Consider the following 166679-nt stretch of genomic DNA (forward strand, 5'->3'; position numbering starts at 1 on the left):
CCGTCCACCCCTCGATCGTGATGGCGATGACGGGCCCCTCGGGCGGGCGGTCGCGGTACTGGGCGTAGCGGGCGGCGAGGAGCCGGACGGGCTCCGCCATCTTCGCGGGGTCCTCGACGATGCTCGCGTGGCCGTCCACGCGGACCCACCAGAGCCGGTCCCAGTCGTCCTCGTAGTGGTCGGCCAGCAGCGCCACGCGCGGGTTGGCGCGGATGTCGGCCAGCCGCCGCAGGTCCCGCGTGCTCTTCGGCTTGTGGTCGACGGCCGTGTAGACGCTCCCCCGGTGGACGGCGAACGTCACCGGGACGAGATGCGGCCGCGCGTCCTCCCCGACCGTCGCCAGGCGCAGGACGGGGACCGCCGCCAGCAGGCGGCGCGCGTCGTGCGGGGAGAGCTTCGGCACCCCTTCAGCGTGCCACGCCGCCGCCGGCCCGTCAGTCCTGGAAGTCGGGCGGGCGATTCTCCCTGCGGGCCTTGATCGCCTCTTCGAAGTTGTGGGTGGTGAGCCGGACGTAGAGCTGCGCGAGGCCCTCCTGGCCCATGTGGGCGTCCAGGCTGGCGGCGTCGAGGCTGGACCACAGCATCCGTTTCGTCAGCTCGGTCCCGGGACGGCTGAACCCGGCGATCCGCTCGGCGAGCTCGTAGCCGGCGTCCAGGAGCTCGTCCCCCGGGACGACGCGGGAGACCAGGCCGATGCGTTCGGCCTCGGCGGCGTCCACGTCCCGGCCCGACAGCATCATCTCGAAGGCGCGGGAGGAGCCGATGGCGCGCGGCAGCAGGTAGCTGAGGCCGAGCTCGCTCGCCGTGAGGCCGTTGTTGATCCCCGCCGCGCGGAACAGGGCGGTGTCGGAGCCGAGCCTGATGTCGGCCGCCAGCGACAGGCAGAGCCCGCCGCCGATCGCCGGGCCGTTGACCGCCGCGATGACCGGCTGGTGGACGCGGCGCAGCGCGCGGACGACGTCGTCCAGCAGCTCCATCGACCGGAGCGCGATGGTGGGGAGGGTGAGCCCGTCGATGCCGGGGATGTGGCCCGGGTTCTCCAGGTCGGCGCCGGAGCAGAAGCCGCGCCCCGCCCCGGTGATGACGACGGCGCGGGTCCCGTTGTCGCGGCTCACCTCCTCCAGCGCCTCGCGGAAGGGGATCATGACGTCGAACGCCATCGCGTTCATCCGCTCGGGCCGGTTGAGGGTGATGAGGGCGACGTGCGGGCGCGGCCTGTCGACGAGGACGAAGGGCAAGGGACCTCCCGGCACGGTGGCGGCACGGCGACCTGGCGATTGACCTAACAAGCGTTAGGTTACACGCGGGAACTCCGGGGGCGTGAGGCCGCGCTCGACGACCCGCGCCAGCTCCTCGTCCGTCAGGACGCGCGGCTCGCCGATCGTCTTCGCCCGGACGTAGACGCCGCAGAGCCACTCCAGGAGGCGGGCGTTCTCGAACGCCTCGTCCAGGTCGCGGCCGATGGCGACGCCGCCGTGGTTGGCCATCAGCGCGGCGCGCTTCCCCCCGGCCATGGCCGCCCGGACGTTCTCCGCCAGCTCCGGCGTCCCGTACGTGGCGTACTCGGCGACCCTGACCACGCCGCCCAGCAGGAGGGTGTTGTAGTGGATCGGCGGCAGCTCCGACATGGTCGTCGCCACGACGGCGCCGTAGGTCGAGTGGGTGTGCACGATGGCCGCCGCCGGGGTCGCCTCGTAGAGGGCGAGGTGCATCGGGGTCTCCGACGACGGCGCCCGCTCCCCCTCGACCAGCCGCGCCGACATGTCCACCACCGGGCAGTCGGCGGGCGCCATCCGGTCGAGCATCATCCCGCCCGGCGTGACCGCGACCAGGTCGCCCGAGCGGACGCTGACGTTCCCGGCCGACCCGGTGACCAGGCCGGTCCCGGCGAGCCGCCGGCCGATCCCGCACAGCTCGTCCCGCTCATCCTTCAGCAACATGCGAACACCTCTCACGTCCCGGGGCCTGCACCGCGTACGCTACGGCCCTGACGATCTTTAAGGGGTCTGGTCATGACGGTTGTAACACTGGGCGCGCACATCCTCGACGTGCTCGCGCGGCCCGTCGGGGGCATCCCGGAGGGGCAGGGCACCGTTGTCGTGGACGAGATCAGGGTGACCGCGGCGGGCGCCGCCGCCGGTACCGCGGTGGCCCTCGCCAGGCTCGGCAACGACGTCATCTCGGTCGGCGCGATCGGCGACGACGACCTCGGCGACCTGCTGGTGAAGATCATGGAGCGGAACGGCGTGGACGTGCGGGGGCTCGTCCGGCGGACCGCCGACCAGACCAGCGCGTCGATCCTGCCGATCCGGCCGGACGGCGGGCGGCCCAGCTTCCACGTGCCCGGCGCCAACCTGACCCTCACCGCCGGCGCGGTCGGGCCCGGCCTGCTCGCCGCGGCGGACCTCGTCCACCTCGGCGGCCCGGACGTCACGTTCGGCCTCAACGACCCCGCGTTCTTCGAGATGCTCGCCCACGCCCGCGGGACCGGCACCGTCGTGACCATGGACCTGCTGTCCAACATGCCCGACCTGCTCACCGGCGCCGCGGCGTTCCTGCCGCACGTCGACCACTTCCTGCCCAACGAGGAGCAGGCCGCCGAGATGACCGGGCACGACGACCCGGAGAAGGCCGCCCGCGCCCTGCTCGCCAGGGGGCCGCGGACGGTGGTCGTCACGCTCGGCGGCGCCGGCAGCCTCGTCGCGACCGCCGCGGGCGTGCATCGGCTGCCCGCCCTGCCGGTCGAGGTCGTCGACACCACCGGATGCGGCGACGCCTACTGCGCCGGGTTCATCACCGGTCTCGCGTGGGGGCGGGACGTCCTGGAGTCGGCGCGCTGGGGCACCGCGACGGCCGCGACCGTCGCGCAGGGCCTCGGCTCCGACGCCTGCCTCAAGGACCTGGAGGCGGTGCTCGCCCTGCTGAACTGAGCCGGGCGGCGCCGCCGGTCAGACGGCCGACCGTCCGGCGCGGTCACCGGTCAGGACGGCGTCCGCCGCGGCGGCGAGCTGCTCCAGGCGGGACACCTCCGTCCGGTGGAACGGCGGCGCGCCCGTCCGGGCCACGACCAGCGCGAGGGTGCCCTTCGTGAGCGGGCAGACCGCGTACTGCGCGCCGTCCGCCGCGGTGAACGCCCGCGGGCGCAGCGGCAGCAGGCCCGGCAGCCCGGTGCCGGGCGCGCCGCCCACGCTGGCGTGCACGAGCACCGCCCTGCCCCCGTCCCCGATCTCGGCGAGCCCCGCCCAGTCGGCGCTCAGGATGGCGGGCACGGCGTCAGCGAGGATCTCCGGGCCGCGCTCGGGGACGGCCGCGACCTGCCCGATCACGGCGGCGTCCGGGCAGGCGCCCTGCGGCTCCACGGTCGGCCAGATCCCGGCGACCTCCACGCCGGGGACCGAGCCGATCCCCTCGGCGAGCCGCTCGGTGCCCGCCCCGGCGGGCCAGACGACCGTGAAGTCGTCCATCGCGCGGCCGTTGCCGCGTTCCAGCACCGCCATCTGGACGACGTCGGCGCCCGCGGCCCCCAGCGTCCGGGCCACCTGCCCGAGCGACCCCGGACGGTCGGGCAGCCTTACACGTATCCGCAGCAACATGGCCACCTCCGCTCTCCGCTGCCACCACCCTCGCCGAACCCCGTTTCCCTCGTGTTACCCAAAGGTGTCGCCACGACAAAACGGCTGCGTTGCCGGTGCTGGAATGGCGGGTACCGGTCAAACTAGAGTCCGGTGAAGGTCATCAGTCGGCCTATCGCCTCACGCCGCCCAGCATTAAGGTAACTCTACGTGTCGAGGGACGGGGACCCCCCAGTCAGGAACGAGTCCGGTGCGGATCCGGAGCCGGGCGACGGCATGCCCGGTGACACCTCACCGGAAGCGGCCGAGCCTCCGGGCACGGTGCTCCAGGCCGAGGTCAGGGACGCGCTGGCCGGGCTGGCCGCGCGGCTCGACCGCGAGCACGAGCGCGCCGCGCACCGCGAGGCCGTCATCGACCGGCTGCACGAGGAGAACCAGCGGCTCCGGCGCGGCGAGCTCCAGGCGATGCTGGAGCCGGTCCGCGCCGCGCTGTACCGGCTGCACGACCAGGCCCGCCGCGAGTCGTCCCGGCTCGCCGACCCCGGCCCGGCCGACCCGCCCGGCCCGGAGCAGACGGCCCAGTTGCTGGAGGCGGTGGCCGACGACGTCGCCGACGCGCTGGCACGGCTCGGCGTGGAGAGGTTCACGGTCGAGCCGGGCGCCCCCTACGACGCGTCCCGGCACCGGCCGGTCGCGGTGACCCCCGTCGACGACCCGATGCGCGACGGCACCGTCACCGCCGTCCAGTCCGACGGGTTCGAGCAGAGCGGCAAGGTCCTGCGCAAGGCGGCGGTCAGCGTCGGCAGGCTCGACGACGCCGCGGACAAGGACACCGCGGACGAGGACGCCGGGGACAAGTCGGACGACGACCCCGGAACCGGCGCGAACGGGGCCGGCCGCCCCGCCGGGGACGGCTCGAATCGCCTGCGCGGCGCCGCCCGCGGCGCGACGATGAACAGCGGGAAGACGAACAGCGGGAAGACGAACAGCGCACTCGGTACCGATAGGTGAGAGGGACATGGCTGTCTACGGGATCGACCTCGGAACCACGTACTCCTGCATTGCCTCCATCGACGACGTCGGCCGGCCGGCGGTCCTGCGCAACCTGGAGGGCACCGACACCACCCCGTCCGTCGTCTACTTCGAGAGCGGCGAGAACGTCATCGTCGGCGCCACCGCGAAGGACACCGCGGTCCTGGAGCCCGACAACGTCGTCAGCCTCGTCAAACGCGACATGGGCCGGGACGTCACCCGCCCCATCCACGGGATCGACTTCACCCCCGAGGAGCTGTCGGCGTTCATCCTGCTGAAGCTCGCGACGGACGCGCGCACCACCACGGGCGAGGAGGCCCGCGACGTGGTCGTCACCGTCCCCGCCTACTTCGGCGCGGCCGAGCGCGACGCGACCCGCAAGGCGGGCCGGATCGCGGGGCTGAACGTCATCGACATCGTGTCCGAGCCGATCGCCGCCGCGATCACCTACGGCGTCCTGAACCCCGAGCAGGACCGGACGATCCTGGTGTACGACCTCGGCGGCGGCACGTTCGACACCACCGTCATCACGCTGCGCGGCGGGCACATCGAGGTGGTGTGCACCGACGGCGACCACGAGCTCGGCGGCGCCGACTGGGACGCGCGGCTCGTCGAGCACCTCGCCGAGCGGTTCCGCGCCGAGCACCCCGACGCCGGCGACCCGCTGGACGACAAGCAGACCGAGCAGCAGCTCCGCCGCGACGCCGAGGACGCCAAGAAGGCCCTCACCACCCGCACCTCGCACACCGTGCGCGTCATGCACGGCGGGCGGGTCGCGTCGGTCGAGGTGACGCGGGAGAAGCTGGAGGAGCTCACCAAGGACCTCCTCGACCGCACCATCGAGATCACCGGCCGGACCCTGGCGACCGCCGCCGACAAGAACGTCGAGGACTACGACGACCTCGTCCTCGTCGGCGGGTCCACGAAGATGCCGGTCGTCGCGGCGCGCCTGGAGACCGAGCTGGGCCTCGCCCCCAGGCTCCAGGACCCCGACCTCGCGGTCGCCAAGGGCGCGGCCCTGTACGCGTTCGAGGAGACCTACCGGCGGCTCGTCCGGGAGGGCGCCGCCGAGCGCGCCGAGGAGATGGCGAGCAGGGCCGGCCTGTCCGCCGAGCAGCAGAAGCAGATCGCCGGGCGGCAGATCAAGACCGTCGCGTCGCACGCGTTCGGGATCGTGGTGGTCGACCGGGAGACCGGGGCCGAGAACGTCGCGCACCTCGTGCACGCCAACGACGAGCTGCCCGCGGCGAAGACCGAGGACTTCTTCACCGTCTACGACGACCAGCGGTCCGCCGACATCCGGGTGATGGAGCAGGCCGGGGTCGTGGAGTCGGCCGACCTGATCGACAACACCGAGATCGCGACCGGGGAGATCCGCGTCCCGCCGGGCAAGAAGGCGGGCTGGCCGATCGGCGTCACGTTCGCGCTCGACTCGTCCGGGCTGCTGAACGTCACCGCCGTGGAGAAGGAGACCGGCGAGCGGCTGGAGCTGAAGGTCGACGTCGGCGGCATGTCGGAGGAGGAGGTCGAGCGCTCCCGGAAGGCCCTCTCCAGGGTCCAGGTCAGCTGATCGCCCCCCGGACCCTGGAGGCGCCCGTGGCGTTCGACGACGACTACCGGCGGGAGGTGCTGGAGCCCGCGCGGGCGGCGGGCGACCAGCCCCCCGAGGATCTGCGCGTCCGGTACGCGCTCGCCGACGGACTCACCGGGCCCGCGGTCGCGGCGCGGGTCAAGCAGGTGCGGCAGTGCTGGCGGCGGGCCCGCGGGCAGCTGAAGTACCGCAAGCTGATCGACCGGCTGGAGGCCGAGCACCGCGAGCTGGCCCCGCTGTTCACCGCCGCCGAGCGCGGCGACCTGCGCCCGCTGGACGCGCGGCTGCGCGGCGGGCGCGAGCGGGGCGAGCGGCGCCGGAGCCGGGCCCGGGCGCGGCTCACCGACGCGGCGGGGACGCTGAAGATGGTGACGCCCGCCGAGATCGAGGCCATCGCGCGGACCGGCGGCGTGGCCCGCGCGGAGCTGGAGCGGCTCGCCGCCGACGACCGGATCGAGGTCCGCGAGCCCGACGCGCTGCCCACCGCCGCGCCCTACCCGGCGTTCCGGAAGGTCCAGGAGTCGCTGGACGTCCTCGGGACGCGCCACCTGGCCGACTTCCTGTTCGGGCCGCGGCTGACCGGGCCGATCCGGCTGCTGGACGGGTTCGCCGCGCCCGGCGGCGACCTGCGGCTCGACGCCGACGCGGTCGCGGCCGCCGGGGCGACGTGGGCGCGCCGCAGCCGCGACACGAGCACCACCCACGCCGACACCGTCCTCGCGGCGCTGCGGTCGGGCGCGGACCTGCCGGAGCTGCTCCGCTACGACGTGGCCGACCGGCTGCGCGAGCGGCTGCGGCAGCGGGCCTCGGAGCGGGCGCTGCTGCGGTACGCGACCGAGGACCTCGGCGTCGACCAGGGCGACGCGCGCCGCATGGTGTTCTCCGTCGTCCGCGAGACCGGGCCGGGCGGCGGGCTCGCCGGGCGGCTGCGCGCGCTGCTGGACGCGGGCGAGGTCTTCGCGGCGGCCGAGCTGGCCGACGCCTCGGGCCTCCCCCGCGCCGCCGGCGGCGCAGAATCGCCGGAGGAGGCGGTCCTCGCCGCGGAGGCCCGGCACCGCCTCGACACCGCGCTCCGCCTCCGCGAGACCGCGGCGGCCGAGCGCGACCCGGACCGCGCCCACCGGCTGCTGTCCGACGCGCTCCGCCTCGTCCGCGACCTGCCCGGTGCGGCCGCCCACCAGCGCCGGCTGCCGCCGCGTCCCGTCCCGGCGGTGCGCGCGGACGTGGACGGCGCCACCGTGCGGCTCTCGTGGGAGGCGTCGCCCTCCACGGCGGGCGAGGTCCTGCACCAGGTCGTGCGGCGGGCCGGGCGAGCGCCGCGCGACGTCCGGGACGGGGAGCCGCTGGGCGGCCCGCTGGACGAGCGGCCGCCGGTGAACGTGCCGCTGTACTACGGCGTCGTCGCGGTGCGCGGCGACGCCGCCGCCGCACCGGCCGTGGCGGGGCCGCTGCTGGTGCGGCCCGACCCGGCCGAGGTCGAGCTGCTGGCCGGGGACGGCCAGGTGACGGGGCGGTGGCGCTGCCCCGCGGAGGCGGCCCGGGTCGTCGTCGTCCGCGACGGCCGGGCCGTCCCGGCGGGACGCGACGGGTTCCGCGAGCGCGTCCCCAACGGCCGGACGCACCACTACCGCATCTGCGCGGTCTACCTCGACTCCGCCGGCCGCGAGGTCGTGACGGACGGCGTGCGCGCCTCGGCCACGCCGAGCGCGCCGCCCGAGCCGGTGTACGAGCTGTCCGCCGAGACCGACGCGTCCGATCCGGGGCTGGTCCGGGTCGCGTTCGGCGCGCCCGGCAGCGGGACGGCCGAACTGGTGCTGGCGGAGGAGCCCCCGCCGTGGCCGCGCAGCGCGCTCGTCCCGCTGGAGGAGGTGCGGCGCGAGACGCGGCGGCTGGCGTGCACCCCGGTCCCCGGCGGGCTCGCGGTGCGGCCGGGCGCCAGCGGATGGCTGCTCGCGGTGACCGTCGCCGAGGGCACCGCCGCGATCGGCGCCTACCACCGGCACGTGAACCTGCCGCCGCCGCGCCGCCTGGTCGCCGAGCGGCGCGGCGACCACGTGCACGTCGGGTTCGACTGGCCGCCCGACGTCACGGAGGTCGAGCTGGCGTACCGGATCGGCGCCGAGCCGCGGCCGGCCGCCGCGGCCGGGGAGGTCGTGACCCGCGCCGCCTACGACACCCAGGGCGGCGTCAGGCTGCCCGTCCCCGAGGACGAGCCGGTCGAGCTGTCGGTCGCGGCGGCCGGGACGGTGGGCGGCTCCCGGGTGACCGGCCCGCCGGTGACCGCCGAGGTCGCGGCCCGCACGGTCGTCCGCTACGACGTGCTGCGGTCCGGGCCGCCGTGGCGGCGGACGCTGACCGTCCGGCTCACCTCGTCGCGCCCGCTGCGGCTGGCGCGGCTCGCGCTGGTGCTGCGCACCGGGCGGGTGATGCCGCACCGGCCCGCCGACGGGGAGACGCTCGGCCGGTGGGAGCAGGTGCCCGTGCCGGGCGAGCTGTCGCTGGACGCGCCGGCCGCCGCCGCGCCGTACTGGCTGCGCTGCTTCGCCGACGACGACGCCGTCGCGCTGAGCGATCCCCCCGTCCGCCGGCTCCGGGTGCAGCGATGACCGGACCGCTCGCCCGCGTGCCCGGTGCGGGGTCGCTGCACCGCCCGGCCAGGCCGCGCGGATTCAGGAAGGGCGTCACGTGCCCGTACTGCTTCGCGTCGGTCGCGCCGCAGCGGATCCTGTTCCGGTGCCGGGGCCAGTCGGGGCGGCGGCAGGGCTGCGCCCCCGTCCTGGACGAGGATCTCGCCGCGTACACCGGGTCGACGGCGGGCGCGTCGCTGCCGCCGGTGTTCGCCGCGTCCGGACGCGCGGGACGCGCGGACTGCCCGGACTGCGGGCTCCCGACCGGCAACCGCGCCTGCCCGGAGTGCCACAACCCGCTCCCGTCCGCGTACTGCGACTCCCCCGGCCGGATCGTCGCGCTCGTCGGGGCGAAGAACGCGGGCAAGAGCACCTACATCGCCGTCCTGCTGCACGAGCTGATGAACCGGGTCGGGACGGAGCTGGACGCGTCGCTGGTGGCGTGCGACGACCGGACGATCGAGCGGTACAAGCGCGACTTCGCCCGCCCGCTGCTGGAGGAGCGGCGGCTGCTGCCGACGACGGCGAGCGCCGCCACCGGCCCCCGCGAGCCGCTGGTGTACCTGCTCACCCGGACGCGCAGGGGGCGCTTCTCCCGCCCGCGCAACGACTCGCTCGCGCTCGTGCTGTTCGACACGGCGGGCGAGGACCTGCGCAGCCGCGAGGCCACCGACCTGCACCTGCGGTACCTGGAGGCGGCCGACGCGGTCATCTTCCTCGTCGACCCGCTGGAGCTGCCCGGCGCCCGCTCCGGCGTGCGCGACGGCGTCCCGGGCGCGCCCGGCGCGTCCGGCGCGTCCGGCGGTCCGCACTCCGCGGACCCGGACAGCGAGCCGCTGAACGTCATCGCCCGCGTCACCGAGACGCTCCGGCAGCGGCACGGCACCCGGCCCGGCGAGCCGCTGCCGGTGCCCGTCGCGGTCGCCCTCACCAAGATCGACATGCTGCGGCCGGGGCTGCTGGAGCAGTCGGCGCTGCACCGGTCCCGGTCCGGCCAGGGAGTGCTGGACCTCGACGACAGGGAAGCGGTGAACGAGCAGGTCCGGGCGCTGCTGCACGAGTGGCAGGCGGGCCAGCTCGACACCTACCTCGGGCAGCAGTTCGCCGACCACGCGCTGTTCGGCCTGTCGGCGCTCGGCGCCGCGCCGGAGGGCGAGCGCGTCGGCGCGGGCGGCGTCCGGCCGTACCGGGCCGAGGACCCGCTGCTGTGGCTGCTGCACCGGTTCGGGATGCTCGACGGCGTCCGTCCCGGAGGGGCGTAGCCGTGGCCTGGCAGCTGCACTACACCTCCGCCCGGAGCGGGCCCACCGGCCGGGCCGGGTTCCAGTTCGTCGCCGAGACGCCGGGCCTGCCCGACGGGGTCCGGGCGGGCGTGACCCCGTACCTGGCGTACCGGCCGCCGCCCGACGCGCCGCTGTCGCCCGACGACTCCGAGCTGGGGCTGTTCCCGGTCTCGCTGCTGTACGACCGGGTGGACGGGCGCCCGCTGCTGCTGCGGTGCCGCTACCTCGGCCGGGACTACTCGGGCCGCTACGGCAACTTCTTCGCGCACGCGGTCGTCGCCGAGCCGGACGAGCTGGAGGGCCTGCGGCCCGCCGAGCTGTGGTCCGCGCCGCACTGGGCGCACCTCCCGGCACCGGAGACGGCGGTACTCGACACCCTGGACGACCTGGCCCCGGGCGCGGCGCTCGACCCGGAGTCGCTCGCCGCGTGGCTCGCCGAGTCCGGGCGGGACGACCCCTACGCGCTGCTCGGGCACCTGGTGGACGCCGTCGCGGGCGTCCTCGGGCAGGGCCACGGCCGCGTCGTCCTCGTCTCCGACGACGTCGAGCTGATCGCCCGCTGGATCGCGGTCGTGTCGTACTCGCTGCCGGTCACGGCGGCGGCGCGGCTGTCGTTCGTCACCTACACCGCCGACCCGGACGGCGCCGCGCAGCGCCTCGTCGGCACCACGCCCGCGATCTGGGCCGCCGTCCGGCACCGCGCCTCGCACGCCCGCGCCTTCGACCTCCGCGAGGGCGTCCCGGCCGGCGGGACGAGCCGCTTCGCGCGGACCGTCGCCGGCTGCTGGCGCGGCCCCGACTTCGCCGGCCTCGACGCCCTCGGCGAGCTGGCACCGCTGGACGACCCCGCGCAGGAGGGCGCCGCCGCGCTGCTGGCGCTCTGCCGCGGCGACGCGACCGTCACCGCGGCCGAGGAGGGCGCCGCGGCGGAGCTGCTGTCGCGGCGCGGGTCCGGGATACCCGAATGGGTGTGGCGCGACCTCGTCCCCGGCGTCCCGTCGATGGGGCTGGACCTCGCGCTCGCCCTGCACGAGCGGGCGCGGGCCGCGGGGGCGGCGGACGTCGCCCGGCAGTGCTCGCTCCGCGTCGGCGAGCGGGTGTCGGACGCGCTGGCCGAGGCGTCCGGCCTGGCCGAGACCACGGCGGCGGCGGGCGTGGCGGAGCGGGCCGGAGTGGAGCTCGATCCGGCAGAGGTCGCGGCGTCGGCGGCGCGGTGCGCGCGGCGCGGCGACCCCGGCCTCGCCGCGGCGCTCGCCGGCTGCCCCGCCGGGCTGCGCGACGCCCTCCTCGACGGGGTGCTCGCCGGGCTCGCCGAGGCCGGCGAGCGGGAACGCGCGGCGGCGCTCACGCCGGGCAACTGCGACCTGCTGCACGGGCACCCCGAGCGGCTGCGCGCCGTGCCCGCCGTCGGCGGCGCCGTGCTCGCGTCCGTCGGGCGGCGGCATCCGGAACGCCGGATCGAGATCACCGGGGAGCTGCTCCGGCTGGACGGAGACCCCGACACGGCGCTGGACGCGGCGCTCGACGAGGTCTGGCGGGTTCCGCCGTCCGCCGGTGAGTGCGAGGGCCTCCTGGACGCCCACGGCGACGCCATGGCGGCCCGCGCACCGCTGGCCGGGCTGCCGTCCCGGACGTTCACGCGCCTCGCGTTCCCCGGCGGCGACGGACTGGCCGACCCGGCCGCGCTGCGGCTGGCCGAGCGGGTCCGGGAGGTCCTGCCCGGCGGGCGCGCCGGACGCGACGCCGCCCTCGTCCAGGCGTACGGGACCGCGATCACCGCGGGCCCGGCGCGGGCGGCGCGGGCGCTGGCGGAGATCGCGGACGCCGGCGGCGCGACCGCGCAGCTCGCGGGCGAGGCGTTCGTCGGGGCGGCGCGGCGGCTGTGCCGGCGGCCGCCCGCGTTCCGGGCGGAGCTGCTGGCCGCGCTGCCCGCGCCCGTCCGCGCCCGGCTCGGCGAGCGGTGGACCGAGGAGCTGCCCGGACGCGCCCGCGCGGGCCGCGCCCCGCTGCGCGGCGGCGAGGCCGAGCAGCGCAACGACCTGGTCGAGGTCGTGCTGCGGATGAAGACCCGCGGCGCCGCCGAACCGGCCCTGGAGGCGTGGGCGCGGGCGGCGGCGGGCCGGTGGCTGGCGAGCCGGCAGCTCGACGTCCGCCTGGAGCGCAGCCCCCGGCTGCGGGCCGCGCTGCGTGACCTCCTCGCCGAGGGCGACTCCTCCCGCGGGGGGAGGTGAGCCGTGCATCCCATCCTCGTGCTGCTGCTGATCGCCGTGTGGGGCGCGGCCATGTGGCTGGGCTTCATGTACGTGTTCCCGGTGCTGTTCGCCGTGACGCTCGTCGTCGCCGGGGTCGCCGCCCTGAGCCTGTACTACCTCCACGCGTGCCGGACGCTCGCGCCGTCCACCCTCGAAGGGCCGTCGCCGGTCGCCGAGCCGAAGATCGCCTACCGGCACTACCTGCTCGGCCAGGTGTGGCGCGACTGGTGGACGATCAGCCGCACGGTCGTGCCGCAGGTGTACCGGACCGCGCGGGCCGTCCTCGTCCGCCTGACCCGGCTGCTGCTCGGCGGGTTCTGGGGCTTCTTCGTCTTCCCGGTCTGGCTGGCGCTGTGCGCGGGCATCGTGGCCGCCTCCGCGCCGGCCGCCGTGTTCGTGCTCGCGCTCACCGTCCTCTACGGGCTGGTGGCCGCGACGGGGCTCGCGGTGTGGCTGGTGTGCGTGCTCGTCCTGGCGGCGGTGGAGCGCCTCTTCATGATGTACGGCAGGATCCTGCAGACCTGCCCGCACCCCTTCTGCTACGAGCGCATCGGGCTGCCCGAGTACGAGTGCCCGGGGTGCGGGGCGCGGCACCCCCGCCTCACCCCGGGGTCGCGCGGCGCGTTCCGCCACGTGTGCCGCTGCGGGGCGCGGCTGCCCACGACCGTCCCGCTCGGGCGCTTCCGGCTGGCCGCGCACTGCCCGCACTGCGGGGGGCGGCTCCCCGAGCGGATCGGGCGGGTCCGCGTGGAGCCGCTGCCGTTCGTCGGCGGCCCGGCCGCCGGGAAGACGACGTTCATGGTCCTGGGGATCCGCGCCCTGCACGCGCGGGCCCGCGCCGTCCACGGGCGGCTCGCGTTCGTGGAGCAGCGGCACGCGCAGGCGTACGCGGGCGCGATCCGCGAGTTCCAGCGCGGCGGGCGCCTCGCCAAGACGGGGCCGGAGCTGCCGCTCGCGACCATGGTGGACGTGGAGCTCCCGGGCCGCGCCCGGCGGATCCTCTACCTGTTCGACCCGGCCGGCGAGCACTACACCGGCGCCACGGAGGTCGAGTCGCTGCGCTACCTGGAGCACAGCGAGGCGCTGCTGTTCGTCGTGGACCCGTTCGCCCTCCCCCAGCTGCGCGGCTCCCTGACCGGGGACGAGCGGGACCTCGTCGACCGGTCCGCCGCGTCGTCGGAGGAGGACCCGGCCGACACGCTGCAGCGGGTGCTGAACGAGCTGCGGTCCCGCCCGGACCAGGGGCACCAGAAGCGGGTCGCCGTCGTCGTCACCAAGACCGACCTGCTGGCCCGCACCGAGATCGGCCGCTTCCTGACCGGCGCGGGACCGGACGACGAGGCCGGGCTGCGCGAATGGCTCGGGGACATCGGCCTCGGCAACACCGTCCGCACCCTCGACCAGCTCGCGGGGCAGGTGCGGTACTTCGCGTCCGGCCTGGCGACGGAGCCCGCGGACGTCGCCGACCTGCTCGGCTGGGTGACCGGCCTGGCGCCCGCGGGTGCGGCGAACGGCGTCCGGCCGCCCGACGACGCCGCCCAGGAGCTGCCCGGGACGGCCCCGCTGCGCGCCCCGTGGCCGGTGCGGGGACGCGGTCCGGACCGCGTCCCGCTCGGCTACCAGGCCGGGCGCTGGGCGGTCCTCGCGGGGGTGTCGGCCGTCACGGTGGCGACCGTCACCGGCGCGGTCGTCGCCGCCGCGGAACGCTTCCCCTTCTGACCCCTCCTGCGCCGAATGTCTTCCCTGTGATCGAGCACACCCTGATGAGCAGGAAGATATAGATCCATCATCGGATTGGACGTTCTTTGGCGATCGTCCGCCCGCGGCCCCCCGAACGGAAGGCGATCATGACCCAGACGGCCGATCCAGCCGCCGAGACGGCGACCGGCGGATGGATGGACCGGCGGCTCTGGCTCATCCTCATCCTCGGGTCGCTGACGGCCATCGGGCCGCTGTCGATCGACCTGTACCTGCCCGCGCTGCCCGCGCTGGCCGGCGACCTGTCGACGGGCGCGATGCAGACGCAGCTCACGCTGACCGCGTGCGTCGCCGGCCTCGCCGCGGGGCAGGCGGTGGCGGGCCCGCTCAGCGACACGCTCGGGCGGCGCCGGCCGCTGCTGGCCGGGCTGGCCGCCTACGCCGCCGCGTCGCTGCTGTGCGCCGCCGCCCCCACCGTGGAGACGCTGATCGCACTGCGGGTGGTGCAGGGCGCGACCGGGGCCGCCGGGATCGTGATCGCGCGGGCGATCGTCCGCGACCTCTACCAGGGCGTGGCCGCCGCCCGGTTCTTCTCGACGCTGATGCTGGTCACCGGGCTCGCCCCGATCCTCGCGCCGGTGGCCGGGGGGCAGCTGCTGCGGCTGATGCCGTGGCCGGGCCTGTTCGCGGTCCTGTCCGGGGTCGGCGTCGCGCTGTTCCTCGGCGCGCTGCTCGGGGTGAAGGAGACGCTGCCGCCCGCGCGCCGCGCGACGGGCGGCCTGCGCGCGACGGTGCGCACGTTCCGGGGCCTCGCGGCCGACCGGATGTTCGCCGGGTACGCGCTGACGATCGGCCTGTCGTTCGGGGCGATGTTCACCTACATCTCGGGGTCGCCGTTCGTCCTGCAGGACATCTACGGGCTGTCGCCGCAGACGTTCGGCATCGCCTTCGGCGTCAACGCCCTCGGGACCGTGACCGCCGCGCAGATCGGCGGCCGGCTCGCCGGGCTGGTGCGGCTGCGCCTGCTGCTCGCCGTCGGGCTCGGCATGATGACGGCGGGCGGGGCCGTCCTGCTGGCCTCCGTCTTCACCGGCGCGGGCGTGTACGGGGTGCTGCCCGCCCTGTTCCTGGTCACCTCCGGGCAGGGCTTCGTGCTGCCGAACGCGACCGCGCTGGCGCTGACGGGCCCCGCGTCCGAGGTGGCGGGGAGCGCCTCGGCGCTGCTCGGCGTCACCCAGTTCGCGCTGGGCGGGGCCGCCGCGCCGCTGGCCGGGATCGCCGGGCCGGACACCGCCGTCCCGATGGCCGTGTCGATCGCGGCGCTCGCGGTGCTGGCGTCCCTCGTCACCGCGACCGCCACCCGCGCCCCGCGGGACGGCGGGGCGGACGCCCGGCAGGACACCGGGGCGGCACCGCCGTCACCGGGCTGACGCGCCGCCTTCGAGGGCGGTCAGGATGAACCCGGCGACCTCGTCGGCGAGCCGCGCGGCGGGCTTCGGGCCGTCCGCCCGGTACCAGGACGGCATCTGGTTCACCATGCCGAGCGCGACGATCGTGACGGTCTCGGCGGGGGTCGCGTCGCTGAACACCCCGGCCCGCTGCCCCTTCTCGACGAGGCCGCGGAACGTCACGTGGTAGCGGCGGCGGTCGGCGCGGACCGAGCGCATCCGGGCGCCGTCCAGCCGGTGCATCTCGCGGGAGAAGACCTTCGCCTCGTCGATGTGCTCCGCCGTGCTGCGGATCAGCCCGGTCAGCACCGCGCGGACGGCCTCGCGGGGCGGCAGCCCGCGCGCCAGGACGTCGCCGAGGTCGGCGAGCTGCCGGGCGATCAGCGAGTGGTAGATCTCGTAGAGGAGGTCGTCCTTGGAGTCGAAGTAGTGGTAGAGAGCGCCCTTGGTGACCTCGGCGGCCTCCACGATGCCCTGCACGGACGTCCCGTCGAAGCCGCGTTCGGCGAACAGCCGGAGCGCCGCGTCCAGGATGCGCCGCTCGACCGCGCTCGACCGCACGGGCCCCGCCGACCGGGGGCCCGCCGGGCCGGGCCCTGCCGTGTCCGTCACCTGGGCACCTCCCGTCCGCGGGGCATTGACTCCGATGTGTCCCACGTCATAGCTTGCCAGAAAACCGACCGGTCGGTATGCACCTCGTGGCCGTACAGAGCCGTACGGCGCCCGGACAGAGGAGAGCCCATGCCCGCAGTGGAGACCGTCCGCGGCCCCGTGGAGGCCGGCGAACTCGGCCGCACGTTCATGCACGAGCACGTCTTCGTCCTCGGCACCGAGAACGTCCAGAACTACGGCGCGGGCGACTGGTGGGACGAGGACGAGAAGGTCGCCGACGCGGTCGCGAAGCTGCGCGAGCTGGCCGATCGCGGCATCCGAACGATCGCGGACCCGACCGTGTGGGGCCTCGGCCGCTACATCCCGCGGATCCAGCGGATCAACGAGCAGGTGCCGGAACTCAACATCATCGCGGCGACGGGGCTCTACACCTACAACGACGTGCCGTTCCAGTTCCACCACCGCGGCCCCGGCACGATGCTGGACGCCGGCCCCGACCCGATGATCGCCGACTTCGTCCGCGACCTGACCGAGGGCATCGGCGGCACCGGCGTCAAGGCGGCGTTCCTCAAGTGCGCCGTGGACGCCCCCGGGCTGACCCCCGGGGTCGAGCGGGTGCTGCGCGCCGTCGCCGGGGCGCACCGCGAGACGGGCGCGCCGCTCACCGTGCACACCGAGAGCTCCATCCACGCGGGCCGGACGGTCGTCGACCTGCTCGGCAAGGAGGGCGTGGACCTCACCAAGGTCGTGATCGGGCACGCGGGCGACAGCAACGACCTCGACTACCTGGCGGAGCTCGCCGACTCCGGCGCGATCCTCGGCATGGACCGCTTCGGCCTCGACATCATCAACCCGACCGAGAACCGGGTGGCCACCATCGCCGCCCTGTGCGAGCGCGGCTATGCCGACCGGATCGTGCTCAGCCACGACGCGAGCTGCTTCATCGACTGGTTCGGCCCCGACCCGGCGACGGTCCCGGCGATGCAGCCGAACTGGCACTACCGGCACATCACCGACGACGTGCTGCCCGCCCTGCGCGCCGCCGGCGTCGGCGACGCCCAGATCGACCAGATGCTCGTGGCCAACCCGCGGCGCTACTTCACCCGCTGAGCGTTCCGGCGCGCGCCGGCGACCACCTGGTCACGATCGTCCTCCATGAACGACTAATCGCCGCTTTTCGGGAAATCATGGGGAGGACAGTGAGGGAGGCGGCCGGTGCGCGAAGACACCCCGCGTCGCGGCATCCGTGCCGTGACGGTGTTGTTCCTGGTCACGCTGCTGGCCCTGCTCGTCCCCGGCTGCCGGATCGTGGGGGGCGGGACGACCGAGGACGTCCCGCCGCCCGTCACCGCGTCGCCCAAGAGCAAGAACGCCAAGCCCAGCGGCCGCCGCCCCGGCGTCGTCAACATCGAGACCGAGCAGGACCTGCGCGGCACCCGCGCCGCCGGGACGGGCGTCGTGCTCACGGCCTCCGGGCTCGTGCTGACCAACAACCACGTGATCAGGGGCGCCACCAGGATCAGGGGCACCGACACCGACAACCGCCGCACCTACACCGCGCAAGTCGTCGGCTACGACCGCGCGGGCGACATCGCGGTGATCCGGCTGGAGGGCGCGGCCGGGCTCAAGGCCGCCGCGTTCGCCTCGGCGTCCGGCGTGAGCGTCGGCGACACGGTCACCGCCGTCGGCAACGCGGGCGGTGAGGGCGGCAGGCCCCGGGTCGTCACCGGCGAGGTGACCGCCCTGGAGCAGTCCGTCACCGCCCGCGACGACAGCAGCGGCACCACCGAGCGGCTCAGCGGCCTGATCGAGACCGACGCGCCGATCGAGCCGGGCGACTCGGGCGGGCCGCTGCTGAACACGGACGGCAAGGTGATCGGCATCAACACCGCCGCGTCCGCCGGCCTCTCGAAGGACGCGGCCAAGAACAAGAACCACCGCGGGTACGCGATCCCGTCCGACCGGGCCCTGGACGTCGCCCGGCAGATCCAGCGCGGCGAGTCGTCCATCACCGTGCACATCGGGCCGACCGCCATGCTCGGCGTCAAGGTCCGCTCCAACCGCAACTCGCAGGGCGCCGTCGTCGCCGAGGTCGTGCCCGGCTCCCCCGCGGAGGCCGCGCGCATCCCGGTCGGGGCCTCCATCGTCACCTTCGACGGCCGGGGCGTCGACTCGCCCACCACCCTGACGACGCTGATGCTGGCCCACCATCCGGGCGATGTCGTCCAGCTGGAGTGGACGACCGCCCAGGGCGCCGCCGTGTCCGCCACGGTCCGCCTCGCCGAGGGCCCTCCCCAGTAGCGCCCGCCGGACGGCATCCGACCGGCTCGGCGTGCCCTTCGTTTCCGCCATCCGGATTCGCTGAGGGACGCGTGCGCGTCCTCGTGCGAGAGTGAGGGGGATCCCGGGCGACTACGAGGATGTGGGTGCGATGAGCCGCAAGGCGCCTTCCGACGACTTCGACGACGCGGGCCTCGAGGTGTCGGAGCCGAAGACGTGGTCCGCCGGCGTGCCGGGCGTCACGGCCGCGCTCCGGCGGTCGTACGAGCAGATGGGGGTCCGGCGCACCGCGCTGACGCTGGCGCGCGTCAACCAGAAGACGGGCTTCGACTGCCCGGGGTGCGCGTGGCCGGAGGGCGACCGCCGGCACGTCGCCGAGTTCTGCGAGAACGGCGCGAAGGCCGTCGCGGAGGAGGCCACGACGCGGCGGGTCACCCGCGAGTTCTTCGCCCGGTACAGCGTGGCCGAGCTGGCGGAACGCTCCGACCACTGGCTCGGGCAGCAGGGGCGCCTCACCGAGCCGATGCTGAAGCGCCCCGGGTCCGGGCACTACGAGCCGGTGTCGTGGGACGAGGCGTTCGGCCTGCTGGCGGCGGAGCTGAACGCGCTGGACTCACCGGACGAGGCCGTCTTCTACACCTCGGGCCGCACGAGCAACGAGGCCGCGTTCGCCTACCAGCTGTTCGTCCGCGCGTTCGGCACGAACAACCTGCCGGACTGCAGCAACATGTGCCACGAGTCGTCCGGGTCGGCGCTGAGCGAGACCCTCGGCGTCGGCAAGGGGTCGGTGCTGCTGGAGGACCTCGGCCGGGCCGACCTGATCTTCGTCGTGGGGCAGAACCCGGGGACCAACCACCCGCGGATGCTGTCGGCGCTGGAACGGGCCAAGCGGGAGGGCGCCCGGATCGTCGCCGTCAACCCGCTGCCCGAGGCGGGGCTGATGCGGTTCAAGAACCCGCAGCGCGCGTCCGGGGTCGCGGGGAAGGGCACCGTGCTCGCCGACCGGTTCCTGCAGATCCGGCTGAACGGCGACCTCGCCCTGTTCCAGGCGCTCAACCGGATGCTGCTGGAGTCGGACGCGCCGGACGCCGTCGACCGCGCGTTCCTCGACGCGCACACCCACGGGTTCGAGGCGTTCGAGAAGCACGTCCTCGGCCTGGACTGGGACGACGTGCTGGCGGCGACGGGGCTGACCCGCGCCGAGATCGGCGGGGCGCTCGACGACGTCCTGCGGGCGGAGAGGATCATCGTCTGCTGGGCGATGGGCCTCACCCAGCACCGCAACTCCGTCCCCACGATCCGCGAGATCGTCAACTTCCTGCTGCTGCGCGGCAACATCGGCCGCCCCGGCGCGGGCGTCTGCCCGGTGCGCGGCCACTCCAACGTGCAGGGCGACCGGACGATGGGCATCTGGGAGCGGCCGAAGCCCGAGTTCCTGGACGCGCTCGCCGCCGAGTTCGGGTTCGAGCCGCCGCGCGAGCACGGCGTGGACACCGTGAACGCGATCCGCGCCATGCGGGACGGCCGCGCGAAGGTGTTCCTCGGCATGGGCGGCAACTTCGTCCGCGCCACCCCCGACTCCGCGGTCACCGAGGCGGCGCTGCGGAACTGCCGGCTGACCGCGCAGGTCTCCACCAAGCTCAACCGCTCGCACGCCGAAGTGGGCGAGCTGGCGCTGATCCTGCCGACGCTCGGCCGCACCGAGCGGGACGAGCAGGGGTCCGGGCCGCAGTTCGTCTCGGTCGAGGACTCGATGGGGATGGTGCACGCCTCGCGGGGCCGCCTCGCCCCCGCCTCCCCGCACCTGCTGTCGGAGGTGTCGATCGTCTGCCGCCTGGCGAGGGCGGCGCTCCCCGGCTCGGGCATCGCGTGGGAGGCGATGGAACGCGACTACGACGTGATCCGCGACCACGTCTCCCGCGTCGTGCCCGGGTTCGCCGAGTTCAACGCCCGCGTCCGCGAGCACGGCGGGTTCACGCTCCCGCACGCGCCGCGCGACGAGCGCAGGTTCCCCACCGCCACGGGCAAGGCCAACCTCACGGTGAACGAGCTGGAGGTCCTCCGGGTCCCGGAGGGGCGGCTGCTGCTGCAGACCGTCCGGAGCCACGACCAGTACAACACCACCGTCTACGGGCTGGACGACCGCTACCGGGGCATCAAGGCCGGGCGCCGCGTCGTGTTCGTCAACCCGGCCGACCTGTCCGCCCTCGGGCTGGCGGATGGCGCGACGGTCGACCTGGTCTCCGAGTGGGAGGACGGCGTCGAGCGCCGCGCGCCGTCGTTCCGCGCCGTCGCCTACCCGACCGCGGCGGGCTGCGCGGCGGCGTACTTCCCGGAGACCAACGTCCTCGTCCCGCTCGACAGCACCGCGCAGGTGAGCAACACCCCCACGTCCAAATCCGTGATCGTCCGTCTCGAGCCTGCGGGGTCCCAGGAGGGGGACCTGGTTTAGGCTCGGGGCATGACGAACCTCCCCGACCGCCCGGGACCCTCCGCGTCGCCGGAGATGCGGGCCGGCGACGCCGACCGCGACCGGGTCGCGCAGGTGCTGCGGGACGCGGCCGGCGACGGGCGACTGACCCTGGAGGAGCTGGACGAGCGCCTGGACGCGGTGTACGCGGCCAAGACCTACGCGGACCTGGAGCCGCTCACCCGGGACCTGCCCGCCCCCGGCGCGGCCCCGGCGCCCGCGCCGTCCGGGGCGGCGGCCTGGCGTCCGCTGCAGGGCGCGCCGTCCTGGACGGGCGGCATCGGCATCATGAGCGGCTTCCTGCGGGCGGGCGTGTGGAACGTCCCCCGCGTGTTCCGGGCGTTCGCGTTCTGGGGCGGCGGGAAGATCGACCTGCGCGACGCGCGGTTCGAGGAGCCGGAGACGACGATCCGGGCGCTGGCCATCATGGGCGGCATCGACATCGTCGTGCCGGAGGACATCACCGTGCACGTCAAGGGCCTCGGGATCATGGGCGGGTTCGACCAGCGGGCGAGCGGCCCGGGGGTGCCCGGCTCGCCCACGGTCGTCATCAGGGGCCTGGCGTTCTGGGGCGGCGTCGGGGTGAAGCGCCGCAAGTCGAGCCGGCAGAAGAAGCGCGACAAGGAACTGCGGCCGCCCGAGGACGACTGACCGGCTAGCCGTCGGCGATCCGGTCCAGCCATTCGCCGAGCAGGGCCGCCTCCGGCGCGGACAGCCGCTTCGGCGGATCGGCGGCCAGCGCGGCGCGCAGCGCGACCGCGCGCGCCGCGGACGTACTCCGCGCGTCGCCCTCCCCTTCGCGGGGGACGGTGACCGCGGCCAGGACCGCCTCCCTCGTCCGCTCGGACAGCTCGTTGTCCGCCGCCCCGTCCGCCTCCTTGCCCGGCTCGCCGGCCTCGTCCGCGATGAGCGCGAGGGTGACGCCGACACCGGCCGCGTGGATCATCCGTGCGGCCGTGCCGGCGGGGACGCGGAGCCGCCCGGCGCGGGCGGCCGCCCCGACGAGGCCGAGCAGGATGCGGTGCGCCTCCGCCGCGATGGGCGGCGTCCGGGGCGTCCCGTACATCAGGGTGTAGAACGCGGGGTTCGTGCGGCCGTACTCGACGTGCAGGTCCCAGCCGCGGCGCAGGTCGTCGACCGGGTCTCCGGTGCTCCGCTGGGCGCGCTTGCTCGCCAGGTACGTCTCGAAGCCGTAGGCGGCGACGGCGTCGAACAGCCCGCGCTTGTCGCCGAAGTGGTGGTAGAGCGTCGGCGCCCCCACCCCGGCCGCCGTGCAGACGGCGCGCGTCGAGACCGGCTCGCCATCGGCCTCGGCCAGCAGCCGGGCGGCCGTCCGCAGGATCCGGTCCCGGGTGTCGAGGTCCTTCTGCGCGGTCACGAAATCAACGTTACAGAAGTTTCCCGAGCACCGCTATGCAAGCTCCCATAGCGGCGTTATGGTGATTCGTGTATCAGCGCTATGAACCCATGTCCGAGAGGGGACCTGCCATGCGCAGCGCGCTACTGTCCGCACCCGGCAAGCCGCTGGAGATCGTCGAGCGGGAGGTGCCCGAACCGGGCCCCGGCGAGATCCTCGTCGAGGTCACCGCGTGCGGGATGTGCTTCTCCGAGGTCAACCACCTGCGGGGGCACTACGCCTTCGGGACGTTCCCGGTCGTGCCGGGCCACGAGATCAGCGGCGTCGTCGCGGCGCTCGGCCCGGGCGTCGAGTGGCCGGAGGTCGGCACCCGCGTCGGCGCCGCGTGGCCGTACGGATCGTGCGGCCACTGCGACCAGTGCGTGCGCGGCGACCAGAACCTGTGCGGCGCCCTCCCCAGGCCGGTCACCGGGGTGAACCGCGACGGCGGCTACGCCGAGTACTTCGTGGGCCGCGCCGGTTTCGTCACCCCGCTGCCCGGCGGCCTCGACCCCGTGGCCGGCGCGCCGCTGATGTGCGCGGGCGTCACCGCGTTCAACGGGCTGCGGCGGGCCGGCGCGGTCGCCGGGTCGAGGGTCGCCGTGCTCGGCACCGGCGGCGTCGGCATGCTGGCCGTCCGGTTCGCCGCCGCGATGGGCGCCCGGGTCGCCGCGGTGTCCCGCACGCGCAGCGCCGAAGAGGAGGCACTGCGCGGCGGCGCGGAGCTGTACGTCGCGACCTCCGAGCAGGACCCCGCCGAGGCGCTGCGGGCCTGGGGCGGCGCGGACGTCGTCATGAACACCGCGCCCGACACCGCGACGGGACTCGCCGCCTTCGGCGGCCTGCGCGCGGACGGCACCCTGGTCTACGTCGGCTTCGACGCCGCGAACGTGGAGGTGTCGCCGCTCGCCCTGGTCGCCAACCGGCTGCGCGTGATGGGCACGCCGTCCGGGTCCCCCGCCGACCTGCGCGACACCCTCGACTTCGCGGTGGCGCACGGGATCGTCCCCGCGGTCACGGCCGTCCGGCTGGACGACGCGCCGCGCGTCCTCGCCGAGATGGACCAGGGCCGCCGCCGCGGCCGCACGGTGATCACGTTCGGCTGAGACGCGGCACCGCCGAGGCCGGCTAGGGCGTCCACCTCTTCCACGGGCGCGCCCGCTCGAAGGCGTGGCAGGCGGCCATCACCAGGGCGTCGGCGTGCCGGGCGCCGACGACCTGGAGGCCGATCGGCAGCCCCGCCGAGGTGAAGCCGCACGGCAGGCTCGCGGCGGGCTGCTGCGTCATGTTGAACGGGTAGGTGAACGGGGTCCAGCTCGTCCAGCGCGGGGACGGCGAGCCCGGCGGCACCTCCAGGCCGGCCTCGAACGCCGCGATCGGCATCGTCGGGGTGAGCAGCAGGTCGTAGCGCTCGTGGAACAGGCCCATGATGCGACCGAGCTCCATCCGGCGGGCCGTGGCGGTCAGGTACTCGAGCGCCGAGTACCCCGCGCCCTGCTCGCAGATCTCCCGCAGGCCCGGGTCGAGCCGTGCGCGCGCCTCGGGCGGCAGGTGGTCGACGACCTTCGCGGCCCCCGCGAACCACAGGACCTCGAACTCCTCGACGGGGTCGCCGAAGCCGGGGCCCGCCTGCTCGACCTTGGCGCCCAGCTCGGCGAACACCTCGGCGGCGGCCGCGACGGACGCCGCGATCTCCGGATCGACCTTCGCGAAGCCGAGGTCGGGGCTGAACGCCACGCGCAGGCCGGTCAGGTCGTCCGGGCGGGCCTCGGTGAACGGGACGTCCGGCGGCGCGAGCGAGGACCAGTCGCGGCCGTCGGGTCCGCAGATCGCGTCGAGCAGCAGCGCCGCGTCCGCGACGGTGTAGGTCATCGGGCCGACGTGCGCGAGCGTCCCGAACGGGCTCGCCGGGTAGTGCGGGATGCGGCCGTAGGTCGGCTTGATGGTGAACGTGCCGGTGAACGCGGCCGGGATGCGCACCGAGCCGCCGCCGTCCGTGCCGAGGGCGAGCGGCGCCATGCCCGCCGCGACGGCCGCCGCCGCGCCGCCGCTCGACCCGCCCGGCGTGCGGGACGTGGCCCACGGGTTGCGGGTGACGCCGGTGAGCGGGTTGTCGGTGACGCCCTTCCACGCGAACTCCGGCGTGGTCGTCTTGCCGACGAAGACCGCGCCCTGCTCGCGGAGCCGGGCGACCGACGGGGCGTCCTCGTCCCACGGGCCCGCCGGGTCGATCGTCGTGGAGCCGCGCAGCGTGGGCCAGCCGCGGGTGAGCAGGACGTCCTTGATGGAGACGGGCACGCCGTCCAGCGGGCCGAGCGTCGCGCCCCGCGCCCGCCGGTCGGCCGCCGCGCGGGCCATGTCGAGCGTGGTCTCCTCGTCGACCAGGCAGAACGCGTTGAGCGCGGGGTCGTCGCGCTCGATCCGGTCGAGGACGGCCTGCGCCGCCTCGACCGGGGAGAGCGTCCCCGCCTCGTACTCCCGCAGCAGCTCGGCCGCGGTCAGATCGGCCGCGTCGGTCTTCGTCACGGTCACTGCATCCCCCTCCGGTGCACTGGTCAGCCGACCCTCTGCGGTGAACCCACGTAGCCGAGCCGCTTGTCCACGACGTTGCGCAGCGGGCGCCCGGCGACATGGCGGTCGAGGTTGGCGGTGAACAGCCGGACCAGCTCGTCCCGCCAGCCGATGACGTCGCCGGACATGTGCGGGGAGACGAGCACGTTCGGCATGTCCCACAGGGGCGACGACTCCGGGAGCGGCTCGTCCTCGAAGACGTCGAGGGCCGCGCCCGCGATCCGGCCGGCCCGCAGCGCCTCGACCAGGTCGGCCTCGTTCACCAGCGCGCCGCGCCCCACGTTGACGAGCCGCGCGGACGGCCGCATCCGCGCGAGCGCGGCGGCGTCGACCATGTGGCGGGTCTCCGGGGTGAGCGGCGCCGCCAGCACGACGTAGTCGGCCTCGGCGAGCGCCTCGCCGAGCCGCTCCATCGGGTGGACGACGCCGAGGTCGGGGTCGGCGTCGCGCGGCGTGCGGCCCGCGCCGGACACGGCCAGGCCCGCGGCCGACAGGCGGCGGCCGATCGCGCGGCCGATCGGCCCGGTGCCGACGACCAGGGCGCGGGCACCGGTGACGCGCTCGGTCTCGCGGTGCAGCCAGCGGCGCTCGCCCTGGAGCCGGACGGTCGTGTGCAGGTCCTTGGCGAACGTGAGCACCAGCCCGAGCACGTATTCTGCGATCGGCTCGTCGAAGACGCCGCGGGAGTTGGTGACGACCGTGCCGGACTCGACAAGGCCGGGGAAGAGCAGCCGGTCGACCCCGGCGCTCGCGATGTGGACCCACTCGGGCCCGCCGGTCCGCGGCCACGCCCCGGCGACCGCGTCGGAGAGGAAGTCCCACACGAACAGGACGTCCGCGCCGGGCAGGGCGTCCGCGAGCTCTGTCTCGCGGACGTAGCGGACGCGGGCGAGGCGCTCCGCGTCGGCCATCCCCCGCGGGCGGGCGTCCCCGGTCAGGACCACCACGTCGGGCGGCCCTCCGGGTGCGGGCGGAGCAGGGTCCATGGAGCGCCACTTTCAGGGAGACCAGAGTTTACGTGAAGGCAACTCGGGGGGGCATTGACACGCTAGGAACGTTTCGTAGGATTGTCAACAATCAGCGCGGTGCACTGCGGCCCCGGGCACCGCACTGAGATCTCGTGTGCTGCAAGACCGTCGCAACCTGCCCACGCAAGGCCAGGACGGATCCCAGAGCGCTCTAACGGAAGAGTCCTTCGGGTGGCGACGTTCTCGCCCACCCCTGTCCACGGGGAGGCCCAGCATGCCCAAGCTCATGACCATCACTCTGGAGCGTCGCGGCGTCTCGTGCGTCGCGGAACTACTGGAGAAGGACGCGCCGCGCACCTGCGAGGCGGTGTGGAACTCCCTCCCGCTCGGCGGGGACGCCTACCACGCCAAGTACGCGCGGAACGAGGTCTACACGATGGTCGAGCGGTTCTCCGAGGAGGAGGTCGGCCTCGAGAACCCCACGGTCACCCCCATCCCGGGCGACGTCGTCTACTTCTCCTTCGCCGGCGGCATGCTCGACCGGCGCTTCAAGGAGGAGAAGAACATCCACACGCTGCCCGGCGTAATCGACCTCGCCATCTTCTACGGTCGCAACAACCTGCTGCTCAACGGGGACGTCGGCTGGGTCCCCGGCAACGTGTACGCGACGATCGTCGACGGTCTCGACCGCATGGCCGAGGCCTGCAACGACGTCTGGCGCTCCGGCGGCGTCGGCGAGCGCCTCGTCTACAGCCGCCTCGAGTCCTAGAGCGGTGGGCGCGCAAATGACATTCGACCCCACGCTGGTCGTCGGCCCCGAGCTGCTCGCCCAGCACGGCATCGGCGTGGTCGCGCCCTTCGACTTCGCCCTCGACCGCGAACTGTGGCGCTGGACGCCCGACGACGTGTCGCTGTACATGACGCGGCTCCCGTACGTCCCGGTACCGGTCACCGTCGAGATGGCGTCCGCGCTGTCCGACCAGTCCATCGTCCGGCAGGCCACGCGCGACGTGCTCGCCCCCGAGCCGCTCGCCGTCGCCTACGCCTGCGCGTCGGGGAGCTTCATCGGCGGCAAAGCGGGCGAGCTGCGGCTGCACGAGTCGATGCGGCTGGCCGGCGCGCCGGTCTCCACGACGACGTCGGGTGCGCTGGTGGAGTCGCTCCGGCTCCTCGACGTCAGCCGCATCGCGGTCGTCACCCCCTACATCGACGCGGTCACCGAGCGGCTGGTGTCCTTCCTCGGCGAGTACGGCATCGAAGTGGTGTCGTCGGTCGGGATGGGGCTGCTCAGCCACATCTGGAAGGTCGGCTACGGCGAGATCGTGTCGGCGGTGTCGTCGGTCGACGGCCCCGAGGCCGAGGCCGTCTTCATAAGCTGCACGAACGTGCCGACGTACGACATCATCGCCCCGCTGGAACAGATGATCGGCAAGCCGGTCCTCACCGCCAACCAGGTCACGATGTGCACGGCACTGCGCTCGATGGGCCGCTCGGCGGCCGGTCCCGGGCAGTCGCTCGTGCAGCTGGCCCCGTCCACCGCCGCCTGATCACCGATGGAGCCCAAGGGTAGGATTGACGATTCGATGCCACAGAACGGGTTGAGCGCCGGGTTCCTTTACCCCGGCTACAGCGCTGAGGACGACTATCCCGCCATCGAGCTCGCGCTCGGCGGGGTGCGCCTGCCGGTCGTCCACACGCTGATGCGCGAGGACGCCCATCGCGTCGACGCGCTGCTGGACGTCGGCGGCGCCGACGTGCTGGGCGAGGGCGCCCGCGTCCTGCGCGACATGGGCGTCCAGTCCGCGGTGTGGGCCTGTACCAGCGGGAGCTTCGTGTTCGGCTGGGACGGCGCCGCGCGGCAGGTCGAGGGCGTCGCCGCGGAAGCGGGCGTGCCCGCGTCCAGCACCTCGTTCGCCTTCGTGAACGCCGCGCGGGCCCTCGGCGTGACCAGGGTCGCGATCGCCGCGACCTACCCGGCCGACGTCGCCGAGCGGTTCGTCGCGTTCCTCGGCCACGCCGGGATCGAGGTGGTGGCGCTGTCCTGCCGGGGCATCGTCACCGCCGCCGAGGTCGGCACCCTGGGCCGCGACGAGGTGCTCGCCTTCGTCGCCGCCAACGACCATCCGGACGCCGAGGCGGTGCTGGTGCCCGACACCGCGCTGCACACCGTGTCCTGGCTCGACGAGCTGGAGGCACGGGTCGGCAAGCCGGTCCTGACCGCCAACCAGGTGAGCGTGTGGGAGGGGCTGCGGCTCGCGTCCGGTCCCGGGGGGCTCCCGCCGCGCACCGGGCTGGGCCGGCTGTTCGCCGAGCCCGCCGCCGTCCCGTCCGGCGTCGCCGAGCGGGGACGAGATACCTCGCAGCTATGAGAAAGGGGCCCCGCGGCAATGGGCCGATTGGGTGAGCTGGAACCTGTCCCCCGCAAGTCGACCGTCGAGATCGTCTCGGACGAGCTGCGCTCGGCGATCATGTACGGGTCGCTGGAGCCCGGCGCCCAGCTCGGCGAGGCCGAGCTGGCCGGCCGGCTCGGCATCAGCCGCGGCCCGCTGCGCGAGGCGATGCAGCGGCTCGTCCAGGAGGGGCTGCTGGTCAGCGAACCGCACCGCGGGCTGTTCGTCATCACCCTGGACGAGGGCGACGTCGAGGACGTCTACCTCGCCCGGCTCGCCATCGAGCGGGAGGCGTGCCAGCTGATCATGGAGCGGAACCGCGGGGAGGCCGTCGCCCGGCTCACCGACGCCCTCGACGCGCTCATCGACGCGGCCGACCAGCGCGACCGGGTCGCGATGAGCGACGCCGACCAGGCGTTCCACGAGGTCCTGGTCAGCTCGTCCGGCAGCCCCCGGCTGGAGCGGATGGCGCACACCCTCCTGGTGGAGACCCGCATGTGCCTCAACGCGCTGCAGGACACCTACCCGGAGCCGTCCGAGCTGGTCGAGGAGCACCGGCGGCTGGTCGACGCGATCGGCGACGGCGAGGAGGAGCGGCTGCTGACCCTCATCGAGGAGCACATGACCGACTCCATCGAGCGGCTCCGCCTCCCCTAGCACTCTCTTCCGGCGGCGCCGTACCGGAGTGGCCCCGCGGCGCTGGACATCCGGTCCCAGGGGCACCTACATTGCAGATTGTCGACAATCTACGAAGGGCATCGGAGGGACGACGCATGGCTAAGCTGTCACCCCTGCTCAAGCAGGCCACCCCCGTCCTTGCCGAGCGCGGCGAGGGCGTCTACCTGTACGACACCGACGGCCGGCGGCACCTCGACTTCACCGCGGGCATCGGCGTCACGGGCACCGGCCACTGCCACCCGCGCGTGGTCGAGGCCGCGCAGCGGCAGGTCGGCACGCTTATCCACGGCCAGTACACGACGGTCATGCACGAGCCGCTGCTGCGCCTCACCGAGGCGCTCGGCGACGTGCTGCCGTCCGGGCTCGACTCGCTGTTCTTCCTCAACAGCGGCAGCGAGGCCGTCGAGGCGTCCATCCGGCTGGCGCGGCACGCCACCGGCCGGCAGAACATCGTCGTCTTCCACGGCTCCTTCCACGGCCGGACCATGGGCGCCGCCGCGCTCACCACCGCGGGCACGAAGTTCCGCGCCGGCATCGGCCCGCTGATGCCGGGCGCCGCCATCGCGCCGTTCCCGCAGGCCTACCGGTACGGCTGGGACGAGGACGAGGCCACCCGGTTCGCGCTGCGCGAGCTCGACTACCTGCTCGTCACCGCCAGTCCCGCGTCCGACACCGCCGCGTTCATCGTCGAGCCGGTGCTCGGCGAGGGCGGCTACATCCCCGCCCCGCCCGGGTTCCTGGAGGGGCTGCGCGAGCGCGCCGACCGGCACGGCATCCTGCTGATCATGGACGAGGTGCAGACCGGGTTCGGGCGGACCGGCCGGTTCTGGGGGCACGAGCACTCCGCCGCGCTCCCCGACATCCTCATCACCGCCAAGGGCCTGGCCAGCGGCTTCCCGCTGTCGGCGATCGCGGCGCCGACCGCGCTGATGGAGAAGGCCCGCCCCGGCTCGCAGGGCGGCACCTACGGCGGCAACGCGGTCTCCTGCGCCGCGGCGCTCGCCACGCTCCAGGTCATCCAGGACGAGGACCTGGTCGGCAACGCCGCCCGGCAGGGCGCGCGGCTGAACGACGGACTGCAGAAGGTCGCCGCCGACCACCCGGCCATCGGGGACGTGCGCGGGCTCGGGCTGATGCAGGCCGCCGAGTTCACCGCGCCCGGCGGCGAGCCCGACGCCGACGCCGCGGCGCGCGCCCACAAGGCGGCGACCGAGCGCGGGCTCCTGCTGCTGACCTGCGGCGCGTACGGCAACGTCGTCCGGATGATCCCGCCGCTGATCGTCACCGAGTCGCAGATCGACGACGCGCTCGGCCTCTGGGCGGACGCCGTCGCCGACGCGGTCGGCTGACCCGGACAGGGAGACGCTGGATACACCGGCGCCCGGTGCTCACGGAGAGGGGAGCACCGGGCGCCGTTCCGTCCGCGCGGGATCAGCCGAGCGGATCGGCGCAGTCGATGGGCCAGTACGGGCCCCAGATGTCGAGCGAGTTCTGCACGAACTTGATCATCACCGGGTCGAAGTTGATGCCGAGGTGCGCGTTGGTGTCGTCGGGGCACTTGTCCTGGAGCAGGACGTTGTGCGCGTTGGAGCCGTTCAGGAACGACGAGGTGTAGGGCGTGACGACCTCGTCGTACTTGGTGGCGAGCACGATGTACTGCGGTCCGGGGACGGTGTCGCCGCCCTCGTTCAGCTCCCGCAGGAAGTCGGAGCCGATGATCTGCTGACCGGCCGCCGGCGCGGCCTTCACGATCGCCTGGGTGATGCCGAGCAGCCGGCCCAGCTCCACCAGCCCCGACGCGTTCGTCCCGTGGTTCGAGGGGACGATGCCGACGAGCTTGTTCACCTTCGCGGCCCCGCCGAGGAACTTCATGTAGTACCGCGGCATCATGCCGCCCTGCGAGTGCCCGACGATGTCGACCTTCGCCGCCCCCGTCGATTCGAGCACCCGGTCGACGAACGCCGACAGCTCACCGGCCGACGTGGGAATGTCGTAGATTCCCTGAATGGGGCCGTCCTTCGGGCCGCCGTAATTGAGGGCGTAGACGCAGTATCCGGCCTTCTTCAGCGCCGGGGAGAGTTTCTGCCAGTTGAACGCCATGTTCTCGAACGTGCCGTGCACGAGCACGACCGGGCGCGGATGCCAGAACGACGGTTTGCATTTCCAGTCGTTGGCCCCTTCCGGGACGATCTCGGCCTGTGCGGGCGCGGTGATGCCGGTCGTGCCCAGCACGGCCGTCATCGCGGCCGCGATGACCGCCCATCTGCGGAGCCGCCTGAAACGCATGTGCATCTCCCTAAAGCGGGCACGGCCAAGAGAGGCCGGGACCCGGACATCCGGATCCGGCCCCTCATCGCCGTGTCGGTGGGGGTGGAGTGCACATAACGTACGGCCCGCATTCCGGCGCGGTCTTGTGGAACGGCCGCCGGTTACCCCGGGGGAATTGTCAAGCGACTCACAATCGCGGGAGTCCGGTCGCCTGCGACCAGCCCCGACGGGCGGAGATCGGTCACGCCTGGGCGACCGCGCCCTCCTTCAGGAGGGTCTCGGCGTCGGTGAAGCCGAGGTCCTCCAGGACCGCGCGGGTCTGGCCGCCGGGCAGGGCGGGGACGCCGTCGGTCTCGGTGGTGGTGCGGGAGAAGCGGGGCGCCGGGGCGGGCTGCGGGTGGCCGGCCAGCTCGGGGAACACGTCGCGGGACGTGTTGTAGGGGTGCTCCGCCGCCTCAGCCATGGACAGGACGGGCGCCACGCAGGCGTCGCTCGGGACGAAGATCTCCGTCCACTCGTCGCGGGTCTTCGTGCGGAACACCTCGGCGAAGCGCTCGCGGAGCGCGGGCCAGCCGGAGCGGTCGTGCTGGGCGGGGAGGTCCTCCTTGTCGAGGCCGCTGAGGCGGAGGAACTCGGCGTAGAACTGGGGCTCGATCGCGCCGACGGCCATGTGGCGCCCGTCGGAGGTCTCGTAGACGTCGTACCAGGGGGCGCCGGTGTCGAGCATGTTGACGCCGCGGCGGTCCTCCCACAGGCCGCCCCGCAGGAAGCCGTGGATGAAGGTGGACAGGTGCGCGGCGCCGTCCACGATGGCGGCGTCGACGACCTGGCCGTGCCCGCTCGTCCTGGACTCCAGGAGGGCGGACAGGATGCCGACGACGAGGTACATGCTGCCGCCGGCGAAGTCGCCGAGGAGGTTCAGCGGGACCTGCGGGGGCCCGCCGGCCCGGCCGATGGCGTGCAGCGTGCCGGTGATCGCGATGTAGCCGACGTCGTGCCCGGCGGTGTGGGAGAGGGGCCCCTCCTGGCCCCAGCCGGTCATCCGCCCGTAGACGAGCTTCGGGTTGCGGGCGAGGCAGTCGTCCGGGCCGAGGCCGAGGCGCTCGGTGACGCCGGGCCGGAACCCTTCGAGGAGGACGTCGGACTTCTCGACCAGCCGGAGGACGACCTCCTTGCCCTTCTCGCTCTTCAGGTCGATCGCGATGGAGCGCTTGCCGCGGTTGCTGAAGTCGGTCCCGCCGGCGGCCTCACCGGCCTTCACCGCGGAGGCGCGGTCGACGCGGATCACGTCGGCGCCGAGGTCGGCCAGCAGCATCGCGGCGAAGGGCCCCGGCCCGATCCCGGCAAGCTCGATCACCCGTACTCCGGACAGCGGCCCCTTGCCCATGCGCATCTCCCTGAATCTCGTTCGGTCCCCCTAGTGTGCCCGATCAATGTAAGCGGACTCTGACCCGGGCGGCGCTAGCGTGCGGTGAGTTCCACCTGCGCGTCCCGGGTGCCGGTCGCGGTGAGCAGGCGCTTGCGGACGGTGGAGCGGCGGACGCCGTCCGCGTGCGGGACGAGGCCGGGCCCGGCCGCGGCCAGGTAGTACCAGCGGCCGGACGGGGCCTTCCACCACGTTCCGCTGACCGGGCGGCGGGCGTCGCAGGGGCCGGTGGCCCGGTCCTTCGCCGCGAGCAGCGTGGCGGCGGCCGCGCCGGCGCCGTCGGCGAAGGTCAGGCGGGTGCAGACCCAGTCGGCGGAGCCGCCGCCGCGCGGCAGCCCGCCGGACCAGAAGTTCCACGCCATGGCCTCGGTCACCGGCCGGTCCGGCCCGTCCGGCCGGTGCGGCGCGCAGGCGAGCCGGTTCCAGAACTCGCGGCCTCCCCGGCCGAGGCGCGCGGGCTCGTCCTTCCCGTCCGGCCGGTAGGCGGGCGAGTGGTAGCTGAGCACGGTGGCGCGCGGGCCGCCCAGGTCGCCGAGGGTCCTGGAGCCGACATGGAAGAGGGGGCCCCGGCCGCAGCGGGACTCGGCGCGGGCGGGCGCGGTCACCCCGTCGGTCACCGCGAGGGCGTCCCCGGCGAGGGTCTCGGGCCGCGCGTCCCAGGGCGCCAGGAGGTAGCGCCCGCCGCCGAGGGCGATCGGGGCGGACGTGTCCTGCCCGGCGTCGACGACGTCCAGGCCGCCCCGGGTGTAGCGGGCGACGCGGCCGCCCTGCCGCAGCACCGCGAGCGCCGTGCCGCCGACGTTGCCCGCGTAGAGGAGCTGCGCGGTGCCGGTCGCGCGGCGGCCCGCCGGGGCGGCGGCCCAGGCCGCGGCGGCGCCCCGGGTGAACGCCCGGTCGCGGGCGAGGTCGCCGCGGGCCGGCCAGGCGTCGAGGGTGCGGGCGCCGCCCGTCCAGGCGCCGGGGCCGGCCGAGACGAGCCGCAGCTCCGGTTCGCGCGGGTCGCCCCGCTCGGTCGCCACCAGCACGGCGACGAGGGCGGCGGTGAGGACGGCGGCGGTGACCAGCGGCAGCACCGAGCGGTTGCGGACGGGGCGCAGCAGCGCGGGCTCGAACCGGTCGGCGCGCCGGGCGGCGGGCGGCCGGACGGCGTCGGCGGCGCGGATCGCCGGCCAGGGGTCGCGGATGCGCAGCTCGACCAGCTGGTCGTGGACCGCGTAGCGGGGCAGCCCCTCGACGTGCCGCAGCACGTAGGCGACGCGGACGTGCGGATGGAGCTTGGCCAGGGCGGCGGTGAGCGCCGGGTCGGGCAGCCGGGTGGGCAGGGCGCGCAGCCAGGGGCCGAGGCCGATGTGCAGCCGGCGGGACGGGCGCATCGCCCGGCGGAGCACGCGGGTGCGGCGGCGGGCCAGCCCGGCGGGCGAGCGGTCCCGGGCGCCGCGGGCGGAGGCGTCCACGATCCGCCGCGCGACCGCCAGCCGGTAGACGCGCTTTCCCGTCCCGGGCAGAACGAAATACGCCATCCGGACAAGGTCGCCATATGCTGTCTTGGGCAGCGGCGTTTCCGTCCTCGTATTCGTCAGGACATCTTCCGTCACGGCGGGCCACTCCCTCTGGGCCGTTCTGTTTTCGCGAACCACGAGGTTAGGCCGCATGTGGGCGAGGCAGGAGCGGAATTGGGACAACGATTAACCGGGCCACTGGAAATGTCTGCCTATTTCCGTACCGGAGCCGCCGGAAGATCGGCGCCCGCACCGTTCGGCGGGAGAAGCCCGCGCCCGTTTCGTCCCCGTACTACGCTGTTGCCCCCGGGGGAACCTCCCCGGACCGCAGTACATCGAATGATCGCGCCCCCGCCGCGAACCACACGAGCGACCACGAAGGATCCCCCTGCCCATGACCGAGGACGTCCCTGGGTACCGGGTGCTGGAGCAGGTCGGCGAGGGCGGCTTCAGCGTCGTCTACCGCGCGCACCAGGAGCACCTGGACCGGATGGTCGCGTTGAAGGTCCTGTCGATCGGCTCGGTCGACGACGCGGCGATGCGCCGCTTCCAGCGGGAGAGCAAGATCACCGGCAGGCTGTCCGGCCATCCCAACATCGTGACCGTGCTGGACACCGGCACCACCCGGTCCGGGCGCCCCTACATCGCGATGGAGTACTTCGAGCACGGCGCGCTCACCGACCGGCTCGCGCGGGAGGGGCCGCTGCCGGTCGCGGACGTGCTGCGCATCGGGGTGAAGATGGCGGGCGCGCTCGCCGCCACCCACGAGACCGACGTCCTGCACCGCGACGTCAAGCCGCAGAACGTGCTGCTGTCGCGCTACGGGGAGCCCGCGCTCGCCGACTTCGGCATCGCCCGCCTGGTCGACACCTTCGACGCGACCCACACGCAGGCGTTCACCCCGCACCACGCCGCGCCCGAGATCCTGGAGGGCAGGCAGCCCGGCGTCGGCTCCGACATCTACTCGCTCGGCTCGACGCTGTACCAGCTCCTCGCGGGGCAGCCCGCGTTCAAGGGCCCGGCCGGCGAGGGCATCGCGCAGCTGATGCTGCGGATCCTCAGCGATCCGCCGCCGCCGATCCCCCGTGCGGACGTGCCGCCCCGGGTGCAGGAGGTCATCGTGCACGCGATGGCCAAGACCCCCGAGCAGCGCTTCGCGACGGCCGTGGAGTTCGCGCAGGCGCTCCAGAGCGTGCAGGCCGAGCTGGGCCTGCCGGTCACGGACGTCCCGCACAGCAGCGGCGCCGCCCTGCCGGGTCCGCGGCAGGACGGCGGTTCGGGGTCGTCGTCGGGTTTCGCGTCGTCCGACTTTCCCTCGGCGCCGCGGCTGTCGTTCCCCGACACCTCCGGGCCGCCGCGCGTCCCGGAGTGGGCGCCGACCGCCCAGGCGCCCGTCCTCGGGCCCCCGGCTCCGCCGTCGCCCTGGCACCCGGACGCCTCCCCGCCGCAGACGCCCGACGCCCTCCTCCCGCAGGAGGGCACGATGCCGCGGGAGCCGCACACCGTCCCGCGCGACGACGCCCCCGCGGCCTGGCCCGCGATGCCCGGGGGTCAGGTGCAAGGGCCGCCGCGGGCGGACGATCCGCGGGCGAGCGGCGCCCACACGACACCGCACACGGCACCGCACGCGGCCCCGCACCAGCTCGTCTCGCAGCGGTTCGCCCCGGAGCAGCCCGTCCCGCACCAGCACACGCTCGACCAGCCGGGCGACGGCCCGCGGCGGGGTCTCATCGTCGCGGCGGGCGTGGCGCTCGTCGGCGGGCTGGCGCTCGGCGTCGGGGCGCTCGCCCTCACCCGCGGGGGCGGCGAGGAGGGACGGCGGTCCGCGGGCCCTCCGGCGGCCGCCACACCGGGTCCTCAGGGGCAGGCCACGGACGTCCCGTCCGAGCCCCTTCCGCGCGCCCAGTTCACCGCCACGCGCCCGCGCGGGCTCGTCGCCAGGCCGGCGGGCCGCACGGCCGTGCTCGCCTGGACGCTGCCGCCCGCCGCTAAAGAGCTGCCGCTGCTCATCCAGCAGCAGCCCGCCAGCGCGAACCCGCTCGTGACGGCCCAGGCCGGCTCCCGCTCGGCGACCATGCCCGGCCTGCGCCCAAGGACCCGCTACTGCTTCAAGGTGGGCGCGGTGCTGCGCCTCAACCCCGGCCAGGCGCCGGACGTGTCATGGTCGGCACCCGCCTGCATCAGCGCGAAACGGCCCGGCTGAGCCGTCCCCGGGCCGCCCGCCCGTTGTTCAGTTCGAGGGCTGCAAGGTGACGGAGGGCTCGCACTTCCAGATCGCCGGCCCGTTGAAGCCCTTCCAGTCGCCGGGCGTGTTGACCAGGTAGCTGACCACGTAGCCGCGGTACCCCTTCCAGGTGATGTTGGTGTACATGTCACCGTCGAGGTTGGGGTCCCTGGAGTGCTCGTAGGAGAGGCCCTGCTCCTTGCAGTGCACGGTGACGCTGTCACCGTTGTTGTCGTTCATGGTGGCCACGGTGGTGCTGCTGGGGTTGGCCTCTGCCCTGATGTAGCCGTTGGAAAGGCCGTTCCTCGTCACGGCGTAGGTGCTCGTAGGGCCGGTCAGCTTGGTGCTGATCGTCGCGTTGGCACCGGTTCCCGCGCCGTTCGTGGGGGTGACGGTGAAGGTGTAGTCGCCGTTGGACCAGACGTCGCCGAGCGTGGCGGACGTGGTCGAGACGGTCCTGCTCCCCGAGACGGGGCCTTCCCAGGTGAGCCGGTAGCTCGTCGAGCCGCCGCCGGGCGCGGCCGTCCACGAGACCTGCGCGCCGGACTTGGTCGCCAGCGCCTTGAGGCCGGTCGGCGTTCCCGGCGTCACGCACGGGCGGACGGGGTCGCTCGCCGCCGACGGGAGTTCGCGCGTCCTGCCCCGGGCGTCCCGGTAGCGGACGGCCACGCGGAAGCGGTACTCGGTCCCGCAGTCGCCGCCCGAGATCGTGAAGGTGAAGGGCCCCGCGCCGGGTCCGATGGCGGACGGGCTCACCGACAGGCCGGACGCCGCGTCCTTCAGCACGTACCCGATGACGCCGTCGCCCTGCGAGGGCTGGAAGTCGACCCGCATCGTCCCCGCGCCGGGCGTGACGGACACGTTGCCGGGCGCGGTCGGCGGCTCGCCGGGCGCCGGGGGGCGGGACGGCGGCGGCGCCTCCGGCGTCCCCCGCGAAGCCGGGGGGCGGCCGCTCGGCGGCGGGGCGTCCCCGTCGCCGGGCAGCGGGATCGTCCGGCGCTTCGGACCGCCCGCGACCCGGTCCTTGTACTTGTTGATGCCCCGGTGCACGTTCCCCCGGTCGATCACGACGGCGTGCGGGCCGGCCGGGTCGTTCGCCCAGAGCAGCCCGTCCCGGACGAAGACGTCCAGCCTGGCCGGCCGGTTCGTCACCGCGATCGGCCGCTCGAACCGGTTGGCCGCCGAGTCGTACACGATCAGGGCGCCGGCCGTCTCGTCGGGGATGTAGACCTTCGCGCCGAGCACCTGCGGCGGCCGGTACCGGTGCCTCGGCATCGGCAGCCGGGTGCTGGAGTACCGGCCGGTGTCGGTGTCGACGGTGACCAGGGAGCCGGTTCCGGGCACCAGCAGCGGGACGATCCTGCCGTCGGTCTGCGCGGGGGCGAGCACGCCGCCGCGGCCCGCCCGCCGCACGGTCGTCGGCAGGCTGATCGTGAGCGGGGAGCCGGACCGGACGACGGTGGCGGTGGCGGCGGTGGAGTCGGTGACGACGGGGTCGCCGGCGGCGACGGTCAGCGCCAGGTCGCCGCCGGGCGCGCCGACGCGGACGGGCGGCTGGAGGGCGCCGTCCCGGAACGCCGACACCTCGCCCTTCTGCGAGACGGGCACCCACAGCGTCCCCTTGCCGTCGATCCCGGCCTGGCCGAGGACCGGCGGCAGCGTGGCGGACGCGCCGACCGGCGTCAGGCCGACCGGGTCGATCTCCTGGACGACGCCCTTGACCGAGTCGACCGTGTACGCCTTCCCGGCGCCCGCGAGGACCTGGATGCCCCTGCCCAGCGAGCGGCTCTGGCCGATGCTCAGCTGGGACGGGTCGAGGCGGCTGACGACGCCCGTGTCCAGGTCGATGATCAAGACCGTGGCGCCGTCCTGGACGACCTTGACGTTGTGCCCGCGCATCTGCGGGATCACGCCGGCCTTGCCGTCCACCTTGGCGGCGGGGCCGTTGACGTGCACGACGATGCCCTTGCTCTTGGCGGTCAGCCACGCGCCGACGTCGGCGAGGCGGTACTGGGCGCTCGCGACGCCCACCCCGTACACCGCCGCGGCTATGACCAGCACGCCGACCAGCCCGACCGCCACCTGCCCGGTGAGGCGGTCGCGGCGGAACAATCTCAGGATCGCCACCCGCACGATTCTGATCACCTTCCCCGTTCGATCGCACAAGTTAGCGGGTGGCGGGCCGCTGATGTCGGTGTTCTCGCAAATACGAAGATGTTCAGTTTTCGCGAATCGCGTCGATGAACGTCGGGATTGTTATGTTGCGTCCGGTAATGACCACCACCGGGCGGCCGGTGACCTCCACCTTCCCGGCGAGGACCGCGGCGATCCCGGCGGCGCCCGCGCCCTCGGCGACGAGCCCGTGCTCGCGGAACAGCCAGCGCATCGCCGTCCGGATCTGGTCATCGGTGACCGCGGTCAGCTCCGCGGAGCGGCCGATCACCCCCGGGGTGACGCTGCCGGGCTCCAGGTTGCCGGGGAGGCCGTCCGCGAACGTCTCGCCGACCTCGACCTCGACGACCCGCCCGGCCGCCACCGAGGCGGCGATGCCGCGCGACACGGCCGACTCCACCCCGACGATCCGGACGTCCGGCCGGTCCCGCGCCCACAGGGTGAGCCCGGCGAGCAGGCCCCCGCCGCCGACCGGCGCGACGACGGTGAGGGGCCCGTCCGCCTGCCGCTCCAGCTCGCGCCCGATGGTGCCCTGCCCGGCGATGACGGCCGGGTCGTTGTAGGGCGAGACGTAGTGGCCGGGCAGGGTCAGCGCGTGCTCCTCGGCCTCGTCGTAGGTCGTCCCGTGCTGGACGAGCCGCACCGGGTACGCGCCGATCTTGTCGATCTTCACGGGGGACGCGCGGGCGGACACGACCACGGTGACGTCCGCGCCGGACCGGGCCGCCGCGTGGCCCATGCCGAGGCCGTGGTTGCCCGCGCTCGCCGTGACGGCCGGCCGCCCCGGCGGCAGCGCCGCGACGGCCGCGAGCGCGCCGCGCACCTTGAACGCGCCGGTCGGCTGGCACGTCTCCAGCTTCAGCATGGCGCCGGGGGCCAGGGAGGACGGCACGAGGGGCGTCGGATCGAGTTCGGCGGAGACGGCCCGCCACGCGCGGTCGAGGTCGTCGCGGTCCGGGGGGCGGACGGCGCGGGGCGTCACGGGCGCCTCCCCGGTTCCTCCTCGTCCAGCCGCGCGTGCAGCCGCTCCCGGATCTCCTCGGGCGTGTAGGACCGGCGGCGGCGCTCGCTCCGCACGATCACCGCCCCGGTCGCGGCGACGCCGAGGAACCCGGCGACGCCCAGTGCCTTCCAGAGGTTCGACGCCTTCAGCAGGCCGGATGCCTTCCCAGGGCGGGGCACTCTCCACCGTCGCATGCGGCTACCGTATCGATCATGCCTGGTACGAGCATCTCCCTCGACGAGGCCGCCGAGCTGACGCGGACCGGGGACGTCTGGATCTTCCGGGGCCGCACGGCCGTCGACCGCGCCATCCAGATGACCACCAACAGCCCGGTCAACCACGTCGGCATGTCGATCGTCATCGACGACCTGCCGCCCCTGATGTGGCACGCCGAACTGGGCAGGTCGCTGCGGGACATGTGGACGGGCGGGCACCACCGCGGCGCGCAGCTGCACGACCTGCGCGACGCGGTGATGGCGTGGGGGAACCGCTACGGGCAGCGGGCGTGGCTGCGGCAGCTCGAGCCGCCGCCGTCCAGGGGGACGGAGGACGCGGCGCTGCGCGCGGTGGCGCGGCTGGACGGCACGCCGTTCCCGTCCACGTCGCGGCTGGCGACGCGGTGGCTGCGCGGCCGGGTGCCGATCCGGCGGCCCGCCGAGCGCGAGGAGGACCTGGAGACGGCGTTCTGCGCGGAGATCGTCGCGGTGACCTACCAGGCGATGGGGCTGCTGCCGAAGGGCCGCCGCCCGAACTGGTTCGACCCGGGCCGGTTCTGGAGCGGGGACGACCTGGCGCTGGCGGACGGCGCCGTGCTGGGCGGCGAGATCGCCGTCAGCCTCCCGGGCTCCTGACGCGCCGCCGCCCGGCGGGCGGGCGGCGCTCCCCGCCGGACCTGCCGGTGAGCGACCGGGGATGCAGCCGCCGCCGGAGCCGCCGGACGCGCCCGGCCCTGGCGGTGACGAGGCGTCCCACCGCGTCTGAGTGCTCCCACGCCCGGTCGGCGGCCCGCGGGTCCGGGTGCGACGCGGCGAAGCGGCTGTGGTTGACGAGGTCGGCGAGCGGCCCCAGGTGCCCGTGCGCGTCCGCGCCGACGCTGGACGCCCCGAACCGCGCGACCTCGTGCGCGGTCAGCGTCCGCGCCGTGGACAGGCCGACGTCGGCGAGGTGGTCGAGGGCCTGGTGCCAGGCGCCGGTGATGCGCGCGGCGGGCGGGCCCGTGCGGCGGCGGCGTTTCCGCAGGGCGGGAGCGAGCAGGACGGCGAGCACGTAGCCGATGACGAGCACCGCCGCCGCGACCGAGGTGAACACCCACCACGGCGTGGGCGATCCGCCTCCGGCGGCGGGTTCGCGCGGCCCCTTCTCCGCGTTCTGGCCCGGCCCTTCGCCGCGCTGCTGGGACGCGGCGGCCTTCTGCGCCTGCTCCAGCTTCTGCTCCGTCTCGCCTGCGGCGACCGAGTCGTCCTCCTTGGAGCGGCGCCCGGAATCCGGGAGCGGGTTGAAGCGGATCCAGCCGAGGTCCTCGAACTTGATCTCGGGCCACACCAGCACGTCCCCCGACCGGACCTGGACGGTGTCGCCCGCGCGCTGCCCGCCGCGGAACCCCACCACGACGCGGGACGGCAGGCCGATCGTGCGGGCGAGCAGCGCGTACGCGGTCGCGAAGTGCTCGGGCGTGCCGCGCCTGCCCTCGCTGAGGAAGTAGTCGAGCTGCCGGTAGCCGTGGCCCGGCGGTGCGGTCACGTCGTAGGCGGCGTAGCGCCTGAGGTACTCGGCGAGCAGCGCGGCCTTCTCGATCGGCGAGCCCGCACCCCGCGTGGCGGCCTCCGCGAACCGGCGGAACTCGGCGATCTGGACGGGCGGCTCCGTCGCGCCCGGCCCCCACGGCAGGTCGAGCGCCGCCCTGGCCTCGGCGTCGGTCGCGAGGGCCGCGGCGGCGAGGTCCTCGGCCGTCCATTCGGGCACGACGGACGTGACGCGGTAGGCCTGGCCGGGCCGGAGCGGCCGCCCGGCCGCGAGCGCGCCGCTCTCCGGGTCGACGGCGACGGGGAGCCCCTCGACGCGCCGGGGCCGGTCGGGCGCGGGCACCCACACGCCGGGCAGGTCCCGGATCGTGATGTGCTGCTCGACCTCGTGCCGCTCCCCCGGCCGCGGGCCCTCCGGCACCCGGCTCCCGGTGGGGACGAACCGGGCCGTGGACGACCACGTCACGCCGTCGAACCGGTCGAGGACGGCGAGCCGCTGCTGCTCGGGGCGGCCCGACCGGACGGTGAACATCACCTCGCCCGGCCGCAGCAGCCAGCCCCCGACGCGGTCGAGCGGGCTGACGCCGTCGCGCTGCTGCGGCGGCGGGGCCTGCACCTGCTCCCGCGGGTCGTAGGGCCGCGCGCCGACCGGGACGACCGGACCCGCCGCGAACGCCAGCGCGCCGAGCACCGCGGCGGCGGGCACCCCGGCCGCGAGCGGCCGCCACGCGACGCCCGCGCCGGGGCCGTCCGCGCCGGGGCCGTCCGCGCGGAGCAGCACCAGGACCGCGGTCAGCGCCACGGCCGCGGCGGCGAGCGGCAGGTTGGAGCCGGGGCCGTCCACGCCCAGCGGGAGCGCCACCGCCCACCCGCCGAGCGCGGGGACGCACGGGGCGGCGCGCAGCGAGGTCCGCAGCGCCAGCTCGGCGGACGCGAACGCCGCGAGCCACACCACCACGCTGACCAGGACGAGGTACTCCGGCTCGGCCGGGGCGGGCAGCAGCGTGGTCAGGATGGCCTTCCACGAGCTGAGCACCCCGTCGCGGAGGGCCCGCGGCAGCGTCCCGTCCGCCAGGGCGGGACGCAGGACGGTGCCGGTCACGGTGCCCGCCCACGCCACCACGGTCAGCACCAGGGAGATCCACAGCGGCCACGGGTCCCCGCTCTTGCGCGGGCCGGACAGCAGCCCGGACAGCACGGTCGGGACGACCGCGGCGACGGCGGCGACCGGCGCCACCGGGCCGACCCCGAAGACGCGGTGGAAGGCCAGCCCGGCGACCGCGGCGAGGCAGGCCGTCACGGCGAGCGAGGCGTACCGGGTCACCGGACCCGCCCGAGCCGCCGCCACGCGTCCGCGAGCCCCTCCAGGTCGGCGAAGTCGACGAGCTGCACGCCGGGCGGCGCGGACGCGGGCTCCGCCGGCCGGACCCGCAGCACCACCACCCGGTCGAACCGGCTCCGGACCGCCGCGACGCTCCCCAGCTCCGCGGCCCCCGCGGCGCCGCCCGCCACGACCACGAGCGACCCGCCGCCGCGGACCCGGCGCACCGCGTCCATCGCGGACCGCGGGCCCTCCCGGACCTCGACCGAGGTGAGCCGGTCGAGCAGGGTCTCCAGGTCGTCGGGCCCGCCGCGCGTCTCCGCGACCGGCCCCTCGCCGGTGAGGACGCGGACGGGGAAGTGCGCCGACGCCGCGCCCGCCGCGACGGACGCCGCAGCGTCCACGGCCAGCTCGAAGTCGTCGGGCTCGGGCCACGCCCCGGGACGCGCCTCCAGCACGACCGTCGTCGTCGGCAGGCTCGCGTCGACGAGCCGGCGCACCATGAGCGTCCCCGTCCGCGCCGACGACTTCCAGTGGATGTGGCGCATCTCGTCGCCGACCACGTACTCGCGCAGCGCGTGGAACGTCGCCGTCCCCGCCGGGGACCGGTCGCTGGTCGGCCCCTCCAGGTGGTGGGCGCGCCCGGACGGCAGCAGCGCCAGCGGCACCGTCCGCGGCCGGACGAGCAGCACCTCCGGCGCGCCGTACTCCCGCGTCCGGCGGGCCAGCCGGAGCGGGTCGGCGCGCTCCAGCCGCAGCGGCCCGACCGGCAGCTCGCCGCGCCGGCCGGTCGGCAGCCGGTAGGTGACGGTGCGGGTGCCGCCCGCCCGCAGCCGCGGGATGTCCACCTCGATCGAGCCGGGCCCGGCCGCGTCCCGGGCGCGCACGCCCCGCGCGCCGCGCCCCCGGTTGGTGACGTGCAGGACGCCCACGGCGGGCTCGCCGCGCTCCACCTTGGCCGGGGCTATCTCCCGGCGGACGTCCAGCCTCACCTGCGGCAGCGTCCACAGCACCGCGCCCGCCGCCGCGGCGAGCCCGGCGGCCCCGAACATCGCGGGCTCCGGGTAGCCGAGCGCCCAGCCCGCCGCGTACAGCAGCGCGGACCCGGCCGCCGTCCCCCAGCCGAGCGGCGTCAGCACCTGGCCTCCCTCACGGCCCTCACACGCCGGCGGCCTGCGGGGTCGGCACGCTCCCCAGCGCCTCGGCGACCACGTCCGCGCCCGACCGGCCGCGCAGCTCCGCCTCCGGCGTCACGATCAGCCGGTGCGCGATGACCGGGACGGCGAGCGCCTTGACGTCCTCGGGGACGATGTAGGACCGGCCGGCCGCCGCCGCCCGCACCCGCGCCGCCCGCAGCAGCGCGATGCCGGCCCGCGGGCTCGCGCCGAGCCGCAGGTCGGCGTGCGCGCGGGTGGCGGCCACGACCCGCACCAGGTAGTCGAACAGCGGCGGCGCGACGTGCAGCCGCTGCGCGAAGTCGATCATCCGGGCGAGGTCCTCGCGGCCCAGCACCGGCGGCATCGTGTCGAGCATCGCGCCGGTCGGGGCGCCCGCGAGCAGCGCCACCTCGGCCTGGTGGTCGGGGTAGCCCATCGAGATGCGCATCAGGAACCGGTCGAGCTGCGCCTCCGGCAGCGGGTACGTCCCGTCCATGTCGACCGGGTTCTGCGTCGCGATCACCATGAACGGGCGCGGCACCGGATGCGGGGTGCCCTCCACGGTCACCCGGCGCTCCTCCATGACCTCCAGCAGCGCCGACTGCGTCTTCGGCGAGCCGCGGTTGATCTCGTCGGCGACGGCGAGGTTCGCGAAGATCGGCCCGGGGTGGAACTCGAACGCGCTCGTCCCCTGGTTGAAGATCGACACCCCGGTGATGTCGCTGGGCAGCAGGTCGGGCGTGAACTGGATGCGCGCCCACTCGGCCTCGATGGACGCCGAGATCGCGCGCGCCAGCGTCGTCTTGCCGACGCCCGGCACGTCCTCGACGAGCAGGTGCCCCTCCGCCAGCAGGCAGACCAGCGCCAGTTCGACCTTCTCCCGCTTGCCGCGCACGACCCGCTCGATGTTGCCCGCCAGCGCCGCGAACATCTGGGCGAACCGCCCCGCCAGCGCGTCCGCGTCCACCCCCGCGCTCTCGCTCATCACCCGCACCCCTCAGCCGCGACCCCCGTCGCGAAGGGCACAATAACCGTTTTCGCGACGGTTCCGTCCTGGGATTCACCGATTGCCCGGGGCGAACCGAACGCGAGCGTTATCCATGACGTCCTAATGTTGGGCATCGCGACGACGACTCCGAGGTGGACGTGGACGACATCAGCATCACCGACCTGTGGGACCGCGTGACGGGAACGCAGCCCGATCCCCCGTGGTGGCTGGTCGCCTTCGTCGGCCTGGTGGCGCTCGCGGCCGTCCTGCACGGCCCCACCTGGCGCCTGGCGCGCAACACCGTGACGATCGCGCACGAGGGCGGGCACGCGCTCGTGGCCCTGCTCACCGGCCGCAAGCTGGACGGCATCAAGCTGCACTCCGACACCTCCGGGGTGACGGTCTCGCGCGGCAAGCCGCACGGCCCCGGCATGATCTTCACGGCGCTGGCGGGCTACGTCACTCCCCCGCTGCTCGGGCTGTTCTTCGCGCTGCTGCTCGCGGCCGGCCGGATCACGCTGATGCTGTGGTTCTCGCTCGCGCTGCTCGGCGCGATGCTCATCATGATCCGCAACGCCTACGGCGTGCTCTCGGTGGTCGCCACCGGCGCGATCATCTTCGGGGTCTCGTGGCTGGGCAGCGCCGAGGTGCAGGCCGGGTTCGCGTACCTGGCCGCCTGGTTCCTGCTGTTCGCCGCCACCCGCCCGGTGGTCGAGCTGCAGCGGATGCGCGCCCGGCACATGGCGCCGAGCTCGGACGCCGACCAGCTCGCCCACCTCACCGGCGTCCCCGGCCTTGCCTGGGTCTCCCTCTTCGGCGCGACCGCACTGCTCGCCCTCCTCGCGGGCGGCGCGCTCCTCGTCCCGGACGTCGACCTCCCCGACCTCCCCGGCCTCCCCTCCACGGCCGATTTCTGACCCGGAGATCTGACCTGCGGTAAGGCGTCCTGGAATGTCGGGGGGCACCGATAGTTTCGGCTGTGTGAGCGAACGATGGAGCCGCGACCAGGTGCTCGGCCTCGCGCCGGACGCCGCGTCCGCCAAGGCGGCGGGGAGCGTCGCCAAGCCCGCCAAGTGGGGCGGGACGGGGTGCGACGACGAGGCGGTCTGGGGCGAGTGCCAGGGCAGCGGGAAGTCCGTGTACCGGGCGGGCGTCGATCTGACCGAGCCCGCGTTCCGGTGCTCGTGCCCGAGCCGGAAGATCCCCTGCAAGCACGTCCTGGGGCTGCTCCTCCTGTGGGCGGCCGGCTCGGTGGAGGACGGGCCGCGTGCGGGATGGGTCGCCGAGTGGCTGGCGGAACGGCGGGAGCGCGCCGGCCGGGCGGCCCGGCGGCGGGCCGCGGCGGCGGGCGAGAGCGGCGACGAGGGCGCGGGCGACGGGAGGGGCAAGGACCCGAAGACGGCCGAGCGGCGGGAGCGGCGCGTCGAGGACGGGCTCGCCGAACTCGACCGGTGGCTCCGCGACCAGGTCGCGCACGGGCTCGCGCAGGCGGAGAAGGCCCCCTACCGGCTGTGGGACGACGCGGCGCGGCGGCTCGTCGACGCGCAGGCGGGCGGTCTCGCCGGGCCGGTCAAGGGCCTCGCCGCGATTCCGCGGACGCCCGGCTGGCCCGACCGGCTGCTGGAGGAGTACGCGCTGCTGCGGCTCCTCGTCCGGGCCCACCGGCGGCGGGACGAGCTGCCCCAGGGGTTGCGCGAGACCGTCCGGTCCCGCGTCGGGTTCACCGTCCCGCAGGACGAGGTCGTCAGCGGCGGGGAGCGCGTCCGGGACCACTGGTGCGTGACCGGGTCGCGGGACACCGCGCAGGACCTGCTCACCACGCGGCGGGTGTGGCTGCGCGGGCGGCGGACCGGCCGCCCGGCGCTCGTGCTGTCGTTCTCCGCACCGGGAACGTCCCTGGACGCGTCGCTCATCGTGGGTACGGAGGTCGATGCCGAGCTGGCGTTCTACCCGGGTGCGCAGCCGCTGCGGGCGCTGGTCGCCGAGCGGTCCGGGGCCGCGGTCCCGGCCGCGCCCGGCGGGACGTCCGTCCAGGAGTTCCTGGACGAGCACGCCGCGGCCCTCGCGCGGGACCCGTGGCTGGACCGCTGGCCGGCGACGCTGGAGAACGTCCGGCTCGCCCGCGCCGAGGGAGGCGGCCTGTACGCGACCGACTTGTACGCGACCGACGAAGCCGGGGACGCGCTGCCGCTCCGGATGGCGGACCCGTGGCGGCTGCTCGCGCTGTCGGGCGGCGGGCCGGTCACGCTCGCCGGGGAGTGGAGACCGCGCGGCCTGCGTCCGCTGGCCGCGTGGCACGAGACCGAGGGGACGGTGATCCTGTGACCGGCCCGGACGAGAACGGGTGGAGCGCGCACGTGACCGCGGCGCTGCTGGGCACCGAGCGGCGCGACCCGCCCGTCCTGCCCGAGGCCCCCGCCGGAGACGGCGGCGGCGACAGGGCCGGGCGGCTGCTCGACCAGGCGGCGCTGCTGACGGTGCGGCGCCGGGCCGGGCGCGTCCCCTCCGGCGCGGCGCCCGTTCCGGTGGCGCTCGCCCCGGTGGAGGACGCCCCGGTCGTCCCCGCGCCCGCGGCGGCGCGGCTGCGGCGGATCCTGAGCGGGGAGCACGCCCGGGTGCTGGCCGAGTGGCTGGACGCCGCGGCGGCGCGCGGGCTGCGGGTGCCCGCCCAGCTGCTGCCCGACCTGCTGGAACGCGGGCGCGGCGACCGGGCGCTGCGGCCGTCGATCGCGCGGGCGGCCGGGCGCCGGGGCGTGTGGCTGGCGCTGCAGAACACCGACTGGGCGTACCTGGTCGGCTCCGGCGACGATCCCGGCGGCGGTCCCGAGGTGTGGGAGACCGGGACGCGCAACCGGCGGGTCGCCTATCTGACCGGGCTGCGCGAGACCGATCCGGAGCGGGCCAGGGAGCTGCTCCGCGAGACGTGGGCCAAGGAGCCCGCACCCGACCGCGCCGCCTACCTCGCCACCTTCGCGCACGGCCTGTCCCTCGACGACGAGGAGTTCCTCGAGGCCGCCCTGGAGGACCGCGGGAAGGACGTGCGGCAGATCGCGTCCGACCTGCTGGCCCGGCTGCCCGGTTCCGCCTACGGCGAGCGGATGGCGGCGCGCGCCCGCGCCTGCCTGGCACCGGAGGTCCGCACGGTGCGGGGGCGGGAGCAGACGTGGATCAAGGTCGATCCGCCGCCCGCGCACGACGAGGAGATGGCGCGCGACGGCATCCCGTTCCACCCGGCCGGGTCGTTCGTGCCGCGGGGCGGCAGGCCGGTGGGGGCGCGGTCGGCGTGGCTTCGCGAGGTCCTGTCCCGCACTCCCCTGACGACCTGGACGGAGCTGTTCGGGCTGCCGCCGATCGAGATCGTGTGCCTGCCCATCACCTCGGTCGCCGGGGGGTCTGGGGGGTCGTCCCCCCGGAAGGAACCCGTCTCGGCTACCGGTGGCTCCGGAGGGCCCGCGCCCCGGAACGAGCCGGAGGACGGGAGCGACGTGCACGTCGGATGGGCCCGCGCCGCCCTGATCCAGCGCGACGCCGGGTGGGCGCGGGCGCTGTTCAAGGGCGGCGTCATGGTGGGCGAGCCCGAGGCGCTCGCGGACCTGCTGCCCGTCCTGCCCGAGGCGGAGCGCGACACCGCGGCGGCCGACCTGATCCGCTGGGTCAAGGGCGAGATCGACCTGCTGCGCGTCCTCGAACGGGTGCCGGGGCCGTGGACGGGCGCGCTCGCCGCGGCGGTGGTCGCGATCGTCACGGCGGCCGCCGAACGCGAGACGCGCCGCGAGGAGCACCTGGTCAACCAGCTGTGCCGGCTCGCCCACGAGCGGCTCGACCCCGCCGCCGCGCCCCGCCTCGACGCGCTCGCGGCCGAGGCGGGCGCCGCGGTCCCGCGCGCCGTCACCAACCTGATCGACACCCTGCGCTTTCGCGATGAGATGCTGAAGGAGTTGAGTTCGTGACCGAAAAGCACTTGCCGGGGGGTCTGGGGGGTCGCCCCTCCGGAGAGACCTCGGTTCTGCGGCCGCATGCGGAGCAGGAGTACGCCGGCGAGCTGGCGCGGCTGGCCGAGCACGACGACCGGCCCCGCCCGCCCGGCTGGCGGCTGTCGCCGTGGGCCGTCACCACGTACCTGCTCGGCGGCGAGCTGCCCGACGGCACGGCGGTCACCCCGAAGTACGTGGGGCCGCGCCGGCTGATGGAGGTCGCGGTCGCGACGCTGGCCACCGACCGCGCGCTGCTGCTGCTCGGCGTGCCGGGGACGGCGAAGACGTGGGTGTCGGAGCATCTCGCCGCGGCCGTCAGCGGCGACTCCACCCTCCTCGTGCAGGGGACGGCGGGCACGGCGGAGGAGGCGATCCGCTACGGCTGGAACTACGCGCGGCTGCTCGCCGAGGGCCCGTCGGAGCAGGCGCTGGTGGAGAGCCCGCTGATGCGCGCGATGCGGCTCGGCTCGGTCGCCCGCATCGAGGAGCTGACCCGGATGCCGTCCGACGTCCAGGACACGCTGATCACCGTCCTGTCGGAGAAGACGCTGCCGGTCCCCGAGCTGAACACCGAGGTGCAGGCGCGCAAGGGCTTCACGGTCATCGCGACCGCGAACGACCGCGACCGGGGCGTGAACGAGCTGTCCAGCGCGCTGCGCCGCCGGTTCAACACGGTCGTGCTCCCGCTCCCCGAGTCCGTCGAGGAGGAGGTCGGCATCGTGGCGCGCCGCGTCGACCAGATCGGCGCGGGGCTGGAGCTGCCCGAGTCCCCGGCGGGCCTGGAGGAGATCCGCCGCGTCGTCACCGTGTTCCGCGAGCTGCGCTCGGGCGTGACGGGCGACGGGCGGACCAAGCTCAAGTCGCCCAGCGGGACGCTCAGCACCGCCGAGGCCATCTCGGTGATCACCAGCGGGCTGGCGCTGGCCGCGCACTTCGGCGACGGGGTGCTGCGCGCCGCGGACGTGGCGGGCGGCATCGTCGGCGCCGTCGTGCAGGACCCGGTGTCCGACCGGGTGGTGTGGCAGGAGTACCTGGAGGCGGTCGTCCGCGACCGGCCGGAGTGGCGCGACTTCTACCGCGCGTGCCGGGAGGTCTCTTGAGCCACGTCGAGGTCTACGGGATCCGCCACCACGGGCCCGGCTCGGCGCGGGCGCTGCGCGGCGCCCTGGAGGAGTTCAAGCCCGACGCGGTGCTGATCGAGGGCCCGCCGGAGGCCGACCCGATCGTGGAGCTGGCCGGCGAGCCGGGGATGGTGCCGCCGGTCGCGCTGCTGGCCTACGCCCCCGCCACCGGCGGGGCCCCCGCCGCTGCGGGCGCCGGTGACCGGGGCGACGGCCGCAAGGCCGCGTTCTGGCCGTTCGCCGAGTTCAGCCCGGAATGGCAGGCGATCCGGTACGCCCTCGGCGCGGGGGTTCCCGTCCGGTTCTGCGACCTTCCGGCCGCGCACCAGCTCGTCCCGTCCCCCGGCGCGGAGGAGGAGGACTCCGAACCGGAGGACGCGGAGCAGGAGAGCGCGGAGAAGGACGGCCCCGGCGAGGGCGAGGCCCCGCCGGAGCCGGCGGAGGGCATCCGGCTGGATCCGCTGGGGTGGCTGGCGAAGGCCGCCGGGTACGACGACGCCGAGCGGTGGTGGGACGACGTCGTCGAGCACCGCGGCGGCGGGCCCTCGCCGTTCCCGGCGATCGCCGAGGCCATGGCCGAGCTGCGCGAGCAGCTCGCCGAACTCCCGGAGGGCGCCGCGTCCGCCGGCCTTCCGCCCGGCCACCTGCTGCGGGAGGAGCAGCGCGAGGCGCACATGCGGCGGACGCTGCGCCGCACCCTCAAGGAGGGCCACGAGCGGGTCGCCGTGGTGTGCGGCGCGTGGCACGTCCCCGCCCTCCGGGCGAAGGTCCCGGCGGCCCACGACGACCGGACCCTGCGCGGGCTGCCGAAGGCCAAGGTCGCGATGACGTGGGTGCCGTGGACGCACGGGCGGCTGTCCGGGCGCTCCGGCTACGGCGCGGGCGTCCGGTCCCCCGGCTGGTACCACCACCTGTTCACCGCCCCGGACCGGCCGGTCGAGCGGTGGCTCACCGCCGCCGCCCGCGTCCTGCGCGCCGAGGACCTGCACGTCTCCTCGGCGCACGTGATCGAGGCCGTCCGGCTCGCCGAGGCCCTCGCCGCGCTGCGGGGGCGCCCCCTCGCCGGGCTGGACGAGGTGACCGAGGCGACCAGGGCGGTGCTGTGCGAGGGCGCCGACCTGCCGGTCGAGCTGATCCAGCGGCGCATGGTCGTCGGGGAGCGGCTCGGCGCCGTCCCGGAGCGGACGCCGATGGTCCCGCTCCAGCGCGACCTGCAGGCGCAGCAGCGGCGGCTGCGGCTCAAGCCGTCCGCGCTCGACAAGGAGCAGGACCTCGACCTGCGCAAGCCCGTGGACCTGGAGCGCAGCCGCCTCCTGCACCGCCTCCGCCTCCTGCACGTCGACTGGGGCGTCCCGGCCGAGACGGGCCGGTCCAAGGGCACGTTCCGCGAGACGTGGACGCTGGCTTGGCGGCCGGAGTTCGACGTCGAGCTGATCGAGGCGAGCGCGTGGGGCACCACCGTCCGCGGCGCGGCCACGGCCCGCGCGGAGTCGGCCGCCACCGGCGCCGGCACGCTCGCCGACCTGACCTCGGTGGCGGAGCGCTGCCTGCTCGCCGACCTCGGCGACGCGCTGCCGACCGTCATGCGCGTGCTCGCCGACCGGGCCGCGGTCGACACCGACGTCGCGCAGCTGATGTCCGCGATGCCCGCCCTCGTGCGGGCGCTGCGCTACGGCGACGTGCGCGGCACGCCCACCGGCCCGCTCCGCACGGTCGTCGACGGCCTCGTCGTGCGGATCTGCGTCGGGCTCCCGCCGGCCGTCACCGGCCTGGACGACGACGCCGCCCGCGAGTTCCTCGGCCACGTCGACGCCGTGCACGGCGCGCTGGCGCTGCTGGCCGAGGACGGCCACATCGAGCGCTGGCGCCGCACGCTGGAGGGCCTCGTGGCCCGCCCGGAGGCCCTGCACGGCCTGATCGAGGGGCGGCTCACCCGGCTCCTCCTGGACGCGGGCCGCCTGCACGACGTGGCCGACCGGATGGCGCGGGCCGTGTCCACCGGCACCGCCCCCGCGCGCGCCGCCGCCTGGGTGGAGGGCTTCCTGTCCGGCGGCGGGCTGATCCTCATGCACGACACCGCGCTCCTGCGCCTCGTCGACGACTGGATCGCGGGGCTGCCGGGCGACTCGTTCACCGACGTGCTCCCCCTGCTGCGCCGTACCTTCGGCGCCTACGCCGACGCCGAGCGCCGCGCCATCGGCGAGCGGCTGCGCCGCCTGGACCAGACCTCCGCCGCGTCGTCCGGCCCGGACGGGGAGGACGTGGACGCCGCCCGCGCGGCCGCCGCGACCGCGACGACCCTGCACATCCTCGGCTGGGAGGGATCATCGTGAACGATGCGGCGGCGCCGGAGGAGGACCGGCTGCGGCGGTGGCGGCTCGTGCTCGGCGGCGGGCGGGCCGACGGGACCGGGGTGACGCTCGCCGGGGACGACGCGCGGATGGACGGGGCGCTGGAGCGGCTCTACGGGGCGGGCGGCGAGGAGGGGCGGTCGCGGCGGCGCGGCGCCGGGCTCGGCGACTCGGCGCCCTCGGTGGCGCGGTGGCTCGGCGACATCCGCACGTACTTCCCGTCGAGCGTCGTCCAGGTCATGCAGAAGGACGCGATCGAGCGGCTCGACCTCACCCGGCTGCTGCTGGAGCCGGAGATGCTCGACGCCGTCGAACCGGACGTCCACCTCGTCGGGACGCTGCTGTCGCTGAACCGGGTGATGCCCGACCGGGCGCGGGAGTCCGCGCGGGCCGTGGTGCGGAAGGTCGTCACCGAACTGGAGCGGCGGCTCGCCCAGAAGACGCGCTCGGCGCTCGGCGGGGCGCTGGACAGGTCGGCGCGGGTGCTGCGGCCGCGGCGGCTCGCCGACGTCGACTGGGAGCGCACGATCCGCGCGAACCTGCGGCACTACCTGCCCGAGCACGGGACGATCGTCCCGGAGCGGCTCATCGGGTACGGGCGGCGGCAGCAGGCCGTGAAGCGGGACGTGATCCTGGCGATCGACCAGAGCGGGTCGATGGCGGCGTCGGTGGTGTACGCGAGCGTGTTCGGCGCGGTGCTGGCGTCGATGCGGTCGCTGCGGACGTCGCTGGTGGTCTTCGACACGAACGTGGTCGACCTGACCGCCCAGCTGCACGACCCCGTGGAGGTGCTGTTCGGCACGCAGCTCGGCGGCGGAACCGACATCAACCGGGCGGTCGCCTACTGCCAGGGCCTGGTGGCGCGGCCGGACGACACGATCCTCGTGCTCATCAGCGACCTGTACGAGGGCGGGATCCGGGACGAGCTGCTGCGGCGGGTGGCGGCGCTGACGTCGGCGGGCGTGCAGGTCGTGGTGCTGCTCGCCCTGTCGGACGAGGGCGCCCCGGCCTACGACCACGAGAACGCGGCGGCGCTGGCGGCGATGGGCGTCCCGGCGTTCGCGTGCACGCCGGACGCGTTCCCCGACCTGATGGCCGCCGCGATCGAACGCCGCGATCTGAGGGAGTGGTCGGAGCGGAACGACCCGGGCGCCGCGGGGTGACCGTCAGCGGGACGCTCTCGTCAGGCCGCGGGCGAGCAGGACCACGACGACGGCGGTCACCACGGCGTGCCCGGCGAGCGCGGACACCTGGATCTCGACGAGCGCGCCCCACGCGCCCCACATCGCGACCCGGGCGACGCGGGCGCCCATCACCGTCCACGCGGCGGGGCGGCTGCCGCGCCAGGCGAGGATCACCGCCACCAGCGTGACCACCGCCAGCACGGCGAACGACGACGCGACCACGGGCAGCAGCCCGCCGCGGGCGCCCTCGCTCAGCTCCGGCCTGGCGATCAGGATGGCGAGGGCGGCCACGTCCAGCACGGCCAGGAACGCCGCGAGGACGAGGCCCGCCACGAGCGCCGGGCCACGCCGGAGGGTAGGGCCGGGCCGCGGTGCCGGGGAGGGCCGGTGCGCGTCGGTCGCCGGGTGCGGCTCGCCGCCGCCCTGCGGCCACGGTGCACGCCACGTCTCCGGTGCGGCGGGACCGGGCGGGTACGGCGGCGCGCCGTCCGGCGGGGACTGCCGGATCGTCGCGGATTCCGCGTCCTGGGTGAACCGGGCGGTCGGCGGCCCTGCGGCGGGCTGCGCGCCGTGGAACCCGGTGCCGGGCATGCCGCCGGACGCGGGGGCCGGGACGCCGGGCGCCTGGACCGTCGGGCCCGGGAGGCGCTCGGTCGCGGTCTGCGGGCGGGTGCTCCCGTCGCGTTCGCCGAGGAGCCACAGCAGGACGTCCTCGGAGGTCGGCCGCACCTTCGGGTCCTTGGCGAGGCACGCCGCGGCGACCTCGGCGAGCTTGCCCGGCAGCACGCCCAGGTCGGGCGTCTCGTGCATGATCCGGTACATGACGGCGGGCAGCGGGCCGCCGGCGAAGGGGTCGCGGCCGGTGGCGGCGAACAGCAGGGTGCCCGCCCAGGCGAACAGGTCGGTGGCGGGCCCGACGCGGCCGGAGAACTGCTCGGGCGCCATGTAGGCGGGCGTCCCGACGACCTGGCTGGTCAGCGTGGACCCGGCGTCGAACGCGCGGGCGATGCCGAAGTCGATCACGCGGGGGCCGTCCGGCCCCATCAGCACGTTCTGCGGCTTGAAGTCGCGGTGCACGACGTTGGCGCGGTGGATCGCCGACAGCGCCGTCACCGAGCTGATGGCGAGGCGGTCGAGGTCGGCGCCCGAGCGCGGGCCCTCCTCCTGGACGAGCGCGCGCAGCGACCGCCCGGGGATGTACTCGCTGACGATGTAGGGGCGGTCGCCGGCCATGTCGGCCTCGAGCATCTGCGCGGTGCAGAACCCCGCGACGCGCTGCAGCAGGGCCAGCTCGCGGACGAAGCGCTCCCGGGCGCCGGCGTCCCCCAGCAGCTGCGCGTGCAGGAGTTTCACGGCGACGCGGGACGGCCCGCCGGCGGGCTCCACCGGGCGGCCGAGGTAGACCACGCCCTGGCCCCCGGTGCCGATCCGGCCGAGCAGCTCCCAGCCGCCGAGCCGGTCGGGGTCGGCCGCGGTGAGCGGAATCGGGCTCGCCATTCGTACCCCCGTCCGGGTCCCCCGGATACCGGCCGGGCGGCCGGTGAAAAAATTCGGCATTCCGCCGGGCACAAATCCGCTCCACCCGGCATCAAAGAGTATAGATACGGGGAGCCCGGAGCGGGAGTGAGAAAGCATGGCCGAGATCCATTCACCAATTGCCCGGTTCACGGGGCCGGCGGCGGCGGTCGCGGCCCTGGCGCTGGCGGCGGGCGTGCTGACCGCGTGCGGGGACGCGGGGGCGGCCATCACCCGGCTGACGGTGGGGACGCCGGGCCCCGACCCGTACACGCTGGTGTCCGGCACCGACGAGACCGACGTCAAGGAGCGGCCGAAGGCGGGCGGGACCCAGACCGGCGACTCCCCCGGCCTGTACGGGGGAACGCGCCAGGAGGCGACGTGCGACCCGCAGAAGCTGATCGCGTTCCTGCAGGCCAATCCCGGCAAGGCGCGGGCCTGGGCGGGCGTCCAGGGGATCCCGGTGAGCGACGTCCCGCGGTACGTGTCACGGCTGACGCCGGTGCTGCTGCGGACCGACACGCTGGTCACCAACCACGGCTACCGGAACGGGAAGGCGACGAGCGGTCCCGCCGTGCTGCAGGCGGGAATGGGCGTTCTGGTCAATGGCTACGGGGTGCCGGTCGTGAAGTGCAATTGCGGTAATCCGCTGACCCGGCCGGACAAAAAGATCTCCCCGGACGGCGCGTCCTACACCGGCCGGTCCTGGCCGGGATTCGAGAAGCGGAATGTGACCGAGATCGAGCCGCGGGATTCGAAGAAGGGGACGATCACCACGTTCGTCCTGGTCGATCCCGAGGGCACGATGGGGTTCGAGCGGCCGCGCGCCACCGAGGGCGAGGCCGACGGGCCGCCGGCGGAGCTCCCGGCGACCGAGACCGAGCTCACCGACAGCGAATCGCCGTCGCCGTACGATTCGGGACTGGAGTCGCCGGGGACGGAGTCACCGGGGACCGGGACGCCCGGCACCGAGCCCACGGGCACCGAGTCGCCCGGCACGCCCTCGCCCGGCACCGGGGAGGGCGGCGGCGACTCCCCCGCCTCAACGGGCGTGACCTCGCACGACCCGGGTATGGGCGGCGGGGACCCGACGGGCTCGGGCACCGGCGAGGAGTCGCGGGCGCCGATCTCGCTGCCGCCGTCCGAGGAGCCCGCGCCGCCGGTCGGCTGAGTACCGTGCGGTATATTTGCTCATATGAGCAGTGCTTCAGATGTCGCCCCCGCCGACGCGTGCGCCGTCCGCGTGGTCGATCCTGAGAAGGTCGCCCTCGTCACCGCCGCCCTGCCGGACGCGGAGACGGTCGCCGAGCTGGCGCAGGTGTTCGGGCTGCTGTCCGACCCGGGGCGGCTGAGGGTGATCACCGCACTGCTGGAGGGCGGGGAGATGTGCGTCTGCGACATCGCCGCCGCCTGCGGGCACACGGAGTCGGCGGTCTCGCACGCGCTGCGCCTGCTGCGCGCCAACCGCGTCGTCCGGGTCCGCAGGGCCGGCCGGATGGCCTACTACCGGCTGGCCGACTCGCACGTCCGCATGCTGCTGGACCTCGCCCTCACCCACGTCGGCCACGGGGAGGAGGCCACATGACCGGGGACCGGGAGAGCGCTCCGGCTCCGCGCACCAACGGGCACGCGCACGGCCGCCGGCACGGACACGGGCATGGACACGGGCACGGCGTGTCGGCGGGGGCCGACCGGCGGCTGCTCGGCACCGCGCTGGCGCTGATCCTCACCTTCATGGTGGGCGAGGTCGCCGTCGGCCTCATCGCCGGATCGCTGGCGCTGATCACCGACGCCGCGCACATGACGACCGACGCGTTCGCGATCGCGCTGGCGCTGGTCACGATGCGCATCGCGGCGCGCCCGCCGAAGGGCGGCTTCACCTACGGCCTGCGCCGCGCCGAGATCCTGTCGGCCCAGCTCAACGGGCTGACGCTGATCCTGCTCACGGCCTATTTCACCTACGAGGGCGTCCGGAGGCTGATCGAACCGCACGCCGTCGAGGGCCAGTTCGTGTTCTGGACGGCGCTGGTCGGCATCGCGGTCAACGTCGCGGCGACCTGGCTGATCAGCAGGGCGGACCGGAGCAGCCTCAACGTCGAGGGCGCGTTCCAGCACATCCTCAACGACCTGTTCGCGTTCATCGCCACGGCCATCGCCGGCCTGGTCGTGTGGACGACCGGCTTCGACCGCGCCGACGCGATCGCGTCCCTGCTGGTGGCCGCGCTGATGCTGAAGGCCGGGTACGGGCTGCTGCGGGACGCGGGCCGGGTCCTCATGGAGGCCGCGCCGGCGGGCATCGACCCGTCCGAGCTCGGTACAAGGCTCGCCGGGCGCCCCTGCGTGCAGGAGGTGCACGACCTGCACGTCTGGGAGGTCAGCTCCGGCTACCCGGCGCTGTCGGCGCACGTCCTGGTCGACACCGGGGGCGACTGCCACGCCGTCCGGCGCGACCTCCAGGAGCTGCTGCGGGCCTCGTACGGGATCACCCACACGACCCTGGAGGTCGACCACGTGCACGAGCCCTCCGGGGACGGGCACGGCCACTGCGACGACCCGCACGGCCCCCGCCACGTGGGCGACACCGGCACCCCGCACGAACACGCGGGCCCCGCCCCCTGCGACCACTAGGCCCCCGATCCGGTGGCCGGGCCGCGGCGAGCCGCCGTCATGAGGGCCACGGGGGCGACGGCTCGCCGCGGGTCCGGCGGGGGTCGGTTGGTCGATCGCCCGGGCGGGCGTCACCCGGCCGTGCAGGTGACGGCCGGCTGACCCGGTGCCGGGCCGCTCCCCTGGAATCCGAAGCTCGTCGATCCGCCTTCGGGGACGGCGCCGTTGTAGTTCGCGTTCACGGCGCGGACGTCGGCGCCGCTCTGGGTGACCGTGGCGTTCCAGCCGTTCACGACGCGCTGGCCGCCGGTGAACGTCCAGTCCGCGGTCCAGCCGGACAGCGGCTCGTCCCCGGTGTTGGTGACGGTCACGGTCGCGGTGAACCCGCTGTTCCAGGAGTTGTCGGTGCGCAGCGTCGCCGAGCACTGCCGCCCGTCCCCAGGCGGGTCGGTCGGCGGGTCGGTGGTGCCGCCCACGTCGACGGAGAACGCGTTCGTCCGCAGGCCCTGCCCGCCCTGCCAGATCTCGAACCCGGCCTCGACGTCGATCAGGTACCAGTCCTCCTCGACGGCGTCGCGCGCCACGGCGTCCCTGGTGAAGGCCCGCAGGTCCAGGTCGTCGACGGACGCGGTGCCGGCGGTGCGGACGTAGGCGATGTACCGCCAGTCCATCTGGGTGGTCCACACGTCCCAGGTGGCGCCGGAGATCTGCACGCCGCTCGCGACCCGCGTCCCGGCGGGCTGGACGGGACCGTTGTAGTCCAGCCAGATCATCATCTCCGCGCCGTCCGGCGCCCCGGTCGTGGCGGGAGCGGTGTTGTACCAGAGGTCGTACGCGGCGTTGTACGAGCCCGAGCCGGGCAGGGTCGTGCTCCAGTCGGTCGTGACGGACGGCATGTCGCCGTCCACCTGGACGGGCAAGCCGCTGCCGGTGGTGCACTGGCCCCAGTGGCAGCCCTTGAAGAGCGACGGATACGCGGCCGGGGCGCCGCTGGTGGAGTTGGAGTGGCCGGCCGAGTCGACCGTGAAGGACGTGCCGTCCACCGTGATGCACTGCGGCGTGTCCGCGCCCCAGATGTTGTTCTGGGCGATGTACTCGCCGCCGGCGACGGAGACCGTGTCGGTGGCTCCGCAGAGCTGGGTCGCGGCGCCGGCGGGCGCGACGAACGAGAACAGCGCCAGGGGAATCGCCAGGAGGAGGGCGGCGAGAACCGCGCAGCTTTTCAGACGCGCTTTCATGCGGGGACACCTCATTCGGTGAACAGTGGGAGCGCTCCCAAACTCTCGGCGGCCGCGCGAACTGTCAAGGACGGGGCCGGCGCCCCGCGGCCCCGGCGCCGATGACCAGCCGTCCGGCGTGAAAACTCGTGAAACGGCGGTCCGCGCGGTCAGGACAGGCCGAAGAACGCCGCCGGGCCGTGCCAGCAGACGGAGCGGAGCCAGTCGTCGCCGAGGTCGAGGGCGGCCAGCGCCTCCAGCTGGTGCGCGTACTGGTAGGGGATGTTCGGGAAGTCGGTGCCGAGCAGGATGCGCCCCGCAAGGCCGAGGTCGCGCAGCATGGGCAGCAGCGCGGGCGGGAAGGCACCCAGCTCGCCGAAGCTGGTGAAGGTCATCGTCGTGTCCAGGTGGACGCGGTCGTACCGGTCGGCGAGGGCGAAGAAGCCGTCGAACTCCGGCGCGCCCAGGTGCGCGACGATCGTGGTGAGGCGCGGGTGCCGGGCGAGGACCTCGCCGAACGGCCCCGGCCCGGTGTACCCGTTGGCGACCGGGCCCGACCCGGCGTGCACGAGGGCCGGGACGCCGGCGTCGGCGAGGGTCCCCCACACCGGGTCGAGTTCCTTGGCCCGCGGGTCGAACCCGCCGACCTGGAGGTGGACCTTGAAGACCCGTGCTCCGGCGTCCAGCGCGCGGACGACGTAGTCCTCGACGCCGGGCTCGGGGAAGAACGTCGCGGTCTGGACGCATTCGGGGACGCGGGCGGCGAACCCGGCGGCCCACTCGTTCAGCGACTCGGCCATGCCGGGGCGGTGCGGGTACAGCAGCGAGGTGAACGCGCGGACGCCGAGCCCGCGCAGGAACGCCAGGCGCTCCTCCTCCGAGTCCCGGTACCGGATGGGCCAGTCGGTGCCGATCAGCGGGCCGGCCCCGTCGAAGTACTCCCAGACCGCGCTCATCAGCCGCTGCGGCATGAAGTGCACGTGGACGTCGATGATGCCGGGCAGGCCGAGCGCCCGCCAGAACGCGGGCACCCCGGAATCAGAACGAGGTTCGGTCACGTCCCGACCCTAGCCGGAGATCAGGTGATCTCCGCCAGCAGGGCGGGCAGGACGGCCCGCAGCTCGCGGCGCCAGTACGGCCAGCTGTGCGTGCCGCGGTAGAAGTGCGTCGACACCGGGAGCCCGAGCTTCCGCAGCTTGCCCGCGAACTCCAGCGACACGGTGTGGACGAGCGCCTCCAGCGCGTCCGGGCCGGTGCCGGGGCGCGGGTCGTACGGGCCGGGCGTGCCGTCGCCGGCGCTGACGTGGACGCGGACCCCGGCGAGCCGGTCGGCCAGGTCGTACGGGTTGTGCTGCCGCCACACGACGCGCTGCTCGACCGGGTCGCCCCACACGTCCGTCCAGTCGAGGGACGGCGCGCCGACCGCGACGCCCAGCTCCACGAGGTCGGCGACGTCCAGCCCCCACGGTTCGCGGTGCAGCGTGTGGACGGGCCCGCTGAACGAGGCCGCCGCCCGGAACAGGCCGCGGTGCCTGGCCGCGTACGAGAGCGCGCCGAGCCCGCCCATCGCGTTGCCGGCGACGGCGCGGTCCGGCCCGGCGCGGTACCCGCGTTCGAGGATCTGCCGGAGCTCCCGCAGATGGAACGTCTCCCACTGCGGGGTGCCGCCACCGCCGCGGTTCCACCAGTCGGTGTAGCTGCCGCACGGCCCGCCGTCCGGCATGACGACGATCACGTCGGCGTCCTCGGTCAGCTCCTCGATGTCGGTGTGGTCGCTCCAGGCGGTGTGGCCCGCCCGGCGCGGGCCCGCGCCGTGCAGCAGCCACAGCACCGGCCACCTGCGCGCCGCGTCCCGCGACCAGGCGGGCGGCAGCAGCAGGCGGGCGCGGCCGGTGCCCGCGAGGACGGGCGAGCGGATCGCGAGATCGAGCACCCGGCGGCGGGGCCGGCGCTCGCCGACCACGGCCGCGCCGTCGTCGGCGAGGACGGACGAGCGGGCGGCGCCGCCGGCCGCGATGGACGCCGTCAGCCCGGCGACTCCGAGGACGAACCCAACTCCCGCAAAGCCGCGCAGCCCCATGTTCACGCCCCGGGTCATTCAGATGTACGTCACCTGTAATGGTCCCCACCTGCGGGCATGTTTCAACGGCCGGTTAAGGGTTTATAAAGTACCGGGCCGGGGTCCCGGTCCACGTTCACTGCCGGTATGACGCGGACGAGGGAGCACCGGTCGAGATGCGGAGCGCCGAGATGCGGAGCAAGGCCGAGCTGGAATCGGCGATCGCGGCCGGCGGGCGCGCCGCCCTGGTGATCAACTCGCGGTCCCGGCGGGGCCGCCGGCTCTACGGCAGGGCGCGCCGGATGCTGCGCGAGTCGGGGATCGAGTTCCCGCACGTCTTCCCGGTGACCGACCCGACCCGGCTGCGCGAGCTGTTCGCCGACGTCCTCGCCCTGGAGCCCGACCTCGTGGTCGTCGGCGGCGGGGACGGCACGATCACCGAGGCCGTCGGGCACCTGGCGCACCGCGACATCGCGCTCGGCGTGCTGCCGCTCGGCACGACCAACAACTTCGCGCGCAGCCTGGAACTGCCGATGGACCTGCCCGGCGCGATCCGGACGCTCGCCCTCGGCCGGCCGGGCGGCGGGAAGGTCGCCGACGTGGACGTCGGCTGGTTCGAGAGCACCGGCGACCCCAGGGGCGACGGACCGGGCGAGGAGCGCGAGCACATCTTCGCGAACATGGTGAGCCTCGGCCTGTCGGTCCACGTCGCCGACCGGGTCCCGCACGCGCTCAAGCGGGTCGTGGGGCGCTCCGCCTACGGCATGACGGCGGCGGCCCTGCTGCCGAGGCACCGGGCCTTCACCGCCCGCATCACGATCGACGGCGAGACCGCGGAGCTGGCGACGCACCAGCTCAACATCGCCAACGGGGCGCACCAGAGCGGGCAGCGCATCGCCCGCGACGCCAGCCCCGACGACCGGCTGCTCGCCGTCTACCGGCTGGGCGACGAGCGGCGGCTGCGGCTGGCCTCGGCGACGGCGCGGCACGTCCTCACCGGCCAGCGGCGGAGCCTGCGGGAGGACGCCTTCCTCACCACCGACGAGGTGCGGATCGAGACCGATCCGCCGCTGCGGGTGGACGTGGACGGCGAGATCCGCGGCCGCACCCCCGTGTCGATCCGGCTGCACGGCAACGCGCTGCGCGTCATCGTCCCGCAGAGCTTCGGCGACACCTGATCCCGCGGGCGGCTACCGCCCGCGGCCGTTCGCCCGCGCGGCACGGGCCCATCGAGCCGGAACCGGGCGACGTCTGTTCAGTGACCTCATGGTCACCTACGCTCATGGAGACCGTTACAGAATGAGGTTCGGACGGCCCATGGTGCACAGTGCGGTGATCATCGGAAGCGGGTTCGGCGGGATCGGGATGGCGATCCGGCTGCGGGAGGCCGGGATCCACGACGTCGTGATCCTGGAGAAGGCGGACGGTCTCGGCGGCACCTGGCGGGACAACACCTATCCGGGCGCCGCCTGCGACGTCCCCTCCCACCTGTACTCGTACTCCTTCGAGCGGAAGACGGACTGGACGCGGCGCTTCCCGCCGCAGGCGGAGATCCTCGAATACCTGCGGCACTGCGCCGGCAAGTACGGCGTGCTCGACCGGATCAGGTTCGGCACCGAGGTGACCGAGGCGCGGTTCGACGAGGAGCGGGCCCTCTGGCGGATCTCCACGACCTCCGGCGTGCTGGAGTCGCGGGTCCTGGTCTCGGGGTGCGGGCAGCTCAACCGGCCGGTCCTGCCGGACATCGAGGGCCGCGACTCGTTCACCGGGACGAGCTTCCACTCCGCCCGCTGGGACCACGGCGCCGACCTGCGCGGCAAGCGGGTCGCGGTGGTCGGCACGGGCGCGAGCGCGGTCCAGTTCGTCCCCGAGGTCGCCAAGGAGGCTGCGGAGCTGCGGCTGTTCCAGCGGTCCGCGCCCTACGTGATCGACAAGCCCGACAAGCCGTACCGGGCGTGGCAGCAGGCCCTCCTCGGGAACGTGCCGGGCCTGTACGAGCTGAACCGGGCCCGGATCTACGCGCTGCTCGAGTCGCGGGCGATCGGGTTCTTCAAGTACCCGAAGCTGCTGTCGATGGTGGAGAGCCGGTTCAGGAAGACGCTGGAGGACGGTGTGGACGACCCCGCCCTGCGCAGGGCCCTCGTCCCCGACTACCCGCTGGGCTGCAAGCGGATCCTCATCTCCAACGACTACTACCCGGCGCTCGCCCGCCCGCACGTCGACCTGGTCACCGACCCGATCGAGCGCATCACCCCGGCCGGCGTCCGGACCGCCGAACGCGAGTACGGCGTGGACGTCATCGTGTACGGCACCGGGTTCCAGACCAGCGACTTCCTCGCCCCGATGAAGATCGTCGGACGGGACGGCCGGGAGCTGAACGAGGCGTGGCGGGACGGCGCGGAGGCGCACCTCGGCATCACGGTCAGCGGCTTCCCCAACCTGTTCCTGCTGTACGGGCCGTACACCAACCTCGGGCACAACTCGATCATCTACATGCTGGAGTCGCAGTTCCGGTACATCGTCGGCTGCGTGGAGGTGCTGCGCCGGCACGGGCTCGACTGGATCGACGTGCGGCCGGACGTGCAGGACGCGTTCACCCGGGAGATGCGGGAGCGGATGCGCTCGACCGTGTGGGAGACGGGCTGCGACAGCTGGTACATGACCGCCGACGGCAAGGTCGTCAACAACTGGCCGGGGTTCACCTTCGCCTACCGCCGCGCCACCCGGCGTCCCGACCCGGGGCACTTCCGGGCGAGGGCCGCCGCCCGGTGAGCCCCTGATGTGCCCTGGCACGCCCCGGACCACCCGGCGGTCGGCATAGGCTCGGCCCATGCCGACCGCCTTCATCACCGGTGCCACCGCGGGGATCGGTGCCGCCTTCGCCCGCCGGCTCGCCGCCGACGGATTCGACCTCGTCCTGCTGGCCCGCGACACCGCGCGGCTGGAGCGGGCCGCCGCGGAGCTGCACGAGACCTACGCCGTCCGCACCGAGACGCTGACCGCCGACCTGTCCACCGAGAAGGGCCTGACCGCCGCCGAGGAGCGCGTCCGCGAGGACGTCGGCCTCCTGGTCAACAACGCCGGGTTCGCCAACCGGGGCAAGTTCCTCGACGTCCCGGTGGCGGACGAGCTGACGATGCTCAGGGTGCACTGCGAGGCCGTCCTGCGGCTCACCCACGCGGCCCTGCCGGGGATGCTGGAGCGCGGGCGGGGCGGCGTCATCAACGTCTCGTCGGTGTCGGCGTTCGCGACCCGCGGCACCTACGGGGCGTCGAAGGCGTGGGCGGTGAGCTTCAGCGAGGGCGTCTCCGCCGACATCCGGGCGCGCTCGGGGGGCGGGGTGCGCGTGATGGCGCTGTGCCCGGGCTTCGTGCACACCGAGTTCCACGAACGCGCTCAGATGGACATGTCGGACGTCCCGGACTTCATGTGGCTTGACAAGGACGACGTCGTCGACGCCGCGCTGCGCGATCTGCGGCGCGGAGTCCTCGTGAGCGTCCCCAGCCCCCAGTACAAGGCGATCGTGGGCGCCAGCCGGCTCCTGCCCCGCGGCCTGCTCGCGCGGATGTCCTCCACCACGGGGCGTAAATACAAGTGATCTTGCGGTCAGGGGCCCCGCCCTTGTACCGGGCGGAGTAACAGGGCAAGCTGGCGAGCAGGTCGATTCGGTTTGGCGCGCGAACGACACCCGTCCAGCCCTTGCCGTCTGTCGAGAGGTTCCTCCCCCGATGGGTCACGACCTGGGTTACGCCGCCCTGGCCTTGCTCGCCACGACCATCTACTACATCGCGTTCCTCGTCTTCCGGATCTCCGCCCGCCGCATGGAGCCGCTGCGCGGCAGCCGCCCGTTCCGCGTCGCGCGGCTCATGCTCACCGACCCGATCTGGCTGGGCGGCGGGCTCCTGCTCTTCCTCGGCCTCGGGTACGAGGTCGTCGCGTTCTCCCGGGTGCCGCTGCCCGTCGTGCAGCCGATCTTCGCGGCGGGCCTGGTGCTCCTCGTCTGGTTCGCGGTGCGCTTCCTCGGCGAGCGGCTGAGCGGGCGGGAGTGGACCAGCGTCGCGCTGTTCGTCCTCGCCACGATCCTGATCGGGCTCTCGGCCACGTCCAAGGGCGAGGTGCGGGCGGAGCACACGCTGGTGGGAACGCTCCTCAGCCCGTGGACGATGCTGGCGATCTGCGCCCCGGCCATCGTCATCGCCGCGCTCGTCTGGCTCGTCGGGGACCGGCGCGCCGGCGGCCGGCACGCCCGCAAGCTCGCCGGGGTCGCCTACGGCGTCGGCGCCGGCGCGTGCGCCGGGCTCGCCGAGGCCGGCATCCGCGGCATCTCGATCGTCTACATGGACACCGGGAGCCTCCTGGCGGTGCTGGAGTCCGCCTACCCGTGGCTGACGATCGGGGCCGCCGCGATCGCGCTCGGGCAGCTGCAGGTCGCCCTGCAGCGCTGCCGCATCGCGATCATCGCGGTGGTGCTGACCGTCATCGGCCGGACGTACCTGATCCTCAGCAGCACCGTCCTGTTCGGCGAGGACTGGCCGCGCGAGACCGTGCCGTTCCTGCTGCGGACCGGCGGCTTCGCGCTGGCGCTGGTCGCGCTGATCATGTTCCCCCGGCACGAGGACCCGGGCCCGCCCGAGCCGCCGCACGCCGGGGGCGACCGGTACCTGCCCGCCGTCCGCTGAACCGGGGCGCTCCGGGCGGGCGGAGAGCACCGCATGCTCGTGGAACGTTCTGCCCCGGGGCGGCGGATAAACTCCCCAGCGTGTCCGAGCCTAAGTTCGAAGTCCAGATGCTCCACGACCGCGTCATGATCAAAAGCGAGAAGGACGGCGGTGAGCGCCGCAGCACCGGCGGGATCGTCATCCCGGCGACGGTGGAGCAGGCCAACCGCCTGGTCTGGGGCGAGGTCTGCGGGGTCGGCCACCACGTGCGCGTCGTCAAGCCCGGCGACCGGGTGCTGTACCACCCGGGCGACCAGTTCGAGGTCGAGATCCAGGGCGAGAACTACCTCGTCATGCGCGAGCGGGACCTGCACGCCATCGCCAGCGAACGTCCGGAGCACGGCACCGGCCTCTACCTGTGACGTCCCGGCCGCCCGCAGGAGGCCGCGGAGCCGGGCGGCCCGTCAGACGGTGACCATGGCGGTGGAGCCGGCGCGGTCCTTGGTGACGCGCAGCTGCGCGGGGATGCGGGCGCGCAGCTCGGCGACGTGGCTGACGACGCCGACGGCCCGGCCGCCGTCGCGCAGGCCGTCGAGGACGTCCATGACCTCGTCGAGCGTCTCCTCGTCGAGGGTGCCGAAGCCCTCGTCGACGAACAGCGTGCCGATCTCGGTGCCGCCCGCCTCGGCGGTGACGACGTCGGCGAGGCCGAGCGCCAGCGACAGGGAGGTGATGAACGACTCGCCGCCCGACAGCGTCACCGGGTCGCGTTCCATGCCCGTCCAGGCGTCGGCGATCCGCAGGCCGAGCCCGCCGGCGCCCCTCGTGCGGTCGCCCGCCGCCTTCTCCGTCGTGTGGATGAGGGCGTAGCGGCCGCCGGACATGCGCGAGAGCCGCTCGTTCGCGGCGGCGACGACCTGTTCCAGGCGGGCGGCCAGCACGTACGCCGACAGCGACATCGCGTGCCGGTTCGCGGCGTGCTTGCCGGACGTCAGGCCCGCGAGCCGCTCGGCCACCTCGTGGCGCTCGGCCGCGGGACGCCACGCGCCGACGGCCTCGCCGAGTTCAGCACGCAGATCGGCCAGCCGGTCACGACGCAGCCGGGCGCGGTCGGCGGCGCTCGCCGCCCCGGTGTGCGCCGCTTCCGCCGCGGCCAGCGCGGCTTCGAGGGCCGGCAGGTCCGGGGCGGGCTCTGCCGCCGCCTTCACCAGTGCCGGGTCCTCGAGCCGGTCGCGGACGGCGGCCTCCTCGTTGTCCAAGCGGCGGATCTTGTCGCGCAGGGCGCCCTGCTCCTCGTCCCGCAGCGCGGCGTCGAGGACCTCCTCCGGGGTGCGGAACCCCTCCGCCTCGGCGGCGGCCCTCGCGTTCTCGCGGGCGGCGGCCAGTTCCGCGGCGGCGCGGTCGGATTCGCGCAGCGCCTCGATCGTCGCGGCGAGCACGCCCGCCTCGCGACCGAGCCGGGCGATGCGCGCCTCGATCGTCGCGTCCTCGCCGCGCGCCTCGTCGAGCTCGGCGGACAGCCTGGCCTGCTCCACCGCGAGATCCGGGTCGCGTGCGCGGTTCGCCGCGAGGTCGCGCGAGACCGCCTCGTGCTCCTCGCGGACGTTTTCGAGTTCCTGCTCGTCCCGGAGGAGAGCACCCTCAAGCCGTTCGGCCTCCGCCGCGCGGGCGTTCACGGCCTGCAGCGCCAGTTCCGCCTCTTCGAGTTCCCCGGCGATGGTCTCGGCGTCGGCCTCCCCGGCGGTCTCCAGCGCATGGTCGCGTTCGGAACGCAACCCCTCCAGGGCGGTCCCGGCCCGCTCCCGGGCCTCCTGGGCCTCGTCCGCCTCGGCCTGCGCGCGCTCGATCTCCGCCTCGTCCGGGATGTCGCCGGACGGCGCGCCGGGGTCCGGGTGCTCGGTCGAGCCGCAGACCCGGCAGGGCTCGCCGTCCCGCAGCTCCCCGGCGAGGACGGACGCCATCCCGTCCAGCCGCACCTGCCGCAGGTCGAGGACCCGTTCCTTGGCCGCCTGCGCGGCATCGACCGCCGACCGGTACCCCGCCTCCGCTTCGGCGAGGCGATGCTCCAGCTGGTCGCGGCGGTGCGCCGCGTCGAGCCGCCGCCCGGCCTCCTGGACGGCGGCCTCCGCTCCGGGGCGTCCCGCCGCCGCGATGTTGGCCGCTTCCAGCTCGGTCCGGCGGGCGGCGACGATTCCGGGCAGTTCGGCGAGGGTCGCGGCGAGCCGCGCCTCCCTGGGCTCCAGCTCGGCCAGCTCGCGGGCCAGCGCCGCCCGCTCGTCCTCGACCTGCCGGAGCCTGGCCACCTCACCGCGGGCGCGCTCCAGCTTCGCGATCTCGTCACGGCGGGCCCGCTCGGCCTTGACCAGCACGTCCTCCGAGGCGTTCGGCGGCAGGAGCGCCCCGGCCTCGGCGCGCTTCTCGTCGGCCCACCGGCGCGCCCGCCGCGCCTCCGCGTGCCGGGCCTGGACGGCGTGCACCAGCGGGACGGCCCGGCCGGCGCGCTCCGCGGCGTACAGCCGCGACGCCATGCGCGACTTCTCCTCGGCGTGCGCGCGCAGGGCGTCCCGGCGGGCGAGCGCGTCGGCGTGGCCGCGCTGCCGGTCGGTGAGGGCCCTGGCGTCCTCCAGTGCCCGGCGGGCGGCTTCGAGCTGTGTCTTGACTTCTTGACGCAGCTCGGCGGTGACGGCGCGGACGTCAGCGTGGCCGGCGGCGAGCTCGGCGGCCCACGCGGGCAGCGCCTCGATGTCGGCGGCCGGTTCGGGGGCGGGCTCGGGCCGGCGCGGCGCCGGGACCGCCGGGCGCTCCCCGAGCGGCGAGGGGGCGCCCGTCGTCTCGGCGATGCGGCCGGCGATCGAGGACGCCGCCGCGCCCAGCTCGGCGGCCTCGCGCCCGCTCGCCGCCCGCCGGTCGGCCAGCCACTTCTCGACCTGCGTGAAGACCTCGGTCGCGAAGAGCCGCTCCAGGACCCTGCGGCGCTCGTCGGCCCCGGCCCGCAGGAACCCGGCGAACTCGCCCTGCGGCAGCAGTGCGACCTGGCAGAACTGGACGGCCGTCATCCCGAGCAGCCGGGAGACGAGGTCGCCCGCCTCGTCGAGCCGGGTGGTGAGCCCGACCCACGTGCCGTCCTCGAGCTCCTCCAGGATGACCTTGGCGTGCTCGGCGGTGGTCCCGGTGCCGCGCAGCTTCGGCCGCTCCCACGCGGGCGACCGGGTGATGCGCAGGCGGCGGCCGCGGATCGTCGTCTCCAGCACCACGGACGGGCCCGTCCCGGGGGCCGCGTGGTCGCTGCGCAGCCCCTTCGCGGCGTTGCGCGCGCCCGGGACCTGCCCGTACAGCGCGAAGCACACCGCGTCGAGGATGCTCGTCTTCCCGGCGCCGGTGCGGCCCTGGACGAGGAAGAGCCCGGCGTCCGACAGCGCGTCGAAGTCGATCTCCTCGGTGCCGGAGAAGGGACCGAACGCCGTGATCCGCAGCCGGTGCAGCCTCACGCCAGGGCCTCCCGGCGGCGGCAGTGCTCGAACGCCTCGTGCAGGAGGGCCCGCTCGGCTTCGGTCGCGGGGCCGTCGGTGACCTCGGCGACGAAGTCGTCCGCGATCTCCAGGGCGGAGCGTTCGCGGACGCGTTCGGACCAGGTGCGGGCCCCGTCCGTCCCGCCGCCCTCCGGCTCGAAGCCGAGGACGAGCGCGTGCGGGAACCGGCGGCGCAGCCGCTCCATCGCGGCGGACGGGCGGCGCGGGTCGGTGAGCGTGACCTGGAGCCAGCGGTCTTCGAGCGGCTCGTGCGAGGGGTCGGTGAGCAGGTCGTCGAGGCGTCCCTTGAGGCGGGCCAGGCGGCGTGGGACGGGCGCCTCCACGAACTCGGCCGCGACCGCGCCGTCGCGCAGTTCGACCAGCCAGGAGCCCTTGACGTGGTCGGCCTCGGAGAACGAGTACGCGAGCGGCGAGCCCGAGTAGCGGACGCGGTCGGTGACGCTCCACCGGCCGTGCAGGTGGCCGAGCGCCGCGTAGTCGGCGCCCTCGAACACCGACGCCGCCACCTGCGACGACCCGCCGACCGAGATGTCGCGTTCGCTCTCGCTGGCCTCGCCGCCGGTCACGAACGCGTGCGCCAGCACGACCGGCCGCTCCGCGCGGCCCGCGGCGTCCGCCCGGATGCGGCGCATCGCCTCGGTGAGCGCGGCGGCGTGGCTGCGCTCGTCCAGGTCCCAGGGGTGGCGGACGAGTTCGGGCTCCAGGTAGGGGATGCCGTAGACGGCGGCGTCCCCGACGATGACGGGCTCCCCGACCCGGGCGAAGTCGGTGCGGATGTGGACGCCCGCGTCGTCCATCAACTCCGCCCCGAAGCCGAGGCGCCGCGCCGAATCGTGGTTGCCCGCGATGAGCACCACCCGGGTGAGGGCGGCGAGCCGCCGCAGCGCCTCGTCGCACAGCCGGACGGCGTCGACGGGCGGCAGCGCCCGGTCGTAGACGTCCCCGGAGATGAGCACGCAGTCGACCCGCTCCGCCGCGGCGGTCGCGACCAGGTGGTCGACGAACGCCGCCTGCGCGGCCAGCAGGTCCTCGCGGTGGAAGGACCTGCCGAGATGCCAGTCGGAGGTGTGCAGGAATCGCATGTCGCAGCAACCATAGGCACCCCCTCCGACACATCCCGCGCAGAAACGCCGTGTCATCCCAAACGATCTTCGATGGCCGCGCGGCCCCGGCCGCCGGGGCTCCCGTAGGGTTGCGGCGTGAGTGATCGTCCGTACGTGCTGCTGAGCTGCGCGATGTCCGCAGACGGCTACATCGACGACGCGACCCCGGAGCGGCTGCGGCTGTCCAGCGCCGCGGACTTCGACCGCGTCGACGCGGTCCGCGCCGGCTGCGACGCCATCCTCGTCGGCGCCGGGACCGTCCGGGCCGACGACCCCAAACTGCTGATCCGCTCCGAGGCGCGGCGCGCCAAGCGGGTCGCGCGCGGGCAGCCGGCCGACCTGACCAAGGTGACGCTGACCTGGAGCGGCGACCTCGACCCCGGCGCGCGGTTCTTCACCACGGGGGACGCGCCGAAGCTGGTGTACGCGCCGTCCGCCGCGGCCGGGGAGCTGGCGCCGCGGCTGGACGGCCTCGCCGAGGTCGTGGACGCCGGCGACCCCCTGTCGCTGCCGCGGGTGCTCGGCGACCTGGCCGCGCGGGGCGTCCGGCGGCTCATGGTCGAGGGCGGCGGCGGGGTGCACACGCTGTTCCTGACCGCGGACCTGGTGGACGAGCTGCAGCTCGTGGTCGCGCCGTTCTTCATCGGCGACCCGGCGGCGCCGCGCTTCGTCCGGTCCGGGGTGTTCCCGCAGTCGCCGGAGCGCCCGATGCGGCTCGCGGAGGCCACCCGCATCGGCGACCTCGCGCTGCTGCGCTACCTGGTCGGGAACGCGCGTGGGTGACCCCGACCGGGCCTGGCTGGAGCTGGCGTGCGACCTGGCGAGGCTGTGCCCGCCGTCGGCCACCGCGTTCTCCGTCGGCGCGGTGATCGTCGGCGCGGACGGCCGGGAGATCGCGCGCGGCTTCTCCCGCGAGGACGACCCGCACGACCACGCCGAGGAGGCCGCCCTCGCCAAGACGGCCGGCGAGCTGGCCGGCGCGACCGTCTACAGCTCCCTCGAACCGTGCGGGCACCGGGCGTCCCGGCCCCGGCCGTGCGCCGAGCTGATCGTCGCGTCCGGCGTGCGGCGCGTCGTGTTCGCCTGGCGGGAACCGGCCCTCTTCACCGAGGGCAGGGGCGCGGAGATCCTCACGTCGGCGGGCGTCGCGCTCACCGAGATCCCCGACCTGGCCCCCCGCGCGCGCGAACCCAACACCCACCTTCTCTGACCGCTCCAGCCGGAGCAGACTCCAGGTGAGACGCGAGTCTCATCGCTCTTCCGCCGGGCGGGCCGGCGTGCGATGCTGTGCCCCAAGCAAGCACCCCAAGCAAGCACTCGGTCAGGAGGCACGGCAGCATGCGTGAGCACGATCGGCTGTTCATCGGCGGCGAGTGGGCCGCACCGGCCGGCACCGGCACGATCGACGTCATCTCCCCGCACACCGAGGAGGTCCTCGGCAGGGTGCCCGAGGGCACCGAGGCCGACATCGACGCGGCGGTCGCCGCCGCGCGGCGCGCCTTCGACGAGGGCCCCTGGCCGCGGATGACGCCCGCGGAGCGCGCCGAGATCGTCGGGCGGCTGTCGTCCATCTACGCCGAGCGGCAGCAGGAGATGGCCGACCTCGTCACCGCCGAGATGGGCTCGCCGATCATGTTCTCGGTGTTCGGCCAGGCCGCCATCCCGCAGATGGTGCTGCAGTACTACGTGGACCTCGCCGCCTCCTACACGTGGGAGGAGGAGCGGCAGGGCATGCTCGGCCCGGTCACCGTGACCCAGGAGCCGGCCGGTGTTGTCGCGGCGATCGTCCCGTGGAACGTCCCGCAGTTCACGCTGATGCTCAAGCTCGCCCCGGCCCTCATCGCCGGCTGCACCGTGGTGGCCAAGCCGTCCCCCGAGACGCCCCTGGACACCTACCTCCTCGCCGAGTGGATCAAGGAGGCCGGGATCCCGGCCGGGGTCGTCAACATCGTCCCGGCGGGCCGCGAGGTCGGCGCGCACCTCGTCGCGCACCCGGACGTCGACAAGGTCTCGTTCACCGGCTCCACCGCCGCCGGACGCAAGATCGGCGCGGTCTGCGGCGAGCAGCTCAAGCGCGTCACCCTGGAACTCGGCGGCAAGTCCGCCGCGATCATCCTGGACGACGCCGACCTGGCCGCCACCGTCGAGGGCTTCAAGCTGGCGGCGCTGATGAACAACGGCCAGGCGTGCGCCGCGCAGACCCGCATCCTCGCGTCCCGCCGCCGCTACGACGAGGTGGCCGACGCCCTCGCCGCCATGGTCGGCGGCCTCGCCGTCGGCGACCCCGCCGACTACGGCACCGAGATCGGCCCGCTCGTCGCCAGGCGGCAGCAGGAGCGGGTGGAGAACTACATCCGCGTCGGGCAGGACGAGGGGGCCAAGCTGATCACCGGCGGCCTGAACCGCCCGCACGACCGCGGCTGGTACGTCGCGCCGACCGTGTTCGGCGACGTCGCCAACGACATGCGCATCGCCCGCGAGGAGATCTTCGGCCCGGTCCTCGTCCTCATCCCCTACGACGACGAGGCGGACGCCGTCCGCATCGCCAACGACAGCGAGTACGGCCTGGGCGGCTCGGTCTGGACGGCCGACGTCGACCACGGCGTCGAGGTCGCCCGCCGCATCCGCACCGGCAGCTGCGGCGTCAACATGTACACCCTCGACCCGAACACCCCGTTCGGCGGCTACAAGAGCAGCGGCCTGGGCCGCGAACTGGGCCCCGAGGGCCTGCACGCCTACCTGGAGCACAAGTCGATCCCGCACCCCGCGGCCGGATAATCACCTGAAAACGGGATCTTCGGTCGGGCAGGATGGCGTGCCATGCGCGCCGAGGAGCTCCTGACCGAGATCGAACCGCTGCCGTTCAAGGCCCGCTGCCGCCGGCTGGCGGACCTGCGCGGCCTGTCCGGCGACCCCGCCCTCGCGGCCCTGCTGGACGAGCTGTCCCGGCGGGGCCACTACGAGCGGTCGCTGGCGCTGTTCGTCGCGGCGGCCGCCCGGGACGAGGCGTCCGTGGCGCACCTGGTGCGGGCGACGGGCGACCCGGACGCCGGCCTGGCCTGCCGGGCGATCCGGCTGGCGGTCCGGTACGGCGCCGCGCCGGGGGCGTTCCTCGACGGGCTGGAGGACGCCCCCGCGGCGGTGCGCGCGGCGCTGTACGAGGCCGTCCGCAAGTACCGGCGCGGCGACCTGGCCGACGCGCTCGTCAGCCGGGTCGCGGACCGCTGGGGCGACCAGGAGGCGGCGACGCTGCTGCCCGCCTGCGCCGCGCCCGCCGTGGCCGAGCGGCTCGACGGGCTCGCGCACGCCGTCGGGAACTGGGCGGCGCTGGGCCGCGCCCACCCGGACGCCGTGCTCGGCCACGCCGAGCGCAGCCTCGCCGAGCTGCCCGAGGCGGCGCGGAACGCCTGGTGGTTCCACCACGCGCCCGGTGTCGCGGCGGCGCTGCGGCACGACCCCGGCCGGGTCGTCCGGCTGCTGGAGCGCCACTGCCGTACCCGGCCGCTGCCGCGGCCGCTGCACCCCGCGGCCGGTGCGCTGCTGGACGCCGAGCCGGAGCGGATGCTCGCCCTGCTGCTGTCGGACTCGCACCGCGCGGACCTGGGCGTCCTGCTGCACCGCAGGTCCGTCCGGGACCGGTTCGCGCGGCTCGGCGACCGCGACATGGCCGCCGTCGCGCGCGCCGTCCGGGAGGACGCGGGCGCGCTGCGGCGGCTGCTGGCGGCGTTCCCGCCGAGCTGCCGAGAGGCGGTTTTCGAGGCGGCGATGCGCGGCGTCGACCGCGGCGCCGCCGAGCTGGACGAGGACCTGCTGGAGGTCCTCCCGCGCGCGCTGCGGTACCGGGAGGCCCGCCGCATGATGGGCCTGCGCAAGGTCGCCGAGACGCCGTCCCGGACGTGGGCGATGGCGGCGTTCCTGCCGTACGAGGAGGCCCTGCCGATCCTCGGCGAGCTGACCCGCAGGCCGGACGCCGACGAGCGCGCCACCGGCTACGCGCTGCTCATCCGGTGCGCGGGCCGCTCCGGCGACCCGGCGGTGCTCGGCGCGGCGCTGGAGTCGCTCGCGCGGCTGCGCAACGAGCAGGATCCCGTCCGGCTCAGCGCGCTGTACGCGCTGACGTCCGTCCCGGAGGGGCTGCTGCGCGCCGGGCCCGCGGCGGCGGCCGGGCGGCTCGCGGACGACGCGCTGAAGGCCCGCGACACCTCCCACCAGACCCGGCACCAGATCGGCCGGATCGCCGCGGCGCTGTGCCGCCAGGGCGCCGTGCACGACGACGCGGAGCTCCTCGTCTCCGGCCTGGAGATGGTGGACCGGGTGGCCGGCAGTACGGGCTCGCTCGCCCTCGGCGGCCTCGACCGGGTGCTGCGGCGCGGGCAGGAGCACCTGCTCGCGGCGATGCTCGCACCGCGCCTGGAGGCGGGCGCGCGCCGCGACGACCACCGGCTCGCGCTGCTGGCCGCACGGGCGCTGCGCCGCCGCGCGCACCGCGTCCCGGTACTGCAGGACGCCCTGGAGGCGGCCCTCGACGCCCGCGACGACGGCGTCCTCACCCAGGCGATCACGCTGTGGCTCGCCGCGCCCGGAACCCGCGCCGAACGCGCCGGGCGGGTCGTGGCCCGCGACCCGTCGTCGGTCGCGGTCCCGGCGGTCCTGGCGGCCATCGCCCGCGAGCGCACCGACCTCCTCGACCTGGTCCTCGCCGGGAGCACCCCCGCCGGGCGCTTCCGGCGACCCGACGTCACCTACGTGCCGCGCATCGTCCCGGCCTGGGCGGACCGCTGGACGGCCCGGCAGCGCGACGCCTACCGCGCCCTGCTCGAACGGGTGGCGGCGGACGGGGAGGCGCCCGCCACCGACCGGGCGGCCGCCGTCTCGGCCCTGGCGCGGATCCCCGGGACGGAGGCGTCCCGGCTGCGCCCCTACTTCGAGTCCGGCGACCCGTACATCCGCCGCATCGCGCTCACCGTCCTCCCGTGGACCCGCTCCCCGCAGGAGGTCCTGCCCGAGCTGCTCGCCCGCGCCGAGTCGGACGACGCGCACGTCGCCGTCTACGCCGCGGCCCGGGCGGCGCGGTTCGTCCCGCCGTCGGCGCTGTCGGCGATGCTCCGGCCGGTGCTGGCGGACGGCAAGATCACCGCGCGGAAGGAGGCCGCGCGGATCCTGCTCCGCAACCGGGTGCCGGACGCCATGGACGCCCTCGCCGCCGCCTGGGACGACCCCGGCCAGCACCGGGACGTCCGGGCCGCGATCGCCTCCGCCGTCCGCGACCGCCTGGACGAGCCGGTCGCGCGGCGGATCCTGGCCGAGGCCGCGGAGGGTCCGCGCGACCTCGCCCGGCAGGTGCTCGGCACGCCGCCCGTGTACGTCGAGGAGCGGTTCCGGAGCCGCTACGCCGCGCTGGTGCTGCGGGTCGCGCGCTCCGCCGACCCGGAGGCCCGCGCCGCGGCGCTGCCCGCCGTCGCCACCTGGGCGCCGTGGGCGCCGGAAGCGCCCGCCCTGCTCGCCGGCCTCGTCACCGACCTGGACGAGACCCGCGCCTGGCGGGACGCGGTGCACGCCCTCGTCCGCTGCGTCACGACCGGCATCGGAGCCGCCGAGCTCGGCGGTGCCGCCGCCGGGCTCGCCGCCGCCCCGGCCGTGCCCGACGCCGAGCCCGAACGCGACCTGCCGGCGTTCCAGCGACTGGTCGCGCTGGCCGAGGCGGTGCGGGACGCCTCCGCCCGGCACCGGACGCTCGGGGAGCGCGCAGTGCAGGCGGTGGAGGGCCGCCTTCCCGAGCCGGTCGCGACCGAACTGGCCGCCGCCGTCCTCCGCTGGGACGGGCCCGGCGCCGCCGGCGAGATCGACGCGCTGGCCGGGAGGTGCGCGGGACTCGGCGTCCTGGCCGTCCTGGACGTCGCGGACGCCCTCGCCACCGGGCCGTCCGAGTACACCGAACACGCCCGGCCCGCCCCCGAGGAGGCGCACCCCCACGCGGCCCGGCTCGCCGCGCGCGGCGACCTCGCCGGCGGCCTGTTCGCGTGCGCCCTCACCGAGCGGCACGGCCCCCGCGCGGGCTGGTCCGCGGACTGGCGCGATCTCCTGCGCGGCCTGCGCGCGCACGCCGTCCCCGACGTCGTGCACCAGGCGCTGAGGATCCACACCGCGGACGAGTGAGCGCCCGCACGGCGGTGACGGGCGGGGGTCAGCGGGCGGGGGCGCGGTCGAGGGCGAAGCGGCGCTGGAACGCGACCGCGACCGCCATCAGCGCGGCGGGCACCACCGTCACGCCGATGAGCAGCGCCAGGATCGCGGAGTCCGACTGCGCGACGGCCCGCCCCTCGGTCGTGGAGACGAAGCCGCCCGCGGCGAGCACCGCCGAGTACACGTAGGGGCCGATGGCGGTGCCGGTCGCCTCCGTCGCCGTCCACACGCCGGTGTAGGCGCCGGCGCGGGCCGTGCCCCGGGCCTCGGCGGCGGCCACGATGTCGGGGATCAGGGAGAACGCGAAGAGCTGGAGGCCCGCGAACGCCGAGCCGAGCACGACGATCACCGCGAGCGTCGGCAGCACGCCCATCGCCTCCCCCGGCCACAGGGCGAGCGACCCGAAGACGAAGACGACCTGGCAGATCAGCAGGCAGCGCTGCTTGCCCGCGCGCTCCGACACCTTCTTCCAGATGGGCCCGGCGACCGCCGCGGGGACGAGGAACGCCCCCATGAACACCGCGGTCAGCCGCTCGTCGTCGAACGTGTACTCGGTGTAGAACGGCACCGCCGCGAGGAAGATGTGCGTGGTGATGCCGGTGAACAGGTACGACAGCGTCAGGGCGCGGAAGTCGCGGTCCCGCCACGTGATGCGAAGGTCGTCGATGACGGAGTGCGCGTGGTCCCCGTCCGGGATCCGGAAACCGGAGTGGTCGGCGAGCCGCCGGATGAACACGATCGCGACGACGCCGGTGAGCACGAGGACTCCGGCGAGCAGGACCGACATCCGAGCGTAGTCATCGCGTCCGCCCGACGCGACCAGCGCCGGAGCCGCGACGCCCGCGCCGAGCAGGCCGACCGTCAGCAGCAGCATCCGGTACATGAACACGCGGGTGCGCTCGTGGTACCCGATCTTCAGGTCGGACGGCGTCGTCAGGTACGGCACCTGGAAGCAGGCGTAAAGGACGTTGCCGAGGATGTAGAAGCCGCCGACCCACAGCGCCGCCGACCAGCCGGAGAACCCCGCCGGCACCGAGAACAGCCCGATCCAGGCGATCGCCAGCAGCAGCCCCCAGCGCAGCAGGCGGCGCCGGTGCCCGTCGCGGCGCGCCTGCCGGTCCGACACCGAGCCGAACCACGGATGCACGATCGCGTCCAGGACCTTCGGCAGCAGCAGGGTGAGGCCGGCCAGGAACGGGGACACGCCGAGCGTGTGCGTCATGAAGTAGAGCAGCAGCAGCCCCGGGACGGTGACCCACACGCCCATCCCGAGCGAGCCGGCGGAGTAGCCGACGAGGTCGCGGGCGCGGGGCCGCGTCGCCGGACCCGGCAGCGACTTCCTCTCCGTGGTGCTCATGCTCGGCCAGTGTGGCGGCGGACGGCACCGGCCGCCAGCTCGGCGCCCTTGAACGCCCCCGAGCGGACCCGGTCGGCGAACGTCCGCGCGACGATCCGGTCGGTCAGCCCGGGCACGTGCCGGGCGAGGAAGAACTCGACGGCGCCGCGGCGGGTCGTCGTCACGTCCCGGCGGGGGCGGCGCGAGAGAGCGGCGCGCAGCACCGCGTCCACCACGCCGTCGAGGGGTTCGTAGCGGCTCATGCCCTCAAGGGAGAGCCCCGCCGCCGCGGTCGAGTCATGGATCGGGCTCCGCACGGCCGAAGGGTACACGCATGTCACGCCGACGTGCGTTCCGAGTTCCATGCGAAGAGCGTCCGCATATGCGACGAGCGCTCGTTTGGACGCGCCGTAGGCCGCGGCCAGGGGAAGCTGCATGACGGCCATCCGCGAGGACAGCATGACGACGCGTCCGCGCGACTCGACGAGGGCGTCCACGCACGCGGCGGTCACCCGCCAGGTGCCGAGGAGGTTGACCTCGAGCTGGCGGCGCACCTCGTCGCCGGGCGGCAGCTCGGCCGGGGCGGGGCCGCCGATCCCGGCGTTGTTGACGAGCACGTCGAGCCCGCCCAGCTTCTCGATCGCCGCCGCCACCGCCGCCGGGACGGCCGCGTCGTCGGTGAGGTCGCAGGCGATGACCTCGACGGGGTCGCCGGGGCGCGGCGCGGCGTCCAGGCCGACGACGCGGGCGCCGAGGCCGGTCAGCCGGGTGCTGATCGCCCTGCCGAACGTGCCCGACGCGCCGGTGACGAGGACCCGCAGGCCGCGCGGGTCGCGGTCCCCCGGCGGCCGCGCGCCCGGCCGGTGCCGGGCCGTGCCCGCGCCTCTCCGGTCCGCTTCGTTCATGCGGGTGCTCTCCTCACGGTCCGTCGGGGTGAAGGGGCGGGCGCCGCGGGCGAGCCTGTCCCGGCCGGCCCGCGCCTCCCGGGGCAGCTCGGCGACGTACCGGTCGAAGTCGACGCGCATCATGGGGCGCCGGTCGCCCCAGCGGGCGGTCGCGGCGCGCAGGTCACGGACGACGGCGCGGCGCCGCTCCGGCGCGGGCGGCAGCGCGTACCCGCCGGAGAAGTACGCCGCGGCCAGCTTCGCCTGGGCCTCCACGATGGGCAGCGCCGCGCCGGTGGACTGCATCAGGCCGACGAACGCCAGGCTCGGCTCGTCCAGGTGGAAGACGCGCTTGTACAGCGGCAGCCGCTCCGGGTCGTCCCCCACCAGCGCGGACGGCAGGAACGGGAGGCCGACCCGGTAGCCCGTGGCCCACACGATCACGTCCACGGGGTCGGCGGTGCCGTCGGCGAACACGACCTTCTCCCCGTCCAGGCGCTCGATGCCGGGCCGCGCCTCGACCTCGCCGTGGGTCAGCCGGTGCAGGATCGTGTCGCTGATCGTGGGGTGGTTCTGGAAGAGGCCGCCGGCAGGGGCGGGCAGGCCGTAGTCCTGCGGGTCGCCCACCGCCAGCCGCAGCATCGTCTCGGCGACGCGCTGGCGCAGCCGCCACGGCAGGACGGCGAGGGCGCCGCCCGTCGCGTCCGCCGGCCGTCCGAACAGGTACTTCGGGACGATGTGGACGCCGCGCCGCGCCGACAGCAGGACGGGGCCGTGCGCGACGTGGGAGGCGTCCACGGCGATGTCCATGGCCGAGTTCCCCATGCCCACGACCAGCACCCGCCGGTCGCGGAAGATGCCGGGGGTCCGGTAGTCGTGGGCGTGGATCTGCATCCCGGTGAACGTGCCGGGGTAGGCGGGGTCGGGCCAGCGAGGGTCCCAGTTGTGCCCGTTCGCGACGACCACGGCGTCGAAGCGGCCGGCCTCCCCGTCGTCGGTCGTCACGATCCACTCGGGCCCGTCCCGTTCGACGGAGACGACCTCGCTGTGGAACCTGATGTGCGGGACGACGCCGAACCGCTCCGCGTAGTCGGCGAGGTACTCCGCGACCAGGTCGGCGGACGGGTAGTCCGGCCATGACCGGGGCATCGGGAGGTCGGCGAACTCGGTGCGCCCCTTGCTGGTGTTGGTGTGCAGGGACGCGTACGCGGGCGACAGGCCGCTGGCGTTGTCCCGCGCCCACAACCCGCCGGGACGGTCGCCCTTCTCGTAGAGCACGACCTCCAGGCCCGCGTCGAGCATCGCCTTGCCGGTGGCAATTCCGGCGGCCCCGGCACCGATGACGGCGACACGGCAGGTCATGCACAACTCCCTTGGACAGGTCCATTTGTGGTGAGGTCCAACCTTATGCATGAGCGCCCGCCCGCAAACATGGACGGAGTCACGCGTTTGGTGGTCCGCCTTGTAGCCCACCACAATCGGTTCCGTGAAAACTGACACCGACTGGACTCCGGTGATCGACCTCATCGAGCGCGTCACCGCCGAGAAGGACCTGCTGCCGTCCGTCGTCGCCGGAGTGTCGTCGATGGTCCGGGAGGTCTCGGTGCTCTCGACCGCCGACATCGCCGGGCACACCCGGGCGCTGCTCGCCGCCGCGACCCGCGCGATCGCGGCCCGGCGCGGCCCCACCGAGGCGGAGCTGTCGTTCGTGGCCGAGCTCGGCGTCACCCGGGCGCGGCAGGGCGTGCCCATCGAGGCGGTGCTGAGCGCCATCCACGTCGCCGAGCGCGCCATCTGGGCCAGGGCGCGGGAGGTCGCGGCCGCCGAGGGCGTCGGCGCGGGCCTGGTCCTGGACGCGCGGGAGCTGTACGACGACTGGGCGGAGGCCGTCCGGTCCAGGCTGATCACGGCGCACCGCGAGGCGCAGGCGGGCGGGGAGCCGGGACCGGGCGAGCGCGACGCGGCCGTCCTCCGCCGCCTCCTGGACGGCGGCTCCGCCGCCGCCCTCGCCTCCGCCGAAGCCGGCCTCCCACCCGGCGCCCCCCTGTGGCTCCTGGTAACCCGCCCCACCACCAGCCCCGCCCCTTGGTGGCGCCGCACACACCCGACACCCCCACCCCTGTCAGCCCTACTCGACGGCCTCCTGGTGGCGCTGACCCCTCGACCACCGGCACCGAACAACGACCAGTCCGATGTGGTGGTCGGGGTGGCGGGGCCTGTGGAGGTGGAGAATTTGGCGGCTGCGCGGCGGTTGGCGGTGTCCGCGTTGGGGGCGGCCGAGGCGGTCGGGCGGGCGGGGGCGGTGCACGCCGCGGACGTCGCCGTCCTCGCCGCGGTCGCCGACCGGTCCGACCTGGCGTCGGTCCTGCTCGAACGGTACCGGGCGGCGTGGGCGGAGCTCGGCGCGAGCGCCGAGCCGGTCGCCCGCGCGGTGTGCGCCTGGCTGGAGGCGCGGCGCGACGTGACCGGAGCGGCCGGACGCCTGTTCGTGCACCCCAACACGGTGCGGAACCGGGTCCGGCGCTTCAGCGAGGTCACCGGGATCGACACGTCCGACACGTTCGGCGCCGTCAACGCCTGGTGGCTCTGCCGCGCCTGGCTCACCTCCGGGTGACCCCCGACGGCCCCCCGGGGCGGGTCAGCCGTCGGCGGGGTTGAGCGTCTCGGCCTCCTTCTTGATGCGGGTGGCGGCCGGGGAGCCTGCCGCGTCGAGTTCGTGGGCCAGTTCCTCCAGCTCCCTGCCCCCGGCCATGAGGCCGGTCAGCTCGTCGCGGGTGATCTCGTCCTTGGTGTGGTAGCCGATGCTCTGGCCCCGGTTGAGGATCAGGAAGCGGTCGCCCACCGGGTAGGCGTGGTGCGGGTTGTGGGTGATGAAGACGACCGCGAGGCCCCGCTCCCGGGCCTGGACGATGTAGCGGAGCACGACGCCGGCCTGCTTGACGCCGAGGGCCGCGGTGGGCTCGTCCAGGACGAGGGCCTTCGCGCCGAAGTAGACGGCGCGGGCGATCGCCACGCACTGGCGTTCGCCGCCGGACAGGGTGCCGATGGGCTGGTCGACGTCGCGCAGGTCGATGCCCATCGCGGCCATCTCGGCGTGGGTGGTGGACCGCATGAACGCGACGTCCATGCGGCCGAAGCCCCTGCGCTTCTCCGAGCCGAGGAAGAAGTTGCGCCAGACCGGCATCAGCGGGACGACCGCGAGGTCCTGGTAGACGGTCGCGATGCCGCGGTCGAGGGCGTCGCGGGGCGAGTCGAACACGACCCGCTCACCCTGCACCTCGTAGGTGCCGGTGTCGTGGCGGTGCAGCCCGGCGACGACCTTGATGAGCGTGGACTTGCCCGCCCCGTTGTCGCCGAGGACGCACGTCACCTCCCCCTCGGACGCCTCCAGGCTCACGTCCCGCAGCGCGATGACGTTGCCGTAGCTCTTCCCGACGCCGCTGAGCCTGAGCAGCGGCGCGTCCTTCCCGCCGGTCATGGCGTCCGCTCCACTCTGCGCCGGACGATCAGGTTCACCACGGTGGCGATGAGCAGCATCGCGCCGAGGAAGAACCGGAACCAGTCCGGGTTCCACTCGGCGTACACGATGCCCTTGTTCGTCATGCCGAAGATGAACGCGCCGATCGCCGCGCCGATCGCCGACCCGTAGCCGCCGGTCAGCAGGCATCCGCCGATGACCGCGCAGATGATGTACAGGAACTCGTTGCCGACGCCCTCGCCGGACTGGATGGTCGCGAACGCGAACACCAGGTGCATGCCGGAGAACCAGGCGCAGAACGCCACGCCCATGAACAGGCCGATCTTCACGCGGGCGACCGGGACGCCGACCGCGCGGGCGCTGGCGGCCGAGCCGCCCACGGCGAAGATCCAGTTGCCGGTGCGGGTGCGCAGCAGGATCCAGGTCGCGACGACCACGAACAGCAGCCACCACAGCACTGTGATCTTGACGCGGAGGCCGAGCACGTCCAGGTCGGAGGCGAAGACCGCGCGGGCCGCGTCGAAGCCGTCCATGTCGCGGACGGAGTCGCTGGCGACGTTGCCGGTGAGGGCCTTGGTCACGCCGAGGTTCAGGCCCGCCAGCATGAAGAACATGGCGAGCGTGATGATGAAGCTCGGCAGCCTCGTCCAGACGTAGAGCAGGCCGTTGACCATTCCGAGGGCCAGCGTCAGCACGAGCGAGATCGCCACGCCCGCCCACACGTTCAGCGTGAACTGGTAGGCGGTCAGGGCGGCGATCAGTGCCGAGGACGTCACCATCACCCCGGCGGACAGGTCGAACTCGCCGCCGATCATCAGCAGCGACACCCCGACCGCCATGATCCCGAACGTGGAGCTGGCGTACAGCACGGTCGAGAACGAGCCGGCGCGCAGGAAGGCGTCCGCGACGACGGAGAAGAACACGAACAGCGCGACCGCGCCGAGGAGCGCGCCGAGCTCCGGCCGGCCCAGCAGCCGCCGCAGCGGCGACTGCCGGGCCAGCCGTTCGTCGGAGCCCCGGCCGGCCACCGGCGGTTCGGCGACCGCGTCGGTCACCGCGTCCCCCGGTTGGCGAACTCCTCCAGCTCGGCGGCGTTGTCCTTGGTGACGATCGCCGGGCCGGTCAGGACGGGGCGGCCGCCGCCGAGGACGTTGCCGTTGCGCTTCAGCAGCCACAGCGCCTCGACGGCCTCGTAGCCCTGCAGGTACGGCTGCTGGTCGACGGCGAACTCGATGTCGCCGGCCTTGAGCAGGGCGATGAGGTCCTTGTTGAGGTCGAACGTGCCGATCCGCGCCTCGCTGCCGACCTCCTTCACCGAGTCGACCGCGGTGGCGGCGAACGGCGCGCCCAGCGTCAGGATCCCGTCGATGCCCTTGTCGGACTGGAGCTTGGCGGTGATGGACGACTTGACGTCCGGCATGTTCGAGCCCTGGACGAACAGGTTCTCCAGGTCGCCGTCGAACGTCTTGCGCGCCCCGTCGCAGCGGGCCTCCAGGCCCACGTTGCCCTGCTCGTGGATCACGCACAGCGCCTTCTTGGCGCCGATCTCGCCCAGTTCGGTGCCGGCGGCCTCACCCGCGATCGACTCGTCCTGGCCGAAGTGCGCCAGGGCGCCGAGCCCCGCCGACTCCTCCTGGCCGGAGTTGATCGACACGACCGGGATGTTCGCGGCCGCGGCGCGGGCGAGGACGTCCTTCATCGCGTCGGGCTTGGCGAGGGTGACGATGATGCCGTCGACCTTCTTGTCGATCGCGGCCTGGACCAGCTGGGCCTGCTTGCCGCCGTCGGGGTCCGCGGAGTACAGGAACTCGACGTTGTCCTTGTCGGCGGCGGCCTGCGCGCCCTTCTGGACGATGTCCCAGAAGGTGTCACCGGGGGCGGAGTGCGTCACCATCGCGATCTCCAGCCGGGGACCCTCGCCCCCGGTGTCCTCCTCGGCCTCCTTGCCGCCCGAGCCGCTGCAGGCGCTCAGCACCAGCACGCCGGCGGCCAGAACCGCGAGCCCCTTGGCCGACCCGCGCGAGAAAACGCCTCTCATCGGAATGTGCTCTCCGTTTCTCCCCGAGTGGTCAGTGAGAGGAGTTGATCACAGATGGTGGCGCCGTGCGCGCCGATCCCCCTCATAACGGGCACGAGCCTCCCTGGTGGAGTCCAGCGCCGCCACCTCCGCGACCGGGACGTCCCACCATGCCGCACTGTCGAGGGTGCCTGCCAAGGGGTCCGTCTCAATGTGGATAACCGTGGTCCGGTCGGCCTTCACCGCCTCGCCGAGCGCGTCGCGCAGCTCGCCGGCGGTTGCCGCGCGGAGCACGCCTGCGCCGAGGCTGGCGGCGTTGGCGGCCAGGTCGACGGGGAGCGGGTCGCCGTCGAGGCCGGTGGCGGTGCGGACGCGGTGGCGGGTGCCGAACCGCTCCGCGCCGACCGACTCCGACAGGTTCCCGATCGAGGCGAACCCGTGGTTCTGGACGAGGACGACGATCAGCTTGACGCCCTCGGCGACGGCCGTGGCCAGCTCCTGCGCCATCATCAGGTACGAGCCGTCGCCGACGAGGACGAACACCTCGCGGTCCGGGGCGGCCATCTTCACGCCGAGGCCGCCGGCGATCTCGTAGCCCATGCAGGAGTAGCCGTACTCGACGTGGTAGCCCTTGGGGTCCGCGGCCCGCCAGAGCTTGTGCAGGTCGCCCGGCATGGACCCGGCCGCGCAGACGACGACGTCCCGGGGGCCGCTGACCTCGTTGACGGCGCCGATCACCTCCGCCTGGGCGGGCGGTTCCCCATTCCGGGACGCGCAGGCCCGGTCGACCTGGGCGTTCCAGCCGGCCGTCAGGCTCCTGGCCCGGTCCCGGTGGGCATCCGGGACGCCGTAACCGTTGATCGCGGCGTGCAGAGCCCTGATGCCTTCCTTGGCGTCCGCGACGACGGTGGTGCCCGCGAGCTTGGCCGCATCGAACCTGGCGACGTTGACGTTGACGAACCGCACGTCCGGGTCGGCGAACAGGCTGTGGGACGCGGTCGTGAAGTCGCTGTAGCGGGTGCCGATGCCGAGAACGACATCGGCGTCGCGGGCGAGCGCGTTGGCCGCGGTCGTGCCCGTCGCGCCTATGGCCCCCACAGAGCAGGGGTGGTCCCAGGGCAGGGCGCCCTTGCCCGCCTGGGTCTCAGCCACGGGGATACCGGTGTGCTCGGCGAACACCCGAAGTTCGTCTGTGGCGCGCGAGTAGATGACGCCGCCACCGGCCACAATGAGGGGACGCTCGGCCGACCGCAGGATCGCGGACGCCTCGTCCAGCGCGGCGGGTTCGGGCAGGGGCCGAGGGATCCGCCACACACGGCGGGTGAACAGCTCCTCAGGCCAGTCATGGGCTTCGGCTTGGACGTCCTGTGGCAGAGCCAGCGTGACCGCACCCGTCTCGGCCGGATCGGTGAGCACGCGCATCGCCGCCATCAGCGCACTGGGGAGCTGCTCCGGACGGTTGATGCGGTCCCAGTACTTCGAGACGGGCTTGAAGCAGTCGTTGACCGAGACGTCGTACGACCGGGCGTCCTCAAGCTCCTGCAACACCGGGTTGGCCGGACGCGTGGCGAATATGTCACCCGGCAGGAGCAGCACGGGCAGCCGGTTGATGGTGGCGAGGGCCGCGCCGGTCACCATGTTGGTCGCCCCAGGACCGATGGACGACGTGCAGGCGAAGGTGGAGAGCCGGTCGCTCATCCGGGCGTAGCCGGAGGCGGTGTGGACCATGGCCTGTTCGTTGCGGGCCATGTAGTAGGGGAAGTCGTCGGCGTGCTCCAGCAGCGCCTGCTCCAGGAGTGCCTGGCCGACACCCGCGACGTTGCCGTGGCCGAAGATGCCGAAGCAGCCCGCGAAGAAGCGCCGCTCTTCCCCGTCCCGCTCGCTGTACTGCGCCGCCAGGAACCGGACGAGGGCCTGCCCCACCGTGAGCCTCATGGCCGTCCCTCCGCCGAGGTCAGCGGAAGCCGCGGGTCGAGCGGCTGCCCCGGCCAGGTGTCGCGGATCCACGCGTGCGCGGGGTCGTCGCAGATGCGCCAGGCACGCTCCGGCGACGGCCCGGCCATCACGTTCAGGTAGTACAGGTCGTGCCCCGGCGGCGCCATGGACGGCCCGTGCCAGCCGTGCGGGATCAGGACCGCGTCACCGCTGCGAACCTCCGCCAGCACGTCGATCGGGCGTCCGGGCGCCCCGTAGACGCGCTGGTAGGCCATGCCCTCGCGGGCGACCTCGAAGTAGTAGATCTCCTCCAGGACGGCCTCGTCCGGGGTCTCCTCGTCGTGCTTGTGCGGCGGGTAGGACGACCAGCAGCCGCCCGGCGTCAGCACCTCGCACGCGATCAGCTTCTCGGCGAACGGGAAGCCCTCCGGGGTACCGAAGTTGTTGACCTGGCGGCTCGCGGCCCCAGCCCCGCGCAGCTCGACCGGGACGTCCCGGGCGGGCCCGTAGCGCGGCGCGAGCCGGGCCTCGCAGCGCGCCCCGGCCAGCGCGAACCTGCCGCGCCCGCGCACCGTGACCCGCGCGTCGCGCGGGACGTAGGCGAAGTCGCTGACGCGGCTGAACACGTCGTCGCGGCCGATCAGCTCGAACCGCTCGCCGTCGCACTCGACCGCGCAGGACCCGGCGAGCGGCAGCACGATCGTCTCGAACTCGCCGGTCGGGAACTCGTGGGAGCCGCCGTCCGGCAGGTCGAGGACGCGCAGCGCCGAGTGCGCCCACCCGGCCGACTCGGGGGTCACGACGAGCCCGTACGGCCCCTCGGCGGCCGTGCCCGCGGGAAGGTGGTACTTCATCGCCGCTCCTCCAGCAGTTCCGCGACCTCGGCCGCGGCGGGCATCGCGGCGGAGCAGGCGATGCGGGACGCGACGATCGCGCCCGCGGCGCCCGCGAACTCGATCGTCCGCCGCAGGTCCCATCCGGCGAGGAGGCCGTGGCAGACGGCGCCGCCGAACGCGTCGCCCGCGCCGAGCCCGTTCACGACGCCGACCTTGACCGGCGGCACCTCCACCACCTCGCCGGCGGTCGCCGCGAGGACGCCGCCCGGCCCCATCTTCACGATGGCGAGGCCGGGCCCGCGGTCCAGGATCGCCTGGGCCGCGGCGCGCGGCTCCCGCTCCCCCACTGCGACCTCGCACTCCTCCAGGTTTCCGATCGCCACGGATGCGCGTTCCAGGGCGAGCCCTGCCCAATGCGGGGCTTCGGTGGGGTCGGCCCACAGCATCGGCCGGTAGTCCAGGTCGATGACGGTCTGCCCGGGGTGTTCGCCAAGCGCGGTCAGGGTCGCCTCACGGCTCGGCTCCTGCGACAGCCCCGTGACGGTGGCCCATACGATGCGCGCTTCTCGGATCGCGTCTAGGTCGAGCTCGTCTGCACGGATCTCCAGATCCGGGGCTTTGGGGTAGCGGTAGAAGTACAGGGGGAAGTCGTCCGGCGGGAAGATCTCGCAGAACGCCAGCGGGGTCGGCAGCCCGGGGACGGCCGTGACGAACCGATCGTCGACCCCGTACTCCTTGAGCGCCTTGTGGACGAACCGTCCGAAGGGGTCGTCCCCGGTGCGGGTGATGACGGCGGCGCTTCGTCCGTACTTGGCAGCGGCCACGGCGACATTGGTCGGGCTCCCACCGAGATACCGGCCGAACGACTCGACGTCCTCTAGGGGCACGCCCACCTGGGCCGGGTAGACGTCCACGCTCACCCGGCCCATCGTGATGAGGTCGAAGGTCACCGGACCACCCCGGCAAGGAAGTCGAGGCTCCTGCGGACGTCGTCGTACGGTCCGCCACCCTGTGCGGGCTCCTCGGTCAGGACGGTGTCCTGTTCCATGACATACCAGCCTTCGTAACCGGCCCCCTCCAGAGTGTGGACGATCTCGGGGATGTCAATGTCGCCGTCCCCGAGTGGCCGGTAGAGACCGTCGCGGACGGCGTCCGTGTAACCGACGTCGCCCTTGAGCACGCGGTCGGCGAGCCCTGCGTCCACATCCTTCAGGTGGACGTGCGTTATGCGCCGCATAGCGAAGCGCGCCAGCCACTCCGGGTCGGTGCCCCCGACGAGCAGGTGGCCCGTGTCCAGGCACAGGGGGACGCTGCTCTCGCCCAGCACCCGTTCCACGTCCGCCCGCGACTCCACCATCGTCCCGACGTGCGGGTGCAGGGTGACGGCACGGTCGCGTGCGGCGGCGCGCAGGGTGATGGCGTCTAGGTTGCTCAGCAGCGTCGACCACGCCTTGGTGTCCAGGGCAGGCCGCTCGTCGTAGCCGTCCAGCCCGGTAGCGGCGGCCAAGATGAGGATGCCGTCGACCCGATCCAGGGTGCGGTCGATTTCGGGCATGGGGTCGTACGCCGGATCGTGCAGGACCACCGGGACGAAGGCTCCGACGAGACCCAGCCCATAGGACGCCAGCAGCTCGTCCCTCGCCGCCTTGTCACCGGGCAGGAAACCGCCCGGCCCGAGTTCCGTCGCCGCGAGGCCGAGGTCGCGCATCTCGGCGAGGACCCGGCCGGGCTCCATCTGGTGGCCCCAGCCGGGGACCTCGCACACGCCCCAGGAGATCGGCGCCGCCGCGACCCTCATCGCCGCACCTCCTCGGTCCCGACGATCCGCCCCTCCCGCAGGGACAGCTCGCACGCCTCGGCGAGGTAGAAGGCCTCCAGGGCCTCCTCGGGCGGGCACGGGTTGGCGCGGCGGCCGGCGACCACGTCCACGAAGGCGCGCAGCTCGGCGTCGTAGGCGTCGGCGAAGCGCTCCATGAAGCCGCCGTAGGCCCGTCTCGGCGCCCCGCCCGGCTCCCCGTCCCGCGCGGCGTCCGGCTCCCCGTCCCGCTCGGGCAGCGCGGTCACGGGCGTCCGGTCGTCCATGCCCGTGACGATGCTGTCCTTGGACCCGAACAGTTCCAGCCTGGAGTCGTACCCGGCGGCGTTGTAGCGGGTGGCCGACACCTGCCCGAGCGTCCCGTCGTCCAGGACGAGCAGCGCGGAACCGGTGTCGACGTCGCCGCACTCGCGGAAGAAGTCGTCGCCCCGGTTGGCGCCCGCGGCCATGACCCGGACGACCTCGCGCCCCGTCACGAACCGGATGAGGTCCAGGTCGTGGATGACGCAGTCGCGGAACAGCCCGCCGGAGGTCGGCACGTACCCGGCGGGCGGCGGCGCGGGGTCGAAGCTGCACGAGCGGACGGTGTGCAGCCAGCCGAGCCGCCCCGACGCCAGGGCCTCGCGCGCCGCGGCGTTCCCGCTGTCGAACCGGCGCTGGAACCCGACCTGCACCGGGACCTCGGCGGTGGCCGCCGCGGCGACTGTTTGGAACGTTCCATCAAGATCCGCGGCGAGCGGCTTCTCGCAGAACACCGGTATCCGCGCGGCGACGGCCCGCTCCACCAGGCCGGCGTGCGCGTCGGTGGCCGCCGCGACGACCAGGCCGTCCAGTCCGGCGGAGAACAGGTCCGCGACCGCGTCCCGCGCCACGACGCGCGACGTCCGGGGCAGCCGGGCCGCGAGGTCGCGGGCCCGGCCGGGATCCGCGTCCGCGACATGGAGATCGTCCACCTCGGGCAGTGCACACAGGGCGGCGGCGTGGCGCGCACCGATGCGCCCCGCGCCGGCCAGTCCGATCTTCATCGATCCCTCCCGGTCGGCGGTCAGGTGAGTCACGAGTGTGATGGAGCGTTCCAGGAGCGTCAACGGCCGGTTGCGCGCGTTCCCGGTATTGGAGATGTCCGAAACCGGGGCGGTTACTCTTGGCCGGCGGCGCGCCGGGACTGTCGTCCGGGGCGGACCAAGCGCTAGGTTGTGGCGCATGCGGGTCCTCGTCACCGGCGCCTCCGGGTTCGTCGGCTCATACACCGTGCGCGCACTCCTCGCCGCCGGGCACCGGCCACGCGCGCTGGTCCGCGACCCCGGCAAGGCGACGAAGGTCCTGCAGACCATCGGAGTCGCGGCCGAGGACGTGGAACTCGTCCCCGGCGACATGCTCGACGCCGACGCCGTGGCCGAGGCGCTCGACGGCTGCGACGCCGCGATCCACGCCGCCGCCGCCATCGGCGTGACCGGCGGCCCCGCAGGCGGCAAGGCGGGCGGCATCGTCGACGTCAACGTCCAGGGCACGCGCAACGTGGTCGGCGGGGCCGTCGCCCGCGGCCTGGACCCGGTGATCCACGTGTCGACCATCGGTGTCTTCGTCCCGCCGTCCGCCCCGGTCATCACCGCGAACGGCGCCCTCGCGAGCCCCCGCACCGACTACGGGAAGTCCAAACTGGCCGCCGAGGAGTACGTGCGCGGCCTCCAGTCGGACGGCGCGCCGGTCACGATCGTCTACCCGGGCGGCGTGTGCGGCCCCGACCAGCCGGTGCTGGACGCGCTGCTGGAGGGCCTCGCCGCCGCGCTCGGCAAGGTGTGGCCGCTTCCGGGCGGCGGCGTTTCGGTCATCGACGTCCGCGACCTGGGCGAGGCGTTGGCACGTTCCGTCGAGGCCCGCCAGGGACCGAGCCGCTGGGTCCTGGGCGGCCACTACCTCACGTGGCCGCAGTACGCGGACCTCTGCGACCGGCTCACCGGCGTGCGGTGCCGGCGCGTCCGCGTCCCGAGCCGCCTCATGCTCGGGCTCGGCTCGGCGCTGGACGCGGCCAAGCGCGTGCGCCACTTCGAGTACCCGCTCACCCGGGACGCGGCCGAGTTCATGGTCACGCTCGTGCCCACCGACGACCGTCCCGCCCTGGACGCGCTGGACCTCACCCTGCGTCCCATCGAGGAGACGGTCGCCGACGCGCTGCGCTGGCTGGCCGAGGACGGCCACCTCAGTCCCCGGCGGGCCGGGCGGCTCGCCCCCAAGGAGCAACCGATGCCGACACTCGTCCAGCGCACGCTCGGCCCCGTCTTCCAGCGGATCTCCGGCGCCCCGTGGTTCTCCAAGGTGGGGCCGAAGGTGGTCCCGCCCGTCGACCGGGCGCTGCACAAGGCCACCGGCGGGCGCCTGCTGCTCGGCCAGCTCCTCGTCCCCAGCCTGGTGCTGACGACGACCGGCGCGGTCAGCGGCCTCCCCCGCCGGACACCGCTCGCGTGCCTCCCGGACGACGACGGCGGCTTCGTCGTCGTCGGCTCCAATTTCGGTCGCGAGAAGCACCCCGCCTGGACCGGCAACCTCCTCAAGAACCCGGAGGCGGAGGTCAGTTTCCAGGGCCGCACCGTCCCCGTCACCGCCCACCTCCTGGACGACGCCGAACGCAAGGAGATCTGGCCCCGCCTCACCGCCGTATGGCCCGTCTACGACCGCTACGTGGAACGCACGGACCGCCAGCTGAGGATCTTCCGCCTCACGCCCAAGCCCGGCGGCTGACGGCCCTCCGTCAAGAGCCGCGGACGGTCCTGGACAGGCGGCGGCCCAGGAGAAGGTAGGCGATGACGACGCCGGTGACGTTGAGGATGACGTCGTCGATGTCGAAGGCGCGGCCCACCACCAGCATGCCCTGGACCGTCTCGATGACCAGGGAGAGCACGGTCGCCACGATGGCCAGGCGGATGGGTCCGCGGAGGGTCGTCCAGACGATGGGGAGCAGCACGCCCAGGGGCGCGAGGAGCGCGAGGTTGCCGCCCACTTGGAGGACGGCCTCCTTGATGGGCCGATCCATGTAGAAGCGGAGCGAGCGGCCAGGGTCGGTGTTGCCGCCCGCCTGGCCGTTGTCCTGGACGGGTGTCAGCGTCAGCTTGAACGCGAAGTAGAAGAAGACGCCAAGCGCGCCCAACGCGATCGCCACGGCGACCGCGCGCAGGGCGATGATGTACCAGGGGACCTTCTTGCCCGGCGCCGCGGGCTGCCACATCTCCACCAACACGCGCCGCATCTCCCCGTTCCGCCATCAGCCATGCACGGCCCGGTGATACGGCGGACCGAAAAGCGGATTGGCGCCGAAAAGCCCGCGCCGGGCGAAAACCGGCGCGGGCTTACCGCAGACTCACCGGACTCAGACCGTCACCGGGGTGGTGGCGGGCTCCAGAGCCAGGTCGAGCACCTCGCGGACGTCGCTCACGGCGAAGACCGTCAGCTTGTCCAGCACCTCGGCCGGGACCTCCTCGAGGTCCGGCTCGTTGCGCTTCGGCACGATCGCGGTGGTGATGCCGAGCCGGGACGCGGCCAGCAGCTTCTGCTTCAGGCCGCCGATCGGCAGCACCCGGCCGGTGAGCGACACCTCGCCGGTCATCGCCACGTCCGGGCGGACCGGCCGCCCCGACAGCAGCGACGCCAGCGCCGTCGTCATCGTGATGCCGGCGCTCGGGCCGTCCTTCGGGATCGCGCCGGCGGGCACGTGGACGTGCACGCCGCGGTCCTTCAGGTCGCCGACCGGGAGCTCCAGCTCCGCCCCGCGCGAGCGCAGGTAGCTCAGCGCGATCCGCGCCGACTCCTTCATGACGTCGCCGAGCTGCCCGGTGAGCGTCACGCCGGTGTCGCCGGTCTCCTTGTCGGCCAGCGACGCCTCGATGTAGAGGACGTCGCCGCCCGCGCCGGTGACCGCCAGGCCCGTCGCGACGCCGGGCACGCCCGTCCGCCGCTCGTTGCGGCTCAGCTCGACCTCCGGCGTGTACCTTGGCCGCCCCAGGTACTCCTTCAGGTCGTCCGCGCCGATCGAGACCGGCAGCCGCGCCTTCTCCAGCGCCACGTTCGCGGCGACCTTCCGCAGCACCCGCGCGATCGACCGGTCCAGCGACCGGACGCCCGCCTCACGGGTGTACTCGGACGCCAGCAGCCGCAGCGCGTCGTCGCCGAACGCCACCTCGGACGCCTCCAGCCCGGCCTTGCCGAGCTGGCGCGGCAGCAGGTGGTCCCGCGCGATGGTGACCTTCTCGTGCTCGGTGTAGCCGTCCAGCTCCACCAGCTCCATCCGGTCGAGCAGCGGCGCGGGGATCGCCTCCACCACGTTCGCCGTCGCGAGGAACAGCACGTCGCTCAGGTCGAGCTCCACCTCCAGGTAGTGGTCCCGGAAGGTGTGGTTCTGCTCGGGGTCCAGGACCTCCAGCAGCGCCGCCGTCGGGTCGCCCCGGTAGTCGGCGCCGACCTTGTCGATCTCGTCCAGGAGGACGACCGGGTTCATCGAACCGGCCTCCCTTATGGCGCGGACGATCCGTCCCGGAAGAGCCCCCACGTAGGTACGTCGGTGACCGCGGATCTCGGCCTCGTCCCTGACTCCACCCAGAGCGACCCTGACGAACTTGCGTCCCATGGACCGTGCGACCGACTCGCCAAGGGACGTCTTACCGACGCCAGGAGGGCCGGTGAGCGCCAGGACAGCACCGCTCCTGCGTCCGCCCACGACGCCGAGGCCCCGGTCCTCACGCCGCTTGCGCACGGCCAGGTACTCGATGATGCGCTCCTTGACGTCGTCGAGACCCGCGTGGTCGGCGTCCAGGATCTCCCGGGCGCCCGCGATGTCGTAGGCGTCCTCGGTCCGGTCGTTCCACGGGATGTCCAGCACCGTGTCGAGCCAGGTGCGGATCCAGCCGCCCTCCGGCGAGGCGTCGGACGACCGCTCCAGCTTGTCGACCTCCTTCAGCGCGGCCTCGCGCACCTTCTCGGGCAGGTCCGCCGCCTCGATCCGGGCCCGGTAGTCGTCCTCCTCGTCGGCGGGGTCGCCGTTCAGCTCGGCCAGCTCCTTGCGGATGGCCTCCTGCTGCTGCCGCAGCAGGAACTCCCGCTGCGTCTTCTCCATGCCCTCCTGGACGTCCTTGCGGATCGTCTCCGCCACGTCCAGCTCGGCCAGATGGTCGCGCGCCCACCCGATCACCAGGTTGAGCCGCTCCACCACGTCCGGCGTCTCCAGGACCTCGATCTTCTGCTCGACGGTCAGGTACGGCGCGTACCCGGCGTTGTCGGCCAGCGTGGACGGGTCGTCGATCTGCTGCACCACGTCCACGACCTGCCAGGCGCCCCGCTTCTGCAGGATCGCGCCGACCAGGCTCTTGTACTCCTTCGCCAGTTCCTGCGCGCGCCCGGACGGCGGCGGCGTCTCGATCACGGTGCCCTCGACCCACAGCGCCGCGCCCGGCCCGGTCGTCCCGGTCCCGATCCGCACCCGCTGCACGCCCCGGACGACCGCCCCCGGCACACCGCCGGGCAGCCGCCCCTCCTGCTCGATCACGCCGAGCGTCCCGATGCCGGCGTACTGCCCGTTCAGCCTGGGGACCAGCAGCACCCGCGGCTTGCTCACCGACCGGATGCCCGGCCCCTGGGACCGGCCGGCGGCCCGTGCGGCCTCGATGGCCGCCCGCACCTCACCGCTGTCGGACAGGTCCAGCGGCACCACCATGCCCGGCAGAACGGCCCCGTCGTCCAGAGGCAGCACCGGCAGCGTCAGGGTCTCGCTCATGCTCAGCTCCAAGTCGTATGTCGGCACCCAACACAAGTTGAGTCATAGACACTCAAGATTCCGGAGCACCATTTTGTTTCCCACACAACGTTCGCCCACAGCGATCACCTTGCGTCGGCTGCCGCGCCGCCGCTTCAGGCTCGTCCCAGTGAATGCGGGAGCTACTGCGGTACTTCCCGCTGGCCATCGTCCGGCCGGGGGTCCTCGTCCGAGTCGGTCGGGGGATTGCCTGTGTCCTGCCGGTCGGTCTCGGCGTATGCCCGCTCGTGCATCAACGCCGGGTCGGCATATGCCTGCCAGCCGTAGCGAGCGAACCAGGTAGCCCGCGCTTGCTCCTGATGCCACTGCTCCAGTTGCTCCAGCAACTGGCCTGCGGCCTCCACCACGTCCGGGTGGCCGGTGCCGGCCGCGCGTCCGAACCAGTACCGCGCCTGCTCCGCCCGCCCCTCCTCCCGCTCCAGGTTGCCGAGGTTGATCATCGCTTTGGGTCCCCAGTCCTCGTGACCAGTGGCGATCACCCGCTTGTACCAACGACGAGTCTGCTCTGTCCGCCCCCGATCGATCTCCACTCCCGCGAGGCCGAACATCGCCTCCGGCATGAAATCGTGATCGCGGAGGGCGATCGCGCGTTCGAACCAGTGCCGCGCCTGCTCCACCCGTCCCTGCGTCCGCTCGAAGGCACCCAGGTTGATCATCGCCATCGGCGCGTACTCTTCATGACCGGTGCCGACTGCGCGTTCGAACCAGTGCCGCGCCTGCTCCACCGGCCCGTGCTTCCGCTCCAGGTTGCCAAGGTCATTCATCGCCTTGGGCGCCCAGTCCTCGTGGCCAGTGGCGATCGCGCGTTCGAACCAGTGCCGCGCCTGCTCCACCCGGCCCTGCTCCCTCTCCAACCCCCCGAGGTCGCCCATCGCCCTGGGCGCGAGGTCATCGTGGCCAGTGGCAGCCGCCTGTTCCCACCAGTGCCGCGCCTGCTCCGGGCACCCCTGCTCGTCCTCCAAGTACCCGAGATTGATCATCGCCACCGGCGCGCGGTCCCTATGACCAGTGCCGGCCGCGCGTTCGAGCCAGTACCGCGCCTGCTCCAGGCGACCACGATCCATGTCTGCTTGAGCGAGTTGGAGCATCGCCCAGGGCCCGACGTCTTCGTGGCCGGTGACGGCCGCTTGTTCCCACCAATGGCGCGCCCGCTCCTCCCGCCCCTGCTCCCATTCCAGGCCCGCGAGATTGAGCATCGCATTGGGCAGATGTTCCTGATCGTTCGTGGCGATCAGCCGCTCGTACCAGTGCCGCGCCTGTTCCACCCGGCCCTGACCGTGCTCCAAGGCGCCAAGTTTGATCATTGCCCACGGCCATGAATCGCGGTGCTCGGTGGCGAGCACTTGCTCCAACCAGTGCCGCGCCTGCTCCACCCGGCCCTGCTCTTCCTCCAAGTAGCCCAAATGGAGCATCGCCAATGGTGCGTACTCGTGATGGCCGCTTGCGATGACACGGCGAGTCCAATGGCGGGTTTCTTCGAAGTCTCCGTTCTCGGCAAGCCACAAGGAGATCTCGTGCAGGGCCTCAGGGGCGGTGTCAGGGCCGTCCAGAAGGCGTTGAGCGGCGCGGTAAGCCCCCAGGCGCAGGGCGGTGTAGCCGATGTTCCGGCGTTGCTCATCCTCGAAGAAGGCGTCCGCGTAGCGCCACAGCGCGTCGTGCACGTGCCAGTGCGCCGGGTCGGCGTGGTCATCGGCGATGGCCGTCAGCAAGGGGTGCACCACGTAGCAATGGCCGTCGCTCACGGACTGCAGATCGACGAACTGTGGCCGGTCCGGGCCGGAAGTGGTGGCCCACCGGAGCGCTCGCGCGTAGTCGGTGGCCGAGACCGGCGCGTCGACGCCGACGCCCGCCAGTTCGCGCCAGTAGGTCCTGTACAGGTGGTCCAGGACGTCTTCGGTGAGCAGACGAGGCAGCCGGGCCCGGTGCCAGTCGGTGATCGCGTGCAGCAGAGCCAGCCGGTCGGTGGACCCCTCCTCGTCGCGGGTCAGCGCCTCCCGGATCTGGTCCCACGCGATCATCAGCCGTCCCATCAGCACATCCGTGCCCTCATCCAGGATCGGCCGCAGATGGGCGTACATCTCCTGCGCAAGGAGCGCGGCTCGTTCGGCCGCCCTGACCGCCCCGATATCGATCCGGACAGCATGCTCCTCCAGTGCCTTGACCAGTTGCTCGGGCACCCGTAGGCCCTGGAGTTCGGCGCTGTCGACGGTGGCCAGCACCCACAGCCGGTCGGGGAGGCCGCCGGGCGCGGTGAGCGCCAGTTCGGTCAGCCGCCCGGGGGTCAGCCCGTCCAGCCACAGCACCGCCCCCTGGTCCTCGCCGGCCCAGTGGCGGGCCTGGTCGATCATGTCGCCGAGCCGGACTCTCGGGTCGTCGGCGAAACCGATGACCCGGTGGCCGGGCAACTGGGACCGGGCGGCTCGGGCCAGGGTGCGGGTGGCGCCGGCAAGCCTGGGGCCGGCCACGAGGACGATCCGCTTGGCCCCGCCGGTGAGCGCTTCATCCAGGGCGTTGTCGACATCACGGGAGATGTAGAACGCCTCCCCCTCGTCCCCGAAACGATTCGGATGCACCCCCAGATCCCGCGGGGTCACCTCGCTCAATGTCCTGGGCCGCCCATCCGGGCCGGTGAAGGACGGCCAGGGCACCGCCTGAACCGTCGCGTCCCCGCCTGCGCCCCGGGCCATGGACGCCCTATGCGTGACCACCGCTGCCGCTCCGGCGAGAACCAGGTCCCCGGTGAGCCACCACCATGCCCACGTACCGTCGTTCAGGATTTGATTAGTGGCGACCCCGATCGCCACGACCAGCACCGCCGACAGCGCGTCCAGCAGCCACACCCACCGGGCAGGTCGTCCCCGCTTCATCGAGCCCCCCGCCATCATCCGGCCCCCGGCCGCTCCCGCCGAGAACCGCTCCGCCCCCGGCCCTGTCGCAATCCGGGCGACAATGAAACACCGTAAGTCTCGGCCCTGTCCGCGCCGGCTGCGACGTGCAGACGGCCGGTTCTGGTCGCTGCCGAACTCGCCGCGCCCCCGGGCCCGGCAGCACCGGCCGTGACCGCGGCGCGGCCCGCCGGCACGGCGGGGGACCTCCCACCCGACGCGCTGGGCAATGCGGAGGCAAAGGACGGTTCGCGATCTTGATTCTTTGTGCGGGGGGCGGTTTACGCGCGCATGACGCCGGGGTACCTAACGCAACGAGATCGTGACACAGAGTGAACGACTGAATCCCGGGGCGGCAAAGCCCCAGGTCGGAAAAGGGGAGGGGCCGGATGCACCGCACAGAGCGTGAGATCTTCCCGGTCCCCGCCCCGCGAGGCCCGGTCCGTGCGGCCGAGGGCGATCGCGGCACCGTCGACCGCGGCCGGCACCGTCCCCCAACGGGTGCCGCGGCGAGGGGGCCGGGCGGTACACCTCGGGTCCTCGGCCGCAGCGGACCGGCCGGGCACGCCGGCCACTCCAGGACCCCGGTGCCGCCCGCCCCCGCGGCACCGGCGTCCCCCACCGGCCGGGCCGGCGGCATCACCCGAGCCGTGCCGCCGGTCCGGCCCCGGACACCGGGGCGCCGCGCAGGCGCCCTCCCCCAGAGGCCGGGCGGGCACGCCGTCCGGCGTGAGACGGGAGGAGGTGGGAAGCAGCCCCGAGACGAACCGGCATTCGGCCGATGAACACCCCAGGCGGCCGGAACTCCGTCCGACCCCCGTCCCGGCCGCCGGCGCAGTCGCAGCAGGGATGACTGCGGAACCGGGCCCGTGAAGCGCCACGGGCCCGGTTCACAGCCGTTTGCGCCAGACCTGCCCGTGGATCACGTCGCCGAAGCGCTCGACCGGCGGCTCCTCCTCTTTTAGGACGAACCCCGCCCGCTCGTAGATGCGGTGCGCCGGACGCTGCAGCGCCGTCGTCCACAGCATGATCTCCGAATACCCCGTCCCGGCGGCGAAGCGGACGCACTCGCCGACCAGCGCGGCGCCGATGCCCATGCCGCGGGCGTCCGGCTCGACGTGCAGCAGCCGGAGCTGCGCGACGTCGTCGGTGCGGCGGACGCAGAACACCCCGCCCACGCGCTCCCCGCCCGACTCGGCGATCCACGCGTTCTCCCGCCGCGGGTCGTGGTCCCGCACGTAGTCCGCGACGACGGACGCGACGAGGGCCTCGTAGCCGCGGTCCCAGCCGCAGTCCAGGTGGTAGAGGGCGCCGTTGCGCTCCACCATCCAGCCGAGGTCGCCGGGGCGCAGCGGGCGCAGGACGAAGCCGTCCCCGCCGGGCCGGCCGCCGAGCACGTCCTCGATGGAGCGCATCGCGGCGAGCAGCCGGCTCCGGTCGCCCGCGGAGAGGCCGGCCAGCAGGCCGCGGATCTCGGCGACGGACCGCTCGTCGAGCATCGCGAACACCTCGCGGCCGCGCGGGGTGAGCCGGGCGATCTGCCGGCGGGCGTCGCCCGGCGCGCGCTCCCGCTCGACCAGCCCGTCGGTCTCGAACCGGGCCAGCAGCCGGCTGAGGTAGCCGGGGTCGAGGTCCAGGGCGCGGCGCAGCGCGAGGACCTCGGTCTCGCTCCGCTGCGCCAGCTCGAAGATCACCCGTGCTTCGGTGAGGGAGTACGGCGTCCGGACGAGCCCCTCCCCGAGCACGCCGATCACCCCGGTGTAGAACCGGTTGAACGACCGGACCGTGCCCACGTCCCCCTCGGCCACCGCCATGGCCGCCTCCTAATGTTTGACTCAGTCAAACATTAATCGACGAGACAGCCCGCATCCAGTGCCCGGAAAGGCCGGATCAGGCGCGCGCCCCGGCCTCCGCGCCGCCCAGCGCCCGCGCCTCCTGCACGATCCGGCGCTCCACGAAGAAGGTCATCAGCGGCACGACGCCGCCGAGCACGATCAGCACGATCCGGCTCAGCGGCCAGCCGGTGCGCCGCCACAGGTCGTAGGCGACCACCAGGTAGACCATGTAGAAGAAGCCGTGGATGGGCGAGACGACGGCCACCATCCCCGGCATGTCGGTCGGCCCGTACTTCAGCACCATGCCGATCGTGAGCAGCACGAGCAGCGTGCCGACCACCATGGCCAGGATCCGGTACCTGGTCACCGCGCCTTCCACAGATCACACCTTTCGTCGGCGGCCCGCCCGGGACGGTCCCGGCGCGGCCGGGTCAGCGGCGCCCGCCGCCCTGCGAGTTGAGCCGCGCGAGGTAGCGGTTGTAGGCGGCGAGTGCGGGGTCCTCGTCCTCCTGCCGCCGGATGATCTCCTGCTTGACCTCGGCCTCCGCGGGCTCCTCGATCACCTTGGGGGCCGGGGCGGTGCCGCTGCGCTCGTCGCGGATCATCTTGACCCACATCACGACCACGAACAGCGCGAAGATCGGCCACTCGAAGGTGTAGGCCCAGCTGCGGTCGTTGCCGCTCTGGGCGCGGTCGAACTGCCACCAGCCGAAGGCGAGGAACGCGCCGCACAGCACGATCGCCAGAGTGTGCAGCGCGAGCCAGCCCGGGGTGAAGAACCGTCGCACGTCACGAAGCCTACCCCCGCTCCGGCCGGGTCCGGCCACGACCCCGGCCGACGCCCGGACGGCCGGATTCTCCGTTCCGACATGATTTGTCGGCGGCCGCCTCTACCTTCACCGCATGGCGAGCAGCACAGCGGCGGCAGGGGCCGCGCAGTCGTACACCTACACGCGGCCGTCCGGGCTGGACGGGGGGCTCCTCGGGCTCTCCACCTCCGGCGGGACGACGAGCGGCGGGCCGCGGGCGCACCCGCACTTCTTCAGCGGCGTCCTCACCCGGCCCGCGCCGGCCGCGGCGGCGCTGCTCGGGCTGGCGGACGTCGCGCGGACCCGGTACTTCCAGCCGCGGCCGACCGCCTTCCGCGACCCGGTCGTCACGTGCAGCGGCGACCGGCTGCGGCTGGAGTCGTTCTCCGCGTGCGGCGGCGTGTACGCCCGGCTGGACGTGCTGGAGGCCGCGATGGACGGCGAGGTGCACGACCGGGGCACGACCAACGTGGACGTGAACGGCCCGCTGCGCGAGGCCCTCGCCCGCGTGGGCGGCTCCGATCCGCTGCACCTGGCGGTCGGCGCCGACGAACTGGCCGTGACCACGATGGACGGCGCGGTCGTGGAGAAGAAGGTGCCGCTGCCCGACCGGTGGCTCCGGGGTTTCGCCGAGGTCCAGGTGATCACGGCCGGGTTCGATCCGCGCGGCGAGCTGGCCGCGGCGGACGCCGTGCGCTTCCTGCGCTCGATGCCCCGCGCGCCGCGCGGCGCGCTGTGGGCCGTGCCCGCGGGGCGGACGCTACGGCTCACCTCCCGCCCGTCCCCCGGCGCGGTGTGCCTGGCCGGGCCCGAGCGCCTGCGGACGATGCTGCCGCTGCTCCGCTTCGCCACGGCCCTGCGCGTCTACGGGCCGCCCGCCGGCGCCCAGAGCGGGCCGATGTCGAGCGTCTGGGAACTGGAGCTGCCCGGGATGCGGTACGTCCTGACGCTGTCGCCCGGCCACGGGCGGGGCTTCTCCGGGGAGGGCGCCGTGCTGGACGCCCTCTCCACCGACGAGGCCGCGGCGGACGCCGACCTGATCGGCGCGCTGCTGTCCTTCGAGCCGCGGGTCGAACCCGACCTGCTCGCCGAGCGCTCCGGCCTCACCCCGGCCAGGACGAAGGCGGCGCTGACCCAGCTGGGCACGTCCGGCCGGGTCGGTTTCGACACCGCCGAGGCGGCGTACTTCCACCGCGAGCTCCCCTACGACCCGGCGCGGGTCGCCGACCTCAACCCGCGGCTGCGCGCGGCGCGGGCGCTCGTGGAGGCCGGGGCCGTGCGGCTCACGTCCGGCGACACGGCGGTCGTGCTGAGCAACGAGCAGGAGCGCAGGGTCCGCTTCATGGAAGGGCACGCGACGTGCACGTGCCCGTGGTGGTACGACCATCGCGGGGAACGGGGGCCGTGCAAGCACGTCCTCGCCGCGGGCATCGTCCGCCGCGAGCCCGGCGCGGCCGCCGCGGGGGCGGAGGCCGCCCGATGAGCGCGTGGGACGACGTGCGGAAGGCGATCGACGCCGGTGACCGGGAGCAGACGGTCCGCGTCGTCACCGCGCTGGACGAGCCGGGACGGCGCGAGGTCGCCAAGGAGCTGCCGGGCGCGCTGAAGGCGATGCGGCCCGGCTCCCGGTTCGGGTTCCCGGGCTGGGAGGCGCAGGAGCCCCTGCTGCTGGCCGGGGCGGGCACGATCGGCGGCCCGGCGGCCGCGGCGGCCTGGCTGTGCCGGCGGGAGCTGCGGCTCTGGTGGGCGGAGGACGGGTTCGCCGGCCTCTGCGCGGCGCTGTGCGCGGTGACGGCCGGCCGCCCGGACGCGTGGCGCGCGGAGGTCGGCCGCCGCGTCGCCGCCCGGCTGCGCGTCTCCGGGGACACGTGGTTCCTGTGGCATCTCTCGGCGGCCCTGACCAGGTCCGCCGGTGCGCCGCCCCCGGAGTCGGACGGGTTCGTCGCCGGCTGGGCGGCCGAGGGCGGCCGCCCCGGGGAACTGGCCGGGGATCCGTTCCTGGACCCGCTCCTCCCCAGGCTCTTCGAGGTGGACGGGGTGGGCGCCCTCCTCGCCGAGGACGCGACCCGGACGGACGAGGCCACCTGGAACGGGCGGACGTGGATCGGCGCCCTGGTGTCCCTCGCCCGCGACGGGCGGATCGAGCGGGAGCTGCTCCTCGACGGGTGCGTCGGCCGGTTCCTCCGCGGCGGGAGGCCGCACGAGCTGCGCTGGTTCGTCCGCCTGCACAACGGGCTGGAGCCCACCGCCGACGAGGCCGCCGCCCGCGTGCGGGACTACGTCCGGCTGCTGCCCGTCGCGCCCTCGACCGTCGCCGACCTGGCGCTGCGGACGGTCCGCCAGGCCGACGACCTGGGCGCGCTCGACGCCGCGCTCTTCGAGGAGGCGGTGGGGGCGCTGCTGTTCCGTCCCGAGCGCAAGTTCCTGCGCGGCGCGCTGACCTGGCTGGACCGGACGGCCCGCAAGCGCGACCGGGTCGAGGCCACGGTCACCGCGCTCACCGCGGTCTTCGGCTCCGAGGCCCTCGACCTGCGGGAGCGCGCCGTCAAGATCGCGGTGAAGCACGCCGCGCGGGCGGGCGAGCCCGCCCGCGCGGAGGTCCGCGACGCGGCCGCCGTCCTCCCCGCCGAGCTCCGCGCGGCGATCGCCGAGGCGTTCGGCGGGGCCGCCGCCCCGGCGGAACCCGAACCCGTCCCGGAGCCGCCGCCCTTCGTCCCGCGCGAGTGGTCCGCTCCGATCGGCTCGCTCGCCGAACTCGCCGAGGAGTTCACCGTCCACATGCGCGCCGCCCAGGAGTGGCGGTCCGTCGAGCGGTTCCTCGCCGCGCTGGTCGAGTTCGCCTACGCCGACTCCGCCGCGGTCCGCGAGGCCCTGCGCGGTCCCGTCGCCGACATCGCGCCGTGGCTCGCGGCGCCCAAGGTCGACCGGCACACCCGCGTCTGGATCGGGAACGGCTGGGTCCAGTCCGCCGTCCGCAGCCTGTTCGCCCCCGACCCGGGCCGGTCGCTGGGGTCCAGGCTCCGTTCCGCGTTCCAGAGCTGGGACGAAGAGCCCGCGGGCACCCGCATACCGCTGATGGAGCGTTTCCTCCTCTGGCGGATGCGCGAGATCGGATCCGCCCTGGGCCGGGTGCCGCTGCTGCTCGCGACTCCGACCGAGGGCGGCGGCCACGTCGCCCCGGACGTCCTGCTGGACCGGCTCGAACGGCTGGCGGAGGCCGGGGCCGAGCCGGCGCGGTCCGACCTGCTGCAGGCGCTGCTCCGCCTGCCCCGGGAGACCGACCCGTCCGCCGCGGCGCGCGCGAAGGCGCTGACGTCCAAGGCCGGCCGGACCGCGGCGTCCTGGCTCGCCCGGGGCGGCCTCGGCGACCCGGCCGTGGAGTGCGAACTCGGCAAGGCGGACCCGGCGCCCGGCGGCCGGCGGCGCGTTGTCGCGGACCGCCTGGCCATCCGTGTCTCGTCCACGCCGGACACGACCGCGGACCCCGACATCGCCTACCTGTGCACCCTTCCCGAGGGGAACCGGACGTACTTCCCGCCGCTGCGCTTCGACGGGCTCGGCGGCTTCTGGCCGTCCGTCCTGCCGTCGCACCGCGAGGTCACCGCCGCCCACCTCCTCCCCCACATCGCGGCAACCGCCGACTACGACTGGGGGCTGGGTCCCGTGATGCACGACCTGGCGGAGGCGGACGGCCCCGCGGGCCCGGCGACCGCGGCGCTCCTCGCCCTCGCGCTGACGAGCCCGCACGACCGGGTGGGCGCCGACGCCGTCGGGGCGTTCCTGGTCCTCAGCGCCCAGGGCGCCCTCCCCGCGGCCGAGACCGGCACGGCCCTCGGCAGGCTCGCCGTCCTCGACGGCGTCCCCCTGCCGCGCATCGTGCGGGCCCTGACCGAGGCGGCCGACGCAGGTGCGGGCGCCGGCGTCTGGGCGACGCTCGCCGCCGCCCTGCCGCACCTCCTCCCCGGTCCCGGCGAGTCCGCCGCGGCCGGCGCCCCGGCCCTGCTCACCCTGGCGACCCGCGCAGCCGAGACCACGGGGGCGAAGGGGACGATCCCCGCCGTCGCGGACGTGGCCGCCCGGGGCGGTTCGACCCGCCTGGTCACGGAGGCCGCCCGCCTCCACCGGACCCTTGCAACGTGATGGCGGCCCTTGGTGTTGACCAATGCGACTGGTGTTGACCCCGTGGGACGCTGGACACACCGGAAGGAGCGAGCATGACCGAGACACTCGCGTTCGGCACGGTCGAGACCGTGCTCGGCCGCCTGCTCGTCGCCGAGACCGAGGCGGGGGTCGTGTCGCTGCACTTCCGCGACACGCCCGCGAACCGCGCCCGCACCGCGAAGGCCGCGGGCCTTCCCGTGGTGGAGGCCCCGGGACGGCTGGCGCCGGTCCTGTCCGGCCTCCGCGACTACTTCGCGGGCGATCTGAAGGACTTCGAGGTCCCGATCGACTGGCGCCTCGCCTCCGACGTCCAGCGGCGGGTACTGGGGACGCTGTACGACTCGGTCCGGTACGGGCAGGTCGTCACCTACGGCGAGCTCGGCGACCGCAGCGGCACGGGCCTCCACGCGCAGGTCATCGGGCAGGTGATGGGGTCCAACCCGATCCCGCTGATCGTCCCCTGCCACCGGGTGGTCGCCTCGAACGGCCTCGGCGGCTACAGCGGCGGCTCCGGGGTCGAGGTGAAGCGCTGGCTCCTCACCCTGGAGGGCGCGATCCCGGCCACCCTCGACTGGGACATCACGCGCGCGCCCTGACGGCGCCGGGGAAACGGCGGCTTACCCGGGCGCGGCCGGGAATCGTAGGATGGCGGCGTGCCGAAGATCAGTGAGGCGACCGTCGCGGAGCACCGGGCGCGGCAGTTGCGGACGCTGCTCGACGCCGCGCGGGCGCTGGTCGCCGAGGAGGGCATCGAGGCGCTGTCGCTGGCGGAGCTGGCGCGGCGCGTCGGGCTGTCGCGGCCGAGCCTGTACGAGTACTTCCGGTCGAAGGACGACCTCGTCGCGGCGATCGTCGAGGCCGAGCTGCCCCGGTGGGCGTCCCTCGTCGAGGAGGCGCTGCAGGGCCCCGGCGACCTGGAGGGCAAGGTCGGGGCCTACATCCGCGTGCAGCTCGGGGTGATGACCGACGGGCGGCACGCCGCCGCGGTCGCGCTGGCCGAGCACGCGCTCGCGGAACCGGCCCTCGAACGCATCCGGACGGGCCACGCGCAGCTGCTGCGGCCGCTCGTCGCCGCCCTGGAGGAGGCCGGCGTCCCCGGCGCCGAGCTGCGCGCCGAGCTGATCCAGGGGATGGTCGACGCGGCGGCGCGGCTCGCGCAGCGGGCGCCGGGCGACGCCGAGGCCATCGTCGCGGCGACGCTGGCCCAGGCGACGCGGGGGCTGCGCCAGGGGCCCTAGGAGGCGGCGGCCGCGTAGGCGACGCCGGTGAGGGTCTCGGAGACGTCCCAGAGGCGCTCCGCCTGCCCCGGGCGGTTCGCCTGCGGGGGCGTGACCACTTCGGTGGGGGCCCCGCGGTACTGGAGGATGCGGGGGCCGTAGCAGGCGCCTCCGTGGACGTCCGGGGCCGCGGCGGCGTAGAGGGACGGCAGGGCGCCCGCGGCGGCGGACTGGGCGATCACGGCGTTGCCGATGCCGGCGGCCTTCTCCATGAGCGTGCTGCCCTGCATCCGGGGACCGGTCTGCTGGAGGTTGGTGGCGGCGTAGCCGGGGTGCGCGGCGAGGCTGGTCACCTCCGGGACGCGCCGGTCCAGTTCCCGCGCGAAGACCAGGTTGGCGAGCTTGGACTGGGCGTAGGCGGACCACTTGCGGTAGCGGCGCTCGCTCTGCAGGTCGTCGAAGTCCAGCCGCCCGGACCACGCGAACGCCGAGGTGACCGTGACCACGCGGGGCGACGGCGCGGAGCGCAGCGCGGGCAGCAGGAGCCCCGTGAGGGCGAAGTGCCCGAGGTGGTTGGTGCCGAACTGCATCTCGAAGCCGTCGGCGGTCGTGCGGTGCGGGATGGCCATCACCCCCGCGTTGTTGACCAGGAGGTCGACGGACGCGTCGCCGTACCGGGCCGCGAACGCGCGGACCGAGGCCAGGTCGGCGAGGTCGAGGGACGCGAGGACGAGGTCGGCGTCCGGCGCGGCCGCCCTGATCCGGTCGAAGGCCGCCTGGCCGCGCTCGGCGCTGCGGCAGGCCAGCACGACGGACGCGCCGTGCCGGGCGAGCTGCAGCGCGGTGTGGTAGCCGAGGCCGCTGTTGGCCCCGGTGACGATCGCCCGCCGGCCCCGCAGATCGGGGATGTCGCCTGCCGTCCACCCGCGCATCGGGCACCTCCACGTCATATCGCGACTCCACCGCGGCTACACAAGTTAGACGTGTTCTCGAATAGCGGACAACCCGGCGGCGATGTGGCGCGGTTCACACACCGCCGGACGCGCCCTCCCGAGGGAGGGCGCGCCGGTTCTCAGGACGGGAGGTTCTCCTCGATGGCGGTGACGACCTCGGCCGCCTCGGGCTCGGCCTGGGGCGCGAAGCGCGCCGCGACCGAGCCGTCGGGGGCGACCAGGAACTTCTCGAAGTTCCAGCGGATGTCGCCGGTGTGGCCCTCGGCGTCGGGGGTGCCGACGAGGTCCCGGTAGAGCGGGTGGCGCCCGTCGCCGTTGACCTCGACCTTCTCGGTCATCGGGAACGTGACCCCGTAGGTCGCCGAGCAGAACTCGGCGATCTCGTCCGCGGTGCCGGGCTCCTGCCCCATGAACTGGTTGCAGGGCACCCCGAGGACGGTGAAGCCGCGTTCCGCGTACCTCTCCTGCAGCCGCTCCAGGCCGGAGTACTGCGGGGTGAGGCCGCACTTGGAGGCGACGTTGACAATGAGCACGGCCTTGCCCCGGTACTGGCCGAGGTCCGCGGGTCCGCCCCGCAGGCCGTCGATCTCTACGTCGAAGACAGACATGAGGCCGATCCTAGGAGATCACCCCCCGTGACCGGCCACGTCCTCGATCGTCCGGCCGCCGCCGGACGGGTCCGGCGGCGGCGCGGCCTCAGGTGCCCAAGGCGTTCACGAACGCCGCGAGCTGACTGCCCGCCTCGCCGAGCTGGCTGAAAGCGTTGTTGACCACGTTGGCCGCGTCCGTGGGCGAACTCAGCAAGTAGAAGATGACGAACGCGATAGCCACATAGCGGAGGTTCTTCTTCATCCGTACGCCGTCCCTGGTTGTAGCGCAGCGACACAACTGACCCGATCCAATTGTGCCCAGGCGCGTCTGCCCGCAAAGCGCGATTTTACTGTGACGCCGAGGCAACCGCTTGGTGGCCGTGCACGAAGAAGCCCCGCACCGCGCGGGGTACGGGGCCAGGGAGCCGTCCGTCAGCTCGGGATGGCGCTCATGAACTGCGACAACGACTCGGCGGCGGTACCGAGCCCGCCCAGGGCGTTGTTGACGAGTCTCGCCGCGCCCTCGGGTCTGCTGATGACGTACCACACCCCGAACGCGATGCCGGCGATCTTCATGTGCTTCTTGTTCACTGCAACCACCCTCTGCGGTCAGATGACTACGGAGAGTGTTTCCCAGTGCCGCCCCATCAGAGATCAACGGCACGCAAAGAGACGGTCAGGTCCCGTTGGCGTGCTCGGCGAGGTACCGGATGTAGAGCGGGCGGAGCGCGTCCGCCAGCTCCCCCTCGCCCGCGTGCGTGAACTCCTCCAGCAGCGACAGGCCGTGCACCATGTCGAACTGGGCGCGGCCGACCTCGCCCAGGGACGCCGCCGCCGCGGGGATCGCGCGCAGCAGCTCCCAGAGGAAGCCGACGTCGCGCCGCTCCTTCGCCAGGGCCATCGCGCGCTCGTACAGCTCCTTGGACGGCAGCCCGTCCAGCTCGGCGGCCCCGCCGGGCGTCACGTCGGACATGCTCCGACTCTAACCGCGCCGGCGCCGTCCTGCCGCGCGCACGTCCTCCGGAGCGCGCTCACTTCTTCTGGATGACGTCCTGCGGGATCGCCTGGTCCTGCTTGAGCGCCTCGAAGAGCCTGGTCGCCTTGGCCTTGTCCCAGGTGATGTACGAGCCGACGCCCGCCGCGCTGCCGCCGCCGCCGATCGGGACCGTCGTCGACACGCCGTCGCCGCCGCTGACGCCCTTCATCGCCCACATCATGCGGACCAGGTGGTGCAGGTGGTCGCCGTCGTCCACGAGGAAGTTGCTGGTGGAGTTCATCGCGAGCGGGATGCTCCGGAACGGGTTGAGCATCGTTCCCGGGCTGGCCGCCTTCTTCATCAGCGCGCCGAAGAACTGCTGCTGGTTCTCCACCCGCTGGAGGTCGGCGCGGGCGTAGGCGCGCGTCCGCACGTAGCCGAGCGCCTGGGCGCCGTCCAGCGTCTGGCAGCCGGCCTTGAGGTTCAGCCCCGCCTTCGGGTCCTTGATGTCCTCCTTGACGCACATGTCCACGCCGCCGACGGCGTCGACCACGCCGACGAAGCCGCCGAAGCCGATCTCGGCGTAGTGGTCGATGCGGATCCCGGTGGCCTCCTCGACGGTCTGGACGAGCAGCTTGGGCCCGCCGAACGCGAACGCCGCGTTCAGCTTGTTGCGGCCCTTGCCGGGGATCGGGACGTAGGAGTCGCGCGGGAGGCTGATGAGGGACGTCCCGCCGGAGCCGTAGTGCAGCAGCATCATCGAGTCGGTGCGCCGTCCCGGCGTGAAACCGGTCTTCAGCTTGCGCTGCTCGGCCTTCGACAGGCCATCGCGGCTGTCGGAGCCGACGATCAGCCAGTTCGTCCCGGGGGTGTCGGCGACCCGGCCGGGGTAGTCGACGAGCACGGACTCGCGCTTCAGCCGCGAGTCGAGGTAGAAGTAGCCGCCGACGAGGACCAGCAGCAGCACGACCACGATGGCGCCGAACACCCGCCCGCCGCGGCGGCGCCTGCGGCGCCGGGGCGGGGGCCCGCCGTACGCGTCGCCCTGGTCGTACCGGCCTCCGCCGCGAAGCTGGTCGCCGGCGTACGGGTCGTCGTACGGATCGTAGGGGTCCCCGCGCCGTTCCCGCCCGTAGGCCGCGGGCTGGTGGTGCTCCGCCCGAACGGAGTGGTGCCTGCTGCGAGCCACGCGTTCGCCCTCCTTGCGTGTCCAGCCCTCCGGCCAGCGGTCGCTCATGCCGTAGACCTTAGACTTCCCGCGCGTTCCCCGCGTCCTTCTCCTGCATGATTGTCCGCTGGTACAAATCACCGCTGTATGTGACACATGAAGCGGAAAGCATCCTCCCTGGGACGCACACTGCCCTTGGCGGGCAGGACGTGCGGAGGGCGACGCATGGGTACGCGACGGCGGTTTTCCAGACGGGCCGGGTCGGGCGGGCGGAGGGACCGGCGTCCCCGGGGAGCCCGCCCCGAGGCGGCCGGGCTGCCGGAACTGACCACGCACACCTGGCACGCCAAGGACCTGGAACTGGCCGAGACCGGCCTCGTCACGGTGGCGCGGCGGCTCCCGGCGGTGATCGCGCAGGCCACGCGGCTGGCCTGGCGGGCGAGCCCCGCCGACACGGCCGCGACGATCTCGCTCAACCTCCTCGCGGGGGTCTTCACGGCGTTCTGGCTGCTGGCGACGACCGGCGTCCTCACGGCGCTGTTCAGCGCCGGGCCGACGCCCGACCGGGTCCGCGACGCGCTGCCGTCGCTGGCGCTCGTCGCGGGCGCGGTGGCGCTGCGCGCCGGGCTGCAGGCGTGCGCGGGCTGGTCGCAGTCGCGGCTGAACCCGCAGGTCCAGCGGCTCGCCGAGCTGCGGCTGTACGAGGCGACGACGGCGGTGCACCTGGCGGCGCTCGACGACTCCGACTTCCTCGACGAGTTGCAGCGCGCGCAGACGCGCGGCATGACGTCGGCGCCGCGGGTCGTCCAGCAGGCGGTGGACGTGCTCACGGGGACCGTCGGGATGGCCGCGGCCGCGGGGACGCTCGGCGTGCTGCACCCGCTGCTGCTGCCGCTGCTCCTGCTGACGGCGCTCCCGGAGGGCTGGGCGTCCGTGCGCAGCGCCCGGATGCAGTACCTGACGATGCTCTCGCTGGTCGAGGTCGCCCGCCGCAAGTGGATCCTGTCCGACCTGATGGTGCAGCGGGAGCACGCCGCCGAGGTGCGCTCGTTCACCATGCGGCCGTTCCTGCTGGAGCAGTACGACCGGCAGGCCGCCCACCAGCGCGGCGTCGAGCTCGACCTCGCCCGCCGCCAGACCGTCGCGAAGGTCAGCGGGGACGTGCTGAAGGGCATCGCCACGGCGGCCGTCTACATCGCGCTCGGGTTCATGCTGTGGAACGGCGCGGTGCCGCTGGCGGTGGCGGGCACGGCGGTCCTGGCGATCAGGTCGGGCCAGTCGTCCCTGGTCAACCTGGTGTTCGCGGTCAACCAGTGCTACGAGGAGGGCCTGTACTTCGGCGACTACCTGTCGTTCTGCGAGAAGGCCGAGCGGCGGATCCCGCGGCGCGCCCTCCCCGCCGCGCCCGAGGCGCACGGCCGGCTCCCGGACGACTTCGGCCGCATCCGCGTCCGGGACGTCATGTTCACCTACCCGGGCGCGGACGCACCGTCCCTCAACGGCATCTCGCTGGATCTGCGCAGGGGCGAGGTGGTCGCGCTCGTCGGCGAGAACGGCTCCGGCAAGACGACCCTCGCCAAGATCATGGCCGGCCTGTACGACCCGGACGCCGGCGAGGTCGGGTGGGACGACGTGCCGCTGACGAAGGTCCCCCCGCAGGAGGTGTGGGAGCGGATCGCCGTCATCGCCCAGAACTACACGCACTGGCCGATGACCGCCCGGCAGAACATCACCATGGGACGCGGCGGCGAGCACGTCCCCGGCGGTGCCGAGAGCCCGGCGCTGCTCGCGGCCGCCCGCGCCTCCGGGGCCGACGAGGTCGTGGACGGGCTCGCCCGCGGCTACGACACGCTCCTGGACCGCCGGTTCAAGGGCGGCGCCGAGCTGTCGGGCGGGCAGTGGCAGCGGCTCGCGGTCGCGCGCGGCTTCTTCCGCGACGCGCCGCTGCTGATCTGCGACGAGCCGACCGCCGCCCTCGACGCGCGCGCCGAGCACCAGCTGTTCGAGCGGATCCGCACGCACGCCGACGGCCGGACCGTCCTGCTGATCACGCACCGGCTCGCCAGCGTCCGCTACGCCGACCGCATCTACGTCCTGGAGCACGGCAAGGTCATCGAGGAGGGCGACCATGCCGCGCTGATGGCCCGGGGCGGCGTGTACGCCGACCTGTACTCCCTCCAGGCCGCCGCCTACGCCGCCGCGCCCGCGGGCGAGCCGGACGTCTAGATGTAGGGCCCGAAGCCGAAGCCGGGTTCGGGCCGCGGGGCGTCGGGGAGGTCCTCGGCGCGCAGCGTCCCGACCTCGGCCGCCTCGACGCCGTCCGGGTCCTCGTCGTGCTTGGCGGTGATGCGCCGCGCCTGCCGGGAGATCGCCGCCTCCAGCAGGTTGCGGACGAGCCGCGCGTTGCCGAACGAGGAGCCCCGCGGCTGCGCGGCGACCAGCCGGCGCACCCCGTCGAGGATCCCGGGGGCGAGCGCGAACCCCGCCTCCGCCGCCATGAACTCGAAGATCGTGACGAGCTCGTCGTCGGAGTAGTCCGGGAAGTGCAGCACCTTCGGGAACCGGGACTTCAGCCCCGGGTTCGCGTCGAGGAAGCGCTCCATCTCGGCGTCGTACCCGGCGACGATGACGACGAGGTCGCCGCGGTGCTCCTCCATCAGCCGCAGCAGCTCGGCGACCGCCTCGTGGCCGAAGTCGCGCCGGTCGCCGCCCGAGGACGACAGCGTGTACGCCTCGTCGACGAACAGCACGCCGCCGAGGGCGCGCTCGACCGCGCCCCGCACCCGCGGCGCCGTCTGCCCGATGAACTCGGCGACGAGGTCGGCGCGGGTGACCTCCACCAGGTGGCCGGACGACAGCAGCCCGAGCCGCGCGTAGACGGCGGCGACCAGCCGGGCGATCGTCGTCTTGGCCGTGCCGGGGTTGCCCATGAACACCATGTGCCGGGACGGGGCCGCCGGGGACAGCTTGGCGTCGCGCCGCAGCTGCTCGGCGCGGACCTCGGCGACCAGCGAGGACACCTCCCGCTTGATGGCGGCCAGCCCGATCAGCCGGTCGATCTCGGCGAGCGGGTCGCCGGGGACGTCGGCGCGGCCCCGGCTGAGCGTGTCGGGGAGGTCCGCGGGCAGGATCTCGTCCAGCGACTCGGTCTCGTCGACGATGCCGTCGGCGAGGACGCGCCGCCCCTGCAGCGCCACCGCCCGGTCGAGCAGGTTGATCATCGCGCGGGCGTTGCCGAACCCGCGCTCGCGCGGCGCCGCCTCGGCCAGCTCGCGGACCCGGTCCAGCACCCCGGGCGCCAGCTCGAAGCCCGCGTCGGCGGCCTTGGCGGCGAACACCTCGACCAGCTCGTCCTCGGTGAGGTCGGGGAACCGGACGGTGCGGGGGAAGTGCGCGGCCAGGTCGGGGCGCGACTTCAGCAGCCCGTTCAGCTCGGCCTCCGGGCCGGTAAGCACGACGAGGAGGTCCTCGGTGCGCGCCTGGAGGCCGGTGAGGAGGACGTCCAGGACCTCGCGTCCCCGCGCGGCGTCCGCGGCGGCCGAGACCAGGGCGTGCGCGTCGCGGACGACCAGGACGCCGCCGTGTGCCTCCTCCACCGCCCGCCGGACCCGCAGGACGCTCTCGCTGGCGTACTCGCCGAGCAGGTCGGCGCGCTCCACCTCGACGAGGTGGCCGGAGGACAGCACGCCGAGGTCGGCGTAGAGCCGGCCGAGGATGCCCGCGACCTTGCTCTTGCCGGTGCCGGGGTTCCCGATGAACACCAGGTGCCGGGGCAGGTCCCTGGCCTTCATGCCCGCCTCGCGGCGCAGCCGGGCCGCCTTCGCCTCGGCGACCAGCGCGTCCACCTCGCGTTTCGCGGGCTCGATCCCCGCGCAGGCGGCCAGTTCGGCGAGCGGGTCGGTGTCGGCGGAGCGGCCCGGGATGAGCCGGTGCGGCAGGTCCGCCGCCGTGACCTCCGGCGGGCCGGCGGGCGCCGCGCCCTCCTCCCCCGCGGCCTCCTCCTCAGCACGCAGGGCCGCGGCCGCGACGGCCTGCCCGGCCATGTGCTCCACCAGCCGCGCGCCGCGCAGGTTCAGCAGCGGCGGGGTGCGCGACAGCATGCCCGCGGCGGCCTCGGCGGTCTCGGGCGCGACGCGGGCGCCGCGCCGCGCGACCGCCAGCGTGAACAGCTCGGCGAAGTCGTCCTCGCCGAAGTCGCGGGTGCGGGCCACGTCGAAGGCCCGGACGAGCGCCGGGTTGGCGTCGAACAGCCGCCGGTCGCCGCCGGGGCGGCACAGCGCGACGACGCCGAGGGACGGCGAGCGGGCCATCAGGCGCCGCAGCTCCTCCACGGCGGCGGCGCCGCAGCGCTCGTGCGCGGCGAGCTTCTCCAGGTCGTCCACCACCAGGAGCATCCGCCCCTCCAGGCAGTCGCGGACGCGTGCCTGCAGCCACAGGACGGCGTCGCTGACCCCCAGCGACGCGAAGACCTGGTCGGAGATCCACAGCGCCTCGCGGACCGCTCCGCCCTCGGCCAGCCGGCGCTCCACCACCTCGGCGGCGGTGCCCTTCCCGGTCCCCTCCGGGCCGGAGATCAGCAGGCGGACGGCTCGTTTCCCCGCCAGCCGGGCCTGGACCGCGTCCTCCAGGACCCGCGACAGCTCCGGCTGCCCGACCAGCGGGTCCGGCGCGGACCCGGCGCGGCGGGGCCGGCCGGCCCCGGTGCCCTCGCGCTCCCCGCCGCCCAGCGAGGCGCCGAGCGTGTTGAGGACCCGCCGCGCGGTGAACAGCCGCCGCAGGTCGGCGTGGAACGCACGCACGGGCACCCGGCAGCGCGGGCTGGCCGGGGAGTCCGGAAGCCCCTGCACCGAGCCCGTGATGCGCACCGCCATGTCCAGCCACGCACGGGCGGCGTCGGCCTCGCCGGCGACCAGGCCCCGGGCCAGCCACGCCCGCACGTCCTGCTGCCACGCATCCGTGGCGAAGCCGTCGCGGGCCGCGCGGAACCGCTCCTCCAGGTTCTCGTAGCGCGCCGTGCCGAGCACGACGGCCAGTTCCGCCGGGACGACCGAGGCGTCGGCCGCGAGCAGCAGCCGGGCCAGGGAGACGTCGGGCTCGTCCCCGTCCGCGACGGCCCCCGCCAAGCGCTCGTGGGCGGCGTCCAGGCCCGCGCACGCCCACCCCAGGTAGCCGACGGGCCCCGCCAGCTCGGGCAGGACGGCCAGCTCCTCATCGGTCAGCCCGGACGTCCACGACTCCTCCAGGCTCCCGTTGGGGACGGTCATGTCCTGTTCGCGCAGCTCCGGGTCGGCGGCGCGCCGGTCGAACAGCTCCATCAGCGCCCGCCGGCGCCGCTCCACCGGTTCCAGCCCCTCGAAGACGTCCAGGCCCGCCCGCGCCAGCTCGAACATCACCGCGCGGCGCTCCCGGTCGTTCCCGGCCGGTTCGGGAAGCCACAGGCCCGGCGGGCGCCACCGCCCGCCCTGCGTGAACCAGGCCAGCGGGTCCCGGACGGCGGTCTCCGACTTCGCGAGGAACGCCGACAGCAGCTCGTAGTCCACGTCGCCGCGCGACCCGCCCCGGACGGCCGACGCGCCGAGCAGGAACGTCAGCAGCGACCACTGCTCCGCGCCCGCCGCGCTCGTGTCACCGCCGTAGAAGTCGCTGAGCTGCCTGGTCAGCACCACCGCGCGCGGGTCCCGGTTGTACTCCGCGGCGCGTTCGCGCATCTCCTCGTACAGCCCGTCGGGCACGCGCCATGGACCGTGCGCGTACACGTCCAGGACGGGCTCCTCGGTGAGCAGCACTTCGAGATGGTCCGGCAGCCGGGGGGAACTCACCTGGGGGTCCTTCTCCTACACAGCGGATCGGGCACTGTCCGACAGCACCCTACGGCCGGGGACCACCGCGCACACCCCCGTCGCGCGCCGGGTTGGCAGGGGGCGCGCCGTCCGCGATAGTTGTCGCGTGGAAATGATTCGCTCGACGAACTTGCATGAACCCGAGGAAGTCCCCGCGTGCCGCTCCTGGAGATGACCACGCGGCCGCACGCCGGGGGTACCGTCGTGCGGCTGCGCGGAGACCTCGACATCGCCTCCTCGGAGGACCTGCGCACGTACCTGGACGACGCACGCCGCGAACACGGCGAGCGCCTCGTCCTCGACCTCGCCGGCCTGGAGTACATGGACTCCGGCGGCCTCTCGGTCATCGTGTCCTGCTTCAAGGCCGTCACGGCCGCGGGCGGCAGCCTCACGCTCGCCGCGCCCCGCCCGCTCATCCGCCGCACCCTCGTGGTCACCGGACTGCACCGCCGGATCCCGGTGGCCGACACGCTGGAGGACGCCATCGGCGGGCCCGGCCCCGGCTGATCCGCGCGCGGCCTCCTCGCGCACGGCTAGGTGTTCGAGGCCTCGTCCTCCCGGAGGGCGAGGTCGCCGCTCCACGCCACGGGGGCGGGCAGCTTGGGGCCCCGGCCGTCCCCGGTGGAGCGGCCGGTGGCGCGGCGCCCGATCCACGGCAGCAGGTAGGTGCGGGCCCAGCGGACGTCCTCCCGCCGCGAGGTCAGCCAGTCGGCGCGCTCCAGCGGCGGCCAGGGCTCGCGCCAGTCCCCGCCGGTGGGCATTCCGATCACCTCGGCGACGTACAGGGCCATGCGGCGGTGCCCCTCGGGCGAGAGGTGCAGGCGGTCCTCGTACCAGGCGCGCGGGTCGTCGAAGACGCGCAGCGGCCACAGGTCGACGACCGTGCAGCCGCGGCGGTCGGCGATGGCGCGCAGGTGCATGTTGTAGGTGGCGGCCCTGCCGCGGATACGGCCGCCGCTGCGCAGGCCCCGGGTGTCGAAGCCGGTGAAGACGACGACGCGGGAGCCGGTGGCGCGCAGCCGGCGGACGGCGTCGTCGAAGACCACCGCGAGCGCGTCGGGGTCGGCCCCGGGGCGGATCATGTCGTTGCCGCCCGCGCACAGGGTGATGAGGTCCGGGGCGAGGCCGACGGCGTGCGGGACCTGGTCGTCCACGATCTGCCGCAGGACCTTGCCGCGGACCGCGAGGTTGGCGTACCGCAGACCCGGGTTCCGCGCGGCGAGGAGTTCCGCCAGCCGGTCGGCCCAGCCGCGGAAGCGGTCCTCCTCGCCGGGGTAGGGGTCGTTGAGACCCTCGGTGAAGCTGTCCCCGAGGGCCACGTACGTCTGGATCGGCTCCAATTCGCTCATCGCAATCCCCATCACCGGTTCATGGTCGATCACGTAGAGAATGATGCATACTGCACACGACCTACGCGACCGTAGCCCCGGCCGGTTCTCCGATGGCGCCGGTGTCCGCCGGTGTCCGCGCCCGGCGTCAGGTCCAGCTGGGCGACGCGGTGCCCACCTGCCCGCCGGACGCGGCGGGCGGCACGGACGCCCCCGCCGGCGGCGAGGCGTGCATCGACATCGCGTGCTGGACGAGCGTGATCAGCACCTGCTTGGTGGACTCGCGGCTCCGCGCGTCGCACTGGACGATCGGCACGTGCGCGCTTATCGACAGCGCGTCGCGGATGTCCTCGACCGCGTACTGGAACTCGCCGTGGAACCCGTTGACGCCCACCACGAACGGCAGGCCGAGCTCCTCGAAGTAGTCCACCGCGGCGAAGCAGTCCTCCAGCCGGCGGGTGTCGACCAGCACCACGGCGCCGATGGCGCCGCGGACGAGGTCGTCCCACATGAACCAGAAGCGGTGCTGCCCGGGCGTGCCGAACAGGTAGAGGATCAGCTCGCTGTCGAGCGACACGCGCCCGAAGTCCATCGCGACCGTGGTGGTCGTCTTGTCCGGCACGGCCGACAGGTCGTCCACGTCGGCGCTTGCCGCGGTCATCACCGCCTCGGTGGTGAGCGGCATGATCTCCGAGACCGACCCGACGAAGGTGGTCTTGCCGACACCGAACCCGCCGCCGACGACGATCTTGACCGAGGTCAGCTCGGCCTCTCCGCCGTGCGACCCCGGGACCGGAACCTGGTCAGAGCTTCCGAAGGCCACTGAGCACCCTTTCTAGCAAGCGGAGGTCCGGCTGTCCGCCGGTGGTCGTGGCGGGCTGGGACTGGTGCAGCCGCAGCAGCCCCTCGACGGCCATGTCGGCGACGAGCACCCGCGCGACGCCGAGCGGCAGGCGCAGCAGGGCCGAGACCTCGGCCACCGAGCGGGCCGACCGGCACAGGTCCATGATCGCCCGGTACTCCGGGGTCAGCACGGCCACGTCCCGCGGCGGGTAGGGCGCCGCGGTGACCAGCGCCTCGATGGCGAGATCGTAGCGCGGCTTGGTGCGCCCCCCGGTCACGGCGTACGGGCGCACCAGCGAGCTGTTCTCGCTCTCCGCCCGTTCGGGGGGGCGTCCCGGCGCGGGCGCCCGCCCGTGGTCACCCGGCCAGCGCCCGGGAACCCCGGGACTGCCTCCGAAGCTGCCTCGATCCATGTCGCCGACCTCCGTCAGAGTCAGTCACGGTCAATAGCGGGCGGGGCCGGCGCCCATCTCCGTCACCGGAGGACCCGAGTACGGAGGCTGTCCCTGCTCCTGCGCGCGCAGCGCGGGCGAGAGAACCCGGCCCACGCGCTCGACCAGCAGCGTCATCTCGTACGCGACGAGTCCGAGGTCGCAGTCCGGCGCCGCCAGCACCGCGAACACCGACCCGTTCGTGATGGACATCACGAACAGCAGGCCGCGGTCCATCTCGACGACGGTCTGGTTCACCCCGCCCGCGTCGAAGATCTTCGCCGCGCCCTGGGTCAGGCTCATCAACCCCGAGGCGATCGCCGAGAGCTGGTCCGCACGCTCGGGCGGGAAGCCCGACGAGTAGGCCATCGGCAATCCGTCCGAGGAGACCACGACGGCGTGCGCGACCTTCGCGACACGGTCCGCGAAGTTCGTCACCAACCAGTTGAGATCCTGCCCGCTCACCGGGTGCCTCCTGTCTCGCCGTCACCCTGTGACGGCGCCTCACCTGACGTGCCTGCGCCGCGGGCCTCGTGGCGTCCCCGATGGACACCTCGCTGGAGGCTCGCGAAGCGGTTGCGTACGACGTCGGCCGTCTGGCCGTATCCCTGCCCGTCCGGCGCCGGCCCGCCGGGCGCCTGCCGGCCCGGCGCGGCCTGCCCCTGACCGGGGCTCTGCGGCACCGCCTGGCCCGCAGCCGATCCGGCTCCGGCCTGCGCGTTCCCGGCCGGCGCGGCCGCGCGGCCCACCGCCCCGGGGACCCGGTTCTTGCCCGGCACCCGCTTCGGCAGCCCGACGTTGGTACGCGTCGTCGCGACGGGCTCGCGGGCGGCCTCGGCGGCGCGGAAGCCCGCGTCCGCCGGGGACTCCCAGCCCCGCGCGGGGTCCTCCCCCGAGTTGTCTCCCGACCTTCGCATGAACCACTCCGATTGCATCGCGTCGAAGATGGGCGAACGCTCGGGCACCCGCGGTGGCGCCTGCTGCTCGGGCGGCGCCTGCACCGGCGGTGCCTGGGGCGCCCGCACGGACGGTTCGGAGACGGGCGGGTCCTGGAACGACTCCGCCGCCGGCCGCGGCATCCCGCCCGTGTCCCACTGGGACGTGCGCCGCCGCATCCCGGGACCGGTCTGCGAGGCGTCGCCGTAGGGGGCCTGCGGCCCCTGCCCGGAGTCTCCGCCCACCTGCTCCAGCGGCCCGGTCTCCCAGGGGATCTGCCGCGGGCCCCCCGGCTCGGGCACCATCGGCTGGGCCTCGGGGACGACGGACTGGGGCCCGCCCTGCGCACCGGCCTGGCCATAGGCGCCGTTGGCGGCGCCGGCGGCGCCGGCAGCGCCGTCCTGCCGCTCGCTGCGCGGCTGGAACAGGCCGTTGGGGCCGTCGTCGACCGGGCGTCCCGGCATGTGCGCGCCGGGGCGGCGGATGGGCAGCTCGCCCGGGCGGCGCGGCGGCTGCCGGTCGCCGGGCTGGTACGGGTCGTCGGCGGGCCGTCCCTGGTCGCCGGGCGACACGGTGGGCAGCGGCCCGGTGCTGGGGAACGAGCCGGGCCCGCCGCCGGCGGCGGGGATCGGACCCGTCTCGTTCATGGCCGGCTGGGGCCCGGTCGCGCCGCGCAGGGAGCGCAGCGGGCCGGTGCCGCCGACCATCGGGTGCGACCCGGTCCCGTAGTCGTCCTGGGCGAACCCGCCGGAGCCGATGGCGGGCGGCTCGGCGCTGCTGGTCAGCGCGGCGAGCTGCTGGCCGTCGCTCTCCCGGCCGTTGAAGCCGCCGCGGCCGCCGAACCCGCCGGACTCGCCGGGGGTGATCACCGCGTCGGGCAGCACCACGAACGCGGTGAGGCCGCCGCCCTGCGCGGCGCGCAGCTCCACGCGGATCCCGTGCCGGACGGCCAGGCGGCCGACCACGAACAGGCCCATGCGGCGGGCCGCGGAGAAGTCGATGACGGGCGGGTTCGCGAGCCGCCAGTTGGCCTGCTCCAGCTCCTCGGCCGACATGCCCACGCCGTTGTCGGTGATCTGCAGCATGGCGCCGCCGCCGCTCAGCATCTGCCCGGAGACGGTGACCTTGGTGTGGTCGGCGGAGAAGACCGTGGCGTTCTCCACCAGCTCGGCCAGCAGGTGGACGAGGTCGTTGACGACGGGGCCGGCGACGGTCATGTCGCCCTGAACCCGGAGCGCGACGCGTTCGTACTGCTCAACCTCGGACAGCGAGGCGCGGACGACGTCGATCAGCGGAACCGGCTGGTTCCACCGGCGCACCTGGTCCTGGCCGCCGAGGACGAGGAGGTTCTCATTGTTGCGGCGCATGCGGGTCGCCAGGTGGTCCAGCCGGAACAGGTTCCCGAGCTGCTCCTCGTCGCGCTCGCTCTGCTCCAGCTCCTCGATCAGCTTCAGCTGGCGCTCGATCAGCGACTGGCTGCGGCGCGAGAGGTTGACGAACATCGCGTTGATGTTGCCGCGCAGGACCGCCTCGTCGGCCGCCAGCCGGACCGCCTCGCGGTGGACCTCGTCGAACGCCCGCGCGACCTGGCCGATCTCGTCGGTGGAGTCGATCTCGATGGGTTCGACCTCAATGCCGCCCGCGGCGGCCTCCGGATCGCGCAGCCGGTCGACCAGGCCCGGCAGCCGGGTGCCGGCCACCTCCAGCGCGCCGGACTGCAGCCGGCGCAGCGGGCGCACCAGCGAGCGGGCCACCAGGATGACGGTCGCCAGGACGATCGCGAGGACGAGGAACAGCAGCGCCCCGTCCCGGATCGCGTCGGTCTGCGCGCTGGACTGGGCGTCGTCGGCCCCGGCGGCGAGATCCGAGGCGATCTTCTGCTCGACGGTGCGCAGCTTGTCGATGCGCACGGTGGAGTCGGACGTCCAGCTGTTCGCGACGCGGCTGCCGAGCCGGACCTGCAGCTCCTGGTTGCTGTCGGCGACCGCGAGGGCCCGCAGCCGGGTGATCTCCGCGCGGTCCAGCTCGGGGCCGGTGACGGTGTCCTCGAAGAGCTGGAGCTGCGTCACGGTGGCCGAGCTGCGGAACGCCTCGATGCTGGTGTTCAGGTCGGCGCGGGCGTCGTCGACCGAGGCGCGGTCGATCGGGAGGAACTGCCCCTCCCAGAGGGCCGCGGCGACGAGGGCGCGCTCCCGGGACGCGGCGTCCTTGGCGCTCGCCAGGTCGGCGAGGGCCAGCGCGCCCTGCGCCAGCTCGGGCGTCGGGGCGTCCTGGGAGACCAGCAGGTGGTATCCGCTGAAGTCGTCGACGAACTCGCCGTACTTGTCGATGATCGGACCCGGTGCCAGGCTCGCGGACAGGGCCCGCAGCGCCGGCAGGTCGTTCACCCGGTCGAGGACGTTCCCGAGCGCCAGATCCAGCCCGGGTGCGTTGACCTCCAGGCCCTGGGCCGCGGCCTGCACCTTGCGGGCGGCGGCGTCCACGCCCGCCTGGCGCTGTTTCAGCTCCTCGTCGCTGATGGCGCGCGCGCCGCCCGCGGCCCGGCTCGCCATGGCGTCGCGCTCGTTCTCCACCTCGTGCGCGAGCGCAGTCAGTTCCTTACCGAGCGTAGCCATCTGGCCGGTCCGGCGGTAGGCGTCGGCGTCCTCCATGGACACCTGGACGCGGAAGCCCGCAAGGAGTGCGGCCACGATCGTGGGCACCGCGATGAGGGCGAAGAGGCGCGTCCGCACGCGCCAGTTGCGCAGCTTGAACCGGCCTCCCAGGAAGCCTCGCTTGGGGGCGTCTTCGCTGGCAGACAGGCCTGGCTGAGGGGACTGCGGGGCCATCTCGGCCCCTTCGGCTTTCCGCACTGCCCTCCGCTACCTCTCAATGGGTCGATCGCTCGCGGCGCACAGTGACCCTGACCGAGATCCGGGTCGTGTCACCTGCCCGCACCACTGTGGGCAAGCGCCGAACATTGCAACACAGAGCAACCATCATGGCCAACCCGAATGATCACACAGGTCTAGACTTGTGATGTAGGAGACGTAAATGTCACAGCTTGCTCATGTGTGTTCACATAAGTGCACGTAAAGCTGGCATCTCCCCCATAGCGCGCCCGTGGTGCGCTACGCTCCCGGCTCGTTGAAAGATCGACTTTCAGCCAGCTTCCCCCGCAAATGGAGCATTGATCATGTCTGCTTCCCACCGCCGCACCTTCCTCGGCGGCGCACTGGCCATCGCGCTCGGGCTCACCGTCGTCGCCTGCGGCGACTCCGACGAGGGATCCTCGGCCAACGGCCTGGAGAAGACCGATATCACCCTCGGCACCATGACCGTCGCCGACACCGCCCCCGTGCAGATCGCCATCGACAAGGGCCTGTTCAAGGCCGAGGGCCTGAACGTCAAGACGCAGGTGATCCAGGGCGGCGCCGCCGGCATCCCGCTGCTCAAGAGCGGCCGCCTGGACTTCAGCTTCGGCAACTACGTCTCGCTGCTGACCGCCGGCGTCAAGGACCCGGGCTTCAAGCCCAAGATCGTCGCCGAGGGATTCCAGAGCGCCTCGAAGACCCACACCCTGATGGTCCGCAAGGACTCCCCGTACCGCACGATCAAGGACCTCGAGGGCAAGAAGATCGGCGTCAACACGCGCCGCAACATCAGCACGCTGCTGGTCCGCGCCGCCGGCAAGCCGCAGGGCGTCGAGTTCGACGAGGACAAGAACTTCGTCGAGGTCCCCCCGCCCGCCATGGAGCAGGCTCTGAAGTCCAAGAGCGTCGAGGCCGTCCAGGCGATCGAGCCGTTCGGCACCCAGATGCAGAAGACGCTGGGCGCCCGCATGGTCTCCGACCTGTCCAGCGGCCCCACCGCCGACTTCCCGATCGCCGGCTACGCCGCCACCGAGAAGTTCATCCAGGAGCACCCGAAGACGACCGCCGCGTTCCAGCGCGCGCTGCAGAAGGCCCAGGGCATGGCGGCCGACCGTAAGCTCGTGCAGGACACCCTGCCGACCTACGCCAAGGGCATCAACGAAGAGGTCGCCTCGACCATGAGCTACGGCACGTTCCCGACCACGCTGAACGCCACCAGGCTCCAGCGCGTGGCGGACGTGATGCTCCAGTTCGGCTACGTCGAAGAGAAGATCGACGTGAAGCAGTTCATCGCCGAATCCGCCGCATGAGTTTTCGCCGCATCGTCTTCGGCGCCGCCGGGGTGGCCGGTGCGGTCGCACTCCTCGAGGTCGTGAGCCGTACCGGCCTCGTGGACGCGTCCGCCCTCCCCCCGGCGACGACCGTTCTGGGGGAGGCCGCGAAGCTCGCCGTCGACGGGAAGTTCCTCGCCGACGTCGCGGCGACGCTTCAGGCGTGGTTCGGCGGGCTCGCGCTGGCGGTGCTCGTGGCGGTCCCGCTGGGCGTCCTGCTCGGCTCGGTACCGCTGCTGGGCACCGCCGCCCGCGCGCTCGTCGAACTCATGCGGCCCATTCCCTCGGTCGCGCTGATCCCGCTCGCCATCATCCTGTTCGCGGACCCGACGCAGATGAAGATGTCGCTGATCTTCTACGCGTGCCTGTGGCCGATCCTCATCAACACCCTGTACGCGCTCCGCGACGTCGACCCGGTCGCGAAGGACAGCCTGCGCAGCTTCGGGTTCGGGACGCCGTCGGTGCTGTGGCGCGTCTCGCTGCCGAGCGCCGCGCCGTTCATCACCACCGGCGTCCGCATCGCCGCCTCCGTCGCCCTCATCGTCGTGGTCAGCACCGAGCTGCTGGCCGGCGGGATCAACGGCGTCGGCATCTACCTCAGCTCCACGCAGGCCGGCGGCGGCCGCACGGACCTGCTCCTGGCCGGAGCGGTCTGGGCCGGTGTCCTCGGGCTGCTGGCAAACCTGGCCCTGCTCGGGCTGGAACGGGTCGCGTTCCGGTGGCACTCCGCGAAGGTGGAGGCGATCGCATGAGGATCCTCAAGGCGCTCCGCGGATTCGTCGAGCGCGCCTGGCTCGTCGCCCTGGTCTTCGTGCTGTGGGAGGTCGTCACCCGGGCGGTGAACGAGACCTACTTCCCGCCGCCGACCCGGATCGCCCAGGCGCTGCACGAGCTGTGGTTCTCCGGGCCCGCGTCCAGCCTGTTCCTCACGGAGAACGCCACGGACGACTTCTCCACCAGCCTCACCCACCTGTTCATCGGGTGGGGCGCGGCGGGCGCCGCCGGCGTCGTGCTGGGCGCGGCGATCGGACGGTCGCAGGTCCTCTACGACATGGCGAGCCCGGTGCTGGAGTTCCTGCGCGCGGTGCCGCCGCCGACGCTGCTGCCGTTCTTCATCATCGTGTTCCAGCTCGGCTCCACCATGCAGATCGTCACGATCGCGTTCGGCGTGGTGTGGCCGGTGCTGCTCAACACATGCGACGGTGTCCGCACCGTGGAGTCCCTGCAGCTGGAGACGGCCAGGGTGTTCGGCGTCGGCCGGTTCCGCCGGCTGGTGACCATCATCCTCCCCGGAGCGGCGCCGAAGATCTTCGCGGGGCTGCGGGTCGCGCTGTCGTTCGCGCTGATCCTCATGGTCATCTCCGAGCTGTTCGGCAGCACCGCGGGCATCGGCTCCGAGCTCCTCGGCGCCCAGCGCTCGTTCGAGCTGCCCCGGATGTGGGCCGGCATCGTCATGCTGGGCATCCTCGGCTTCGTGTTCAACGCCGTGTTCATGCTCCTGGAGCGCCGCCTGCTGGCCTGGCACATCGGTGCGCAGCGGCTCGCGACTTGACCGACGCCCCCACGCTGACGACCCTCATGACGTACACACAGAAAAGGTGGCCGTGATGCTTCAGATAACCGGCCTCACCCACTCCTACGGAGGAGACGGGCTCAAGGTACTCGACGGCCTCGACCTCACCGTCCCGGACGGGCAGCTGGTCAGCATCGTCGGGCCGTCCGGCTGCGGCAAGTCGACGCTGCTGCGCTGCATCGCCGGGCTGATCCAGCCGACCGGCGGGCGGCTGACCCTGGACGGCAGGCCGATCAACGGCGTGCCCGACGACCTCGCGGTCGTGTTCCAGGACTACAGCCGCTCGCTGTTCCCCTGGCTGAGCGTCCGCGACAACGTGGCGCTGCCGCTGCGCCGGCGCGGGAAGTCGCGCTCGGAGCGGCGGGCCGCCGCGGAGGAGGCCCTGGAGTCGGTGGGCCTCCACGACGCGGGGCGCAAGTACCCGTGGCAGCTGTCCGGCGGCATGCAGCAGCGCGTGTCGATCGCGCGGGCGCTGGCCTACCGCCCGTCGCTGCTGCTGATGGACGAGCCGTTCGGCTCCGTGGACGCGCAGACCCGGGAGGACCTGGAGGACCTCGTCCTCCAGGTGCACCGCACGGAGAAGATGACGATCCTGCTGGTCACCCACGACATCGACGAGAGCGTCTACGTCGGTGACCGGGTCGTCGTCCTGAACCGCTCGCCCGCCCGGGTGCACGCCGACCTGCCCGTCGGGCTGCCGTCCGTCCGCGACCAGATCGACACCCGCGGGCTGCCGGAGTTCGTCCAGCTGCGGGCCGAGGTCGGGCGGCTGGTCCGCGGCGGCGCGCGGGTGCCGGGCGCGGCCCCCGTCGGCGCGCAGCCGGCCGGGGTGGCGGAGGCCAAGGGCGCCGGCGCGAAACCGGCTCCCTGACGGACGGCTCACACCGCACGAACCGCCGCCGCGCGCGGCGGCGGAGGAACGAGACCGGGGCGGACGGGGCCGCCATCGCATCGGCCCCGCCTGCCCGCACAAGGGGAGGGCGATTCATGCGCGTACTCATCGTGGGTGCGGGGATCGGCGGGCTCACCACCGCCCTGAGCCTGCACGAGGCCGGCGTCGAGGCGCTCGTCGTCGACTCCGCCGTCCGGCTGCGGCCGCTCGGCGTCGGCATCAACCTGCTCCCGCACGCCGTCCGGGAGCTCACCGAGCTGGGTCTCGGCGACGACCTCGCCGAGACCGGCGTCCCCACGGCCGAGACGGTGCACTTCGACCGGTACGGCGGCCGGATCTGGGCCGAGCCGCGAGGACGTGCGCTCGGCTACCGCTGGCCGCAGTACTCCATCCACCGCGGCGAACTGCAGATGATGCTGCTGGACGCCGTCCTGGCGCGGCTCGGCGAGAGCGCCGTCCGCACCGGGACCGTGTTCGAGGGCTTCGAGCAGGACGGGGAGAGCGTGCGGGCGCGGCTGCGCGACCGCGCGTCCGGCACCGCCGACACCGTCACCGCCGACGTCCTGATCGGCGCGGACGGCCTGCACTCCGCGGTCCGGGCCCAGCTGAACCCGGGCGAGAAGGCGCCGCTGTGGAACGGGATCAGGATGTGGCGCGGCGTCACCGAGGGCGAGCCGTTCCTCACCGGGCGGACGCTGGCCATCGCGGGCAGCAACGCCGCGTCCAAGATGGTCGTCTACCCGATCTCCATGCGCGCCGAGCGCCGGGGCAGTGCGCTGCTGAACTGGGTGGCCGAGGTCAGGCTCACGGACGACCAGCTGGAGGAGACCGCGGACTGGAACCGGACGGGCCGCCTGGAGGACGTGCTCCCCCACTTCGCCGACTGGAAGTTCGACTGGCTCGACATCCCGGCGATGCTGTCCGGCTCGGCGGAGATCCTCGAGTACCCGATGGTCGACCGCGATCCCCTGGACCGCTGGACGTCCGGCCGGGTGACCCTGCTCGGCGACGCCGCCCACCCGATGTACCCGATCGGGTCGAACGGCGGGTCCCAGGCCGTGCTGGACGCCCGCGTCCTGGCGCACGAGCTGGTCCGGGCCGCCGACCCCGCCGAGGGCCTGCTCGCCTACGAGCGGGAGCGCCGCGAAACGGTCAACGCCATCGTGCTGGCCTGCCGCGACATGCCCGCCGACCGGATCCTGCAGACGGTCAGCGAGCGCGCACCGCGCGGTTTCAAGGCCATCGAGGACGTCCTGGCGCCGAACGAGCTGGAGACCATCAGCGGCGCCTACCGGCTGACGTCCTTCGACGACGTCGACGCCCTCAACACCCGCGCGTCCTACACGATCGCCGGCTGAGCGCGCGCCGGACGCTCGGGTCACTTGGCGTCGGCGTAGCGGTCCACGACCGCGATCCCCATGGGGAACACGACGGGGGTGTCGCCGAAGAGGAGCCGCCGCGCCTCCTCGGCCGAGGCGCGGACGGCGGCGGCGACGTCCGCGGCCAGCTCCGCCGGGGTGTGCACGATGACCTCGTCGTGCTGGAAGAACACCAGGCGGGGGCCGGAGCCGAGGGCGGTGAGGCGGCGGCGCAGTGAGGCGAGCAGGGCGAGCGCCCAGTCGGCGGCGGTCGCCTGGACGACGAAGTTGCGGGTGAAGCGGCCCCGGCTGCGCAGCGCCTGCGCGGCCGGGCTCCGCCGCTCGGCGAGCGGGCCGTCGTCGCCCGCGGCGGTCAGCTCGCGCCAGCCGGCCGACGGCGGCGGGCAGGTGCGCCCCAGCCGGGACCGGACGAGCCGCCCGCGCTCCCCGGCCCGCGCGGCGGTCTCGACGTACTCGAACGCGTCGGGGAACCGGTTCCGCAGGACGGCGAGGAGCCGCACGGCCTCGCCCGTCCCGCCGCCGTACATGGCGGACAGCAGCGCGAGCTTGGCCTTGTCGCGCGCGCTCATGCCGTCCTCCACCGCCGCCGGCTCGGCGTCGAAGGCGCCGGAGAGGGCCGCGTAGAGGTCGCCGTGGGCGGCGGCCTCGGCGAACGCGCGGTCGCCCGCGAGGGCCGCCAGCACCCGGGGTTCGAGCTGGGCCGCGTCCGCGACGACGAGCGACCAGCCGGGATCGGCGACGACGGCCCTGCGCAGGACGCGCGGGATCTGCAGGGCGCCCCCGCCGCTCGTCGCCCACCGGCCCGACACCACCCCGCCGGCCACGTACTCGGGGCGGAACCGTCCACCGCTCACCCAGGTGTCCAGCCAGGCCCAGCCGTGCGCGGTGTGCAGGCGCGCGAGCTCCTTGTACTCCAGCAGCAGCGGCACCGCGGGATGGTCGACGCCCTTCAGCACGTGCGCGCGCGTCGAGGGGATCGGATGCCCGGCCGACGCGAACGCCTTGAGGAGCTGCGCCGGGGAGTCGGGGTTGACGTGCGTGCGCGGGCCGAACGCGGCGCTGATGCGGTCGGCGAGGTCCTGGAGCCTGCGGGGACGCAGGCCGCCGGAGGGCCGCGGCCCGAGCAGTTCGGTGAGCAGCGCGTTGTGCTCGGCCGCCGACCAGGGCAGCCCGTCGTGCCCCATCTCGGCCGCGGCCAGCGCCCCGGCCGACTCCGCCGCCGCGAGCAGCGCGAACCGCCCGCCGGCCCCCGGCCCGTCGTTCAGCCCGGCGACGGCGCGCTGCTGCTCGGCGTGCACGGCGACGACCTGCTCGATGTCGTCGGCGGGCTCGTCCCTCTCATCGTCGTCGAAGAGCGACGCCTGCGCCGGCTTCTCCCGCGGCGGTGCGTCCGCGGGCACCGGCTCCCCGCGCGAGCGCGCCCACGCCGCCCGCACCGAGCGCGGCTCCCCGTACCGTCCGGCGTGGCCGAGCAGAAGGCTCTCGACCAGTTCCAGGTCGTGGCAGCGCCCCACCCGCACGCCCGCGTCCAGCAGCCGGGGGTAGAGCCCGGCGGTGGACGGCCACACCCATCGCGGCGACTCGGCCCGCTCCCGCTCGCCGATGGCCGCGACGAGGTCGGGGACGTGCTGGACGGGCCCCGCGGGCGTCCCGTCCTCGGCGAGGGGCCGGAGCGCTCCCCCGCCGCGCGCCCCCACCGCCACAGCGACCTTCACGGGCTCATTCTGGCGCGCGCCACCGACACGGCGCGCATGCGAAGACCCCTCCGCGACGGGTGGGGCGGAGGGGTCCTCTGGGATCTTCAGCGGGGGGCCAGGGCCGTAGCCCCTGGGGTCGATCCCGGTGGATCAGGCGGCGAGGATCAGGCGACGAGCGACACCTGCTGGCCGGGCGGGGTGGCGCCGTAGCGGTCGACGACCTTGTTGAGCTGGATCTGGTAGTAGAGGACTCCGAAGCCGAAGATGCCGAGCAGGAACCCGATGCCGCCGCTGCAGCTCGCGGGGAGGCCGGCGGCGCGCTGCGCGGCGGCGATGCGCCCGCCGAGCTTGACGAACACGACCAGCGGCCAGATGCCGAGCGTGACCGCGCCGAAGAGCATCGACAGCAGCGCGTTGACCGAGGAGTCGCCGATGCGCCGGTCGTACGCGTGCAGCTCGCTGTGGACCTTGTAGAACCACACGAGCCCGTAGATGCCGAAGGTGATGAGCGGCAGGCCGAGCCAGGCGCCGACGGGGTTGCGGCGCTTCATGTTGGACCCGGCGCCCACGGCGACGGGTGCCTGCTGCTGCTGGTGGACGGGCGCGTGACCGCCCTGGTGGACCTGCTGCTGGTAGTACTGGCCCTGACCCTGCTGTGGGTAACTCATTGGTGCTCTTCCTGTGGGACGCGGTCTTTTCCGGCCGACCGCTGTTACCGTTCACCCGTCTGACGAGCCACGACTGTAACGGGCCGCCAGCCCCTCGTGCTGCCGGAACGCCACCTTCGCCAGCGTTTCGGGTGATTCTCCAAACCGCGGGTCAGCGCAAGGGGATGACGACCTCGTCCTCACACGGCGGGTTGGTCTCCTGGTCGCCGCAGCCGGTGGCGGCGTGGCAGCGGATCCTCAACTGCGACTCGGTCACGTCCACGCGCAGGAAGCTCTTGAAGAACGGCGGGTCGTCCCAGTCGGCCAGTTCCGAGCGGAAGCGCTGCGGCAGCTTGTGCACGGGGGCCCGGAGGAAGCGCGGGCGGTGCCGGCCGCCGCGCGGGACGCCCAGGAGCGCCGCGACGAAGCGGGCGCGCAGGGACGGACCGGGGCCGTCGTATCCGCGGGCCGGCCGGATGCCGAGCCTGCGCCGGACGGCGGCCGTGGCCTCCTCCGGGGTCAGCTCGAAGAGCTTCGGCAGCCGCAGCCAGCGGCCGTACAGCTTGCTGTAGCGGGACAGGGAGTCGCCGCGCAGCGGGTAGCAGCGGAACCGGTCCTCCTCGACCACGCGGGTCCGCGGGATCGTGTGGGTGGCGTGCATGAACGCGCCCCCGCCGCCGGAGACGACGTACTGGATCGTCCGCCCGTCGCCGGTCTCGATCGGGTAGCGCTGGTAGTTGTGGATGTCGCCGCCGATCGCGGCCACGTAGTTGTGGGCCGGGTCCCGGACGATCTCGTCCACGGTCCCGCCGCCCTCGATCTTCCCCGGCCGGTGTTCGTCGTCCACGTACAGCGGTTTTCCGGTCACGAGCAGCTTGGGTTTCGGACCAGCGGAGACCTCCCGCAGCCAGCGGCCCTGGCCGCGGTCGATCGTGCCCGTGATGCCGGTGTCGACGCCGATGACGCGCAGCGACGGCGTGTCGATCGCCCAGTACGGGCCCGGCTGGACGGACCGCTGGCCAGGCGCGCCCCGGTACCGGCGGCGGGCCTCCTCCAGCGCGGCGGCGTCCACCTCGCCCGGCGAGCGCCACAGCAGGCGGGGCAGGAAGGAGAGCGGGCCGCGCCACGGCGGCGGGGAGCAGTCCGTGTCCAGGTCGCAGAAGACGTGCAGGAAGCCGCGCAGGCCGTCGTACCAGTCGTGGTTGCCGGGGATGGCGTAGATGGGGGCCGGATAGTCCTTGTAGGGGCGGAAGAACTTGCCCGGGTACTGGTCCGCGTCGCCCGCCGGGTAGATCACGTCGCTGGCGATGATCATGAAGTCGGTGCCGGCGGCGGCGTTCAGCAGCGGCGGTACGACGGCGTACTGCGACCGGTCGCCCTCGCCGGTGTCGCCGAGCAGGGCGAACGAGAACTCGGGCTCGGCGCGGTGGACGGTGAACGCGGCCGGCGTGCCCCGCTCGCGCAGCGCGGCGACGCAGCGGCGGCGGATCGCGTTCGAGGGATCGCCGAACAGGTGCGCCACCACGTCGTTCCGGGAGCGCCACAGCACCCTGGGGCGGCGCCAGGAGAAGTCGGGGACGCGCTCGGGCAGCAGGTCGCGGAACGTGCCGGGTTTCTGGCAGACCCATCCGGCGCCCGCCTCTGAGGTGCGCGAGTTGTCGGGGTACTCCTCGGCACTCACAGGGGACGCCTCCGGGGGTGAGCCGTTCCGTCCGGCGCGTGTCCGCGCGCAGGCTCCGGGCAGCCTGCCGTGGCGAAAGGCTCGGGTAGGGGTCCGCACAGCCTGGCCGGAGGCGATCTCGGCCGTCAAGCGACTTGCCGGAGCCCGGCGTGTGATCTTCGCGGGCGCGGGGCTTCGGCGGGGAGTGCGTGTGCGTGGTGGACGCCGACGCCACCCCCAGAGACGCCGGCGCCACCACGACGAGGGCGCCCGCGGGTGGTCATGAGTCCCCCCAGAACGGCGAGCAGTCGCCTTCTCATGACCCCGTCCGCAGACGGCCCCAACGGTCCCTAAGCGGGACGTAACTGACGCTATCCGAGGAGCCGTAATGCGGGCGTAAACGGACCCAAACATCATGGCCAACTCGGGGACACGCGTTCCCGCAGGTCAGCGGCGGATGCCCGGGGGTCAGGATGCGAGGGGTCAGGGGGCCAGCACGCGGAGCGCGCCGGGCATCACCCGTGCGGTGACCGGCAGCACCCCCGGCAGCTCGCCGTCCGCGCCGTACGGGAGCGTCCTGCCGGGCGGCCCGGTCAGCTCGATCCGCACCTCGCGGCCCCGCATGACCTCGACCTCCGGCCGGCGCACGTGCGACCCGTCCTCCAGCTCCCGCATCACGGAGAAGAACAGCTTCTTCGGCGCGCTCCGGATGAGGACGACGTCGAGCAGCCCGTCGTCCACGCGGGCGTCCGGCGCGATGTGCTTGCCGAAACCGTAGTAGCCGGAGTTCGCCGCGACGACGGTGTAGCCCTTCCGGGCGAACGACTCGCCGTCCACGGTGATCAGGTAGTCGGCGGCGCGCCACGAGATGATCGCGCGCAGGGCCCCGACGTAGTAGGCCGCGGAGCCGCGCAGCAGCCGCGTGTTGTTGGCGTTGTCGTTGGCGACGGCGTCCACGCCCGCGTAGACGCTGCCGAGCACGGGCGTGCCGTTGGCCTCGATGGCGTCCACCGCGCGCGGCTCGCCCTCCAGCAGCAGCTTGGCCAGTTCCTCCGGGTCGGACGGGACGCCGAGCTGCCGCGCGAAGTCGTTGCCGCGCCCCGCCGGGACGATGCCGAACACCGCCCCCTTCCCGGCGCCGTCCCTCCCGGTGTCCAGGCCGGCCAGGGCGCCGCCGACGCAGCCGACCATGCCGTCGCCGCCGACGCCGAGCACCACCCGCCCGGTTCCGGCGGCGGCGCGGGCGACGTCGTGGGCGTGGCCGAGGCCGCGGCTGTACTCGACGGCCACGTCGGCGCCCGCCTCGCGCAGCAGCCGGGCCAGCGTGATCAGTGACGAGGCCGACGCGGAGTCGCCCGCCGCCGGGTTGACGATCGCGGTGAACGCGCGCGGACCTTGCTCAGGGGCGGGCATGTCCTGTGCTCACTCCTCTGCGGCCGGCGGGACGAGCACGCCCGGGTTCATGATCCCGGCCGGATCGACCCGCTCCTTGACGGCGCGGAGCACCGCCGCGCCCAGCGGCCCGATCTCCCGGGCGTACCAGTCGCGGTGGTCGGTGCCCACCCCGTGATGATGACTGATCGTTCCGCCCGCGTCGATGATCGCGTCGTTGGCGGCGCGCTTGGCCGCGTCCCAGTGCGCCACCGGATCCGCGCCCTGCGCGGACACGACGGTGAAGTACAGCGAGGCGCCGGACGGGTAGACGTGCGAGATGTGGCACATCAGCAGCGGTGGCGTGCCCGCTCCGGACAGCGCGCCGATCAGCGCGGACCGGACGGCGTCGTAGAGCCGGGGGACGTCCGGCCAGAACGCGGCGGTCTCCAGCGTCTCCGCGAACGCGCCCGCGTCCAGCAGCGAGTCGCGCAGGTAGGGGGCGTTGAACCGGCCGTGCGCCCACTTCTCGCCCGGCCCGGTGCCGAGCGGCTCGCCGCCGGCGGCGCGCAGCGCCTCCGCCGCCTCCGTCCGCCGTCCGGCGACCCCCCGCGCGGTGCCCTCGAACCCGAGCACCGCCAGGCAGCCGGCCGAGGCGCCGGCTCCGCCCGGCGTTCCGATCGCGGCCGGGTCGGCCAGCCCGACCACCGTCTCGGTCTCATCGGACAGCCGCAGGACCGCGGGCAGCGGCCCGTCCTGGGCGAGCCGGCGCAGCGCGGCCGCGCCCTCGCCGAACGACGCGAACCGCCAGCCCTCGTACTCCCGCGCCTCCGGGACGGGATGGATCCGCACGGTCACGGACGTGATCACACCGAACGCGCCCTCGGAGCCGAGGACGAGCTGCCGCAGGTCGGGGCCCGCGGCCGACTTCGGCGCCCGGCCGAGGTCGAGCGTCCCCTCCGGGGTGGCGACCGTCAGCGCCACCACCATGTCGTCGAAGCGCCCGTATCCCGCGGACGCCTGCCCGCTGGACCGCGCCGCCGCGAACCCGCCGATCGACGCCCACTCGAACGACTGCGGGAAGTGCCCGAGGGTGTAGCCGCGCTCCCCCAGCCGCGCCTCGGCGTCCGGGGCGCGCAGGCCGGGCTGCAGGACGGCCGTCCGGGCGGTCTCGTCGACCGAGACGACGGCGTCCATGCGCCGCAGGTCGAGCGCGACGAACCCGCCGCCGCCGGTGCCCGCGCCGTCGGCCGCACCGTCGGCCGAGGGTGCCAGCCCGCCGACGACCGAGGTGCCGCCGCCGAACGGGACGACCGCGATCCGGCGCTCCGCGCAGGCCCGCAGCACGGCGAGGACCTCGTCGTGCGAGCCCGGGAGGACGACCGCGTCGGGCGCGTCCGCCGCCTCGCCGGCGCGGATGCGCAGCAGGTCGGGCGTCGACTTGCCGCGGGTGTGCCGGACGCGCGTCTCGGCGTCGGCGCGGACGTTGGAGTCCCCGACGACCTTCGCCAGCGCGGTCAGGTCGCCGTCGTCGAGGCGGCAGGCGGGTACCCCGACGCCGTCGAGGTCGGCCGGGGGCCGCTCGGCGGGCCGCACCCCGAGCATGTCGCGCAGCAGCCCGGCCACCGGTTCCGGCAGCGGCGCGGCCAGGCCAGGATCGCCCCAGCCGCTCCACAGCATGTCCCGCGTCTCCACCCGCGCCTCCCGTCACCGGCCTGCCGCCGGCCTCGAATCTGTGCTTACACTGTGACACATGACGTCGAATCGTCACAAGAAAGCCGGCCGCACCGTCCGGGTGCGCCACCAAGCGGGGCGCGAAGGGGCGGGGCGCGACGGCGCGGGCGGGGGGCGCACCGCCGACGACACCGTCCTCGACGCCGCCCGCGACTGCGTGCTCGCCGTCGGCGTGCGCCGCACCACCCTCACCGACATCGCCCGCCGCGCCGGCGTGTCCCGGATGACGCTGTACCGCCGCTGGCCGGACGTCCGCACGATCGTCGCCGACCTGATGACCCGCGAGTGGGTCGGGCTGGGCGACTCGCTGCAGCCTCCCGACGACGGCCGCCCCGTCCGGCCCCGGTTCGTGTCGGGCCTGGTCACCGGGGTACGGACGTTCCGCGACCACCCGCTGCTCCGCAAGATCATCGAGGTGGACCCGGAGCTGCTGCTCCCCTACGTCGTGGACCGCTGCGGCGCGAGCCAGCTGGTGTTCCTGGAGCTGTTCGAGGAGGCGCTGCGCGCCGGGCACGCCGACGGCACCATCCGCCGCGACCATCCGGGCCGGCAGGCGCGGGCGGTCCTGCTGGTCGTCCAGTCCTACGTCCTGTCGGCGCCGACGATGCTCGACGAGACCGACCCCGACCTCGGCTCCGACGCCTTCGACGAAGAACTCCGCCACATCCTGGAGAGGATGCTCGCGCCGTGAAAACTCCGGAATCCGACGCACGGAACCCCGAGGTCCCCGGGACCTCGCTCAACGCGGCGCGCCGGGAGCGCGAGCTCGCCGAACTGCCCGGGGAGGTGGTGGACGTCCTCGTCGTCGGCCTCGGCGCGACGGGCGCGGGCGCCGCGCTGGACGCCGCGTCCCGGGGCTTGTCGGTCGCCGCGATCGACGCCCACGACCTGGCGTTCGGCACGTCCCGGTGGAGCTCCAAGCTCATCCACGGCGGGCTGCGCTACCTCGGGTCCGGGCAGGTCGACGTGGCGTACGAGAGCGCGGTCGAGCGCGGCGTCCTCATGCGCCGCACCGCCCCGCACCTCGTCCGCGCGCTGCCGTTCGTGATGCCGATGACCCCGGCCGTGCCCCGCTCCAGCGCGCTGGCCGTCGCCGCGGCGGTGCGCGCGGGCGACGTGCTGCGGCTCTCCGCGCGCACCCCGCGGTCGGTGCTGCCCGGCCCGCGCCGGCTGTCGGCGGTCGAGACGCTGCGGCTCGCGCCCCCGCTGCGCCCGTACGGGCTGCGCGGCGGCCTGCTGTCGTGGGACGGCCAGCTCACCGACGACGCGCGCCTGGTCACCGCGCTCGCCCGGACCGCCGCCGGGCTCGGCGCCCGCGTCCTCACCCGCTGCCGGGCGGTCGCGCTGACCGGGGACGGCGCGCAGGTCCGCGACGAGCTGACCGGCCGGGAGTTCGGCGTCCGGGCGCGGTCGGTGGTGAACGCGGCCGGAGTCTGGGCGGGCGGCCTGGTGGACGGGGTGCGGCTGCGCCCGTCGCGCGGCACGCACATCGTGGTCGGGGCGGACACCCTGCGCGGGCTCACGGCCGGGATGCAGATCCCGGTCCCGGGCTCCACCAGCCGGTTCCTGCTGGTGCTGCCGCAGGGCGACGGCCGCGTCTACGTGGGCCTGACCGACGTGGCGGCCGACGGGCCGATCCCGGACGTGCCCGAGCCGACCGAGAGCGAGATCGGGTTCCTGCTCGACATCCTCGGCTCGGCGCTGGACGTCCCCGTGCGGCGGTCCGACGTGATCGGCGCGTACGCCGGGCTGCGGCCCCTGCTGGACCTCGGCCGGGGCGGCGACACCGCCGACATCTCCCGCCGGCACGCCGTGCTGACCTCGCCGGACGGCGTCGTGACGATCGTCGGCGGCAAGCTCACCACCTACCGGCGGATGGCGCAGGACGCCGTCGACGCGGCCGCCCGCGCCGCCGGGCTCGACGCCCCGCCGAGCCGGACCGCCCGGCTGCCGCTCGTCGGCGCGGCCCCGCGGGACCGCCTGGACGTGCTGGACGCGCCGTCCCGCCTCGTCCAGCGGTACGGGACCGAGGCGCCGCTGCTGACCGCGCTCGCCGCGGAGGACCCCGCCCTGCTCGAACCCGTCGTCCCGGGGCTGCCGGTCCTCGGCGCGGAGCTGGCCTGGGCGGTGCGGCACGAGGGCGCGCTGGAGGTCGGCGATCTGCTGGACCGCCGCACCCGGATCGGGCTCGTCGCACCGGACCGGGCGGCGGCGCTGCCGGCCGCGGAGGCGCTGCTGCCGCGCGCCGCCCTGCGCTGAGCCCGCGCTGACCGCGCCGCCTCGGGGTTCTTCCAGAACGGCGAATCCGGCCCCGCCATGTTTGCCCCTCGTGCGTTAGGTTACCCTTACCTAATCAATGAAGATCGACGGGGGGTTCTCCTTGACGCGCGGCAACGGCTGCGGGCACTGCCCCGGCAGCCACACCGGGGAGCGGCCGTGCCTGGCGAGCGCGACCGTCAAGGCGGGCGCCTGGCTGCTCATCGAGCATCCGGGCCCGTGGCCGGAGCGCGTCGAGGAACTGGCCCGCCCCGAGCCGATCGCCGAGGCCGTGCGCGCCGCGCAGCGGGCCGGCGTGCGGCCGCAGCTGATCCGCCGGCCGGGACGGCGCCGCGGCGTCCCGCCCGTCCAGGTCTACGCCGCGTTCTCGCGCGGCACCGAGGTCTGGATCGAGGGCCGGGAGCTGGCCGATCCCGCGGAGCTGCGGAAGCTCGACCTGGGCGCGCTGGCCGCGGGCCGGTCCCCCGGTCTCGGGGAGCGGGTGGACGAGCCGCTGCTGCTGGTCTGCACGCACGGGCGCCGCAACGCCTGCTGCGCCCGCACCGGCGCGCCGCTGGCCCGGACGCTGACCGCACGTTTCGAGCGCCTCGTCTGGGAAACCACCCATGTCGGCGGTGACCGATTTGCAGCGAATTTGGTATGTCTTCCCCACGGGCTCTACTACGGCGACCTCGACGAATCCCACGCGGTGACGGCGGCGGAGGCCTACCTGCGCGGCGAGGTCGCGCTGGACCGGCTGCGCGGGCGCGGCGGGACGCCGGAGCCGGCACAGGCCGCGGAGCACTTCGTCCGCGCGCACACCGGGCGCCTCGGACTGGACGAGGTGACCGTGGTGTCGGTCACTGGGGGAACATCTCGGTACGAAGCGGTCGTTGCCATACAGGAGAGCCGTTACCGGGTCATCGTCGAGAGCGTCCGGCAACAGTCCCCGTGCGGGCCGGACTGCGGAGAGAACATGAAAACCTACGTTGTCAGGGAACTCACCCTTCTCAACGCGGCGGCACTCGTGTAATCTCTCTGAGGCCCCATTCGAGGGTCTCCCGTCGCACGTCCCCAGGTTTCCGGCGCAACCGGACGGGGAACAGAGCGGCAACTCTGGACGTTGGACCATTCGGCGCTTCTGGCTTCATGTCATCCGAAGGATGTCGGGCGTCCATGTCCTGAAATTGTTCGAAACCAATCAAGGTGGGTGTTCCATGGCTCAGGTACGTCGGCAGGCAAACCTCCCTCGTCCCAGCTGGGGCTGGCAGGACGCCGCGGCGTGCCGGGGGGAAGACCTCGTCCTCTTCTTCGGTCCCGACGGTGAGCGTCAGCCCGAGCGAGAGATCCGCGAGCGCAAGGCGAAGCAGATCTGCATGGGCTGCCCCGTCCGCACGGAGTGCCTGGACTACGCGGTTTCCAGGCCCGAGAAGTACGGCACGTGGGGCGGTCTGAACGAAGACGAGCGCGCGTCCGAGCGCCGTCGCCGGATGCGTCGCGCCAACGCCGCCTAGCCGAGTACGCAGGCCGCCAGAACGCTCCCATCGCGAACCCCGGCACGCCACCGAGAAAAACGACACGGCCCCGCCCCGCGGGGCCGTTTGCGTTGCCCGGACCCGGTCCGTCCGCCCGGGAACCGGACACTTCACCCGCGGCTGCGGCCGCTGTGACTCAGATCGCTCCCCGACTTTCCAGCGAACGGCGCTTTTACCGCAAGCGTCCCCGCGACGCGGCCATTTTTCAAAAAGTCGCCGCACCAATTTCCGCGCGGCGTCAGCCCGTCTCGCGGGTCCGCGCCGCGCGGTCCAGCCAGGCGATCACGTCGTCGTCGGTGAGCTGCTCGAAGTCGCGGTACCACTGGCCGACGGCGCGGAACTCCCACGGCGCGGCCGGCACGACCAGGTCGTCCACCTCGGCGTCCAGGCCGCCGACGGTCTCCGCGGCGCCCACCGGCACCGCCAGGACCAGCCGGGACGGCCCGCGCTCGCGCAGCGCCCGCACGGCGGCCCGCGCGGTGCCTCCGGTGGCCAGGCCGTCGTCCACCACGATCACCGGCCGGCCGGCGAGCTCCGGCAGCGGCCGCCCGCGCCGGTAGACCTCGACCCGGCGGCCCAGTTCGGCGCGCTCGGCGGCGACCGTGGCCGCCAGGTCCTGCTCGCGCAGCCCCAGCCGCTGCAGCAGCCCGGCGTCGAACACCGGCGCGCCGCCCTCGGCGATCGCGCCGACGCCCAGCTCCGGCTGCGGCGGGTATCCGATCTTGCGGGTCACCAGGACGTCGAGCCGCGAGCCCAGCCGCCGCGCGATCTCGTAGCCGACGGGCACGCCGCCCCGCGGCAGGGCGAGGACGGCCGCGCCCTCCAGGCCCATCGGGGCGAGCCGCTCGGCGAGCACCCGGCCCGCCTCCGCCCGGTCGGTGTAGGGGAGCCGGACGCTCTCGCTCTGCCGGAGGTCGCCGCGTACGGATCTGTTCCAGGACATGGCGCAACCCCCTTCCCGGGGTCACCCCTACCCACTCCACGGCCCTTACAGGCGCGTTCAGCGCCGCTTACGGGCAAATGAGAGACCGCCCAGGACGCTCCCGCGGCCCTGGGCGGTGCGGCGCGGACGTGGCCGGCGTCTAGGAGCCGGTGAGCCAGCGGAGCGGGTTGTCGCGCAGGATCGTCTGGAGGGTGGCGTCGTCGGCACCGGCCGCGCGCAGCGCGGGCAGGAACGTGTCGAACAGGTACCCGAAGCCGGCGGCGCCGTAGCGGGTGAGCTGGGCCCGCCGGGAGATGCCGGTGCTCAGCAGCACCCGGGACGCGTGCCCGGCCTCCAGCATGTCCATGACGGAGCGGACCCGGGCGCCGATCGCCGCGTGGTCCTCCCCCGCGAGGCCGAGCGTGCCGAACGAGACGTAGCCCCCCGTCTCGGCGATCTTGCGGTGCTGGCCGGGGTCGTCGACCCGGTCCTGCTGGCCGACCGCGACCCGGTCCGGGGCGAGCCCGGCGGCGGTGAGGATCTCCAGCTGGGCGAGCCCCGCGCGGCCGTAGGTCGCCACCGACAGCCCGGAGTAGCGGGCGGCGCGGGCGGCGGCGCGCAGGCACAGCTCCTCGGTCTCGGTCGGCGCCTCGCCCCACGTGCCGATCTCGCCGATGACGCCCGGCAGGGCGTTGGTGCCGTCCATGCCGAAGCCGACCTCAGCGAGCAGCCGCTCGGCCAGCCGCTCTACGCCCGTCGTGCCCTCCAGCTCTTGCCGGGGGGTCTGGGGGGTCGTCCCCCCAGAATGACCCGGCCCGGTGCCGGCCGCGAGGGTCTCGCGGACGAACGCGGGGTGGAACGGCTCGGTGAACACGCCCGTCCCGGCGACCACGGCCACCCGCGCGCCCGCGCTGATGCGGGCGAGGGCGGCGGCGTTGCGCCCCATGCCGGAGCAGGTGAGGTCGACGACGAGGCCGAGCCCGTGCTCCTTGCGCAGCGCGTTCAGCTCCCGCTGGACGGTCTTCTCCTCGTCCAGCACGCGGCCCGGATCGGACTCGACGAGCTTCGGGCGCGCCGCCCAGCGCAGGTCCAGCTGCAGGTGCTCGTGGGACAGCACCGGCCCGGTGACCTCGGACGTCGCGATCATGCCGGTCACGGTCCGGAGCCGGCCGGTCTCCTCTCGGGGGGTCATGTCAGGCGAGGTTACGACATGTTTTGCCTTATCAGGACCTCACGAGCGGTTCTTTTTACTCTCCGTGCCCTCGCCGGGCTCCGGCTCGTCGCCCCGCGCGTCGCGGACGGCCCGCGCCCGCGCGGTGTCGGCGGTCGGCCACAGCCGGTCGATCTCGGCGTTCAGCGCGGCCCCGATCAGCACCGCGAGCGCCGCCACGTACAGCCAGGCGAGGACGGCGATGGCGGCCGACAGCGACCCGTACACCGACACCCCGCTCAGCGACCCGGCCAGGAAGATCCGCAGGCCGAAGCTGCCGACGATCCAGATGAGCAGCGCGAGGACGGCTCCCGGCAGGTCCCGGCGCCAGGGCGTCCGCACCGGGACGCTGAGGTGGTACAGCGTCGCGAGGAAGACGATCGACAGCGTCACCACGACCGGCCAGTAGAGCGCCTGCACGAGCCCGGCGCTCTCCGGCAGCGCCTGCTGCACCAGCGCGGGCCCCGCCACCAGCAGCGGGATGACGATCAGGAAGACCAGCAGGCCGATCAGGTACAGGGAGAACGCGCGCAGCCGGGTGCGGATCACGCCGCGGATGCCGGACAGCCCGTAGGCGATGCTGATCGTGTCGATGTAGACGTTCGTCGCCCGCGAGCCCGCCCACAGCGACAGGAGGAAGCTCAGCGACACGATGTCCGGGCTCCCGCCGCGGATCACGTCGTCGAGCAGCGGGACGACCACCGTGTCGACCGCCGGGCCGGTCAGCACCGTGCGGGCCTGGTCGATCACCCAGGTGCGGATCTCGGTGATGGTGCCGGGCTGGAACAGCCCGCGCAGGTGCCCCATCGTGCCGATCAGCCCGATGACCAGCGGCGGCAGGGACAGCAGCGCGAAGAACGCGGCCTCGGCCGCCAGCCCGGTCACCCGGTAGCGGAACGCCCCCGCCGCGGTGCCCTTGGTCAGCGTCCAGGCGACTCCGGGCGCGGCGCCGATCCCGGCCCGTGCGCGTTCGCGCACCCGGGCGGTCATGCCCGGCGCCGGCTCCGCGCCACTCCCCTGCGCCTTCGCGACGCTCGCCCCGGGGCCGTCGTCCGCGTTCCCGGCGGGGTTCTCTGGCGGGTTCCCGGCCAGGTCTTCAGGTGGGTCGACGACACCAGGGGCCGGGGCGCCCCGGCCCTGGCCCTCGTCGTGGTCGGAGTCCCCGCGCGGCGGGACGCCCTCGGCGTCGGAGACGGTGGTCACACCGCCCCACCGTAGAGCGTTGCGGGTCCGGAACATGTCCCCTCGCCCATTTCGGTGCCCTGCGGGTCGCGTCGCGTCGCGACCGCCTCCCCAGCCCTTCCGTCGCGCGGGCGCACGGCCCGTCCCCTGCGCATCCCCTCGCTCATACCCGCTTCGACGACCGGGAACGTCATCCGGATCATGATCATTTTGGATGAACCGGGCATCGGCCATCATGGGTGACAATGGAGACATGATCTGCCAGTCGTGCCGAGACCGCCGCCACGGGGAGTGCCGTGGCGGCTCGTGGTGCGACTGCCAGCACCGTCCCGCTCCGGCCACGCCGGGGCGCGGGCGCCGCGGCATCCGCCCCGACGGCACGGCCGGCACTCCGCCGACCGGCGAAGCGGGCGAGCCTCCGGTGAACTGGAGGCGGCAGGGATGACCCATGTCACCCGTCCGCATGCCGGACGTAACTGGACAGCCCACGAGACCGCGTGTCATGGTTCAGGTATGACTGCTGCGGACCCGTTGCTGGCCAAGCGCCGGCACGTGGACTTCCTGCGCGTCCGCAGCGCGATCTGTCGGTGACGCCCCGACCACGCAGCCCCTGCTCAGCCGGGCGCGTGGCGCATCGGCGTCACCTTTGACATCACCCTGCTCAGCGTCGAGCCGGCTGCCTCAGACTGCCGGTGCGCTACGCGTCCCTCACGACCACAGACGAGGACGCGCGCCGTGCCACCCGCGATCAAACGCAAGAAGGCCGAGGGCCAGTGGGCCCTGGGCTACCGCGAACCGCTCAACAAGAACGAAGAGAACAAGAAGAACGACGACGGCCTGAACGTCCGACAGCGCATCATCGACATCTACTCCAAGACCGGCTTCGACTCGATCGACCCCGCCGACCTGCGCGGCCGCTTCCGCTGGATGGGGCTGTACACGCAGCGCAAGCCCGGCATCGACGGCGGCAGGACCGGCGCGCTGGAGGACGAGGAGCTCGAGGACCGCTACTTCATGATGCGGGTGCGGATCGACGGCGGTCAGCTGAGCGGCCCACAGCTGCGCACCATCGCCGACATCTCGACCCGGTACGCCCGCGGCACCGCCGACATCACCGACCGGCAGAACGTCCAGCTGCACTGGGTGCGGATCGAGGACGTCCCGGCGATCTGGGAGGCCCTCGAAGCGGTCGGCCTGCACACGATGGAGGCGTGCGGCGACGTCCCGCGCACCATCATCGGCTGCCCGCTGGCCGGGATCGCGGCCGACGAGGTCATCGACGCGACCCCGCAGCTGCGCGACATCCACGACCGCTACATCGGCTCCCCCGAGTTCTCGAACCTGCCGCGCAAGTACAAGACGGCCCTGTCGGGCTGCACCTCGCACTGCACCGTCCACGAGATCAACGACATCGGCTTCGTGGGCGTGGTGAACGAGGAGGGCGAGACCGGCTACCAGGTGTTCGTCGGCGGCGGGCTGTCCACCAACCCGATGTTCGCGCAGAGCCTCGGCGTGTTCGTCCGGCCGGAGCAGGCCACCGAGGTCTGGCACGGCGTGACCTCGATCTTCCGCGACTACGGCTACCGGCGCCTGCGCAGCCGCGCCCGCCTGAAGTTCCTGGTGAAGGACTGGGGCGCCGCGAAGTTCCGCGAGGTGCTGGAGAAGGAGTACCTCGGGTACGCGCTGCCCGACGGCCCGGAGCCCGCCGCCCCGCTCGCCAGCCGCGACCACGTCGGGATCCGCCCGCAGCAGGACGGCAACTTCTACGTCGGGTTCGCGCCGCGCGCCGGCCGGGTGAGCGGCGAGATCCTCGGCGTCATCGGCGAGCTGGCCGACCGCTACGGCTCCGGCCGGGTGCGGACCACCATCGAGCAGAAGATGGTGATCCTGGACGTCCCGGAGGAGAACACCGAGGCGCTCGCGGACGAGCTGGCCGAGCACGACCTGCAGGTCCGCCCGTCCACGTTCCGGCGGCACACGATGGCGTGCACCGGCATCGAGTACTGCAAGCTCGCGATCGTCGACACCAAGCAGCGCGCCATGGACCTGATCGACGAGCTGGAGGAGCGGCTCCCCGACTTCGACCAGCCGCTGACCATCAACGTCAACGGCTGCCCGAACGCCTGCGCCCGCATCCAGGTCGGCGACATCGGCCTGAAGGGCCAGCTCGTCGTGGACGAGAACGGCGACCAGGTCGAGGGCTTCCAGATCCACCTGGGCGGGCAGCTCGGCGCGACGTTCGGCAAGAAGGTCCGCGGGCTGAAGACCACCTCGGCGGGGCTGACCGACTACGTCGAACGCGTCGTCCGCGCCTACGACAAGCAGCGCGACGAGGGCGAGACGTTCGCGGAGTGGGTGCAGCGCGCCGAAGAAGCGGACCTCAAGTGAGCGCTGCGTCCTCGGGGGCGTCCCCGCGCGGCGAGCGCATGGCGCCGTTCTACTGCCCCTACTGCGGTGAGGAGCACCTTGAGCCGCGCGAGGAGCACGGCTCGTGGTTCTGCCCCGACTGCGTCCGTTCCTTCACGTTGAAATTCCTCGGCGTCGGCGTCCCCGGCACCGCGAGCAAGGAGATCCCTCGGTGACCCTCCTGGAGACCGACAGACCTGCCCTTGACCTGGAAGACATCGTCGAATCGGCCTCCGCCGCGCTGGACGGCGCGCCCACGCTGGAGATCATCCGCTGGGCCGCCGCCACGTTCGGCGACCGCATCTGCCTCACCTCGTCCATGTCGGACGCGGCGCTGATCCACCTCGTGTCGAAGGTGAAGCCCGGCATAGACGTGCTGTTCGTCGACACCGGCTACCACTTCGCCGAGACGATCGGCACCCGGGACGCGGTCGAGGCCGTCTACCCGGTGAACGTCGTCAACGCCGTCCCGTCGCGCACGGTCGAGGAGCAGGAGGCCGCCCTCGGCCCGCGGCTGTTCGGCCGCAATCCCGACCTGTGCTGCCACCTGCGCAAGGTCGAGCCGCTCGGCCGCGCGCTGGAGGGCTACATGGCGTGGTTCAGCGGCATCCGCCGGGACGAGACCGCGACCCGCCGCGACCGCCGCGTCGTCGAATGGGACCGCAGGCGCGGGATGGTCAAGGTGAACCCGATCCTGGACTGGAGCCAGGAGGACATGGACAACTACATCGAGGACAACGGGGTGCTCGTCAACCCCCTGCACTACGACGGCTACCCGTCGATCGGCTGCGCGCCGTGCACGAGCCCGGTCGCGCCCGGCGAGGACCCCCGCAGCGGCCGCTGGGCCGGGATGGGCAAGGTCGAGTGCGGAATCCACCTTTGAGCCGGCCGGCACCGCCGATGGTCGCGGTGGCCCACGGGAGCCGCGACCCCCGGGCCGCCGCGACCGTCGCGGAGCTGCTCGGCGCCGTCCGGGAGCGGTGCCCGGGCCTCCCGGTCCACGCCTCGTTCCTCGACCACGGCCCGCCCGCGCCCGACCGCGTCCTGGACGGCCTCGCCCGCGACGGCGCGGAGGACACGGTCGTGCTGCCGCTCCTGCTCACCGCCGCCTACCACAGCAAGACCGACATCCCGGGCGTCCTTAACCGGGTGCGGCACCCCCGGCTGCGGCTCCGCACCGCCGGGACGCTGGGCCCGCATCCGCTGCTGATGGACGCCCTGGAGCGCCGCCTGGCCGAAGCCGGGGCGGAGCCCGGCGACCCGGACACGGCCGTCGTCCTCGTCTCGGCGGGTTCCAGCGACGCGTCCGCCAACGCGACCATCGCGCGGCTCGCACGCGAGTGGCGGCCGCGCGGATGGTGGGACGTGGTCCCCGCCTACGCGTCCGCCACCGCCCCCGGACCGGCCGAGGCGGTGACGGCGCTGCTGGACGCGGGCGCTCCCCGCGTCGCGGTGGCGTCGTACTTCCTGGCGCCGGGGTACTTCGCCGACAAGGTCAGGAACGCGGCGCTGGCCGCCGGCGCGGCGGCGGTCTCGCCCGTCCTCGGCGCGGCCCCGGAGGTCGCCGACCTGATCGTCCGCCGCTACGACGAGGCGCTCGTCGCGTCCTGCGCCGCCACGGCGGTCTGAGACGCCGGTCCGCCCGGGGGCGTTCGACGCGCGGGAGGGCGGGTATGCGGCCTCCCATGAGACGGGAAGATCTCGGACACGAGCCGGAAGAGACCCACGACCGCGAGTTCGCGCCGGTCAACGAGCGCTCCGACGCCCGGGGCCGCACCGCCCCCGCCCCGGAGGCGACCAGCGGCACGGGCACGCCGGGCGTGGAAGTAGAGCACCCGGACACCCTTCCGCCCGACGAGGAGGGCGTCCGGGAGGCCGAACGCCACGACGACTCCCGCTAGCGGGGCGGGCGGCGGTCGTTGCGGTCGCGCCACCAGTCCGTCAGGGCGCGGCGGAACGGTGCGTGGTGCTCGTCGTCGACGATCTTGATGTCCCCCATGACGGCGTGTGCGGTGACCTTGACGACGGGCACGCGCGCGCCCCGCTGGGGTTCGCGGACGTTGACCTTGCGGTCGCCGAGGAAGGCGTGGCCGGACAGCACCACGCTCACGCCGTCCGGCACGATGATCTTCACGTCGCCCATCACAGCGGTGGCGGAGATGCTGATCTCCCCGGTGGGCACCTGGGCACCGCGCAGGTCGAGCTCGACGTCGCCCATGACCGCCAGGGCCTCCAGCGGGCCGTCGATGCGGCCGACGATGCGCTCCTTGCAGTCGCCCATCACGGCGCTGAACTTGCGCTGGACCTGGCGGGGCGCGGGGTTCGCGCCTGGAGCGCCCATGCCGGGCAGGTCATCGGTGATGCGGTCGAGTTCGCCGCGGGTCACGGCCGCGTAGGCGGCCTCGCTGCGCTCGGTCAGCTCCTCGAAGGTCAGCCGCCCCTCGACGGAGGCGATCCGCAGCCGCTCGACGACGGCCTCCCGCTCGGCGTCGGAGGCCCGCACCGCGTCCGCCGCCGGCCCGCCCGGTGACGGCCCGCCCCCGGGGACCGCGTCGAGGGAATCGTCGGTGCCGGGCCGGTCGGGGTACAGGTCCTGCCGCCGGTCCCGCGGGCGGCACGGTGACGGCCGCTCAGGCTGCGGACTGGACTGACTCATGCTTCCGAAGGTATGCCCCCGCGGGGGCGGGACAATCCGCCGCGCGGACGAGATCGCCTCACCACTTGAGGAGGATGGACCTCCGGCCAGGGTGCGGGCAGGATCAATGGTTGCCCGAACCAGGTTCTGTATCCTGCGAGGCAGCGGAGTGAACATCCCCTGAGCAGCGCGTGGGAGCGGCACGGTGACGCACGAGGTCTTCAATCAGGTCCCCCCGCTCGCCGGGCACGACGTGTCCGACGAGGCGGTCCTGCTGGACGGGCTGGAGCGCGAGGGCGCCGGATGGGCCGAGGCCGAGGTGCGCGAGCTCGGCCGCCTGGCGGGCACGGAGCGGGCGCAGGAGTGGGGGCGCCTGGCGAACGAGCATCCGCCCGTCCTGCGCACCCACGACCGGTACGGGCACCGGATCGACGAGGTCGAGTTCCACCCGGCCTGGCACGAGCTGATGAACGTCGCGGTGACGCACGGGCTGCACGGTTCCCCTTGGGCCGACCCGCGTCCCGGCGCCCACGTCGCGCGGGCCGCCAAGTTCTACACCTGGCGGGTGGACGCGGGCCACGGCTGCCCGATCTCGATGACGTACGCGGCCGTCCCGGCCCTGCGGCGGTCCCCCGAACTGGCGGCGCAGTACGAGCCGCTCCTCGCCAGGCGCGAGTACGACTACGGGCTGCGCGCCCCGCTGACGAAGAACGCGCTGCTCGCCGGCATGTCGATGACGGAGAAGCAGGGCGGCTCGGACGTCCGCGCCAACACCACCGAGGCGACCCCGCAGCCGGACGGCACCTACCGGCTCGTCGGCCACAAGTGGTTCACCAGCGCCCCGATGTGCGACGTCTTCCTCACGCTGGCCCAGGCGCCGGGCGGCCTCACCTGCTTCATGGTCCCGCGCGTCCTGCCGGACGGCGAGCTGAACCCGATGCGGCTGATGCGGCTGAAGGACAAGCTGGGCAACAGGTCCAACGCGTCCTCCGAGGTGGAGTACGCGAACGCGGTCGCCTGGCGGGTCGGCGACGAGGGCCGCGGCGTGCCGACCATCATCGAGATGGTCAACATGACCCGGCTGGACTGCGTGATCGGCGCGGCGGCGGGGATGCGGCACGGCGTCACGGCCGCCGCCCACCACGCCGCCCACCGCAAGGCGTTCGGCGCCTACCTCATCGACCAGCCGCTGATGCGCAACGTCCTCGCGGACCTGGCGATCGAGTCGGAGGCCGCCACGATCACGATGCTGCGCCTCGCGGGCGCGACGGACCGCTCGGTGCGCGGGGACGACACCGAGACGGCGTTCAAGCGGCTCGGCCTAGCGGTCAGCAAATACTGGATCACCAAGCGCTGGCCCGCCCACGCCGCCGAGGCCCTCGAATGCCTGGGCGGCAACGGCTACGTAGAGGAGTCGGGCATGCCCCGCCTCTTCCGCGAATCCCCCCTCAACTCGATCTGGGAGGGCTCCGGCAACGTGGCGGTGTTGGATGTGCTGCGGGGGATGGTCAAGGATCCGCAGACCGTCGAGGCGCTGTTCGGTGAGGTCGAGCGGGCGGCCGGGGCCGATGCGCGGCTCGACGCGGCGACGCGCGAGGTGAAGGGCTCGCTGGCCGATCTCGCGACGATCGAGGTCCGCGCCCGGCGGGTCGTGGAGCGGCTGGCGCTGACGCTGCAGGGGTCGCTGCTGGTCCGGTACGGGCACCCGGCGGTCGCGGACGCCTTCTGCGCGACGCGGCTGGGCGGCGACTGGGGCAGCGCCTTCGGCACCCTGCCGGGCGGCCTGGACCTCGCCCCGATCATCGAGCGCGCCACCCCGAAACTCGGCTGACCCCAACTCAAGATCCACCGATTCGGTGGCTGACGAGTGGCGGGCTTTGCCAGAGCTAGACTGCGTCGGGTGTTCGTGGCAGGTAGTGAGTCATGGCGGGAGTACGGCCCCTCACCGCTGCCCAAGGTGTTGCAGGGTGCCCTGCGGGTGTTCGCAGAGCACGGGTATGAGGGCGCCAGCATCCGCGACCTGGCCACCGCCGCCGGACTCTCGGTCCCTGGGATGTACCACCACTACCGGTCTAAGCAGGAGATCCTGGTCAGCCTGCTGGAATCGGCCCTCACGGATCTGATCGGCCGGTGCCGGAGCGCGCTGGCGTCGGCCGGAGGCGAGCCGATCGCGCGGTTCGACGCTCTGGTGGAGTGCCTGGTGCGGTTTCACATGTTCCGCCGGGCGGAGGCCTTCGTCGCCTCCACCGAGTTGCGCAGCCTTGAGCCCGGCAATCGTGACCGGTGTGTCACCCTTCGCGATGAGCTGCAGCGGATGGTGGCCGACGTGATCGAGGCGGGCTGTGCCGCCGGCGTCTTCTCGACGCCGTACCCCGCGGACGCGGCGCGGGCGGTGTCGACCCTCTGCGTCGGGGTCGCGACCTGGTACCGCGAGGACGGCCCCCTGGCCCCGGACCAGGTCGTCGAACGCCAGCTCGTCCTGCTCCGGAGCCTTGTCGGGCTTCGCTGACACCTCGCTTGACCGTCTCCGCCGACGTCTGGGAGGCTAGCTGGCCGAGCGATCGATCGGTCGGTCAGAGGAGTACTTCCATGTCGCATGTTCAGAGCGTGCTCGACAAGACTCGCAAGTTCGTCCGGGACGAGGTCCTGCCCCTGGACGACGAGTTCGACGGCGACATCCACGCCGCCGGAGGCGAGGAGGCACGACGGCGCCTGCAGGCCGCCGCCCGCGCCGAGGGGCTGCTGTCCCCGCACGGCCCCGTCGAGTACGGCGGGCTGGGCATGGACATGTCGGACCGTGCCCCGGTGTTCGAGGAGGCCGGCTACTCGCTGTTCGGCCCGGTCGCCCTGAACATCAACGCGCCGGATGAGGGCAACGTCCACCTGCTGGACCGCGTCGCCTCGGACGAGCAGCGCGAGCGCTACCTCAAACCGCTGGTCCAGGGCGAGTGGCGGTCCGCCTTCGCGATGACCGAGCCGGCGCCGGGCGCGGGTTCGGATCCCGCCGCGCTGGCCACGCGGGCCGCCCGGGTCGACGGCGGGTGGCTGATCAACGGGCACAAGCACTTCATCACCGGCGCCGACGGCGCGGACTTCTTCATCATCATGGCCCGGACCGGCGGGGAGCCGGGAGGCGCCGGCGGGGCGAGCATGTTCCTGGCGCCCGCCGGCCGCGAGGGCATCGAGCTGACCCGCCACATCGGCACCATGGACCTGTCGATGCTGGGCGGCCACTGCGAACTCCTGCTCAACGACGTCTTCGTGCCCGACGAGGACGTGCTGGGCGAGATCGACCAGGGCTTCCGGGCCGCCCAGGTGCGGCTCGGCCCGGCCCGGATGACGCACGTGATGCGGTGGACCGGCGCCGCCCGGCGGGCGCACGAGGTCGCCGTCCGGTACGCGGCCTCCCGGAAAGCCTTCGGGACGCGGCTGGCCGACCTCGGCATGGCGCAGCAGCTCATCGCGGACAACGAGATCGACCTGGCCGCGACCCGCGCGCTGCTGCGGGAAGCGTGCGCCGAACTGGACGCCGGCGGCCGCGCGTCGAAGTCGACCTCGATCGCCAAGACCTTCGCGGCCGAGGCGCTCAACCGCGTGGTCGACCGGGCCGTGCAGCTGTGCGGCGGGCTCGGGGTGTCCCGGGACCTGCCGGTCGCCAAGATCGCCCGCGAGCTGCGTCCCTTCCGGATCTACGACGGGCCCTCCGAGGTGCACCGCTGGTCGATCGCCAAGCGCGCGGTGCGCGAACTGGGCGGGGCGGAGTCCCGGTGAACGCGCCGGCCGGGCGGATCGACTCCGAGCTCACCGAACCGGAGCTGGCGCGGATCGCGGACGCCATGCAAGCGGGCGGCGTCGGTCTGGCCGGTCCGTTGCAGGCCGACCTGATCACCGGAGGCCGGTCCAACCTCACCTACCGGCTGACCGACGGGTCGGCGCGGTGGGTGATGCGGACCCCGCCGCGGGCCGGGCGCACCCCCTCGGCGCACGACGTCGCGCGGGAGTACCGGGTCACCGCCGCGCTCGGCCAGACGGACGTCCCGGTCGCCCCCGCCGTCGTCCTCTGCGAGGACGAGTCGCTGATCGGCGGCCCGTTCGCGGTGGCCGAGTTCGTCCCGGGCTCCACCATCCAGACCCGAGAGGACATGAAGGCCCTCGACGGGCCTGATCTGCAAGCGGCCGTGACCGACCTCGTCGCCACCCTCGCCGCACTGCACCGGGTCGACCACGTCGCCATCGGCCTGGAACGCTTCGGCCGCCCCGACGGGTACGCCGAACGGCAGCTCAAGCGCTGGACGGGACAGTGGGAGCTCGTGGGGAGCGAGGAGCTGCGGCCGCTCGCCGGCGAGCTGAGCTCCCGCCTCGCCGCGGCGGTCCCGGAGCAGCGTGCCACCGGCATCGTCCACGGCGACTTCCGCATCGACAACACCATCCTGGACCTCAAGGCCGGTCCACGGGTGGCCGCCGTCGTCGACTGGGAGCTGTCGACCATCGGTGACCCCGTGGCGGACGTCGCGATGATGTGCGCCTACCGCCATCCGGTCTTCGACCTCATCGTCGGCGAACCCAGCGCATGGGCGAGCGACCGGCTGCCCGAGCCCGACGACCTGGCGGCGGCCTACGAGGCGGCGGACGGGGTCCGCCTGGCCGACTGGGACTTCCACCTGGCCCTGGCCTACTTCAAGATCGGCGTTATCGCGGCGGGCATCGACTACCGGGTGCGGGCCGGCGCCGCCTCCGGACGCGGCTTCGACACGACCGGGGCAACGGTCGAGACGTACCTGGACCTCGGACTGAAGACGCTCGGAGGTCGGAACAAGGCCAGCGGGCGAGGCGCCGCCGGCAGCTGACGCCTCGGCGGGGCGGGGTGACCTGGCGCGGCCGGTGCGATACCGAGGGTCAAGAGATCGTAAACTGATAACCATGTCCGGCGATGGCCCCTCGTGCACGTGCGTGATCTGCCGTGACTACGGGGACCGCGACCGGCTGGACAACTTCCAGCTCCGCACCATCGTGCACGTGACGCAGTACGGGTGGAGCGTCGTCCTCGTCCACGCGGACGGCGACCGGCCCGGCTGGGCGTACACGGTCGGCCTCTGGCACAGCCACCGCGCGCCCGAGCTGGCGATGTTCGGCGGGGACGTCTACGAGACCGAGGAGATCCTCAACACCCTCGGCCGGCACACCGCCGAGGGGCGCGTCCCGGCGGACGGCGAGCGCCGCGACGGCGTCGTCCGCGGGCAGGCCGCCGCGTTCCGGGAGATCGACCCGCGCTGGTACGACGGGCTGTTCGGCGGCGCCGTCGCGTTCTACCGCCGGCCTCCGCTGCCGATGCTCCAGGTCGTCTGGCCCAACGGCGACGGCCTGTTCCCCTGGCAGCCCGGCACCGACCTGCCGTTCCGCCACTCCCAGCCGTGGCTGTGGCTGGACCCGAAACAGCACTCCGCCGGGGTGTGGACGCGGCGGCTCTGACGGGTCTCCCCCGGCCTTGGCCTACCATCGGCGGAGTGTACGGGCCGCTCGCCGAGACCATCGGGACCCAGCGCCTCGTCCTGGAACCGCTGGCGGTCCACCACGCCGACGAGATGGCCCCGGTCCTGGACGACCCGCGCCTGCACCGCTACATCGGCGGCGCTCCCCTCGGCCGGGACGAACTGCGCGCCCGCTACGCCCACCTGGTCGCCGGGCCCGCCCCCTTCCACCAGGAGTACTGGCTGAACTGGGTCGTCCGCCGGGCCCGCGACGGGCAGGCCGTCGGCTACGTACAGGCGACCGTCACGCCCGCGCCGCCCGGGTTCGCCGTGGCGCCCGCGTCGACCGGCTCGGCGGTGACGCCGGGCCCGCCGCGCCGCATCGCGTCCGTCGCGTGGGTCATCGGGACCCCCTACCAGGGCTTCGGCTTCGCCACCGAGGCCGCCCGCGCCCTGCTCGGCTGGCTCGTCTCGCACGGCGTCCACGACATCGTCGCCACCGTCCACCCGGACAACGGGCCCTCCGCGGCCGTCGCCGCCAAGCTCGGCCTGCGCCGCACCGGCGACACCACGGCCGACGGCGAGGACGTCTGGCGCCTCCCCCGCACGGCGACATGACACCCTGGTGTGGCGTAAGGGGCAGTAGGGCGCCGAGCGAAGCTCGTCCATTGATTGGTGGTGGGTGGGGGCTGGCGGACGGTGGGTAGGCCACAATCGACGGGCCAGGACGGACCGGCGGAGGAGTTGGAACATGCGGGAGGTTTGGCCCGGGGACCCCTATCCGCTGGGCGCCACCTGGGACGGCACGGGCACGAACTTCGCGCTGTTCTCCGAGGTGGCCCGGCGGGTCGAGCTGTGCCTGTTCGACGACGGCGGCCAGGAGACGCGGCGCGACCTGCCCGAGGTGGACGGCTTCGTCTGGCACGGCTACCTGCCGGGCGTCGGCCCCGGGCAGCGGTACGGGTACCGGGTCCACGGGCCGTTCGACCCGCGCGAGGGGCACCGCTGCAACCCGTCCAAGCTGCTGCTCGACCCGTACGGCAAGGCCGTCGAGGGCGACGTCCGCTGGCACGAGTCGCTGTTCTCCTACCGGTTCGACGACCCCGACGCGCTGAACGAGGACGACAGCGCCCCCTACATGCCGAAGAACGTCGTCATCAACCCGTTCTTCGACTGGGCGGACGACCGGCCGCCGCGCGTCCCCTACCACGAGAGCGTCATCTACGAGGCGCACGTGAAGGGCCTGACGAAGCTGCACCCGGCGATCCCCGAGGAGCAGCGCGGCACCTACGCCGGGCTGGCCCACCCGGTGATGATCGACCACCTGCTCGACCTCGGCGTGACGGCCGTGGAGCTGATGCCGGTGCACCAGTCGGTCCCCGAGCACGCGCTGGTGGCGCGGGGCCTGGACAACTACTGGGGCTACAACACGATCGGGTTCTTCGCGCCGCACAACTCCTACAGCTCGTCCGGGCAGTACGGGGAGCAGGTGCTGGAGTTCAAGGCGATGGCCCGCGCGCTGCACGAGGCGGGCATCGAGGTCATCCTGGACGTCGTCTACAACCACACCGCCGAGGGCGACCACCTGGGGCCGACGCTGTCGTTCCGCGGCATCGACAACGCCTCCTACTACCGCCTCCGCGACGACGACAAGCGCTACCACCTCGACTACACCGGCTGCGGCAACTCGCTGAACGTCCGGAACCCGCACGCGCTGCAGCTCATCATGGACTCGCTGCGCTACTGGATCCTGGAGATGCACGTCGACGGGTTCCGCTTCGACCTCGCCTCGGCGCTGGCCCGCGAGCTGCACGACGTCGACCGGCTCGCGGCCTTCTTCGACCTCGTCCAGCAGGACCCGGTCGTCTCCCAGGTGAAGCTCATCGCGGAGCCGTGGGACGTCGGTGAGGGCGGCTACCAGGTCGGCAACTTCCCGCCGCTGTGGACGGAGTGGAACGGCAAGTACCGCGACACCGTCCGCGACTTCTGGCGCGGCTCCTACGCGACGATGCCGGAGTTCGCGTCCCGCCTCACCGGCTCGTCCGACCTGTACGAGCACAGCGCGCGCCGCCCGTTCGCGTCCATCAACTTCGTGACGTGCCACGACGGGTTCACGCTCACCGACCTCGTCTCCTACGACCACAAGCACAACGAGGCCAACGGCGAGAACAACCGGGACGGCACCGACGACAACCGGTCGTGGAACTGCGGCGTGGAGGGACCCACCCGCGACCCCGCCGTCCTGGAGCTGCGCGCCCGCCAGCGCCGCAATTTCCTGGCGACCCTCTTCCTCTCCCAGGGCGTGCCGATGCTCTCCCACGGGGACGAGCTGGGGCGCACCCAGAGGGGCAACAACAACGCCTACTGCCAGGACAACGAGACCGCGTGGGTGCACTGGGGGGACTCCGACGACATGGAGTTCGTCCGGATCCTGTCCAGGCTGCGCCATGACCATCCGGTGTTCCGGCGCCGCCGCTTCTTCACCGGGAGGGGCACCGGCGCCGCCGCCGACATCGCGTGGCTCACCCCGGCCGGGGAGAGCATGACCGACCACGACTGGAACGTCGGTTTCGCCAAGTCCCTCGGGGTCTTCCTCAACGGCGACGCCATCACCGAACCCGATCCGCGGGGACGCCGGGTCCGCGACGACTCGTTCCTCCTGCTCATCAACGCCGGCTCGGAGGACGTCGAGTTCACGCTCCCCGGCGGCGAGTACGGCGAGCGCTGGGAGTTCACCCTCGCCACCGCCGAGCCCGGCACGATCGGCGAACGCTCCCGCCTCAAGGCCAGGGACACCGTGACGATCCCCGACCGCGCCCTCACCGTCCTGCGGCGGCTGCCCTAGCCGCGGGTCACCTCGATGACGCTCAGCAGGACCAGGACGAACGTGGCGGCCGCGACGGCGGCGTGGACGGCGACGGCCGCCGCGGGGAACCGCTGGTCGGCGCCGCGGGCGTGCCGGCCGCCGCGTCCGACGAGCCAGCGGGTGAACAGCATGAAGCCCTGGAAGGTGACGACCAGCAGCACCGCGAAGGCGAGCCAGACGTACGCGGCCCGCGCGGTGGCCAGGTAGGCGATCCAGGCGGCCAGACCGGCGATGCCGAGGAGCGGATGCCCCGCCACGACCAGGGCGGGGAACCGCGTCACCTTGGCCGGCGGTCCCCCCTTCGCCAGCCAGTTGACCAGCAGATGGCCGCCCCCCAGTGAGGCCACCACCCAGGCGCCGAGCGCGGCGAACTCCACCCCCCGCTCCCCTCTATGAACATTCGCGTTCCCCATCCCCGGCCATAAGTGTCGCCTCCGGATACTTCCAGGGTGACGGATTCGTGAAGATTGGTACGCGGGACGCCCTCCGCGACCGGTTCCGGGCGTCGAGTAGCTTGGGGTTCCATGCGGAGCCTTTCCCCGGAACCCGGCGACGTCGACCTCGTCGAGAGGTACGCCTATCCACCCGGCGGCGCCTGGATGCGGGCCAACATGGTCGCCAGCCTGGACGGGGCGGCGCAGCGCGACGCACGCAGCGGCGGCCTCGGCAACGCCGCGGACCGCCACCTGTTCCTGCTGCTCCGCGGGCTCGCCGACGTGGTCGTCGTCGGCGCCGGGACCGTCCGCACCGAGGGGTACGGGCCGGTGAAGCCGAGCGAGGGCTGGGACGGCGTCCGCGGGGGGCGGTCCCCCGTCCCGCCGCTGGCGATCGTCTCCCGCACGCTCGACCTCGACTTCGACGCGCCGGTCTTCACCGAGGCGAAGGCCCGGACGATCCTGCTGACCACCGCGACCGCCGACCCGGCACGCCTGGAGATGGCGCGGGCACGCGCCGACGTCATCGTCGCCGGGAGGGACACCCTCGATTTCGCCGCCGCCGTCGGGGAGCTCGAGGCACGCGGACACAGGCGCCTCCTGTGCGAGGGCGGTCCGGGCGTCCTCGCACAGGTGGTGGCCGCCGGGCTGCTGGACGAGCTGTGCCTCACGCTGAGCCCGCTCCTGCTCGCCGGCCACCCGGCACGGATCCTGGACGGGCCGCCCCTGCACGTCCCTCCGGAGCTGACCCTCGCCCACACGCTGCAGGACGAGGACTTCCTCTTCCTGCGCTACACCCGCAGCCGGTAGCGGGTGAACAGCACGCCCTCGTCCAGGTAGAGGGCCGCCAGGTCGAGCGCGGCCTCGGTGTCCAGGCCGCCTAGGAGGCGGGTGTGGCGCGTGTCGCCGAGGAGGGCCGGCGCGATGTTGAGGCAGAGTTCGTCCACGAGGGACGCGCGGATCAGCGCCGCCGCCAGGGCCGGACCTCCCTCGCATAGAAGACGGTCGTATCCGAGGTCCTCGCGGAGCGTCTTCACAGCCTCGGGGAGGTCGACCTCGTCCTCCCCTGCATCGACCACCTGGATATGGTCGGGGACCTTTTCCCGTGCGCTCCGCGATGTCACGACGATCGTCGGCGTCTCGGCTTCGGTGAACAGGGGAAGCGCCCAGTCGAGCTCTAGGGATCGACTCACCACGACGATGGGGGCGGGCGGGCCGCCGCGGCGCGCGCGCAGATCCTTGCGGAGGCGGGCGGGGCCGAGCCGTCCTGTGCGGACGGTCGCGGCCCCCACGAGGATCGCGTCGGCGAGGGCGCGCAAGGTGCGGAACACGCGGAAGTCGGCGTCGCCGCCGAGCGCGTCCGTCCAGCCGTCCGCGTCGGTGGCGGAGCCGTCGGCGCTCATCACCATGCCGACGCGCAGGCCCGGCGCGTCCGCGTAGGCGTCGTAGGGGTCGATGCCATCGGCGGCGGGCTCGGGCAGCAGACGGCGCATGACCTGCACATTATCCAACGGCCGTTTTGCGGACCCGGGATGTCCTTTTGTCGGTGCCGGGGCGCAAGATGGGGGGATGGATCTGCCGATCAGCCCGCCGCTGCCGCCGATGCTGGCCAAGGCGGTCAAGAGCATGCCCAAGGGCGACCTGCTGTACGAGCCGAAGTGGGACGGTTTCCGCTGCATCGTCTTCCGCGACGGCGACGAGGTCGAGCTGTCCAGCCGCGGCCGCAAGCCGCTCACCCGCTACTTCCCCGAACTGGTCGAGGCGGTGAAGCGCGAACTGCCCGAGCGGTGCGTGGTCGACGGCGAGATCGTCCTGCCGAAGGGGAACCGCCTCGACTTCGACGGGCTCCAGCAGCGCATCCACCCGGCCGCGTCGCGGATCAAGCTGCTGTCGGAGCAGACCCCGGCGTCGTTCATCGCGTTCGACCTGCTGGCCCTCGGCGACGAGTCGCTGATGGAGGTGCCGCTGGGCGAGCGGCGGCGGCGCCTGGTCGACGCGCTGTCCGGAATCAAGCCGCCGATCCACGTGACGCCGGTGTCCGACTCCTACGACCTGGCGCTGCGCTGGTTCGAGGAGTTCGAGGGCGCGGGGCTCGACGGCGTCATCGCCAAGCCGCGCGACACGGTGTACGAGCCGGACAAGCGCGTCCTGTTCAAGGTCAAGCACGAGCGGACCTGCGATTGCGTGGTGGCGGGCTTCCGGTGGCACAAGTCCGGCCCCATCGTCGGGTCGCTGCTGCTGGGCCTCTACAACTCCGCGGGGAAGCTCCAGCACGTCGGGGTGGCGGCGTCGTTCACGATGAAGCGGCGCGCCGAGCTGGTCGAGGAGCTGGAGCCGTACCGGCTGCAGAATCTGGACGAGCACCCGTGGGCGGAGTGGGCCGCGCAGACGGAGGCGACCGTCGACCGCATGCCCGGCGCCATCTCCCGGTGGACCGGCAAGAAGGACCTGAGCTGGGTGCCGCTGCGTCCGGAGCTGGTCGTGGAGGTGGCCTACGAGGGGATGGAGGGCGAGCGGATCCGGCACACGGCCCGCTTCCGCAACTGGCGTCCCGACCGGACGCCGGAGTCGTGCACGTACGAGCAGCTGGAGGTGCCGGTCGCGTACGACCTGAACGACATCCTCGCGGGTGAGGCGACGAGCCCGCGCGTCGACCGCTGACCACGCCCGGCCTCCCACCGAACCGCACACGCGGCCTCAGGGGCTCCGTGGTGCGGTCGATGGGCGTGCCGTGCGGGGCGTCGGGTACCGCCGTGATGATCTTCCGCGGAAACTCACGCGCGGAGGAGGTCAGGGATGATAGGGTGGCGACTTACGATTTGCGCACACAAAACCCATCCTATGTATAGGAGTGTAGCCGAGGTATGGGACTCCGTCAAGCGGACGCTGTCAACCCCGAACGCGAGGAAAAGGCGCGCGCGGCCGCGATGCGCGTGGAACAGGAGTACGTGTCCCGCCTCTACACGCGGCTCGACGTCGAGCGCGCGAGCGCCGAGGCGGCGTTGCGCGAGGGGCCGGCCGCGGGCGGCGGGAGCGCGTTCCAGGCCCGGCTGGAGAGCGCCGTCGCCACCGACGAGGCGGCCCGCCGCCTCGCCAGGCTCAGCGGCGTCGAGCACGGGCTGTGCTTCGGGCGGATCGACCACCGGGCGGACGCCGACGGCCCCGGCGACACGTTCTACATCGGCCGCATCGGCCTCCGCGACGCCGACCACGAGCCGATCCTGATCGACTGGCGCGCCGCGGCGGCGCGCCCGTTCTACACGGCCACGCCCGGCGCCCCCGGCACCCTCGCGCGCCGCCGCCACCTGCACCTGCGCGGCCGCGAGGTCGTCCGGCTGGACGACGAGGTGTTCGACCTGGAGGGCCTGGGCGAGTCCGACCGCGCCGGCATCGTCGGGGAGGCCGCACTGCTCGCCACCCTCCGCCGGGGCCGGACGGGACGGATGAGCGACGTCGTGGCCACCATCCAGGAGGAGCAGGACCAGGTCATCCGGTCCGGCCTGCACGGCGTCCTCGTCGTCCAGGGCGGCCCGGGAACCGGCAAGACGGTCGCCGCCCTGCACCGGGCCGCGTACCTGCTCTACACGCACCGGGACGTCCTCGAACGGCGCGGGGTGCTCGTCGTGGGCCCGAACGCCACGTTCCTGCGCTACATCGAGCAGGTGCTCCCGGGCCTAGGCGAGACCGACGTCGCCCTGGCCACGGTCGGCGAGCTCTACCCCGGCATCAAGGCGAAGGCGACCGAAGCCCCAGCGGTCGCCGTCATCAAAGGTGATCTCCGTATGGCGGACGTGGTGGAGGCGGCCGTCCGCGACCGGCAACGCGTCCCCGCGGGCGGCCTGCACATCGAGACCGACGGCCTCACCCTGGTCGTGGACGCCGAGAAGTGCGCGCAGATACGCGACCGTGCCCGCACCCTGCGTCTCCCCCACAACGTCCAGAGGCGGCGCTTCGTCCACGACATGCTGGAGGCCCTCGCCATCAACCGGGCAGAGCAGTACGACCGCATCATGGACGAGCCCCTGGAAGAGATGGCGAAGAACGGCGGGCTCCCTGCCTGGCTCCAGGAGCTCATCGACGAGGCCGAGGACGAACCCCTCCTGGACGAGACCGACCTCCGCCTCGCCAAGGAAGCCCTCTGGCAGGACCCTGCCGTCCGCAGCGCCCTCAACGCTCTCTGGCCCGAACTGACCCCCGAGCAACTCCTGACCGGCTTCTTCGCCGATCCCGGCGCCCTCACCCGGGTGGGCACGCAGGCCGGCCTCGACTGCACGCCTCTCCAGCGTCCGCCCAACGCCCCGTGGACGATCTCGGACGTCCCCCTCCTGGACGAGGCCGCCGAGCTCCTCGGCAAGGACGACTCCGCGGAGAAGGCCCGCCGGCGCGCCGCGGAGGCCGCACGCGCCAAGGAGGAGCTGTACGCCCGCGAGGTCATCCAGACCGCCGATACGGGGCACCCGGAGCGGCTCTCCGCCGCCGACCTGCTCACCGCCGCCGAGCTGGCCGAGCGCCACCACGACGACGGCCCGCCGCTCACCACCGCCCAGCGCGCCCTCGCCGACCGCGAATGGGCGTACGGGCACGTGATCGTGGACGAGGCGCAGGAGCTCTCCGAGATGGCCTGGCGCACCGTGATGCGCCGCGTCCCGACCCGCTCCCTCACCGTCGTCGGCGACATCGCCCAGACCGGCAGCGCCGCCGGCGCCGCGTCATGGGCGCAGATGCTCGACCGCTACGTCCCGGGCCGCTGGCGCGAGCAGCGGCTCATGGTCAACTACCGCACCCCGGCCGCCATCATGCGGGTCGCCGCCGACGTCCTGCAGGCCGTCGCCCCCGGTGAGACGCCCCCCGAATCCGTCCGCGACGAGGGCACCCCGCCGGTCGCGATCGCGATGCCGGTCGCCGAGCTGCCCGCCCTCGTCCGGTCCGAGCTGGAGCTCGTCACCGGCGGGACGCCCGACGACATCGGCGGCGCCTTCAAGGAGGGCCGCCTGGCCGTGATCACCTCCGCCGCCCGCCACCCGGCCGTCCTGGAGGCCCTCCCGGACGCCGCCGTGGGCGCGACCCCCGAGGCCCTCGACTCCCCCGTCGTCGTCCTGACCGCGGAGGAGGCCAAGGGCCTGGAGTTCGACTCGGTCATCGTCGTCGACCCGTCCGGCATCCTGACCGAGTCCCCCAAGGGCGGCCAGGACCTCTACGTGGCCCTGACCCGAGCCACCCGCCGCCTGACCGCCGTCCACGACGACGACCTCCCGCCACTTCTCTCGGGAATGGCGGGGCGGCCGCGGGACGAGAGTTAGCGGCGGCGGTTCAGGGGGCGGCGCCAGGAGATGCCGGTGCCGGGGATGCGGAAGGTCATGTAGCGGCGGCCGTCCGCCGAGCGGGTGTAGCGGGCGCCGCGGCCTCCCACGCTGTGGCCCACGCCCTTGCGGGAGAGGTTGAGGCGGAACGGACCCTTACGGAGCGACTTTCGATAATGCCAACCCATGGCCGGTGGATTCCCGGTACCCCGCCGGGAATCCGCCTCCCCGTTCACGGACAGACCGAGATGGCAGATTCGGTCAGACCGAAGCGTGGCAAGGGCAGGAGCTGACCAAAACCGGTCCGAGTTCGTCGTGCGGCGGCTCTTTACCGGGCGTCCCGGTTGAAGGAGCGTGTGCCTCCGTAGAGATCATTTTCTGATTTCGGAGGTGTGCGGGTTGACCAGGCGATCCCTGAGACGCACCCGGCGGACGATGGCGGCGGCCGTGCTGACCGGCGCGGCGCTCGTCGTCGGCGGAGGCGGGGCGGCGGCGCTGGCGCAGGCACCGCCGCAGATCGTGGTGAAGGACGGCGTGACGCAGCCGGTCTTCTCCTACAAGGACGCGATCCGCGAGCACGTCTACGTCGAGTCGAGCGTGGACAGCGACCGGGACGGCAGGCGCGACCGCGTCAACGTCGACATCATCCGGCCCAGGGAGACCGAGAGCGGTCTCAAGGTGCCGGTGATCATGGACGAGAGCCCGTACTACGACAACGCGGGGCGCGGCAACGAGGGCGAGCGCAAGACCTACGACGCCGACGGGAACCCGGTGAAGTTCCCGCTGTTCTACGACAACTACTTCGTCCCCCGCGGGTACGCGTTCCTCGCCGTCGACATGGTCGGGACGACGCGGTCGGACGGCTGCCCCGTCAGCGGCGGGCCGAGCGACGTCCTCGGCGGCAAGGCCGTGGTGGACTGGCTGAACGGGCGCGCCAAGGCGTACCGGGCGGACGGCAGCCCGGTGCGGGCGTCCTGGTCGACCGGGCGCACCGCCATGATCGGCAAGTCCTACGACGGGACGCTCGCCAACGGCGTCGCCGCGACCGGCGTCCGGGGCCTGGAGACGATCGTCCCCATCACGTCGATCAGCAGCTGGTACGACTACAGCCGCATGAACGGCGTCAAGTACTGGACGGACGAGCAGCCGTGGCTCTCCGACTACGTCGACACCGACCCGCCCGAGAAGTGCGCCGCGGTCAGGGCCGATCTGGACGAGGGCGAGGACGACGCGACCGGCAACTACAACGCCTACTGGAAGACCGCCGACTACCGGGACGGCACGATCGCCCGCGCCTCCCGCGTCCGGGCGAGCGTGTTCGCGGTGCACGCGGTCAACGACCTCAACGTGAAGGTCGACCACTTCGCCGAATGGTGGGAGGCCCTGGCGCGACACGGCGTCCAGCGCAAGGTGTGGCTGACGCAGCGCGGCCACGTCGACCCCTTCGACTTCCGCCGCGACCACTGGGTGACGACCCTGCACCGGTGGTTCGACCACGAGCTCCACAAGATCCGCAACGACGTCATGCGGGAGCCCCGCGCCGACATCGAGATCGGGCCCGACCAGTGGATCACCCAGCGGGACTGGCCGGCCCGCGACGCGCGCGCCATCACCCTGCGTCCCGGCGCGGACGGCACCCTCGGCCTGACGCGGGCCCCGAAGGGCGCGACGGCCACGTTCACCGACGCTCCGGGCCCGCGCGGCCAGGGGCACCCGGAGAGCGCGATGGTCGCCGACCCGACGGCGGAGCAGCCGTTCCGGACCGCGTTCGTGTCGGCGCCGCTGCCGCGGACCGGGCGGCTGTCGGGGACGCCCGAGGCGCGGCTGAGGATCAAGCTGGACGCGCCGACGTCCAATGTCACCGCGCTGCTCGTCGACTACGGCGAGGACACCCGGGTGGACTACCTCGGCCCGGGCTCCGGCATCCGCACCCTGGACACCGAGTCCTGCCACGGTGAGAGCACCGAGGCCGACGACGCCTGCTACCGGGAGACCGAGGTCAGGACGGTCACCTCGCCGGTGAACGTGGTCGCCCGCGGCTGGCTCGACGCCCAGAACCACCTGTCGCTGAGCCGTCCGAGCCCGCTCCGGCCCGGCCGCTACCACGACGTCCGGTGGGAGACGCTCAGCCAGGAGTACGTGCTGAAGAAGGGCCACCGCCTCGCGCTGGTCCTGGCCGGGACGGACTCCGACTACAACACCGAGACGCCCACGGGCGCCCAGGTGACGGTGGACCTGCGCGGCAGTTCCGTCCGCGTCCCGGTGGTCATCGGCGCGGACGAGCCGTCGTCGATGGTCGCCCCGCCGCAGCCGCAGACGCCCTGGCGGGGCCCGTCCGAGGTGACGCTCCCCGTCCAGGAACGCGAGTTCCGCTGATCGCCGGCGGGCCCGCCGTCCCCGTGCCGCACGGGACGGCGGGGCCGCCCCGTCACTGGTTGTCGGTGTCCTTGCTGGGCTGGACGCGCTTGGGCTCGCCGGGCATCTTCGGGTAGTTCGGCGGATACGGCATGTCGCCGAGGCCGTGGTCGCGCTCGTCGCGGTCGGCCATCTCCAGGAGGCCCTCCAGGGAGAACGCCTCGTCGTCGATGGACGCGTGCAGGTCGCCGAGTTCGGCGAAGCGGGCGGGCATCGTGGCGATGGTGAAGTCGTGCGGGTCGACGTCGGGCAGTTCGTCCCAGGTCACGGGCGCCGACACCGGGGCGTGCGGGGCCGGGCGGACGCTGTAGGCCGACGCGATCGTCCGGTCGCGGGCGTTCTGGTTGTAGTCGATGAAGACCTGCTCGCCGCGCTCCTCCTTCCACCACCTCGTGGTGACCTCGGCGGGGTTGCGGCGCTCCACCTCGCGGCCGAACGCGAGGGCGGCGCGGCGGACCTCGGTGAACGTCCAGCGCGGCTCGATGCGGACGTAGATGTGCACCCCGGCCTTGCCGGAGGTCTTCACATGGCCGGTGAAGCCGAGTTCCGACAGCAGGTCGCGGGCCGGGCCGAGCGCGACGCGGACGGCGTCCGAGAAATCGGTGCCGGGCTGCGGGTCGAAGTCGATGCGCAGCTCGTCGGGGTGGTCGACGTCGTCCCTGCGGACGGGCCACGGGTGGAACGTCAGCGTCCCGAGGTTCGCGGCCCAGGCGATCACGGCGGGCTCGGTCGGGCAGACCTCGTCGGCGGAGCGGCCGCTGGGGAACTTGATCCGGGCGGTCTGCACCCAGTCGGGCGCGCCCTTGGGGATGCGCTTCTGGTAGAAGGCGTCGGACTTGCCGGCGCCCATGCCCGCCTGGCCGCGCGCGTAGTCCTCCCGGGTGGCCATCCTGGCGCCCTCGAACACGCCCGCGGGCCAGCGCTCCAGCGTCGTCGGGCGGTCGCGGGTGGCGCGGACGATGCCCTCGCCCACGGCCAGGTAGTACTCCACCAGCTGCCGCTTGGTGTAGCCGTGCTCCGGAAAGTAGACCTTGTCGGGGTTGGTCACCTTGACGAGCCGATCCCCGACCGGGATCTCGATGAAGGGCGAGGCCATACGGGCACGTTAACCCACGGGCACGACAGTGCCGCGCGACCACCCCGGCGGGTACCTTCGGAGGCATGGAGAAGATCCGCAAGAGCGAGGAAGAGTGGCGGGCGCAGCTCAGCCCCGAAGAGTTCCACGTGCTGCGGGAGGCGGGGACCGAGAAGCCGTTCACCGGCGAGTACAACGACACGAAGACCGTCGGCGTGTACCGGTGCCGTGCCTGCGGTACGGAGCTGTTCCGCTCGGAGACCAAGTTCGAGAGCCACTGCGGCTGGCCGTCGTTCTACGCCCCGTCGGACTCCGATGCGGTCATCCTGATCGAGGACCGCTCACTCGGCATGGTCCGCACCGAGGTGCGGTGCGCGGTGTGCGACTCGCACCTGGGCCACGTGTTCCACGGAGAGGGCTACGGCACCCCGACCGACGACCGCTACTGCATCAACTCCGTGTCGCTCACCCTCGAACCCGCCGAGTAGGCAACCGGGCCGGGCGCTCGGGCGTCCCATGGACGACGGCTCACCGCCAGGGGGTCTCCATGGGCGAGTCAAGCGCCGAGTCCGGTCCCGGCGAGTTCGACCACTACACCACCGCTCTGCTGTTCGGCGGGCCGGAGCGCGTCGTCCAGGTCGCGGTCCTCATGCTCCACGAGCAGCGCCGCATCCGGATCTCCCGCGCGACGCGCCGGGTCGAGGTCGTGCGGCGCGAGCCCGCCGGCCCGGAGCGGGAGGACGATCCGGTGCAGGCCGCCGTCCTCGGCGAGATCCCCCGCGTGGGCCGCCCCCTCGGGCAGGTGATCGCGGCGGTGGCCCGCTCGCCGGAGGTGCGCGCCATCGCGGACGCCATGCGCGAGACCGGGCTGATGCGAGGCAGGCGGCTGCGCCCCACCCGGGACGGCCGGGCGCTCCGCCGGATGATCGCCGAAGAGCGGGACGCGTCCCGGCCGGGGCGGCTCGCGGTGCTCGGCCCGGCCGGCGTCGAGGAGACCCGGCTGCGGGAGATCCTGGAGGCCGACGACCCGGAGCCGCTCGACCTGCCGCACTACCGGGCGCGCAGCCGCTGGTACACCGGCACGGGCGGCGCGTACTCCGGGGGATCCGGCCTCGGGGGATCCGGCGAGGGCGACTTCGGAGGCGGGGACTCCGGAGGCGGGGGCGGGGGTGGTGGCGGTGGCGACTAGGCGGTCCCGCCGCCGGGGCGCGCCGCCCCGGCGGGCTCGGCCCGGCGCCTAGACGAGGTTGGCGACGAGTTCGGTGACGGGCTTGCGGCGGCCCGTGTAGAAGGGGATCTCCTCGCGGGTGTGCAGCCGCGCCTTGGCGCCGCGCAGGTGGCGCATCAGGTCGACGATGCGGTGCAGTTCGTCGGCCTCGAACGCCAGCATCCACTCGTAGTCGCCGAGCGCGAACGCCGACACCGTGTTGGCCCGGACGTCGGGGTAGTCGCGCGCCATCTTGCCGTGCTCGGCGAGCATCGCGCGGCGCTCGCCGTCCGGGAGCAGGTACCACTCGTAGGAGCGGACGAACGGGTAGACGCACACGTAGGCGCGGGGCTCCTCGTCGGCGAGGAAGGCCGGGATGTGGCTCTTGTTGAACTCCGCCGGGCGGTGCAGCGCCATCTGCGACCACACCGGCTCGCTGGCGCGGCCGAGCGCCGTGCGGCGGAACCGGGTGTAGACCTCCTGGAGGTCGTCGGACGTGGGCGCGTGCCACCAGAACATGTAGTCGGCGTCGGCGCGCAGCCCGGCGACGTCGTAGGCGCCGCGGGTGGTCACGTCCTTCTCGGCGGCCTGGTCGAGGAGCTCCTGGACCTCGGCCGCGTCCCGCTCGCCGAGCGTCCCCGGGCTCGCGACCCGGAAGACCGACCACATGGTGTAGCGGATGACGTCATTGAGTTCGCGTGCCCTGGGCTTGCCCGTCGGCTGCGTCATGGTCTGCTCCTTCTCGGCTGCGCAGGTGGTCCAGCACCCGGGTGGCCGCCGCGCGCGCCGAGGCGATGCACGCGGGGATGCCCAGGCCGTCGTAGGCGGCGCCCGCGACCGCGAGCCCTGGTGCCGCGGCGACCGCGGACCGGACCCTGGCCACGCGATCGGCGTGGCCGACGTTGTACTGCGGCAGGCCGCCGCCCCACCGGGTCACCCGGGTCTCCACGGGCAGCTCGGAGACGCCGCAGGTCGCGGCGAGCTCGGCCATCGCGGTCGCGGCCAGCTCCGCGTCGGTCCGCTGGAGCGCCCGCTCGTCGCCGAACCGGCCGATGGAGCAGCGCACCGCGATGACCTCGGGGTCGCGGTCGCGCAGATGGGGCCATTTTACCGAGCTGAACGTGACGGCCTTGACCCCCCGCCCGCCGTGCTCCGGCGCGCTCTCCACCGCGGGGACGAGGTAGCCGCTGCCGGCCGGGAGCCGCGGGAACGCGGTGGCCCGGTACGCGAGCGTGACGATCGCCATGCTGGCGTACTCGATGCCCGCCAGTTCCCGGGAGGCGTCGGGGACGTCCTCCTGGAGCAGCCGCGACGCGGGGGCCGCGGGCACGGCGATCAGCACCGCGTCGGCGTCGAGGTGCTCGGGGGCGCGGGTCGGCCCGAGGGTGAGGCGCCATCCGTCCTGGCGGCGGCGCAGTTCGCGGACCGTCGCGCCGGTGCGGATGGTCCCGCCGGCGGCGGTGACGTCGGCGGCGACCAGGTGCGGGAGCGTGCCGAGGCCGTCCGGCAGCGTGGCGAAGACCGGGCCGGGGTCCTTCGGCGCGGCGTCCCGGATGCCCTGGACGGCCTGGAGCAGCGAGCGGTGGGAGCGCGCGGCGGCGGCGACCGCGGGCAGCGTCGCGTCGAACGACAGCAGCTCGGCGCGCCCGGCGTACACGCCGCCGAGCAGCGGCTCGACGAGGCGGTCGACGACCTCGCGGCCGACCCGGGCCCCGATGAAGTCGGCGACGGACACGTCGGCGCCGCGCCGCGTCTCGGGCAGCACGAGGTCGAGCGGGACGCGCGCCAGCCCGCCCGGGGACAGCACCCGCGCGGCCGCCAGCGCCCGCAGGTCGGACGGGACGCCCATGACCTGCCCGGACGGGATCGGCCGCAGCTCGCCGCGGCTGTAGATCGACGAGGAGGTGGTGCCGGGGTCGACCAGCTCGCCGGACCGGCCGAGGGCCGCGACGAGGTCGAGCCCCTCGGGGCGGCGGGCGAGCATCGACTCGGCGCCCTCGTCCACCGGGATCCCGGCGATCTCGCTGACCTGCAGCTTGCCGCCGATCCGCGGGGAGCCCTCCAGGACGGTCACGCGGACGCCGTCCCGGGCCAGCATGCGGGCGGCGGCGAGGCCGGCGATGCCGCCCCCGACGACGACGGCATGGGACGTGCTCATGTCCCCAGCCTCCCAGACGCGCCGCCGGATCGCGCACCGGGGCGGCCGGGACGCGCGCCGCGGCGCGGTTTCATCACCCGAGCGACAAGTCCCGCAGATCGCGCCAGTGGATACTGGCTATATGAACCATTGGAGCACTCTCCTCCGCGCCGCGGGCGCGGCGGCCGCGGCCGCCGTCCTGGCCGCCGGGCTCGCCGCTCCCGCGGCCGCCGACGCCCGCGGCGGCTTCG

The 166679-nt window shown here is 74.0% G+C and carries 139 protein-coding genes and 1 pseudogene; 73 read left to right on the plus strand and 67 right to left on the minus strand.

What is annotated here, in order from left to right; translation table 11 throughout:
• The 3 genes from IEZ03_RS00835 to IEZ03_RS00845 all read right to left on the minus strand — a co-directional run.
• Window positions 1–403, minus strand: a 403-nt coding sequence (locus tag IEZ03_RS00835; RefSeq protein WP_189241142.1) for a TIGR03668 family PPOX class F420-dependent oxidoreductase, incomplete at its 3' end; no start/stop codon positions are given.
• Window positions 404–434: 31 nt separating this feature from the next.
• On the minus strand, window positions 435–1238 hold the full coding sequence (locus IEZ03_RS00840; RefSeq protein WP_184883007.1) for an enoyl-CoA hydratase: 804 nt from the start codon (window positions 1236–1238) through the stop codon (window positions 435–437).
• A 54-nt stretch (window positions 1239–1292) separates the two neighbouring features.
• Window positions 1293–1940, minus strand: a complete 648-nt coding sequence (locus IEZ03_RS00845) for a class II aldolase/adducin family protein (RefSeq protein WP_184883005.1) — start codon at window positions 1938–1940, stop codon at window positions 1293–1295.
• Between the two features lie 72 nt (window positions 1941–2012).
• On the opposite strand from IEZ03_RS00845, the gene IEZ03_RS00850 reads away from it, so the two are divergent.
• The gene (locus IEZ03_RS00850) at window positions 2013–2930 is read left to right on the plus strand and encodes a carbohydrate kinase family protein (protein WP_184883003.1); all 918 of its coding nucleotides are present in this window, start codon (window positions 2013–2015) and stop codon (window positions 2928–2930) included.
• An 18-nt stretch (window positions 2931–2948) separates the two neighbouring features.
• On the opposite strand, the gene IEZ03_RS00855 is transcribed toward IEZ03_RS00850, so the two are convergent.
• On the minus strand, window positions 2949–3593 hold the full coding sequence (locus IEZ03_RS00855; protein WP_184890519.1) for an ACT domain-containing protein: 645 nt from the start codon (window positions 3591–3593) through the stop codon (window positions 2949–2951).
• A 189-nt stretch (window positions 3594–3782) separates the two neighbouring features.
• Between IEZ03_RS00855 and IEZ03_RS00860 the strand changes: the two genes are divergently transcribed.
• The 7 genes from IEZ03_RS00860 (at window position 3783) to IEZ03_RS00890 (ending at window position 15485) form a co-directional block, all read left to right on the plus strand.
• Window positions 3783–4583 carry a nucleotide exchange factor GrpE gene (locus IEZ03_RS00860; protein ID WP_229807899.1) on the plus strand — a complete coding sequence of 267 codons (801 nt, stop codon included), beginning with the start codon at window positions 3783–3785 and terminating at the stop codon, window positions 4581–4583.
• A 7-nt stretch (window positions 4584–4590) separates the two neighbouring features.
• Complete coding sequence (locus IEZ03_RS00865; protein WP_132042620.1) at window positions 4591–6174, plus strand: Hsp70 family protein; 1584 nt, start codon at window positions 4591–4593, stop codon at window positions 6172–6174.
• A 26-nt stretch (window positions 6175–6200) separates the two neighbouring features.
• The gene (locus IEZ03_RS00870; RefSeq protein ID WP_184883001.1) at window positions 6201–8801 is read left to right on the plus strand and encodes a SaeA-related protein; all 2601 of its coding nucleotides are present in this window, start codon (window positions 6201–6203) and stop codon (window positions 8799–8801) included.
• The gene (locus IEZ03_RS00875) at window positions 8798–10084 is read left to right on the plus strand and encodes a TRAFAC clade GTPase domain-containing protein (RefSeq protein ID WP_221480640.1); all 1287 of its coding nucleotides are present in this window, start codon (window positions 8798–8800) and stop codon (window positions 10082–10084) included. Before IEZ03_RS00870 ends, IEZ03_RS00875 begins: the two co-directional genes overlap by 4 nt.
• Before the next feature lie 2 nt (window positions 10085–10086).
• Entirely contained in the window at window positions 10087–12336 is a 2250-nt protein-coding gene (locus IEZ03_RS00880; RefSeq protein WP_184882999.1) for a GAP1-N2 domain-containing protein, read from the plus strand.
• A 3-nt stretch (window positions 12337–12339) separates the two neighbouring features.
• Complete coding sequence (locus IEZ03_RS00885; protein ID WP_184882997.1) at window positions 12340–14076, plus strand: TRAFAC clade GTPase domain-containing protein; 1737 nt, start codon at window positions 12340–12342, stop codon at window positions 14074–14076.
• Between the two features lie 128 nt (window positions 14077–14204).
• Entirely contained in the window at window positions 14205–15485 is a 1281-nt protein-coding gene (locus IEZ03_RS00890; RefSeq protein ID WP_184882995.1) for a multidrug effflux MFS transporter, read from the plus strand.
• Here the strand turns inward: IEZ03_RS00890 and IEZ03_RS00895 are convergent.
• Entirely contained in the window at window positions 15474–16115 is a 642-nt protein-coding gene (locus IEZ03_RS00895; RefSeq protein WP_229807900.1) for a TetR/AcrR family transcriptional regulator, read from the minus strand. The genes IEZ03_RS00890 and IEZ03_RS00895 overlap by 12 nt on opposite strands.
• A gap of 129 nt (window positions 16116–16244) precedes the next feature.
• On the opposite strand from IEZ03_RS00895, the gene IEZ03_RS00900 reads away from it, so the two are divergent.
• From IEZ03_RS00900 to IEZ03_RS00915, 4 genes are all read left to right on the plus strand, one after another.
• Complete coding sequence (locus tag IEZ03_RS00900) at window positions 16245–17225, plus strand: phosphotriesterase family protein (RefSeq protein ID WP_184882993.1); 981 nt, start codon at window positions 16245–16247, stop codon at window positions 17223–17225.
• A gap of 105 nt (window positions 17226–17330) precedes the next feature.
• Window positions 17331–18416, plus strand: a complete 1086-nt coding sequence (locus tag IEZ03_RS00905; RefSeq protein ID WP_184882991.1) for a S1C family serine protease — start codon at window positions 17331–17333, stop codon at window positions 18414–18416.
• 130 nt (window positions 18417–18546) lie between these two features.
• The gene (locus tag IEZ03_RS00910; protein ID WP_184882989.1) at window positions 18547–20847 is read left to right on the plus strand and encodes an FdhF/YdeP family oxidoreductase; all 2301 of its coding nucleotides are present in this window, start codon (window positions 18547–18549) and stop codon (window positions 20845–20847) included.
• 9 nt (window positions 20848–20856) lie between these two features.
• Window positions 20857–21516 carry a DUF1707 SHOCT-like domain-containing protein gene (locus IEZ03_RS00915; RefSeq protein ID WP_229807901.1) on the plus strand — a complete coding sequence of 220 codons (660 nt, stop codon included), beginning with the start codon at window positions 20857–20859 and terminating at the stop codon, window positions 21514–21516.
• Window positions 21517–21520: 4 nt separating this feature from the next.
• On the opposite strand, the gene IEZ03_RS00920 is transcribed toward IEZ03_RS00915, so the two are convergent.
• The gene (locus tag IEZ03_RS00920; RefSeq protein ID WP_184882987.1) at window positions 21521–22243 is read right to left on the minus strand and encodes a TetR/AcrR family transcriptional regulator; all 723 of its coding nucleotides are present in this window, start codon (window positions 22241–22243) and stop codon (window positions 21521–21523) included.
• 110 nt (window positions 22244–22353) lie between these two features.
• Here IEZ03_RS00920 and IEZ03_RS00925 point away from each other — a divergent pair, with 110 nt between their 5' ends.
• The gene (locus IEZ03_RS00925; RefSeq protein ID WP_184882985.1) at window positions 22354–23367 is read left to right on the plus strand and encodes an alcohol dehydrogenase catalytic domain-containing protein; all 1014 of its coding nucleotides are present in this window, start codon (window positions 22354–22356) and stop codon (window positions 23365–23367) included.
• A gap of 22 nt (window positions 23368–23389) precedes the next feature.
• Here the strand turns inward: IEZ03_RS00925 and IEZ03_RS00930 are convergent, their stop codons facing one another.
• Window positions 23390–24820: an amidase gene (locus IEZ03_RS00930; RefSeq protein ID WP_184890513.1), complete on the minus strand. Its 1431-nt coding sequence runs from the start codon at window positions 24818–24820 to the stop codon at window positions 23390–23392.
• Entirely contained in the window at window positions 24817–25818 is a 1002-nt protein-coding gene (locus tag IEZ03_RS00935; protein WP_221480639.1) for a D-2-hydroxyacid dehydrogenase, read from the minus strand. The genes IEZ03_RS00930 and IEZ03_RS00935 overlap by 4 nt, the downstream gene beginning before the upstream one ends.
• Before the next feature lie 268 nt (window positions 25819–26086).
• Here IEZ03_RS00935 and IEZ03_RS00940 point away from each other — a divergent pair, with 268 nt between their 5' ends.
• The 5 genes from IEZ03_RS00940 (at window position 26087) to IEZ03_RS00960 (ending at window position 30217) form a co-directional block, all read left to right on the plus strand.
• Window positions 26087–26569, plus strand: coding sequence for a DUF3830 family protein (locus tag IEZ03_RS00940; RefSeq protein ID WP_221481272.1), 483 nt, complete (start codon window positions 26087–26089; stop codon window positions 26567–26569).
• 16 nt (window positions 26570–26585) lie between these two features.
• Window positions 26586–27347: a maleate cis-trans isomerase family protein gene (locus IEZ03_RS00945; protein WP_184882981.1), complete on the plus strand. Its 762-nt coding sequence runs from the start codon at window positions 26586–26588 to the stop codon at window positions 27345–27347.
• Between the two features lie 36 nt (window positions 27348–27383).
• A complete protein-coding gene (locus IEZ03_RS00950) occupies window positions 27384–28169 on the plus strand; it encodes a maleate cis-trans isomerase family protein (RefSeq protein ID WP_184882979.1) in 786 nt (261 codons plus the stop codon).
• An 18-nt stretch (window positions 28170–28187) separates the two neighbouring features.
• Entirely contained in the window at window positions 28188–28847 is a 660-nt protein-coding gene (locus IEZ03_RS00955) for a GntR family transcriptional regulator (protein ID WP_131976255.1), read from the plus strand.
• 116 nt (window positions 28848–28963) lie between these two features.
• The gene (locus tag IEZ03_RS00960) at window positions 28964–30217 is read left to right on the plus strand and encodes an aspartate aminotransferase family protein (protein WP_184882977.1); all 1254 of its coding nucleotides are present in this window, start codon (window positions 28964–28966) and stop codon (window positions 30215–30217) included.
• 82 nt (window positions 30218–30299) lie between these two features.
• On the opposite strand, the gene IEZ03_RS00965 is transcribed toward IEZ03_RS00960, so the two are convergent.
• The 3 genes from IEZ03_RS00965 to IEZ03_RS00975 all read right to left on the minus strand — a co-directional run bounded on the left by IEZ03_RS00965 (window position 30300) and on the right by IEZ03_RS00975 (window position 34082).
• Entirely contained in the window at window positions 30300–31154 is an 855-nt protein-coding gene (locus IEZ03_RS00965; protein WP_184882976.1) for an esterase/lipase family protein, read from the minus strand.
• Window positions 31155–31377: 223 nt separating this feature from the next.
• Entirely contained in the window at window positions 31378–32523 is a 1146-nt protein-coding gene (locus IEZ03_RS00970; protein WP_184882974.1) for a CaiB/BaiF CoA transferase family protein, read from the minus strand.
• A gap of 74 nt (window positions 32524–32597) precedes the next feature.
• A complete protein-coding gene (locus IEZ03_RS00975) occupies window positions 32598–34082 on the minus strand; it encodes a hypothetical protein (protein WP_184882972.1) in 1485 nt (494 codons plus the stop codon).
• A gap of 373 nt (window positions 34083–34455) precedes the next feature.
• Between IEZ03_RS00975 and IEZ03_RS00980 the strand changes: the two genes are divergently transcribed.
• On the plus strand, window positions 34456–36264 hold the full coding sequence (locus IEZ03_RS00980; protein WP_184882970.1) for a serine/threonine-protein kinase: 1809 nt from the start codon (window positions 34456–34458) through the stop codon (window positions 36262–36264).
• 27 nt (window positions 36265–36291) lie between these two features.
• On the opposite strand, the gene IEZ03_RS00985 is transcribed toward IEZ03_RS00980, so the two are convergent.
• From IEZ03_RS00985 to IEZ03_RS00995, 3 genes are all read right to left on the minus strand, one after another.
• Entirely contained in the window at window positions 36292–38412 is a 2121-nt protein-coding gene (locus tag IEZ03_RS00985; RefSeq protein ID WP_184882968.1) for a fibronectin type III domain-containing protein, read from the minus strand.
• A 91-nt stretch (window positions 38413–38503) separates the two neighbouring features.
• A complete protein-coding gene (locus IEZ03_RS00990; RefSeq protein ID WP_184882966.1) occupies window positions 38504–39439 on the minus strand; it encodes a threonine ammonia-lyase in 936 nt (311 codons plus the stop codon).
• Window positions 39436–39654: a hypothetical protein gene (locus IEZ03_RS00995; RefSeq protein ID WP_184891027.1), complete on the minus strand. Its 219-nt coding sequence runs from the start codon at window positions 39652–39654 to the stop codon at window positions 39436–39438. Before IEZ03_RS00995 ends, IEZ03_RS00990 begins: the two co-directional genes overlap by 4 nt.
• An 18-nt stretch (window positions 39655–39672) precedes the next feature.
• Between IEZ03_RS00995 and IEZ03_RS01000 the strand changes: the two genes are divergently transcribed.
• Window positions 39673–40311, plus strand: a complete 639-nt coding sequence (locus IEZ03_RS01000; protein ID WP_184882963.1) for a hypothetical protein — start codon at window positions 39673–39675, stop codon at window positions 40309–40311.
• Here the strand turns inward: IEZ03_RS01000 and IEZ03_RS01005 are convergent.
• The 3 genes from IEZ03_RS01005 to IEZ03_RS01015 are packed head-to-tail and all read right to left on the minus strand — an operon-like array spanning window position 40292 to window position 44665.
• A complete protein-coding gene (locus IEZ03_RS01005) occupies window positions 40292–42526 on the minus strand; it encodes a transglutaminase TgpA family protein (RefSeq protein WP_184882962.1) in 2235 nt (744 codons plus the stop codon). The two genes, IEZ03_RS01000 and IEZ03_RS01005, sit on opposite strands and share 20 nt — an antisense overlap.
• Entirely contained in the window at window positions 42523–43662 is a 1140-nt protein-coding gene (locus tag IEZ03_RS01010; protein WP_184882960.1) for a DUF58 domain-containing protein, read from the minus strand. Before IEZ03_RS01010 ends, IEZ03_RS01005 begins: the two co-directional genes overlap by 4 nt.
• A 19-nt stretch (window positions 43663–43681) precedes the next feature.
• A complete protein-coding gene (locus IEZ03_RS01015; RefSeq protein ID WP_184882958.1) occupies window positions 43682–44665 on the minus strand; it encodes an AAA family ATPase in 984 nt (327 codons plus the stop codon).
• A 161-nt stretch (window positions 44666–44826) separates the two neighbouring features.
• Between IEZ03_RS01015 and IEZ03_RS01020 the strand changes: the two genes are divergently transcribed.
• The 6 genes from IEZ03_RS01020 to IEZ03_RS01045 all read left to right on the plus strand — a co-directional run bounded on the left by IEZ03_RS01020 (window position 44827) and on the right by IEZ03_RS01045 (window position 53277).
• The gene (locus IEZ03_RS01020) at window positions 44827–45585 is read left to right on the plus strand and encodes a M50 family metallopeptidase (RefSeq protein ID WP_132042669.1); all 759 of its coding nucleotides are present in this window, start codon (window positions 44827–44829) and stop codon (window positions 45583–45585) included.
• A gap of 64 nt (window positions 45586–45649) precedes the next feature.
• Window positions 45650–46993 (plus strand): SWIM zinc finger family protein, encoded by a 1344-nt coding sequence (locus tag IEZ03_RS01025; protein ID WP_229807903.1) that lies wholly within the window; start codon window positions 45650–45652, stop codon window positions 46991–46993.
• Window positions 46990–48618: a DUF5691 domain-containing protein gene (locus tag IEZ03_RS01030; RefSeq protein WP_184882955.1), complete on the plus strand. Its 1629-nt coding sequence runs from the start codon at window positions 46990–46992 to the stop codon at window positions 48616–48618. The genes IEZ03_RS01025 and IEZ03_RS01030 overlap by 4 nt, the downstream gene beginning before the upstream one ends.
• Window positions 48615–49742, plus strand: coding sequence for an ATP-binding protein (locus tag IEZ03_RS01035; RefSeq protein WP_229807904.1), 1128 nt, complete (start codon window positions 48615–48617; stop codon window positions 49740–49742). Before IEZ03_RS01030 ends, IEZ03_RS01035 begins: the two co-directional genes overlap by 4 nt.
• Window positions 49739–52096 (plus strand): DUF5682 family protein, encoded by a 2358-nt coding sequence (locus IEZ03_RS01040; RefSeq protein WP_221480638.1) that lies wholly within the window; start codon window positions 49739–49741, stop codon window positions 52094–52096. Before IEZ03_RS01035 ends, IEZ03_RS01040 begins: the two co-directional genes overlap by 4 nt.
• Window positions 52093–53277, plus strand: a complete 1185-nt coding sequence (locus tag IEZ03_RS01045) for a VWA domain-containing protein (RefSeq protein WP_229807905.1) — start codon at window positions 52093–52095, stop codon at window positions 53275–53277. Before IEZ03_RS01040 ends, IEZ03_RS01045 begins: the two co-directional genes overlap by 4 nt.
• Window positions 53278–53280: 3 nt before the next feature.
• On the opposite strand, the gene IEZ03_RS01050 is transcribed toward IEZ03_RS01045, so the two are convergent.
• The gene (locus IEZ03_RS01050) at window positions 53281–54795 is read right to left on the minus strand and encodes a serine/threonine-protein kinase (protein ID WP_229807906.1); all 1515 of its coding nucleotides are present in this window, start codon (window positions 54793–54795) and stop codon (window positions 53281–53283) included.
• 136 nt (window positions 54796–54931) lie between these two features.
• On the opposite strand from IEZ03_RS01050, the gene IEZ03_RS01055 reads away from it, so the two are divergent.
• From IEZ03_RS01055 to IEZ03_RS01065, 3 genes are read left to right on the plus strand one after another with little or no spacing between them, the layout of a single operon-like run.
• A complete protein-coding gene (locus tag IEZ03_RS01055) occupies window positions 54932–55984 on the plus strand; it encodes a DUF6777 domain-containing protein (RefSeq protein WP_184882949.1) in 1053 nt (350 codons plus the stop codon).
• Window positions 55985–56008: 24 nt separating this feature from the next.
• Window positions 56009–56398, plus strand: a complete 390-nt coding sequence (locus IEZ03_RS01060; protein WP_184882947.1) for an ArsR/SmtB family transcription factor — start codon at window positions 56009–56011, stop codon at window positions 56396–56398.
• Window positions 56395–57441 carry a cation diffusion facilitator family transporter gene (locus tag IEZ03_RS01065; protein ID WP_184882945.1) on the plus strand — a complete coding sequence of 349 codons (1047 nt, stop codon included), beginning with the start codon at window positions 56395–56397 and terminating at the stop codon, window positions 57439–57441. The genes IEZ03_RS01060 and IEZ03_RS01065 overlap by 4 nt, the downstream gene beginning before the upstream one ends.
• Window positions 57442–57551: 110 nt before the next feature.
• Here the strand turns inward: IEZ03_RS01065 and IEZ03_RS37420 are convergent, their stop codons facing one another.
• From IEZ03_RS37420 to IEZ03_RS01080, 3 genes are all read right to left on the minus strand, one after another.
• Window positions 57552–58658: a glycoside hydrolase family 12 protein gene (locus IEZ03_RS37420; RefSeq protein WP_221480637.1), complete on the minus strand. Its 1107-nt coding sequence runs from the start codon at window positions 58656–58658 to the stop codon at window positions 57552–57554.
• Between the two features lie 149 nt (window positions 58659–58807).
• Window positions 58808–59695 carry an amidohydrolase family protein gene (locus IEZ03_RS01075; protein ID WP_184882943.1) on the minus strand — a complete coding sequence of 296 codons (888 nt, stop codon included), beginning with the start codon at window positions 59693–59695 and terminating at the stop codon, window positions 58808–58810.
• 20 nt (window positions 59696–59715) lie between these two features.
• Complete coding sequence (locus IEZ03_RS01080; protein ID WP_184882941.1) at window positions 59716–60735, minus strand: alpha/beta hydrolase; 1020 nt, start codon at window positions 60733–60735, stop codon at window positions 59716–59718.
• Window positions 60736–60872: 137 nt separating this feature from the next.
• Between IEZ03_RS01080 and IEZ03_RS01085 the strand changes: the two genes are divergently transcribed.
• The 5 genes from IEZ03_RS01085 (at window position 60873) to IEZ03_RS01105 (ending at window position 65776) form a co-directional block, all read left to right on the plus strand.
• On the plus strand, window positions 60873–61874 hold the full coding sequence (locus IEZ03_RS01085; protein ID WP_229807907.1) for a diacylglycerol/lipid kinase family protein: 1002 nt from the start codon (window positions 60873–60875) through the stop codon (window positions 61872–61874).
• A gap of 154 nt (window positions 61875–62028) precedes the next feature.
• On the plus strand, window positions 62029–63468 hold the full coding sequence (locus IEZ03_RS01090) for a flavin-containing monooxygenase (RefSeq protein ID WP_268248509.1): 1440 nt from the start codon (window positions 62029–62031) through the stop codon (window positions 63466–63468).
• Window positions 63469–63526: 58 nt separating this feature from the next.
• Entirely contained in the window at window positions 63527–64294 is a 768-nt protein-coding gene (locus IEZ03_RS01095; RefSeq protein WP_184882937.1) for an SDR family NAD(P)-dependent oxidoreductase, read from the plus strand.
• Window positions 64295–64424: 130 nt separating this feature from the next.
• Window positions 64425–65375, plus strand: coding sequence for a DMT family transporter (locus tag IEZ03_RS01100; RefSeq protein WP_184882935.1), 951 nt, complete (start codon window positions 64425–64427; stop codon window positions 65373–65375).
• Between the two features lie 80 nt (window positions 65376–65455).
• Window positions 65456–65776, plus strand: a complete 321-nt coding sequence (locus IEZ03_RS01105; protein ID WP_184882934.1) for a GroES family chaperonin — start codon at window positions 65456–65458, stop codon at window positions 65774–65776.
• A gap of 42 nt (window positions 65777–65818) precedes the next feature.
• Here the strand turns inward: IEZ03_RS01105 and IEZ03_RS01110 are convergent, their stop codons facing one another.
• Both IEZ03_RS01110 and IEZ03_RS01115 read right to left on the minus strand, forming a co-directional pair.
• A complete protein-coding gene (locus IEZ03_RS01110; RefSeq protein WP_184882931.1) occupies window positions 65819–68842 on the minus strand; it encodes an AAA family ATPase in 3024 nt (1007 codons plus the stop codon).
• Window positions 68839–69966 (minus strand): exonuclease SbcCD subunit D, encoded by a 1128-nt coding sequence (locus tag IEZ03_RS01115; RefSeq protein WP_184882929.1) that lies wholly within the window; start codon window positions 69964–69966, stop codon window positions 68839–68841. Before IEZ03_RS01115 ends, IEZ03_RS01110 begins: the two co-directional genes overlap by 4 nt.
• A 117-nt stretch (window positions 69967–70083) precedes the next feature.
• Between IEZ03_RS01115 and IEZ03_RS01120 the strand changes: the two genes are divergently transcribed.
• The 4 genes from IEZ03_RS01120 to IEZ03_RS01135 all read left to right on the plus strand — a co-directional run bounded on the left by IEZ03_RS01120 (window position 70084) and on the right by IEZ03_RS01135 (window position 76143).
• Window positions 70084–70770 (plus strand): RibD family protein, encoded by a 687-nt coding sequence (locus IEZ03_RS01120; RefSeq protein ID WP_184882927.1) that lies wholly within the window; start codon window positions 70084–70086, stop codon window positions 70768–70770.
• Window positions 70763–71197: a cytidine/deoxycytidylate deaminase family protein gene (locus IEZ03_RS01125; RefSeq protein WP_184882926.1), complete on the plus strand. Its 435-nt coding sequence runs from the start codon at window positions 70763–70765 to the stop codon at window positions 71195–71197. The genes IEZ03_RS01120 and IEZ03_RS01125 overlap by 8 nt, the downstream gene beginning before the upstream one ends.
• Window positions 71198–71325: 128 nt before the next feature.
• A complete protein-coding gene (locus IEZ03_RS01130) occupies window positions 71326–72765 on the plus strand; it encodes an aldehyde dehydrogenase (protein ID WP_184882925.1) in 1440 nt (479 codons plus the stop codon).
• Window positions 72766–72807: 42 nt separating this feature from the next.
• Window positions 72808–76143 carry a hypothetical protein gene (locus IEZ03_RS01135; protein ID WP_184882924.1) on the plus strand — a complete coding sequence of 1112 codons (3336 nt, stop codon included), beginning with the start codon at window positions 72808–72810 and terminating at the stop codon, window positions 76141–76143.
• A 28-nt stretch (window positions 76144–76171) separates the two neighbouring features.
• Here IEZ03_RS01135 and IEZ03_RS01140 read toward each other — a convergent pair whose 3' ends face one another.
• The 3 genes and pseudogenes from IEZ03_RS01140 to IEZ03_RS38795 form a co-directional block, all read right to left on the minus strand.
• The gene (locus IEZ03_RS01140; RefSeq protein ID WP_184882923.1) at window positions 76172–77527 is read right to left on the minus strand and encodes an MFS transporter; all 1356 of its coding nucleotides are present in this window, start codon (window positions 77525–77527) and stop codon (window positions 76172–76174) included.
• Window positions 77524–78411 carry an SDR family NAD(P)-dependent oxidoreductase gene (locus tag IEZ03_RS38790; protein ID WP_221481265.1) on the minus strand — a complete coding sequence of 296 codons (888 nt, stop codon included), beginning with the start codon at window positions 78409–78411 and terminating at the stop codon, window positions 77524–77526. The genes IEZ03_RS01140 and IEZ03_RS38790 overlap by 4 nt, the downstream gene beginning before the upstream one ends.
• Window positions 78412–78507: 96 nt before the next feature.
• Window positions 78508–79917: pseudogene (locus IEZ03_RS38795) on the minus strand (flavin-containing monooxygenase); the annotation flags it as partial.
• Between IEZ03_RS38795 and IEZ03_RS38480 the strand changes: the two are divergent.
• On the plus strand, window positions 79877–81004 hold the full coding sequence (locus IEZ03_RS38480) for a helix-turn-helix domain-containing protein (RefSeq protein ID WP_268248510.1): 1128 nt from the start codon (window positions 79877–79879) through the stop codon (window positions 81002–81004). The pseudogene IEZ03_RS38795 and the gene IEZ03_RS38480 sit on opposite strands and share 41 nt — an antisense overlap.
• Window positions 81005–81028: 24 nt before the next feature.
• Here IEZ03_RS38480 and IEZ03_RS01155 read toward each other — a convergent pair whose 3' ends face one another.
• The 8 genes from IEZ03_RS01155 to IEZ03_RS01190 are packed head-to-tail and all read right to left on the minus strand — an operon-like array spanning window position 81029 to window position 89497.
• The gene (locus IEZ03_RS01155) at window positions 81029–81868 is read right to left on the minus strand and encodes an ATP-binding cassette domain-containing protein (protein WP_184882921.1); all 840 of its coding nucleotides are present in this window, start codon (window positions 81866–81868) and stop codon (window positions 81029–81031) included.
• Window positions 81865–82923, minus strand: coding sequence for an ABC transporter permease (locus IEZ03_RS01160; RefSeq protein WP_184882920.1), 1059 nt, complete (start codon window positions 82921–82923; stop codon window positions 81865–81867). Before IEZ03_RS01160 ends, IEZ03_RS01155 begins: the two co-directional genes overlap by 4 nt.
• Window positions 82920–83906, minus strand: a complete 987-nt coding sequence (locus IEZ03_RS01165) for a sugar ABC transporter substrate-binding protein (RefSeq protein ID WP_184882919.1) — start codon at window positions 83904–83906, stop codon at window positions 82920–82922. Before IEZ03_RS01165 ends, IEZ03_RS01160 begins: the two co-directional genes overlap by 4 nt.
• A gap of 48 nt (window positions 83907–83954) precedes the next feature.
• Complete coding sequence (iolD, locus tag IEZ03_RS01170) at window positions 83955–85820, minus strand: 3D-(3,5/4)-trihydroxycyclohexane-1,2-dione acylhydrolase (decyclizing) (protein ID WP_184882917.1); 1866 nt, start codon at window positions 85818–85820, stop codon at window positions 83955–83957.
• On the minus strand, window positions 85817–86674 hold the full coding sequence (gene iolB, locus IEZ03_RS01175) for a 5-deoxy-glucuronate isomerase (RefSeq protein ID WP_184882915.1): 858 nt from the start codon (window positions 86672–86674) through the stop codon (window positions 85817–85819). Before iolB ends, iolD begins: the two co-directional genes overlap by 4 nt.
• Window positions 86671–87585, minus strand: coding sequence for a 5-dehydro-2-deoxygluconokinase (gene iolC, locus IEZ03_RS01180; RefSeq protein ID WP_184890507.1), 915 nt, complete (start codon window positions 87583–87585; stop codon window positions 86671–86673). The genes iolB and iolC overlap by 4 nt, the downstream gene beginning before the upstream one ends.
• A 17-nt stretch (window positions 87586–87602) precedes the next feature.
• A complete protein-coding gene (locus tag IEZ03_RS01185) occupies window positions 87603–88454 on the minus strand; it encodes a TIM barrel protein (RefSeq protein ID WP_184882913.1) in 852 nt (283 codons plus the stop codon).
• Window positions 88451–89497, minus strand: a complete 1047-nt coding sequence (locus IEZ03_RS01190; protein WP_184882911.1) for a Gfo/Idh/MocA family protein — start codon at window positions 89495–89497, stop codon at window positions 88451–88453. The genes IEZ03_RS01185 and IEZ03_RS01190 overlap by 4 nt, the downstream gene beginning before the upstream one ends.
• 178 nt (window positions 89498–89675) lie before the next feature.
• On the opposite strand from IEZ03_RS01190, the gene IEZ03_RS01195 reads away from it, so the two are divergent.
• On the plus strand, window positions 89676–91211 hold the full coding sequence (locus IEZ03_RS01195) for a nitroreductase/quinone reductase family protein (RefSeq protein ID WP_229807908.1): 1536 nt from the start codon (window positions 89676–89678) through the stop codon (window positions 91209–91211).
• 10 nt (window positions 91212–91221) lie between these two features.
• On the opposite strand, the gene IEZ03_RS01205 is transcribed toward IEZ03_RS01195, so the two are convergent.
• The 6 genes from IEZ03_RS01205 to IEZ03_RS01230 form a co-directional block, all read right to left on the minus strand.
• Window positions 91222–91707, minus strand: a complete 486-nt coding sequence (locus IEZ03_RS01205) for a VanZ family protein (protein ID WP_229807909.1) — start codon at window positions 91705–91707, stop codon at window positions 91222–91224.
• Window positions 91708–91836: 129 nt separating this feature from the next.
• Window positions 91837–94233, minus strand: coding sequence for an endopeptidase La (lon, locus tag IEZ03_RS01210; RefSeq protein ID WP_184882907.1), 2397 nt, complete (start codon window positions 94231–94233; stop codon window positions 91837–91839).
• Window positions 94234–94394: 161 nt separating this feature from the next.
• Window positions 94395–97112 carry a tetratricopeptide repeat protein gene (locus tag IEZ03_RS01215; RefSeq protein ID WP_184882905.1) on the minus strand — a complete coding sequence of 906 codons (2718 nt, stop codon included), beginning with the start codon at window positions 97110–97112 and terminating at the stop codon, window positions 94395–94397.
• Window positions 97113–98047: 935 nt separating this feature from the next.
• Window positions 98048–98971: a bifunctional helix-turn-helix transcriptional regulator/GNAT family N-acetyltransferase gene (locus tag IEZ03_RS01220; RefSeq protein WP_184882903.1), complete on the minus strand. Its 924-nt coding sequence runs from the start codon at window positions 98969–98971 to the stop codon at window positions 98048–98050.
• A 76-nt stretch (window positions 98972–99047) separates the two neighbouring features.
• The gene (locus tag IEZ03_RS01225) at window positions 99048–99371 is read right to left on the minus strand and encodes a DUF3817 domain-containing protein (RefSeq protein WP_184882901.1); all 324 of its coding nucleotides are present in this window, start codon (window positions 99369–99371) and stop codon (window positions 99048–99050) included.
• 52 nt (window positions 99372–99423) lie between these two features.
• Window positions 99424–99780 (minus strand): hypothetical protein, encoded by a 357-nt coding sequence (locus IEZ03_RS01230; RefSeq protein WP_184882899.1) that lies wholly within the window; start codon window positions 99778–99780, stop codon window positions 99424–99426.
• A 115-nt stretch (window positions 99781–99895) separates the two neighbouring features.
• Here IEZ03_RS01230 and IEZ03_RS01235 point away from each other — a divergent pair, with 115 nt between their 5' ends.
• The 4 genes from IEZ03_RS01235 (at window position 99896) to IEZ03_RS01250 (ending at window position 105200) form a co-directional block, all read left to right on the plus strand.
• Window positions 99896–101284 (plus strand): DprA-like winged helix domain-containing protein, encoded by a 1389-nt coding sequence (locus IEZ03_RS01235; protein WP_184882896.1) that lies wholly within the window; start codon window positions 99896–99898, stop codon window positions 101282–101284.
• A complete protein-coding gene (locus IEZ03_RS01240; RefSeq protein ID WP_184882895.1) occupies window positions 101281–103941 on the plus strand; it encodes a DUF6493 family protein in 2661 nt (886 codons plus the stop codon). The genes IEZ03_RS01235 and IEZ03_RS01240 overlap by 4 nt, the downstream gene beginning before the upstream one ends.
• A gap of 74 nt (window positions 103942–104015) precedes the next feature.
• On the plus strand, window positions 104016–104558 hold the full coding sequence (locus IEZ03_RS01245; protein WP_184882893.1) for a methylated-DNA--[protein]-cysteine S-methyltransferase: 543 nt from the start codon (window positions 104016–104018) through the stop codon (window positions 104556–104558).
• Between the two features lie 57 nt (window positions 104559–104615).
• Window positions 104616–105200 carry a TetR/AcrR family transcriptional regulator gene (locus tag IEZ03_RS01250; RefSeq protein WP_184882891.1) on the plus strand — a complete coding sequence of 195 codons (585 nt, stop codon included), beginning with the start codon at window positions 104616–104618 and terminating at the stop codon, window positions 105198–105200.
• Here the strand turns inward: IEZ03_RS01250 and IEZ03_RS01255 are convergent.
• From IEZ03_RS01255 to IEZ03_RS01280, 6 genes are all read right to left on the minus strand, one after another.
• Window positions 105197–106111: an oxidoreductase gene (locus tag IEZ03_RS01255; RefSeq protein ID WP_184882889.1), complete on the minus strand. Its 915-nt coding sequence runs from the start codon at window positions 106109–106111 to the stop codon at window positions 105197–105199. The genes IEZ03_RS01250 and IEZ03_RS01255 overlap by 4 nt on opposite strands.
• Window positions 106112–106251: 140 nt before the next feature.
• The gene (locus IEZ03_RS01260; RefSeq protein WP_184882887.1) at window positions 106252–106740 is read right to left on the minus strand and encodes a glutathione peroxidase; all 489 of its coding nucleotides are present in this window, start codon (window positions 106738–106740) and stop codon (window positions 106252–106254) included.
• Window positions 106741–106828: 88 nt separating this feature from the next.
• Window positions 106829–106984: a hypothetical protein gene (locus tag IEZ03_RS01265; RefSeq protein ID WP_165950176.1), complete on the minus strand. Its 156-nt coding sequence runs from the start codon at window positions 106982–106984 to the stop codon at window positions 106829–106831.
• A 170-nt stretch (window positions 106985–107154) separates the two neighbouring features.
• Entirely contained in the window at window positions 107155–107313 is a 159-nt protein-coding gene (locus tag IEZ03_RS01270) for a hypothetical protein (protein WP_165950175.1), read from the minus strand.
• Between the two features lie 85 nt (window positions 107314–107398).
• Window positions 107399–107695 carry a hypothetical protein gene (locus IEZ03_RS01275; RefSeq protein ID WP_132046899.1) on the minus strand — a complete coding sequence of 99 codons (297 nt, stop codon included), beginning with the start codon at window positions 107693–107695 and terminating at the stop codon, window positions 107399–107401.
• A gap of 58 nt (window positions 107696–107753) precedes the next feature.
• On the minus strand, window positions 107754–108935 hold the full coding sequence (locus IEZ03_RS01280) for an LCP family protein (RefSeq protein WP_184882885.1): 1182 nt from the start codon (window positions 108933–108935) through the stop codon (window positions 107754–107756).
• A gap of 156 nt (window positions 108936–109091) precedes the next feature.
• Between IEZ03_RS01280 and IEZ03_RS01285 the strand changes: the two genes are divergently transcribed.
• Complete coding sequence (locus IEZ03_RS01285) at window positions 109092–111092, plus strand: ABC transporter ATP-binding protein (RefSeq protein WP_184882883.1); 2001 nt, start codon at window positions 109092–109094, stop codon at window positions 111090–111092.
• Here IEZ03_RS01285 and IEZ03_RS01290 read toward each other — a convergent pair.
• The gene (locus tag IEZ03_RS01290) at window positions 111089–114685 is read right to left on the minus strand and encodes an AAA family ATPase (protein ID WP_184882881.1); all 3597 of its coding nucleotides are present in this window, start codon (window positions 114683–114685) and stop codon (window positions 111089–111091) included. The two genes, IEZ03_RS01285 and IEZ03_RS01290, sit on opposite strands and share 4 nt — an antisense overlap.
• A gap of 177 nt (window positions 114686–114862) precedes the next feature.
• On the opposite strand from IEZ03_RS01290, the gene IEZ03_RS01295 reads away from it, so the two are divergent.
• Window positions 114863–115213: an STAS domain-containing protein gene (locus IEZ03_RS01295; RefSeq protein ID WP_184882880.1), complete on the plus strand. Its 351-nt coding sequence runs from the start codon at window positions 114863–114865 to the stop codon at window positions 115211–115213.
• A gap of 26 nt (window positions 115214–115239) precedes the next feature.
• Here the strand turns inward: IEZ03_RS01295 and IEZ03_RS01300 are convergent, their stop codons facing one another.
• The 5 genes from IEZ03_RS01300 to IEZ03_RS01320 all read right to left on the minus strand — a co-directional run bounded on the left by IEZ03_RS01300 (window position 115240) and on the right by IEZ03_RS01320 (window position 120976).
• On the minus strand, window positions 115240–116055 hold the full coding sequence (locus IEZ03_RS01300) for an SGNH/GDSL hydrolase family protein (protein ID WP_184882879.1): 816 nt from the start codon (window positions 116053–116055) through the stop codon (window positions 115240–115242).
• A gap of 127 nt (window positions 116056–116182) precedes the next feature.
• The gene (locus IEZ03_RS01305; protein WP_184890505.1) at window positions 116183–116797 is read right to left on the minus strand and encodes a GTP-binding protein; all 615 of its coding nucleotides are present in this window, start codon (window positions 116795–116797) and stop codon (window positions 116183–116185) included.
• A gap of 40 nt (window positions 116798–116837) precedes the next feature.
• Window positions 116838–117290: a DUF742 domain-containing protein gene (locus IEZ03_RS01310; RefSeq protein ID WP_184882877.1), complete on the minus strand. Its 453-nt coding sequence runs from the start codon at window positions 117288–117290 to the stop codon at window positions 116838–116840.
• A gap of 30 nt (window positions 117291–117320) precedes the next feature.
• Window positions 117321–117773, minus strand: coding sequence for a roadblock/LC7 domain-containing protein (locus tag IEZ03_RS01315; RefSeq protein ID WP_132046885.1), 453 nt, complete (start codon window positions 117771–117773; stop codon window positions 117321–117323).
• A complete protein-coding gene (locus IEZ03_RS01320) occupies window positions 117770–120976 on the minus strand; it encodes a sensor histidine kinase (protein ID WP_184882869.1) in 3207 nt (1068 codons plus the stop codon). Before IEZ03_RS01320 ends, IEZ03_RS01315 begins: the two co-directional genes overlap by 4 nt.
• Window positions 120977–121419: 443 nt before the next feature.
• Between IEZ03_RS01320 and IEZ03_RS01325 the strand changes: the two genes are divergently transcribed.
• From IEZ03_RS01325 to IEZ03_RS01345, 5 genes are all read left to right on the plus strand, one after another.
• On the plus strand, window positions 121420–122406 hold the full coding sequence (locus tag IEZ03_RS01325) for an ABC transporter substrate-binding protein (RefSeq protein WP_132046881.1): 987 nt from the start codon (window positions 121420–121422) through the stop codon (window positions 122404–122406).
• Window positions 122403–123179 (plus strand): ABC transporter permease, encoded by a 777-nt coding sequence (locus tag IEZ03_RS01330; protein ID WP_184882868.1) that lies wholly within the window; start codon window positions 122403–122405, stop codon window positions 123177–123179. Before IEZ03_RS01325 ends, IEZ03_RS01330 begins: the two co-directional genes overlap by 4 nt.
• Entirely contained in the window at window positions 123176–123979 is an 804-nt protein-coding gene (locus IEZ03_RS01335) for an ABC transporter permease (protein ID WP_184882867.1), read from the plus strand. The genes IEZ03_RS01330 and IEZ03_RS01335 overlap by 4 nt, the downstream gene beginning before the upstream one ends.
• Before the next feature lie 55 nt (window positions 123980–124034).
• Window positions 124035–124871, plus strand: a complete 837-nt coding sequence (locus IEZ03_RS01340) for an ABC transporter ATP-binding protein (RefSeq protein WP_184882865.1) — start codon at window positions 124035–124037, stop codon at window positions 124869–124871.
• 116 nt (window positions 124872–124987) lie between these two features.
• Complete coding sequence (locus IEZ03_RS01345; RefSeq protein WP_184882863.1) at window positions 124988–126250, plus strand: flavin-dependent oxidoreductase; 1263 nt, start codon at window positions 124988–124990, stop codon at window positions 126248–126250.
• Window positions 126251–126270: 20 nt separating this feature from the next.
• On the opposite strand, the gene IEZ03_RS01350 is transcribed toward IEZ03_RS01345, so the two are convergent.
• From IEZ03_RS01350 to IEZ03_RS01370, 5 genes are all read right to left on the minus strand, one after another.
• Window positions 126271–127986, minus strand: coding sequence for a bifunctional 3'-5' exonuclease/DNA polymerase (locus IEZ03_RS01350; protein WP_184882861.1), 1716 nt, complete (start codon window positions 127984–127986; stop codon window positions 126271–126273).
• 146 nt (window positions 127987–128132) lie between these two features.
• The gene (locus IEZ03_RS01355; RefSeq protein ID WP_184882860.1) at window positions 128133–128636 is read right to left on the minus strand and encodes a DUF4234 domain-containing protein; all 504 of its coding nucleotides are present in this window, start codon (window positions 128634–128636) and stop codon (window positions 128133–128135) included.
• Between the two features lie 151 nt (window positions 128637–128787).
• On the minus strand, window positions 128788–130296 hold the full coding sequence (locus IEZ03_RS01360) for a metallophosphoesterase family protein (RefSeq protein WP_229807910.1): 1509 nt from the start codon (window positions 130294–130296) through the stop codon (window positions 128788–128790).
• A gap of 462 nt (window positions 130297–130758) precedes the next feature.
• Window positions 130759–131688, minus strand: coding sequence for a diacylglycerol/lipid kinase family protein (locus tag IEZ03_RS01365; RefSeq protein WP_184882859.1), 930 nt, complete (start codon window positions 131686–131688; stop codon window positions 130759–130761).
• Window positions 131689–131697: 9 nt separating this feature from the next.
• Window positions 131698–133326: an FAD-binding oxidoreductase gene (locus IEZ03_RS01370; protein ID WP_184890503.1), complete on the minus strand. Its 1629-nt coding sequence runs from the start codon at window positions 133324–133326 to the stop codon at window positions 131698–131700.
• Between the two features lie 73 nt (window positions 133327–133399).
• On the opposite strand from IEZ03_RS01370, the gene IEZ03_RS01375 reads away from it, so the two are divergent.
• From IEZ03_RS01375 to IEZ03_RS01390, 4 genes are all read left to right on the plus strand, one after another.
• Window positions 133400–134071, plus strand: a complete 672-nt coding sequence (locus tag IEZ03_RS01375; RefSeq protein WP_184882858.1) for a TetR/AcrR family transcriptional regulator — start codon at window positions 133400–133402, stop codon at window positions 134069–134071.
• Window positions 134068–135639: a glycerol-3-phosphate dehydrogenase/oxidase gene (locus tag IEZ03_RS01380; RefSeq protein WP_184882857.1), complete on the plus strand. Its 1572-nt coding sequence runs from the start codon at window positions 134068–134070 to the stop codon at window positions 135637–135639. The genes IEZ03_RS01375 and IEZ03_RS01380 overlap by 4 nt, the downstream gene beginning before the upstream one ends.
• A gap of 97 nt (window positions 135640–135736) precedes the next feature.
• On the plus strand, window positions 135737–136669 hold the full coding sequence (locus tag IEZ03_RS01385) for a ferredoxin family protein (protein WP_184882856.1): 933 nt from the start codon (window positions 135737–135739) through the stop codon (window positions 136667–136669).
• 184 nt (window positions 136670–136853) lie between these two features.
• Window positions 136854–137150: a WhiB family transcriptional regulator gene (locus tag IEZ03_RS01390; protein ID WP_021600082.1), complete on the plus strand. Its 297-nt coding sequence runs from the start codon at window positions 136854–136856 to the stop codon at window positions 137148–137150.
• A 259-nt stretch (window positions 137151–137409) separates the two neighbouring features.
• On the opposite strand, the gene IEZ03_RS01395 is transcribed toward IEZ03_RS01390, so the two are convergent.
• From IEZ03_RS01395 to IEZ03_RS01405, 3 genes are all read right to left on the minus strand, one after another.
• On the minus strand, window positions 137410–138114 hold the full coding sequence (locus IEZ03_RS01395; RefSeq protein ID WP_184882855.1) for a phosphoribosyltransferase: 705 nt from the start codon (window positions 138112–138114) through the stop codon (window positions 137410–137412).
• 139 nt (window positions 138115–138253) lie between these two features.
• Entirely contained in the window at window positions 138254–139285 is a 1032-nt protein-coding gene (locus IEZ03_RS01400) for a phosphotriesterase family protein (RefSeq protein WP_184882854.1), read from the minus strand.
• Between the two features lie 39 nt (window positions 139286–139324).
• Window positions 139325–140506, minus strand: coding sequence for a YihY/virulence factor BrkB family protein (locus IEZ03_RS01405; RefSeq protein WP_229807911.1), 1182 nt, complete (start codon window positions 140504–140506; stop codon window positions 139325–139327).
• A gap of 714 nt (window positions 140507–141220) precedes the next feature.
• Between IEZ03_RS01405 and IEZ03_RS01410 the strand changes: the two genes are divergently transcribed.
• Genes IEZ03_RS01410 through IEZ03_RS01430 form a run of 5 tightly spaced genes read left to right on the plus strand, consistent with a single transcriptional unit; the run spans window position 141221 to window position 144792 of the window.
• A complete protein-coding gene (locus tag IEZ03_RS01410; protein WP_184882853.1) occupies window positions 141221–142873 on the plus strand; it encodes a nitrite/sulfite reductase in 1653 nt (550 codons plus the stop codon).
• Entirely contained in the window at window positions 142870–143067 is a 198-nt protein-coding gene (locus IEZ03_RS01415; protein ID WP_229807912.1) for a hypothetical protein, read from the plus strand. The genes IEZ03_RS01410 and IEZ03_RS01415 overlap by 4 nt, the downstream gene beginning before the upstream one ends.
• On the plus strand, window positions 143064–143774 hold the full coding sequence (locus IEZ03_RS01420) for a phosphoadenylyl-sulfate reductase (protein WP_184882850.1): 711 nt from the start codon (window positions 143064–143066) through the stop codon (window positions 143772–143774). Before IEZ03_RS01415 ends, IEZ03_RS01420 begins: the two co-directional genes overlap by 4 nt.
• A gap of 17 nt (window positions 143775–143791) precedes the next feature.
• Window positions 143792–144520, plus strand: coding sequence for a sirohydrochlorin chelatase (locus tag IEZ03_RS01425; protein WP_184890500.1), 729 nt, complete (start codon window positions 143792–143794; stop codon window positions 144518–144520).
• A gap of 56 nt (window positions 144521–144576) precedes the next feature.
• Window positions 144577–144792 (plus strand): hypothetical protein, encoded by a 216-nt coding sequence (locus IEZ03_RS01430; RefSeq protein WP_184882848.1) that lies wholly within the window; start codon window positions 144577–144579, stop codon window positions 144790–144792.
• Here IEZ03_RS01430 and IEZ03_RS01435 read toward each other — a convergent pair.
• Window positions 144789–145547: a DUF1707 SHOCT-like domain-containing protein gene (locus tag IEZ03_RS01435; RefSeq protein WP_184882846.1), complete on the minus strand. Its 759-nt coding sequence runs from the start codon at window positions 145545–145547 to the stop codon at window positions 144789–144791. The genes IEZ03_RS01430 and IEZ03_RS01435 overlap by 4 nt on opposite strands.
• Before the next feature lie 184 nt (window positions 145548–145731).
• Here IEZ03_RS01435 and IEZ03_RS01440 point away from each other — a divergent pair, with 184 nt between their 5' ends.
• The 7 genes from IEZ03_RS01440 (at window position 145732) to glgX (ending at window position 153839) form a co-directional block, all read left to right on the plus strand.
• Complete coding sequence (locus tag IEZ03_RS01440; protein WP_184882844.1) at window positions 145732–147357, plus strand: acyl-CoA dehydrogenase family protein; 1626 nt, start codon at window positions 145732–145734, stop codon at window positions 147355–147357.
• A gap of 75 nt (window positions 147358–147432) precedes the next feature.
• The gene (locus IEZ03_RS01445) at window positions 147433–148035 is read left to right on the plus strand and encodes a TetR/AcrR family transcriptional regulator (RefSeq protein WP_229807913.1); all 603 of its coding nucleotides are present in this window, start codon (window positions 147433–147435) and stop codon (window positions 148033–148035) included.
• Between the two features lie 80 nt (window positions 148036–148115).
• Window positions 148116–149297, plus strand: a complete 1182-nt coding sequence (locus IEZ03_RS01450; RefSeq protein ID WP_184882839.1) for an acyl-CoA dehydrogenase family protein — start codon at window positions 148116–148118, stop codon at window positions 149295–149297.
• Window positions 149294–150373: a phosphotransferase family protein gene (locus tag IEZ03_RS01455; RefSeq protein ID WP_221480636.1), complete on the plus strand. Its 1080-nt coding sequence runs from the start codon at window positions 149294–149296 to the stop codon at window positions 150371–150373. The genes IEZ03_RS01450 and IEZ03_RS01455 overlap by 4 nt, the downstream gene beginning before the upstream one ends.
• Before the next feature lie 73 nt (window positions 150374–150446).
• Window positions 150447–150995 carry a DUF4262 domain-containing protein gene (locus IEZ03_RS01460; protein WP_184882837.1) on the plus strand — a complete coding sequence of 183 codons (549 nt, stop codon included), beginning with the start codon at window positions 150447–150449 and terminating at the stop codon, window positions 150993–150995.
• A 35-nt stretch (window positions 150996–151030) separates the two neighbouring features.
• Window positions 151031–151612: a GNAT family N-acetyltransferase gene (locus tag IEZ03_RS38485; RefSeq protein WP_184882835.1), complete on the plus strand. Its 582-nt coding sequence runs from the start codon at window positions 151031–151033 to the stop codon at window positions 151610–151612.
• Between the two features lie 133 nt (window positions 151613–151745).
• On the plus strand, window positions 151746–153839 hold the full coding sequence (gene glgX / locus IEZ03_RS01470) for a glycogen debranching protein GlgX (RefSeq protein ID WP_184882833.1): 2094 nt from the start codon (window positions 151746–151748) through the stop codon (window positions 153837–153839).
• On the opposite strand, the gene IEZ03_RS01475 is transcribed toward glgX, so the two are convergent.
• Window positions 153836–154237, minus strand: a complete 402-nt coding sequence (locus IEZ03_RS01475) for a hypothetical protein (RefSeq protein ID WP_229807914.1) — start codon at window positions 154235–154237, stop codon at window positions 153836–153838. The genes glgX and IEZ03_RS01475 overlap by 4 nt on opposite strands.
• Before the next feature lie 147 nt (window positions 154238–154384).
• Here IEZ03_RS01475 and IEZ03_RS01480 point away from each other — a divergent pair, with 147 nt between their 5' ends.
• Window positions 154385–155104 carry a pyrimidine reductase family protein gene (locus tag IEZ03_RS01480; protein ID WP_184882828.1) on the plus strand — a complete coding sequence of 240 codons (720 nt, stop codon included), beginning with the start codon at window positions 154385–154387 and terminating at the stop codon, window positions 155102–155104.
• Here IEZ03_RS01480 and IEZ03_RS01485 read toward each other — a convergent pair.
• A complete protein-coding gene (locus IEZ03_RS01485) occupies window positions 155086–155787 on the minus strand; it encodes a dihydrofolate reductase family protein (protein WP_184882826.1) in 702 nt (233 codons plus the stop codon). The genes IEZ03_RS01480 and IEZ03_RS01485 overlap by 19 nt on opposite strands.
• Before the next feature lie 76 nt (window positions 155788–155863).
• Between IEZ03_RS01485 and IEZ03_RS01490 the strand changes: the two genes are divergently transcribed.
• Window positions 155864–156955, plus strand: coding sequence for an ATP-dependent DNA ligase (locus tag IEZ03_RS01490; RefSeq protein ID WP_184882824.1), 1092 nt, complete (start codon window positions 155864–155866; stop codon window positions 156953–156955).
• A 203-nt stretch (window positions 156956–157158) separates the two neighbouring features.
• Window positions 157159–159594: a HelD family protein gene (locus tag IEZ03_RS01495; RefSeq protein ID WP_184882822.1), complete on the plus strand. Its 2436-nt coding sequence runs from the start codon at window positions 157159–157161 to the stop codon at window positions 159592–159594.
• On the opposite strand, the gene IEZ03_RS01500 is transcribed toward IEZ03_RS01495, so the two are convergent.
• Window positions 159591–159782, minus strand: a complete 192-nt coding sequence (locus IEZ03_RS01500; protein ID WP_132049623.1) for a DUF4236 domain-containing protein — start codon at window positions 159780–159782, stop codon at window positions 159591–159593. The two genes, IEZ03_RS01495 and IEZ03_RS01500, sit on opposite strands and share 4 nt — an antisense overlap.
• A 211-nt stretch (window positions 159783–159993) precedes the next feature.
• On the opposite strand from IEZ03_RS01500, the gene IEZ03_RS01505 reads away from it, so the two are divergent.
• Window positions 159994–161970 (plus strand): Xaa-Pro dipeptidyl-peptidase, encoded by a 1977-nt coding sequence (locus IEZ03_RS01505; RefSeq protein ID WP_229807916.1) that lies wholly within the window; start codon window positions 159994–159996, stop codon window positions 161968–161970.
• 52 nt (window positions 161971–162022) lie between these two features.
• On the opposite strand, the gene IEZ03_RS01510 is transcribed toward IEZ03_RS01505, so the two are convergent.
• Window positions 162023–163105, minus strand: coding sequence for a DNA polymerase domain-containing protein (locus tag IEZ03_RS01510; protein ID WP_184882820.1), 1083 nt, complete (start codon window positions 163103–163105; stop codon window positions 162023–162025).
• Window positions 163106–163170: 65 nt separating this feature from the next.
• Between IEZ03_RS01510 and msrB the strand changes: the two genes are divergently transcribed.
• A complete protein-coding gene (gene msrB, locus IEZ03_RS01515) occupies window positions 163171–163572 on the plus strand; it encodes a peptide-methionine (R)-S-oxide reductase MsrB (RefSeq protein WP_184882818.1) in 402 nt (133 codons plus the stop codon).
• 59 nt (window positions 163573–163631) lie between these two features.
• On the plus strand, window positions 163632–164273 hold the full coding sequence (locus IEZ03_RS01520) for a TIGR04222 domain-containing membrane protein (protein ID WP_184882816.1): 642 nt from the start codon (window positions 163632–163634) through the stop codon (window positions 164271–164273).
• 48 nt (window positions 164274–164321) lie between these two features.
• On the opposite strand, the gene hemQ is transcribed toward IEZ03_RS01520, so the two are convergent.
• A complete protein-coding gene (gene hemQ, locus IEZ03_RS01525; RefSeq protein ID WP_184882814.1) occupies window positions 164322–165020 on the minus strand; it encodes a hydrogen peroxide-dependent heme synthase in 699 nt (232 codons plus the stop codon).
• Entirely contained in the window at window positions 164977–166449 is a 1473-nt protein-coding gene (gene hemG / locus IEZ03_RS01530) for a protoporphyrinogen oxidase (RefSeq protein ID WP_184882812.1), read from the minus strand. Before hemG ends, hemQ begins: the two co-directional genes overlap by 44 nt.
• Between the last annotated feature and the right edge of the window lie 230 nt (window positions 166450–166679).

Origin of the sequence: Actinomadura livida, from assembly GCF_014648675.1 — a bacterium.
In the GTDB taxonomy this organism is placed as follows: domain Bacteria; phylum Actinomycetota; class Actinomycetes; order Streptosporangiales; family Streptosporangiaceae; genus Spirillospora; species Spirillospora livida.

Coding starts and splice junctions, on each gene's coding strand:
- IEZ03_RS00845 (WP_184883005.1), bottom strand. CDS start 1,940: ATGTTGCTGAAGGATGAGCGGGACGAGCTGTGCGGGATCGGCCGGCGG.
- IEZ03_RS00850 (WP_184883003.1), top strand. CDS start 2,013: ATGACGGTTGTAACACTGGGCGCGCACATCCTCGACGTGCTCGCGCGG.
- IEZ03_RS00855 (WP_184890519.1), bottom strand. CDS start 3,593: ATGTTGCTGCGGATACGTGTAAGGCTGCCCGACCGTCCGGGGTCGCTC.
- IEZ03_RS00865 (WP_132042620.1), top strand. CDS start 4,591: ATGGCTGTCTACGGGATCGACCTCGGAACCACGTACTCCTGCATTGCC.
- IEZ03_RS00875 (WP_221480640.1), top strand. CDS start 8,798: ATGACCGGACCGCTCGCCCGCGTGCCCGGTGCGGGGTCGCTGCACCGC.
- IEZ03_RS00890 (WP_184882995.1), top strand. CDS start 14,205: ATGACCCAGACGGCCGATCCAGCCGCCGAGACGGCGACCGGCGGATGG.
- IEZ03_RS00900 (WP_184882993.1), top strand. CDS start 16,245: ATGCCCGCAGTGGAGACCGTCCGCGGCCCCGTGGAGGCCGGCGAACTC.
- IEZ03_RS00910 (WP_184882989.1), top strand. CDS start 18,547: ATGAGCCGCAAGGCGCCTTCCGACGACTTCGACGACGCGGGCCTCGAG.
- IEZ03_RS00915 (WP_229807901.1), top strand. CDS start 20,857: ATGACGAACCTCCCCGACCGCCCGGGACCCTCCGCGTCGCCGGAGATG.
- IEZ03_RS00925 (WP_184882985.1), top strand. CDS start 22,354: ATGCGCAGCGCGCTACTGTCCGCACCCGGCAAGCCGCTGGAGATCGTC.
- IEZ03_RS00935 (WP_221480639.1), bottom strand. CDS start 25,818: ATGGACCCTGCTCCGCCCGCACCCGGAGGGCCGCCCGACGTGGTGGTC.
- IEZ03_RS00940 (WP_221481272.1), top strand. CDS start 26,087: ATGACCATCACTCTGGAGCGTCGCGGCGTCTCGTGCGTCGCGGAACTA.
- IEZ03_RS00945 (WP_184882981.1), top strand. CDS start 26,586: ATGACATTCGACCCCACGCTGGTCGTCGGCCCCGAGCTGCTCGCCCAG.
- IEZ03_RS00950 (WP_184882979.1), top strand. CDS start 27,384: ATGCCACAGAACGGGTTGAGCGCCGGGTTCCTTTACCCCGGCTACAGC.
- IEZ03_RS00955 (WP_131976255.1), top strand. CDS start 28,188: ATGGGCCGATTGGGTGAGCTGGAACCTGTCCCCCGCAAGTCGACCGTC.
- IEZ03_RS00960 (WP_184882977.1), top strand. CDS start 28,964: ATGGCTAAGCTGTCACCCCTGCTCAAGCAGGCCACCCCCGTCCTTGCC.
- IEZ03_RS00965 (WP_184882976.1), bottom strand. CDS start 31,154: ATGCGTTTCAGGCGGCTCCGCAGATGGGCGGTCATCGCGGCCGCGATG.
- IEZ03_RS00970 (WP_184882974.1), bottom strand. CDS start 32,523: ATGGGCAAGGGGCCGCTGTCCGGAGTACGGGTGATCGAGCTTGCCGGG.
- IEZ03_RS00975 (WP_184882972.1), bottom strand. CDS start 34,082: ATGGCGTATTTCGTTCTGCCCGGGACGGGAAAGCGCGTCTACCGGCTG.
- IEZ03_RS00980 (WP_184882970.1), top strand. CDS start 34,456: ATGACCGAGGACGTCCCTGGGTACCGGGTGCTGGAGCAGGTCGGCGAG.
- IEZ03_RS00995 (WP_184891027.1), bottom strand. CDS start 39,654: ATGCGACGGTGGAGAGTGCCCCGCCCTGGGAAGGCATCCGGCCTGCTG.
- IEZ03_RS01000 (WP_184882963.1), top strand. CDS start 39,673: ATGCCTGGTACGAGCATCTCCCTCGACGAGGCCGCCGAGCTGACGCGG.
- IEZ03_RS01015 (WP_184882958.1), bottom strand. CDS start 44,665: ATGAGCGAGAGCGCGGGGGTGGACGCGGACGCGCTGGCGGGGCGGTTC.
- IEZ03_RS01050 (WP_229807906.1), bottom strand. CDS start 54,795: ATGGCGAGCCCGATTCCGCTCACCGCGGCCGACCCCGACCGGCTCGGC.
- IEZ03_RS01055 (WP_184882949.1), top strand. CDS start 54,932: ATGGCCGAGATCCATTCACCAATTGCCCGGTTCACGGGGCCGGCGGCG.
- IEZ03_RS01060 (WP_184882947.1), top strand. CDS start 56,009: ATGAGCAGTGCTTCAGATGTCGCCCCCGCCGACGCGTGCGCCGTCCGC.
- IEZ03_RS01065 (WP_184882945.1), top strand. CDS start 56,395: ATGACCGGGGACCGGGAGAGCGCTCCGGCTCCGCGCACCAACGGGCAC.
- IEZ03_RS37420 (WP_221480637.1), bottom strand. CDS start 58,658: ATGAAAGCGCGTCTGAAAAGCTGCGCGGTTCTCGCCGCCCTCCTCCTG.
- IEZ03_RS01080 (WP_184882941.1), bottom strand. CDS start 60,735: ATGACCCGGGGCGTGAACATGGGGCTGCGCGGCTTTGCGGGAGTTGGG.
- IEZ03_RS01085 (WP_229807907.1), top strand. CDS start 60,873: ATGCGGAGCGCCGAGATGCGGAGCAAGGCCGAGCTGGAATCGGCGATC.
- IEZ03_RS01095 (WP_184882937.1), top strand. CDS start 63,527: ATGCCGACCGCCTTCATCACCGGTGCCACCGCGGGGATCGGTGCCGCC.
- IEZ03_RS01100 (WP_184882935.1), top strand. CDS start 64,425: ATGGGTCACGACCTGGGTTACGCCGCCCTGGCCTTGCTCGCCACGACC.
- IEZ03_RS01115 (WP_184882929.1), bottom strand. CDS start 69,966: ATGCGATTCCTGCACACCTCCGACTGGCATCTCGGCAGGTCCTTCCAC.
- IEZ03_RS01130 (WP_184882925.1), top strand. CDS start 71,326: ATGCGTGAGCACGATCGGCTGTTCATCGGCGGCGAGTGGGCCGCACCG.
- IEZ03_RS01135 (WP_184882924.1), top strand. CDS start 72,808: ATGCGCGCCGAGGAGCTCCTGACCGAGATCGAACCGCTGCCGTTCAAG.
- IEZ03_RS01140 (WP_184882923.1), bottom strand. CDS start 77,527: ATGAGCACCACGGAGAGGAAGTCGCTGCCGGGTCCGGCGACGCGGCCC.
- IEZ03_RS38790 (WP_221481265.1), bottom strand. CDS start 78,411: ATGAACGAAGCGGACCGGAGAGGCGCGGGCACGGCCCGGCACCGGCCG.
- IEZ03_RS01155 (WP_184882921.1), bottom strand. CDS start 81,868: ATGACCGGCGGGAAGGACGCGCCGCTGCTCAGGCTCAGCGGCGTCGGG.
- IEZ03_RS01165 (WP_184882919.1), bottom strand. CDS start 83,906: ATGAGAGGCGTTTTCTCGCGCGGGTCGGCCAAGGGGCTCGCGGTTCTG.
- iolD (WP_184882917.1), bottom strand. CDS start 85,820: ATGAGGCTCACGGTGGGGCAGGCCCTCGTCCGGTTCCTGGCGGCGCAG.
- iolB (WP_184882915.1), bottom strand. CDS start 86,674: ATGAAGTACCACCTTCCCGCGGGCACGGCCGCCGAGGGGCCGTACGGG.
- iolC (WP_184890507.1), bottom strand. CDS start 87,585: ATGGGCCGGGTGAGCGTGGACGTCTACCCGGCCCAGGTGGGCGTGCCC.
- IEZ03_RS01185 (WP_184882913.1), bottom strand. CDS start 88,454: ATGAGGGTCGCGGCGGCGCCGATCTCCTGGGGCGTGTGCGAGGTCCCC.
- IEZ03_RS01190 (WP_184882911.1), bottom strand. CDS start 89,497: ATGAAGATCGGACTGGCCGGCGCGGGGCGCATCGGTGCGCGCCACGCC.
- IEZ03_RS01195 (WP_229807908.1), top strand. CDS start 89,676: ATGCGGGTCCTCGTCACCGGCGCCTCCGGGTTCGTCGGCTCATACACC.
- lon (WP_184882907.1), bottom strand. CDS start 94,233: ATGAGCGAGACCCTGACGCTGCCGGTGCTGCCTCTGGACGACGGGGCC.
- IEZ03_RS01220 (WP_184882903.1), bottom strand. CDS start 98,971: ATGGCGGTGGCCGAGGGGGACGTGGGCACGGTCCGGTCGTTCAACCGG.
- IEZ03_RS01235 (WP_184882896.1), top strand. CDS start 99,896: ATGGCGAGCAGCACAGCGGCGGCAGGGGCCGCGCAGTCGTACACCTAC.
- IEZ03_RS01240 (WP_184882895.1), top strand. CDS start 101,281: ATGAGCGCGTGGGACGACGTGCGGAAGGCGATCGACGCCGGTGACCGG.
- IEZ03_RS01245 (WP_184882893.1), top strand. CDS start 104,016: ATGACCGAGACACTCGCGTTCGGCACGGTCGAGACCGTGCTCGGCCGC.
- IEZ03_RS01255 (WP_184882889.1), bottom strand. CDS start 106,111: ATGCGCGGGTGGACGGCAGGCGACATCCCCGATCTGCGGGGCCGGCGG.
- IEZ03_RS01260 (WP_184882887.1), bottom strand. CDS start 106,740: ATGTCTGTCTTCGACGTAGAGATCGACGGCCTGCGGGGCGGACCCGCG.
- IEZ03_RS01265 (WP_165950176.1), bottom strand. CDS start 106,984: ATGAAGAAGAACCTCCGCTATGTGGCTATCGCGTTCGTCATCTTCTAC.
- IEZ03_RS01275 (WP_132046899.1), bottom strand. CDS start 107,695: ATGTCCGACGTGACGCCCGGCGGGGCCGCCGAGCTGGACGGGCTGCCG.
- IEZ03_RS01280 (WP_184882885.1), bottom strand. CDS start 108,935: ATGAGCGACCGCTGGCCGGAGGGCTGGACACGCAAGGAGGGCGAACGC.
- IEZ03_RS01285 (WP_184882883.1), top strand. CDS start 109,092: ATGGGTACGCGACGGCGGTTTTCCAGACGGGCCGGGTCGGGCGGGCGG.
- IEZ03_RS01300 (WP_184882879.1), bottom strand. CDS start 116,055: ATGAGCGAATTGGAGCCGATCCAGACGTACGTGGCCCTCGGGGACAGC.
- IEZ03_RS01310 (WP_184882877.1), bottom strand. CDS start 117,290: ATGGATCGAGGCAGCTTCGGAGGCAGTCCCGGGGTTCCCGGGCGCTGG.
- IEZ03_RS01325 (WP_132046881.1), top strand. CDS start 121,420: ATGTCTGCTTCCCACCGCCGCACCTTCCTCGGCGGCGCACTGGCCATC.
- IEZ03_RS01330 (WP_184882868.1), top strand. CDS start 122,403: ATGAGTTTTCGCCGCATCGTCTTCGGCGCCGCCGGGGTGGCCGGTGCG.
- IEZ03_RS01335 (WP_184882867.1), top strand. CDS start 123,176: ATGAGGATCCTCAAGGCGCTCCGCGGATTCGTCGAGCGCGCCTGGCTC.
- IEZ03_RS01340 (WP_184882865.1), top strand. CDS start 124,035: ATGCTTCAGATAACCGGCCTCACCCACTCCTACGGAGGAGACGGGCTC.
- IEZ03_RS01345 (WP_184882863.1), top strand. CDS start 124,988: ATGCGCGTACTCATCGTGGGTGCGGGGATCGGCGGGCTCACCACCGCC.
- IEZ03_RS01355 (WP_184882860.1), bottom strand. CDS start 128,636: ATGAGTTACCCACAGCAGGGTCAGGGCCAGTACTACCAGCAGCAGGTC.
- IEZ03_RS01365 (WP_184882859.1), bottom strand. CDS start 131,688: ATGCCCGCCCCTGAGCAAGGTCCGCGCGCGTTCACCGCGATCGTCAAC.
- IEZ03_RS01370 (WP_184890503.1), bottom strand. CDS start 133,326: ATGCTGTGGAGCGGCTGGGGCGATCCTGGCCTGGCCGCGCCGCTGCCG.
- IEZ03_RS01375 (WP_184882858.1), top strand. CDS start 133,400: ATGACGTCGAATCGTCACAAGAAAGCCGGCCGCACCGTCCGGGTGCGC.
- IEZ03_RS01385 (WP_184882856.1), top strand. CDS start 135,737: ATGAAGATCGACGGGGGGTTCTCCTTGACGCGCGGCAACGGCTGCGGG.
- IEZ03_RS01390 (WP_021600082.1), top strand. CDS start 136,854: ATGGCTCAGGTACGTCGGCAGGCAAACCTCCCTCGTCCCAGCTGGGGC.
- IEZ03_RS01395 (WP_184882855.1), bottom strand. CDS start 138,114: ATGTCCTGGAACAGATCCGTACGCGGCGACCTCCGGCAGAGCGAGAGC.
- IEZ03_RS01400 (WP_184882854.1), bottom strand. CDS start 139,285: ATGACCCCCCGAGAGGAGACCGGCCGGCTCCGGACCGTGACCGGCATG.
- IEZ03_RS01425 (WP_184890500.1), top strand. CDS start 143,792: ATGGTCGCGGTGGCCCACGGGAGCCGCGACCCCCGGGCCGCCGCGACC.
- IEZ03_RS01430 (WP_184882848.1), top strand. CDS start 144,577: ATGAGACGGGAAGATCTCGGACACGAGCCGGAAGAGACCCACGACCGC.
- IEZ03_RS01435 (WP_184882846.1), bottom strand. CDS start 145,547: ATGAGTCAGTCCAGTCCGCAGCCTGAGCGGCCGTCACCGTGCCGCCCG.
- IEZ03_RS01450 (WP_184882839.1), top strand. CDS start 148,116: ATGTCGCATGTTCAGAGCGTGCTCGACAAGACTCGCAAGTTCGTCCGG.
- IEZ03_RS01460 (WP_184882837.1), top strand. CDS start 150,447: ATGTCCGGCGATGGCCCCTCGTGCACGTGCGTGATCTGCCGTGACTAC.
- glgX (WP_184882833.1), top strand. CDS start 151,746: ATGCGGGAGGTTTGGCCCGGGGACCCCTATCCGCTGGGCGCCACCTGG.
- IEZ03_RS01480 (WP_184882828.1), top strand. CDS start 154,385: ATGCGGAGCCTTTCCCCGGAACCCGGCGACGTCGACCTCGTCGAGAGG.
- IEZ03_RS01485 (WP_184882826.1), bottom strand. CDS start 155,787: ATGCGCCGTCTGCTGCCCGAGCCCGCCGCCGATGGCATCGACCCCTAC.
- IEZ03_RS01490 (WP_184882824.1), top strand. CDS start 155,864: ATGGATCTGCCGATCAGCCCGCCGCTGCCGCCGATGCTGGCCAAGGCG.
- IEZ03_RS01495 (WP_184882822.1), top strand. CDS start 157,159: ATGGGACTCCGTCAAGCGGACGCTGTCAACCCCGAACGCGAGGAAAAG.
- IEZ03_RS01500 (WP_132049623.1), bottom strand. CDS start 159,782: ATGGGTTGGCATTATCGAAAGTCGCTCCGTAAGGGTCCGTTCCGCCTC.
- IEZ03_RS01510 (WP_184882820.1), bottom strand. CDS start 163,105: ATGGCCTCGCCCTTCATCGAGATCCCGGTCGGGGATCGGCTCGTCAAG.
- msrB (WP_184882818.1), top strand. CDS start 163,171: ATGGAGAAGATCCGCAAGAGCGAGGAAGAGTGGCGGGCGCAGCTCAGC.
- IEZ03_RS01520 (WP_184882816.1), top strand. CDS start 163,632: ATGGGCGAGTCAAGCGCCGAGTCCGGTCCCGGCGAGTTCGACCACTAC.
- hemQ (WP_184882814.1), bottom strand. CDS start 165,020: ATGACGCAGCCGACGGGCAAGCCCAGGGCACGCGAACTCAATGACGTC.
- hemG (WP_184882812.1), bottom strand. CDS start 166,449: ATGAGCACGTCCCATGCCGTCGTCGTCGGGGGCGGCATCGCCGGCCTC.